Below are 230,686 nucleotides of genomic sequence, written 5' to 3'. Positions count from 1 at the left end.
AGCCCATCCATTTCGTGCATGTCAAATCGCCGGAACCTGATGCCCTGCCGCTGATCCTTACGCATGGCTGGCCGGGCAGTTTTGTCGAATATCTCGGTCTCGTCGGGCCCTTGACTGATCCCAAGGCCCACGGGCTCGATGGCTCCATCGCCTTCGACGTCGTCATCCCCTCACTACCGGGATTTGGGTTTTCGAGTCCCCTTGCCGCAACCGGATGGGACAGCGCCCGCACCGCCAAGGCATGGGACACGCTGATGAAGGGGCTGGGCTATAAGCGTTATGGTGCCCATGGCGGCGATGCCGGGGCATTGGTGGGGCGCGAGCTTGGCATTCTGGCGCCCGAGGGCCTGGTTGGCACCCATTTGCTGCAGATTTTCGCCTTCCCGTCCGGTCAGCCCGATGAAATGGAAAAGCTTTCGCCCTTTGAAATGGAAGGCATGGCCAACCTTGCCAATTTCGAGAAATATGGCGGTTACCAGGCTATTCAATCCAAACGTCCAGGCACGCTCGCCTATGGGCTTGTCGACTCGCCGGTCGGCCAGCTCGCATGGAATGCCGAACTCTGGTTCGGTTTTGAAGGCGGCGGCGCGGCGCATGTCGACCGCGACCTCTACCTCACCACCAATTCCATCTATTGGTTCACCGCCACCAGCGGATCGGCCGCCAATGTCTACTACGAAGATACCCAGACGGGCAGCGGCTATCGGGAAGTTCCCAACCCCACGCCCACCGGGGTAGCCGTTTTCCCCGAAGATTTCCGATCTGTCCGCAGCTTTGCGGAGCGCTCGAACAATATCGTCCACTGGACCGAGATGCCGAGCGGCGGACACTTTGCAGCATCGGAAAGCCCGGAGCTGCTCGTCGAAGACATTCGCAAATTCTTTGCCGGCCTCGGGGGCTGAAGCGGGGCCATTCAGCATAGCTGGTTGGTGGCACTCAAAACGCCGTCCCTCGAACCGGTGTGGGCTAAGCCGTAGTTTCGGCCGCCATCAATGACCAGCGCCGACGAACGAGCTCGGCGCCGCGTTCTGCCACCATCATCGTCGGGGCGTTGATGTTTCCTGCGGTGATGTTGGGGAAGACCGATGCGTCGATGACGCGCAGGCCTTCAATGCCATGGACGCGCAGTAGCGGGTCTACAACGCTGTCGCTCGCGTCGGGGCCCATCCTTGCCGTGCCGCATAAGTGATAGATCGACCCGCTATTGGCGCGGAAATAGTCCAGTAGCTCACCGTCGCTTTGCGCCTCCGCCGAGGGCGGCATTTCGGTTTCGGTGATGGCCTTGAGCGCCGGCGCGGTCATGATGCGCCGCACCAGATGGCTGGCCTGCAGCACTTCTTGCTCGTCGCGCGCAGTGCTCAGGTAATTGGGGCTGATGCGCGGGGCGGTCGCTGGGTCGGGAGAGGCGATGGCGACACGGCCGCGGCTGGTGGGTCGGCAGGAATTGAAGGCGAGCAGGAAACCGGAATAGGGCTCGGGCTTGAGGCCCGCCCTGGGGTCGGATGGGATGCGATAGGATAATGGGTTGAAGTAGAGCTGGATATTGGGGCGCGCTTCGTCTGGCGACCCGCGCAGGAAAGCCCCCGCCTGGTTGACGCTCAACGCCAGTGGTCCCTTGCGGGTGAGCCCATAGCGTAGCGCCTGACGGACCTGCCCAAACAGCGTGCCGAGGTCGTCGTTGAGGGTGGGGACCAACGAACGATAATAGAAACTGGCGCAGAGATGATCCTGCAGATTACGACCAACGGCTGGCAGATGGTGGCGCGTTTCGACGCCGACTGCCTGCAGGTCCGCCCCGTCGCCAATGCCCGAGAGCTGCAACAGGGCCGGCGTTCCGACAGCGCCGGCAGCGAGGATGACTTCGCGGCGCGCGATGAAACTTTCCGCCCCCGCCTCGGTTCGCGCCACGATTCCGGTGGCGTGGCGCTGGTCATCGAGCACGATGCGCTGGGCATGGGCATTGCGCAGCACACGCAGATTGGGGCGGCGGAGCGCGGGACGCAGATAGGCCATCGAGGACGACGAGCGGACGCCGTTGCGGGTGTTGATGTCGTATATGCCCGCGCCTTCGATATCTTCGCCGTTGAAATCGGGGTTGAGCGGCAGTTGCAGCTCGGCGCAGGCTTCGAGGAACTTGGCCGTCACCGCATGGGCCTGGTTGCGCATGGGCGTGACGTGGATGGGGCCGGTGGCGCCGTGGTAGGGGCCGTCCCCCGCGGGATGGGTTTCGAGCCGCCTGAAATAGGGGAGCACATCCTCATAGCCCCAGCCCGGATTGCCGGCATCAGCCCAGTCGTCGAAATCTGCGGCAGCGCCGCGCACGAAGATCATGGCATTGATCGAGCCCGAGCCGCCCTGCACCTTGCCGCGCGGCGCGTAGATGCGCCGGCCATCGAGCGCTGCTTCAGGCTCGGTCCAGTACATCCAGTTGACCTTGGGATCGTAGTAGGATCGGGCATAACCCACCGGCACGCGGAACCAGGGCGAGGAATCGTTGCCGCCGGCTTCGAGCAGCAGCACGCTGACATTGGGGTCTTCGCTAAGCCGTGCTGCCACGATACAGCCGGCCGAGCCGGCGCCCACGACGATGTAGTCGTATGCGGTCATATCAGCCTCGGGCCGGAGCAAAGGCTTTGACGTCGGCGGGGGCGGCGTCCATCTGCAGGTGGAGGCGCCGGCCGGTATAGGGCGAATGGGCTTCAACCACCGCCATGTCGAGTTCGACGCCCAGGCCTGGCTCGCGCGACGGAATGAGATAGCCGTCCTCGACCACCAGCTTGTGCTGGAGGATTTCGGCATAAAAGCCCGAGAAATCGACGATGGCCTCATGGATGAGGAAATTCGGGGTGGCTGCAGCAAGCTGCATGGAGGCGGCGGCGCCAATCGGGCCGTTATAGAGGTGCGGCGCGATCTGCGCATATTTGGCCTCGGCCATCCCGGCGATCTTCTTTGCCTCCAGCAGGCCGCCGACGCGGGCCACGTTCATCTGCAGGATCGACGCAGCGCCGGTTTCCAGTACGCGCTGGAACTCGTATTTTGTGGTCAGCCGCTCGCCGGTGGCGATGGGGATCGAAGTCGCGCGGGCGACTTCGGCCATGGCCGCCTCCTGCCCGGGCGGCACGGGTTCCTCGAACCACAGGGGATCGAATTTCTCTAGCCGTTTGGCGAGGCGAATGGCCGAGGCCGGCACCATCTGGCCATGCGTGCCGAATAGCAGGTCGGCGCGGCCACCGACGGCATCGCGCACCTTGGCGCAGAATGTCTCGCAGCGCTCCATGACGCCGATGGACAGGTGATGGCCCGAATAGGCGGTGTAGGGGCCAGCCGGGTCGAACTTGACCCCGGTAAAGCCCATGCCGACCATTTTGGCGGCGCATTGGGCCGCCAGATCGGGGTCGTTGTAGTCGTATTCGCCAGCGGCATTCTTTGGGTAGAGATAGGTGTAGGCGCGTAGCCGCTCATGCACCATGCCGCCGAGCAAAGCGTGCACCGGCCGGCCGGCGGCCTTGCCGATAATGTCCCAGCAGGCGATCTCAAGGCCAGAGACGATGCCCATCATCGTCGGATCGGGCCGCTGGGTGAAGCCGCTCGAATAGGCGGCGCGCCAGAAGCGCTCGATATCGTGCGGATCGTGGCCCAAGAGGTAGCGCTCGAAGACATCCTCGATCAGCGGCACGAGCGCCGTGGGATGAAAGGCAGTGGCATAGATTTCGCCCGTGCCGACGATGCCATCCTTGGTCGTCAGGCGCACGAAGATCCAGTACATGCCGCCGATATGGGGCGGCGGCACGGCGACGACATGGACGGAGAGCTCGGCGATCTGCATCACAAAAATCCTAGTGCTTGAGAACCACGAGGCGGGTCTGGGTGAATTCGAGCATGCCGTGCTTGCCGTCGTCGCCGCCCAGGCCCGAGCGCTTCCAGCCGGCGTGAAAGCCCTGATAGGGATCGGCCGGGAAGCGGTTGACGTAGAGTTCGCCCGCTTCAATGGCGTCGGCAAAGGCCATGACCATGCGGTGGTCATTGGTGAACAGCACCGAGCTCAGCCCGAATTGGTGATCATTGGCCAAAGCCAGCGCCTCGTCAGCGGTATCGAAAGGCAGGACGGCGAGGACCGGGCCGAACACTTCGTCAGCGACGATTTCCATGTCCTGTCGGCAGTTGGACAGCAGGGTCGCGGGGTAGAAATAGCCGTCACCCGTCGGGAGTACGCCGCCTGCTTCGAGCTTCGCGCCCTGAGCTAGCGCGCGTTCGACCATGGCGTGCGTGTTGGCCTGCGCAGTCCTGGTGGCGAGCGGACCCATGCGATCGGCATCTTCCCCCCGATCGCCGAAGGTGCGCGCGGCAAAGCCGGTGCGCAGCCGCTCGATCAGCGCGTCATGGATCGAGCGATGCACATAGACGCGCTCGGGCGCGGTGCAGAGCTGGCCGCAATGGGTGGTCTTGGCCGCCAGCAATTGCGCCCCAACGACATCGATGTCGGCGTCGGCCGCGATGATCACCGGGGTCTTGCCGCCAAGTTCGAGCGACGGCTTGGCGATATTGGCCTTGCAATAATCGAGCACCACGCGTCCGGCGGTGAGGCTGCCGGTCAGGGTGATCATCCCCACCGCCGTATGGGTGCAGGCAGCGCGGGCCACGTCATGAGACATGGTCAGGATATTGACGACGCCCGGCGGCAGGTCGGCGGCCAGTGCCGCTTCGGCCAGCACCAGAGCGGAGGTCGGCGTCGAGTTGCTGGGGCGTACCACGACCGTGTTGCCGGCAATCAGCGCCGGGGCGATTTTGCGCACCAGCGTGTAGATTGGGTAGTTGAACGGAATGAGGCAGGCGACGACGCCGATCGGCTCGCGCTTGAGCAGCAGCGTTTCGTCCGGATTGTCGCTGGGAATCACCTCGCCTTCGATGCGCCGGGCCCATTCGGCGTGATAGCGCATCAGTTCGGCGCCGTAGATGGCCTCCCCGCGGGCATCGGCCAGGCTCTTGCCCGACTCGGCGGCCAATGCTGCACCGATGGCATCGGCCCGGGCTTCGATCGCGTCGGCGAACCGGCGCAGCGCGTCGCCGCGGGCGATCGAAGGCAGCTTGCGCCACGCAGGCTGGGCTCCCGCGGCCGCGTCCACCGCGGCGACGGCGTCGGCCTCGCTGGCCGACGGCACACTGGCAAACACGGTCCCGGTCGCGGGATTGCGTACCTCGATGAAATCCGCGGAGGGCCGGAACGCGCCATCAATGAAGTTGCGATAATCCATGCGGTCCTCAGAAGGTGCCGCGGCCGGGAGCCGCGTCTAGAAGGGTCTTCGTGTAGGGATGTTGGGGCGCGCCGAGCACCTGGGCGGCGGTGCCGCGCTCAACGATCTCGCCCTTCTGCATCACCACGATTTCATCGCTGATCTGGGCTGCTACGCGCAGGTCGTGGGTGATGAAAACGATGGCGAGGTTGAGCCGCTGCTGCAGGTCGCGCAGGAGGTCGAGCACCTGCGCCTGTACCGACACATCGAGCGCCGAGACGCTCTCGTCGGCAATCAGCACATCGGGCTGCATCGCAAGTGCCCTGGCGACGCCAACGCGCTGGCGCTGGCCACCGGAAAAGGCTCCCGGCTTGCGCCAATAGGCGCTCTTTTGCAGCCCAACCATCTCGAGCAGGTTTTCGGTGCGGCTGCGCGCTTCGCTGGCGCTGGCGCCAGCCAGCCTTGCCCCGCGGGCGATCATGGGCCCGATGCGGCGGCGCGGGTTGAGCGAGCCGAACGGGTCCTGGAAGATCATCTGGATAGAGCGGCGCTTGCTGCGCAAGTCCGAGGACGAGAGGCCCAGGATGTCGGTGCCCGCGACTTCGACCCGCCCGCCCTTGGCCTCGATCAGCCTGATCATGGCCTTGGCGAGTGTGGATTTGCCGCAGCCGGATTCCCCGACGATGGAGACGACGCGCCCCGGCGGCAGCGACAGCTCGATATCCTTGAGCACCGACACGCTGCCATAGGCGTGGTGAAGGTGCTGGACGGTAAGCACCGGGGCCGCGTCGGCCGGCACGGGTCGATCATGCGGCGTCAGGCTGGGCACTGCAGCGATCAGCGCCTTGGTGTAATCGTGGCGCGGCGCAGTCAAAACCTGTTTGGCATCGCCGATCTCGACGATCTCGCCATGTCGCATCACCGCGACGCGGTCGGCAATATCGGCGACGACACCGAAATCATGAGTGATGAAGACAATGCCGTGGCCATGCAGATCGCGTAGTTCGCCGACCAGCTTGAGGACCTGCGCCTGCGTCGTCACGTCGAGCGCCGTAGTCGGCTCATCGGCGATCAGCACGCTCGGATTCATCGCCAGCGCCATGGCGATCACCACACGCTGGCATTGTCCGCCCGAGAGCTGGTGCGGATAGGACTTGAGGATGCGGTCGGGATTGGGCAGGCGCATGGATTCGACCAGGGCGCGGGCACGACGGGCGCGCTCTGCAGCGTCGAAATCCGAGTGCAGTTCGAACACTTCCTCGATCTGTGCGGCCACGGTCAGCGCCGGATTGAGCGAGGCCATAGGCTCCTGGAATATCATGGCGATGTCACGCCCGCGAATGGCGCGGAACTGGCTCTCGCGGAGCGGCACCAGGTCGGTTTCGCCGAGCAGGACCTGGCCTCCGGTGACGGCAAGGCCCTCGGGTGCCGCGCCCATCAGGGCGCTCGACAGTACCGACTTGCCCGAGCCGGATTCGCCGACGATGCAGAGGATTTCCCCGGCATGCAGGTCAAAGCCGGCATTATGCACGGCATAGGGGCGGTCGGCGCCCTTGGGCAGGCTCACGCTCAGGTTGCGGACACTCAGGATTGGCTTGCTCATGTGCGGCGTCCTTGGGCATCGGAGACTTCGCGCAGGCCATCGGCCAGGAGGCTCAGCCCCAGCATCAGCGACGAAATGGCGATGCAGGGAAAGATCACCAGATGGGGAAAGGCGATGGCCATGGCTCGCCCTTCATTGACCATCGTGCCCCAATCGGGCGTCGGCGGCGGTAGACCGAGGCCGAGAAAGCCCAGCGTGCCGATGGTAATGGCCGTGTAGCCGAGCCGCAGGCAGAAATCGACGGCGAGCGGCCCGGTGGCATTGGGCAGTACATCGAAGACCATGATGCGCCACGCCCGCTCGCCCTGCGTCACGGCTGCCGCCACATAGTCGCGGCTGGCGACGTCCATGGTGATGCCGCGCACGATGCGGAAGATGGCAGGCGCACTGCCAAAGGTCACCGCCAGTACGATGTTGAACGGCGAGGAGCCGATTACGACGATGATGACGATATAGAGCACCAGGACGGGAAAGCTCAGCACGACATTGGCGAAGTAGGACAGGACGGCATCCACGCGGCCTCGCCAGTAGCCGGCGATCAGGCCCAGCGTCACGCCGACGAGGTAGGCGGTGAGTGTGGCGAGAGTGGCGAACACCACGACGGTGCGGGCGCCATAGATGAGCCGCGAAAGGATGTCGCGGCCAAGCATGTCGGTGCCCAGCACGAATATGCCACCGGCCGGATTGGCCGCGCCCGGCTGCATCAGCGGGGCGATGGTCTTAATCGGGTCATAGGGCGCCAGCAGCGGCGCGAAGATGGCGACGAACAGCCAGCCGAAGCTGAGCACGGCGCCGATGACGACCACCGGATTGGTGATGTAGGGCAAAATGGCCTTGCGCATTGGCTAGCTCCTGCCCATGGCGGCATCGACCAGCGATACGCGCGGATTGAGCCAGCTATAGGCCAGGTCCGACAGGATCTGCGTCGTGACCACCACAAGCACGCTGATCATGGCGCAGGCCTCCACCAGATAGATGTCGCTGTTGAGGGCGGCGTCGTAGAGCAGCGTGCCAAAGCCCTTATAGGCATAGAAAACTTCGACCACGATCACGCCCGACAGTAGCCAGGGAAACTGCAGCATGATGACGGTCACCGGCGTGATCAGAGCGTTGCGCAGGGCATGGCGCAGCACGATACGCGCCGGGCTCGCCCCTTTGAGGCGTGCCGTCCGCACATAGTGGGTGCCCATGACATCGACCATCGAGGCCCGAGTCACGCGCGCCAGGTAACCGGTGGAATAGAGCGCCAGCACCAGCACCGGCAGGATGATTTCTGCCAGCGAGAAACCCGACAGCATGGTGCTCGCGCCGGGCAGCCACTTGAGCCAGAAAACGAAGACCGCGGACAAGAACACCGCCGAAGCGAAATCGGGAATGGAGGTGGTCAGGATGGAGACCAGCGACACCAGCCGATCGAGCAGCGAGCCCGGCTTCATGCCAGCCAGCACGCCGGCGATGAGGCCAACCGGCACGATGACCAGCAGCGCCCCGCCGGCCAGGATGCCCGATGCGGCCAACCGACCGGGGATGAGGCTCGCGATCTCGGTGCGATAATAGGTGGAGGTGCCCCAGTCGCCGGTCACGAAGGCGCCCAGCCAGCGCAGATAGCGCAGCACGACGGGGTCATTGTAGCCATTGGCGGCAAGCCACGCCGTCCGCTGATCGGCGGTCGAGAACTGGCCGAGCACCTTGACGGCCACGTCGGCGACGTTGACTTCGAGGGCGAGGAAAACCAGGACCGACACCGTCAGCATGGTCGCAATGGCCCCGCCGAACTTGCGGATAATGAACAGGGTAACGGCCACGCGCCACCTCCTTGCGAAACGGATGGCGGGCCGCCCGGAGGCAGCCCGCAGCGGGATCAGGCCTGAGCGAGCCAGACACCATCCATGCGGAAGTAGTCAGCCGGGTGCAGTTCGAAGCCGCGCACGGTCTGGGCTGCTGCCGTAAAGCGGCTCGGCCAATAGGCCTGCACCATCACGGCGGCGTCGCGCAGGATCGTCTCGACCTCACGCATGGCTTCTGGACGCTTGGATGGGTCCACCACAGCCATGGCCTTGTCGAGTGCCGCATCGAATTCGGGGCTCGCGAAGTGGCTTTCGTTCCAGGCGCCACCCGTGCGATAGGCCAGATCGAGCGTCATCGAGCCAAGCGGACGATGGGCCCAGAAGGTCAACCCAAATGGCACCTTGTCCCACACCGGCCAGTACTGTGAAGCGGGCAGCACATTGAGGGCGAGCCGGATGCCGGCCTCGGCCAGGTTCTGCTGCAGTACCTGTGCGGTATCCTGCTCCCACTTGCCCTGGGTATTGCCCAGCGTGATCTCGAGGTCGATGCCGTCGGCATAGCCGGCTTCTGCCAGCAGCGCCTTGGCCTTGGCGACGTCGCGCGGAATGGCCTCGAGCGGGAAGTAATCCGCCTGGCTCGGCGAAACATGGAAGTTGGCGGCCAGATCGCCCTCGCCGCGATAGGCGATATCGAGCATCTGCTGGTTGTCGGCGGCCAGCAACACGGCCTGGCGCACGCGGATGTCGTCGAACGGCTTCTGGTCGACCTGCATGCGCATGACGAGCGTGTTGGCCGCGCGACCGGAAAGCACCTGCACATTGGGCAGCGATTTCATCAGGTCATATTCGGCGATGGTCGTGCGGTAGAGGATGTCCACCTGTCCGCTGGCGAGGGCAGCGAGGTGGGTGGTGATGTCGGCGCCGAGATCGATATAGTGGATCTCGTCGAGATGGGCCGGGGTGCCCCAGTAATCGGCACGCTTCTTGAAGGTTGCCTGCCGACCGACTTCATAGGTTACGAGGCTGTAGGGGCCGGTGCCGATCGGATTGGCCGGCCAGTTGGCCCCGTCGGCCTCGAAATTGCGATGCAGGATCGGGCAGGTATAGGAATAGAGCTGCTCGGGCAGCGAGGATACCGCGCGCGACAGGGTGATGCGGAAGCTGTGATCGCCGGTCTTTTCCACATTCGAGATGGCGGCGAAGGCCGTCTTGTTGGACGACTGGCTTTCCGGGGCGATCCAGCGCTGGATGTTGAAGATCACGTCTTCAGGCGTCAGCGCATCGCCATTGGACCAGACCGCACGCTCGTCAAGTTCGAAGTCCCAGGTCTTGAGGTCGCTCGACGGCGTCCAGCTCTTGGCTAGATAGGGATGGGTGACGTTGTTGGCATCGACATAGGTGAGGAATTCGAGGCTGTTGCGGAAGAGGTTCGACGCCTCGATCCAGCTCGTCAGCATCGGATCAGTCAATTCCTGGATCTGGCAGGCAAAGCGCAGGGTACCGCCATCCACAGGGGTTTCGTCCTGCGCCAGCGCAGGCTCTCCCATGCCGAGGAATGCGCCCGCCGAAGCCATGGACACGCCTAGCCAGGCCGTGGCGCGCAGGAAGCCGCGGCGGTCGATGGTTCCCGAGCGAACCTGTGCGCACAGATCGGCAACATCCCGGTGCAGGGGTGCGCCGCTATTGGTTTTCAGTTCGGTCATGCTTGTTCTCCTCCATGACGGTTGATAGGTCCGAGTTGGATCGGACCACGCGCAGGACGGGCTTTTCGCCGTCGTTTCCATTGCGATTTCTGAAGCGGCTGATGAGCCAGGAGCGGAAGGCCGAGATCAGCGGATCGCCCAATCCCTCCGCATCGATCTTGAGGTAGTAGCCGAAGCCCTCGTAGTGCTCGGCGGCGACCGGGACGACGAGACGCCCGCCCACGATATCGTCGTGGAACAGCACAGGATCGACCAGGGCGAGCCCCTGTCCGGAGAGTGCGTATTGCACCGCCAGGCTGGCACTGTCGAAGGTGAGGCCGCGCGCCACCGAGACTTCGCCGAATCCGTTCTGGCGCATGAAGCCCTGCCAGGTGTGGTAGGGCTCGGTGTCGACGATCTTGACGTGGACGATCTCGTTTTCCGCCACCAGGCGCCGCAAGTCCAAGCTGCCGCTGCTCACCAGGTCCGGGTGGCAGAGGATCGTAGGCCGCTCCTCCCAGAGCAGGTCGGTAATCCACTCGTCCACCGACGGACGATCATAAACCACGGCAATATCGAACTCCTTGTCCGGCCCGCCATAAGGGGTCGAGACATCGAGCACGACATCGGGAAAGCTGCGCCGGAAATCGGTCAGCAGGGGAATGGTGAGCTTCATGGCAAAGCTGGGCGGCAGGTTGATGCGCAGGCGTCGCTGACGCTGGCCATCGGGGGCGCTGACGGCGTCGATCGCTTGCTCGATCCGGTCGAAGCCGCGCGCCACGCCCGCCAGCAGCGTCTGTCCGTCTTCGGTCAACGCGATCGACTTGTGTCCGCGTTCGAAGAGCTTGCGACCGAGGCCGTCCTCCAGCGAAATGACATGGCGGGAAAGCGCGCTCTGGGCGATGTTGAGGGCAGCGGCCGCCGCCGTGAAGCTGCCGAAGTGGGCGACGGCCTCGAAGGCCCGCAAGGCGTTGAGAGGGAGGCGGCGGCGATCCATGGCTGGATCCTTCCTGGGCTGGGGGGAACGCGCCTCCATGATTACGCCGAAAGCCCCCCGAACAGCACGTATTTGCTCTCCAGATATTCATCGAGCCCTTCGCTGGCGCCCTCGCGCCCCAGGCCCGATTGCTTGATGCCGCCAAAGGGCGCGACCTCGGTGGAAATGACCCCTTCATTGATGCCCACCATGCCCGCCTCGAGCGCGGCTGCCACCCGCCAGGCGCGAGCCAGATCGCGGGTGAAGAAATAGGCCGAGAGCCCGGTTTCGGTGGCATTGGCCAGGGCAATGGCTTCGGCTTCGCCCTCGAAGCGGAAGAGTCCGGCGACCGGGCCGAAGGTTTCTTCGCTGGCCAGGGCCATGTCGCTCGTCATGCCGGTGAGCACGGTCGGTGCATAGAACAGCCCGCCGCGCGCATGAGCCTTGCCACCCGTCAGCACGGTGGCGCCCTTGGCGGTGGCATCTGCAACATGCCGCTCGACCTTGTCGAGCGCCGGCTGGTTGATCAGTGGTCCCTGCGCGGCGCCGTCTTCTTCGCCGGGCGCGACTTTTAGGGCGGCGACGGCCTCGGCCAGCGCCGCAGCATAGCGATCGTAAATGCCATCCTCGACGAGGATACGGTTGGCGCAGACGCAGGTCTGGCCGGTATTGCGGAATTTCGACGCGATGGTGCCCCGCACCGCCACTTCGATATCGGCATCGTCGAAGACGATCAGCGGCGCGTTGCCGCCCAGTTCGAGGCTAAGCCGCTTGACCGTATCGGCCGCCTGCCGCATCAGCAGTTTGCCGGTGTTGGTCGAGCCGGTGAAGCTCAGCTTGCGCACGAGGGGGCTCGCCATCCAGACGCCGACCACGTCGGCGGGCGATCGTGTGGTGACGACGCTGACGACGCCGGCGGGGACACCCGCCGCTTCGCCCAGTCGCGCCAGTGCCAGTGCCGATAGCGGCGTATCCTCGGCGGGTTTGATGACGATGGTGCAGCCAGCGGCCAAAGCCGGGCCAATTTTGCGGGTGATCATGGCCAGTGGAAAGTTCCACGGCGTCACGGCCGCGACCACACCCACCGGCTCTTTCATGACAACGATGCGCGCATCGGCGCGATGACTGGGCACGACGCCACCGTGGGCCCGGCGGCCTTCGTCGGCGAACCAGGTGAGAAATCCGGCAGCATAGGCAACCTCGCCCTTGGCCTCTGAGAGGGGCTTGCCCTGCTCGGCGGTCAGCAGGCGCGCCAGCTCATCCTGATTGGCCAGCATCAGCTCGGCCCATTTGCGCAATACGGTCGAGCGCTGGGCCGCGGTGGTTTGGCGCCAGCTCTGGAATGCGGTCGCCGCTGCCTTGAGCGCGGCCTGCGCCTCGGCTGGGCCGCAATCGGGCACGGCGGCGATTTCGCTTCCACTGGCGGGGTTGAGCACGGCGAAGCGCTTGCCGCTCGTCGCGTCCGCCCAGTTGCCGCCGATCAGCGCCTGCCGTTCTACCAGTTGCATGTTCAGGCAACCTTTGGCGTGAAGAACGGATTGCCAATGGTGGCAAGTCCTGCCCGCAATTCGTCGCGGCTGGGCCACTGCTTGATCAACGAGCGCTTGGCGGCCATGTAGGTCGCCGCCTTGTTGTTGGCATAGACCTCTTCGGCGCTGTCGGCGGCCGGATTGACCCAGACGGCGGCGATGGCAAGCCAGTCATCCTCCGCCTCCGGCGGCAGGGTGCCGTCCAGCAATGCGCCAGTGATGCCCGCCGCCACACCAGCCTGGGCCGGCCCCCAGGTCATCGTCTCGTGCGTGCCCGGCTGCAACACCGCCTTGGCGATGAACAGGGTCACCGGCTTGGCCGGCAGGTTGGGCTTGAGGATGGTCTGGAATGGCAGGTGACCAGGACCGGGGCTGGCCGCGGCAGTCGCGACGGCGCCGGAAATGGGGCCGCTCTTGGGGCCGATATAGAGATTGATATGGGCAGCGTTCGGGCCGGAGCCTTCAAAGCCTTCACCGATGAACAGCATGGTTGTCTCCGGGAATAGGGATCAGGAAATAGCAGCGAGGGCAGGCGCCGGGGCGGGTGCCGGGCCGCGGGCGCGACGGATGGGGTTATAGTCGTTGATCACGTCGCGCGGCCGGTACGGCTCTTCGAGAAAGGCTCGCTCTTCGGCCGACAATTCGAACGTGAGGGCGGCAATGGCCACCATGAGTTGTTCGGGGCTTTCCGCACCGACCAATGGCACAGAGCTGTTGCCCGAGCCTATCACCCAGGCTTGCGCGACCTGGCTGGGCGGCACGCCGCGCTGGCGGGCGACCTGGTTGACGCGCGCGGCGATCTCCTGGTCGATGGCGTCGCCAAACCAGTCGAGATAGGGGTCAAACGCCGCCCTGCCGGGGGTGCCGCCACCGGCGAGGTAACCGCGCGCCAGCGGCGAGAAGGTGGTGACCGCAATGCCCTCATCCTGGCAATAGGGCATCATTTCGCGCTCTTCCTCGCGGTAGAGCAGCGAATACTGGCACTGCATGTTGACGAAACGGGTCCAGCCCTTCTGCTCGGCGACATGGTTCATCTTGGCGAATTGCCAAGCATACATCGTGGACGCGCCGATATAGCGGGCCTTGCCGGAAACCACGATGTCATGCAGGGCCCGCATGGTTTCCTCGATCGGGGTTTCCGGATCGAAGGCATGGATGACGTAGAGGTCGACATAGTCAGTGCCCATCTGGGCCAGCGAGCGGTCGATGGAGGCCATCAGGTGTTTTCGCGATAGGCCGCGATCATTGGCATCGTCGCTCATCGGGTAGAAGGCCTTGGTGGCCAGCACCAGCTTTTCGCGCTCGGTCATCGACAGCAGGGTGCGACCGACCACCCGCTCGTTGAGCCCGGTCGAGTACCAATCCGCCATATCGAAAAAGTTGATGCCGGCATCGAGCGCGGCCTTGAGGATGGGTACCGAGCGGTCCTCGTCCAGCACCCAGCCCTTCCATTTGGAAGAGCCGATGCCCATGGTCCCGAGGCAAAGCGATGACGTCTTCAGGCCAGTCTGGCCAAAGCGAGGGTAGTGCACGGCGATGTCCTAGTAAGTCTCCCTTGCCTCAACCATGCGCGTCGCGCCCACCGATTGGCAAATAGACTTATTCGATGGTGCTATGCCGAAATGCGATAGCAAACTGCGAGCAACCGGAGCTTTCAGAAGATCGGCGTTGCCCGGATGATGTAAAGATATAAAGATATCTTTATGTGCTATTGACTCCGTGTGGCAGGTGCGGGAAAGTGAGGCTGCCTAGGTTCCCCTGTCGTTGCCTGCAACGCACGGGGGCTAAGAGGGAAGTCGGTGCCCCGTCTCGTTCGGGAAAGCCGGCGCTGCCCCCGCAACTGTAAGCGGCGAGCTGATGTCCACCATGTCACTGGGGTAGCCCCCGGGAAGACGGACGGAGGCGATGATCCGTGAGCCAGGAGACCTGCCTTAGGCGAAATAACGTCCACGGGCGGGGTGTCCTGGTGTGCCGTAGCATGGGCTGCTTTGCGGCCTGGCTTGCTATGCGTTCACTGAACCCATGCCTCCAACACATTGGGGCACACATGTCTCAGAGTAAAATTCCAGTCGGCATCCTTGGCATGCCATCCGCCGGTTTCGGGTGCACTTCGTGCCTCGGCGAGGACCGCGCGCTGTCCAGACGCACCGCCGTCAAGACCGCCGCCTGAAACACCAAGAACGACAACAGAGCGCCAAACCAAAATGACCAAAGGCCTGAAATTCGCAATCAAGAGCGTTGCCTTCGACGAGGACTACAAGCCCTCTGAAAATACGCGGATCACGACCAACTTTGCCAATCTGGCGAGGGGAGAGAGCCGCCAGGAAAACCTGCGCAACGCCTTGAGAATGATCGACAATCGTTTCAACGCCTTGGCGCATTGGGATAACCCCAAGGGCGACCGCTACTCGGTCGAGCTCGATATCATTTCCGTCGAGCTGAACTTTGGTGCCGAAGGCAATGGCGATGCCTTTCCGTTGATTGAAATCCTAAAGACCAACATCGTCGACAGGAAGACGAACGACCGCATCGAAGGCATTGTCGGGAACAATTTCTCGTCTTATGTGCGTGACTACGACTTCAGTGTGGTGCTGCCCGAACATAATAAAAACCAGGCCAAATTCAGCATTCCGGAGAGCTTCGGTGACCTGCATGGAAAGCTGTTCAAGGCTTTCCTGACGTCGGATGCCTACAAGGCGAACTTCAGCAAGCTGCCTGTTATTTGCATCAGCGCGTCGAGCAGCAAGACGTATCAGCGGACTGAAAATCAGCACCCCGTCATGGGCATCGAATACAAGCAGGACGATTTTTCATCGACCGATCAGTATTTTGCGAAAATGGGGATGCAGGTTCGCTACTTCATGCCGCCAAACAGCGTGGCCCCACTGGCCTTTTACTTCATTGGCGACCTGCTGGGCGACTACACCAATCTCGAGTTGATCAGCACCATCAGTACGATGGAGACGTTCCAGAAAATCTACCGGCCGGAAATCTACAATGCCAATTCGGCGGCAGGGGCGATTTACCAGCCGGATCTGAAGCACCAGGATTATTCGCTCACTCGCGTCGTCTATGACCGGGAAGAACGAAGCCGGTTGGCCGTCGAGCAGGGCAAGTTCGCCGAGGAACACTTCATCAAGCCCTACAAGTCCGTGCTTGATCAGTGGTCCGCCAATTACGCCGCCTAAGACAACCACGACGACAAGGTCGCCTATCATGAAAAGACTTTTGCCAACCTCCACTGCCGGCAGCCTGCCGAAGCCGTCCTGGCTTGCTCAGCCCGAAAAACTCTGGTCGCCCTGGAAATTGCAGGGCGAGGAATTGATCGAGGGCAAGCAGGATGCCCTGCGCGTGACCCTCGCCGATCAACGGCAGGCAGGTATTGATATCGTCAGCGACGGCGAACAGACGCGCCAGCATTTCGTCACCACGTTCATCGAGCACCTCGACGGCGTCGATTTCGAGAAGCGCGAGACCGTCAGAATTCGCGATCGCTACGATGCGAGCGTGCCCACTGTCGTTGGCGCCGTCTCGCGCCCCAAATCGGTTTTCGTGGAGGACGCCAAGTTCCTGCGTCAGCAGACCAGCCAGCCCATCAAATGGGCCCTGCCAGGACCGATGACCATGATCGATACGCTCTATGACGCACACTACAAGAGCCGCGAGAAACTGGCCTGGGAATTTGCCAAGATCGTCAACGAAGAAGCCAGGGAACTGGAAGCGGCGGGTGTCGATATTATCCAGTTCGACGAGCCGGCATTCAACGTCTTCTTCGACGAGGTGAACGACTGGGGCGTTGCCACCCTCGAAAGGGCGATCGAAGGTCTCAAGTGCGAGACGGCGGTCCATATTTGCTATGGCTATGGCATCAAGGCCAATACCGATTGGAAAAAGACGCTCGGGGACGAGTGGCGGCAGTATGAACGGACTTTCCCCAAGCTCCAAAAGTCCAATATCGATCTGATTTCGCTCGAGTGCCACAACTCGCACGTTCCGATGGATCTCATCGAGCTCATCCGCGGCAAGAAGGTCATGGTCGGGGCCATTGACGTGGCGTCCAACACCATCGAGACGCCGGAAGAAGTCGCCGATACGCTGCGAAAGGCCCTGAAGTTTGTCGATGCGGACAAACTCTATCCCAGCACCAATTGCGGCATGGCCCCGCTGTCCCGCGCGGTGGCGACGGGCAAGCTGAATGCCTTGAGCGCAGGCGCTGAAATCCTCCGCAAGGAACTCTCGGCCTAGCGCCTTCGGGCTCCATCCAGTCGACCGTGCCGGCTTCTTCGGCATGGTCGGACCGGCCCAATACGAACAGGGCGCGCGCCGTGCGCCTCGTTTTTTGTTCATCTCAGCGCACCAGAGAGACCAACATGAACATGGTGGATCACCGTTTCGACATTGTGGACCAAGCCACGTATCGCAACGGCATGTCGCGCCTCGGCACCTCAGTCAGTGTCGTCACCACCCTGTCTGGCGGCAAGCGCTTCGGCTTCACGGCTTCGGCCGTCTGCAGCGTCAGCGATACGCCCGCAACACTGCTCGTCTGCATCAATCGCGGGAGTTCGTCTTTTCCGGCTTTTGAGGGCTCGCGCTATTTCTGCGTCAACACGCTGATGCCGGGTCAGGAAGAGATATCGGACGTCTTTGGTGGCAGGATGCCGAGCAGCGACCGGTTTGCACATGGCGAATGGGGCGACGGACTTACGGGTGTCCCCGTGCTGGCGAATGCTTCGGTGAGTTTTGAATGCGAGCTGACCAATGCCGTCGACGAAGCAACTCACCGCGTCCTTTTCGGACGCGTGATCGACATTCGAGAGAACGAGGAGCGGGCAACACTGCTCTATTGCATGCGCCGTTATCTCCGCGGCTAGACCTCCAGAGTTTTCATATGTTTGCCCCGGAACCAGTCACTGGCCGTCCGCTCCCCGCGTCAATCGAAATCCTGCCCAGACAGATCCCGGCAAATGATCAACTCGCGATATTGCTGCCTGCGGGAACGCGGGTCTACCTCGCTGACATCGGTGGCCCCAACTCCGAAGCCGAAATGCTTCAGGCGGCACGGCGTCTCAAGGATATCGGCTGCGTTCCCGTGCCGCATCTGGCGGCACGGCGGATCGCAGGCCAAGAGGCCCTGGAGAGACGCTTAGGACAACTTGCCGAGCATGCCGGTGTCGATGATGTCCTCGTGGTTGGCGGCGGCATCGCTACGCCCATGGGCCCCTATGCCAGTGCCATGGATATCCTGGATAGCGGCATTTGCGATCGGTTCGGTATCAAGGACATAGCCGTCGCAGGTCATCCCGAAGGCAGTCCAGATTTTACCGAAACATTTGCAATCGATGCCCTTCGGCAGAAGCAGGATTTTGCCGACCGAAGTGGTGCGCGCTTGCGTATCGTCACCCAATTCGGCTTTGACCCCATGCGTGCCGTGACATGGGCGGAGACCCTTGCAAAGATTGGTATCGATGCTCCAGTGCATATCGGCGTCGCGGGCCCAGCAACCGTCTCGACACTGCTCAAATATGCAAGGCTTTGCGGTGTGGGAAACTCACTCTCGATGTTCAAGAGAAGCGGGGGCAGTCTTTTGTCGCTCACGACCGGCTATGTGCCGGAAGCCTTTGTCACGACAATCGAGGAACAATTGCCCATTTCGGCACGACCGGTCATCGTGCAGATGCACGTATTTCCATTCGGCGGGCTCGAAGGGGCAGCGAGCTGGCTGCGCCAACGGGGATCATGGTAGTTCCGAAAATGGTAGTCGGGTCTCTAGGAGCGGCAAAACGCTCGCCAACGAATTCCAATCGCGGATGGTGACAATGAGCATTGCCCCATTCCTTTATTCTGCAACCTCTCTCTGATTGATCCGGCACAGCACAATGTCACTCGCTAAACGCCTGAAGCGCTTCGGTCTCGATTACTACCTGTTTCTGCTCGTCGGTACCGTGGTGCTGGCTACGCTCTTGCCTGCATCCGGTATCGGGGCGGAGATCGTCGATCAGGTCGCCTATTTCGCCGTCGCCTTTCTGTTCTTCCTCTACGGCGCCAAGCTCAATACCAGTGCCATCGTGGCGGGGATCACCAATTGGCGGCTGCAAGGACTGGTCTTCGGTTTTACCTACCTGCTGTTTCCGCTCTGCGGCCTCATACTGGCGGCCGCACTGTCGCCGTGGATTGAGGACGAGCTGGCGATCGGTATCGTCTATCTTTCCGTCCTGCCGTCTACCGTGCAGTCGTCCATCGCCTTTACCTCGATAGCGCGTGGCAATGTTCCTGCCGCCGTCTGCGCCGCATCGACGTCCAATATTCTCGGTGTTTTCCTCACCCCGGCTCTGGTTGCCCTCCTTCTCCACTCCTCGGGCGAAGGGATATCGCTTCAATCCATCATGGATATCGGGCTGCAGATCCTGGCGCCCTTCATTCTTGGCCAGTTGCTTCGGCCGCTCGTCGGCGGCTTTATCAGCCGGCACACGCTCCTGACGCAGGTGGTCGATCGCGGCTCCATTCTCATCATCGTCTACTCGGCCTTCAGCGCCGGCGTGATCGCCGGTATCTGGGAGGAAGTAGGCCTCGGCAGCCTTACGATCATCATCGTGGCCGATATCCTGCTTCTTGCCTTTGTCATGGTGAGTACATGGTTGGCAGGACGCGCCGCCGGGCTTGACCCCGCTGATCGGTTGACGCTGCTGTTCTGCGGCTCAAAGAAGAGCCTCGCCAGTGGTCTGCCCATGGCCAATATCCTGTTCGCGGGGCAGGCCGTCAGCATGATCATTCTGCCCCTGATGCTCTTCCATCAGATTCAGCTTTTTGTCTGCGCTGTTATCGCGCAACGCGCGGGTCATCTGGCTGACGAAAGAGTACAACAGGCGGCTACGGCGTAGCGGACGCCCCCAACAGATGTTTTACCGTATCCTTTCCCCGCTCGTCGCGTCGAAGAGAAAGGCGCGCGCTGGATCGAAGCCGGTTTCAAGAGCCGTACCGCGCACGACATTCCTGCCCTCGCGCATTTCGAGCGTCAGGGGGTGGGAGCTACCCGAGCCCACATAGGCGTAGGACGCGCCGCCCAGATGCTCGACGAGATCGACCATGACGCTCAGGCGTACCGGCAGGTTGGGACCAAAATGCTCGGGCCGAATGCCGAGCAGAAGGTCTCGGCCCGGCTGTGGGCCTGAGCCCAGCGACAGCGAAACTTCCGCATTGCCGTGATCGGTCAGTCGGATCACCCCGTTTTCGTCCTGCCGGGCGCGCATAAAATTCATGCGCGGAGAGCCGATAAAGCCGGCGACGAAAAGATTGGCAGGATCATCGTAGAGGGCAAGGGGCGTCCCTGCCTGTTCGACGCGGCCGGCGCGCAGCACCACGATCTTGTCGGCCAGCGTCATGGCTTCGACCTGGTCGTGGGTGACATAGATCATGGTCGCCGCCAGTTCGGTATGCAGCCGGGCAATTTCGAGCCGCATCTGTACGCGCAGTTCCGCGTCGAGATTGCTCAGCGGCTCGTCGAAAAGAAAGACGTCCGGCTGACGGACGATGGCCCGGCCGATGGCCACGCGCTGGCGCTGGCCGCCGGAAAGCTGCTTGGGCTTACGGTCGAGCAATTCGGTCAGGTGCAGCGCGCTGGCCGCTTCTGCAACCTTGCGCTCGACTTCAGCGCGAGGCATGCCGTTCATCCTGAGGCCGAAGCCGATATTGTCGCGCACGCTCATATGCGGGTAGAGCGCATAGGACTGAAAGACCATGGCGACGCCCCGCTCTGACGGGTCGAGTTTCGTCACATCGCGCCCGCCAATGGTGATGGTGCCGTCGCTGACGCTTTCGAGCCCGGCAATCATGCGCAACAGGGTCGACTTGCCACAGCCGGAAGGGCCGACAAAGACGACGAATTCGCCGTTCCCAATCTCGAGGTCGACGCCGTGGATGATATGGGTCTCGCCGAAAGACTTGCGGACTTTGGAAAGCGACAGGCTCGCCACGGAAAACTCCTTCAGCCCTTGATGCCGGCCCCGGCCAGACCCTGCACGTAATAACGCTGCAGGGGCAAAAGCAGGGCGATGGGGATCAAAGCGGTGATGACCGAAACCGCAAAAAGCTGGTTCCAGATGGTTTGATATTGTTGCTGGAAGGCGGCCATGCCGACCTGGATGACCTTGAACTGCTGGCTGGGCATGGCCAGCAGCGGCCAGAGAAAGGCCTCCCACTGGAAGATGAACAGCAAAAGCGCCGCGCTGATGCAGGTGGGAAGCGACAGCGGCACATAGATGCGCAGCAGAATGTCGATCCAGCTCACCCCATCGAGCCGGGCCGCCTCGGCATAGTCCTTCGGCACCTGGCTGAAGAACTGATAGAAGAGGAAGACGGCAAGCCCATTGGCGACGCTGGGCACGATCAGGGCCGCGATATTGTCGAGCCACCCCAATTGCTGGGTGACCGTATAGAGCGGCAGGGCGATGGCCTCAAAGGGCAGCATGAAGCTGATGATGATGGCCGAGAGGATGAACTTCTTGCCCTTGAAGTCGAACATGGCAAAGGCAAATCCCGCCGCGCCGTTGACGATCAGCCCCGCCGCCATGGTCACCAGGGCCACCAGCATGGTGTTGGCGATGATGAGCCCGAAGCCGCGCTCGAAAATGCCGCCATAGGCTTCGAGGGTGAAGGGCGCCGGCAAAAGCGCCTTGGGCGTGAACGGAAAAATATCCGCAAAGATCGCGCTATTGGGGCGCAGCGACGACACGATCGCCCACCACAAGGGCAGCACGAAGATGAAGGCGATGATGAGATAGGCGAGATGCTTGAGCCCAAGGCTCAGAGCCTTGCCTGGCCGGTCACTGCGAGCGGTCATTGGCGTGCCTCCCGGCCCGAAAGCAGCTTGAACTGCGCTGCAACGATGATGAGCAGAATGGCGACCACGACGACGATGATGGCCATGGCCCGGCCCATATCGCCGAAGATGAAGCCCGATTTATAGGCCTCGTACATCAGCACATTGGTGCTATCGGCCGGACCGCCCTGGGTCAGCATGAAGATCGGCGCAAAGAGCAGGAAATTGATCGAGACATCGGCGACCAGCACGAAAAGCAGGGTGGGCCGCAAGAGCGGAATGGTGATGAAGATCAGGCGCTGCCAGGGCTTGACGCCATCGAGGCGCGCGGCGTCGTAGATTTCGGGCGAGATGGTCTGCAGCCCGCCGATGATGAAGATCATCCAGTAGGAAATGCCCTTCCAGGTGGCGATGGCGATGATCGAATAGAGCGCGAGGCTTTCCGAGGTCAGCCAGGGTTGGGCAGGCACGCCGGCAATGCCGATCAGCCCGTTCACGAGACCGTCCTGGGTGAGCATGATGCGCCAGATGATCACGGCCGTGGGCAGGGAGACGCCAATGGGGATGAGAAAGAGCACACGGTAAAGCGTGACGCCCCGGAACTGCTGGACATAGAGCAGGGCCAGGCCCAGCGCGAGGGCGATCTGGATGGGGTTGATCAGCAGGTTGAACCAGAAGGTCACCTGCATGGATTTCCAGAAGGTGCGGTCCGAAAGCAGCGAGAGGTAATTGTCGAAGCCGACAAAGACCTGCTGCCCGCGCACTATGTTGAAGAAGCTGTCGCTGACCGCCAGGGCCACCGGATAAAGGCGGAAAACGACAAGCCCGATCAGCGCCGGAGCCAGAAGGGCTGCAATCAGCAAAACCGGAGTGCGCGATCGGAACATTGTCGTTTCCCTCGGGCGCCCGCGGGAGGTCGGGCGCCCTTTGACGTTTACTGCGCGACGCGAGACGCGGCGGACTCGAATTTTTGTACGGCGCTGGCCAGGGCATCGGCAACCGGCACGCCATTGGCGATGTCGACAAAGGCCGTGCGGAAGGCATCCTGCAACTGGCCATAGGCAGCCGTTACTGGGCGGGCCTTGGCCGTGTTCAGCGAGTCATAGACCCCGAGACGGAAGACGTTTTGCGGGAAGGCATCGTATTCCGGCGCGGTGCTGATGGTGTCGAGCAGGGGCTTATAGGTGGGCAATTGCTGGAGGCTGTCGAACCAGACCTTGGTGCCGGCATCGCTGGTGGTCAGGTAGCTGGCAAAATCCATGGCCTCGGCCTGATTGGCGGAGGCGGCATTGACCCCGACATACCAGGAGCCGGTGGGCGTCACCACCGAACCACCCTCGAAATAGGGATAAGGCGCTACGCTGAAGTCGATATCGGTGGCCGAAAGGATGGGCAGGTTCCAGGTGCCGCCGGCGAACATGGCAAGCTGGCCATTGCCGAAGAGCGAAGCGGCCTCGCCATAGCCGAGGCTTTTGGGGCTCACCGCCCAGGCATTGTAAAGGTTGCCCCAATAGGTGGCGCCCTTGGTCCAGGCTTCGCTGTCGAGATAGCCCTTGGCTGTATAGCCATCCGGGCCGATGACGGGGCTGCCGAGAGATTCGCCGAAGGGCTGGAGCTGATAGAGTTCGCCGAACTGCTCGACCGTAAAGCCGTAGGTCGTGGTGCGGCCATTGTCGGTCACGGTCAGCTTGCGGGCCGCGTCGGCCACCTGTTCCCAGGTCCAGCGTTCGCTTGAAGCGAGCGTGTCGATATCGGCCTGCGTCGCAGTTTCGCCCTTGGTCAGCCCGGCCGGCGGGGTAATGCCGGCGGCCTCGAAGAGCGCATTGTTGACATAGAGCACCTGCGCCGAATTGTTGATCGGCAGGGCATATTGGGTGCCCTCATACTGGCCAGCCTCGATGGCGGCGGGCACCAGCGCACTGGTGTCGATCCCCGCATCGATGGGCGAGAGGAAGCCGCGGGACGCGTAGCTCGCAAGGAGCGGCGCATCGACATAAACGAGGTCGATGCCGGCATCGGCCGAACGCAGGCGCAGTTCGGCGACCTGGAAGAATTGGGCGAAGGGATAGGGCTGGAGATTGATGGCAATGCCGGGGTGGTCGGCCTTATAGGCATCGACCACGGCCTGCATGGCCGCGGTGTCGCCACCCTCGATGACGATCATGTTGAGCGTCTTGTCCTGGGCCAGCGCGGTGCCGGCGAGAAGGCTGGCAGCTAGGCCGGCGATGGCAAACGTGATGGTCTTCATCCTGGGCACCCTTTACTTGGTTGAGGAAATTCGGCCGGCCGCCCAGCTCAGGGCCTGGGTAACCAGCGCGGCAAAGCGTTGCGGATCGGCCTTCATGGCGACGGTGACATTCTTGACCCTCTGGTCATGGGCGGGATCCTGCGGCCGCAGGTCGATCAGGGTCTGGCCATAGCCGCCATCGGCACCCACCAGAACCTCGCCGGGATAGGCGGTGAGCTCGAAGATGGAAGGATCGATGAGATAGGCCACGGCGCAGGGGTCGTGCATCGGAGCACCCGGCTTGTCGGCCCCGGCGAAGCTGTAATAGGTGCCGCAGTAGAAATCCATGATATCAGCCACCGGATTGCTGCCGGCGCGGGCCGCGCGGATCTGGGCGACATCCTCGCGGCGCATCAGCGTCTGATGGGTCACATTGAGGCCGAACATCACCAATTTTACGCCAGACCGGAACACCATGCGCGCCGCTTCGGCATCGGCCCAGATATTGAATTCCGCCGCCGCAGTGACATTGCCTTCGCCCGCCGAGCCGCCCATGAAGATGACCTGCTTGATCTTTTGCGCGAGGCCCGGCCGCAGAGCCAGGGCCAGTGCGATATTGGTCATCGGTCCGACAACCACGAGGGTTATTTCGCCGGGAGCCGCCTCGACCCGCTCGATGATGGCGTCGACGGCATGTTGCGGCTGCGCCTTGCTGCGCGCAGGGGGCAGCTCTTCGCCCGCGCTGTCGAGGCCGCTCGGCCCATGAAACTCGGCGGGAAAGGCATAGCGATGCAGCAACGGCAATTCGGCCCCGGCATAGACCGGAACATCGAGCCCAAAGGCGTCGACGATGCGCAGGGCATTGTTGGTCGTATGGTGGAGCGGCGCATTCCCGCAGACGGCGGTTATGGCTTCGAGCTGGATCGAGGGATGCCACGCGGCCAGGAGGATGGCCGCCATGTCGTCATGGCCGGGATCGCAGTCGATGATGATACGGTGCATGTCACTCAAAACGGCAGACTCTTTCATAACGCAGTTTTGCTGAGGCATTTTTAGCCGCTCCGATTACAACGTATTGGCTAGGTATTGCCTTGGAAAGTTCTGCCAACGCTAGGGCAGATGACAGAAGGGCGACAGCAGACTATTTTGCGTTTCGATTGACTTTTCCTGAGGCAAATCGTGCTGCACCTGCTCAACGCCATGCGCGCCTTCGAGGTCGCGGCCCGTCTCGGCAGCATCCGGCGCGCCGCCGAGGAGCTGCGCGTCTCGGACGGGGCCGTCAGCCGCCACATCAAGAACCTCGAGGACGAGCTTGGCGTGCCGCTTTTCGAGCGCGGCAACCGCTCCCTCAAACTGACCCCGGCGGCCGCGACCTTTGCCGCGACGCTCACCGAGGCCCTGGCTTCGATCAACCGGGGCACCGAACATTTGAGGGCCCTCCACGACCAGTCCACCATCATGCTGACCGCGCCCGACACCTTTCTCCTGCGCTGGCTCGTGCCGCGCCTGCAGAGCCTTGAAAAGGCGTTGGGCGGCGTGTCCGTCCGCATCACCACCTGGACGCGCGAAATCAATCCGGCCGATCGATCTATCGATATTTATGTGGGCGTCGGCAAACCGCTCGACATTCCGGGCATGATCGTCAGCCCGGTCGCTCCCGAAACCTTCGGGCCGGTGATCAGCCCCATGATCGTGCGGGGCCGGACGATGGATGCGGCAGCCATCTGGCAAATGCCGCGGCTCGACATTCGCTGGCCTCCGGACATGTGGACCAACTGGGCCCGCGAAGCCGGCATTGTCCTGCCGCAGCGCGAAAGCGTCTGGTATGATAGCCTTTCCTTCAGCGTACAGGCAGCCGAAGCCGGCCAGGGCGTCGCCATCGGCCCGGGTCCCGCCATTTGGGACGCGCTGGAGCAGAACCGGCTGATTGCCCCGCTCGGCATGGTGATGCGTTCCGGCTACTGGTTTCTCGCTTGGAGAGAAGATCGCCCGAACCGCATGATGCAAACGGTGCGACGATGGTTCGAGACAGAAATGGCGCGAGGGCTGAAGTTTGAAACTGATGGCGGTAGTCAGCCATCCCATGCACGGCCATAGGGTATAGGTTGGCTCGGGCCATCTGGGCTGAGGTGCCTTAGAGGCTCCTGGCAGGCCACACTTCAACCAGCAAAAATAGTTCCCCGTTTCACTTTGTGTGCCTAACATCGCGGTATGAGTGAGAACCGCCTAAAGGTCTATCGCGACAAGCGTGACTTCGCGCGTACGGCAGAGCCGTTCGGGACGGATGGCGCGGATTCCTTTCGCTTCGTGGTCCACAAACATCATGCCACCGCCGATCACTATGATCTCCGCCTCGAACTGGGCGGCGTCCTCAAGAGTTGGGCCGTGCCCAAAGGTCCTTCGCTTAATCCGGCGGACAAGCGGCTCGCAGTGGCTACCGAGGACCATCCTGTGGACTATCTGGATTTCGAAGGCGTCATCCCGGCCGGAGAGTATGGCGGCGGGCCGATGATCGTTTGGGATACCGGCACCTGGGCGCCAATGGGAGACCCAGCGGCCGATATCGCCAAGGGTGCCTTCAAGTTCCGGCTGGCCGGCGAAAAGCTCAACGGCGGCTGGATGCTGACCCAGCTCAAGAACCGATCCGAGGACAAGGGGAAGGTCAACTGGCTGCTGTTCAAGGAACACGACCAGGCTATGGATATTGCGAACGATATCCTTCAGACCCGCCCGGAAAGCGTCAAGACCGGCCGGCGTATCGAGGAGCTGCTGGCGCCGGCGACTCCCCCGCCGCGCAAGCGCCGCGCGTCGTTGAAGCCGGACAAGCTCAAGGGTGCCGTGGCGTCGGCCATGCCGGCCAAGTCATCTCTCCAGCTCGCAACCGCCGCCGCCGCGCTGCCTGCGGACAGCAAGACCATCACCTGGTTGCACGAGATTAAGTTCGACGGCTATCGCACCTTGGCGCGCCTCGATAACAAGACGGCCCGTTTCATCACCCGGGGTGGCCTTGATTGGACGCGCCGCTATGGCGATCTGCCTGATGTATTCGCGACCCTGCCGTGCCGGCAGGCGGTGATCGATGGCGAAATCGTGGTGCTCGATGCGCAGGGCGTCAGCAGTTTTGGGCGCTTGCAGGAGGAGCTTTCGGAAGGGCGGCCACGCAACCTGCTATTCTTCGCTTTCGACCTTCTGTACCTCGATGGGTGGGACCTGCGCGGGGTCGCGCTGCGCGACAGGAAGGCGCTGCTCAAGGCCCTTATTGCGGATGCGCCATCGGCAATTCAGTTCAGCGATCATGTGGAAGGGCAGGGCGATGCCCTCTTCGATCAGGCCATCGATCGTGGCCTTGAGGGGCTCGTTTCCAAGCGCGTGGACAGCATCTATAGCGGCAGCCGGTCGGGCACCTGGCTCAAGATCAAGGCGCCGAAAACCGGCTATTTCGTCATCGCCGGATATACGGCATCGCCCGAAGCCGGCGGCATCGGCGCCATCGCCGTTGCCGAATGGGTGGGGGACGATCTCATCTATCGCGGCAAGGTCGGCACCGGCTTTGATGCCGCCGATATGGCAAGTCTCCTCGAACGTCTCGAGGCTCTCGAAGGTGGCGATCGGCTGGCCGGCTTTCCGAGGGAAGTCATCGCAGTCAAACCCCAACTAACGGCCCGCGTTCGCTATGCTGCCATCACCAGCGACGGCATGTTGCGCCATGCTGTTTTCAGGGGATTGCGCGAAGCGAGCCTTTCGGGCGGCAGCCAGCGACCGCGCAAAAGGCTGGTGACCGACGCCGACCTCGCCAGCATCTGGGTCACCAATCCAACCCGTCGGCTCTTCGGCTCCAACGGTCCCACCAAGCTCGACATCGCCGTCTATTACGCAAGCGTCGGCGATTTCATGCTGCCGCACCTCCTCAGCCGGCCCGTGTCACTGTTCCGTTGCCCTACCGGCAAGTCAGCGGACTGCTTCTTCCAGCGCCACCCCTTTACCGGCATGCCCGAGAGCATCGCCAGGATCGAGACTGCCAATTCCGAGGGCGAGAAGAAAACCTTCATCGCCGTCACCGACACCAAGGCCTATCTGGCGCTGGCCCAGTTCGGGGCCGTCGAGTTCCACTCCTGGGGCACTCATATCGACCATCTCGACAAGCCCGATCGCATCATCTTCGATCTCGACCCTGGCGAGGGGGTCGCGTGGCGCGATGTCGTCAATGCCGCGGTGCATCTGCGCGACGAACTGCAGGAAATGGGACTCGTGCCCTTCGTCAAAACCTCCGGTGGCAAGGGCGTCCATATCGTCGTGCCGACATCGCGAAAACTCGACTGGAAAGCCTCGCATGCCACCAGTGGCCGCATCGCCGAGAAGCTCGCTGCCACCGGCCCCGACACCTTCGTCACCGTGATGGGCGCAGAGAACCGCAAGCGCCGGATCTTCATCGACTATTTTCGGAATGCGCGCAGCGCGACGGCGGTCGCTGCCTACTCGCTTCGGGCGCGCACCCATTTGCCCGCATCGACGCCAATAGAGTGGCGGGACCTTGAGTCTATCGACTCTCCTCAGGACCTCAATTACTCTACCCTTCCGAGATTATTAACGATGTCCGGCGACCCGTGGGCAGCCATTAACGAGTCATCGCGAGACCTCCCGGCATAGTTATTGGTGATTGTGTTTGAGTAGGAGGCGACCATGGCTCCACGGGCCAGTTGGAAGGGACATCTGCGGCTGAGCCTGGTGTCATGTGCGGTCAAGATGTATCCCGCGACCAGCACGTCGGAGCGCATCAGCTTCAACCAGCTCCACAAGGACACGCACAACCGGATCAACATGAAGCCGGTCGATCCCGAGCTGGGGCTCGTCGAGCGCGCGGACCTGGTGAAGGGCTACGAATATGAGCCCAAGCAATATGTGATCATCGACGACGCCGATCTTGAGGCCGTGCGTATCGAATCCAGCCACACGCTCAATATCGAAGCCTTCGTCGATGAGGACGAGATCGACGTCCTCTATCAGGATGCGCCCTATTACCTGGCGCCCGATGGCGCCATGGCCGAGGAAACCTTCGTCGTTTTGCGCGAGGCCATGCGGCGTAGCGGCAAGGTGGCCATTGCCAGGCTTGTCCTCTCGAGCCGCGAGCGCATCGTGACCATCGGCGCGCGCGAAAACGGCATGTTCATCACCACCCTGCGCAATCCCAACGAAGTGCGCGGCACGACCGAATATTTCGACAATATTCCCGTCGGCAATCCGGACGCGGAAATGCTCGACCTTGCTGAAAAGCTGATCGAGCAGAAGGTGACGACCTTCGATCCCAAGGCCTATGAGGATCGCTACGAGATTGCCCTGATGGGGATGATCAAGGAAAAGCTCAAGGGTCACAAGCCGATCGTGGCTTCCGCACCGGACCGCGGCAATGTCATCAATCTGATGGACGCGCTCAAGGCCAGCCTTGGCGAAGCCAAGCCTGCCGCCAAGAGCCGAGCCAAGGCACCGGCCGCTCCGGTCAAGGAAAGTGCCACCAAGGTGTCGCTCAAGGAAGCCCTCGATGCCAGCAAGACGGCCAAGCCGAAGGCGGCTCCGCGAAAGAAGGCGTAGTCCGGCATGGAGTTCAGCGGGGCCAGTATTGGCGTCGTCGGGGCGCTCAGGGCCTTCCCGCTGAGGTCGGCGGCGCGGCGGATATCGCAAGGCGGCGGACGCCTCCATCGTGGACTACCGCGCGGCACCACCATGGCCATATTTTGCCGCTCGTTGCTTTCCCGTCTTGATGCTGCAGCGATCGAAAGCCGTGTCGAGCAGGCCCGCGCCGATGTGGGCAGCGTGCGCAGCGAAAATGGCCTGATGCGCCTGATGGGTCTGCTCCCCAAGCCGGCCGCCGGGGGCATGCCGCGCCAATCGCTTCTCGATCAGTCGGGCCTTGGCGCCAAAACTCTCGACCTGCTCGTTCTCTTCGACGCCTTCGAACACGACACCGAGCCCTTTTCCTTTCGCGACCTGATCCTTGCCAAGAAATATGCCGGACTGGAAAAGTCCGGCGCCGCCTGGCACGACATCGCCAAATCCCTGCACGGCGTGGGGCCCGTCGGCTCCCTGACAGCGCTGACGCTGCAGGCGAGCGGCGACAGGATCGTTGCGGAAGACGCATTTTCCTTGGCCGAACTCGATGGGCAGCGCCTGCTGGCGCTCGACGAGCAGGCAGATACCGCTGAAGACTATTTTACCCATGCCGAGACGGCCGAGCAGGCCGGCCTCTTCGCCGAGGCGGCGGTACTCTACGGACATTGTGCCGCGGTCGACCCGAGCGACGCGACAGCCCCCTTCAATCAGGGCAATTGTCTGCGCGAGGCGGGCGACCTCGATGCCGCGCAGCTTGCCTATGCCGCAAGCCTCAAACGCGATCCGGCTTTCGTCGAATCCTGGTTCAACTGCGCTGACGTCCTGCGTCAGCTTGGGCGCCTTGAGGCCGCGCGCGCGCATTTGCAACGCGCCATCACCATCGATCCGCTTTATGCCGATGCCGTCTACAATCTGGCGGCCCTCGACTATGAGATGGGTAATCTCGAAGAGGCAGTTGCCGGCTGGCGTCGCTATCTTGAACTCGATGAAAGCTCGGATTGGGCCCGCCGGGCCCGTGCCGGCATTACCCTTGTGTCCCAGGCGACCCGGAGCCAGGCTGGATGACCACGCAGTTTCTGTTCGACGGGCCCGAGGACGCCCGCGTCACTCTATTGCTCGCGCATGGCGCCGGCGCCCCGATGGACTCCGCCTCGATGAATGCGACCACAAAGGTCTTGGCCGCAGAGGGTTTTCGCGTGGCGCGCTTTGAGTTCGGCTATATGGCGAGCCGCAGAACGTCGGCGGGGAAGAAGCCCCCGCCCAAGGCGGAAACCGTCATGCCGGAATACCTTGCCGCTGTGGATGATCTTGGCCCAACCAATGGCCCGCTGATCATAGGCGGCAAATCCATGGGCGGGCGCGTTGCCAGCATGGTGGCGGATGCGCTGTTCGACGCCAACCGCATCGCGGGCCTCTTGTGCCTCGGCTATCCGTTTCATCCGCCCGGCCGGCCTCAACAATTGCGCACTGCCCATCTCATCGGCCTTAAGACGCCTGCACTGATCTGTCAGGGCACCCGCGACGAGTTTGGCGATCGATACGAAGTGGGAGAATTCGGCCTCTCCGATGAGATCGAGCTGTTCTGGCTTGAAGATGGCGACCACGATCTGAAACCGCGCAAGGCGATCTCAGGCTTCACCACTGCCGGCCACCTCCAAAGCGTGGCCGAGCATGTTTCGACCTGGGTACAGCGCATCGCGCCGTGAAGATTGCGACCTTCAATATCAACGGCATCAACAGGCGCCTGCCCAACCTGATGGCGTGGCTTGCCGACGCCGCACCCGACATTGTTTGCCTGCAGGAGTTCAAGGCCGCGGACCGGCAATTTCCGGCGACTGCCCTTGCCGATGCGGGGTATCACGCAGTCTGGAAAGGTGAGCCGGGCTGGAACGGCGTTGCGATCCTCACCCGGGGCAATCCTCCAGTATTGACCCGCGACAGCCTGCCCGGTGCTCCCGACGACCATCAGGCCCGCTATATCGAGGCGGCCTGCAACGGCGTCATCATCGGCTGCCTCTATGCGCCGAACGGCAATCCCAGACCCGGTCCGAAATTCGACTATAAGCTCGCCTGGACGCAACGATTGATCGACCACGCCCAGGAGCTTTGGTCGAGCGATTTGCCCGTCGTCCTGGCGGGTGATTTCAACATCGTCCCCGAACCACGGGACATCTACGAGACCACATCCTACAAGGACAACGCGCTCGTTCAGCCCGAGAGCCGCGCGCTGTTCCAGCAATTGCTGGCGCAAGGCTGGACGGACGCGATCCGCCGAAAATATCCCGACGCGACGATCTACACGTTTTGGGATTACATGCGGAACCGCTGGCAGCGGGACGCCGGGCTGCGCCTGGACCATTTTCTTCTGAGCCGCTCCCTGGTCCCCAAACTCAAGCGGGCGGGGGTCGACAAAGAAGTGCGCGGGGAAGAAGGCGCCAGCGATCATGCACCGGTCTGGATCGTAATCTAGCCCGGTGACCCTGCTCATCTGAAATCGTAGAGACGGGGCCATGGCTGCAAGGCCAATCACCGCGGCCAGTGAGCAGAGCGCGGGAATGAAGAAAACATTTGGCAGGCCGAATGCGGCTACGCCGAGCCCGCCGGCCACGCCACCTAGCGCCATGCTCAATGCCGAAGCGGACATGAAGATAGCGGAGGCGGTCGCGACCGCACTCGGCAGAAGCCGCTGGGCAATGATGATGCCAAGGACCATGAAGAATCCCCAGACGCCGCCCATCAAGATCTGGCCGACGAACATGCCCACGACATCGCCCCAGAGCGCAAAGCACAGGTTCGCGCCAAGACCGAGCGCAGCGCCGATGCACATAAGCCAGAGAATGCCGATGCGGCGGCCGAGTACGACGCTGAACGGCATGATGATCAGCTCGATCAGGGGTTGAATGCCAATGACCGCACCGCGCAGGGCCGGATCGATGCCCAGTTGCTCTTCCATGTAGATCAGGAGGAAGCCGTATTTGATGGCTTCCCCGGCGTAAACAAGGACGAAAAGCCCGGTAAAGGCGAGGAGCGGGAGCATTTCCCTGAGCGTGGGGGCGCTGACAGCGACTCGCGGTTCGGCGCCATCGACACGCACCTGGCCCCGATCGCGGAGGCGGCCCAGCACCAGGATCTGGGTCAGAAAGCAGATCGCGGTGAGCCAGATCATCGGGCGCAGGCCATAGGTGGCCGCGACCCAGGCGCCGATCACCGGGCCGATGATCCAGCCGGCCGTATTGGCCATGCGGATGATGGCGACGACGCTGTCGTTCTTTTCTGCCGGGTTGGCGCTCTGCTCATCGTGAATGGCGGCGAAGAGTTGGGAAAAGGTAGCGCTGGAAAAGGCCAGCATGACGGCGCCCACCACGAAGGGCACCCAGACCTCGGTGGCGAGAGCCATAGTCGCCCAACCAACGAAGCCAGCCAGCGCACAGAGTCGGAAGAGATTGAGTCGATTGCCGGTGCGGTCCGAGTGCCGGCCGATCAGGTATCCGACGAGGGGACCGGCAAGGCTGGTCAGATAATAAAGCCCCGCCAGCGGCAGCGGCGCGCCCAACTCGCGCACCAGGAACAGCACGATCTGCGGTGCGGCGGCCGACGCGCCGACACCGGCAAGAAACAGGGCAATGGTCGAGCCCCGATAGAGCGGCGAAGCCAGAACCTGGGTAAGCGCCGGTGTCGTTCGGCCCATTGTCATGTCCGCCATTCTGCCCTCCACAGAAAACGTTTACTGTATTGCATATTGGGCTGTTTTCGTGTCGTCAATATCAGTCATGAGGAAGAAGCAATCTGCCGGTGGGCCCGGCATTCGCGAGGTTGCCAAGGCGGCCGGCGTGTCGGTGGCGACGGCGTCACGCGTTATGGCCAAGGCGGACTATCCTGTTGCCGCCGAGACGCGGCAGCGCGTACTCGACGCGGCGCGGGAGCTGAACTTCGTCCCCAACGCCCTGGCACGCGGATTGGTGCGGTCGAAGACGGATACGATCGGGGTCATCGTGCCGGGGATCATCAATCCCTACTACGCCGCGATGGTGGAGGCGATCGACCGGGAAGCGCGCAGCCATGGCCTTACCACCCTCCTCGCGCTGACGGATGGCAGTGAAGCGCGGCGAGAGGAGATTATCGACGAGTTGGTCAGCCGACGGGTAGACGGCCTCATCGTCTGTGCCGGGGCCGACGATCATCGCCCTGGGCGTGGTCCCGAAGCCTTGAGCGTGCCTGTCGTTCTAATCGGAGAGCAGCCCAACCTCGGCTTTCCCATTGTACTAACTGACAACCAAAAGGCCGGGTTCGAGGCGACGCAATATCTTTGGTCACTGGGCCATCGCCACTTCGTTTACCTGACCAGCCTGGCATCGTGGCATGACTTTCATCAGCGCGGCCAGGGCATGATGGCTTTCCTCAAGGGCGTCCACGAAAAGGCCGAGGCAGAAATCTGCGATGGGCTGTTTGGTGAGGCGGATGCCTATCAACGTGTCGCGGCGATGTGCGCAGCCGGGTTGTCGGCCACTGCTATTCTCGCCTCGACCGACCGCCACGCCCTGGGCGCACTGGCCGCTCTCGCCGATGCGGGGATCAAGGTTCCAAGCCAGGTATCGGTGATGGGTTTTGACGACTACATCACCAGCGGCTTCATTCGTCCGGCACTGACCACGATGCAGATGCCCGCAGCGGATATGGGCCGCCAAGCGGTGAAGGCGTTGGTAGGTCATCTCGACGCGCCGGCGCAAATCGAAACTATTCAGCTTCACGCCGTGCTCATCGAACGTTCATCCACGAGCATCGCACAAAATCGTGGACCGGCCTAAGCCCTCCCGGAGCCTGTCGGCCTTGGGCAAACATTTCCGATGGACAGACAGCCGAAATGGGGGCGCTCTGCGGAAGGCTTCTAAGTTCCGCAAGCGGCTCGATACGGAGTCATCTCGGGATTGGCCACTATGTGACGAATCAACTTAGTCCCTGCGAAAGGGCGGACTCACACATCCGCCCTTCCTCTATCCGCTAGATACGAGCGCCGCCGGTGGCGTCGAACACCTGGCCGGTGGCCCAACGGGCCTCGTTGGAAGCGACGAGCGCGATGACGTCAGCGACGTCATCCGGCTTGCCGACCCGCGAGAAGACCGACATCGCTTCGGCCCCGGCGCGCGCTTCGCTACCTGAGAGCCATTCGGCGTTCATGTCCGTTTCCGTCACGCCCGGCATGACTGTGTTGACGGTAATGCCGCGACGACCGAATTCGGGCGCCAGTGCCAGGGTCAGCGTCTCGAGCGCGCCCTTCGAGGCAGCATAAAGTGGATGGGTCGGTGCGGCGATGCGGGTAAAGCCGGTTGAGACGTTGATAATGCGGCCATTGTCGCGAATGTGGCTCGCGACGGCCTGAATCAGGAAGAACGGCGCCTTGAAGTTGATGGCCATCAACTCATCATAGGCGGCCTCGCTGGTGTCGGCGAGCGGGATCGCCGGGGCGATACCGGCATTGTTGACGAGAATATCGAGGGCCGGTTCACCGATCTCAACCTTGGCTGCTTGGCTGAACTGTTCCCAGATGCTGTCGGCGGCCGCCTTGCCGGTACGCAGATCGCCATGGACGGCGACGGCCTTGGAGCCAAGCGCTTCGATCTCAGCGATCGTCGCTTCGGCAGCAGCGGCGTTATTGCCATAGTGGACGCCGATCAAGGCGGCGCCTTCCCGAGCGAAGGCCAGGGCGGCAGCACGGCCGATCCCCCGTGAACTGCCGGTGATAAGAGCCACCTTGTTTGAAAGTCGGGCAGACATTGTTCGCTCCTTGCGAATTTATAATGGTCGCTATATAAATACGCGAAACCAGCACCGTCAATCTTTTTATAGCGATCGATATATAAATGAGCGAGTCAATGTCGAAGCGCGGCCGGCCGAGGCTGCTGGACAAGGAAGCGGGCCTTGAAGTCGCGGCGCGCCTGTTCTGGGAACATGGCTATGAGGGCACCTCTATCGCTGATCTGACCAAGGCCATGGGCATCACCCCGCCATCGCTCTATGCCGCTTTCGGATCGAAGGAGCAGCTCTACCAGCAGGCGCTCGAATACAATGCCGAGCGCGAAAACAAGCATCGGCTCGACCTTCTCAACAGCGATGTCCCGGCCTATGAGGCGCTGTCTTTCTACCTCCACGATGTGGCGCGCGAGTTCACCAATCCGGCCAAGCCACGCGGTTGCATGGTCTCCAACGCCGTGCTGCAGCACGCCAAGGAAAACGACGGGATCGCCGAGTCGGTCGCCGCGCGCCGCACGGCAACGACCAGGATCATCAAGACCCGCCTCGACCGGGCGATCAGCGACGGCGAATTGCCCGACGGCACCGACACCTGGGCCCTGGCGCATTTCTATGTGGCAGTGGTGCAGGGCATGTCGGCGCAGGCCTGTGACGGGCTCTGTGCAGCAACACTTATGCAACTTGCCGACTTAGCTCTGACAGCCTGGCCAGGTCGCAAGCCAAACTGAACGGCGTTGCTGAGGCGCAGATGCCACTTAGATTGCATCCGACACCTCTGCTTTGGCTTGGTCCATCCGAGCCATCTCGGAAATAGGGGCAACGTCACCTTCGCCGAAGCGGACGTCACGTGTTCCTATGTCGCGTCGGGCGTATTGATTTCGAGACGACGAGCAAACAGGGCGGAGCTCAAGGCGATGATCGCTGAGGCGAGCATCACCATCAGTAGGCCAGACCGGGCATTCTCTTCCGTCAAAACGGCACCTGCGATCGCGGCCATAATGGAAGCCCCTGCGACGGTGATTGCGCCGGCGAGACCGGCGGCGCTTCCTGTCTGCGTTGCACGAACCGAAATTGCCGCAGCATTGGCGCTGGGCTGCGTAAGTCCGTTCGATACTCCGACGAAAAGGCACGGCCCGAACAATGCCACCACATGATTGACGCCGGCAAAGTAGAGGACGATGCCGAACAAGAGACCCGCGCAAGCTACAATCCTTCCTGCAATCAGCAGGGTAGCCTGCGGGAGATTTCCGGCGAGTCGCCCGGCCAGAAAACTGCCAAGCATGAAGCCGCCGGTGATCGAGCCCATGTAGAGACCCAGAACTGCTGGCGATAGATCGAAGGCCGAAGCGGCCAGCGGGGCGCCAGCCAGGAAGGCATAGAAGGCGCCGACCGAGAAGGCCATGCACAGGCAATAGGCCATAAAGCGTTTTGAACTGAGCAGTTCGGGATAGGCCTTATATTGCTCCAGCATCGTTTGGGATCGCGACGTGTTCGTTTCGCGCAGGTCGGTCCAACACAATGCCAGGACCGCGATTCCAAGAAGGGCCAAAACGTAGAAGCTGGCCCTCCATCCAAATGCCTGGTCAAGCAGCCCGCCTGCCGTGGGGCCGAGCATAGGTGCAATAGCCCACGCCATGGCCAAGTAGCCGAACCGGCCTGCCGACTGATCTCTATCGGTCGTGTCACGGATCACCGCGAGCGACACCGCGTAGGTTGGCGCGATCACAGCCTGTACCATCCGGCAGGCTAGGAAAGTCCAGGTATCAGACGCTACGGCACACCCGAGTGTCGCAACGATAAATATCGCCAGGGCCCAGAGGATGACAGGCCGGCGACCAAAACGGTCCGAGAGCGGGCCCAGAACCAGTTGAAGGCATGCCGACACAATTGCATAGGCCGCCAGCGAGAGTCCGATGAGCCCATAATCTACGCCAAATTCGGCTGCCATTCGCGGGAGAGATGGAAGGAAGAAGTTGATCGGCAGGATGGCCAGTGCCGACAGAAGAACCAACGTGGACAGGCGAGGAGAAGCCGATGAACCTGGCATGATCAAAGCCAATTGCTTGTGTGGGAAACGGGGCAACAAAAAGGCCCCTGTGAGGGGCCGATTTATCCGCGCATGGGTGCTTTCGCCGGGCAGCTATGCTGCCGTGTCCATGCGCGCGCCTACTACGACCATGCCGTTTTGGATCATCATGCGCCGATTGTTACGGCGCGGAGGAATGTGCGTCAACTCGACCTCGCCGCCGAAACGCGAAGGGCCGGCGTGCGATTGCTCTGGATTAAGTTCTCACGGTCACGCCGACAGGCGCAGATGCGGGTGCGCTCGTCCGGGGAACAGGAGGCGAGAATCTGCCAGGCCCTCGCGCAGGAAGGTAAAGATTCGCTCGGGGAGGGGATAGGCATGGGTGATCTGCAACTGTTGGCGCACCGTGCCGCGGAAATCGGCGAGCAGCAGCACGGCGCTGCGCCGGCCGATCTTGCAGCCGACGGAGAGCACCCCGCCTTCGGCCAGGCTCATGGTCACGGAGGGTTTTCCAACCTTGCCCTTGACCCGCTCTGGCACCACTAGCGCAGGTGCCGGCGGCGCAAAACCCCGCAGTTGAACACGTGGTCACTTCGCATATTCGGAGGATCAGGGTTTTAGGCGCTCCTGCACCAGCGCCATGTGCCGGTCGAGAATGCTGACGAGGTCGAGCGAGGGATCGGTGAAGTGGATCAGCGCCGAACCGCGGCGGAACAGCAGGAGGGCCTGCGCCTCGGCCGCGACATCCGTATCGGCGCGCAGTTCGCCGCGCGCGACCGCTGCGCTCAGGCTCTCCGCCAGCCGCGCAAAGGTTGCCCGATTATAGTGCGCCATGACTTTTGCGAGCTCGCTATCGAACATAGCGCCGAGAAACAGCGCATAGAGCGCACGGGTCCGATAGCTGTCGAGCCCCTCGTCCGAGAGCGACCGCCTCCAGCGTACGCGCATCGATTCGATTCCCGACTCGATCCCAGGGTCGACAATCGCGGCCAGCGATTCGTGGGTGATGTGCTCGACGACGCGAACGAGCAGGGCCTCTTTGGTCTCGAAATAGTGGCCAGGCAGGCTGCGGCTATAGCCGGCCTCGTGGCCAACCTCGGCGAGGGTAAAGCCATTGGCGCCCTTTTCGGCAATCAGCTTGACGGCGGCGGCAAGCAGCCGGCTTTCAGATTCCTGCCGTCGCTCTTCCTGCGTGCGGCGCACGTTTTTCCCCTGATGCGTATTGCCTTCAACCCTTGTTCCTATGGACATTTTGGGGACCGGACAAGCCCCTTGCTGGTTAACCAGCAAAAACTTGCTTGACAACCAGCAAGTAAATTTCGCACCCTGAATGCACATGCTCGATGTTGAAGGGCAGGGAGGAAAGTGAATTGGTAAGAAAGATTGACGACGTCTGCGGCGCGCTCGGCGGCCGCGAAACGATGGGAGTCCGCTGATGGCCTCCGTGGCAGCTACCGCACCTGCACTGTCGCGGCCCGACCGCGCCGGCCTTGCCTGGGCCCTTTTCGAGGGCGGGCGCGTCCCCTATGTCATGATGCTGGGCGTGGTCTTCATGCCCTATTTTGCCAAGACCGTCGTCGGCGACGCGGTCGGCGGGCAGGCGGAAGTCGCCAATTTCGCCAAATATGCGGGTTTTGCCGCCGCGTGTACCGCGCCATTTCTGGGGGCGCTGCTCGATCAGCGTGGACGCCGCAAACCTTGGATCGTCGCTTTCATGGCGATCCTGGTCACCGTCGTCGCTGCGCTCTGGTTCGCCCAGCCGGGTGGCGTCGGGCTTCCTGTCACGGTGGTCGTCACCTTGCTCGTGCTCGGCAAGCTTTTCTACACCTATACCGAGATGCTTCATAATTCGCTTCTTGCCTCTGCGGCATCAGGCCGATCCATGGCGCAGCTATCGGGGTTATCGATCACCATCGGCTCGCTGAGCGGTTTTCTCTTTCTCATTTTCGTTCTCATCGCGCTGGTATTGCCGACACAGGGCACGAACATGTCGTCGGCGACCCCGCTTTACGGTCTCGACATTGCCAGCTTCCAGCATTTGCGCATCGTGCCGGTGCTCGCCGCGCTCCTGCTGCTCGTCGCTTGCGTGCCACTGCTCCTTTATGCACGCGATTACCCTTCGACGAACAAGAGTTGGGGAGCGTCCTTTAGTGGTGCCTTTGCTTATCTTGGTGGCCTGTCGCGCCATTTGAGGGCACAGCCCAATGCCGCCAAGTTTCTCCTGGCGCGTATGATCTATGCCGATGGCATTGCCGCCATTTCGATCTTTACTGGTGTTCTGGCGGGCGGGGTGATGGGCTGGAGCGCGACAGAGCTGCTGCTGCTTGGCATCGGCCAGCTTGCCGCCGCGGCGACCGGCGCCTTTTTCCTGGCACGGTTGGACATGCGTGTCGGCTCGAAGCGGACCCTGCAAATCATGCTCAGCGGCATGATCCTGGCGCTCCTCGTCATTGTCGGCACGTCGCCGGACAAGATCTTCTTCGTGCCGCTGGCGAATAGTCCCCTCGCCTGGGGTGGGCCGGTGTTCCAGCGCGTCACCGATGTGATCTTCTTGGCGCTGCTCCTCACCATGACGGGCCTGACTTCGGGCACGACCGCCTCGAGCCGTGCACTGCTTGCCTCGCTTAGCCCCGCCAGTGAAGCCGGCGCCTATTTTGGCCTTTATGCCATGGCGGGCACCGTCACGGCCTGGCTCGCGCCCATGGCTATCGGCTGGGCCACCCAGGCGACCAATTCACAACAAGCCGGCTTCGTCCCGGTAATTGCCTTGCTGGCCATCGGGCTGGCGCTGCTGTCGACGGTAAAGCCGTCGACGACCGTTAGGAAAGACCAAGAGTGATGACTATCGAGCGACTGCTGCCCGAGCAGAAGACCACGACCAAAGCCGCGGAGCGGGCTTTTAGCGACATCATCCCGATCGTTGAACCCAAGCCCAAGCCGCGCACCGTCGGGCTCACCGAAATCCGTTCGCCGGCCTATTCGCAGCACCAGTTGACCGGCATTGTCGAAGGGCTCGGCGACTTTGTGGATAGCGTCAAATGGACTTGCGGCACCCAGCGCCTGCTTGGGCGCGACAAGGTGAAGGAGATCAATGCCTATCTCCATGCCCATCAGATCGAAGTGTCGACCGGCGGGTTGATCGAGACGGTGCTGCCTCTGGGTGAAGCCGCAGTGCACCGCTATCTCGAACAGTCCAAGGAGCTTGGCTTCGATATTGTCGAACTCTCCTCGACCCTGGTCTCCCTCTCGGTTCAGGACAAGGCCAACTTGGTCAAGGCCGTGAATGCGCTGGGCATGAAGGCCAAGCCCGAGATCACGGGGTGGCCGCCGGGCGACCGTGGCAAGATCAGTTCCGAGAAGATGATCCGCGAGGCCGAGGCGATGGTGGAGGCGGGCGCCTGGACCATCATGATCGAGGAAGACGGACTTTTTTCGAGCGGCAATACCGCCAATGACGAGGGTAGCTGGAACCGGGATGCGGTTTGGCGCATCGCCTCGCGCATTCCCGAACAGATGCTCTATTGGGAAGCAAGCTCGGTGACCATCATCCGCTGGCTGCTCAACAGTTTCGGTCCGGACGTCAATATTTTCGCAGGCGCCGACGACCTAGGCTATATCGCGGCCTTCCGCTCGGGCACCTTTGCCATGAATATCTCCTCCTTCAACGGCTAGGCCGCCGGACTATCGCCGCCGTTCATGTCAGGCCCCCAGTTCAGCAATTGGACTGGGGGCCTTTTTGCGTGTCCAAAGACATTAAGGTTTGGGCAGAATTTACTTAGCCATTGCACTAAGTTTTGTGTCATGATACTTAGCCTTATGGATCAGTATTTACTCGATACACTCTTTCAGGCCCTTGCCGACCCGACTCGCCGGGCGGTCATTGGCCGGTTAGGAAAAGGTGCGGCGAGCGTGGGGGATCTGGCGGCGCCGTTCGATATGGCGCTGCCTTCGTTCATGAAGCACGTGCATGTGCTCGAGGCGGCCGGATTGATCCATACGCGCAAGGAGGGGCGGGTGCGCTATTGCGAGATCGATGAGGCGCGGTTGGCTGCCGTTGGCTCGTGGCTCGAAGAACAGCGCGCCATCTGGGAAAGCCGGACCGATCGGCTCGAGCGGTTTGTTGTCGAAAAGCAGAAGGAGCAGGAAAGATGAATTTTCGCCCCGAGACGGATCTCGAAATCACCCGCCTTATCAAGGCGCCGCGCAATGTCGTCTGGCAGGCCTGGACCAATCCGGAGCAGTTTGCGCAATGGTGGATTCCGGCGCCGGCTCTCTGCCGCGTCGTTGAGATGGATGTGCGGCCGGGTGGCGCGCTGCCGACGGAAATGAGCGAGGACGGCGGCGCCTTCGGGCCGCATATGGATGCCTGCTATCTTGCCGTCGAGGAAGGCCGGAAAATCGTCCTGACCAATGCGCTGAGCGGTGGCTGGCGTCCGGCAGCGAGCCCCTTCATGACTGCAATCATCACGCTTGACGATCACGATCAGGGCACTGCCTATCGGGCCCAGGTCCTCCACAAGGACGCGGAAACGCGCGCCTGGCACGAGGAAATGGGCTTCTTTGACGGCTGGGGTACCGTCGCCGCGCAATTGGCGGCGCTGGTCGAGCGTCAGTAGACGGGCCGGTAGGTGCCGGGTTCAAAGAACTGCATTTCTTCGCCACCACCAGGCTTGCGAACGAAAGCCCGAATGCAGCCATTCCAGCGCTCGACGCGGGTCGCGTCGACGCCGCGCTGGCGCAGATGCATCAGGTCAAAATTATCGCGGTCTTCCGCCGACATTTTGCCGCCGATCGAAAAACCGAACTCTACAATGCCGCTCTCGAATGCGCCGTCGCAGAAGGGCGCAGCCATGGTGCTTCCGGTCAGTAGGGCGACAAAACCGAGTGCGGTAACGAAGGGGCGGATCATCTCAAATCTCCTGAGTCAGAAGTTGTTTGAACGTCAATTGTGGCGCTGCTGCGCCGATCGGCGCTCCTGCCAGCGAATAATAACGACGACGGCCGGGATGGCAAAGCTGAGCATGAGCAGTCGGATAACGTGGTGGGCGGCGATGAAGGCCGTGTCATAGCCCAGGGCAATGCCGAGTGCGCCCATGCCTTCGAGGGCGCCGGGCGAAAGGCCGAGCCAGATCTGGCCGAAAGGCATATCGACCAGTTGTGCGACGCCCAGCGTCATCAGGGTGACGATGCCGACGGTCATGGCAGTGGCGATCAGCCCGCCCTTGGCAGCCGCCATGAATTCCTGCCGCGTGATGCCGACGAAGCGGGCGCCGATCATGGCGCCGGTCAGGATGAAGGTGAGGATGACGAGCGGCGTGGGCATGGCTTCGGAATAGAGCCCGCCGAGCTTGGCGGCGGTGGCGGCTGCCATGGCGCCGAGCACCATGCCGGCGGGAATTCTGAGCCGCTCGAAAATCCAGCCGACGGTGACGCAGCCGAGTGCCAGGAGGATCAGTTGCAGCGGGGAGAGGAAGGCGCTGGCTGTCGCCACCTCGAAATGATCGATGGGCAGAAAGGTCGCTCCGATCGGTACGGCGATGGTCAGCATCAGGATGCGTATGACCTGGATAATGACGATCTGCCGGGAATTGCCGACCCCGGTTGCGGCTATGCCCATGACGAAGGAGAGGTGACCGGGAAAGGAGCTGAGATAGGCCGTGCCGGCGTCGAGTCCGAAAACCCGGCTCAGCATCCAGCCTGTGGTCGCGACGATGATGACCAGTTCGACGGCGAGGGCAGCAAGGCTGATCGGCCAACTGGCGATCAGCGAAAGACTGTCCGGCGCTACGCTGGCGCCCATCGACATGCCGATGAGAACGAAAACCACTGTACGCAGCCAATCGGGCAAGACGACCGGCACGCCGGCCATGGCGGCCACAGTGACGGCGAGGGCGCCACCCATCAGCCAGCCGGCCGGAAGTCCGAGCAGGCTCGCGATGCCGCCACCGGTGGCGGAAATCGCCAGCGTCAAAAGCAGGACGAGAAAATTCTTCGGCTGGGGCAGGGGCATAGCGGGAGGCTGGCAGGCGGGAAGGGTCCTATCGGCCTACAGGTTCCGCGCCGCTTTGTCACCCGCCTCGACGTCCCCGGCGTTCACATCAGCGGGCCGCGGAGCGGTGGAGCTCTCCGAAGGTCTTCCAGATGATTTTGAGGTCCAGCCAGAGCGAAAAATGCTGCACATAGGCAAAGTCGTGCCCGATGCGTCGCAAGGCCTTGATCTGGTCCGTGGTCGGGCCGCGCAGGCCCTGGCACTGGGCCCAGCCGGTCAGGCCGGGCCGCATGGACTGACGAAAGGCGTAATGCGGCACCAGTTCTTCATAGTCCATGCCCGCTGCCTGCATGCCAGGCACATGCGGTCGCGGCCCAATCAGGGACATGTCGCCGCGCAGCACATTGATCAACTGCGGCAGTTCGTCGAGGCTCGTGCGGCGGAGGAAGGCGCCAATGCGGGTGACGCGATTGTCATTGGCGGTAGCCTGGCTGATGCCCGCCGCATCGCAGCGATCGGCATACATGGAGCGGAATTTGAGCAGCGCGAAAAGCCTGCCGTCGCGGCCGAGGCGCCATTGTCGGAAAAAGGCCGGCCCCCTGTCGGTCTGCCTGATGCGGATGGCAATGAGCAAGAAGAGCGGCGAGAGCAGGAGAAGGCCGACTGCCGCGCATAAAATATCGGTAGCGCGTTTGACCGCCAGCGAGATCGACCGGGTCCGGGTCGCTGCCGGGCCGATGAGACGGCCCTGTCGCCAGTGCACGGCGAGGCCGCTCTGCGGACGGGTCAAGGCCCTCGGTATGTAGGTGGTTCCGGGAAAGTCACGGCCGCTCGCGTTGCGAGAAAAATGCGCTGCCGTCGAACCGCTGGTCTTGCGATCAACCCGATTGAACGTCCGCTTCATTGAAGCCGCCCAGTGCTCTTGGTTCGTTTAACGTTTCATTAACCATAATCAACAGGAAGCGAGCGTGGTGTCCAGCGTCGAACACTCGTTATGCGCATGGATTTGACGGACCGCGGCACTCGAATGGCGATTGCCAAAAATAGATAAATGTAATTCTATTTTGCGAAGGCTTGGGAGGTTGTTCTGATCATTCCGCGCGCCGAGGCCGAGGCCTTTCTTGGTGTATTGGTGCGCCATGCCCGGCTGATCGCTTTCATCACTTTGGTCGCGATACTGGGCGCTCTTTTTGCAACGAGTGTCTTGCGGCCGATCTATACCGCAACGGCGCTGCTCGTCGTCGAACCGACCTCCGGCAACCTGCTCGTGTCGGGCAGTGGGCCGCTGGCGGAGACACCCAATAGTGGCGCCATAGATGGCATGGTCGAGATCATGCGGTCCGATCCGGTGATGCTGCGGGCCATGGAACTGGCCTCTCCCTTCGAACTGGCCGATTTTTCGTCGGGCTTTGACCTGCAGCCGATGTTTCTGGGCTTTTTCCGCATCGCTGCCGAACCCCTGGCGGAGGGAGAGGCGGGGCGGCCGCAGGTGCTCGGGCTCATGCGCAATTCCGTTTCGATCAATCGCCGTGGCCTGACTCCTGTCATCGCCATCCGCGCCAATGCGACCTCGCCGGAATTTGCCGCCCGTCTCGCCAATGCCGTGGGCGAGGCTCATATTGCGCTCGAGGTCGCGGCCAAATCCGAAAACCTGAGGAAGGCGCGCGATCTGATCGAGGGGCAGGTCGACGCCGCGCGCGGTCAAGTGCTGGCGCTGAGCGAGGCGCTGGGGAGCCTAAAGGGGGCAAGCGCCACGGCGCCGAGCGGGATATCGGTGGATTTTCAGTCGCAAATCGCCGCGACCGGACAAAGTCTCGAACTGGCGCGAAACCAGTATCAGCGGCTCCTGCAGCGATCGACCGAGCTTGCGGAGCAGGCGGAGCTGCAATTGCCCGATGGGCGCCTTGTGGCGCCAGCCTCGCCGCCATCCGATGCCGGTTTTCCGGACATGAAGACGACGCTGATCGTCGCGGCCCTTCTGGGGCTCGTGGTTGCCCTGGCACTGGCCTTCACCTTCGATGGCCTCGCGAGCGGGGTGCGCAGTGCGGACGAACTGGCCGAGGCCATCGGCGTGCCCGCGGCCGTCGCCATGCCGCGGCTCCATGCGAGCCGCTTCGATGGCACCAGCCATGCCGATCACGTCATCACCGCACCGCTCTCGCCCTTTTCGGAAGGCATGCGCACGCTGCAGGTCAATTTGCAGCGGAGCCTGGTATCGGGAACGGGCGGGCAGGTGGTCTTCGTGCTTTCGGCGGGTGACGGGGAGGGCAAGACGACGACTGCGCTGGGTCTGGCGCGTGCTTTCGATGCGGCGGGGCGCAGCGTCCTGCTGCTCGATGCCGATGTGCGCTCGGCGGCACTGCATCGGCATGTCGATGTCCCGCTCGCGGGCGGCTTTGAACAGGTTCTGGCCGGCGATGTCGACATTCGCCAGCTCGCGAGCATGGTGCGCAAGGACCCGCTCTCAAAACTCTCGGTGCTGGTCAATTCCGACCGTAGCGTGGTTCCCGCGGAAGTGCTTTTTGGCGGCCCGACCTTTGCCAATGTGCTGAGGGGCGTGCGGGCCAGCTATGATATTACCATTGTCGACATGCCTTCGCTCCATTGGTCGGCGGAAGCGGCCTATATCCTGCCCCATGCCGATGCCGTGGTGCTCGTGGCGAGCTGGGGCAAGACCGAGCGCGCCAAGCTGCGCGAGGCGCTGGTGGCCATCAGGCAGGCCCATCCCGTGCCGGTGCCGCTGGTGCCGGTTTTGGCTCTGCAGCCCAATGTCATCCGCTGGCCGACACCGCGCTACGAACCGGGCTATTCGTCGCGTTAGCCTGCCGGTCTGCCATAATAGCTGAAATACCACTCGACGAAGGCGGCGACGCCGATCTCGACATTCGTCTGCGGTGCAAAGCCGGTCAGGGCCTTCAGCAAGGCCGGTGCGGCATGGGTTTGCTCGACATCGCCCTGCTGCATGGGCAGCAGGTTTCGGAGCGCCTTCTTGCCCAGCGCCATTTCGACGGTGTCGATGAAGGGCAGGAGGCCGACAGGCTGCCCGCCCCCGATATTGACGCTGCGCCATGGGGCGACCGGGGAGAGAGAATCCGCGCTGCCCGGCACATCTACGGCCTGGCCTTTGACCGGTGGCAGCGGGATCAGCCGGGTGAGCGCTTCGACGAGATCGTCGATATAGGTAAAGTCGCGCTGCATATGGCCTTCGCCATAGACTTCAATTGGCTCGTCGCGCCCGATGGCCGAGACGAATTTGAACAGCGCCATATCGGGCCGACCCCAGGGGCCATAGACGGTAAAGAAGCGGAAACAGGTGGTCGGCAGGCCGTAGAGATGGGCATAGGCATGGCTCATCGCCTCCCCGGCCTTCTTGGTCGCGGCATAGAGAGAGATAGGGAAATCGGTGCGGTCGGTTTCCTTGAAAGGCACGGTTTCGTTGCCGCCATAGACCGAGGAGGTCGAGGCGAGGAGCAGGTGCCTGGTGCCGGTCCCGCGCAGCACTTCGAGCAGGTTGAAGGTGCCGGTGAGATTGGCGTCGTGATAGGTCCGGGGCGCCTCGATGCTGTAGCGCACCCCCGCCTGGGCGGCGAGATGAATGACGACGTCGGGCGCAAATTCTGCAACTGCCGTTTCGAGGGCAGCGTGATCTTCGAGCAGCGCCTCGGTGAAGGAAAAGCTGTTCGACGGTGTCAGCAGCGCGAGGCGGGCCCGCTTGAGCGAGACGTCGTAATAGGCGGTCATGCCATCATAGCCATGGACGCGATGACCGTCTTCGAGCAGGCGCCGGGCCAGGTGATAGCCGATAAATCCGGCTGAGCCGGTTATGAAGATCTTCATTCTATCCCCGCGCGTACTTGCCATCCGATAGCGCAAAACTCCTGAAAATGCCGTTATTTATCTGCCCTGGCTGCTTTCGCCGGCCGATTTGTCCCCGCCCTTTGGGCCGCGCCTAGACTTGAGGCTCCTTTGTCATCGGAGCCGATCATGGCCGACATATTCTCTTCGCATAATATCGACGTGGCGGCACCCGCCGCCGGCGCCTTTGCCATCACGCCCAGCGATGGCACCATTTTCGACCAGCCGACGCGCGCGCTTTATGTCGGCGCCGCAGGCACCATAGAGGCCGAAATGCTCTGGGGCGGCACCGTCACCTTCGAGGGCGTGCCTGGCGGCTTCATGCTGCCGGTCCGCGTGCGCCGCGTGCTGAGCGGCACAACCGCCGGCTTCATCGTCGGGCTTTACTGATGAGCGGCACTGCGGGGCCTGCGCTCGGGCTTGGCTATTTCCCCGGTTCCATGCCGGCGGACGCGGGCGGGGCATGGCTCGATGCCGATTTTGCCCACGGCCGCTTTCGCTTCGCCGGCAGGGCGCTGGCCAATGAAAGCCAATTTCGCCTGGCGGTGGGCGGAACTGCGCCGGCCAGTGGCCATTTGATCATCGGGCCCTATGTCGTAGAGACGGCGCCGGAGCTTTTGTCCGACGGCAATTTTGCCGGCGGCAGCGCCGGGGATTGGACCAGCGTCGGCAGTTCGGTCGCCGTCGCGTCCGGTGCCCTGCGCGTGACGGGCAGCGGCGGCAATGGTTCGGGCGCCTATCGCACCATTGCCAGCTTGGTCCACGCCTCCGGCCGGGCCTATCGCCTCATGGGCGATGTGTGGCGCGAGACATCGTCCAATGTGACGCTGGGTTTTGGCGCTGGTGGCGGTGGCACGGCAAACTATGCGCAGACGGCCAATCTGACCGTCACGACGCCGAGCCAGGCAGCCCTCTATTGCGGCGGGTTCAACCCCACAACGGCGTCGATTGCGCTGCGTAACCTGACCAATCCTTCAACGGGCATCTATTGGGCGGACAATTTCTCCCTGCGCGAGGCCTTGCCCTGCGCCGGGTTCCGGGCAGGGGCCTTGTGCGGGTTGGTCGAGGCGACGACGCCTGCCAGCGGCGGAACCGGTGGCGTGGTGTTCCAGGCCGATGACAATGCCGAGTTCAATGCCAACTGGTTCGAGCGCAATTTCATCCGCCTCATCTGGGATGCAAGCCAGCACCTGCGTTTCGTCGTGTCCTTCGGCGGCAGCGGCACGCAGGTCGAACAGGTCAATCTCGATCTCGGCGTCGTCGCGGCGGGTACCGCCTTTGCGGTCGGATTTACGGCCAAGGATGGCGAGTATCGCGCGGCCCTTATGGGCCAGCCGGTGCAACAGGCGCTTTCGGGGACTTTCCCCGGACTGGCAGCGCTGCGGCTCGGTCGCGGGCGCTCAAGCGTTTCCGGCCTCTGGAGTGGCAGCATCGAACGGGTGCGGTTTTTCTCCGAACCCATGAGCGAAGAGCAGTTTGCCGGGCTCGTGGCCGGTTCGGGCGTCGTCGCCTGGGGCGATAGCCTGACGGCGAGCGCGGGCGCGACCGGCGGCAGCACCGGCAGCGCCACCTATCCGGCCGTGGCGCAGACCCTCTTTTCGCCGCGCCGGGCCGTCGTGCGGCAGGGCGTCGGCGGGCAGACTTCGACGCAGATCGCGGCGCGGATGAACGCCGTGCCCATTCTCGTCACCGTGGCGGGGGGCGCCATTCCGGCCTCTGGCCCGGTGGCCGTGACCGACAAGTCGGTCAATGTGCTGACCGGTTCGGGCGGCTTTACGGGGAGCCTGAAGGGTTGGCTTGCCGGGGTCGAGGGCACGATGTCGACGGATGGCGCGGGTAATTGGAGTTTTGTCCGCAGCATCGCGGGCGCGAGCGTGCCGGTGTCCGTAGACACACGCTTCATCTGCGCCTGGGGACAATATCTGCGCGGACATACGGCGTGGTTATGGCTGGGGCGCAATGGCGCACAGGCCGGGCGCAGTGTGCCCGGCGATATCGCCGCGGCGGTCGCCTCGCTTGGCCACAATCGCTATCTCGTCGGCGGCATCCTGCCGAGCACTGCCGATAGTGGCGCCGGCCTGGCGCAATTGACCACGCTCAACGGACAATTGGCCGCCGCCTATGGCGATCGCTTCGTGAACCTGTTGGCGATCCTTACCGCTGCTGCCAATGGCTCCGGTGAGGACAGCAGCGATGTGGCGGCCGGTTTCGTGCCGCGTTCGCTGCGCTCTGATCATCTGCATCTCAACGATGCCGGCTATGCCCTCGTGGCGCAGGCATTTTATGCGGCGCATATGGCAAAGGGGTTTTAGCACCGGACCCACGCATCCGGAGGAAGCGGGCGGGATTGCCGACATGGATAGCCCAATCGGGAATGTCCGAAAAGGCAACTCCGCCCGCTCCCAGCACGGCGCCAGTGCCCAGCGTCACGCCCGGACCGACAATGGCCCGGGACCCGACCCAGGCATCGGCCCCTATCGCTATGGGCCGCGCCACGATCGGAAAATCCGGCGCATCGACATCGTGGTCGCCGGCGATGAGATGGGCATATTGGGAGATGATGGCATTGCGTCCCAGATGGATCGGGGCCTGGCAATAGATCACCGTCTGCCAACCGATAACCGCGCCGTCCTCAAGCGTGAGAAAAGGCGGATACCAGATTTTGGCGCTGGCATAGACGCGCACGCCGCGCCCCACTCTGGCGCCGAAAAGGCGCAGAATGGTGCAGCGCCAGCCATGTAGAGGTGGCGGCGTCCAGGCGGCGAAAAGGGTCCAGCAGATGGTCCACAAAGCGCGGTACAGTCGGTGGGCCAACGAAAAGTGCTGATCGGCGAGGCGGGTCATCTCGGTGCTTCCGCCAGAATGCGCGCATAGTGGTCGAGCATCGAACGGGCAATATCGGGCCAGAAGAACGGCCGGGCCGCCTGCCGCGCGCGAGCCGAGCGCATGGTCTTTTCATCCGCGCCCATGGCTTCCACCCGGGCGAGAAGGACGGAAAAGTCCGAAAAATCCGGCTCCATGCGCAGCGCCACGTCGTCGGCAAAAAGCTGCGGCAGATGGCAAGCCTCGGTCAGGATGGGAATGCAGCCATGGCTTAGGGCTTCCAGCGCTGCCATGGGCAGGCCTTCGCTCAGCGAAGGGAGAATAAAAAAGCTGGCCGCCGAAAAGGCTCGCGCCTTGGCCTCGCCGCTCAGCGCGCCGACAAAGCGGACACGCCTTTTGTTTTTGCAGCGGGCGGCAACTTCCGCTTCGTAGGCTGGGTCGCCCCAGCCGGCTATGGTCAGCACCATATGTTTTGCGTGCCGCTCCCAGGTGTCGATCAGGAGAAGAACCTGCTTCTTCTCATGCAATCGACCGAGATAGAGCGCGCCGTCGCGCTTTAGCGGCTCGGTCGCTGGGGCCGGTTCGACGCCATTGGGCACGGTAAAGACGCGGCCTGCGAGCGCGGGCATATAGTCGAGCGCCGTCGCGGCCTCGTGCTCGGAGAGTGCATGGAGGTGGGCGCGGGCGAGCATGGGCCGCTCGAACAGGGTCGCATGCGGGCGCTTGAGCCAGGGTTTTCGCGCCAATATCCAGGGGTCGAGCATGCCGCGGGGCGATACGATCACCCTTGTCTCTTTCGAAGCGAAACGACCATGGATGGAGCCGGCCGACCAGATGCCATGGATGTGGAGAATGTCGGGCTTCAGCCGCGCCATCTCGGCCTGCATGGCGAGGGAAAAGCCATAGCGGCTGCGGCCGAGAGGATGGGTCAATAGCGGCAGCTTGCCCCAGACCTGTTTTTCATCCGCAAAACCATTTTCGTGCCCGCCCGCCACGATCACTTCGGCGCCGAGGCCCGCCATGGCGCGCGCGAGGCCGGAGACCGAATGATAGAGCCCGCCGGCGGAGCGGCCGAGGCGGGTCGAATAGTGGACGATCCTCATGGCCGGACCTCGCGCCCGGCAGCGCGACGGCTCCTGTTCGTCGTGAGCCAAAGCGACAGCACGACGCAGTAGCCAAGAGTTTCCAGCGCGACGAAGAGGATCGGCGAGGTTTGCGCCAAGGCGAGAGCCAGCCCTGCAAGGCCCAGAACACAGGTATTGCTCAGACCCGCGAGGGCAAGGCCGTGACGGTTTTGGAGCTGGAAGTCGTAGACGGCGGTTGAGGAGAGTTTTTCGAGGCTTTGCCAGGCAATGAGCGCGAGAACGAGGGCATGAGGCACACCCAGCATCGGCGCCGCCAGGGCGACCAGAATGCCTGATACCAGCGTGACGACTGCCTGGCCGGTGAGGCTGAGGCCTATGCTCGGCCGGTGCCGCGCCAGCTCGACCCGCCTGAGATAGGTGACGAGCAGGCCGGCGGCGTTGAAAGCCTGCTTGGCATAGATGATCAGCGCCGGCAGGGGGCCGGAAAAACTTGCGCCAAGCACGAAGAGCACGGCGCGGCCATAGAGCTGGCCGATCCCCTGCGCCCCCATGATGGTGACGATCTCGAAGAGGGCCGGACCAAACTTCGCCTGTGTCGATTTTTGGGCAGGGCCCGCGAGGATCACATGCGCCATTGCGAGGACGACGGTGCTCCAGAGGGCCGCATGCCCCGCCATTTCGGCTGAGACTCCGGAGTTGAGAACAGTGCCGAGACAGAGCGGCAGCATCCAGCCATTTTGCAACAACATGGCCCAGTGCTGGAAACCGCGACGGTCAAGATCGGTGTCGAGAAGGGGAAAGCGCAGCAGCAAGGCTATGGCAAGGAAAGGCAGTAAGGTCGCGGTATCGGCCGGCGCGAAATGCAATGCGATGGGAACCGTTGCGACAAGGAGCGCCGCAATGCCCGCCCGATAGACGCGATAGGCCGAACGCAGCGCGGCATCGCTGTGCCGCAGCCGGAGCATGGCGGGGATCAGCCCGGAACTGCCGTCGAAGGCGAAGAAGATCAGGCCAAGCAGTCCGGCATATTTGGCGAGCGAGAGGACAGCATCGGTTTGTCCCGTGGCGACGAGCCAGCTTTGAGCCAGAAACAGGGCGCCGGGCGGGATCGCAGCCAGGGCGAACCCGGCAATATGCCCGGCAACCTTCATGCCAGCACCCTTTGGACACGGGCCGGTGTGCCGAAGGCGACGGCGTGGGCGGGAATATCGCGATTGACGAGGCTATGCGCACCGATGACCGCGCTATCGCCGATGGTCACGCCCGGCAGCACGGTGACGTGGCGGCCGATCCAGACATTGTTGCCGATGGTCACTGGCCCGACCAGGAAACCGCTTTCGAGGATGGGTCGTTCGGCATCGATCTGGTGGTCGCTGTCGCGGATGGAGCAGTTTTCACCGATGCGCGTGCCGTGGCCGATCGCGACCGACTGGCGCGCGGAGAGGAGCGTGCCTTGATTGATCGAGACGTCGCGGCCGAGCCGCAAATGACCACCTTCGGCGACGGCGAGGCTGATATTCGGGCCAAGGAAGGTTCGATCGCCCACCTCGATCGTGCCGGTGACGCCGGCACAGCGGATCGGCCCGGCAAAGGTGACATGCCGGCCAAAACGTATCCAGGAGAGATAGACATGGCGATACCAGACGCCGCGCGCCACGCGTGCCACGAGGTCGATGGCCCTTGTGGCATAGCGTGAAACGGTATGCCGGCTCATGACAGCACCTTGGGCAGGCGAGGCGCGTGGGCGGCGTGCCAAAGGCTGCCAATGGAGGCGGCGAGGACGAGAATGACCAAGCGGAAGATCGTCGTGTCGAAGCCGCCGCGCAGGGTGAAAATGGCGAGAAGCGGAATCAGGCTGGCGACGAGTGCCTGCATGAGAGGTTGCAGCCTGCCAAGGGCACGATAGGCATTGTCGAGCAGCGCCAGTGCGCCACCGAAAGCAATGCCAATGGCTACGACGCCGATGAAGCCACCTGCGACAAAAGCCTCGCCGGCAAGACCCGGCGTCAGGCCGCCAAGTCCGTCCCGCGCTTCCATCAGGCGCAGTGCCCGGCTCAATTGCAGCGGCTTTTCGGGGAAAAGGGCCCGCGGAAAAAGCTGTTGCAACACCTGCCAATAGTGCCCGGCCTGATAACCGGCCTCTTCGACGAGGCGAGCCGCAAGCGCATAGCTTTCGAGAAGCGAAAGCTGGGACAGGGTCAGCCGCACGGAACCTGAAAGATCGGTCGCTTCGCCCTGCAAGGTGAGCCGGAAGCTGAGTGTCAGCGTGAGAAGAATGGCCGCTACGATGGCGGGCAGGACGAGGTCACTGAGGCCAAGGCGACGATGGGCCAGGAGGATAAGGCCGAAGGTGATGCCGGTGATGGCAAATTGGGTTCGGCCGCCGAGCAGCCAGAAGACCAGCAGAACCAGAGCCATCGACAGCCATGGCAGTGCCGATCTGCCTGATGCTGCGTGGGCGCAGCGAAGCGCGGTAGTGAAAGCGGCAAGGCAGGCGCAGGCATAAGTCAGCGAAAAGAGAAAACTATCCACGGGCAGGCGCAGAAAACCGGCCTGGGCAAAGCCGAAGAGGCCTCCCGGCGCGGCGGTGATCAGGCCGAGCAAGGTGAGCAGCACCAAGGCGTGAAACAGTTTTGGCCCGGCGGAGACGCCTCCTTCCAGGGGAGCGCTCGCTGCCGAGGACCGCGAAAACAGCCAGTAGCCAGCATACCAGGCAAGGCTGGAAAGTCCGGCAATGGCGGTCGCAGTGCCGATCTGCGCTTGCAGGGTCGCGGACATGGCATCGGGATCGAGCAGGGCCAGTGGCAGAGCATGAAAGAGCAGGATGGCCATGCTGAGGAGGATCAGGCTGGGGCGACCGTGACGCAGGGCGAGCAGCAGACCCATAAAGCTGGCAGCAATCAGCGCGAGCGTCATTGATGCTGGCTTTCCGCAACCGGGGCGAGGCTCCGGCTTCCATCTGCCGCCTCGATGGCGCCGACAAAATGGGCCAGAACGGTTTCGCGATGCCAGCGCCGCTCTGCCCGGCGCCGCGCGGCGGCGCCAAAGTTTTCAGCCAAAGCGGGATCATCGCAAAGCCGCCCGATTGCCGCCGAAAGCGCCGCCGCATCACCCGGCTCGACGGCAAGGCCGCAGCCCTCGATTTCCTCGAAAATGCCGGTGCCCTTTGCCGCCGTCGCAATGACGGGACGGCCAGAGGCCAAAATATTGGCAAGCTTGCTGGGCAAAACGAGATCGGCGGCCCCGGCGATCTGCGGCAACAGATGCATGGTGGCGAGCCCCAGAAGCTCGCCCAACTCCTCCCGCGGTTGCAGGTCGAAGAACCTGACATTGCCGAGATCCCCCGCCATGGCTTCGAGCTCGGCGCGATAGGGACCATTGCCGCAGATCACAAAGGTAATGTCCTCGCGCCTCGAAAGACCGCGCGCCGCTGCGATGACGAGATCGAGCCCCTGCTTGCGCCCCAAGGCCCCCGAATAGAGCGCGACATGCGGTGTCGTGATGTTCCATTTTTGTCGGAAGGCGGAAGGCCGGACGAGGGGCACGACCTTGCCAAGATCACCCCAGTTCCGGTGTTCGGCCACCCGTTCGGACGAAACACCCTTCTCGACGAGCCGGCGGCACATGGCCGGAGAAATGCTGCTGACCCGATCAAAGCCGCGCAAAATCGCCCGCTCTGCCCCGGCGAGCAGTTTTATGATCGTGCGATTGTTCGAGACGAGGCCGGTCGCGAGGGCCGCCTCAAGTTCAAAATCCTGTAGATGCAGCCAGGCGCTGGCGCCCGAAAGCCGGGAGGCAAGCAATGCCAAGGGCGCCGCTAGAAGGCTCGGGGCAATGGCAATCACCCGGTCCGGACGCCAGAGCATCGCGTCTACCAGCATTATCGGCGTGGCGGCCAGCGCAAAACTGGCCTGATGCAGCAGGCGTAGAGCGCCGCTGGGGTAAGAGGGGATAAAATGCGGCACGCGATAGATGCGGGCCCGGCCCAAATCTTTCCGGCTCCAGCCGCGATGTCCTGGGCGTGGGCGCCATTCTGGGTAATAAGGCTGGCCAACGACCGCACGAACCTCGTGGCCCCGCTCGGCCAATGCCTCGACCAACCCCGTTGTATAGGGCCCGGTGCCGATGAGTTCAGGCGCATAATTGAGGCCCAGCAGCAGGATTTTCATGCCGCCGCCCCCCGCGCCAATTGCGCCTGATACCAGGCATAGGTCTCCGCCAACCCATCCTCGAGCGCGATCTTCGGTCGCCACCCCATATGCCGCAGGCGGTTGGTATCGAGCAGCTTTTTGGGCGTGCCATCGGGCTTGGTGGGGTCGAGGGCAATAGCACCCTCGTAGCCCACCGTGCGGCAGATCAGACGCGCCAGATCGATGAGCGCGATGTCCTCGCCATAGCCGACATTGACCGGGTCGGCCCCGGAATAAGTCTTGAGCAGCAGGACCAGTGCATCGGCGCAATCATCTACATGCAGAAATTCCCGCCTTGCCGTGCCGGTGCCCCAGAGTTCGAACTGTTTGGCGCCGCGGCTCTTGGCTTCGTGCGCCTTGCGCAGCAAAGCGGGCAGCACGTGGCCGCGCTCAAGATCGAAATTGTCGCCGGGCCCATAAAGATTGGTCGGCATGGCGGCAATGTAGTTGCGGCCGAACTGAGCGCGATAGGCTTCCGCCAGCTTCAGCGCAGCGATCTTGGCAAGCGCATACCATTGGTTGGTCGGCTCCAGCGGCCCGGTAAGAAGGGCCTCCTCGCCGATCGGCTGCGGCGCGAATTTGGGGTAGATGCAGCTCGATCCCAAAAACAGGACGCGATCGATATCCGCCCTATGCGCCGCCTTGGCGATATTGAGATTGATGGCGAGGTTGTCGGTCAGGAACCCGACCGGATCCTGGCTATTGGCCAGAATGCCGCCGACCCGTGCGGCCGCGATGATGATCGCATCGGGCCGTGCTTCCGCGACAAAACCCTCAACCGCCGCCTGACGCGTCAGGTCCAGTTCGCGCCGGTCGGCAGTCAGCAGTGTGCAGGCCTCGCCCTTGAGGCGCCGCAGCATGGCCTGTCCGACCATGCCATTATGGCCGGCAATCCAGATGGTTTTGCCCGTGAGCGAAAAGCCCGGTTTTGCCGTTCCGGCCGTGTGATGGTCCGGGTTCGCCCCCGCCAAAGTCAAGGCTTCGCCCTTATGCTCTTCCGACATTTCCGTGCCCCCGCAGCCTGAAGAGGGCTCAAGTCTTCGGCTGAACCGGGCTCGGGTCAATGCGGATTAATTGACGCGCCATAGGGGTATTTACGGATTTTTTACGATAGGCCCACCGGGTTTCGAAGCGTAGGGTTGCAGAGCACGATTGTGCCTCCGATAGTCTGCCAAACATCTCTCAGGAAAAGAAAACGGCGCCACTCGGGAGAGGGCGCCGTCCTGTCTTCGCAACGTTGACCCGAGCGATCAGAACTCGTCCCAATCGTTGGCTACGGCCGCATTGCCCTGGCTCAGATATTGGCTCTGGACCGGCTTGGTCTTGGCGGCAGGCGCAGCGCGCCGCGGCTGCGATCTTTCGACGATCTGGGCGCCGGCGGCGATGTGGAAGACATCGACAATGGTGTCGAGTTCGTTGGCGCGGGCCTCGGTCTGCTCGATGGCCGCATTGGTCTCTTCCACCAGTGCCGCATTGTGCTGGGTCATTTCGTCCATCTGGCGCACGGCGACGTTAATTTCGTCGATCGCCTGAGCCTGCTGGCTGCTCTCGCGGGCGATTTCGGCCATCATGGCGCTATTGCCGCGCATGGCCTCCAGCATGGAGCCAAGCTTGCCGGCGGCATCGGACACGAGCTTGGCGCCGCCGTCGACTTCCCTGGCGCTTTCCTCGATCAGTGCCTTGACGTCCGAAGAGGCTTCGGCGGCCGATTGAGCCAAGCGCCGCACTTCCACGGCGACCACGGCAAAGCCCTTGCCCGCTTCGCCGGCCCGCGCCGCTTCCACCGAGGCGTTGAGGGCGAGCAGGTTGGTTTGGAAGGCGATGTCGTCGATCATGCCGATGATATTGGAGATCTTTTCCGAGGCCGTGGTGATGCGGCCCATGGCGGCAGTGGCCTGGTCCATCACCTGGCCGCTTTGCACCGCCGATTGCGTTACCGCTTCCGCCGCGGTGCTGCCACGCTGAGCGCGCTTGGCATTTTCGGTCACGGCCGCGGCGAGCTGCTCCATCGTGGCCGAGGTTTCCTCGATGGTTGCGGCCTGGCGCGTCGTGCGTTCGGAAAGGTCATTGGCGCCGGCAAGGATTTCGCCGGTCGCGACTTTGACGCCGCGCGAGGTGGTGCGGAGGCGCGTGACGACGTCGGTCAGCGTATCGGCCACCCGGTTCATGTCGGTCTGTAGCTCAAGGAAGGCGCCTTGATGCGAGCCGGTCATGCGCTGGGTCAGGTCGGTATCGGCAAGGGCGGCGAGCACCGAGCCGGCATCGGCGAGGCCCACGCGAACGCTCGACACCATGGCGTTGAAATTGTGGGCGATGCGGGTGATGTCGTCGTCGTCGAATTGGGTCGTGATGGCGCGGCTGAAATCGCCGGCCATGGCGGCTTCCACCACATCGTCGAATTCGCCCTGGAAGGTTTCCATGGTCTTGGTGCGGGCCGCGGCGCGCAGGGCGGCGGCCTGTTCCTCGGCCGTCATGGAAGCCATCTTGATGCCGTTGTCCTTGAAAACCTGCACCGCTTCGGCCATTTCGCCGATTTCATCGGAGCGGTTGAGGCCCGGCACTTCGGTTTCGAACTTGCCTGCAGAGAGATCGCGCATGGCGAGCGTCAGGTTGCCGATGGGGCGGCCCAGCTGAGCGGTGCCGAGATAAAGCGCGGCGGCGGTACCGGCCAGGATGCCCAAGCCGGCAGTCACCAGCAACAGGGTCCGCATCGTGCCTTCAAAGCCGGCTATTTCGGCCTGGATGACCTTGTAGGTTTCAAGGTCGGCGGCAACGATGGTGTCGATTTCGGCCTGGAAAGCCTTGCGATTGGCGCGGTTGGTGTCGTTATTGCCCTGCACATTGGCCTCTGCCGGGTCGACATCGCGACCAAGGCGAGCAATTTCCGTGCGGAAATCTTTGAACTCGGCGGCCCGGGCGACCATGGTGTCAAAGGTCGCCAATTCGCTCGCCTCGACCAGCGGGCGCCAGGTGGCGATCACTTCGTCGATCCTGCCGAGCTGGGTGACGATGCCTTCGGCGAAAGGAGCTGCCTTTTCGGTATTGGGCGCGGCATAGATGCCGCGCGATTCCATGACCACGGCGGTGACCAGCCGGTTCATGGTTTCACCATAGAGAGCACGCTTGGATGAGCTGTCGAGCCGGTCGATCTGATGTTCATATTCGGCCACGACATAGAGGCCGATGCCGGTGATCAGTGCGGCGACCACGCCCATAATGCCGACGATAGACAATACCTTGCCGCGAATGCGCATGCGACAATACCTTTCAGTCTACGCCGTGCGCGCACGGCCTGGATGTGCTGCCGCTTTATTTCAGTTGTGTGACAATGCACGTTCTGATCGCGAAGCCGGCGGCCTGTCCAAGTAATGTAGCTGTTTTCCTCTTAATGTATGGTGAAGCACTTATGAACTTGCCTAAATCATAGGCAGGTCAAAGACTTGCAGAAGCCGCCTTTGCTTGGCCAATGGCAGTTTTGAGAGCAGCAACGCGCGTGCCGTCGGTCTGGCGCCGGCCGGGGCTGACAAAGCCGAGACGTTGCGCCGGGGCGCTGTCGCCCTCGATCGGGGCCGAGCAGGAACCGTGGATGGCGCCCAGCGGCGCCGCGGCAAGGATGGTGCCGACATTGTCCGCGCTGATCCCTGCGCCGGCCATGATGGTGATGCGGCCGGCCGCAATGCGCTGGGCCAGAATCAGGTCATCAAGGCCCGCCGGGGCCGAAGCGGCGCGGCCCGAGGTCAGGATCGTGTCAAAGCCCAGCGCCACGGCCTGCTCGACGGCCTGGGCAATATCGGGCACGAGATCGAAAGCGCGGTGCAGCGTTTTCTTAAGCCCCTGGCTTTCGCCAACCAGGGTTTTGAGCATCTCGATATCGAGGCTGCCATCGGGACGATTGGCGCCGAGGACGACGCCCTCAAGCCCGAGGCGTCGCACCGCCGCAATATCGGCGCGCATCATGTCGAGATCATCCGAGGTGAAAACGAAATCGCCAGCACGCGGGCGGATCATGACGCGGGCGGTGACGCCCATCTCGGCGGCGAGGGCCATCAGGCCGGCCGTTGGCGTGGTTCCACCCAGTTCCAGGGCTGCGCAAAGCTCGATGCGGTCGGCCCCGCCTTCATAAGCGGCGCGCAAGCCGGCGGCGGTATCGACGCAGATTTCGAGGAGGGTCATGCCGCGCCTCCGGCAAGGCCGAGTGCCGCCGCGCCGATCAGTCCGGCATCGGCCGTCAATTGCGCCGGCACCACGAGCGGCCGGTCGAGTTTTCTAAGGATACGCGGGCGCACCGCTGCATCAAGCCGGGCGATCAGTTCGTGACTGTTTCCAAGGCCGCCGCCCACGGCGATGATATCGGGGCCGACGATATTGACCACCAGCGCCAGGGGCTGGGCCACGAGTTCGATGAAGAGTTCCACGGTGCCTGCCGCCTTGGCATTACCGGCCAGCCATTCGGAGACGATTGCGGTGCTCGCCAGATCTGTACCGTGCAGATGCCGGTGCAACCTTTCGATACCGCGTGCGCCGCCAACCGTGTCGAGACAGCCCGAAAGCCCGCAGCCGCAGGGGAAATGCGGGAGATCGTAGGGCGGCACGCTGACCTTGGTCGCAACGATGGTGCCATGGCCCCATTCGCCGCCGAGACCCGCAGCGCCGGGATGGAGGCGCTTGTCCACCACGATACCGCCACCGACGCCCGTGCCCATGATGGCGCCGAAAACGACGCGATGCTCACGCCCGGCGCCGGCCGTCGCCTCGGCCAGCACGAAGCAGTCGGCATCATTGGCCACGAACACTTTCCGGCCGAGCAGGCCTTCCAGTTCCTGCGCCAGATGCCGCCCATCGATGCAGGGAATATTGGCGCAGGTGACATGGCCGCTCGCCGGATCGACCACCCCTGTCACCGAAATGGCGATGGGTGCACCGGCTGGCGCTGCGCCTTGGTCGATGAGGCCGGAAATAGCGGCGACGAAGGCGAGAAAATCATCGCGTGGCGTCGGCACGCGGCCGAGGGCGGTCAGGTTGTCGGGGGCCGTGGCGGTGGCGCCCTTGATCGTTGTGCCACCAATATCGAAGCAGGTGATCATGGAAAGTCTTGTTCTCTCTATTGGCTCGACACTAGCGGCTACCCGCGGGCGGGGCCAGCGGTGGGCGGTGGCTTTCCCACATGCGCTCACCTTGCGCGGCCCCCGGGAAACTGGCTAAGGATCGCCTTCCCCCTATGGAAGGACAAAGCGTGAGCCAGGTGGCGATCATTGGCGGCGGCCCCGCCGGCCTCATGGCAGCAGAAGTGCTGGCCGATGCCGGCCTTGCCGTGACGCTCTTCGAAGCCATGCCGACCGTGGGCCGAAAGATGCTGATGGCCGGAAAATCCGGTCTCAACATCACCCATTCCGAAGACCACGCCGCGCTGCTCACGCGCTACGGCGCGGCGCGCCCGAGCCTGCAAAAGGCGCTCGATGCCTTTACGGCTGAAGACCTGCGCAACTGGTGCGCCGGCCTCGGCATCGAAACCTTCGTCGGCTCCTCTGGTCGCGTCTTTCCCAAGGCCATGAAGGCCTCGCCTCTGCTCCGGGCCTGGCTCGGCCGGCTCGCGGAAAAGGGTGTCGTCATCCACACCCGCCATCGCTGGACCGGTTTTGACGGAGCAAAACTGCGCTTCGAAACGCCCGACGGCGAAAAGCGTCTCGCCTTCGATGCCGTCCTCCTCGCCCTCGGCGGCGCCAGTTGGCCCAAGCTTGGCTCGGACGCGGCCTGGATGCCGTGGCTGGCGGACAAGGGCGTCCCAGTCGCCCCCTTCCTTCCCGCCAATTGCGGTTTCGAGGTCGAGTGGAGCGAGAGTTTTGTCGAACGCTTCGCCGGTACCCCGCTCAAATCCGTGACGGCCACCAGCGCCGCAGGCACAATCCCCGGCGAATTCGTCGTCAACCGCTGGGGCATTGAAGGCAGCCTCGTCTATGCCCATTCCGCTGCCCTGCGCGATGCGCTCCTCGCCGGAGAGCTCGCCGTGCTGGAGATCGACCTGATGCCCGGCCGCTCGCGCGAACGCCTTGCCAAAGACCTCGCGCGCCAGCCCACAAAACTCAGCTTTTCCAATCGCCTCCGAAAGGGCGCGGGGCTCGACCCGGTCAAAGCCGCGCTGCTGCGCGAATGTCGCCCCGATGCAAATACGCTCGATCCCGACGCGCTGGCCGCAGCCATCAAATCCGTACCGATCCGGCCGCGGCGCCCCCGCCCCATTGTCGAAGCCATCTCCTCGGCCGGCGGCATCGCCTTTTCCGGCATGGACGAAAACTTCATGCTGAAAACCCTGCCGGGCGTCTTCGCCGCCGGCGAAATGCTCGATTGGGAAGCACCCACCGGCGGCTATCTGCTCACCGCCTGTTTCGCCACCGGCCGCGCCGCCGCCGAGGGCCTGCTGAGATATATAAAGCCTCAGCGATAGCCTGCGGCCTGCAGCTCAAAGAGTTCGGCATATCGCCCGCCTTTGGCCAGCAATTCTTCATGCGTGCCGGCTTCGAGAATGGCGCCGTGCTCCAGCACCAGAATGCGGTCGGCCATGCGCACGGTCGAAAAGCGGTGCGAGATGATCACGGCCGTCTTGCCGCTGGCGAGCCCCTTGAAGCGCGCGAAAACCTCGGCCTCCGCCTTGGCGTCGAGCGCCGCCGTCGGCTCGTCGAGAATGATCAGTTCCGCATCGCGCATATAGGAGCGCGCAATGGCCACCTTCTGCCATTCGCCCCCCGAAAGGTCGCGCCCCTGCTTGAAAAGCCGCCCAAGCTGCTGATCATACCCCTTGGGAAGTTTCGCAATGACGGCATCCGCAAGGCTCTGTTCGGCCGCCTGATCGATGCGGAGCTGGTTGCTCTTCTCCTCCACCCGGCCAACCCCGATATTGTCGCGTGCCGTAAAACTGTAGCGGATGAAGTCCTGAAAAATGACACCCAGATGCGCGTGGATTTCGGCCGGCGCCATGTCCTTGAGGTCGACGCCATCGACGCTGATGCGACCCTCGCTCGGGTCATAAAGCCGCGCCAAAAGCTTGACGATGGTGGTCTTGCCCGCCCCGTTCTCGCCCACCAGCGCCAGCGTCTCTCCAGCCCTGAGCGTGAACGACAGGTTCCGGATTACCCAGTTCTCGGTTTCGGGATAGCGGAAGCCGACGTTCTCGAAGCGAATGCCCTCCCTGATCGGCACCGGAAAGGCCTTTGGATGAGCCGGCGGCAGCACGGTCGGCTCGATCTCGAAGAAGGAAAAGAGATCGTCGAGGAACATGGATTGCCCGGCGATCTGGGTGAAGCCGAGCAGGATTTTCTGGAACAATCCATTGAGCCGCAGGAACGAGCCCGAGAGAAAGGCGAGATCGCCGATGGAGAATTCGCCGGTAATGGTGCGCCAGACGATGAAGGCATAGGCGGCGTAATAGGCGAGGGTAGAGATGGTGGCGAACACCGTGCCCCAGCCAGCGCGCAGGATGGAGATGCGGCGGTTTTCGAGGAAAATGCCGTGCGCCAGCAGCTTGAATCGCTCGATGAGAAAGCCGCCAAGCCCGAAAAGCTTGATCTCCTTGGCCGTCTCGGCGCTGGCCCCGATATAGCGCAGATATTCCAACTCCCGCCGTTCCGGCGTGCGCCAGCGGCTCACCATATAGGCCATGGTGTTGAAGCGCGTTTCACCCCAGATCGAGGGGATGAAACTGAGTGGCAGCAGCAGGATCAGCCAGGGCGCGAAGACGAAGAGGCCCGCGGCCAGCGTCAGCACGGTTATGATGTCCTGCGCCTGGCCAAAAAGCTGGCTCAAGAGCGCATTGCGCCCCGCCGCCTGGCGCCGGGCGCGTTCCAGCCGATCCTGATATTCGGCCGATTCAAAATGCATCAGGTCGAGCCGGGCGGCATGCGCCATCAGTTCGGTGCTGACTTGATTGGAGTGCAGCTCGGAGAGAATGGAATCGACGAGACCCGTGGCCCGGCCGATCGCATCATTGGCCAGCACCAGCGCCATTTCCAGCGCCAGGTAGAAGAGCACGGGCGTCAAGAGGCCAGCATTCCACCAGTCCATGGGGCTCGGGCCAGGCGAAGTCACCGAGGTGAGATGCACCACCTCATCGACGATCAGCTTTGCGGCATAAAGCACGGCAATCGGCTGCAGTGCCGCGATGAGCCTGAGGCCAATGCTGGCCGCGGTCATGGGACGGCTGGTGCGCCAGATCTGCGCAATCAGCCGCCCGAGATGGCGGAGATTGTCGAGGCGCTGTTTTAGGGTCGGGGTCTGTTCGGAGATGGGCGGGGGCCGCCGCCCGGGAAGGTCGGTCATGTCCTAATGATAGCGCCGCCAAAGCGCCGCGCAAATATAAGACTTGGTAATGTTTTGCGCTCTCAGCCCTTGAGCACCCCCGCCACATCGGGTGGCGTCCAGCCCTCGGGTTTCAGCACCTTGCCGTCAGCCCGCTTGATCACCTTGCCCGTCGACGGATCGACCTTGGCCATGTTCGAGCGATGCACCTCGGCCCAGACGCGGTCGAGCGGAATGCCGAATTCGAGCGCCGCGCCCACAGCGACATAGATTACGTCGGCAAGGCCATCCGCGATTTTCTCCATGTCGCCCCGCTCAAGCGCTTCCACGGTTTCCTGGCATTCTTCGGCAAGGAGCGCCGAACGCAGCGCCGCGCGCTCCGGCACGAATTGCGGTTTTGCGAGCACGGGAAGATCACAGGCGCGATGGAAGCCGGCGACGTCGTCGAGGAGGGTTTTCATGTCGAGCTGCTCCACTGAAGTGGAGTGATTTTAGTGGGTCGAGCAAGCCGGTGAAATCGTGCATCCGCCTTTTCCCCCGGCGGTTTCACATCCTCGATGGACACCCTCCCCTTGACGGGGAGGGATGGGGAGGGGTGGTCGCACGCCGAGAAATCGTGGCTCCCGCACCCCCTCCCATCCTCCCCCGTCAAGGGGGAGGTGCCACCGAATTCGCTATAGCGAATTCGGTTGGGCTGGTGGGTGTGGCTTCAGATGAGGCGCAAAAACGTCACCGTAAATTGCGCAAAAACCCGGCGAGATCACCCGTCACATGATGCACATGCGGTCCCGTCGATTGCCCCAGTTCCCAGGCTTCCACCTGGTCGTGGGCAAATCCCTCTCCGGCAACGACCTGCACGGTCGACATGCCGATCTCGTGCGGCACGACGAGGTTCTTTTCGAGATCATCGAACATCACCGCCTTGGCGGGATCGATCCCGTGGCGATTGAGAAACCCGTCATAGGCCTCGCGATGCGGCTTTGGCACATAGGTCATGGCGCGGATGTCATAGACATCTTCGAAAAGGTCGGGATCGCCAAGGCGGCCGAGTACCGAGCGGGCATGGCCGGTATCGCCATTGGTCAGGATGAACTTGCGGCCGGGCAGGGCGCGGATGGCGTCAATCAGCTGAGGGTGCGGATCGACCGGCGTGTAGTCGATGGCATGGACGGTATTGAGAAAGTGGTCGGGGTCGATCGCGTGCCGGTTCATCAGCCCGTTCAGCGTGGTGCCGAAATCGCGATAATAGCTCTTCTGCAGCGTGCGGGCCGCGTCGAAGTCGAGCTGGGTGACATCCATCACGTAGTGGGTAATGCGCACATCGATCTGCGCGAAGAGATTGCACTCGCGCGGATAGAGTGTGTTGTCGAGGTCAAAGACCCAGTCGGTGATGTGGTTGAGGCTTTTTGGGGCAGCAGTGGTCATAGCTGCAGTGTGCCACAGAGAGATTGAAACTGCATCCGGGGATGCGAGCCTCCCGTGGGAGGCTCGCAGGAAGTGTTATTCGGCAGAAGGCTGGTTGGCCGTGACGGCAAGGCCGAGAGCCGAGATCAGGCCGGCCGGGTTGGCGGCAGCGGCGCTGAGCACGAGGAGTGTGGTCGGGGTTGCCGGGCGCACGGCGACTTCGATGCTCTTGGGATCGTCGAGGAAAGCATTGGCAGCCGGAGTGACGAGATCCGTCAGCGCCGGAATGCCGGCCTGGCCGACGAGCTGGGGCACCATGGCCTTGAGACCTTCAACGAAGGTGGCGCGATCGGCACCCGACTGGGCGGCGAACATGTCGAGCAGTTTTGGCGCAAGGCCGGCATCGTCATAGCGCAGGCTCGAACCGGTCAGGGTCAGGGCCTGGAGCAGTTCCATACCCACCATCATCTGCTGAGCCTGCTGTTCTTCCGGCGTCGAACCGGTCGAGGCGGCGTCCATGGCATAGATCTTTTCGAGCACGGCCGGGGTCAGGCCGGAAATGTCGGCCTTGAAGTTGATGGCGCCGATATCGGCGAAATCGAAGAGGAAGTCTTCGATCACCAGATGGCCATCGGTCATGCCCCAGGTCATGGTCTGGCTGATATTGCCGTTGATCTCGGTCAGGCCGAGGGCCTGGATGACCGCACCGGCTTCCGCATCTTCTTCGGAAACGGTGGAGAGGTCGGCCCAGATGCCGTTGACGGCAAAGGTCGAGGCAATGTCGGTCAGCGCATTGGCGTCGTCATAGGAGAACTCGTTCACGGCCTCGATGGACTCGTAGGAGATCACCTCGGTGCCGTCGCGGGTCACAGACAGTGGGCCGGTGGTCAGGCTGCCGACGGATTCGAGCAGGGCCGTGACATTCACCTTGTCTTCCGGCGGCAGGTAGATGTCCGTGGCCGTGATATCGACCAGCGAGACGTGGCCGACCGGGTCCTGGGCGAATTCGGTGTCGATATCGGGAATGGTCAGGGCGTCGGCAGTGAAGCTGCCATCGTCGCCTTCGGCAACGCCGGTAAAGGTCAGCGTGGTGTCCACGGTCCAGGGTTCTTCGACGCCGGTCACACCAACGGTCGCACCATCGACGGTGATGGTGTCGCCATCGAGCGTCGCGGCGCCAAACTGGATGTCATAGCCGCCAATCTTGTAGACCGCAGCGATACGATCGACGAACGTCTGTGCGTCGAGCGCCATGGCCGGCTGCATCAGCGCGAGCGTGGCCATGCCAGATGCCAGCATCAGGCCCTGGATCTTGTTGATTCTCATCATGGTCTGCGTCTTCCTCGATGTTGTGAAGGGCGCGGTTGTACTGTCCAACCCCCGCGCTGTCCCCCGGTTTGATTGCCCCTTGGGCAGTGAATTGCAGTCGATGTGCGGCAGAATTGCGTCAACGCTTATAGTGACGCTTTATTTCGCCTGCATGTCGAACTCACCCTAAGGAAAACGGTTCAATTTGCTTCAAGAAATTGCCGGTAGGCCGGATTTTCCGTTTCGTTCCAATAGGGAAAGCCGATGGCGTCGATATGGGCGTAAAAGTCAGCGCGCGTGTCGATGGGCACCTCTACCCCAACGAGCACCCTGCCATAATCCGAACCATGATTGCGGTAGTGGAAAAGGGAAATATTCCAGGCGTCATTGAGCCCTTCGAGGAAGGTCAGAAGCGCGCCGGGCCGTTCGGGAAACTGGAAGCGGAACAGCATTTCGTCAGTTAGGCCCGCGACGCGCCCACCCACCATGTAGCGCACGTGGAGCTTTGCGACCTCATTGTCGGTCATGTCGGTGACGCCGAGACCATTGGCGGTGAGGAGATCGATGATCTCGCGCTTTTCCTTGTCGCCCTGCGAGAGTTTGACGCCGACAAAGATGTGCGCGGCGCTGGCATGGGCGTAGCGATAGTTGAATTCGGTGATGGCGCGGCGGCCCAGCAGGCGAATGAAGGCGCGATAGCTGCCCGGTACTTCGGGAATGGTCACCGCCAGCAGGGCCTCGGCCCGTTCGCCGATTTCGGCGCGTTCGGAGACATAGCGCAGCCGGTCGAAATTGACATTGGCGCCCGAATTGATCGCGATCAGCGCGCCCTTGGGCGCCGCACCCATCTCGATATGACGGCGGAGACCCGCGAGGGCCAGCGCCCCTGCCGGCTCGGCAATGGCGCGCATGTCGTCAAAGATGTCCTTGATGGCAGCGCAGATCTCGTCATTGCTGACAGTGATGATGTCGTCGAGCAGCTCCCGGCAGAGCCTGAATGTCTCGTCGCCCACCTGCCGCACGGCCACGCCATCGGCAAAGAGTCCGACTTCGTTGAGCGTCACCGGCCCGCCAGCCGCGATCGCCGCCTTCATGCTGGCCGCTTCTTCGGGCTCGACGCCGATCACCTTGATCTCGGGCCGCAGGAATTTGACGAAGGCGGCAATACCCGCCGCAAGCCCGCCGCCGCCGATGGGCACATAGATGGCGCCGATTTCGCCCGGATGCTGGCGCAGCAATTCCATGCCGATCGTCCCCTGGCCGGCGATCACGTCGGGATCGTCGAACGGATGTACAAAGACATAGCCGTGCCGCTCGGCCAGCCCCGAGGCATGCGCCCGCGCCGCGTCAAAGCCGTCGCCGAACAGCACGACCTCGCCCCCGAGCCGACGCACCGCATCGACCTTGATCCCCGGCGTCGTCGTCGGCATGACGATGATCGAGCGCACGCCGAGCCGTGTCGCCGACAGCGCCACGCCCTGCGCGTGATTGCCGGCTGAGGCACAGATCACGCCCCGCGCCCGTTCCTCCGCCGTCAACTGGCTCATGCGGTTATGCGCGCCCCTGATCTTGAACGAAAAGACCGGCTGCAAGTCCTCGCGCTTGAGCAAAATCTCCTGGCCGAGCTTGGTCGAGAGCAGGCGCATCGGATCGAGCGCGGTCTCCTCGGCAACCTCGTAAACCGCTGAAGTCAGGATTTTGCGGACATAATCGGTCATGGCACGGCTTTCCAGAATATGGGGGTGATGGACGCCTGCTGACAGCAAATGTCAACGGCCGGTCATAGCAATGCTGCATGCGTTTCGGGCATGGCACGTTTTCTCAATCAAATGATTGATTGATAGCGCGACCGCATGTATTGAAGCGCCGTCCGATCAAATTCCGAACCTCCCATGTGTCCCGAACAGGCTCCTATCCCGAAGCGTGAAAGCGGCGATGAGCGACGCATCGCCATTGCCCGCGCCGCCCGTGCCCTCATCATCGAAAAGGGTCTCGAGGGCCTGCGCACACGCGACATCGCCGAGCGCGTCGGCATCAATATCGCCACGCTCCACTATCATGTGCCGAGCAAGGAGGCGCTGGTGGCGCTGGTCGCCGCGTCCCTCCGCGACGATTTCAAGGCTCAGGCCCTGCGCCATCCAAAGGAAGGCCTCGATGCCGGCGCGCAGCTCCGCCAGGAGTTCAACGAATTCCGCGAAATCGTCGCCGAAATGCCCGAGCTGATCGGCGTCCTCAGCGAACTGGTCGACCTCTCCCGCCGCGATCCCACCATTGCCGAGATCATCCTGCCCATGCAGGCATATTGGACCGGCCAGTTCACCAAAATCTTCCGCACCGGCATCGAGGACGGCTCCTTCCGCCCCAACATCGACCCTGCCGCGGCGGCCATCGTCGTCACCGCCGCCCTATCCGATTGCTGGCGTCCCCATCGCCGCCCCTCGCTCGAACCGGTCATTGCCGAGCTCGAGCGCGCCTTTTTCCTCCCCGTTTCCAATCAAGGCTAGACCTCATGTCCTCCCCTCACGCCCATGCGGCTGATGCACCACCCGATCCGCGCCGCTGGATCGGCCTTTTCGTGCTGCTGATCGCCAATTTCATGAATCTGATCGACGTCACCATCGTCAACGTCGCGCTCCCCTCCATGCGCGAAAACCTCGGCGCCACCGACAACCAGATCGAATGGGTCGTCGCCGCCTATGTCCTCGCCTTCGCGCTGGGTCTGCTGCCCTTCGGCCGCCTCGGCGACATCCTTGGCCGCACCCGCCTCTTCCTCTGGGGCGTTGCCGCCTTCACCGCCGCCTCGGCGCTGTGCGGCATGTCCTCTTCGATCGAAATGCTGATCGTCGCCCGCATCATCCAGGGCCTCGCCGGCGCCATGATGACCCCGCAGGTCCTCGCCATCGCAACCGTCACCTTCCCGCCGCATGAGCGCGGCCAGGCCTTCTCGCTCTTCGGCCTCACCGCCGGCCTCGCCTCGGTCTGCGGCCCGATCCTGGGTGGCCTTCTCATCGAAGCCCACATTTTCGGTCTTGATTGGGAGCCGATCTTCCTCGTCAACGTGCCCGTCGGTATTGCTGCCGTGGTCGCCGGCTGGTTCCTTATTCCGCGCCTGCCGGGCCATCCGGACCTCAAGAACGATTTCATCGGCATCGGCCTCTTCGGCCTCGGCATTGTCGCGGTGGTCTTCCCCATCGTCGAAGGCCGCGCCTATGGCTGGCCGCTCTGGGCCTTTGGGCTCATCGCTGCGGGTCTCGTGCTGATCGGTCTTTTCGTTCTCTGGACCAAGCGCCGCGCCGATGCCGGTCTGCCGCAGCTCCTCAATTATGACCTCTTGAAGAACCGCGACTTCATGTTCGGCGCCTTTGTGGTCACCATCTATGCCTCGGGCATTCCGGGCATGTTCATGATCATTTCGCTGCTGCTGCAGAGCGGCTTTGGCATGACGCCGCTGCAGTCGGGCCTCACCAATACGCCCTTCTCGGTGGGCGTGCTGATCGCCTCGCTGATCGCCGGTCGCTTCGGTTCCAACTATCTGCGGGCCCGCCTCGGCGCTGCCGGCCTGATGCTGGCCGGCGGTATCGGCTCGCTGCATCTCATCATCGGCGCAGCCGGCGATACCATCAATAGCTGGAGCTTCTTCGTGCCGCTGCTGATCGCCGGTATCGGCCTTGGCACCGGGTTCTCTTCGCTGTTCCAGCTCGTCTTGCGCAATGTGCCGCCGCGCGATGCCGGGGCCGGTTCGGGTGCCCTGCAGGCCTTCCAGCAGGTGGGCGGCGCGCTCGGCGTGGCGCTGATCGGCGAAATCTTCTTTACCCATCTCAGCGGCGCCTTTGCCGGTGGCAGCGCGCCCACTGCAGCCTTTGCCGAGTCTGCCTCGCTGGCGCTCTGGTATCAGGTGGTGAGTTTCGGTCTCATCTTCTTCCTCGCCTTCGCCTTCAAGCCTTCAGGCGGACAGAAGCCGGGCGGCGCACCGCAGCCGGTGCTGGTGGAAGCTTAGGGCTCACCCACCAGCCGCAACCGAATTCGCCATAGCGAACTCGGTGACACCTCCCCCTTGACGGGGGGGGGGTTGGGAGGGGGTGCGGGAGCCACGACGTTCGAGCGTGTGAACACCCCTCCCAACCCTCCCCGTCAAGGGGAGGGTGTCGCATCGAGTTCGCCAAACATCATCAGCTTGCCTTGAACAGCAGTTCCCAGGTCTGGTAGCCGGCAAGGGCAATCACCAGCGTGCCCACCAGCAGCATCAGCCGCTTTGCCGGCAGGATGCGCACGACGAAACCGGCCAGGGGTGCCGCCAGTATGCCGCCGGCCACGAGCCCCGCAACCGACCACAGGTGCTGGTCGATTCCCTCGGCATCGGCCCAGTGCCCGGTCAGCAGGGCGGTGATGAAGGCGACCGAGACGGCCGTCGTCACAAAGAATTCCACCGTATTGACCGTGCCCACCACATAGCGCGGCGCGCCGCCCGAACCGATCAGGCTCGAGGTCACGATTGGCCCCCAGCCGCCGCCACCGGCCGCGTCGACAAAGCCGCCGGCGACGCCAAGCGGCAGCACGATCTGCGTCTTGGGCTCATGATAGGGCCCACGGGCCCGAAACGCCCGATAGAGAATGTAGACCCCCAAAAGCCCCAAATAGACCGTGACGAAGGGGCGGAGCATGGCGCCGTCTATAGCCGTCAGCACATAGGTGCCGAGCACGCCGCCGACGATCCCGGCCGGTGCGAGGCGCCAGAACAGGCGCCAATTGACGTTGTGGTTGCGGACATGGCTCGTGGCCGAAGCCGCGGTCGTGAACATTTCGGCCGCGTGAACGCTGGCCGAGGCGGCTGCCGGCGGCACGCCGAAGGAGAGCAGCATCGTCGAGCTGACGACGCCATAGGCCATGCCCAGGGCGCCGTCGACGATCTGGGCGAGAAAGCCCACCACGAGGAAGATAAAAAACTCAGAGCCCAAGACGCCTCACAGTCTAGAACACAAAGGGCCGAAACACCGTTCGTCGTGAACGGGTTCCGGCCCTGAGACAGGCTAGAGCATGTCTCCCGAAAGTGGTCGCCGGTTTCGGGATAAAGACATGCGTAAAACCAAAGACCTAAAGCGCGTGGAGCGAATCTGAAGATCGCGACGCGCTTTAGGGCGCCGGGGTCAGCGGACGATCAGCGTGCCGGCACCGAATTCGGTGAAGAGTTCCACCAGCACCACATGCGGCTGCTTGCCGTTGAGAATGACCACGCCTTCGACGCCGCTATCGAGCGCTTCGAGGCAGGTTTCGACCTTGGGGATCATGCCGCCAGAAATGGTGCCATCGGCGATCAGCGCCTTGGCATCGGCGACGCTCAGTTCCGGGATCAGCTTGCCATTCTTGTCGAGCACGCCAGGGACGTCGGTCAGGAACAAGAGGCGCTTGGCTCCCAGCGAGCCGGCAATGGCGCCGGCAAAGGTGTCGGCATTGATATTGTAAGTATTGCCGTCGCGGCCCGGGGCGACCGGAGCGATGACCGGAATCATTTCCGAGCGGGCGAGGAGATCGAGCAGGGTCCGATCGACTTCGACGGGTTCGCCGACAAAGCCGAGATCGAGCACGCGTTCGATGTTCGAGCCGGGGTCTTTCACCTTTTTCTCGGCCTTGCGCGCAAAGACCATGTTGCCGTCCTTGCCGCAAAGGCCGATGGCCCATTCGCCTTCGGCATTGATCAGCGCGACGATTTCCTTGTTGATCGAGCCGGCCAGAACCATCTCGACCACTTCCATGGTCCGCGCATCGGTGACGCGAAGGCCGCCTTCGAACTTGGATTCGATGCCGAGATTCCTAAGCATCGAGGCAATCTGCGGTCCGCCGCCATGGACGACGATGGGGTTGACCTTGGACTGCTTCAGGAGCGCGATGTCGCGGGCAAAGGCCTGGCCCAGCTTGAGGTCGCCCATGGCATGGCCACCATATTTCACGACGACGGTCTTGCCCTCGTAGCGCTGCATATAGGGCAGGGCCTGGGCGAGAATGCCGGCATCGTGGCTGAAGCGGTCGGTCGTCGTATCTTGGTCAGACATGGGCGGGATGGTTTCCTCAAGAAGACCTGCGGACGGGCAAGGGTCTAGTCCATTTTGTCCTGTCTATAAATGACCTGCCGCGACAAAATCATGGCCGTTGATCCGTTTCTCCCCGATTTGCGTAGCGGGAAGGGCGGACATAGGGGAATATGGCCGCCAGAGGGGAGCCGGGAGGCCGTATCCAGACCCATGTCCACGCAAGCGGATACTCATGAAATCGCCGATCTGATCGCCCGCTGCGCCCTGCGCGACCGCGGCGCTTTCCGGCAGCTTTACACGCGGACCAGCGCGAAACTTTTCGGGGTGGCCCTCCGTATCTTGAAGGACAGAGCCGAAACCGAGGAAGCGATCCAGGAAATCTACGTCAAGATCTGGCAAAAGGCCGACCGCTATGTGGCCGGTCAATATAGCCCGATCAGTTGGCTTGTTGCCGTTGCCCGCAATCACGCACTCGACAAGGTGCGCGTGAAACGGCCGGTCAGCGAAGACATCGATGCCGCCCTCGATATTGCCGATCTGGGCCCCAGTCCCGAACGACAGGTCGAAGCCGCCGAAGACAGCGCGCGCATTGCGCATTGTCTCGGCACGCTCGAGCCTGATCGCGCCGAGGCGGTGCGAGGCGCCTATCTCGACGGTTTCAGCTATGAAGAATTGGCCCAGCGCCACGCCGTGCCGCTCAATACCATGCGGACCTGGCTGCGCCGGAGCCTGGCCAAGTTGAAAGAATGCCTGACGTCATGAGCGAGCAAGACAAACAAGATTGGGATGGAAGTGGCGCAACCGTCGCCGAATATGTCCTTGGTCTCCTCAACGTGCCCGCCCATACCGCCATGGAAAGGCGCATCGCCGACGATCCCGGCCTGCAGCGCGAACACGATTTTTGGGCCCGGCACTTTTCCGGGCTCGACGAACAATTCGAACCCGTCGCGCCGCCCGCCCATATTCTTCCGCGGATCGAGAGCCGATTGTTCGGGGCCGAAAAGCGTACGTCCTGGTGGGATAGTCTGGTTCTATGGCGTTCGGTCGCGGCCGGGGCTTTGGCCGTGGCGGCCGTGGCAGTCGGTTTTTCCGTTCTGCAACCGAGCATGGATTCGACGGCTCTCGCCAATCAACTCGTGGCAACGCTCCGGGCTGAAGGCAGCGATGTTCAGTTCATCGCGCTTTACGATGGCACTGGCGCTGTTCGCCTGACCGCCCTTTCGGGCGAGACCTTGCCCAACAACGATTATGAACTCTGGGCCATCCAGGGCGGCGGCTCCCCCATTTCCATGGGCGTCGTGCCGATCAATGCGCGCAGCACGGTCGAACTCTCCGACGCGGTGCGCGCCGGCTGGGGCGAAGGCTCAGTTCTCGCCATCACCCTCGAACCCAAGGGCGGTGCGCCGGCCGGCGTGCCGACCGGTCCGGTCGTAGCGCAGGGCGCTGTTACGAAGATCTAAGCTGCACATAGACACCCCCTCCCATCCTCCCCCATCAAGGGGGAGGTGCCGATCGAGTGTTTGGCAACATGTTGCCCCAACCGCTGTTCCTTCACCTCCCCCTTGATGGGGGAGGATGGGAGGGGGTGTCCGCACGCGCGGCTCAATCAGTGAGCCGCGCCCGCGCATACGAAACCGACCCCCGATCGGTTTCATAATCGGTGAAAAATATACCGCCCAAAATCCTGAAACTCGTTCCGCAACCCCTCCGTACCTCCCTGTGACCCGCAACCGATCGGGCAAGAAATTAAACAGGAAGGAACTTTCAAATGACCATTTCCCTGCGCGCCGTTTCCGTCGCTGCACTTCTGTCCTTTGGTGCCCTCAGCGGCTCCGTCTTTGCCCAGGACAATCCGATGGTCGGCGGCGCTGCCATGTTTGCCGACAAGAACATCGTCGAAAACGCCGTCAATTCCGCCGATCACACGACCCTCGTTGCTGCCGTCCAGGCTGCCGGCCTCGTCGAGACGCTTTCCGGCCCGGGTCCCTTCACCGTTCTCGCCCCGACCAATGAAGCCTTCGCAGCTCTCCCCGCAGGCACGGTCGAAAACCTGCTGAAGCCCGAAAACAAGGACATGCTGACAAAAATCCTGACCTGCCATGTCATCGCAGCCAAGGCGCTCTCGACCGACATCGTCGGCATGGTCGAAGCCGATGGTGGCGAACACGTTGCCGACACGGTTGGCGGCTGCAAGCTGACCCTCAAGGCTGCTGACGGCAAGGTGACGATCACCGACGAAAACGGCACCGTCGCCAATGTCACCATTGCCGATGTGATCCAGTCCAACGGCGTCATCCACGTCATCGACGCGGTGCTGACCCCGAAGATGTAACCTTCTTCGGCATCCCGCCGAATGAGGTCGTGAGGCTCCGCTTCCCCCCGGGCGGGGCCTCTCGTATTCTTGAGAAAAGTTCGATCCGGATTGGTCTATGCTAGGGGCAGGGAGACGATGACAATGCAGCTCACACGACGCGCAGTTCTCTTGGGCAGTTCGGCTGTGGCCGCGCTCTCGGTCTTTTCGCTCTGGCGCTCGACAAGCCAGCCGCGCGCCGCCGAGGGCGATTTTCCGTTCAAGCTCAGCGATGAGGAATGGAAGGCCAAGCTCGACCCGGCCGCCTACAATGTCCTTCGCCACGAAGACACCGAACGCCCCTTCACCTCGCCGCTCAATGACGAGCACCGGGCCGGCAAATTCCACTGCGCCGGCTGCGACCAGATCCTCTTTGAGTCGGAGAAGAAATTCGACAGCGGCACCGGCTGGCCCAGTTTCTGGGATTTCGTTCCGGGCGCCATCGGCTCGACCGAGGATACAACGCTGGGCTTGGTCCGCACCGAAGTCCATTGCAGCAATTGCGGCGGTCACCAGGGGCATGTCTTCAACGACGGTCCGGCCCCGACGGGTCTCCGCTACTGCATCAATGGCGTCTCGCTCAGCTTCGTCGCCGCCTGAGGACATGGCTGCGTTGAGGCGCATGGTGTTGATCTCCACCCCGGAACTTCGATAGGTGTGACCAACCTCTCGAGCATCAGATTCACATGCGCCTCACCATCATCCAGACCGGGGAAGTCCCCGAACCGCTTCGCGACAATTTCGGTCCATACCATTCGATGTTCGAGCGCATGTTCGACGCGACCGAAAATGGCTTTAGCTATGAGGTGGTTGATGTCGAAGGGAACAGTCTGTTACCCGATCCCTCACGCATTGAGGGCATTGTCATCACCGGTTCGCCTGCCGGCGTTTACGAAGATCACGACTGGCTGCCGCCGCTGCGCGACTTCATCCGCCGCGCCTATTCTGCCAAAACACCCATGCTTGGCGTCTGCTTCGGCCATCAGATCATGGCCGATGCCTTGGGCGGAGACGTCCGAAAGTCCGAGAAAGGCTGGGGTCTTGGCCGTCACGCCTATCGCGTCGCCGGCCGGCCCGATTTCATGGCCGATGCACCCGAAATGCTGGCCGTAGCCTGCTCGCATCAGGACCAGGTCATCGTACCGCCCTCCGAAGCCGAGGTGATCCTTGCCTCCGACTTCACGCCCAATGCTGGTCTTTTCTACAAGTCCGGCAAGGCTTTAAGTTTCCAGCCGCATCCTGAATTCCTCGACGACTATGCCCTGGCCCTGGTAGAACTGCGCCGTGGCCGCGCGCCGGATGCGGTTGTCGAGCAGGGCGTCTCCTCTTTCGCGCAAAGCTCTGACAGCGCTCGAATGGCCGACTATATCGGCAAGTTCTTTCGCGGAAACACCGCGTAACCCGCGGGAATCAAGGCGGCATTAACCAAGATCGGCGAGTCTGGGGGCAATAAATCCTGCCCCAGGACTCACAAAATGTTCCGCTTCAGCCGGTTCTCGATCATCAAAAAACTTGTCATCGTCTTTCTCGGTTTCGGTGTCGTGGTCGCGGCACTCGGCGGCCTCGCGCTGCTGGCCGCGAAATCCCTCGGGGATCGCGGCAACGAGGTCGGGGCGCTGCTCTCGCCGCACGTCAAGGCGGCGATGGAGATCAAGCTCAACGCGACCGCAGCCCATCTCTATTTCGAAGAAATCATGATGGGCGATGCCAGCGAAGATGTCGCTAATGTCTGGGCTCACCTCGACACGGCCAAGGCCTATCTCGCTGCTATTCAGAACGGCGACGATATTGAGGGTGCGGTCTATTTTGCCTCCGAAAATCCCAGCGTACAGGCGGCAGGCCCCAAGGTCTTGCAGGCGCTGACGGATTTCCGCACCGCCGCCGAACAGCGCTATGCCAATCTCGGCAAGGGCGATGAAGGCGCGGGCTCTGCGGCCGATGCCGCGTTCGACGCCGCTTATGACAGCGTCATCGTCGAAGCGACAGCGCTCGAAAAGTCAGTTTTTGAAGACATGCAGGTAGGGCTGACGCGGCTCTCGGGGGCACAAAGCTTTGCCATCATCACGCTGATCCTAGCTGGTATGGGCGCGGCGGCCGGGTGTCTCACCGTGTTCCTGTTCTTCCGCAAGGTCGTCTCGGCTCGTCTCGACCAGCTCGTGACGATCACCGGCGAACTGGCCAAGGGCAATACTGAAATCGATATTCCGGCCCAGAAGGTGCAGGACGAACTGACCGTCATGTTCGACGCCTTCACCAGCTTCCGCGGCGCGCTGATCGAACAGGCGGCGCTTGAGGACGCCGATAAGCAGCGCAATGCCGAAAGTGGGCTGCGTCGTCGCGCCTCGGACCGGTTGACCGACGATCTCAAGGATACGATCCACGCGGTGATGGCCGGCCAGTTGAGTCGTCGCGTTGCAGCCGATTATTCGCAGGACGAACTCAAGAGCCTCGCGGGCGAAGTCAACGCCTTGCTCGACGCGGTCGACAAGGGGCTTACGGGTACGGGTCATGTGCTTTCGGCACTGGCCAAGGCCGATCTCAGCCAGCGGGTGACCGGCAAATTCCAGGGCGCCTTTGCCGAACTACAGGACAATACCAATGCCGTGGCGGATCGGCTGACCGACGTCATGGGCCGGCTGCAAGAGACCTCGCATCGTCTCAAGACGGCGACCGGTGAAATCCTTGCCGGCTCCAATGATCTCGCCGAACGTACCAGCCGTCAGGCGGCAATGGTGCAGCAGACGACATCAACAGTGTCGGGCCTCTCCAGCACCGTGACCGAAAACGCCAAGCGCGCCCAGGAAGCTGATCGTTCGGTTAGCAATGCCTCGCGTATCGCTGTCGAAAGCGGGTCGGCCATGGATGCGGCCAACAAGGCGATGGAGCAGATCTCGACCTCGTCCTCGAAGATCTCCAGCATCATCGGCATGATCGACGACATCGCCTTTCAGACCAATCTCCTGGCGCTGAACGCTTCGGTGGAAGCGGCGCGGGCCGGCGAAGCGGGCAAGGGTTTTGCCGTGGTCGCCGTGGAAGTGCGGCGTCTGGCTCAGTCGGCGGCGGAAGCTTCGGCCGAGATCAAGCAGCTCATCGAGATTTCGGCCGGCGAGGTGCAGGCCGGTACGCAGGTGGTCATGCAGATCGCCGAGCAGATTTCGACGCTCAACCTCTCGGTGCGCGAGAGTGCCAAGCTCATTGGCGAGATTGCCGAGGCCAGCCGTTCGCAAGCTGTCGCCATCGGCGAAGTCAGCACCGCCGTGCGGCAGATGGATGAAATCACCCAGCACAATGCGGCGCTGGTGGAAGAAACCAATGCTGCCATCGAGCAGACGGAGAACCAGGCCGCCGAGCTCGACGAGATCGTTGCCGTGTTCGAGCTGGGCAATGCTCGGGTGGCCGCCCGCTACGCCGCCTAAGCTGGTAGCAGGCTGAAACAGAAAAGGCGCATCCTCGGGATGCGCCTTTTTCTATGCCCCGCCGCTTTCGAGCAGCATGGCGATCTCGGTGCGCAGTTCCTTGATCCCCGTGCCCTTCTCGCTCGAGGTGAGAAGGACGGTCGGGTGGGCGGCCGGACGCTTGGCGATGGTCCAACGGGTGGCCGCCAGTGCCTTTTCGACGTCTGCCGAATTGGGCTTATCGGCCTTGGTCAGCACGACCTGATAGCTCACCGCGGCGCGGTCGAGCTCGTTCATGACGCTGAGATCATTGTCCTTGGGGCCGTGGCGGCTGTCGACCAGCACATAGACGCGGCGCAGGGTGGCGCGGCCGGTCAGGTATTGGTGGATCAGCTTGGTCCAGGCCTTCACCTTGGGCTCCGGCGCCTTGGCATAGCCATAGCCGGGCATATCGACGATGCGCAGGTTTTCGCTCTGGCTCTCGAAGATGTTGAGTTCCTGCGTGCGGCCCGGCGTGTTGGAAGTGCGCGCCAGGTTGGACGTGCCGCAGAGCGCGTTGATGAGGCTCGATTTGCCGACATTGGAGCGGCCGGCAAAGGCGATTTCGACGCGATCCATCGGCGGCAGGTCGGCAAGGCTGACGCAGCCCTTGGTGAAGACGATGGGGCGCGCAAACATCAGGCGGCCGCGTTCGATGAGGTCGGTTGGGTAATTGATTTCGGTCATGCGGTGCTCGGCCTCAAAGACTGGGGCCCGCTGGGTTTTCCAGCGGGCCCCGAATGGTGCGGGAATGTCGGTTAGCTCTTTGAATCTTCTGCTGGCTTGGGCTTCCTGCGGAAGGTGTCCAGGATATTGCCGAAGAGGTTCACCTCGGCGCCATGACGCTTCATGATCACCCATTGCTGGGTCACCGAGAGCGTATTGTTCCAGGCCCAGTAGATCACGAGACCGGCGGGGAAAGCGCCGAGCATGAAGGTGAAGATGATCGGCATCCAGTTGAAGATCATCGCCTGGGTCGGATCCGGCGGCGGCGGATTGAGCTTCATCTGCACCCACATGGTGATACCCATGATGACCGGCCAGATGCCGAGGTGCAGGAAGGAACCAACCAGCGGCAACGCCATCGGATTCCACGGGATCAGACCGAAGAGCGTGAAGATGTTCGTCGGATCGGGCGCGGCAAGGTCCTGAATCCAGCCGAAGAACGGCGCGTGACGCATCTCGATAGAGATGAAGATAACCGTATAGAGCGCGAAGAAGACCGGGATCTGGATCAGGATCGGCCAGCAACCCGAGAGCGGATTGATCTTTTCCTTCTTGTAGAGCTCCATCATGGCCTGCTGCTGGGCCGGACGGTCGTCCTTCAGGCGTTCCTGAATGGCCTTCATTTCCGGCTGCACACGGCGCATGGCGGCCATGGATGCGTAGGAGCGGTTGGCAAGCGGGAAGAAGATCGCCTTGACGATCACGGTCACGGCCAGAACCGCGAGGCCGAAATTGCCCAAGAGGCCATAGAGCGTCACCAGCAGCCAGTGCATCGGCTTGGTGAGGAAGTGGAACCAGCCCCAGTCGATCAGGAGTTCGAGACGGTCAAAGCCGTGCTCGGTCTGGTAAGCGGTGATGACGCGGTCTTCCTTGGCACCGGCAAAGACGAAGCTTTCGACGCTCGCCGTGCCACCTGCCGGAACGACGACCGGCTGGGTCTCGACATAGTTGGTCTGGTAGATCGGCGTCGTGCCCTGGCTCGTATAGGCAAAGCGGGCATTGATGCTGGCTTCCGGCTTGGGCAGGACGGCGGTTGCCCAATACTTGTCGGCAATACCAAGCCAGCCGCTGGTCGCGGGGAAGTCGACCTGACGCTCGTTCTGCAGATCGTGGTACTTGCGCGCGACATAGTTGTTGGAGCCGAGGACGCCGATCGGGCCTTCATGCTGGATGAAGAAGTTCTGGACCGGCGGCGTGCCCTGGCGAACGACGCGGGCATAGGGGAAGAGGGCCGCATCGCCCGAGCCGGTATTTTCCACGCTCTGGGTGATGGTGAAGAGATAGTGCTCGTCGAGCGCAATGGTGCGGCGGAAGATCAGGCCCTGGCCATTGTCGTAGCGCAGCGTCACTGGAGTAGCGGCGGTGAGCGTCGTGGCGTCGCCTTCCACGGTCCACACCGAATTGGCATCGGGCAGTGCGGTCGTAGCGCCTGCGGCCGGCGCCCAGCCGTGTTCGACATAATAGCCGCCCGGAGCGCCCGAGGGGCTCAAAAGCGTGATGATCGGGGAATTGGGGTCGACCGTTTCGCGGTACTTTTCGAGACGAAGATCGTCGATACGGGCGCCGGTCAGGTTGATCGAGCCGGCGAGATCTTCGGTGTCGATGGCAATGCGGTTCGATGCGGCAATGGCGGTCGCGCGGTCGGCAAAGGTCTGCGAGGACAGTGGCTGGTCGGCGGCGGCGGCAGGCTGGGTGCCGTCGGCGGTGGTCGCGGGCACGGCAAGCGCTTCCTGCTCGGCCTGCTGCTGGGCGGCGATTTCGTTCTGACGCTGCTGGCGCTCCAACTGCGGCCCGGCAACGAAGAACTGCCAGCCGAACAGCACGAGCATGCTCAGCACGACGGCGAGAATCACATTGCGATTATCTAAATTCATGGTGTCGTGTTCCGTGGGCCATGCCCGGCCCCTGTCCGATTATCATCCGCCTTTGTGTCATGCACATTTGTGTCATGGACTTTGGCGATAAGACCGTTGAGGTCTTTGATCATTTTGGCAAACGGGCGGCTCAGGGCCTCGCGCCTTGCCAACAGCACATAGTCATGCCCGGGCCGAAAGTCATCGGCACATGCTGCCGCAGCCGCGCGCAGACGGCGCTTCATGCGGTTGCGCTCCGGCGAATTGCCCACCTTCTTGGTGACGGTGAAGCCTATGCCGGGCAATTCGTCCTCGGCTGCAATAACCTGCAGCCCAAACGCAGAGCGCCCGGCGCGATTGCCCCGGGCTGCCCTCAAAAACTGCGAGCGCCGCCGGAGACGGCGCAATGTCGCGACCTTTTGCGCGTCGGCCGTCATCCGGCCAACAGCCTTAGGCCGAGAGCTTCTTGCGGCCGTCGCGACGACGACGGTTCAGAATCGCACGGCCATCCTTGGTGGCCATACGGGCGCGGAAACCGTGACGACGAGCACGCACGAGCTTGCTGGGCTGATAAGTACGCTTCATGACTTTCAACCGCGCTTAAGCACGGTTCCTCTATTTCTGGCGCATATGCGCATAAACTTGTCCGGCCGACGGGCAGGGCGCGCCAGCTTTGTTCGTGGCGTCTATAGGGAAAAGCATAGGCCAAGTCAACGCGCGATGGGCCCCAAGCTTGTGCTTTCCAGCCTGTTGTCAGGCTTCCTATATGACCGCATAAGTGGACCATTGTTTAGCCCGCCGCGGAATCTGGCTCGTGTCCACATCTCCTGACCTTTGCATAATCGGTGCCGGGACGCTCGGTGTCGATCTGGCCCTTTATGCGCGGCGTCTCGGCGCCAGCGTCGTCCTGGCCGATCGGGACCGACCCGAGCCGGGCGATGCGGCCCAGCAGGCACTGCGCATGGCTTCGCTCGTGCAAAGCGCCAAGCGGGCGCAAGACATGCGGCGCGCGCCGGAGCTGGGCGTGGGCGCCTCGGAATTCAAGCTTTCCGCCAAACAGGTGGCAGAGCGGGCGGCGCGGCTGGTCGAGAATCGCGTCCGCGCAACATCGCCTGAAGTTCTTACGGCTCAGGGCGTGACGGTGATGCGGGGCGCGGTCGGCTTTGTCGATGGCCGGTCCCTGCTGGTCGGGGACATTACCATCAAGCCCGGCAAAATCATTATCGCCATTGGTGGCGCGCCGGCTTTTCCCGATATTCCGGGTCTAGGCGATATCGACGTCTTCAGCGTGGATTCGATCATCGAGAACCAGCGCAAGCTGACCCATCTCGTCATTATCGGCTCTGATGCCGCCGCGATCGAACAGGCGCAATTGCAGCGCCGCCTCGGTGCGGCGGTGACGCTGGTGCCGCACGGTCCGCTATTGCCGGAATTCGATCCCGAGGCGGTTTCCTTGCTGCTTGCTGCGTTCGCCGATGAAGGCATTTCGGTTCGGGCTGGCGCGCAAACTGTCGCTATCAATCGGCGCTCGCAGGGAATCGGTGTCGAGATCGAAGCCGAAGGGGGGGTGCGCGAAACGCTCGATGCCTCCCATGTGCTGGTATCGGCGGGCCACAAGGTGGACCTCGATGAACTCGATATTGCCAAAGCACGATTGAAGCCGGGGACCAATGCCTCCCGAACCATCCGGCCTGTCGGCATTGCTGCGGGCCATGCCGATTGGAATGCCGCGCGTGCGCATGGACGAGCGGAGGTTGATGCCTTGCTGGGCCGGCGGCGGAGCCATGCTGTATCTCTCGTGCCTCGGCTTATCGAAACCGAGCCGGCCATTGCCCAGATCGGGCCATTGGTCCCGCGCGCCGACAAAGCGCGCGTCGGCGATACGATCTTGCGGGAAAATCTTGCCGAAAACGATCGAGCCGCTGCCATGGGGAACGATCGTGGCTTGGTCAAGCTGACGCTCGACGGAAAGGGGCAGGTCCAGCGTGCGAGCCTGGCTGGCCCTTTTGCAGCGGAACTGGCAGGCACCGTGGCCCTGGCCATGAGCCGCCGCGTGGGGATTGCCGATTGGGCCGATCTGCCGTTGCCGCGGCCCAGTCTTTTTGAAGTTTTTTCGCGTCTCGGCGAGAACTATCTGGCCGCCCGGAACGTATCGACTACAGGGCAGGGTGGTCCGGCGCTGCGGCGCTGGCTGGGGTTTAGGCCGAGGGGCTGACGCCCGGGCCTGTCATCTCCTATGATCGAGTCGCGATGACAGACGAATCCAATGTCACACCGGGCCGGTTCTCCGGCCTTTCGAACAAGTTGATTGCCGCCATTATCGCGGTGATTTTGCTCGTTGAAATCATCGTTTATCTCCCCTCTCTCGCCACCTTTCGCGCGTCCTGGCTCGATGATCGCCTGCGCGTCGGCATCGTGGCTGCCCGCGTGCTCGATGCTGTGCCCGATGTCATGGCCCTGCCGCGCAATCTGACCGACCGCCTGCTGACCTCGGCCGGCGCCTATGCGATCGTCTATCGCCGTGCCGGGCAGAGCCAGCTTATCGAGCTTGCCGATCCGGTGACGCCGGAACGGGTTGTGACCGCAGATATGCGTCAGCGCGATCTGCCGAGCCTCATCGTCGGCGCACTCGACACGCTCTTTGCCGGGCCCGGCCGGACCCTGCGCATTGTCGGCGAAGGCGACCTCGATGAAAGCCTCGTCGAAATTCTGATGCCCGAGCGCCCCTTGCGTAGCGATATGATCGACTATTCGCGAAACATCGTGCTGGCTTCGCTGGGGATCGCGGCCGTCACGGCCTTCGCGCTCTATATGCTTGTCAGCCGGCTTTTCATCCTGCCGGTGCAAAGGCTGACCACCAATATCCTGCGCTTCCGCAAGGCGCCGGAGAACGCCACCCTGATTCTGGCGCCGACGCAGCGGGCTGACGAGATCGGCGTTTTGGAGCGCGAACTTGCCGCCATGGAGAGCGAGCTTTTTGCCATGCTGCGCCAGCAGCGGCACCTCGCCGATCTCGGGCTTGCTGTCGCCAAGATCAATCATGACCTCAGAAATACGCTGACTTCGGCGCAATTGCTTTCCGACCAGGTGGCAACGCTTGACGATCCAAAAGTGCAGCGCCTGGCTCCGCGCCTCGTGACGACGCTCGACCGGGCCATCGGCTTTGCCCAATCGGTCCTCGACTATGGCCGCGAAGCCGCCAGCGTGCCGCAGCCGACGCAGGTGAGCCTCAAGGCGTTGGTCGACGACGCGGCTTTCGAAGCCCATCTCGTCGGTCACCCCACCGTTGCCTTCTCTGCGTCTGTTCCAGAAGACCTTCTCGTCTATGTCGATGCAGGGCAGATGACGCGTGTTCTCGTCAATCTGCTGAAAAATGCTCGTGAGGCGCTCGAGGCCAGCCAGAAGCCGGGCGAACACCGCATCGATGTGACAGCCGGCGCGGAAGGGGCGGTGGCAACGCTCAGCGTTACCGACAATGGGCCGGGGCTGCCGCCGCGCGCGCGCGACAATCTTTTCATTGCCTTTGAAGGCTCCGCCCGCGCTGGCGGCACCGGGTTGGGGCTCGCCATTGCCCGCGAATTGACCGAGGCGAATGGCGGCACGCTGCGCCATGTCGACATGGAAGAGCCGGGCACGCGCTTCACGCTGACCCTGCCAAAAGATATTCACAGCCTTTGAGTGCAAACACAAAAAGCTTTTGTCACACGCTTGCAATGCGGCGAACACCGCTATATGGGTTGCCTCGCTTTCGGACGAGCGATCCGCTCCGCCCCGAAATGCCCGCCGCGACTTAGCGGTATGCGCGCCCGTAGCTCAGCTGGATAGAGCACCAGACTACGAATCTGGGGGTCAGGAGTTCGAATCTCTTCGGGCGCGCCATTTCTTTTCAAGTATTTTGTTGGCGGAACACCTGAACGTCTTGACGTTTGGTTTGCGTCTTGTCTGCGAGCCGGCTTGAGCGAAATCTGGGCAGTGACCTGCGCCTCCGTCGCTAGTTTGCGGACGTAACCGAGAGCATGTCCGCGATTTTTCTGCCGATCGCCTGGCCAAGTGCAATGGAGGATCGAGCGTCGAGGTGGACGCCGTCGATGAGCGAGGCGTCGGCCACGGTCGCGGCATCCAGAAAGGCGCAACGTGTCTTTTCGGCCAATTGCTCGAGCAAGGGTGCCAACCGCTTGGATTCTGCGATGCTTCTTCCGCCTTTGGGCGGAGCGCCATTGGCGAGGTTGCGCAGGTGGGGTGGGGCGATGATGAGGATGGCGGGCGGATGGTCGTGCCCGGCATTGGCGTCGCGGATAATTTCGATCATCCGGCTGAGACCATCGACAGTGCCATCGGCCTTGCCGCAAAGCGCGGGCTTCAGGTCATTGGCGCCGAACATCAGCACGATGAGATCAAGTGGCTTGTGCATGGCAAGAACGAGAGGCAGCGTGCGCAGGCCGTTGCGGTCATAGCCTTTGCCGAAATCGTCGAACTGGGTGGTGCGGCCCGAAAGGCCCGCATTGACGATGCGAGCCCTTTCACCGAGCGCCGCTTGGGCGACGCTGGGCCAGCGTGCTTCATGGGGCAGGCGTCTGTTCATGCCGGGATCGGCACCCCAGGTCAGGCTGTCACCATAAGCCAGGATATCGAAGACTTTGGTCATTGTGCCTGTTTCAGGGTGCGTTCCAACATCAGGGTGATGATGCCGCCTGCCTGCACGGTTTCGATCTCCGATTGGGTTTCTACAGCGAGATAAGCCTCCAGCGTGCGGGTCGTACCGTCGGCGGAGCGAACGCGGACGGCGACGGGCTGGTTGGGGGCCATGCTGGCGCTGGGCAGGTCTATTTCGACGCTGTCGGAGACGCTCAATGGGGGCGTGTCAATCGGGCCGGCCAGGCGGATCGGGACGATGCCCATGCCGATGAGATTGGTGCGGTGGATGCGCTCAAAACTGCGGGCAAGGATGGCGCTGACGCCGAGAAGGCTTGCGCCCTTGGCTGCCCAATCGCGCGAGGAGCCGCTGCCATAGCGTTCGCCGGCCATGATGACGAGCGGGGTCTTGCTCTGCCGGTAGAGTTCCGTCGCTTTATAGAGCGGGAGTACGGAGCTGCTGTTGGCATGTACGGTGGTGCCCGGTGGCAGGGTGGGATCGAGCAGATTACGCACGGAGGAATTGGTGAAGAGGCCGCGCAGCATGACTTCCCAATTGCCGCGATAGCCTGAGAAGACGCCAAGGCGATCGGGTTTGGCGCCACGTGCCAGCAGATGCCGGCCGGCTTCGCTTTCTGCTGGAACCTGACCAGCGGGGGAGATGTGGTCGGTGGTGATGTCATCGCCGAGCGCCAGCAGGATGCGGGCGCTGATCTTGCCGGGCCAGGGCGGTGTCGGGTTGGTGACGAAGGCGGGTGGGCGCAGGAAGGTCGAGCTGTCGGACCAGGGGAACCGATCGGTTTCGGGACCGGCGACTTTTGCCCATGCCGGGCTTGCCTCTGCGCCGGCGAAGGCGCGTGGGTAGTCGGCGGGCACAGTGGCTTGTCGCAAGAGAGCGTCGATTTCGGCGCCTGTGGGCCACAGATCGGCGAGACGGACGGCGCGGCCATCTTCGGTAGTGCCGACCGGGTCGCTGGCGATGTCGCGGTTGACGTCGCCGGCCAGTGCATAGGCGATGACCATGGGCGGGGAGGCGAGAAAACCCAGCGTCAGGTCGGGATGGACGCGTCCGGGAAAATTGCGGTTGCCCGAGAGCACCGCCACGGCCGCATCGCCCTTGGCCATGGCATCGAGTATTTGCGGACGCAGGGCGCCGGAATTGCCGATGCAGGTGGTGCAGCCGAAGCCGACAATGTCGAAGCCGAGGGCGGCGAGATCGCCCAGGAGGCCGGCGCGCTCGAGATAATCGCGGGAGGCCGGAGAGCCGGGTGCGAGCGAGGTTTTGACCCAATCGGGCACTTGCAGGCCGTGCGTGCGGGCCTTGCGGGCGACAAGGCCCGCCGCGATGAGTAGGCGCGGATCGGTTGTGTTGGTGCAACTGGTAATGGCGGCGATGGCAATTGCACCATCAGGGGGCAGGTCGCGCTGTGGCGCGGAACGGAGCGGCCGGCCAAGGGCCCTGGCCGTGGCTGCGGCAGCTTCGGAGGGCGGGAGGCCATCCTGCGGGCGGCGGGGACCAGCAAGCCGGGTCGAAACCGTTGCAAGGTCAAGTTCCAGCGTTTCGGTATAGCGGGGCGCGGCAGCGGGATCGAACAGCAGGCCCTGCCGGCTCGCGAGGTCTCTGGCGCGGGCGATGAGATTGGCGGGGCGGCCGGTCAGTTCGAGATAGGCAAAGCTCTGCGCGTCGATCGGGAAATAGCCGGTGGTGGCGCCATATTCGGGGGCCATATTGGCGATGACGGCGCGGTCGCCGATCGAAAGAGTGGAGACGCCGGGCCCGAAAAACTCGACGAAGCGACCGGCGACGCCATGCTTACGCAGGAGTTCGGTCAGGGTGAGGGCAAGGTCGGTGGAGAGGACGCCATCGCTCAATTGTCCGGTGAGATGGACGCCGACGACTTCGGGCATGCGCAGGGCGATCGGGGTGCCGAGCATGACGCTTTCGGCTTCGAGGCCGCCGACGCCCCAGGCGAGGACACCAAGACCATTGACCATGGGGGTGTGGCTGTCGGTGCCGATCAGCGTGTCGGGAATGAGCCAGTCCGCGCCGTGGTGAGGCTGGACAGTGGCGAGCGTTGCCAATTGCTCGAGATTGATGGTGTGCATGATGCCCGTGCCGGGGGCATGGATGCGCATATCGCGGAACCGGCTGCCGGCCCATTTCATCAGCTCGAAGCGCTCGCGGTTCTGCTCGAGTTCGCGGGCCATGTTGTATTCCATGGCGTCGTTTCGCGCGAAGGCCTCCACGGCAATGGAGTGGTCGATGGAAACATCGACGGGCACGACCGGATTGATCCGCGTCGGATCGCCTCCGGCCATGGCGACACGGTCGCGGAGCGCTGCGAGATCGACGAGGGCGGGAACGCAGGTCGTGTCATGCATCAGCACGCGTGTCGGCTGGAACTGGATTTCCTTGTCCAGTTTGCCGTGCTCCAGCCAGGCCGTGAATTGGGCGACGATCTCCGCCTGCCGGTCCGGGGCGTGGCGCAGGGCGTTTTCGGCCAGGATGCGCATGGACCAGGGCAGGCGAGGGAGCGTCGCGCCGAAAAGTCCCGATAGGTCGAGCAGCAAGAGGCCTTCGGCGGAGCGTATGGTGGCTGTCATGATAGTCAGGCGCTGAGTCGGTCCGGATGTTGCTGACGGGCGCCGATCAGGCCGAAGAGATCGCGTGGATCGGTAGGTTCGGCCAGAAGGTCGAGATCAATGAAATGCTCGGTTTCCTGCACCTTGTCGCGGAGATAGCGCAGGACCGAGAAATCTTCGGTGGCAAAGCCGACCGAGTCGAAAATGGTGATATCGCTACTGCCGGTGCGTCCCATATCGAGGCCCGTGATGACGCGCCAGAGTTCGGTGACTGGAAAGTCTTCCGGCATCTGCTGGATTTCGCCTTCGATCCGGGTCTGCTCGGGCAGTTCGACGAAGACCTTGCCGCGTTTGAGAATGTCGGCGTGAAGTTCGGTCTTGCCGGGACAATCCCCGCCCACGGCATTGATGTGCATGCCGGAGCCGACCATGTTGTCGGACAGAATGACGGAGCGCTTCTTGTCGGCGGTGATGGTGGTGACGATGTCGGCGCCGATAACGGCGCTCTGGGCGCTGTCGGCGACGGTGATCTCGAGGTCATAGCCGGCCATGTTGCGGGCGAATTTTTCGCTGGCGGCCGGGTCGATGTCGAAGACCTGGAGGCGGGTAATGCCCAGGATCGCCTTGAAGGCCAGGGCCTGGAATTCGGACTGGGCGCCCTGGCCGATAATGGCCATGACCTTGGCATCGGGGCGGGCGAGATAGCGGGCGGCCACGGCCGAGGTGGCGGCGGTGCGCAGGGCCGTCATCAGCGTCATTTCGGACACGAAATCGGGATAGCCGGTCGCGACATTGGCGAGGACGCCAAAGGCGGTGACGGTCTGGCGGCCATCGAGCGGATTTTGCGGGTGGCCGTTCACATATTTGAACGAATAGGTGACGCCGTCGCTGGCCGGCATCAGTTCGATGACGCCGTCGCGCGAATGGGAGGCGATGCGGGGGCTTTTTTCAAACTGTTCCCAGCGACGGAAATCCTCGTCGATATAATCGGCAAGGCCGGTGAGAAAGGGTTCGACGCCAATGGAGGAGATCAGCTTGATGGCGTTCTCGACGCCGACGAATTGTACCATGATTGCATCTCGATTGAGTTCGGGAGTCGCCCTCAGGCGGCAACCCCGATTGTTGGAGCCGCTTCGAGAAGGGCCTTGGTATAGGGGTGGGTTGGGTGGTCGAGAATGTCGTCGACGTCCCCTTCTTCAACGATGAGGCCGTTTTCCATCACCACGATACGGTCGGCGACGCTGGAGACGGCGCCCAGATCGTGGGAGATGAAGACGCAGGCAAAGCCATGCCTGGCCTGTAGGCGCCGGAAGAGGTCCAGCACCTGCTTCTGGATGGTCATATCGAGGGCCGAAACCGGCTCGTCGGCGACCACGAAAGCGGGATTGCGAATGACGGCGCGGGCAATGGCGACGCGTTGGCGCTGCCCACCGGAAAGGGCATGCGGATAGCGATCGCCGAAGCCGCCAAGGCCGACCTCATCGAGGATTTCCTGCACGCGCTCAGCCTTTTGCGCCCGGCTGAGGCCGGGTTCGTGGCGCAGCGGTTCTCCCACGATGCTGGCGATCTTCTGGCGCGGGTCGAGCGAGGAATAGGGGTCCTGGAAGACCAATTGGCAGGAGAGGCGATAGTCGCGCTGCTGGGCGCGGTCGGCGCCATTCATCGACTTGCCGCGAAACAGCACTTCGCCGCCTGAATGGGCCAGGAGGCCGATGAGGGCGCGGCCGAACGTGGTCTTGCCCGAACCCGAACCACCGACAATGGCCACAGCCTCGCCTGGACGCACGGCGAGGGACACGCCCTTGACCGCCTGCTTGGGCTGGGCGGCCGAGAACATGTTGCCGGCGCCGGCAAAGGTGACCGCGAGATTGCGGGCCTCGATCAGCGGGGCGGCTTCGGCGATTGCCGGGCGGCCGTGGAAGCGCTTGGGCAGGGCGTCGATCAGGGTGCGGGTATAGGTTTCGCGCGGGTGGTGGAGCACCTGTTCGACACTGCCGGTTTCGACCAGCTTGCCGCGTTCGAGCACGACCATGCGCTGGGCATATTGGGAAACGAGGCCCAGATTGTGGGTGATGAGCAGAACGGCCGTGCCCTGGCTGCGGGTGAGATCGACCATCACTTCGATCACTTCGCGCTGGGTGAGAGTGTCGAGCGCGGTGGTGGGCTCGTCGGCGATCAAGAGCTTGGGTTTGAGCAGCATGACCGAGGCGATCATGATGCGCTGGCGCATGCCGCCCGAGAACTGGTGCGGAAAGGCAGCGAGGCAGCCTTCGGGATCGTTGATCTGCACGCGGCGCAGCATGTCGACAGCCCGGTCCAGGGCCTGTTCCACGCTCAGCTTTTCGTGCAGGCGCAGACCTTCCACCAATTGGGCACCAATGGTCATGGCCGGGTTGAGCGAGACCATGGGCTCCTGGAAGATCATGCCGATCTGGGCGCCGCGGAGGGCCCGCATGTCTTCGTCCGAAGCGGTCAGCACGTCCTTGCCGTTGAACAGGATCTGGCCGGCGCCCGGATGGATGCCTTTGGGCAGAAGGCGCATGGATGCTCGGGCCGCCATGGTCTTGCCGCTGCCGCTTTCGCCTACGAGGGCGACGATTTCGCCCGGCGCCACGTCGAAGGAAATGTCGTTGACGATCGACACACCCGAGGAGACGTCGAGCCGCAGATTACGAACCGAGAGCAATGGCTGGGTTGCAGTCATGATCAACGCTCCATTCGTGGGTCGAGACGATCACGCAAAGCGTCGCCGAGCAGGTTGATGCCGAGCAGGGTGAAGGCGATGCAGAGACCGGGAGCAAGGCCCAGCCAGGGCGCGCGTTCGAGATAGGGACGAGCGGCCGAGAGCATATTGCCCCAGGTGGGCGCCGGCGGCGGGACGCCGAGGCCGAGGAAGCTGAGGCCGCTTTCGGCGAGCACGACCCAGCCGAACATGGAGGTCGCCAGCACCACGACCGGCGCCACGCAATTGGGCAGCACATGGCGGATCATGGTATAAAATTCGGAATTGCCGATGGCGCGCGAGGCTTCGACATATTCGCGCTCGCGGGCGGATAACACGCTGCCCCGCACGATGCGGAGCACCGATGGGGTATAGGCAATGCCGAGGGCAAGGATGATGCCCATGGTGTTGGGGCCCATGATGACCATGAGGCCCAGTGCAAGCAGGGTGCCGGGAAAAGCCAGTACCGCGTCGCTGACCACCATCAATATGCGATCGGTGATACCCCGCACATAGCCCGAGATCAGGCCGAGGATGGTGCCGACGGCGACGGCTAGCAGCACGGTGAAAATGGCCACCGTCAGGCTCTGCGATGCGCCGAGCAGCAGGCGGGAGACCACGTCGCGGCCGAATTCGTCGGTGCCGAGCCAATAGAGTTCGGATGGCGGGAGCGTTCTGGCGCGCAGGTTGAGCGCCATGGGATCATAGGGCGTCCAGAACAGGGCCGTGGCAGCCATGGCCAGGACTACGGTGACGAGCGTTCCGCCGATCAGCAGGTTGGGTGCGGGGCGTTTCACGATGCGGTCACCCGCGGATCGAAGAGCGGATAGCAGAGATCGACGATGAGGTTGACCAGCACGTAGAGCAGGGCTGTGAACAGAAGACATCCTTGGACCACCGGATAGTCGCGCGCAAAAATCGCATCGACGAGGAGCCGCCCGAGGCCGGGCAGGGTGAAGACGGTTTCGAGCACCGCGGCGCCGCCCAAAAGTCCGCCGAGCACCAGGCCGATCATGGTCCAGGTGGGGGCGAAGGCATTGGGCATGACGTGACGCAGCAGCACCTGGCGTTCGCTCAGGCCCTTGGCGCGGGCATGGGTGACATATTCAAGGCGCAGCACTTCGATAGCGCTGGCCCGGACCATGCGAGTGAGGACGCCAACTTCGATCAGCGTCAGCGTAGCCACGGGCAGCACGATATAGGTGAGGGCCGACCAGAAATTTTCGGTGAAAGGCACGAAGCCGACCACCGGCAGCCAGCCGAGCTTGAGGCCGAAAACGAGCAGGAGCACGAGGCCGAGCCAGAAGCTCGGCACCGACATGAGCAGGGTGGCGGCTGCCACCACGGCAATATCGAGCCGGCCATTCTGTTTCCATGCGGCGAGCAGGCCCGCCGGCACGGCGATGAGCGTGGCAAGACCGACCGCCAGGATCACGATCACGGCGGTGACCTGGAAACGACCCAGCATCAAAGGCAGCACGGGCTGGCCATTGGTGATGGAATTGCCCAGGTCACCTTGAGCGACCTGCCCCAGCCAGAGCACGAACTGAACCGGGATCGGCTGATCAAGGCCGAGCTTGCGGGTGAGTTGTGCGACCTCGCTGGGGGTGGCTTGGTCTCCCAGGATCAACTGCACCGGATCACCCGGGATCAGCCGAACCATGAAAAAGACCATGACCGAAACCAGCAGCAGGGTTGGAAGCGTCCAGAGCAGACGCTTGCCGATATATCTGGCCAGGGCAGGCATTGGCTCAGTTTCCGCTATTCACAGAGACGCCCCAGGCGCGGGGCAGGCCGACCGGCCAGGTGGCATAGCCTTCGACGCCCGCATGAGCGGCGCTGACGCGCGTACCCGAATAGAGGACGAGCAGGGGCACATCGGCGCGGATCATGCCTTCGAGCTGGTCGAAGATCGCCTGACGTTCGGCGGGATCGGAGCTGACGCGGGCCTTGGCCATGAGATCGCGGCCTTCGACACTGTCCCAGACCTTGTTGGGTTGAGCCGCCTTGTCGCCGCTGACCATGTCATAGGACAGGGACGGGTCGAGGCGGGCCGAATAGGTGAACGACATGGCCTGGTAGGTGCCGTTGGTATAGCGATCGAGCAGGGTGGCCCAATCGAGGGTTTCGATCTGGATATTGATCCCGGCTTCCTGGGCCATGGCCTGAACGAGGATCGCGGCCGAGAAGAGCTGGGGGTAGAACTCGGTCGTCAGCCAGGTGATCGGTTCACCCTTGTAGCCGGCTTCGGCGAGGAGTGCCTTGGCCTTTTCGAGATCACGAGCCGGAACCTGGGCCTGGACTTCGGTGAAATAGCTGCTGGGCTGGGGAATGACCGAGTTGCTTGGCTTGGCCTGGCCTTCGCTCACAACGTCGGCGATTTCGGAGAGATCGAGCGACAGGCGCAGGGCCTCACGAATGCGCACATCGCCCAGAAGCGGGTCCTGCGTCTGGAACAGGAGCGCGGTGAGGCCCATGCCGGGAACGCTTTGCAGGTCGATGCGCTCGTCGGCCTTGAATTCGGGTACGTCGGCATTGTTGACATCGGGGATGACATCGACATCGCCGGCATAGAGCGCGGCCTTGGCGGCGGAATCGTCGGGGACGATGACGAAGCGGACGGTCTCGACCAAGGGAGTCTTGTCCCCGACATAGCCGTCGCGCGCGCCTTCGAGAGCGCTGTAGTTTGGATTGGCCTTCAGTTCGACGAACTGACCGGTGCGCCATTCGCCGAAGGTGAAGGGACCGGTACCGATCGGGGCAACCCACTTGCCTTCCGCGTCAAGCGAGGAGCTGTGATAGATGCCGGTGCCGCCGCAATCGGCGCGGGCGAGGGTGGCGAGGAAGAGCGCGGTCGGCTGTTCGAGCGTGAAGACCACGGTCGAGGCGTCGGGTGCGCTGACATCGGTGACGTGCGACACGCCCTCGCCATTGACGTCAGGCAGACAGCGCCAGCCGCTTTCCGGATTAGTGTAGCGGTCCCAGGCGAAGAGCACGTCTTCCGAAGTCAGTGCCTCGCCATTGCTGAAGGTCACGCCATCGCGCAGGGTAAAGGTATAGGTGAGACCATCGGCCGACACGTCGACGCTCTTGGCGAGCAGCGGGGCGACGGTGGCATCGTCCTTGTAGCCGACGAGGCCCTCGACGACATGGGCGACCACGGCGTCACTATTGGCGTCGCGGTTGATGCCGGGATCGCTCGAGCGAATGTCGGCATTGATGCGGATGCGCAGATTTCCCTCCTGCGCATGGGCCGGTATTGCGATACCGGCAAGCAGCATCCCACTCAGTGCTGCCATGGTGAACGTCGTTTTCAACGTCATTTGTTATTCCCTCCGATAGAGGCGGCGTCGTGCCGCCCCATTCCTGTTCAGGCGGCGCTGTCGTTGATCGCCTCGACCGCGGACACATCAGGCACATCCATTTCGAGCGAATAGTCGAAGAAGTGCTTGTTGAGGGCGGGCAGCAGCGACACCTGCATGCGGCCCGCGGCGGGCTGCATGACGATCATGGCGACGGTGGCCGTCTGGTTGTTGGTGAATGACTTGCGCGGCGGGCGACAGACCGACCAGGGCGACTGGAAATCGTCCCAGAGCGCGGTCTTGACGTCGTCGGCGGTCAGCTTGCCATTTCTGGGCTCGAGCAGGCCGCGCACGCGGGTGTCGCGATAGAGCGAGTCCGGCATATTGACCACGCCCTTGTCGAGCAGTTTGGTGAGGGCCACCGGGCTCTGGAAATGATTGGCATGGACGATAAGGCCGCCCTGGGGATGCACCAGGAAGGTCTCGTCGGGAGCGCATTCGAAATCGAGCCCGATGCCATCGACATGACCGAGGATCAGGTTGTTCGAAGCCGATTTGGGCGTGGCATAGATGGTGCGCATGGCGAGGGCCAATTGCTGCTGTTCCAGCGCATTGCGGCGAATGATGCTGAGCGGCACGCCGAGCGAGCGATAGTCGCGGTCGGTTTCGAGATAATTGCCGGAAATGGAAATGCCCGCAGAATTAAAACCGGTGCGCGCAAGGCCGCCTGCCTCGGTGAAGGTCAGGATATCGGGGCCATCGTCGCGCCGGATCTTGAGCACCACGGCGGTTTCGGCACATTCCGCCTTCCAATCCCAGTTCTGGGCATGGATGAGCTGGCCGCTGGCCGAGGATTGGGGCAGGACGAGCAGGCCGGTGCAGCCATCGGGATCGATGAAATCGCGCTCGCCCTTCTGGCGGCGGCGGGCCATTTTCAGGATTTCCGTGCGTGCATTGAGCAGCAGCACATCGGACAGGCCGACATTTGCGCCTTCGGCAATGCCGCGCATTTCCTCGATATAGTGGATGCCGAACGATTCGATCGAAGCGGCAAACTTGCTAATCATCGTATCGAGATCGGCCTGGTCGAGGCCATTGCCGTGCAGTTGTTCGGTATAGTGACCGATGCCGCGCTTGATCCGTTCGACTGCCTGGTCGCCATACTGCCGGCCGCGCTCGAAGGGGGAGCCGGAGACTTCAATGAGAGGGCAGTCGAGAGCTGTGGTCATGGTGGTCGCTTACATCCGAGGGGCGCAGGCGGCGGTCGGAAGGGAGATCCGGCGTGCTTGCGGGTCTGGCATCAAAACTGTACTTCGTGTAACAAAAACCAAAATGAAAAACAGGGCAAGCGAAAAATGACGGAATTGAGCACGCCGCTGCAGGATGCACTGGTGCGCCGCATCATCGATCTCGTGCATGAGGACGGCTTGGCGCCCGGCGACCGGCTGAAAGAGAGCCTTTTGGCCGAGCGGTTGAAGGTGTCGCGTTCGCCGGTGCGGGCGGCGCTGGCGCGACTTGAGGCCGATGGCATTGTCGAGCACCGACCCAATCGCGGCATGGTGCTCTTGGCAACGCCGCCACAGAGCAGCGCTGCGGAAGAGCCACAGCACGAGGATATGCTGGTGACCATCGCGCGATTGCGGCGTGAAGGACTATTAGGCGACCAGTTCGCCGAGGCCGAATTGATGCGCATGACCGGCGAGGACCGGGCACGGGTGCGCGAGGCGCTCACTACGCTCGAAGGACTGGGCGCCCTGCGCCGCCGCAGCGGTTATGGCTGGGAATTCAGCGTAGAAACCCGTGACGCGGCCGCCCGCGCCGAGAGTTTCCGCTTCCGCATGTTGATCGAGTGCGCGGCCATTCTTGAGCCCGGCTTTCACCTGGAGCCGGATTGGATCAAATCCATCCGCGATCGGCACGAACAGATGAAGGAAGCCGAGTGGACCGATCGTTCAAGCATCATCCTGTTTGAAATGAATGCGGAATTCCACGAGGGCATCAGCCGGGCGTCCGGCAATCGCTATCTGGCCGATGCCATGCAGCGGCAGAACCAGTTGCGGCGGCTTTCCAACTACAACTGGAAGCATGGGCCTGGCCGGGTGGTCGTCACCTGCAATGAGCATCTGGAAATTCTGGCACGGTTGGAAAGCGGCGACAACGATGTCGCGGCGGCGCTGATGCGCAGCCATCTCATGGGCGCGAGCCGGCTCTTGGCCATTCCTGATCCAGATAATTGATTTTCTGATTACAAAATGCACTTATGGGGAAAATTGACCTCTCAGTCAGGACTTCTCCATGATCCCCAATCTTTCCCCCGTGGACGCCCTTGTCGAAGCTAAGGCCGTGAAGGCCTTTGCACTGAGCGATCGCGTCTGGGAGATGCCGGAAGTCAATTTCGAGGAGGCTCGGTCGAGCGCGGCACATGCCGAGCTCCTTCGCGCCGAGGGTTTTGCTGTCGAGACCGGCGTGGCGGGCATGCCGACTGCATTGATCGCCGAAGCGGGCAGAGGCGGACCGGTCATTGCCATCATGGGCGAATATGATGCGCTGCCGGGGTTGAGCCAGGTCGCCGGCATTGCCGAGCAAAAGCCGCTTGCCGAAGGCGGACACGGCCATGGCTGCGGGCACAACATGCTTGGGGCGGGCTCCCTGCTGGCGGCGATTGCGGTCAAAGACTATCTCGCCCAGCGCGGTGTCGCGGCGCGGGTGCGTTACTATGGATGCCCTGCGGAAGAAGGCGGCTCGGCCAAGGGTTTCATGGTACGGGCCGGGCTTTTCGACGATGTGGATGCGGCGCTTTGCTGGCACCCTGCAGCATTCACCGGTGTCAACCGGCCGTTTTCGCTGGCCTGTGCCGAATTGCAATTCAGCTTTTCGGGACGGGCCTCGCATGCTTCGAGCGCCCCGCATCTGGGGCGCAGCGCACTCGATGCGGTCGAATTGATGCATGTCGGCATCAATTATCTGCGCGAACACATGCCGTCCACGGCGCGGGTCCATTATGCCATTACCGATGCCGGCGGATCGGCGCCCAATGTGGTGCAGGCCTTCGCCCAGAGCCGGGTGCTGGTGCGGGCGCATTCGTTGTCCGAGATGTGGGATCTCGTCTCGCGGGTCGGAAATATTGCTGAAGGCGCGGGGCTGATGACCGGCACGACGGTCGAGCGCAAGCAGATCAGCGGCGACGCTAATCTCGTGGCAAGCCCCGGACTGGAAGGGGCGCTGCACGCGGTTCTCGAAAGACTGGGTGGCCCGGATTTCGACGCCACGGACGATGCCTACGCGGCCGCAATCCAGAAGACATTTTCTACTGCCGATATCGCAGCATCCTATGGTCGCTTTGGGCTGCGCCCGATCAAGGGCGAGGCGCTGAGCCGGATCATCTATCCCCTCGGGGCGGGAAGCGACCATGCGGTTGGGTCAACCGATGTGGGCTCGGTGAGCTGGGTTGTGCCGACTGTACAGTGCCGGGTGGCGTGCTATGCCATCGGAACGCCGGGCCATTCCTGGCAATTGGTGGCGCAGGGCCAGGCGCCGGCGGCGCATAAGGGACTGCAACTGGCGGCCAAGGCCATGGCTAATCTCGTGGTCGAACTGATCGAAGACCCGGCATTGCTCGCACGCGCCAAGGCAGACCATGCTGCGTTTCGCGCCGAAAATCCGTTCGAAAATCCATTGGGACCAGACGTAGTTCCTGCGCTGCCTTAGTCGAGACGGCAGCCCTCAGGCGAGGCCGCGGCGGACCGCTTCCAGCGTTGCTTCCGAACGGGTCGAGATGTTGAGCTTGGAATAGATCGTTTTGACGTAACTCGCCACCGTCTGCGGTTTGAGAGCAATGAGCCGGGCGGTTTCGGCGACCGTCATGCCCTTGGCGATCAGCGTCAATACTTCGGTTTCCCGGGCGGTCAATCCGGCTTCGTCTGGCTCAGAAACCACGGTGCTGGCGCGAAAGTGGGCGAGGACGCGCCGGGCTATCGAGGGGGACAAGGGTGGCTCGCCGTGCCCGATCCGGGCAAGCAGGCTGCCAATCAGGTCGGTATCCTCGTCCTTGAGCACATAGCCCTGCGCGCCGGCCATGATCGCGTCGAACAGATGCGTGTCATCGTCATATATGGTAGCGACAATGGTGAGGGTTTCGGGCATTTCGAGCGTCAATCGGCGCAGGAGATCCAGCCCGCTGCCATCGGGCAGGCCGAGATCGACAAGCGCGATGGAAAAGGGCGCCGTTCGGTGGTCGAGAAGTTTTTGCGCGGCTCGGATGGTGCCGCAGCTCTCGATGGCGATGCTGGGGAATGCGGTTGTGAGGGCCGTTTCCAGCCAGATGCGCGTTGCCGGGATGTCTTCGACCAACAAGCAGTCACGGATCGGGCGGTTCATCTGCGCGCCTCCATTTGAAAACCAAGATGCACCTCATCGCGGCAAGAAGCATCCCCCGATCCGGGGGGGGGGCATCTGCGAGCTGCTCCGCCCCTGGAGCCTACCCCGAAACAGGGGCTGAAGCGCTGGGTGCCTCCCTCTAGAAATTCGCTCATGGGCTTGGCGACCGACCCTTGGAGCGGGCGGGCGCGTGGAGGGACAAAGAGTGGGCATGAACAAACTTCTTCCAGCAATGGGCGTGGCACTTTGCCTGGCGGCCCTTGCCGGATGCGACACGCTGACGGGTGGCGCATTGGTAAGACCGGGCGAGCCGACCGGCACGCTGATCGTCTACAACAATACCTATGGCGATCTCGACGCGGTGGTCATCTCCGATTGCGACGCCATGAGCTATGGTTTCAACAGGCTCGCCGATGGCGCCTATATCGCGCCCGGCGAGGAGGCGAGTTTCACGCTTTCAGCCGGATGCTGGGATGTCGGCGGCGGGGAGTTGGGTGGCGGCGAAGCCTATCAGCGCCTGACGATTTCCCCCGGTGGCGTGGTGCGGCTCAGTATCGACGAGTAATAAATCCTAGCGCGCAGCATCGGTCATGGCGGCGGGTGCTGTCTCGCTATCACCGCTGACTCGGATCGGCCTTTCCGGCAGGGTTGCAGCTAAATTGGTTCGGCCATTCGCCAAGGGCACGACGATCTCGATCGCTGTGCCTGCGGCACTTGAATCGACAAGCGTGGTCCCGCCAATGGCGTGCACCCTTTGGCGAATATTGTTGAGGCCATAGCCCGAAACGTCCTGTTGTGCGGGTAGGCCGCGGCCGTTGTCGGAGATGCGCACCAGGGCAGAAATATCCGTCACGACGATCTCGGCTTTCACCCGTGTGGCACCGGCGTGGCGGACGATATTGCTGACGATTTCGCGCACCGAGGAGAGCAAGGCTTTGCTTTGCCGGTAGTCGAGGCTGATCTGCTCGGCGCCTTGTTCGGGCGCTGGCCAATCAAGCTCGATCCGCGCGGCTTCGAGCCGCCGCGCCGCCTCATGCCGGGCCTCGGCCAGCACCACATCCAGCGTCGTCGTCTCGCCATTGAGGCCGCTGACAATGGCCCGGATATCTGACAAAGCCGCCTGCAAAATGGGCCGCACCTGCCCATCTCCACTGTGGAGGCCGGTGAGCAGTCGCGCGCCGACATCGTCATGGAGGTCCCGCGCAATGCGCTGCCGCTCTTCAAGGGCACCGCGCTCGTAGGCATCGCGGCTCGCTTCGGCGCGCGCGATGAGGCCTATGAGTTGGCCGGCCAATTGCCGGTCGCGTGGCCCGAAGAGACCCTTGCCGCCAAGCGGATAGCGCAAGCGTAGTGCCGTTTCGCCGGCAACGGCCGGCAGCAGCAGTTCAAGACCATTGGTGGTGGCTACCACTTCATTCACGTCCGTGGCGGGCAGAGTTTCCAGTGGGTCATAGAGCTGCACCAGCAGGCGACGCCAGCGCTCGGCGCGCGCGGTCGGGGTGGGGCCGAAGGCCACGTCCATCGCCGCCTCGAACAGTTCGTGTTCGGCCAGCACCGGCTTGCCGCGCATGCGCCGCCAGAGCACATCGCGTAGCGGTAGATAGGCAAAGCCGACCAGCAGCAGGGAGGCACCCAGGGCCGGCCCTCGCTCGATATTGAGCAGCCAGATCAGCGCGGCGTCGAGGCCCAGCAACAGCGTTGCACCGCCAGCATAGAAGAGAATGCGAAAAGCCCAATCGCCCAGCTCGAATAGCTTGTAGCGGTGGATGCCCAGCGCGATACCGCCATAAACGATGAGGAAGAAGGCGAAGGCATAGCCCTGGCTGATGGCCGGTTCGGCGCCGAGCAGCGAAGGTACGCCTATGCCCACCACGAAGGCGCCGGCCCCGACGACGACAGATAGGCCAAGCCACCTCAGGGCAGCGCGCGTCGCCGGATCGCGCCGTGCCAGCCGCCATTGGGTCATCACTAGGGCGACGATCAGCAGCATTTCGGCCAGCATGGGCACATACATGCCGGTGGCTGGATCAGGCATCAGCCGGGCGATGTCGGCCCAGAGCCAGGGCACCAGCACAACGGGGATCAGCAGCAGCCAGACCGGACGAACCAGTCGCCGCGGATAGCTGAGGAACAGCGCCACGATGGCGCCGCCGAAGAGATGGACGCCGAGATGGTTGAGGGCGCTCAACAGAGCAAAGAGATCTCCCGGAATTGCCAGTTCCCGGGTGCTGTAAACAGCGGCGGAGAGGGCAGAAATCATCAGGCCGAGACCCGACAGCGCGAACATGCTGGCAGCTATGTCCTTGCCGCGGATGGCCCAGACCCAGGCTCCGATGGCAAAGCCGGCAAGGCCGGAAAACAACTGCACCCAGAAGACTGCGGGTAAGGCCCAAAACGGCCGATCGCGCGGGGCGACGTCTACGACCCGGGCCTCTGCGTTTGCGGTTTCGGCGAGGTGCAGGCGGACGACGGGCTGGTCGAGAAGACCGGCCAATGTGGTTTGGCGGTCGAGGACATCGCCAATTTCAGCATAGGTTTCAAGGCCATCGGGCTCTTCGACGAGATCGCTTCCATAGATCGGAAATGTCGAAAAGTTCGATGCGTCGCTGGTTTGGCTGATCGCCGTCAGTCGGAAGCCCGGCGCTGCGCCAGTGTCTCGGGCAGGTCCATCGGACGCGACATGGGTAACGATGATGGCGTTATCGGCGGTACTGGAAAGCTCGAGCCCAAGCCAGGGCCTAGACGATGCGAGCATAATCGTCAGTGCTGCGGCGGCAATAGAGATTGCCAGAACACACAGCATGATCACATGAGGCGAGAGGTGACGCCTTGTTTGGTCCCCGGTTGTGTCGGAAACCACGCCGCTCAATGAACTGCTGCCCAGTATCCGGCGATTTTGCAGCAAGTCATTTCGCCCCCTTAACTGCTGATTTCTCCCAATATTCTTCTTTGTCGTCTCTAAAACAAGGTCGAATTTTATTGAACTAGATCGATCGGATCATGCCGCCATCAACGCGAATGAGGCTGCCGGTGACGTAGGAGGCCCGTTCGCTGGCGATGAAGGCGACGACGTCGGCCAATTCTTCAACGCGGCCATAGCGGGCGGCGGGAATTGTCGAGATGGATTGGGCCTTTATGTCCTCGACGCTTTTGCCAAGGCGCTTGGCGGCGGCCTCGTCGAGTTCGTCGACACGGGTCGTGTGGATGCGGCCCTGGACGATGATGTTGGCGGTTATGCCGTCGGCGGCGACTTCGCCGGCGAGGGTCTTGCTCCAGCCGGCCAGCGACTGGCGCAGGGCGTTGGAGATCGCGAGGCGGGGGATGGGGGATTCAACGCCGGACGATGTCAGGGTGACGATGCGGCCCCATTTCTTGGCGCGCATGCCGGGCAGAAGCGCTTGGGTGATTGATATCAGCGGCGTGACCATGGTGTTGAAGGCGTTGGCGTAGTCGCTGGCGGGGAGAGTTGATGCTTCGCCGGGGGCGGGGCCGCCGGAATTGTTGATGAGGATGTCGGCGCCGCCATCGGCCAATATGGCTTCGATGAAGGCTTGCACCGAGGTTGGGCTGGCGAGGTCGAGTGGCAGGCCCTTGATGTTTTGGCCAAGCTTTTCAATGGCATCGACCGTTCGGGCTCCGCCGATGACGGTGGCACCTTCAGCGGCGAGGGTTTGGGCGATGGCGGCGCCGAGGCCCTTGCTGGCGCCGAGGACGACGGCGCGCTTGCCTTCGAGACCGAGTTTCATGCGCCGATCTCCGTAAGACGCTTCGCCTGGCGGGCGAGGAGGCGTTCGACGTCGGCGATGTCTTTGGGCGACAGGGCACCGCCGGGTTTTCGCAAGGCGGCGGAGGAGATGACGCCGCGCTTGGCTAGAACGTACTTTCTTGCTGACAAACCAATGCCTTGTTGCTGTTCGTAGCGGGCGAGGGGGAGGTAGGCGTCGAAGATGTCGTGGGCGCGTTCGACGTCGCCCTTGGCGTAGTTTTCGACCACGCCAACCATCATTTCGGGGTAGCAGAAACCGGTCATTGCTCCGTCCGCACCGCGGCCCATTTCCTCGGGGAGGAATAGGCCGCCATTGCCGCAAAGGATTGAAATTCTTCGGGTTTCGCCCTTGTCGCTGGAGGCGCGGAGGGCGGAGATCTTGGCGAGGCCCGGCCAATCTTCATGCTTGAGCATGACGCAGGTGGGGACATCCCTAACGATCCGGTCAATGACCTTTGGGGCGATGGTGACGTTGGTTGTAAGAGGGTAATCCTGGAGGACCCAGGGGGTTTTGCCGAGGGCGTCGCCGACGGAGGTGTAGAAAGCGTAGGCCTGGTCGTCGGTTTTGGTGGTCCAGGGCGGGGCGACCATGACGCCGGCGGCGCCGAATTCCATAACGGAATCAGCGAGTTCGCGCATGGGGGCGAGGCCGGGGGCGGTGACGCCGACGATGACGGGAACCTTGGCGCGGGAGATGACGCGCTTGGCGATGGCCTTGGATTCCTCGGAGGTCATTTTGGGCGCTTCGCCGAGAAGACCGAGGATGGTCATGCCGGTGACGCCCTTTTCCTCGTAGAAATCGACCATGCGGTCGACGCTGGTCCAGTCAATGTCGCCATTGTCTAAAAAGGGTGTGACGGCAATGACATAGACGCCTTTGGCGGCTTCGGTCAGCAAGGGCATCGGGCGGCTCCGGATTGGGAATCAGTGCTGGAAATAGAGATTTTGGGCGTTGTCGGCGAAGATCGCGGCATGGGTTTCGGCGGGCAATGCGTCGAGGCTTAGGGCGATCAGGTCGTCGTCTTCGGGCATGGTTTCGAAGAGTTCGGTATGTGGCCAATCGGTGCCCCATAGGAGGCGAGTTGGGTCACACACTGTTAGCATCGAGAGTGCCTGACGATAGAATTGGTGGTTCTTCGTGTCACGGAGGCGATAGGGCGCTGAAATCTTGGCGTAGACCCGGCCGGTCTCGACGGCGCGGGCGAGATCGTCGAGCGCGGTACCGGGTGTGTCGAGAGGGATGAAGGCGAGGTGATCGATGACCCCGGTGATGTCGTGGCGCGCGGTCAGCTCGGCGACCGTGGCGATGGCTTCGGGGCCGACCTGGAACTGGGCGTGCCAACCGAGAGCGCGAATGCGGGGGGCGAGTTCGGCGAATGCGTCGAAGCCGATGCCGGACTTGTTGCGAAGATTGAAACGGACACCGCGGACTCCGAGGGTGTCCAAGCGGCGGAGTTCGACGTCTGTGGTTTCGGGCGGGATGACGACGACGCCGCGCAGGCGCTCGCTATGGCCGGCAAGGGCGGTGAGGAGGACGCGGTTGTCTAAGCCGTAGACGCTGGGCTGAACGAGGACGCCGCGGGCGATGCCGAAAGTTTCCGCAAGGGCGAGCCAGGTTTCGATGGTCAGCATTTGCGGCGTGTAGCTGCGTGGGCTCGCCAAGGGCGCTTCGCGGGCAAAAACATGAAAGTGCGCGTCGCAGGTGTTTTGCGGCAGGCGCAGATTGGCCGGATTGCGCAAGGGGCGCGGCGGCAGGCAGAGCGGTGCGTCGAGGACGTCATCCATGTTCTTTGGCCGCCACTAGGAAATCGAAATCGAGGCCGTCGTCCGCTTGGGTGACGTGGCGATCATAGAGCTGAGCATAGCCGCGTGGGGGCGATGGCGGCGGCGGGGGCAGAGTGGCCATGCGGGTATCTAGCTCAGTCGCATCGATCAGCAATTCGAGGCAGCGGTTGGGGACGTCGAGGCGGATGCGATCGCCGGTGCGGACGGCGGCGAGTGGGCCTCCATCGGCGGATTCGGGGGTGATGTGGAGGACCACGGTGCCAAAGGCGGTGCCGCTCATGCGGGCGTCGGAGAGGCGCACCATGTCCTTTACGCCCTGGCGGGCAAGGTGACGCGGAATGGGGATGTAGCCGGCTTCCGGCATGCCGGGTGCGCCCTTGGGGCCGGCATTGCGGAGGACGAGAACATCGTCGGCGGTGATGGTTGGGTCTTCGAGGCGCTCGGTCATGTCTTGCACCGAGTCAAAGACGACGGCACGGCCTTCGTGGACCTGCAGTTTTGGGTCAGCCGCAGAGTGTTTTATGACGGCGCCGCGCGGGGCGAGGTTGCCGGAGAGCACGGCGATAGCGCCGGAGGCAGAGATGGGGTTTTCGCGTGGGCGGATGATCTGGGTTTCGTAGCGCGAAGGCAGGTTGCCGACGGCGTCGCCAAGCGTGCCGCCGAAGGCGCGGGGGGCGGTGAGGTCGAGGAGGTCGGTCAATTCCGACAGGAGGCGCGGGACGCCGCCGGCGGCGTGGAATTCGCCCATGTAGCCACTGCCCGAAGGTTTCAGGTCCACGAGGACCGGGACTTGCTTCCCGATGGCGTCGAATTCGGCCATGTCGAGTTTTTTGCCGAGGCGCCCATAGATGGCGGCGAGGTGGACGACGGCATTGGTGGAGCCGCCGAGGGCCTGCAGGGTGACGAGGCCATTGCGGAGGGCCTGTGGTGTCAACACTTCCGCCGTGGTGAGGCCGGTTTCGGTCATGGCGACAGCGGCGCGGCCGGTTTCTTCGGCGAGGCGGAAGCGTTCGGACGAGGTGGCAGGCGCGGAGCCGGACATGGGAAGGGCGAGGCCCATGGCTTCGACCAAGGCGGCCATGGTGGAGGCGGTGCCCATGACGGTGCAGGTGCCGACGGAACTGGCGAGGCGACCGTTGATCTCGTTGATCTCGGCTTCGTCGATGGTGTCGGCGCGGAACTGGGCCCAGAGACGGCGGCAATCGGTGCAGGCGCCGAGGCGCTCGCCGCGATGGTTGCCCGTATCCATAGGGCCGGTGGGCAGGATGATGGCGGGGACTTCGCTCGACGCAGCGGCCATGACCTGAGCGGGAATGGTCTTGTCGCAACCGCCAATGAGAATGACCGAATCCATGGGCTGGGCGCGCACCATTTCCTCGGTTTCCATGGCCATGAGATTGCGCAGGAACATCGATGTGGGCGAGGCAAAGCTTTCGTGGATCGACATGGTCGGGAAAACCATGGGCATGCCGCCGGCCAGCATGACGCCGCGCTTGGCGGCTTCGATCAGTTGCGGGACATTGCCGTGGCAGGGATTGTAGTCGGAATAGGTATTGGCAATGCCGACGATGGGGCGATCGAGCGCATCGTCGGAATAGCCCATGGCCTTGATGAAAGCCTTGCGGAGAAACAGGGAGAAATCCTGGTCGCCATAGCTCGTCAAACGTCTGCGAAGCCCGCGCGTCACCGTTATCCTCCCGGCCGCGTACCCTTGCGGCATCTTGTGATCATTCCTACAGCCATTTGGATTATTGTCAATAATGTGCAGTGGCGAAATGCGAAAGGCGGGTGTACGCGAGGCTGAAATGCGCATAAAGTCAGGGAAATCGTCATAATTTCCGATAATTGGGTATGGACCGTATCCGGTGATATTATTGATAAGAGGGTTGCGGTGCGTATTGGTTTGGTAGGGGCTGGCTGGGTGACGCAATATCATCTGCCGGCCTGGGCGAAGGTGGCTGGCGCCGAGGTGGTGGCGATATGCGATCCTGATCCGGTGGCGCTGACGGCGCGGGCGGATGGTTTTGGGATTGCCGGGCGCTATTCCAGTTTCGAGGCCATGTTGAGGGGTGAAAAACTCGATGCGCTCGATATTGCGACGCCGCGGCGGTTTCATGCCGCCAATGTAAGGACGGGCGCGGCGGCAGGGTTGCCCATGCTGTGCCAGAAGCCACTGGGCGTTGATCTCGTCGAAGCAGAGGCGCTGGTGGCGGATGTCGGTAGCCGCGTGCCGCTGATGGTGCATGAGAACTGGCGGTTTCGGCCCTATTATCGGGAATTGCGTGGCTGGCTTGAGGCTGGTGTCGTTGGCGACATCACCTCTATCCGGCTCGACTTTCATTCGAGCGGCATGATCGCCGGGGCGGATGGGCAGCGGCCGGCTTTGGTGCGGCAGCCGTTTTTCCGTGGGGAGCGGCGGTTATTGGTGATGGAGGTGCTTATCCATCACCTCGATACGCTGCGGTCGCTGTTTGGGGAGTTTGATCTGCATTCGGCCCGGCTGGGGCGGAGTAATGATGAGATACTTGGCGAGGATAGCGCCATATTGGGCTTGCGGCGGCGCGGGGATGGCGTGCCGTTGAGCGTGTCGGGCAATCTGGCGGTGCATGGAGCGGCGCCGGCGCCGACGGACCAGCTCTGGATTTTTGGCTCCGAGGGAACGGTGCATCTCGATGGGTCGGTGTTGCGGCTGTTCGGGCCGCGGCCGCGGGAAGTGACCTTTGATCCCGGGGTGAGCTACCAGGCGGCCTATGATGGAGCGATTGCGCATTTTGTGTCGGCGCTGGTGCGCGGGCACGGGTTTGAGACGAGCGCGGTGGATAATCTTGAAACATTGCGGCTGGTGGAGGCGGCGTACCAACTGAGCGGATTTAAACCCGTGGACACTATCTGATAGAAGACGAGACGGACTGCCTCTGGGGCTCTTTCATGACTGATGACATCGACACCGAGCTTGATCACGAGGGTATTGCGCGGGCGCTCGAAGAGGACATCATTTTTGGTCGATTGGCGCCGGGGGCGCGGTTGACCGAGGACTCGCTGCTCTCGCGCTTTCCGGTGACGCGGCATTTTGTGCGGCAGGCGCTGGTGCAGCTCGAGCAGATGGGCATCGTCGTGCGCGAGCGGAACAAGGGCGCCATGGTGCGCACGCTGACGCCGGACGAGGTACGGCAGATTTATGCCGTGCGTGAGCTGGTGCAACGGCAGGCGGCGCTGCTTATTCCACTGCCGGCGCCGCAGGGGCTGATCGACGAATTGCTCGAAATCCATGAGGAGCATGGCGAGCATATCGAGAATGGCTACCTGCGCGGCGTGCATGAGACCAATGACCGGTTTCACCTGAAACTGTTTGGGGCGTGTGGGAACAAGTATCTGGTGCAGACCATCGAGCTTTACATGCGGTATAGCCTGCCGGTGCGGGCGAACTCGATGGCGGATCGGGCGGCGCTCGATATTTCGCATAGCCAGCATCGGTTGATGATCGAGATGCTGAGCGGGCGGGATAATTGGTTGTTGGCGCAGTTGTGCGTGGATCACCTGCAGCCGTCGAAGAGACGGTATATTGGGCTGGTGGAGTGAGGGTTTCGTCCGCCGATTTCACACGCTCGATATGAGATGCTCCAGTTGGCGAGGCGTGGTGCCGCTCTTGCCCGAATGTCGCCTGTTAAAAAGGCCCGCGCGAGGCGGGCTAAAGTTGTTTGTTCATCTTAGTGACGGCAGGGGCACCTGTCGTCATGCTGATTCAGAACGTTCCGGTGATGCTCACGCCGATGGTGACACCAATCGTCTTAACAGTTCGCAGGTGCTCGATTTGTTCATATGGAGCAAACGCCACTAAGGTCTTTGGTGACCCATCGTAGTTGCGCTCCCACTGCAAATCCATGTGAGCACCGCCGATCAAGTCCTGCCATCCCGCAATGGAAGATATGGACTTTGTAGAAGTCAACGTCTTCCCGAGGGCTTCATCCACCGCCTTGGCAAATAGAGCTGCTAGTCCGACACTTACAGTGCCAAGGAACATTTGTGCTGCTTGTTCCGGGGTATTGGCTGAGTTTAAGTTAACTTCTTGGATTTCTGGCATATTTTCCCTCGTCAATTTCTTTCACGACCAGCAAAATTCTCAGAGAAAAGCATATTACAAATGATAATATGCCCGTAATAGGACGTAGTATTACTAGTGGTATTGCTGTTCATTCTTTAAATTTATCTTTCTGACCGCTCAGTGGATCGACGGCTCAGGTTCAGATGTCTGGATCGCGCACAAGGTGTGGAGTCGAGTGGGTGGGTACGTTTCCGATGACATAGTCAGTCGTCATCCTCGGGTAACCCGAGAACGTTCCACTTTAGGCGGTGACCTCAGTGTAGTGCCTTCGGATTTAGCCCGAGGGTGACGAGGGTGGTAGAGGGGCAACGAGTGCTGAAAAAAAAGCACCCCGCCCCTTGGGAGGGAATGGCGGGGTGCTGGCGCATCGGGCTGGGTTAGTAGTCGATGCGGAGGAGGGAGACGCCTTGGCGGGGGAGGTTGGTGGTCAGGGTGACGGTGCCGGAGGTGGCGTTCGCGGTGCCCGTTTCGAGGACCGCGAGTTGGCTTGAGGCTTCGAGCTTCTTGTAGTCGTCGCCCGTGACCGACTGGGGTGAGCCCATGGCTTTCCAGACGCCGAAGGAATTGGAGTGGTCCTTGTCCATGCGGTAGTGGGTCAGCTTGTGGTTGCCCGGCTTGATGTTTTTCAGGGCCAGGGTGACGTTGGCGGCGCCGTCTTCGACGTCGTCATCGTGGTAGTTCCAGACGAGGATCGAGACGCCGGTGTCGTCGCGGGTGGCGACGGCGTTGACGTCGGGTTGGTCGCGGACGCCGTGTTCCATGATGTTTTCGATGGAGATGGCGTGGTCGGATTTGGCGGTGACCCATTCGCCCTTCAGCTTACCGAGCATGCGGAAACCGTTGAGCACGGCCTTGTCGACGCCGTTGGTCGCAAGATCGCGAAAACCGTCGTACCAGGGCTGGTCTTCGAAGAGGAAGGCCCAGGTGACGGCGCCTTCGATCTCGACGCCGGCGCGCTGGCTCAGTTCGTAGGTGCGGATCATGCTTTCGACGACATAGGCGCCGTAGAGTGGCCCGTTGCGATAGCCGTTCTGCGGGTGCACGCGGGCGGAGCAGGCGGCGCAGCCTTCGGGGTCGGATTCGCCGATGACGGTTGGCAGGTGGCGCAGGGTCGGGAACTCGTTGACGATGGCGAGGTTGGCTTCGATGTCGCGGAGTTGCTTGTGGAGACCCATGCGGACATGGTCCTTCCAGATCACTGGATTGCCCTTGGCGTGGAAGGCGATGAAGTCGATCGGCGAATTGTGGTCGACGACATATTGCAGGAATTCACGGAGGAATTTCTGCGCCTTGGGATTGTTGAAGGCGCCGCAAGTGTGCGGGCCGCCGACGCGGGCGCCGGGCAGGGCGGCTTTGATGGCGCGGGCGGTGACGTCGTACATCTCGCAGAATTCGGGGATGGTGCCCTTCCAGTAGAGGCCGTCGGGCTCGTTCCAGACTTCCCAGGGCCAGGTGAGCACCTGAGCTTCGCCATAGCGATCGGCGAGGTGACGGGCCCAGGCGTGGACGAGGTCGCCCCACTTTTTGAGGTTATTGGGTGGCATGGCCCAGCCGGTCATGATGGTGGCGTATTTGTCTTCGGGCGCCCAATGGTGGCGGTATTCGCCGGGATCGTCGGAAAGGGCTTCGGGCATGAAGCCGACCTGGATAAGCGGGATATTGCCGGCTTCGACATAGGCGTCGAAAATCTGGTCCATGATGGTCCAGTCATAGACCGGATTGCCATTGGCATCTTCGGTATAGGCGTTGGTCGAGCCCCACTTAAGGGCATATTTGCCGTCGCCTGAGGTGAGAAGATTGTGCGTGCGTACGCGGGGAGCCTCGGGGCTCAATTCGGTCAGTGCGTTGAGCAGCTTCTTGCCATTGGCGGTGTAGGTGTAATTCGGCTCGTCATAGCCGAACCAGTTCCACAATGGCCGGTATGCACCGCGGCTCGCGCCCGCGTCCACGTCGATGCGGACGTCGTAAGTCGCTGTCATCGTCTTCTCTCCACCCTGTTCAGCTTGGGAATTGAACTGCGGTCCTCTGCCGCTGTTGTCGATATCAACCTATCAATCCACGCTGTGTTGTCAATAATGTGAGTGCATTTGAATGGATGAAATGCCTAAATCTGGCTGAAAATGCGGATTGAGCGGTTATTTTGTCGATAATCCTGTTGCTCTCGGTTTGAAAATTGTCGATAAAGATGCCGGACGGTGCTGCGGGAGGACAATGCGCGGCGCGGTTACGAGACGAGGGAGGCGACGTGCCGAGCCTTGTGGGTTCGGCGAGGTCGCTGTCCGCTTTTGCGGGCATCAGGAGGAACGACCATGCTATTCAAGAAGCTGGCTGCAGCCGCTCTTGCCATCGCCGCTATGGCGATGCCGGTTGCTGCCCAGGATTTCATCGCGGGTATCCCCCGCAACGAGGCGCTGATTATCCAGGGGCCGGCGGCGCAGAATGCCGAATGGTTCAATCTCTGGGCGCCGGGCGGTGGTGCGACCACCAATGGCAACCAGCAGCTCACGGCCGATACGCTCTGGTGGATCAATCCCGAGGGTACGGGCGATGCGGCCTGGACCAATGCGCTGGCCGCGGACAAGCCGGTCTATAATGACGACTTCACGCAGATGACGGTGACGCTCAAGGAGGGCATCTTCTGGAGCGATGGCGTCGAGTTCACGGCCGATGACGTCAAATATACGGTCGATACGCAGATAGCTCATCCCGGCATGGGTTGGAGCGCGCCGTTTACGGTGAACGTCGAAAGTGTCGAGGTTCCGGATCGGAATACGGTTGTGTTCAATCTGAAGGCGCCGAATTCGCGCTTCCATACGCTCTTTACGGTGCGCTGGAATGCGGCCTGGATCATGCCCAAGCATGTATTCGAAACGGTCGATGATCCGCTGACCTATGCCGCCAATCCGCCGGTCTCGCTCTCGGCCTATGTGCTCCACAGCTATGACACGGCCGGCAACTGGGTGATCTGGAAGCTGCGCGACGATTGGCAGCGGACGTCCATTGGCCAGGGCCTGACCGAGGCGCCGCAGGTGAAGTATGTGGTCTATCGCAATGCCGGTAACCCGGATGCGCGCGTCATCGAGCAGATGAACCACAACCTCGACGTGATCAACGACATCGCGCCCGAAGGCATGTTCACCATTGCCCGCGATGCGGCTGACTCGACGGCCTATTGGTTCCCGGGCTTCCCCTTTGCGCATCCCGATCCGACGCTGCCTTCGGTGCTGTTCAACCACCAGGTCGAGCCGTTCAACAACAAGGACGTGCGCTGGGCTCTCGCGCTGATGATCGACATTCGTTCGGTTGCAATGGGCTCCTATCGCGGTGCGGCGAACCTTGCTGCGCTTTCGACCCCGCCCACCGGTTCGGCCATCACCGACTACTATCAGCCGATGCAGGAATGGCTCGTCAATTACGAGGTCAATACCGGCACGCGGACGATCAAGCCTTATGATCCGACGACGGCCGAGCAGATCGCGGCGCTGGTGAAGCCGCAGTGGGGGGACCAGATCCCGTCCGATCCGACGCAGCTCAAGGCCATGTTCGGCGAAGGCTGGTGGAAGCAGGATCTCGCTGCCGCTGCCGAGCTGCTGCAGAAGGCCGGGTTCACCAAGAACGGCAATCAGTGGATGAAGCCCGATGGCACTCCGTTCACCATCAAGCTGATGGTTGAAGGCGATGCCATTCCGACGCTGGCTCGGGCCGGTACCATCATCGCCCAGCAGTGGTCGATGGAAGGCATCCAGACCACGGTCGACGTAGCAGGCCCGACCAACGGCCAGCGCCTCGGCGGTGGTGACTATGAAGCGGCGATCTACTGGACCGTCGAGACCTGGGGCGGTCACCCCGACCTCTCGTTCTTCCTCGAAAGCTATCACTCGGACTTCATCAAGCCGGCTGGGGAAGTGCAGCCGCCGCGCAACCTGACGCGCTGGCAGGATGAGCGCCTCGACCAGATCATCGAAGCCAACCGTACTGTGGGCTTTGACGATCCCAAGGTGGTCGAACTCGGGATGGACTATCTCAAGCTCGCCGTCGAGGAGATGCCGTTCATTCCGCTGATGGCCTACAACAAGTTCGCGCCCTTCGACACGACCTATTGGACGGGTTACCCGAGTGCCGCGAACCCCTATGCCGCTTCGGGTCCGAACTGGAGCAACCTGCGCTACATGATCGTGGCGCTGGAAGCCAACCCGAACGCGCCGGCTGCGCAGTAAGCCTAAAAGCGGGCGGGGTGACAAAACCCCGCCCGCACCTTCCGACACTTAATGTTCGAGAACGGGCCCCAGATGGACGGCTTTGCCAAATATCTCGTCCGGCGCTTCTTCCAGTTTTTCCTCGTGATCTTCCTGGGTGTGTCGCTGGCTTTCCTCATCACCAACCTCTCCCCAGTCGATCCGGTGGAGCAGTCGGTTTCGTTGATGACCAGTTTCGGCGCCACCGATCCGCGTTCGGTCGAACTGATGCGTTCGGCACTTGAGGAGCTCTATGGGCTCCAGGGCACGATGCTCGATCAATATCTTTCCTTCTGGGGGCGCGTGCTGCGCGGCGATTTCGGGCCGTCGCTCTCGGCCTTCCCCACGCCGGTGATGTCGCTGATCATGGGCGCACTGCCCTGGACCATTGGCCTCCTGACGCTGGCGCTCATCATCACCTGGTCGTTGGGCAATCTGCTGGGCGCGCTGGCGGGTTATTATCGCTCCAATGTGCTGCTGAAACTGTCGGGCGCGGCGGTGATGGCCCTCCATCCGGTGCCGGCCTATATCATCGGCCTCGTGCTGCTCCTGGCCTTTGGCTTCATCTGGCCGGTGCTGCCGATTTCGGGCGGCGCGCAGATGAATCTGCAGCCCGGCTTTACCTTCGACTATATCCGCTCGCTGATCCTGCACGGCACGCTGCCGGCGCTGACATTGGTGCTGGTGGGTATCGGGAGCTGGTTCATTTCCATGCGCTCGCTGGTGTCCAACATCGTGACCGACGACCACGTGGTTTATGCCGAGCTTGGCGGGGTCAATTCGAGCAAGATCTTTTCCCAATATGTGGCGCGCAATGCGCTGCTGCCGCAGTTGACGGGGCTGGCGCTGAGCCTTGGCAATGTGTTCGGCGGGGCCGTTATCACCGAGTTCCTGTTCAACTATCCCGGGGTGGGGCGGCTTCTTATCCAGGGCATCTATCGCGGCGACTATTCGCTCGTGCTGGGGGTGACGACCATGTCGATCATCTCGGTGGCGGTCGCGGTTTTCATCATCGACCTTCTCTATCCGCTCATCGATCCGCGCGTGAGGCTGGGCTGACCATGTTCAAGATTCTGCGCGACCTGCTGCGCTACAATATCGAATTTGCCATCGGCTTTGTGCTGACGCTGGCCATCTTCCTTTTCGCGCTGGCGCATTTCTGGGCACCGTTGCCGGATAACGCCATCTACCTCCTGCCGCCCGACATGCCGCCTTCGGCGCAATACTGGTTCGGCACGACATCGCGCGGGCAGGACGTGCTCTGGCAGATGAGCTCGGCCATCTGGAACACCATGCTGTTCGGCCTGAGCGTGACCATTTTGAGCCGCTTGCTGGCGGTCGCAGTGGGCATGATCTCGGGCTATCTCGGTGGCAAGTGGGACGAGTTCCTGATGACGATCAACGACACGATGATCGCCCTGCCCAACATTCCCATCCTGCTGCTGGTCTATTTCGTCATGCGCGACCAGATGAGCTGGCCGGTGCTGGCGCTGACCGCGGCACTGCTCGGCTGGAACTATGATGCGCGGCTCATCCGTTCGGTGACACTGAGCCTGAGGAATCGCGAATTTACCCGCCACGCGGTGTTTGCCGGCATGAGCGTGCCGCAAATCCTGGTGCGCCAGCATCTACCCTATGTGATGCCGGTCATCTTCTTTACGGCGATGAACAATCTCATCTGGGCCATCGGGCTCGAGGTGACGCTGTCGGTTCTGGGCTTCTCCGACATCAACCGGCCGACCATTGGCGGGATGATCTATTGGGCCAACCAGCATCAAGCCATCATTGCCGGCATCTGGTGGTGGATCGCCTTCCCGATCATTGCCGTGGTGCTGCTGTTCCTCGGACTCTTCCTGCTCGCCATTTCGGTCAACGAATATATCGACCCTCGCAGTCGCCTCAGCCGGATGGGAGCGTAGCCATGCTTGCCGCAGTCGAAAACAAACCTGCCAGCGTCGAAGCGAAACCGGTGCTGCGCGTGGAAGGCCTCAAGGCCTATTATCAGATGAACTATTTTGGCGTGCGCCGCGAAGTGCGGGCCGTCGACGATGTTTCCCTGACCATCAAGCGCAATGAAATCTATGGGATTGCCGGGGAGTCATCCTCGGGCAAATCCTCGCTGATCAAGACCATTGCCGGGGCGATCACGCCGCCGCTGCGGGTGGTGGAAGGGTCAGTGAAGTTCGATTTCGGGGGCAAGGAGCTGGATGTCTATGCCCAGCGCCCGGCGATGAAGGCGGCGCGGTGGAAACATCTTTCCTATGTGATGCAGGGTTCGATGAATGTGCTGAACCCGGTGCGCAAGGTGAAGCATGCTTTTCATGACTTTGCCTTCAAGCATATGGGGCTTTCAGAGGGTGAGTTTCGGGCGCGGGTGGAGAGCCATCTGCAGCGGATCGGGCTTGATCCGCGGGTGCTCGAATCCTATCCGCACCAGCTTTCGGGCGGCATGCGGCAGCGGTTGACCATTGGCTTGGCGACGGTGTGCGAGCCGGAATTCATCATTGCCGACGAGCCGACGACGGCGCTCGACGTCTTGGTGCAGCAGGATGTGCTGGCGCTGATCAAGGGCGTGCAGCAGCGCATGGGCTCGTCGATCATCTTTGTTACCCATGACATGACGGTGCATGCGGCGATCGCTGACCGGATCGGGATCGTCTATGCGGGGCGTCTGGTGGAGGAGGGGCCAACGCTGGATGTGTTCCAGCGGCCGCAGCATCCCTATACGGCGCATCTGATCGCCAGCCTGCCGCGCATTGGCGATACGCGGAAGCGCGTGGCGTTGGGCGGCAAGCCGCCGAACCTGGCCGACCCGCCGAGCGGGTGTCGTTTCCATCCGCGCTGTCCGCTCGCCGTGGACAAGTGCAAGAGCGAGAACCCGCCACTGCTGGCGCGCAATACCGGCCGGGTCGCCTGTTGGCGCGCCGGGGAGGTGGAGGCCGCATGAGCGCTCTGCTTGAACTAGAGGACGTCAACAAGGACTATCGCGTCGGCGGTTTTCTCGATCGCTCGACGCTGCATGCGGTCAAGCATGTGAGTTTTACGCTCGATGCGGAGAAGCCCGAAATCTTCACCGTGGTGGGGGAGTCAGGCAGCGGCAAGACGACGACGGCGCGCATGATCCTCGGCAATGAAACGCCGACCAGCGGCACGCTGCGCTTCATGGGCAAGGGTATTGCCCAGGTGCGCACGCGCAAGGAACGGCTCGATTTCATGTCGCGCGTTCAGCCGATTTTTCAGAACCCGTTCGAGGCGTTCAATCCGCTGACGACGCTCGACTATTATCTGTTCTCGACGGCGCGGCGGTTCCTGGGGCTCAAGGACAAGGCGGCGGTGGATGCGGCGACCGACAAGGCGCTGCAGCATGTGGGGCTGTCTCTCGCGGAAGTGCGCGGGCGCTATTCGCACGAGCTTTCTGGTGGGCAGTTGCAGCGTATTGCGGTGGCGCGGGCGCTCATTCCGGGGCCGAAACTGATCGTGGCGGATGAGCCGGTGTCCATGGTCGATGCGTCGCTGCGCATGTCGATCGTCAACCTGTTCCGCGAGCTGCGCGATACGCTTGGCGTGTCGATCATCTACATCACGCACGATCTGTCGACGGCCTACTATATTTCGGACCGCGTCATAATCATGCACAAGGGAGATGTTGTGGAGGCGGGGCGTGCCGAGGAGGTGCTCGGCAATCCGACCCACGAATATTCCCGTGCCTTGAGAAGCGCGGTGCTGCCGCCGGACCCGGTCGTTGCCAGTGCGATCATTCGCGAGAAGCTGCGGGCGATCTAGCGGTGACGTCTCGCTGAGGGGGCCGTATCGCCTGGAGGAACTTATGGCTGAATCTCTTGAAGGCAAGATTGCCGTCATTACCGGCGCTGCATCGGGCATTGGGCTCGCGAGCACCAAGGCGCTGCTTGCAGAGGGCGCGACGGTGGTGATGGTGGACTGGAACCGAGAGGGGCTGGAGCCGCTTGCCAAAAACCTTGGGGAGCGGGCCATTGTGCAGGTGACGAACCTGCTCGATGCCGAGAGCTGCAATGCGATGGTGCCGGAAGTCCTTCGGAAGGTGCCGCATATCGACATTTTGTACTGCAATGCCGGGACTTATATCGGCGGCGACCTGACGGAGACGACGCCGGAAGCGATCGACCGGATGCTTAATCTCAACGTCAATGCGGTGATGAAGAATGTGCATGCGGTGGTGCCGCACATGATCGCGCGGAAGACGGGCGATATTGTTGTGACCTGCTCGATTGCCGGGCATTTTCCGACCTATTGGGAGCCGGTTTATTCGGGCTCGAAATGGGCGATCACCAGCTTCGTCCAGGGCATGCGCCGGCAGATGATCCCGCATGGGGTGCGCGTGTCGCAGGTGTCGCCGGGGCCGGTGGTTTCGGCGCTGCTGGCCGACTGGCCGGAGGAAAACCTGCGCAAGGCCAAGGAAAGCGGGAGCCTGATGGACCCCGAGGAAGTGGCCGATGCGATCGTCTTTATGCTGACGCGCAAACGCGGTGTGACGATCCGCGATATGATCGTGTTGCCGAGCAATTTCGATCGTGTCTGAGAGGGGCAAGATGTCGTTTTCGGGCAAGACGGTCATCGTGACCGGGGCGGGCAAGGGGATTGGCCGTGCCTGTGCTCAGGTATTGGCAGAGCGCGGAGCGGAGGTCGTGGCGCTGAGCCGGACGGCGGCTGATCTTGAAAGCCTGCATGCTGAGATCGGGTGCCGGACGGTGCTTGTCGATCTCATCGATCCCAAGGCGGCGCGGGCGGCGATGGCGGAGGCGGGGACCTGCGATTTCCTCGTCAACAGCGCCGGGATCAATGTGCTCGAAAGCGTCTTGGACATGACCGAGGCGGGCTATGAGGCAGTGCTGGGGATCAATCTTCGGGGTGCGTTGATCACCTGCCAGGAATTTGCGCGGCGGCGCGTCGAGGCGGGTGGGGGTGGCGCCATCGTCAACATCACCTCCATTGCCGGGCATCGCGGCTTCCAGGATCACCTCGCCTATGCGGCGTCGAAGGCGGGGCTCGAAGGGGCGAGCCGGGTGCTTGCGAAGGAGCTCGGGCCGCATGGCATTCGGGTCAATTGCGTCGCCCCGACGATCACGCTGACCGAGCTTGCGGCGGTGGCCTGGAGCGACCCCAAGAAGAGCGAGCCGATGATGGTTCGCCACCCGCTCAAGCGGTTTGCGCTGGCCGAAGAAGTGGCGCACAGCGTTGCAATGTTGCTCTCGGATGATGGCGCTATGATCTCCGGTGCGGTGCTGCCGATCGATGGTGGTTTCCTCTCCGTCTGACGCGGTAGAAAGCCGAAATCTTCGTAATTTCCGTTGCTTGCCGGAGAGCTTCCGGCGATGGCTTTGGGCCTGTGACACCGTGTGCGACGGGCCCTGTCATCAACCCTTCTCCGATCCTTCGTCGTTCCGTCACACAGTCTTAGTCAAAGCGCCATGGCTTTGAGAATGACCTGTCATGCGGGGCGCCTAGGAGTCCGCCCGCCCAACGGCCTCAAATTCGGAGACAGGCTAAAATGACTAGCATCCGGCTGCTCAGCGCAGCGTCCACGATCGCAGTGCTTTCCATCGCAACTGCTGCACCTGCCATGGCCCAGACCAAGTTCGAATTCTGGTATGGCCTTTCCGGCGACCTTTCCGAGCGCGTGCAGGACATGTGCCGCGGCTTCAACGAATCCCAGACCGATTATGAGATCGTCTGCGTCAGCCAGGAAAACTACGACAATACCCTGCAGAACACGATCGCGGCCTATCGCGCCAACAAGCAGCCGACCGTCACCCAGATTTTTGACGCCGGTACGCTCGATCTGATGCTCTCGGGCGCCTATATGCCGATCCGCGAACTGATGTCGTCCAACGGCTACGAAATCGACTGGGACAACTACCTCTCCGGTATCGCGTCCTACTTCTCGACCTCGACCGGCGAAATGCTGTCGCTGCCGTTCAACAACTCGACCGCCGTCATCTATTACAACACCGACGCGCTGGCCAAGGTTGGCTTTGAAGGCACGCCTTCGACCTGGGAAGAAGTCGAAACCGTCGCCCGCGCCATGAAGGACGCCGGCTATGAATGCCCGATCGCCTTTGATCCGGCCGGTGCCTGGCAGTGGTTCGAACAGTTCGAAGCCATCCACAACCAGCCGATCGCCACCAAGGGCAACGGTTTTGGCGGTCTCGACGCCGAAATGGTCGTGAGCCAGGGCAAGTTCGTTGACCAGCTCACCTGGATCAAGAAGATGTACGATGAAGGCATCATCGTCCATAAGTCCAAGGACGCCGGCGAAACCGCCAACGACGCCTTCGTCAACGGCAAGTGCCAGATCACCTCGTCCTCGATTGCCGACCACGGCACCTTTGGCAAGCAGGCCGCCGAAGGCGTGCACTGGACCAATGCCATGCTGCCGATGTGGTCGGATACCGAACGCACCAACTCGCTGGTTGGCGGCGCTTCGCTCTGGACCCTCAAGGGCAAGTCGGAAGAAGAATACAAGGGCGCTGCCGCGTTCTTCAACTACCTCGCCCAGCCCGAACAGGCCCAGACCTGGTCGACCATCACCGGCTACGTCCCGGTGACCATGGCCGGCTTTGAAGCCATGAAGGCTAACGGCTTCTACAACGAAGCCCCCAATAAGGGCCGCGAACTGGCCGTTGAAAGCCTGACCTTCACTCCGCCGACCGAAAACAGCCGTGGCATCCGTCTCGGCAACTATGCTTCGATCCGCGCCGAAATGGTCAAGACCATCCAGGACGTGCTGTTCAACAACGCTCCGGTGCTCGAGAGCCTCCAGGCGTTCGACGCCAAGGGCAACGAAATCCTGCGTCGCTTCGAACAGACCTACAAGGGCGCCCAGCTCCCCTGATCGCCTGATCTGATCGCACGGACGGCCATAGCGCCGCCCGTGCTTTTTTGTTCTGACTGGAGACGGCGATGGAACGACGCGCCTTTTACCGCAACCCGGTGCTGCCCTGGCTTCTCATTGGCCCGCAGCTCATCCTGGTCCTGGTATTTTTCTACTGGCCCACTTCGCAGGCGCTCTATTGGGCGTTCACGCTCGAACAACCCTGGGGCGGCGGCAATACCTGGGTCTGGCTCGACAATTTCATCGCCATCTTCCGGGATCGCGAATATTGGGCGACCGTTGCCCGCAGTGCGTTTTATGCGATCTGCACGACCGGCCTTTCCATGGCCGTGGCACTATTCCTGGCCTGTTTCGTCGACCGCTCGCTCAAAGGCACCAAGCTTTTCCAGTCGGTCTATGTCTGGCCCTATGCCATTGCCGCGCCGGCGGCCGGGGTGGCGTTCCGCTTCATCTTTGCCCCGCAATCGGGCCTGATCGGCTCGATCAACACGCTCTGGCCGGGCATCTGGGACCCGTCCACCAATGGCATCCATGCCCTTGCAATGGTCATCATCTGCCATGCCTGGCTCGGCATCGGCTATAATTTCATTTTCTTCCTCGCTGCCCTGCAGATGATCCCGCGCTCGATCACCGAGGCCGGGGCCATGGACGGCGCGCGCCCGCTGCGGCGCATGTTCGACCTGCAGCTTCCGCTGATCACGCCGACCGTCTTCTTCCTCCTGATCATGAACCTGATCTCGAGTTTTACCGACAGCTTTGGCCTCATCGACACGATGACCGAAGGCGGTCCGGTCGGCTCGACCGAAGTGATGGTCTACAAGATCTATTTCGACGGGTTCAAAGGCCTCGACTATTCGGGCGCTGCCGCTCAGTCGATCGTCCTGATGTTCCTCGTTATCGCGCTCACTTTCGTCCAGTTCAAATGGGTCGAAAAGCGCGTTCACTACAATTGAGGACGCTCAAATGATCGAACGTTCGCCTCTCTTCAATTTCGTCACCTATGCCGCCATGATACTGGGGCTACTGGTGGTGTTGGTACCCTTCTGGATCGTCATCGTGGCGGGCAGCCAGTCGCTGCAGGAAGTCAGCCGGGTGCCCATCGTGCTCTGGCCCTCTTCCCATCTCTGGGAAAACATCCAGTCGGCTTGGCTGCGTGCAGACCTGGGACCGAAACTGATCAACAGCTTCATCGTCGCCATCGGCGTGACGGCGGGCAAAATCCTCCTGGCCTCGATCTCGGCCTTTGCCATCGTGTTCTTTGACTTCAAGGCGCGCATGGTCTGCTTCTGGCTGATCTTCATCACCCTGATGCTGCCGCTCGAAGTGCGCATCGTGCCGACCTATGCGATTGCCGCCAATGCGCTGCTGCCCTTCCAGGTGGTGCTCGACACGCTGGGGATTACCGGTCTCGTGCAGGCCGTTTCGAGTGTCCGCATCGGGCTCGAATGGAACCTGCTCAATTCCTATACGGGCCTGATCCTGCCCCTGGTCGCCACGGCGACGGGCACCTTCCTCTATCGTCAGTTCTTCATGACCATTCCCGATGAACTGATCGAAGCCTCGAAGATGGATGGTGCCGGCCCGGTCCGTTTCTTCTTTGACGTGCTGCTGCCGCTCTCGCGCACCAATATGCTGGCGCTTGCCACTATCATGTTCGTGTCGAGCTGGAACCAGTATCTCTGGCCACTGCTGATCACGACGGACCGCACCCATTACGGCACCGTGGTGATGCAGCTCAAGGCGCTGATCCCGACGCAGAACGGCACGCCGGACTGGAACGTCACCATGGCCGGCGCCCTCATCATCATGCTTCCGCCACTGCTCGTCGTTGCGCTCATGCAGCGCTGGTTCGTGCGCGGCCTCATCACCCGAGACAAGTGAGACTTTCATGGCTGCGATCAGCTTTTCCGGCGTCAAGAAGCGCTACCAGAAGAATGACGTCATCCATGGCGTCGATGTGGAAATCGAAGCGGGCGAATTCGTCGTCATTCTCGGGCCATCGGGCTGCGGCAAGTCGACCCTGCTGCGCATGATTGCCGGGCTCGAGGAGATTTCCGAGGGCAAGATTGCCATCGATGGCAAGGTCGTCAACCAGCTCGAGCCGCGCGAACGCGGCTGCGCCATGGTGTTCCAGAACTATGCGCTCTATCCGCATATGAGCGTGCGCCAGAATATCGGCTATGCGCTCAAAGTCGCGGGCATGCCCAAGGCGGAGCGCGAGGCCAAGGTGCTGAAGGTGGCCAAATCCGTCAGCCTCGAACCCTATCTCGACCGCAAGCCGGGCGAGCTCTCGGGCGGCCAGCGCCAGCGCGTTGCCATGGCCCGCGCCATGGTGCGTGAGCCGAAGGTGTTTTTGTTCGACGAGCCCTTTTCCAATCTCGATGCGAAGCTGCGCGTGGCCATGCGCGCCGAGGTTCGTAACCTCCATCGCAGCCTTGGAGTGACATCGGTTTTCGTGACGCACGACCAGACCGAAGCCATGACCCTGGCCGACCGGCTGATCGTGATGAATTCGGGCTATGTCGAACAGGTGGGCAGGCCTTCAGAGGTCTATCATCATCCGGCGAGCCTGTTTGTCGCTGACTTCATCGGCTCTCCGTCGATGAACCTGGTGCGCGGCTTCTTCGGCGAAGACGGCTATTTCCGCCACGGCAAGGGCGGCATGCTCAACCTGCCTGGTCTCGCCAAGGCGCATCTCAGCCGGGAAGTATCCATCGGCATTCGTCCCGAACTGGTCCGTCGCGTCGATGCCGGCCACAAGGACGCGATTGCGGCCGTGGTCGATTATACCGAAGAGCTCGGCGCCTCGCGTCTCGTCTATGCCCGCGCCGATGGTAGCCCGATCATCGCCGTCGACGACGGCAATGACGCGCTGGCGACCGGCATGCCGGTGCACTTCGCCATGAGCGAGAGCGATATCCACGTCTTCGATCACACGACGGGCCGCCGCGTCGACCATGCAGGTCGTCCGGTTCGCGCCACCGACAGCGTTTCTGCCTGACCCTTTTTGAGGAGGCCCCAATGGGCAATATCATCGGCACCGGCTTCAATGTCGGCTCTACCGACGGCGAATTCCAGAGCTTTCACGACGATCTGCGCGCCCTCGCCGAAATGGGCGTTGATACGGTCGAGCTGGGGCTGACCAGCCTCGATCTGATCTCGGGCGGCCGCATCATTCCCGAGCGCGCCGAGCGCCTGGTTGCCATCACCAGCCAGTTCGACTTCCGCTACACGGCGCATGGCCTGGTTTCGTCCAACTTCATGGATCCGGTGACCCAGCGCTACCAGATGGATGCCGCCAAGGCGCTGGTGGAAGTGTGTGATCGCGTCAATGCGCGCGTGCTGGTGCAGCATGGCGGGTGCCTGCGTGCCGACCAGATTGCCGAGCGCGCCGATGCCGATATGCGTGAGCGCGAAGCGCTGGTTGAACTCGGTGATTTCGCTCGCCCCTATGGCGTGCGCATTGCGCTCGAAAACATCTTTACAACTGAGCTCGGCCAGTATCGCCAGACGCCGAAAGAGGTGGCCGAGACCGTCAAGGCGGTCAATCACTCGCAGGTCGTGGCGCTGATCGATTTTGGCCATGCCTATATCGAATCCACCTATCGCGGCCTCGACTTCTACGCCGAGATCGCCGCGATGGCGCCGGTCACCGGCCACCTGCACGTCCACGATAATTTTGGCCGTCCGCAAGGCTTTTACAAGCCGTTCCATCCGCAGGAAAACACCGCCATGGGTATCGGCGACCTGCACATGCCGCTCGGCTGGGGCGACATCGACTGGGATCGGATTTTCTCCGAACTCACCTTCCTGCCTGATACCGTGCTGATGATGGAAATCGGCCGTCGCTATCGCGCCGAGCAGCCGGAAAGCCTGCGTCTGGCGCGTGCGCTGGCTGGTCTTGAAGGTCAGGCGCAGGAAGCAGCGCAGTAAGCGTCAGTTCTTGACGACATGAAACGGGCGTCGGCCAAGCCGGCGCCCGAATTGTTTCAGCTTGCCGTTTGCGCTTCGACCGCACGGCGGGAATTGAGGACGCAGGCGGCGATGATGAGGCTGCCGCCGATCCAGAGCTGGGGGCCGGGGATTTCGGCAAAGAAGAAAAAGCCCAGAAGACCGGCCCAGATGAGGGCAGTGTAGTCGAGGACGGCGAAGACGCTGACCGGGAGACGGCGGAGGCCGTGGATCAGCAGCAGGAAACCGACAGCGCCCAAAAGGCCGATCAGGGTGCCGAGGCCGGCAATGTGCGGGGTGATGGCGGGCCAGGCGCCGAGGGCGAGGGGCAACACGAAGATCGCGGCAAGAAGGGATTGGCCCATGGTCATGGCGGCGGGGTCTTCGCGGCTCGAATGGTGCTTTAGGAGCGCGACGACGATCGCATAGGTGAGGGGGGCGAGGAGGGCGGCCGCCCAGGCGAGCGGGTCGCCTTCGATGGTCCCGAAACCCGCGGTCTGGCCGGCGAAGATGATGGTGGCGGAACCGGCGGCGCCAAGGGCGAGGGCAAACCAGGCAGTGGGGCCGATCTTTTCGTGAAAGAGAAACGCGCCAAGCAGGGTCACATAGACCGGAGCAGTCATGCCCAGCGCCGCGACGACGGCGAGGGGCAGGTGGGTGACGGCGTAAAAGAAAAGAGATGCCGTGACGACGAGGAGCGCGGCGCGCTGGGCTTGGCGGCCGAGATCTTCTTTCTTGGGCCAGGAAGCTCCGGTGAGGGCGATCCAGAGGATCAGCCAGATGGCGGAGCCGAGATAGCGGAGGAAGACGACCTGGAAGGTGGTCAGGTCGGCGCCGAGTGCCTTGGCGACGGCATCCATGCAGCACATCAGGACGATGCCGGAGGCGCAGAAAAGCATGCCGCTGAGGGATTTCACCTAGAGATCCTTGCAGAGGAAGCTGCGGGTACGGCCCTGGGGGAAATTCGGGAGCGTGCCGAAGACCGTGTAGCCGGCCTTTTGGTAAACGTGCAGAGCATGGGGGTTGAAGGTGTCGATATAGGCGCCGTGGCAGCCGCGTTGGCGGGCCTCCTGTTCGGCGTTTTCCAGCATTTGCCCAGCGAGACTTTGGCCGCGCTGGTCTTCTTCGACCCAGAGCCATTGCACATAAAGCCAACCCCAGGCGGTGTAGCCGGAAATGCCGGCCACGAGTTCGCCGTCGCTATCATGCACGAGGACCGCCAGCGGGCGGCGCTCGGCGGGGCCGACATCGGCCTCGTTGAAACTCGTCAGGCCCTTGCCGATCCTGTCGAGATCACTGGCGGCAGGGGTTTCCGTGACCTCCATGGAGAGGATGGACATGATCAGGCCGCCAGTTCGCCGCCGGTCAGCGGATGGGGTGCGCCGGTGGTTGTCGGGAAGCTGATGGGCAGGCCGCGGAGGACGCGGACGGCGAGGAAGGCGAAGCATTCGGCCTCGATGGCGTCGCCGCGCCAGCCGACGGTTTCGGCCGGGACGGCTTCGACGCCGGCGCGGGTTTTCAGCATAGCCATGATGGCGGGGTTGTGACGGCCGCCGCCGCAGACGACGAGCTTTTCGGGACGCTGGGGCAGGAGGTCGAGCGCCTTGCCGGCGGCGCCGCAGGTGAAGGCGGTGAGGGTCGCCGCGCCGTTTTCGGCACCGAGGCCATCGGCCATGGTGGAGAGGAAATCGAAGCGGTCGAGGGACTTTGGATAGGCGGCGCTGAGGTAGCGGTGGGTCAGGAGTTTGGCGAGGCGTTCTTCGTCGACTGTGCCGCGGAGGGCCATTTCGCCGTTGTGGTCCATGTCGCCGAGGCCGAGGCTTCTTACAAAATCATTGATCGGGGCGTTGGCGGGGCCGGTGTCGAAGGCGATGAGCTGGTCCTTGCCATCCCAGAAGGTGATATTGGCGACGCCGCCGAGATTGAGCACGGCGGTCTTGCCATCCGTCGCGCCGATCTTTTTCAGAAGGGCCTGATGGTAGAGAGCGGCGAGGGGCGCGCCCTGGCCGCCGGCGCGGACGTCGGCGGAGCGGAAATCATAGGCGACGGGGATTCCGAGGAGGTTGTGCATCAGCTTGCCATTGCCGAGCTGGCGGGTGGCGCCGATGCGGCCAGGTTGGGGCGCACGGTGGAGGACGGACTGGCCGTGGAAGCCGACGACGCCGATGTCTTCATTCTTGAGGCCGGCGTGTTTGACGAGGGCGGCGACGGCGGCGGACTGGGCGCGGGTGAGGGCGTCTTCGGCCTTGGCGAAAATGGCGGGCTCGGGGCCGTTAAAAGCCCAGGTGCGGGCTTGCGAGAGGGTTTCTTCGAGCTGGTCGCGGATGGATTGGGGATAGGGCGCGAGGGTATAGGCGCCGAAGCTTTCGACGGTTTCGCCATCGGTGCGGAGGAGGGCGACGTCGATATTGCCGTCGAGCACCGTGCCGGTCATGAGGCCCACGGCCCAGATTGGTTCAAAGGTCATCTGATTTACTCGGCGTTGATGCGGTCACCGACCGCGCGGCGCAGCGCAAAAATGCCGCTGTCGAAATGGCGGGTGGGGTGGACGCGATTGGTAAGGAGGGTCCAGGCGTGGCCGCGGGCGAAATCGATCCAGATGCCGGTGCCGGTGAAGCCGGTGTGGCCGATGGTTTCGGCGGTGCAATTGTCGCCGCCGGACCAGCCATCATAAGGGCGTTCCCAGCCATGGGTGCGGCGGGCGCTTAGGGGCGTGCGGATCAGGGCGTCGGGACCGGCCTTGATGAGCTTTTCGCCAGCGAAGTCGAGCATGGAATGGACGGTGCCGAAAAGGCCGGCATTGCCGGCGCCTTCGAGGGCCGAGCAATTGTCGTCGTGGACTTCGCCGACGAGGACGCGGTGGCGCCAGTAGCAGAGTTCTGTGGCGGCGGCGTTTTGCGGATCGGCGGACCAGGCGAAACCGGGACCAGGGTCCTGTTCGCGCAGCCATTTGCCGTGGATGCGTTCGAGGGCGAAGCCGAGAAGGATGAAATTGATGTCGGAATAGACGGCGGGGCCGGCGGGGAATTCGTGTTGCAGCAGGAAAGTGCGCAGGAGGTCCGGGTCGCGGCCATAGGTATAGAGCGGGAAGACGGCCGGGAAGGGTGTCTGGTGGCCGAGGCACTGGCGGAAGGTGATCTTCCGCTCCCAGTTGTCGAGATTGTAGTGGCGATAGTCGGGCAGGATTGTCGTCAGAGGCGCATCTAGGTCGATGGTGCCGGCTTCGGCAAGGGCAAGAATACGCTCGGTGGTGAAGGCGACTTTGCTGATCGAAGCGAGGTCGAACCAGGTGTCCTCGGTCATCGGGCGGCTGGTGGGCACGGTTTGGGCGGAGCCAATGGCGCGGGTGGCGCGGTTGCCGTCGCGGTCGATGACGCCGAGGACGCCCCCGGGGATGCGGCCGGATGCGATGGCTTGTTCGAGGGCGGGGAAGGCCCGCTCCAGCATGTCTTGCGGCTTGCTCATTTGGCTTCTTCGATGCGAACGCGGTGGTCTTGGCCGGCCTCGCGCCAGTTGGCCGGGGGCGGCTCGTAGCCGGCGGGGCGGACGAGGGATGGAACCTGGGTGGCGTCGATGGCGAAATGCTGGCGGCGACGCTCGATGGCGGGAACGGCGGAGATCAGGCGCTTGGTGTAGCTGTGCTGCGGATCGGAGAGCACGGAGCGGGCTTCGCCGATCTCGACGATCTGGCCGGCATACATGACGGCGATGCGATGGGCGATGCGCTCGACCACGGCCATATCGTGGGAGATGAAGAGGTATGCGAGGCTGAATTCGCGCTGGAGATCGACGAGGAGATCGAGGACGCGAGCCTGCACCGAAACGTCGAGGGCGGAGACGGCTTCGTCGAGCACGACGACATCGGGATTGAGCATCAGCACGCGTGCGATGCAGAGGCGCTGGCGCTGGCCGCCGGAGAACTGGTGGGGATAGCGGTTGAGCACATCGGCGGGGAGGCCGACGCGATCGAGCAGGAAACGCATGCGGTCGCGCAGGGCGTCGTCGAGCTTCTGGCCGTTGGCGATGGCGGGCTCGGCCATCAGGGCTTCCACATTGAGGCGCGGATTGAGCGAGGCGAAGGGGTCCTGGAACACCATCTGAATGGGGCGGCGCGAGCGGCCGGGTTTGGCGGCGATGGCGCCGCGATGCTTTTCGACGAGGCCGAGAATGGCGCGGGCGGTGGTGGATTTGCCGGAGCCGCTTTCGCCGACGATGGCGAGGGTTTCGCCGGGCATGAGATCGAAGCTGACGCCGTCTACGGCGTGGATGGCGCCCTTGGGCTGGAAGAGGCCCTTTTTCACCGGGAAGCGGACGACGAGGTCATCTACCTTGATGATGGGTTCGCTCGTCGCGGCCCGCTCGCCGTCGGCACGGACGGCCTTGCCGGAGGTGAAGTGGGGGACGGCGTTGAGCAGGTGTTTGGTGTAGTCGTGCTGCGGATTGTCGAGAACGGCGTCGGTCGTGTTCTGCTCGACGGCGAGGCCGTGCTGCATGACCATGATGCGGTCGGCAATGCCGGCGACGAGGCCGATGTCGTGGGTGATGAAGATCATCGACATGCCGGTTTCGGCGCGCAGTTCGGCGAGGAGCGCCATGATCTGGGCCTGCACGGTAACGTCGAGAGCGGTGGTCGGTTCGTCGGCGATGAGGAGGCGCGGGCTGCTGGCGAGGGCCATGGCGATCATGACGCGCTGGCGCATGCCGCCCGAGAGCTGGTGCGGGTAATAGGCGAGGCGCGACTTAGCGTCGGGGATGCGGACGCGGTCGAGTACGTCCAAGGCGGCGCGCTCGGCTTCGGCGCCGTGGAGGCCGCGGTTTAGCTTGAAAGCTTCCTCGATCTGGGCGCCGACGGTGTGTACCGGATTGAGCGAGGTCATCGGCTCCTGAAAGATCATCCCGACATCGCGGCCGCGGATGGTGCGGAGGACCTTTTCCTCTGCCTTGGCGACATCGAGGGTAGAACCGTCGCTGCGTTGCAGGATGATGGAGCCATTGGTGATGCGGCCGCCGCCGAAATCTACGAGGCGATTGACCGAGAGGGCGGTGACGGATTTGCCGGAGCCGCTTTCGCCGACAATGGCGAGGGTCTCGCCGGCGGCAAGGTCGAAGCTGACGCCCTTCACCACTTCATTGGCGGCCGGGTTCTGGCCGAAGCCGACGCGCAGATCGCGGACGGAAAGGAGAGGGGTCATGCTTCTCTCCTCTGGGTGCGGGGATCGAGAATGTCGCGGAGGGCGTCGCCGGTGAGATTGAAGCCTAAAATGCCGAGCATGATGGTCAGGGCCGGGAAGATCATCAGCCAAGGGGCTTGCGTCATCAGGTTCTTGCTTTCGGCCAGCATCAAGCCGAGCGACGGGGTCGGCGGCTGGGTGCCGAGGCCGAGGAAGGACAGGCCGGCTTCGGTGAGGAGGGCCCAGGCGAGAGCGAGGGTGACCTGCACAGCGAGCGGGGCGACGAGATTGAGCAGCAGGTGGCGGCTGAGGATATAGGGCTGTGAGCTGCCGAAGGTGCGGGCGGCGTCGACGAAATCGCGTTGTTTCAGCGACAAAGCCGGGCCGCGGACGACGCGGGCGAAGATGGGCGTATAGACGATGGCGATGGCGGCAACGCTGGTGCCGGTGCCCGGGCCGACAATGGCGATAATGAGGAGGGCGAGGAGGATGGCAGGGAAGGCCAGCAGCACGTCCATGATGCGCATCAGGATGCCATCCCAAAGCGTGCCCCACCATGCGGCGAGGAGGCCGATGATGGTGCCGAAGAGGGTGGCGAGGGCGACCGAGGAAAAGGCGATGATCATCGACTGCTTGATGCCGACCATGAGGCGGCTGAAGGTATCGCGGCCGAGGAGGTCGGTGCCGAACCAGTAATTGGCGCTGGGCGGCTTCAGGCGATCAATGGCGAAAAGCTTCAGCGGGTCGCGCGGGGTGAGGCCCAGCGTGCCGAGAACGGCGGCGAGCAGGTATAGCGCGATGATGGTGAGGCCGATGCGGCCGGAGGGGTGGCGCAGGAAGGCGCGGAGGAGCTTTTGCATCAGCGGCCCCCGATCCGGATGCGCGGATCGAGCGCGACATAAGCGAGGTCGACGAGCAAGTTCACCAAGAGGAAGTTGAAGGCGATGAAGAGGACGGTGCCCTGCACCAGCGCGTAATCGCGCTGGGTGATGGCATCGAGGACGAGGCGGCCGAGGCCGGGTAGGGCGAAGATTTGTTCGACGATGACGGCGCCGCCAAGGAGATAGCCGAATTCGACGCCCGAAAGGGTGACGACGGGGATCAGCGCATTGGGGAGGGCGTGGCGCCAGACGACGCTGCGCTGCGAGGCGCCTTTGGAGCGGGCGGTGCGGATATAGTCGTCGCTCAAGACGTCGAGCATGGCCGAGCGGGAAATGCGGGTGACGGAGGCGGCGAAGGCGAAGCCGAGGGTGATAGCCGGGAAGATCAACTGGCCGATGCTGGCGAGGGGATCGACGAAGAGCGGCGTGAAGGTGCCCATGGCGGGGACGAAGCCGAAGAAGACCGACAGGACATAGATGATGAGGACGCCGATGACGAAGCTGGGCGTCGACTGACCGAGCATGGCAAGCATGCGGACGATCAGGTCGCTGGGCTTTTCATTGCGCGTGGCGGCGAAGACACCGAGGGGGACGCCGACGCTGAGCGCGATGACCATGGACATGAGGGCCAATTGCAGGGTCAGCGGGAAGCGCTCGATAATGATCGCGAGGACCGGCTTGCCGTAGATGGATGAAATGCCGAGATCGCCCTGGAAGAGGCCGGAGAGCCAGCGCAGATATTGCGACCAGACGGGCTGGTCGATGCCGAAATAGGCGGCGAGGGCAGAGCGTTGCGCGGGGGTGAGGAGGCCCGCTTCGGTACCGAGCATGGCGGTAATGGCATCGCCGGGAACCATGCGGATCGAGACGAAGACGAGAACCGAAACCCCGAGCAGGATCAGTGGGAACGTCAGGAGGCGTTGCACCACATAATTCATCGAACGCCGTCTCCTGGATAAAAGGGACCGGCCCTCGGGCCAGTCCCGAACTTAATACAAATTACTGGACTGAAACTTCGGTCAGGCCGAACAGCGTGCCGGTCGGCGAGGGGACGAAGCCCGAAACCGTCTTGAGCTGGGCGGTATAGCCATAGCCCGTGGACAGCCACAGCCACGGGGCCTGTTCGACGAGGTGGTTTTCGAACTTGTGGAAGATTTCGACGCGCTTGGCCGGATCGGTTTCTGCCTGGCCTTCGCGCATCAGGGTGTCGAGCGTGTCGTCCACGAAGTTGGACACCTTGAGGAGATTGCCGTCCTTGGTGAAGTAGCGATTGTACATCGGGAACGGGTCGGGACGGCCGCCATTCTGGGCGACGGCCATGTCGAAATTGCCGGCGAGCCAGGTGTCGACATAGACGTTGAGTTCCATCATCTCGATTTCGAGATTGATGCCGATTTCGGCGAGCTGGGCCTGCAGCACCTGGGCTTCGGACGCAGCAACCGGGGGTTCGCCGGTGGCGCCGATGACCTTGGCGGTGAAGCCGGAAACGCCCGATTCAGCCATGAGCGCCTTCGCCTTTTCGAGGTCCTGCTCGTAGCAGAAGAGGGTGCTCGGGTCCTGAGCGAAGGCGGGCATGGTCAGGGGACCGGTCACCTTGCCTTCGCCGGCGAGGGCTGCGTCGACGATTTCCTGGCGGTTGATGGCACAGGACATGGCCTGGCGAACCTTCAGGTTGTCCATGGGCGGGCGCGACGGATTGAGCTGCAGAACGTTATAGGCCAGCACGGGTGCGCGGTTGAGCTGGAGATTGGCTTCGTTGGGCACCATGGTGGCGACCAGCGGGTCGTTGAGCAGGGCGAAATCGGTCTGGCCGGCGCGGAGCGAGGCGAGGATCGCGGTTTCGTCGGGCAGGACCGAGATGGTGATGCCATCAACCTTGACGTCGCCGCCGGCCCAATCGGCATTGGCGCTCAGAACTTCGCGGGAATTGGGTTCCCAGCTATCGAGCTTGAACGGGCCGGAGCCCACGGCTTCGGTGCCGACATTGCCGGCCTCGATTTCGCTGGCGGGGACGATGGCGGCATTGATGGTCGCCATGGCGACGAGGATCGGCACGTCGGCGGTCTTGAGGTTGAAGACGACGGTTTCCGCATCGGGCGTATCGATGGTGTCGATCGAGAGGAAATTCGAGCGCGCGGCGGCAGCGGTTTCCTCGTTGAGGATGCGTTCGAACGAAGCTTTTACGTCGGCCGGGGTGACCTGGGCGCCATTGGTGAACTTGGCGTTGGGATCGAGCTTGAAGGTCAGCGTCTTGGCGTCGGGGGCGAATTCCCAGCTCGTGGCGATGGCGGGGATGACGTTGAGATCGGCATCGAGGCGGACCAGCGGCTCATAGACCAGTTCGAGCAGGCGAATGGACGGGAAGGCGGTCTGCTTGTGCGGGTCGAGGCCCGTCGCGTCCTGGCTCCAGGCCATGCGGAGCGTCGCTGCCTGAACAGGCAGGGCCGCGGCGGCCGTCGTAAGCGCCGTGGCGATGGCGAGCCCGGTCATGAGCTTGCGGTGGTTGATCCAGTTCATCTTATTCCCTCCTTGCTGACGGCCCGTGCGGAAAGGGCCCAAATCCCGTGAAGTGCATTGCCGCTCCGATCCCTTGGGATCGCCCTGTCGGCGGCAGTGGTTCATGACAAGCCTATGAATTCGCAACAGTCTGTGTCAACGAGTTTCACTTAAGTGCTATTTTGTGAAATATTGTTTCAGAGAGGGTGCGATCTGAAGTAGGCTGGTTGAGCTGCGATCGGCCGGGAGGGTGGAATTGGGCATTCAGTCGAGCATCGAGGCGTCGTCGGCAAAGTTCACGCCGGCCATGCAGCGGGTGGCGACGGCCATTCGTGACACGCCGAGCCTCGTACTCAACAAGACGATCTATGAACTAGCCGAAACCTGCCAGACGTCGGTCGCTTCAGTGGTGCGGTTTTGCCAGGCGCTGGGGCTCTCGGGCTATGCGCAATTGCGCATGTCGCTGGCGACGGAACTGGGCAAGGAGACGGCGCAATATGGCGGCAACCTGATCCTTGGGGCGGAGATCGCCAAGTCGGACACGCTGCGGGAGATGGCGTCGAAGGTTGCGTCGCTCGAAATGCTGGCGATCGACGAGACGGTTTCGGGGCTTGATTATGAGGCGCTCGAGCGGGTCGTGGCGGCGCTCGATAAGGCACAGCGGATTTTGCTGTTCGGGATTGGGGCCAGCCAGTTCGTGGCGCAGGACCTGCATCACAAGCTGTTCCGCATCGGGCGCAATGCGTTTTTGCTGGCCGATCCGCATGAGGCCTGGACGGCGGCGCTGCTGTCGCCGCCGGGGACGGTGGCGTTCGGGTTTTCGCATTCGGGGGAAACGGCGGATACGGTGCGCTATATCGAGATTGCGCGGCAGGCGGGGGCGCTGACGATTGCGCTGACGGGGTCGCCGGAATCACCGCTGGCGAAGGCTGCGGAGGAATGTCTTGTCAGTCGGGCGCGGGAGAGCCGGTTGCGCGCGGGCGCCATGGTCAGCAGGATTGCGCAGTTAGCCATTGTCGATTGTTTGTTTTTGGGCGTGGCGAACCAGCGCTACGAGCAGACCGTGGATGCGCTGCAGCGGACGCGGGATGTGACGCACCCGCGTTAGGACCAATCGCTATTCGGCTGATGCTGGGCTGCAAATGACAGTTTTCTGCGCTTCCGGTGCTCACGTACCGATGTACGCTCCGCTCCGGTTCTCGAAAACCGCCATTTTCGCCTCAGCCTGAGCCGAATTTCGACCGGTCCTAGGATCAGCGGCCCCAAAGAGTGCTGACTGACGCGTCTATGATGCCGTCGGTATAGGCGAGGCCGTTGGGGCGGTCGGCGGCGAGGAGGAGGGGGCCATCGAGGTCGACCCAGCGGGCGAAGGGCGCGAGCAGGGAGGCTGGGGCCATGGAGAGCGAAGTGCTGACCATGCAGCCGACCATGATGGAGAGGTTCAGCTCTTTGGCGCGCTGGGCCACGGCGAGGGCTTCGGTGACGCCGCCGGTTTTGTCGAGTTTTACGTTGATGGCGTCGTAGCGGCCGACGAGCTTTTCGAGGCCGGCGAGGGCGTGGGCGCTTTCGTCGGCGCAGATGGGAACGGTGTGTTCGATTTCGGCGAGAAGGGCATCATTGCCGGCGGGCAGGGGCTGTTCGACGAGCTCGATGCCGGCGTCACGGGCGGCGCGGAGGAGGGTTTGCAGCTCGCTCGGCTGCCAGCCTTCGTTGGCGTCGACGACGAGGCGGGTGTTGGGCACAGCGACACGGATGGCGGCGATGCGCTCGGCGTCGCCGGGGGCGCCGAGTTTGAGTTTGAGGAGCGGCATGTGGCCGTGGCGCGCGGCGGCTTCGGCCATGGCTTCGGCGGTGTCGAGGCTGATGGTGTAGGCGGTTTCGATGCGGGCCGGGGGCTGGATATGGGCGAGCCTGGCGACGTCGGTCGAGGCGCGTTTCGCTTCGAGATCCCAGAAGGCGCAGTCGATCGCGTTGCGGGCGGCGCCGGGCGGCAGGACGGTCTGGAGGCCGGTCCGGTCAAGGCCGGCGGCGAGTTGGGGCGCAAGGCTCAAAATGGTTTCGAGCGTCGCATCGAGCGTTTCGCCATAGCGGGCATAGGGGACGCATTCGCCCTGGCCGATGACGCCGTCCTGTTCCAGTTCCACGCGGATGACGCGGGCTTCGGTCTTGCTGCCGCGGGAAATGGTGAAACGGCCGGCGATCGGGAAGCTCTCGATCTCGGCGTGGAGGCGTGTGGAGGTCATCGGGCAATCCGCAAAAGAAGTGGCGCACTCCTAACAGCGGATAGTGGGCTGGATCAACGGCGGGAGCCGGCGCAGGTGCATTGCGTCGGCTCCCCGTCGGATCAGCTTGGCAGGGTCGGAGCGACTTCGCGGGCGGCGGTGCGGACGGCTTCCAGCGTCTTGTCGACGACCTCGTCATTGTGCTCGGAGGAAACGAACCAGGCACCACGTTCGAGGACGCGTACGCCCTGGCGAAGGAGCGCCTGGGCGAAGCGGGCATAGCCGGCCTTGTCGGCGCGGGCGAGGTCGCGATAGTTGCGGGCCGGGGCGTCGAGGCCGAAACCGATATGGAACATCAGTTCGTAGCCGGTGACCTGGGCCTTGATGCCGGTTTCGGCAAAAATCGACTTGATACCTTCGCGAAGACGGGTGCCGTAGGCCGAGGTCTTTTCGTAGTGCTCGGGTGTGAGGGCCTGCTGGGTGGCGATCATGGCGGCCATGGGTACGGGCTGGGAATTGAAGGTGCCGCCATGGAGCACGCCGCCGGTGGCGAACATGTCCATGAGGTCGGCGCGGCCGACGATGGCGGCGACCGGAAAGCCGTTGGCGATGGCCTTGGCGAAGATCGAAAGATCGGGCGTGACGTTGAAGCGACCCTGGGCGCCCTTCTGGCCGAGGCGGAAGCCGGTGATGACTTCGTCGAAGATCAGGATGGTGCCGTATTTGCGGCAGGCGGCCTGGACGCCTTCGAGATAGCCGGGCATGGGCGAGATAGCGCCCTGGTTGCACATGGCAGCTTCCATGAGGACGGCGGCAACGTCGCCGCGCGAGAGGCGGGCTTCGACGGCGGCGAGATCGTTCCACTGCAGCACGTCGAGGCCTTCGGCATCGGCCATGCTCTGACCCTTGCTGCCGATGACGAGATTGGGGTCTTCGGCGGGGCCGGCGTCGGCCAGCGAGGGGGCTGTCGACCAGAGGATGTTGTCGAACCAGCCGTGATAGTGGCCTTCGAATTTCACGATGGTGCGTCGGCCGGTGGCGGCGCGGGTGAGGCGCATGGCGGCCTGGGCGACTTCGGAGCCGGAGGAGCCGAAGCGCAGGCGTTCGGCACTCGGGATGCGCTCGCAGATGATGCGGGCAGCTTCGTATTCGACGGGCGACTGGCCGGCGAAAAGGATGCCCTTTTCGACCTGCTGTTTGACGGCTGCCTGCACACCCTTGGGGCTATGGCCGAGGACCATGGCGCCCATGCCGCAATAATAGTCGATGATCTTATTGCCATCGACATCGTGCAAATAGGCGCCTTCGCCGTGGGTGAAGACGAGCGGACCGTGGCCCATGCCCAGGCGGAAATTGCTGTTTACGCCGCCGGCCACATAGCGAGACTCGGACGCGATGATGCGCGCGGACTCGTCGAACTTCAGCATTCGCTGCTCCTCGAATTGTTTGTCTGAAAACACACCACGGGGTCGCCGAGGTAAACGCCGGCGCATTTCGTGGTGCGGAATAGTTTGCGGAAGTTCCTAGAGCGCGGTGCCGGAAAGGCCTGATTCAACCGTCAATACGGCATCGACGAGGTTTTTCGTCTGGGGAGCAGTGGGTCGGGTGAAAAGCTCGACGGGCTGCCCGACCTCGACGATGCGACCGGACGCGATGACCGAGACGCGGCTCGTCGTGTAGGCGACCACCGAGAGGTCATGGGCGATGAAAACGAGGCCCAGATTGAGATCGCGGACGAGGTCTTTGAGGAGGTTCAGCACCTGCGCCTGGATGGAGACGTCGAGGGCCGAGACCGGTTCGTCGGCGACCAGCACGCGTGGATTGGGCATGAGGGCGCGGGCGATGGCGATGCGCTGCAACTGGCCGCCGGAGAATTCATGCGGGAAGCGCTCCAGTGCCGAGCGGTCGAGGCCGACCTGGTCGAGCACTTCGTGGAGGCGTTTGACGTGATCGCCCTCGATGCGCAGGCTGCGCATGGGTTCGAGCAGGGCCGTGCCGACGCGCATGCGCGGATCGAGCGAGCTGCGCGGGTTTTGCAGCACCATTTGAACGGCGCGGCGAAAACTGGCGCGCTGGGCCTGGTCGGCGGACCAGATATCGGTGCCATCGAATAACACGTGGCCTGATTGCGGGCGCTCCATGCCGGTGAGGATGCGGGTGAGGGTGGTTTTGCCGGCGCCGCTTTCGCCGACAAGTCCAACGGCTTCGCCGGCACAGACGTCAAAGTCGATGCTGTCGAGAACAGTGAAGCTGCCGGGTGGGGAGAAGAGGGCGGTGCGCGGCAGACTATAGGCCTGGGTGACCTGCTGCATGGCGAGAAGCGGGCGGCGCTCGGACATGGTCAGGCCTCCACTACTTGCACCGCGCCGACGGGGTGCCAGCAGGCAGCGCCATTCGGGGCGAGCTCGGGCATTTCGGTGCGGCACTTTTCGGTGGCGGCGGGGCAACGCGGATTGAAGGCGCAACCGGAGGGCAGGCGTTGCAACGGCGGAACCATGCCGGGAATGGAAACGAGGCGCGAGGAGCCGTCGAGGGCGATATTGTCCATGGTCGGCTGGGAGTCGAGAAGGCCGCGCGTGTAATGGTGGCGCGGATTGCGGAAGACATCCTGCACCGGGCCATATTCGACGATGCGGCCGGCATACATGACGGCGACGGTGTCGCACATGGCGGCGATGACGGGGAGGTCGTGGGTGATCATAAGGAGGGCGCTGTTGCGCTCGCGCGTGGCTGCGTTGAGAAGGCGCAGCACCTGCTTCTGGACGGTGACGTCGAGGGCTGTGGTGGGCTCGTCGGCGATGATCAATTGCGGATAGCAGGCCAGCGCCATGGCGATCATGATGCGCTGCTTCTGGCCGCCGGAAATCTGGTGGGGATAGGAGCGCGCGAGCTGCTCGGGGCGGGGCAGGTTCATCTGCACCATGAGGTCCACGGCCTGCCGCATGGCTTCGCGCCGGCCTACGCCATTGTGGCGGTGAATGACATCGGCGATCTGGTCGCCGACGCGGCGCACCGGATTGAGGGAGGACATGGGGTCTTGGAACACCATGGAAATGGTGCGGCCGCGGCGGGAGGATAGGACTCTGTCCGACTGGCTGACGAGATTGACGCCGTCATGCAGCACTTCGCCATGGGCCTGCCAACCGGCTGGGAGCAGGCCCATGAGCGCGAGAGCGGTCATGCTCTTGCCCGAGCCCGATTCACCGACAAGTCCCATGCGGCCACCGGCTGGCAGGGTGAAGGAGACGCCGCGCACGGCGTTGAGGTCTTCGTAGCCGACGGTGAGGTTTTTTACCTCGATGGCGGGAGGCGTGGTCATCATGCCCTCCGCGCCAGTTTGGGATCGAGCACGTCGCGCAGCCCATCGCCGAGAAGGTTGAGGCCGAGCACGACGATGACGATTGCAAGGCCTGGCCACATGGCGAGGGGCGAGGAAATGCCGACCTGCTGCTGGGCTTCGTTGAGCATCATGCCCCAGGAGATCGAGGGGCGAGTGACGCCGACGCCGAGATAGGAAAGGCCCGCCTCGGTGAGGATGCCAGCCGCGAAATAGAGCGTGAACTGGACGATCATGACGCCGGCGACATTGGGCAGGACATGGCGGAGGAGAATGAACCAGGTGGGGCGGTCATAGAGGCGCGCCGCGGTGATGAAATCTTCCTGCATGACCGAGAGGGCCGCCGAGCGGATGACACGGGTGAAGGAGGGGGTGAAGAAGGCCGAGAGCGCCAGGATGGTGGTGAGGGCGCCCGAGCCGATGGTGGCGGCGAGGACAAGCGCGGTCACCATGCCGGGAATGGAGAGCATGATATCGGCGCCGCGCGAGATGGTCTCGTCGGCCACGCGCCCAAAGGCGGCGGCCGAGAGGCCGGCAATGGTGCCGATGACGAGGCTGATCAGTGCGCCGCCGGCTCCGACCGTGAGCGAAGTGCGGGCACCGACCATGAGCTGGGAGAAGATATCGCGGCCGAGCGCATCGGTGCCGAGGAGATAGCCGGGCGAGCCGGCGGGCAGGAGGCGATCGGGGATGCGCGGCACATTGGGATTATGCGGCAGGTAGAAGAACGAGGCCAGCGCCATGGCCATGAAGGCCGCCGTGACGACGATGCCGATGGTGAGCGTGAGATTGCGGCGACGCCTGCGTCTGGGCTTAGCCGGCGTGGCGGTTGGGGCGATGGTCATCGGGCCAGCCTCACGCGCGGATCGAGGACGCCGTAGAGCAGGTCGACGATGAGATTGATGAACATGACGAAGATGATGATCAGCATGACGGTCGACTGCACGACGATGACTTCGCGGGCGGCGACATTGGCGAGGATCATGCGGCTGAGGCCGGGCAGGGAGAAGACGGTCTCGATGATGACGGTGCCGCCGATGAGTTCGGCGATCTGCAGGCCGACGACGGTGGCGATGGGCAGGGCGGCATTGCGGAGGCCGACCTGCAGCAGTGCCTGCATCCGCGTCATGCCCGTGGCTCGGGCGGTGCGGACATAGTCCTGGTTCATGACGTCGAGCACGGCCGAGCGAACATAGCGGGTGAGCGAGGCGCCGAGGATGAGCCCGAGGGAGATGACGGGCAGGACGAGCGAGCGCACGGCGCCCCAGAGGCTGACGTCCCAATTGGTCCAGCCGCCGGTTGGAAGCCAGCCGAGCCGGACGCCAAAAAGGAGCGAGAGCAGAATGCCGGCCCAGAAGACGGGCACGGCAATGCCGACCTGGCTCAGGAGCGCGATGACGGCGCCGAGCGGCTTGTCGGAATTGAGAGCTGAATAGGTGCCGGCGGGAATGGCGATGACAAGGCCGAGGATGAGGCCGGACACGCAGAGCGGAATGGAGATGGAAAGGCGCGAGACGACGAGATCGGTGACGGGCTCATTGGTGCGGAAGGAACGCCCGAGATCGCCCTGGAGCAGATTGCCGATCCAGTCGAAATATTGGACGAAGAGCGGGCGATCGAGCCCATATTGCTGGGCCAGCGCATTGATCGCTTCGGCGGTGGCGTCCTTGCCGAGAATGACGGCGGCGACATTGCCGCCCGCCCCGCGGATGAGCAGGAAAATGGCGATGGAGGCCACCAGGACCGCCAACAGGAAAAAGGCCAGCTTGCGGGCGATATAGACCGGCATCGGGCGCGACGTCTCCTCAACTGACAGAGGGCGACCGGGACCGGCGACAGAGCCGGCCCCGGCGCGAAATTACCAGTGCAGCGGGGCGAATTCGAGCGCCACGGCGACGCGCGGTTCGACAAAGCCCTTGAGGTCGGGATCGAAGAGGCCGACGCCCTTCTTGGCGATGATCGGCACGATCACAGCATCCTTTCGCAGGATATCGGCTGATTTCTGCATCAGGGCGAGGTAGTCCTCGTCGGTGAGCGCCTCGTCGGCATCGGCGAGAGCCTGAGTATATTCGGCAGAGCAATAGGTGCTCCAGCCGGCGCTAGCTTCATCGGCGCAAGCCCATTGGGTTGGGTCGGCATCGCCGGACATGACCGTCACGTCGAACTGTGGCGGGCGGCCCTGGAAGATCAACTGGGAATAGCGCGCCAGATCGATGGCATTGCGGGACATGTTGAAGCCGGCCGCCTGCATGGTGGGCACCATGATATCGGCGGGCAAGGACAGGTCCGGCACGTCGCTCAGCGATGCATATTCGAGCGGGGTCGAGGCGTAGCCCTTTTCGGCAACGAGGGCCATGACCTTCTCGATGTCATAGGGATAGGGGCAGCTTTCCGGGCTTTCGGCCGCGTACCAGGCCTGGTTGGGCAAGGCGAAGGTGCAGGTATTTTCCGCGCCCCAGGAGGCGCCGAAGGCGTCGTTATAGGCCTGGCGGTCGATGGTCATGGCCAGGGCCTGGCGCAATTCGGGATCGAGCTTCTGGTTGATCACGGCATAGGTCGGCTCGCCGATCTGCGGATAGGTAACCATGGAGAAGTTCTTGTCGAGGCCGCGGGCCATCAACTGTTCCCAGAGGTCGATGGTGATGACCGGGAGGGAGTCGACTTCGCCGGCTTCGAGCGCGTTGAGGCCGGCGGTACCATCGGTGATGATGCGGACAGTGACGTCCTTGATCGCGGGCGCATCGCCCCAATAGTTTTCGTTGGCGGTGAATTCGAAGCTGGAGTTGGACGTGTAGCTCACGAGCTTGTAGGGGCCGGTGCCGATCGGGTTGGTGGCGATGGTCTCGGCCGAGGCTTCGGGTTGGATGAGGCCGGCTGTGGAGCCCATGCCCTTCCAGAAATTCTGGCTCGGGCGATCGAGCGTTACCTTTACGGTGCGGTCATCAACCTTTTCAATGGCGGTGACGGCCTGATAGGCGGCGGAGTTCTGGGAGACGGGGCTCGCCTTCATTGCGTTGAGCGAATAGATCACGTCTTCGACGGTGAGCGGCTCGCCATTGGAGAACTTGGCCTCGCGGATGGTGAAGGTATAGGTCAGCTTGTCGTCGCTGATTTTCCAAGCTTCGGCGACGCCGGGTGCGACGGAGCCGTCCTTGTTGAAATAAACCAGCGGCTCGACGACATTGGCCGGAATCCAGAGACGCAAGGCTGTCAGATTGCTCTTGGTATAGTCCAGCGTGCCCGGATCCTGGCGGGCAACGAGGATCATCTTGCCTTCTTCGGCGCGCGTCTGCGCCAGCGCCACGCCCGGCACGGCTGCCAGAATGGCCGCGGTTGCGGTCAGCATGGTGAGGCCAAGCCGGAAAGACTTGAGAATTGGCTGCGTCATGGTCGGTTCCCTGTTTTGCGTCTCTCCGCGCGCCACCCGGCTTGGCCGGGCCCCTTCGGCACACGTCTGGCCTAATGACGCATCCAAGGGAATGGGCTGTAAATCGGGCCGCGTTTCGCTTTACGAAATAAGCGAGGGTCGACTGCTCAAGAGATGTGCAAAATGTCAGTCTGTTGACAGCGTGGGCGGCAGCATTCTCTAATCATGCCCGATGGGTCTCGGAGGATAGAGTGGCCAAGGGTAGCGACCCCTATTCGGTTTTGCCGGTTGCCAAGGCGATGCAGGTGTTTGCCTATGTTGCGAGCCAGGCGCATGACGTGACCTTGACCGAGGTGGTGCAGGCGCTCGGCATGCCCAAGACCACAGTGTTTCGTTATCTGCAGACGCTCTCGGCTGCCGGGCTTTTTGCGCACGACATCGTGCAGGACCGCTACGGCGTCGGCGAAAAATTTCGCGAACTGGCGCAGACGGACGCGATCTATCACAGCCTTCGCAGTACGGCGCAGGGTGAACTCGATGTGCTGGTCGGTGGATTTCGCGAGACGGTGAACCTGGCGGTGCTGGCGGACGATGAAGTCGTCTATGTCGATATTCGCGAGGCGACGCGCTCGCAGAGGTTCCAGGCGCGCATCGGCCATCGGCACCCCGTGCATTCGACCTCGCTGGGCAAGGCCATGGCGGCGTTTCTGCCAAGCGAAACGGTCGAGCGGCTGGTGCGGCCCGAATATGAGCAGCGCACCTATCGCACGCTGACCGATGCGCGGACCTTCCGTCGCCATGTCGAGGAAGCGCGGCGGCGCGGCTTTGCCATGGAAACGGGCGAGAACGAGGATGGGGTGACCTGCATTGGCGTGCCCATTCTCGACGGCAAGGGCTATCCCATAGCCGCGGTGAGCCTTTCGGCCCCGGATAATCGCATGAAGGCCATGGTCGATCGTGCCGCCGAGGCACTGCAGGATGCGGCAAGGCGGATCACCGCTGCGCTGCCACCGATTTCGCTAAACGTTTAAGACAAAACCCGCCGACGTTTCTTGCGGCGAAACGCGGCTCCCTTATCGGCTCCCCGAGGCTGGCATAGGCTCGATCCATCCTTGTGGACGGGAGAGAGCGATGGGGGCCTTGCCGGTGAAGCCGGACGTGCTGCGGCGCGCAGTGGCGGAGCTATTTACGGCGACCGGGGCGACGACGGAAAATGCCGGGCTGATTGCCGAGCATCTGGTCGAGGCAAATCTGCGCGGGCACGATTCCCATGGCGTAGGCGTGGTCCCGCTTTATCTCAAGAGCATTGCGGCGGGCGGCATGGTCCTCAACCAGACGCTCAAGCCTGTTGCCGACAGGGGCGGCATGGTGATCTTCGATGCTGGGCGCGGCGCGGGCCAGGTGATGGGGCATCGCGCCATGGAGGCGGGGATCGAACTGGCGCAGGCGCAGGGCAGCGCCATTGTCGGCCTGCGCAATAGCCATCATCTGGGGCGCATCGGCCGTTGGGCCGAGCAGTGTGCGGCGGCCGGGCTGGTCTCGGTGCATTTCGTCAATGTGGTTGCAGGGCCCATCGTGGCGCCATTTGGAGGAACGAAGGCGCGACTAGGCACCAATCCCTTTGCTGCGGGATTTCCGAGGGCGGGGGCGGAACCCGTCGTGGTTGATTTTGCGACGAGCCGCCTGGCCATGGGAAAGATCCGCGTCTATCGCAACCAGGGTAAGGTGCTGCCGGACAATGCGCTGCTGACGGCGGATGGGTTGCCGACCAATGATCCCAACGATCTCTTTGCCGATCCGCCCGGTGTGCTGGTGCCGTTTGGTGAGCACAAGGGCTGGGGGCTGGCGCTGGCATGCGAGCTGCTGGGAGCGGCGCTGCTGGGCGGGGAGACGCAGCACGATGGGGCGAGCGATCCAGCGGTGATCAATTCCATGCTGTCCATTCTCGTGTCGCCGGAACGGATCGGCACGCTCGACGCCTTTGGCGCGGAGATGGCGCAGGTGCTGGCCTGGGTACAGTCGGAAAATGCCGAAAAGCCCGGGCAGGTATTGCTGCCGGGGCAGCCGGAACAGGCGGTGCGACGGCAGCGGATGGATGGCATTCCGCTTGACCCGGCGACCTTGAGCCAGATTGCCCAAGCGGCGAGCGAAAGCGGCCTCAAGGGACTGATCTTCCAAAATCTGGCGCGGGAGTTTTAGCGATGGCGCGCGTTCTCATCACTGGCGCCGCCGGCAATCTGGGCAGCAAGCTGGTCGCGCATTGGCGGGCCGGCGGGACGCATGAGCTTGTCCTCCTCGACCGGGCGGGTGGAGCCGATGTGATCAGTGCCGATATCAGCGTGTTCGGCGCGGATTGGGCTGGACGCTTCGCAGGTATTGACGTGGTCGTGCATCTCGCGGGGCAGATTTCGCCGGGGTCGAAATGGGAGCAGGTGCAGCCGGCCAATGTGGTTGGCACGGCCAATGTGTTGCGGGCGGCGCGGGAGGCGGGGGTGCCGCGCGTGGTGTTTGCCAGCACCAATCAGGTCATGGGCGGCTATCGGTTTCGCTCGGAACGGATCGGTTCTGCCTCATCGCCGCTGCCGCTCAATCCCTATGCGGTGTCAAAGCTGATGGGTGAGGAAATGGGGCGGGCTTTTGCCGCTGAGACCGGGGACGACTTCATCGCCTTCCGCATCGGCAATATCTGGCCGGGAACGAACCTGCCGGGACCTGATCTGGGTATTGGCAGTTGGGGGCAGGAAATGTGGCTGTCCAATCGCGATTTTCTCCACGGAATGGATTGTGCCGTCGTGGCGCCGAAGGTGGGGTTTGGGATCTTCAATCTTGTCTCCGACAATCCGGGCATGCGTTGGGACATTGAGCCGGCACGGCGGATCCTCGGCTACGAGCCGCAGGACGGGAATGCGCCGGTCTATACGCCTGAGGTGATTGCGGAGGACGAGCGGGCGCGCAAAGCGGTGCTGGTGCCCGGAACCTGGCTCGACCAGCACAGCCGTCTTCTCGATATCTAGCGAGATTTTTCCATGCGCATCTTTATCGCCACGCTTGGCACCGAGACCAATACCTTCGCGTCCTTCCCCACAGGGATCGAGGATTTCTACGACTGCTTCTGGAATGAGGGCGATATTGCGAGTGCCATGCCGTCACCGTGGAGCGGGCCGGGGCAGACCTGGTTGAAGCGCGCGGAGGCGGAAGGTTGGGAGGTGGTGCAGAGCCTTTTTGCCTTTGCCAATCCGGCGGGGCCGACGACGAGGCCGGCCTATGAGAGCATGCGCGATCGTATCCTCGGCGACCTGAAAGCGGCTGGGCCGGTCGATGCGGTGCTGATGTTCCTTCATGGCGCGATGATCGCGGATGGCTACGATGACTGCGAGGCCGATCTTGTAATGCGGATGCGGGCTATTGTGGGGAGCGAGGTCAGGATCGGTCTCGAACTCGACCTACATGCCCATATCGACGACGTGCTCGTCGAGGCGGCCGATATCATCGTCTTCTACAAGACCTATCCGCATATCGACCACAATGAGCGGGCGCATGAGGTGTTCGATCTCATGCAGCGCACGCTGGCGGGCGAGATTGCGCCTGAGATGGCGCTGTTCGATTGCCGCAGCATCGGGCTTTTTCCGACGACGATGGAAGGGCCTATGCCCGGATTCTGTGCGGAGATGGAAGCGGCAGAGGGGAAAGGCGGCGTGCTGTCGCTATCGCTCAATCATGGGTTTCCATGGGCCGACCTGCCGCAGGCGGGGGTGAAGATGCTGGCGGTGGTGGATGGGGATGCGGCGCTCGCCGAGAGTGTGGCGGCAGATTTTGGCCGGAGGTTTTATGCAATCCGGAACGAAGCGACGCTGCCTTTCACGCCCTTCGACGAGGCCATAGCCGAAGCGAAAACCGTGGGCAGTATGCCGCTGGTGATCGCCGATACGGCTGATCAGATCGGCAGCGGCGCACCTGGCGACACGACTTATGTGCTGAGGGCTTTCATCGAAGCGGGCATTCGCAACGCGGCGGTAGTGCCATTGTGGGATCCGCTGGCAGTGAAAATCTGTTTTCAGGTTGGGCTCGGTGCGCGGCTAAAGCTCAGGATCGGCGGCAAGTATGAGCCGCATTCGGGACCAGCGCTTGATGCGGAGGCGGAAGTCCTGCACCTCGCGGCGGATTCCTGGCAGGGGCATATTGGCGACGAAAAAATCCGCATCGGCGATGTGGCGGTGGTGCGGGTCGAAGGGATCGAGGTGCTGCTGACGAGCCTCAGGACCAATCTCTATTCCCTGGACCTGATGAGCCGTCACGGCATTATCTACGAAACCAAGCAAGTGGTTTCGATCAAGAATCTCTACAAGCAGAAGGACCTGTTTGCGCCGATCTCACGAAAACAACTGTTCGTGGCGACGCCGGGCACCAGCAACCCCGACTGGAAGGCCCTGCCTTTCGAGCGTCTGCAGCGGCCGATCTGGCCGCTGGATGATGATCCGCTGGGGCTGGACCAGGTTTAGCCGATGCGTTCCGCCTCTTGGCGGGTGGCCTTGGCATAGGCGACGCAGTCGAGTTCGAATTTGAGCTTGGTACCGAGGACGCCGACGATGGTGCTGCGGCTGGGGCGGGGGTCACTGAAGTATTCGGGATAGATCTGGTTGTAGAGGGCGAGGTCGGCCTCGTCGGCGACGTAGGATTTGACATTGACGACGTGGTCGAGGCTGAGGCCGCCGGCTTCCAGGATGGCGCGCAGATTTTCGATCGAGCGGCGCATTTCGCCTTCAAACGTATCGGTGATGATGGCGCCGCTGGCGCTATCGACCGAGGCCTGGCCGGAGACGAACATCAGGTCGCCGGCGATGAAGGCGGGGCTGAAAGGCAGGTGCGAGCGGGCGCCGCTATCGACGAGCTTGAGCATGGAAAAGGTCCTGATCAGTAAACGAAATGGGCCGGGAAAGTGTGGACACCGCCTTCGCCGGGCCGGTCATCAAGGTTCTGGTAGATGGTCGGCAGCACGGTCTTGAGCCAGGCGCCGCTTTCGACGACGAAGCCGGGGCGGTGGGAATCGAGCCCATAGGGATAGATGCGCACCGGCTTGGCGAGCGCTTCGGCCATGCGGGCGTGCCAGCGGTGGTGCATATAGCCACAGATGAGGTCGGGCTGGAACTCGGCGATGGTCTCTTCGAGCGGCGCGATATCGGCCGCCTGGTCTTCCTGGTTCACTTCGGTGATGCGCAGAATCTGGACCGCCTCGCTCGCCGCGCAGGCGGTTTTGAATTTTTCGAGGCGTGAGGCCTGTTCGGAGGAGAGGTGAACCGTGTCGAGATAGAGGACGCGATTGGGTCTGTTGCCGAGCCGGGCGAACATTTCCTCGAAGGCCGGGCCATAGTCGAGGCCGTAGCTATGGATGCCCGGCAGGTCGAGCGTGGCGTCTAGGACGCTGACCTGGCTCGTGGTCTGGCCGAGGGCGGAAATATCGGTTTCGTCGGTGATACCGGCGAGGACGACCATGTCGAGGCGGTCCCAGAAGGTGACCGGCATCTTGTCGTGGGTGAAACTGCCCATGACGAATTCATGCCCATCCGAGACAATGCCGCGTTCGAGCGCGATGACGAGGCGGGTGTAGAATTCGTTGTTGAAGATGCCGCCGCCGACGATGTTGCGGTTATAGAAGAAGCCGACGCGGTGGTGAGCTTCGGCCCAGGGGGCTTTTTCTAGGAAGGAGCCGCGGCCGACCTGGCGACGGATGACGCCTTCGGCTTCGAGGTCCTTGAGGGTCTTGATGACGGTGATCAGCGAGAAATCGCAGAATTTGGTGATCTCGTTCTGCGACTCGATCTTGTCCCCCGCCTTGAGGCCGGCCGTTTTCCAACGGCGGAACAAGAGGTCCCGCAATTGCAGGTGGCGCGGTGTCAGTTCAACATTCACGGTTCGACACCCCAGGACAGTTGGTTGGCAAGAATCCCGCCATCGATGAACAACATCTGTCCTGTAATATAACGCGCCTCATCGGAAGCAAGAAAGACCGCGGCTCCACCGATATCTTCGGGTTCGGCGATACGGCCGAGCGGAATCTGTCGGGCGAGGGACTTTCTCAGGTCTTCCGAGGCGAGGGCCGCAGCGGTGAGCGGCGTGCGGACGAGGCCAGGGCCGAGGCCGTTTACGCGGATACCGCGGCTGGCGAGGGTCACCGCAAGGGATTTGACCAGCATGAGCACGGCGCCTTTGGAGGTGTCGTAGGCGACGCTATCGCGTTCGGCGGCCATGGAATTGGTCGAGCCGACGCAGATGATGCTGGCGCCGGTCTGGCCCTGAGTTACGCGGTTGGCGAAGGCTTGGCTCGCGAAGAGATAAGCGCGCACATTGAGCGCGAAGGTGCGGTCGAAGATGTCTTCGGTGAGCTGGCCGAAGGGGGCATCGAGAAAAGTGCCGGCATTGTTGACGAGGGTGTCGAGCGCCCCCCACTGTGCGTGAGCCTCTTCGATGAGCCGTTCTGCGCCGCCCGCCTTTGAGAGATCGGTTTGCACAAAGCGCACATCGGTAAGAGCAGAAAGCTCGCCTATGGCAGCTTCCGCATGGTGGTCGCGAATGTGAGAATTGAGGATCAAGCGGTGGCCGTCAGCGGCAAAAGCCTTGGCAATTCCAAGGCCTATGCCATGCGTGGAGCCGGTAATGCAGACGGTGCGGCGATCCATATTTACACCCGAAACGAAGTGAGTTAACTCATTAGCATAATAACATGCTAATAGAGGTTCCCCAATGAGTGTCAAGCAGAAGTGGGCAGGCGGTCTCGTGGTGACGCCCACCGGGATTCTGCGCCATGACCTGTTGGTGGAAGACGGCCGGATTCTGGGCATTGTCGCACCGGAAACGACGACCGGGGCGGATTGGCAGGTGCAGGATGCCAGTGGGAAGCTGCTGTTTCCGGGTATGATCGACCTCTTGCAGCATGGTTTCGACATCAACCTTTATTCCGATGCGACGCCGAATGGGGTGGCCGACTCCGCCGCCAAGCTGCCGGCGCGCGGGGTGACGGCGTTTTTGCCGTCCATCGGGTGCCAACCGCCCGCCGAATTCGGCTCAGTGCTGTCGCGGCTTTCCGAGGCTTGTGATCGTGCGGAGGGAGCGCGGGCATTGGGCATGCACAGCGAGGGGCCGTGCTTCAATTCGCCGGGGGCGCATAATCCGCAGAACCTGCAACTGCCGTCAGTGGAACTGGCAGAGATGATGCTGGAACAGGCAGGTGGGCGGCTGGCGGCGGTGACCATTGCGCCGGAACTGCCGGGGGCGGAGCAGTTTATCCGCCGGATGAAGGCGGCAGGGGTTTCGATCCATTTCGGCCATAGCCAGGCGGCGCCGGACGATGTTTCGCGCTATGTCGGCTGGGGCATCGATGCGGTGACGCATATGTATGACGTGATGCGGACGATCCCGCCGGATAATTCGGGGGTGCATGTGTTTTCGCTGCCCGATGCGCTCCTGGCCGAGCGGCATCTGGCGCTGGGCGTTGTCGCCGATGGCATTCATGCGCATCCGAAGCTCCTGCGCATCCTGGCGCAATTGCCGGCCGATCGGGTGTTTCTCGAGACGGATTCGATGAAATATGCCGGGCTGCCGGGGACGGAATTCGAGTTCTATCCCGGCTATTTCGTGACCAGCGCGCCTGGCAGGGCGGTGCGGGATCGGAATGGCGGGCTTTGCGGCTCGTCTTTGACCTCCGATGAGGGCATGCGAAACTATATTTCGATGGCCGGTGTTGATCTGGCGCAGGCCGCATATGCGGCGAGCCTGGTGCCGGCGCGGGTTGTCGGGCGGGAGGCAGACCTCGGCAGTATCGAAGCCGGGAAGCTGGCCGACTTCGTGCTGCTCGATGCTGTGGACTTGTCGGTTGAGGAGACCATTGTTGGTGGCAAATCCTATTTTAGGCGCGACCATGCAAAAGCGGCCTGAAACACCCCTGCGCTATCAGGAAGAGGGCAATGTTCACCTCGATTTTCATGGTGCGGTGAACACGACCATCGACTTCATCGTCGAGCGCTATGGCGTCGAGGTGTTGCACGAGATTTTCGCCAAGGTGGGCAGGGATGTTTATGTCGACCTGCGGCGGCATATGCTGGAGGGGCATCCCGAAGAGCTGGTGCGGCATTGGCGGCATTTTTTTACCCGCGAAAATGCCGACTATGACATTGCAGTCAGTGAGGACGAGATCGTGCTTACCGTGCGCCGCTGCACGGCCTATCACCATGTCGCGAAGATCTCGCCATCGGTTTCGGCGCATTTCTGCGACCAGACGACCAAGGTGAACGAGGCGATCGCCGAGGGCACGCCCTATCGGATTGATACCGAGATTACCGGGCCGGGCGCCTGCCGGCAGATCATCCGGAGGCGCGCATGATCCCGAGCGACCATTTCACCCGCTTCTATAACGAGGTGTTCAAGTTCCTTGAGAGCAAGGGGCAGGAGGACCTTGACCTCTACTGGCTCGAAATCAGCAAGAACCAGGAAAAGCATATTCTTGACCTGATCAGGACCAAGGGCCTGCAAGGCATGTACGAATATTGGTCGGTGATCGAGGAAGAGGAAAATTGCGAGCTCGACCTGATGGTCGATGACGAGCATCTCGAGCTGCACATGCATGGCTGTCCGAGCCTTGCCAAGGTGATGGACAACGATGCTGCGCCGATGACGCGCTATTGCGACCATTGCGCCGGATGGATCGGGCCGATCATGGACAAGACCGGTTATCACCTCGTCTATGACGTCATCAGCCGCACCGAACCGCGTTGCGTGATGCGCATCTTCAAGGATGCGGATAAGGCGAAAGAGGCGGAGAAGTCGGTGCAGTTGCTGATGGGATGGCCGGGCAAGAAGGCTGCGACCTAGTCCTTTGGCGGCCGGAGGACGTGGCGGGCGGCTACGGCCAGCAGCACCATAAGGGCTGGGTGGGCTTCGGTTATGCCTTCGGTGCCATCGATGAGTTCGACGACGGGCAGCGCTTCGCGATGGGGCGAGGCGGCGATGAGGGGACGCAGGGCGCGGAGGGCGGCGAAGCTTTCCGCGGTGGGGCCGGTGCCGAGGCCGGCGGCCGCATGTTGTAGCGCGACGCGGACGCTTTCCGTGCGCTCGTCCCTTGTATCAAGCGCTTTGGCGAGCCGGCTTAACAGGGCCGGCAGGCAGTAGCCGGGCATGCGCTGTTCGCGCCGCCAATTGCGGGCGAACTGTTCCTCGATGCCGAGGATTTTTGAGATGGCCAGCAGCACGACTTTGCTGCGGGGCTCGCTGATCGGATTCTCGTCGTGGGCCTGGTCGACATAGATGGCGACGAGGGCGGGAACGCTTTGCCGGTCGCCGAACTTGCCGAGGGCGGAGGCGGCGGCGAGGCGGCAGTCGATATCGGCGTCTTCGACGAGCATTTTTCGGATGGCGGGCAGATAGAGTTCGGCGCGGATGTCGCCGAGCGAGCGGGCGGCGCGGGAGCGCAGGAGGCGATTGCCGTCATCGAGGAAGCGGGCGATCTTTGCGGCGCTCGAACGGGACTGAAGCTGGCCGAGGGAATCGAGGGCGGCATATTGCAGCTCGATCAGGCCGTCATAGGTGAGGATTTCTTCGAGGGCGTGAATGGCCTTGTGTGTCGGCGGGAGGCGGCCGAGGGCGCGGATGGCTTCGTGGCGGACATCGAAGCTGGGATCAGAAAGGGCAGAGATCAGTTCGTCCTTGGCGAGGGTGCTGCCGGAGCCGCCAAAGCTATAGGCGAGGTCCCGGCGGCGTTGCTCGGACGTAAAGCTGGAAAAGCGCTGAATGCCCCAGAGGGCGCGCAGGGGATTGCCGGTGGAGAACTGCCCGAGGAAATCGCGGACGCCGGTGGCGCCTTCTTCCTTGAGAAGGGCGAAGACGGCGGCGGAGCTGGCGGTGACCAAGGCGGCGACGAGGAAGAGCGCTTCGTAGCCACCGATATGGGCGGGGCCGAGGCTGGTGCCGCTGTGCTCGAAATATTGCACCAATATGCCAGCGAGGACGGTGAGGCCGCCGCCAAAAATGCCATCGCTCGAATAGGCGAGGGCCATGTAGCTCTCGCGCTCTGTGGGCGGCACATAGTTGAGCATATAGACGCTGCCGCCGACCATGGCGCCCTGCACGAGGAAGCCGAAGAGGAAGAAAACGAGGCCGACGAGCAGTTCGACGCCGGGGATGCCATCGTGGAGGAAGGGCAAGGCGAGGAGCATGACGACCTGCAGGGTCTGCAGGGTGATGCGGATCGCGCGGGTGCCGTGGCGGTCGATGAACCAGCCGGCGGCATAGCTGCCGGCGGCTGAGCCGACCGGGACGAGCGCGGCCATGAGCACGATCTGGCCGCTCGAAATGCCCAGCCGCTCGCGGAAGAAGAGCAGCATGAAGATATTGAGGGCTGAGAAGACGAGATATTGGCTGCCGGAGGAATAGAGGAAGGCAAGGAAATTGCGGTCGCGCAGCGGCACGCGGAGCTGGCGGATGGCGTCGAGACTGCTGCTGGATGATTTGCGTGGGCCGCCGCCGCCAAGGCCGAAAAGGAAGAGGCCGCCGACAATGCCGATGACGATGCCAATGGCAAAGACTGGATAGAAGCGCTCGATGCCTTCTTGTCCATCGAGCCAGAGCTGGATGAGGAAGGACCCGATGAGGGCCGTAGGTAGATAGGCCAGCGCGTTTTTGCCGCTGACCTGGCCGCGCACGAGGCGGGGAATGATCTCCTGCGACCAGGGGACGACGGCGGCTTCGGAGAGCGTGCGGCAGATGGCGAAGCAGATGATGGCGCCGAAGATCAGCGCGAAGGCGACGTTGGGCGTGGCCATGAAGAGGGGCGCAACGAAAAGCGGTAGCAGGAAGAGGTAGCGGGCGATGAGCGCGAGGGCCGCGACCCGCTTGGTGCCGAAGTGCAGGATGACCGGCAGGGCGGCAATGCCGAGGACCTGAAAGAAGGGCAGGATGCCGCCGATGAGGCCGATGCGGTCCTTGTCGATGCCCAGTTCCGCCGAAAACAGCACCAGCGGCGCGCCGACGGTGCAGAGCACGGCGGTGCCGGTGAGTACAGAATAGCCGTAGTAGAACGGCATTTTTCTCAGCTTGGCGTAATCGGTCAGTTCTGGTGTCGTCGACACTATGGCCTCAGAGCCGGATGCGGAAAGTTTTGATGACGTGCTGGCTGTCTTCGACCTGCCAGCAGCAGGCGAGGTATTCGCTTTTTCCCAGCGCCAGGAGGCTCGGCTGGCCGAAGCGCAGGCTGGCGAATGGGTCGGTCTCCCCCGTCCGTTGCCTCAGTCTCTCGTCGGCGAAAAGGGCGAGTGTGTCCAGCACTTCCAGACGATCATGGTGGAGGCGGGAGCGATAGATATTGAGGCCGACGGGGGATTCGCGGTGGGCGTGAATGCTGAGCATTTCGCTGTCGCCAAGGGCGAGGCCGTTGGAGGCCTGGGCTGAGATGCCGGTGTCGAGGGTGCGGAAGGTTTTGCCGCCATCCTCGGAGAGGGCGAGGCGATTGGTCAGGTTGCGGCCGGCGGCGATATCGAAAGCCCAGAAGAGGACGCCGATGCGCTCGTTGCCGAAGTCGATCAGGCGGCTTTCCCAAGGGGCGATGGTGCTCGGTTCGGCGCGGAAGAAGATAGATTTTTTCTGCCAGGTCTTGCCGTTGTCGACGCTGGAGATCAGCCAGCCTTCGTGATCGTCGGGGCCGAGGTGGAATGGGGCGCCTGAGCCGAGCAGTTCCCCCGAGCCGTGCTGGATGATGGGGCCGGAGAGTTCGAGACCGGCATTTTCGACGATGAAACGCTCCGGCACCGTCCAGGTGTGGCCGCCGTCGCGGGAGCGGGACAGCTTGTTGTGGAGCGGCAAGAGTTCGTTGGTCTTGGGATCGACGATGGGTGCCAGTGGGGTGGGGCGGAGGAAGACGTAGCCGGTGGCGAGGAGGGAGCCGTCAGCGAGGGCAACCGGCTTGAAAGTTTCGGATTCTTCGGGGGTGAAGGTGTTGGTGTGGAGCCGCGCAGGAGTGCTCCAGGTCCAGCCCTTGTCTGTGCTGCGGCTGGCATAGGCGCGCATGTCGGCAGCGTCGAAGGCCTGGCCGATGGAGAAAAGCGCGACGATGTCGCCATTGGCCAGGCGGGCGAGGCCGGGGAAGGCGGCCTGGCGGCTGACGAGAAGCGGGTCGGGGTTGGCGTAGATCGTGCCGGTCTCAAGGAGCTGCATGGGGGCTCTCAGGCAAAGGGATTGGAGCGGTGGCGGAATTCGCCGGGCGTGCAGCCGCGGCTGCGGTGAAAGGCGGCGATGAAGGTTTCCGCGTGGCCATAGCCGACAAGGCGGGCGATTTCGCCGAGCGTATATCGGGTGGTCGAGAGCAGGTCTTCGGCACGGCGCAGGCGCATTTCGCGGAGATGACTACCAGCAGAGGTGCGGTATTGGCGGCGATGGCGGGCGCGGAGGGCACTTTCGTGCACGCCCATCACGGCGGCGACATCGCTGAGCGTCCGCATCTTGTGGAGGGATTTTGTTGCCTGGCCCCAGGCCATGTCGAGACCGTCATCGCTGGGCTCAGGTGCATGGGTGGTGGCTTTAGGGATATCGAAACAGTCGAGCATGGCGAGGAGAAGCCGGCGACGGCGTTGCAGGTCGGGCTCGGCCGTGGCGCCGGCGAGGCCAAGGCTGAGGCGCAGCATGGCCTGTATGTGCATCGCTTCACCGGGACGCGGTAGGAGGTAGCCGGGGTCGATGGTCTCGGTGCCGACGAGAGTGAAGTGGCAGATCGAGGCGGTAGCGAAGCCGCCTATGGCAGTACCGGAGAAGGGGGTGTTGGGGAGGATCAGGATACCGCCGGGAGCGCTGAGGGTGATGTTGTCGCCGCTGATACTGAGGCGCACGCTGCCCTCGTGGATCCAGAGGAGGTCGTGAAAATCCCATTGGGCCGGCCCGATAGGCATGCGCCGGTCGAAGCGACCGAGACGGTGTTCGCGCAGAATGATGCCATCGGGGTCGATGCTCTGGGTCATGCCAGCACAGCAGCATGAAGCGGGGTGCGTCGCCACTGTGGCGTGGTGCGGGCAATCGGAATTCCTAGTTTGCTGCCGCACTGCTCAACAGACGGCGATAGGCGCTTGGTCTCAGATGTTGGCAGAGGGAACCCAGAAGGAGAAAGCCGATGTCCGTGGCCATGCAGGACCCGCTCACCAGCCTCAAGAGTGATTTCGACCGAGATGGTTTTATCGCCATCAAGCCGCTTTTCGATGCCAGCAAGATGGCGGAGATCAATCGCGAATTCGACCGCTACGTCGAAAGCTGCGTGCCTGAAATGAAGGACACGGAAGTGTTCTATGAAGAGAAGGGCGCCAAGGGCACGCTCAAGCAGATGCAGAACATGCAGCACTATGATGCGTATTTTCGCGATCTGCTGGAGACTGACATGATCCGCGAACTGGCCGAGACCATGCTGGGCGAAAAGGCGCGGGCGGTGAACCTTGAATATTTCAACAAGCCTGCCGGTATCGGCAAGCCGACACCGCCGCATCAGGATGGCTACTATTTCCATTTCAATCCGCCGGCGGCCGTTACCGGCTGGCTGGCGATGGAGCGGGTCGATGCGGAGAACGGCTGCATCCACTATGTGCGGGGCTCGCACAAGATCGATGGGTATCGGCCGCATGGGCGATCGGAAATCCTTGGCTTTTCGCAGGGGATTACCGATTTCGGCACCGAGAACGACAAGGCCAATACGGTGGCGTTTCCGGGCGACGCGGGCACCTTCCTGATGCACCATTCCAAGACCATCCATTGGGCCGGGCCGAATACTTCGCCGACGCGAGCGCGGCGGGCGCTGGGCTTCGTCTATTTCGGGGAGAGCGCCAAGGTGGATGAGGAAGCAAGGGCGGCCTATCAGGCCAAGTTGCAGGCCGATCTTCGGGCCGCAGGCAAGATCTGAATGGCATTGGCGGAGCCCCGGAGGGCTCCGCCGCAAACCTCTTCGATCTCGCTGGGGTCTTGGCATGTTCAGCTCAAGGAAATGACCTTGCCTTGAAGCTTGGTGAAGGGCAGGCGGCGCAAGTCGCTGGTGCAGAGGCCGGGGCTGTCGACGTAAAAACTGGCGCGCTGGATCGAGTCATAGGCGGCGCGATGGGAGACGGCGGCCTTGATGACGACATAGGTGGCGTCTTCGGGGCGCAGGCCCTGCGAATGGTATTGGCCCAGATCCATTGGCGCCGTCTTGCGTTCGGAGAGCAGGATTTTGGCCTGGTTGTTGGCGATAACGGCGCAGCGGCCCATGCGGATGGTCGTGCCGCCCATGGAGGCGAGGTGCGATTTGGGGTTTTCGAGCTGGAAGACGCCGTCGCTGAGGTGTTCGACCGTTCCGGTGAAGGGGATCGGGGCGCCATGATGGGCGTCGGTCTTGCCGCCGATCAGCAGGGAGACTTCTGCGCCCGCTCCGGCGGCGAAGCATTTGGCCACGGCCTCTCGATCGGCGAGGGCGGCGAGGATGTTTTTGCGACCGGTTTCGAGAAGGGGACCGAGAAGGCCCGTCGCATCGCCTGGCGTGCCGCCGCCGATATTGTCGGCGGGTTCGATGAGGAGGATCGGGCCTGTACCCGGCGGCAGGGCGTCGGCTTTGGCTAGGGCGGTGGCGAGATCGTCTTCGTGCGGATAGCCGGCTTCGATATTGGCTTCGAGGACGCTGACCAAGGTGTCGAGGTGTTTTTCGGCAGCGGCGACGGGGCCCTTGGTGACGAGATTGAGGCTAAAGCCGCAATCGGGAATGTCGGAATAGGCGTAGCCGGCCATGACATTGATGGTGAGGATGTCGGAATCGCTGGCCTCGATAGCGCGGGCGGCGGCGAGGACGCTCTTCATCGGATCATTGGCGGAGCCGACGCCCACAGGCGAGATGACGTATTTGGTCGAGCGTTGCAGGGCTTTGATATTGGGTTCGCTGAAAGCGCGATCGAGCAGTTCGGCAGCGGCGACGGCGGATTCGTAGGCGTCGGTATGGGGGTTTTCGCGATAGGCGCGGAGCACTGTCGAATTCTCGACCATGATTTTAGAAATATTGCCGTGGAGGTCGAGGACGGCACCAACCGGCAGGTTGCCGCGCCCGGCAGCTTTCAGGCGGTCGCGAATGGTCTTGATGACGAGGCCTTCGACATCGTCGGAGCCTTCGCTGACCATGGCGCCGTGGAGGACGAGAAAGATGCCGTCGATCTCATCGATATGGCGATCAAGGCCAGCCAGGAAATGTTCGAAGAACAGGTCGACAACGTCGTCGGTTACCTTGCCGGCCGGTTGAGCGGCCATCTGAATGGTAGGGAGGATGCGCCAGCCGGCCTTTTCGGCATAGTCGATGAAGCCGGCGCTGGGCGAGCCATTGCCGCGGTTCTGGTCCACTGCCGCCTGACCGATGCGGATGCCGCCATCCTCGAACTGGGCCATGCCGGTCTTGTCGGCGAGGAAGGTATGGGTCTCGTGATAGAGGCCCCCGAAAAGTATGGTCTTGGACATGGCGCAGTCCTTGGTCAGAAGAAGGTTAGAACGCCGTCAGTGACGGTGTAGTCGTCATCGACGATGGGCAGGAACCGCCATTTGTCGAAGGCGGTGCAGGGGTGCGATACGCCGGAGGCGATGAGGTCGCCCACCCGCCAGTCGGTGTCGGAGCCGAGGCGCACATAGGCGTGCTGGTCATTGGTGGCGAAGATTGTTGCCTCGCCGACGGGCAGGAAGCCGGTGCCGGGACGGTAGCGCTTGAACGGGATGGGCAGGCCTGAATCGTAGGGCACGTCGCGCTTGCCCATGGAGAGGAAGGCGAGGCCGGGTTCGGGCATGGACTGGACATAGGCCCAGGCTTCGAGCGCCGGTTGCAGATCGGATTTCCACGAGCGGCGTGGATCGGCCTTGGCTTCGTCCTGGGCCTTCTTGTAGGCGCCGGAATCGTTGGTGACGTAGCAGCCCGAGCGCAGCAGGACGCGAATGGGAAGCGGCAGGTCGAGGGTCGAAAAACGGTCGGCAACGATGTCGAAATAAGAGGAACCGCCGCCCGAGAGGATGAATTCCTCGAGGCCGGCATAGAGGTTTTTGGGCAGCGCGCGGGCGATGTCGACGATGCCTTGGGCAAAGGGCTCAACCAGCATCGGGTCCTTGTCGATGCCCGGCACCACGCCTTCAAAAGTGGCGATGCCGGCGAAGCGGACGAGGTTCTGGTCGCTCGATGCCAGCTTGTCGGCGAGGGCGAGCGCTTCGGCTTCGGTGCGGAGGCCGGTGCGGCCGCCCTTGGCGCCGATTTCGAGCAAGGCTTTTATCGGCCGGACAGGCGCAAGCTCACGCAGATGCGTGAGCATATTGTCGAGCTGGGCGGCGGAATCGAGAAAGCACAAAAAATCGAATGCCGGGTCGCTGTCGATAAGTGCGGCGATGCCGGCGAGATGCGCCTTGCCGATGAGCTGGTTGGCGAGGAGCACGCGCTTGACGCCATAATGGTGCATGACCTGCACCTGATTGACGGTGGCGGCCGTCATGCCCCAGGCGCCACCCGCGAGCTGCTCGGCGAAGATTTGCGGGCTCATGGTGGTCTTGCCATGGGGGGCCAGGGACAGGTTGTGGCTCGTCAGATATTGCCCGAAAACGCTGGCATTGTGGTCGAGTGCGCTGCGTTTGAGCAGCATCAGCGGCATGGGCAGGTCTTCGCGGAGGACGTTCCAGCCCTTGCCGCCAATGTCCTGCAGGGCGAAGGGGTCGGCTGTCGCCGGGATGCCCTTGGTGCGGCCGTCGAGAAGGGTTTTCTGCAGCGCGTCGAGGTTCATCTTCCCGTCCTAGATGGCGTCGAATGCGGAAAGCACGTCGTCGGCATAGGTGGCGAGGGCCACGACGTCGGCGCCGACGCTGAGCAGGTTGTAGCCCATGGAGACATAGTCCTTCACATTGGCCTTGCCGGCGACGGTGGCGGCGATCTTACCGTGCTTGCGGGCGACTTCGGCGACGCGTTCACGCACCTTGATGATTTCGGGCGCCTGAATCTGGCCGGGAATGCCGAGGCGGACGGAATAATCGCCGGGGCCGAAGAAGAGGGCGTCGACGCCGTCGATTTCGGCGATGGCTTCGATTTCATCGAGTGCCTCGGGGTCTTCGATCTGGTGGCAGACGAAGCGTTCCTTGTTGGCGGTTTGAAGATAATCGAGGAAGCCGACCCGCGTGAACATGCCGTCATTGTTGCCGCCATCGACGGCGCGGCGGCCGAGCGGGGCGAACTTGGTCATGTCGCGGACAGCGCGGGCATCGGCGGCGCCCATGACATGGGGGACGATGAGGCCGGTGGCATCTGCTTCGAGGGGGCGGACATAGTCGGAATAACTGCCGCGGGCGACGCGAACGAGGCTGTCGACGTCGTAGATTTTGGCGGCGCGAATCTGGTTTTCGATGGCTTCGAGGCTGGCCGAGGTGTGCTCCTGGCAGAGCCAGAGCGCGTCGGGCTGGGCCTGGGCGAAGATTTCGGCGACCTTGGCGTCAAAAGTGTTGAGCTTCAGCACGCGAGCGACGCCGCCAGCGTCGATGGTGCGCAAAACACGGCTCTTGCGCATGCGATGCTGGGTGGCGGGGGTGGCGGAATAGGGCTGCTTTTCGGTCATGGCTGTTACTTTGCGGTGTAGCCGCCATCGACCGGGATATTGGTGCCGGTGATGTAGGCAGAGGCATCGGAAGCGAGGAAGACGATGACGCCCATGAGATCGGTCTCATTGGCCATGCGGCCGAGCTGGGTGCGATCGGAGTAGTTCTGCACGAAGGGTGCGGGCTGGTTGGAAAAGAGCCCGCCGGGCGAGAGGCAATTCACCCGGACATTGTCCTTGCCCAGAATGCTGGCGGCCCAGCGGGTGAAATTGATCATGCCGCCCTTTTCGTAGAAGTAGATGGGCGAGGGATTGGGGTTCATGTCGGTGCCGGCATAATTGCCCATTTCCACGCCAACCATGCCCATCATCGAGCCGATATTGATGATCGAGCCCCACTTGTTGGCGGCCATGGACTTGCCGAAGAGCGAGGTGATCTTGAAGAGGGCCGAGGCGTTGACGCGGAGGCTCCGGTCATAGGCTTCGAGATCGTGATCCCAGCCATCGGTGGCCGAGCGGGTCACGGCATTGTTGACCAGCACGTCGCAGCGGCCGCTACGCTCGAAAATGGTCTTGTGGAGGGCTTCGATGGAGGCGTCGGAGCTGAGATCGAGCGAGAGGGCGGTGACGTCATTGCCGGCTGCGCGTTCCTCGGCGGCGACGGCTTCGAGCTTGGTCTGGTCGCGGGCGGCGAGATAGGTCGTGGCGCCGGCTCCGGCGAGGGCGGCGACGATCTGGCGGCCATAAAGGCCGGCGCCGCCGGTGCAGAGAGCGACTTTGCCCTTCAGGGAAAAAGTATCGAGAACGCCCATGGATCAGGCTCCGAAGCTGGAAAGCAGGATTTCAGCGCCGCCGGCCTCGCGGCTTTCTATGCCGGCGATCACCAGTTGCATCAGTTCGCGCGTCTCTGCGAACGGCACAGGTGGAACGCCGGTGCGCAGGAACCCGACATAGCTTTCGAGCTGCGCCTTGAAGGCGGTATAGGTGTCCTGGCTGCGGAGGGTTACGCCGCCCTCGGTGCCGGCGAGGGTGATGAAGCCCGAGCCGCCGATCTGGTCGGCTGTGACGGTGATGATGATGTCGATGCCCTTGGAATGCTTGAGGTGGACGACATTGCGCTCATAGGTGCCGGTATTGCGGACGGAGACGAAGCCGGGGCCGACAATCGGATAGATCGATTCCAGCGCGTGGATGCCGTAGGTCTCCCACTTCTTGGCCATGGTGGCGAAAACCGTGCGGAGAGGGCCGAATTCGTGGGTGGCGCCGTGATAGGGCGCGAATTCCTTGGCAAAGCGCATGCCCGAGGACGAGATGATCGGCTTGCCTTCGGTGACCCAGTTCGTGAATGTATCGAGGTCGGCGCGGTTGTCGCATAGGGGCTTGTCGACGAAGACGGGCAGGCCTGCTTCGACGAAAGGACGGGCGCGTTCGACGTGCTCAAAGCCCTTGTCGGTGGCTATGATGACGGCATCGACCTGGCCGATAACGTCCTCCGCGCGAGTGACGACGTTGGCGATCCTGGCAACGGCGGCGACTTGCAGGGCTTCGGCGGGATTGTCGGTCCAGACGTGGGTGACTTCGACGCCGGGAATGCCAAGCGTTTCGGGCGGCTGTTTGCCGATATAGTTGATGATCGCCGGATAGGGGCAGGTCTTCAACGCCTCGGCGTCGTAGCGGCCGTTGATGATCATCGACCAGGAAAAGGGATGGCCATTGCCCTCGACCATGCCGAGCATGGCGAGGCGGATCGGGCGGTCGGCGAAGGGAAAAGTCATGGAGGTCACCAGGCGGTCCAGCCACCATCCACGCCCAGCACCTGGCCGGTTATGTAGGAGGCAGCATCGGAAACGAGGAATACAGCGGCGCCGGCCGTTTCATGCTGGCGGCCGATGCGGCCCAGCATGGTTTCGGCTTCGAGATTGGCGATGAAATCGGGATGGGTTTCCTGCACGGCGGCGTGTGGGAAGGGGCCGGGATAGAGCGCGTTGACGCGGATATTTTTCGGGCCGTAATGCCCGGCCATGTAGCGGACCATCTGGTTGAGGCCGGCTTTGCCAACGCCATATTCGATGGCGTTGGGCGCCATCTTGCCGGGGTAGTTTTTTGGATCGGGCGAGACGACGCCGTACATGGACGAGTAGAGAACCATGGCGCCGCCGGGTGCCATCTTGCCTGCTGCGGCGCGGGCCAGGAGAAAGGTGCCGGTCAGGTTGATGCGATTGGCGAGGTCGAAGGTATCAGCATCGAGCGCATCAAACGTCTTGCCGGAATTGAAGGCGGTGGCGGCGATGAGGCCGGAGAGATTGCCGAAGGCCATGGCGGCGCCGTCGACGCAGGCGAGGATCGAGGCTTCGTCTGACATGTCGAGGGGCAGTGTGGCGACGCCGCCGTTGCCTGGAGCGTTGGCGACGGTGGTGCGGGCGATTTCGAGACGCTCCATGTCGCGGTCGGTGATGATGACATTGGCGCCTTGGGCCTTGAGCAACAGGCAGACAGGAGTGCCAAGATAGCCGGCGCCACCGGTGACGAGGACGCTGCGGCCTTCAAGAGAAAACATGTTTGGCCTCAGCGGGTTATCGAGACGATGACGCGGTCTTGCCAGGACTTTTTGGCGGCAAGGGCGATCTGGAGGTTCTGGCGGGCTTCGCCGAGGGTCGCGAGATGGCAGGGTTTGCCTTCGAGCGCGTCGAGCATGGCGGTGGCCTGAATGGTGAAGCGGGCCTGATGGGCTTCAGTCGGGACGAGGCCGTCCATGTAGTCGTGGCGGTCTTTCCACTGGCCGCTGTCGTCATCGGCAAAGCTGAGGACGGAATGTTCGAGGAAGAGATTGCCCGATGTGCCGATGAAAGAAGCCTGATTTATATTGGGTTTCTGGAACTGGTTGATGGTGACATTGGCCATGGCGCCGTTTTCGAAACAGATGTTTACGAGGCAGGTATCCTCGGTTTCGGTGCCTTCAAGAACCAGACGATCGTACATGGCGCCGACGGCGACGGGCTTGCCCATGAGCCAGATCAGCATATCGAAAGTGTGGCTGGCGGCATCGAGAATGGCGCCGCCGCCCATCTCGGGACGGGCATAATAGGTGCGCTGGAAGTCGGGGCGGTACTTTGGAAATTCCTGCGAGGAATTGACGTAGGCGAGCTTTAACGCGCCGATCTTTCCGTCATGGATTTGCTGACGGACTGCTAGCACTTCGGGGGCGATGCGGCGGATATAGCCAACCCTGGCAAGGATGCCGGCGTTTTCGACGGCTTCGAGCGCCGCATCGACGCCATCTATGGTCACGGCGAGGGGTTTTTCGACCATGAAGGGGAGCTTTGCCGCGGCGCATTTGAGCATCAGCGGCACATGCAGGTGTGCGGGTGCGCAGATGACGGCGAGATCGAAAGACGAGAGATCGGCCTCGTCGAGATCGGCATAGCTGCCGGCGAGGGAGAACATGGTCTCGGCCTCGGCGCGCCGCTCGGCATGCGGCTCGACGATGGACAGGCTGGCGCGCCCCGTTGCCGTATAGCCGCGCAGATGCCGGCGGCCGATGCCGCCGCTGCCGATAACAAGAACCCTCTTCATCCCGTCCCCATCCCTCGATCAAGCGAATGATGAATGCCGCTTGACACCTCAAAAAACTATGTTGTTATGTTAATGAGATAGCTTAAGGTGTCAATAACGGTTTTCGAGGCAAAACGACGGAGTTGGCCTGAAATGACCGAGAAAGATAGAACGATCTTTCGAATTGGCTGCCAAAGAAGCAATTTTGTGAAACAAATTTTCCAGGAGGGCCGTCAATTATGTCGAAAACAGCCTCTCCCGACGCGCCAAAGCCCAATTACTTCAATGCTTATAGCAAGTTTGGTCGACCAAATATGCAAAATTTGACACCAAATTCCGGATCGTGGTTGCGTATGGTGCGCGACCAGGAGGAGGAAGCGGTGACTTTGGGGGCGGCGGAGATCGCCAGCATGCTGGCAGAGGAAGTGCATGGCGGGATTCTGGAAGTAGGGGCGATGCTCCCTTCCGAACGCGACCTTTGCGATCGCTTCGGCGTAGGCCGGACGACGATCCGCGAGGCCGTAAAGCGTCTCGAGGCCATGCGGCTGGTGGAATTGCGCAAGGGATTTCGGCCGCGGGTCGCTTATCCGACGCTGACGCAGCTCCTGGGCAGTATTTCGGCGGCGTCGCGGCTGTTTTTCCGCGGCACTGAAGGTGGCGCGCATATGGAGCAGGCGCGGCTCTTTCTTGAAACGAGCCTGGCCCGCTACGCGGCGCAATCGGCGACGGCGGCCCAGATTGGCAAGATGGTTGCAGCCATCGAGCGGGGTGACAAGGCGCTCGACGACCTGCCGGCTTTCCGTATTGCCGACGTGGAATTTCATCGGGCGCTGGCCGAGGTGCCGGGCAATCCGATCTTCGTGGCGCTGCACGATGCTTTCGTGGGCGGGCTGATGATGTCGCGGCCGGGGCCGCGCGATGTCGTGAGCCACAATCGCCGCAGCAATGACGAACACAAGGGCGTGGTCCAGGCCATCATCGCGCATGACGCGGAGGCGGCCGTGACCATCCTGACGAAACACCTGACGCGCAATTACGCGATCTACGTCAATCACGTGCTGACCCCACTCGAGGACAGCAATCAAGACCCGGAGGTTTGAGCCAGAACAACTGACTACGAGCGGTGTGGAGACCGCCATCGTCCGGCGTCACCGAGTGGGGATTCGGCCCGGACCCATTGAACAAGTTTCAGAACAGGGGAACGCAGATGCAATTTAAGAAACTCATCGCTGTCGGCCTTGCCGCGCTGATGTCGACGACCGCGATCGGTCATGCCCTCGCGCAGCCGATCAATGAAAATCCATTGTCCGATCCGCGCGTGCGCAAGGCCATTGCTTATGCCATCGACATGGACACAATCATCGAGACCATCTTCGAAGGCCAGGCAGTTCGCGCCATCGGCATGCTACCGGATGGTCCCAACAAGCCCACCGACCTCATCCACTATGACTATGACCCGGACAAGGCCCGTGCGCTGCTCGCCGAAGCCGGTTGGGATTCGAGCCGTGAGCTCGACATGGTCTACTATTATACCGACCAGGCGACCGCCGACCTGATGGCCGCGTTGCAGGCCTATCTCGCCGATGTCGGCATCATCGTGAACTATCGCCTCGTCGAGGGCGATGTGGCCTCGCAGATTTCCGTGGTGCCGGATGATCCGGTGAACGGTCCGTCCAAGGTGACCTGGGACTTCCTTTATGGCGCCCGTGCCGCCCTGGCCCTGCAAGAATATTTCAACCGCTACGCCTATGGCCTCAAGCCGATGATCCCGAACATTCCGCGGATGAATGAGCTGGTTGCCAAGGTCAATGGTACGACCGATCCCGAAGTGCAGCGCGAGGGCTACTTCGAGATGGAGCACTACATCAACGAGAACGTCACCCAGATCCCGCTCTATTACCAGCAGCTCTATACATATGAGAGCGATCGTTTGCACCGCAACGACGCGCCTTATGGCAACGAGCAATATAACTACAACTGGGGCGTCGAGAACTGGACCGTGGATCCCGATGCGTCGGGCAAGGCGGTGATGTACACCAATGCCGGCCCGGCACAGTTCTTCGAAGTGCCGTGGCAGAATCTCGGTATCTGGGTCGCCAACAAGTTCGCCTTCGACACCGTGCTCGAAGCCGATGGTTCTCTGACCCCGATCGGCGGCGAAATGGCCGACACCTATGAGATCAGCGAAGACGGTCTGACTTTTACATTCACGCTCAAGGAGGGTCTGACCTGGCATGATGGCGAGCCGATCACGGCGGCAGACGTCGTCTGGTCGATCGGCGCGGCAGCAAAGTTCCCGGTTACCCATCCGGTGGTGCAGTCGACGCTCAAGAAGATCGAAGGCGCCGATGCCTTCATCAAGGGCGAGGCCGAAACGCTGGCAGGCGTCACGGCCGAGGGCAATACGGTGACCGTCAAGTTTTCGACGCTCGACCCCAATGTGCTCCTGAGCTTCAGCCAGTTCGCACCGCTCCCCGCCAAGTATTTCGAAGGCGTGGATCCGGTGACGCTGCAGCAGGCGCCCTATTGGCAGAAGCCGATTGGCTCGGGCCCGTTCAAGATCGACGAAGTGGTGATGAACGACTACACCACGCTCGTTCCCTTCGAGGGCTATCACAAGGGCACGCCGAAGATCGAACAGATCATCGCCCGTCCTTCGAGCGACAATGATGGCAACCTCCTGGTCAACGCCCAGGCACAGAAGGCCGACTTCGGCTACACCAAGGCGGCCGGTGACGTGCCGGGCCTCGAAGCCCTCGACTATATGAATGTCCACCCGATCGACATTCCCTATACCCGCATGCTCTGGATCAACCAGTTCCCGCATCCGACGAACTGACCCTGACTGTGGGGGCATTGGCAGCGATGCCGATGCTCCCACGGCTTTTTTCCTTTTATCGACGGGGATTGGCCAGACACCATGCTGACCTACATCATCAGGCGCGTCCTGATCCTGATCCCGATGGCTTTTGTCATCTGCTTCCTGGTCTATCTGGGACTTGAACTCACGCCGGGAGACGCTGTCTCCCACATGATCAATCCCGATGCCGCGGGCAGCATGAATCCGGCCCAGCTCGAGGCCCTGCGTCAATCGCTGGGGCTCGGGCAGCCATTTCATGTGCGGTTCTGGTCGTGGTTCACCAACCTTGTGCAGGGTAATTTCGGCTACTCGATGAGTGGCGGCGTGCCCATTTCCAATATCATCGCCACGCGCCTGCCGGCGACGCTGGAACTGGCGGCGGTGGCGCTGGTGTTTTCGACTGTCATCGGCAGCCTCCTTGGCGTCGTCAGTGCGCTCAAACGCGGCAGCAAGACCGACAGCGCGCTCACCGTGATCGGCATGCTGGGCGTGTCGATCCCCGAATTCTTTTTCGGTCTCGTGGCCATTTCGATCTTCGCGCTGAACCTGGGGTGGTTTCCGGTCGGCGGGCGTTCCATGCCGGGCTATGTCACGCTCTGGGACAGGCTGCCGCATATGGTCATGCCGGCCATGGTGCTCTCAATCATGCTGACGGCGGGTGTGATGCGCTATGCGCGCTCGTCGATGCTCGACGCGTTGAGCCGCGACTTCATCAAGACCGCACGTTCGAAGGGGCTGCCGGAATGGCGGGTCAACCTGCTGCACGGCTTTCGCGTGGCGCTGACGCCGGTTGTCGTTTTGATCGGGTTCCGCCTGCCGGTTCTCATCGGCGGTTCGGTGATCATCGAGCAGGTCTTTCAGTGGCCGGGCATCGGAAATGAATTCATCTCGGCCGTCCGCTCGCAGGACTATCCGGTGGTGATGACCATCGCACTGCTCTCGGTCATGGCGGTGCTCGTCGCCAGCCTCATCGTCGATATTCTGACCGCGGTGATCGATCCGCGCGTGCGGCTGGGAGAATAGTCCATGTCAGGCCCCAACTACCCGAACACACGCCGCCGCACCCGTCTCGATGCCCAGTTTGACCGTATTCGCGCCCGCGAAGAGGCCGGTCTTGCCAAGTCCGGTGGTGGCTCCCGTGCGGTCAAGAAATTCCTCAACAATCGGCTCGCCGTCTTTGGGCTCGTTGTCTTTGCCATCATCATTTTCGCATCGGTCTTCGCGCCGCTGCTGACGCCTTATGATCCAAACAAGATCGACTTGCGCGGCATGCTGCAGGCGCCAAGCTGGGAGCACTGGTTCGGCACCGACCGGACCGGGCGCGACCTTTTTGCCCGCGTGCTCTATGGCGGCCGCATCTCCATTCTGGTCGGTCTCGGCAGCGCCGTTCTCGCCGCCATCATCGGCGTGTTGATCGGCGTCTATACCGGCTATGTAGGCGGGTGGCTTGATGCGCTGGCTATGCGTGTCTCGGAAATCTTCATGTCGTTTCCGCAGATCATTCTCGTGCTGATGCTGGTCTCCATTTTGGGCCAGTCGCTGCTCAACCTGATGCTGATTTTTACGCTTACCGGCTGGGGCGGCATTTACCGCATGGCGCGGGCCCGCATGCTGAGCCTCCGCGAAGAAGAATATGTGCTGGCGCTGCGCAGTTTTGGGCTCAGCCGGCCGCTGATCGCCTACAAGCACATGCTGCCCAATGCGCTGGGACCGATCATGGTCAATATCACGCTCTCGACGGCGGCCTTCATCCTGCAGGAGGCAGGGCTGAGCTTTCTCGGGCTTGGCGTGCCGCTCTCGATTCCGACCTGGGGCAATATTCTCAATGTGGCGCAGGACATTCGTGTGCTGCAGACCAATTGGTGGATCTGGCTACCGGTGGGCGCGGTGATTTCGCTCTTCGTGCTGAGCGTCAATTTCATCGGCGATGGTCTGCGCGATGCGACCGATCCGAGCCAGCAGGGGTGATGCGATGACCGCTACTCAAGACATCGCCATCAGCGTGCGCGATCTCAAGACGTTCTTTTATACCAACAACCGCTGCAACAAGGCCCTCAACGGGGTGTCCTTCGATATCAAGAAGGGCAAGACGCTGTGCATCGTGGGGGAGAGCGGCTGCGGGAAATCCGTGACCGCTGCCTCGATCATGCAGCTTTTGCCGACGCTGTCGCGGATCGAGCAGGGCGAGATCATCTATCACGCCGACCGCGGCGACATTCCGCTCCATGCGCTCGAAAAGAACGGGCGGCATATGCGACGCATTCGCGGGGCCGAGATCGCCATGATCTTCCAGGACCCGATGACGGCGCTGAACCCGGTTTATTCGGTGGGTTTCCAGATCAAGGAAAGCCTCAGATACCACATGAAGATGGTGGGGCGGGCAGCGCATCAGAAGGCGATTTCGCTGCTCAAGGAAATGGGCATCGCCCTGCCGGAAAAGCGTGTGAACGATTTTCCGCACCGCTATTCGGGCGGCATGCGGCAGCGCGCCATGATCGCAATGGCCATGGCGTGCAGCCCAAAGGTGCTAATTGCCGACGAGCCGACGACGGCGCTCGATGTGACCATCCAGGCCCAGATCTTTGAGCTGATGGACAAACTCAAGCGCGAGCATGGCACGGGGATCATGCTGATCACCCATGACATGGGCGTGGTGGCTGAACTGGCTGACGATGTGGCCGTGATGTATATGGGCAATATCGTCGAAGCGGGCACGGTTGACGAGGTGCTGCGCCAGCCGACCCATCCCTATACCAAGGCGCTGCTCGCCTCGGTGCCGGTGCTCGGCAAGGGCCGGAATCAGGACATCAAGGCCATTCGCGGCTCGACGCCCGATCCGCTCAACCGCCCCAAGGGCTGCCAGTTTGCCGACCGCTGCGACTTCGCGGTGGCGCAGTGCCAGACCATGCCCGAAGAAACCCGTATTACGCCGACCCATCGGGTCATGTGCTGGCGCTACAAGGAGCTGGTCCCCAATGGCTGAGAACAAGGACGTTATCCTGCGCCTGCGCGGGGTGAAGGCGCATTTCCCGGTCAAGGCGGGCGTGTTCAAGCGTACGGTGGGCCATGTGCGGGCCGTCGATGGCGTCGATATCGATGTCTATCGTGGCGAAGTGCTGGGACTCGTGGGTGAGAGCGGCTGTGGCAAGACCACGCTGGGCAAGACCATTTTGCAACTGGTGCGCTCGACCGAGGGCGAGATCGTCTATCGCTCGCCGCAGGACGAGGAATCGGACCTGACCAAGCTCGACAATGCGGGGTTGGTGCCGTTTCGGAAGCGCCTGCAGATCGTCTTTCAGGACCCGCATTCCTCGCTCAATCCGGCCTTTACGATCTTTGGATCGCTAGAAGATCCGCTGAAGAAGTATGGGGTGAAGTCGCGGGAGGAACGCCGAAAAATCATCGGCGACCTGCTCGAAGCGGTGAACATGCGGCGCGAATATATGGATCGCTATCCGCATGAGTTTTCGGGCGGGCAGCGGCAGCGCATCGGTATTGCGCGGGCGCTGAGCATCGAGCCGGAGCTGATCGTTTGCGACGAGGCGGTGTCGGCGCTCGATGTGTCGATCCAGGCGCAGGTTTTGCAGCTTTTGATGAAGCTCAAGGATGAGCGCAAGCTCACCTATATCTTCATCACGCATGACCTGTCGGTCACCGAATATATCTGCGACCGGGTGGCGGTGATGTATCTCGGGAAGGTCGTGGAGCTGTGTCGCTCCGAGGATCTTTTTGCCAATAACCTCCATCCCTATACCGAGGCGCTGCTATCGGCCATTCCGGTGGCTGACCTCGACAAGAAGAGCGAGCGCATTGTCCTGCAGGGCGACGTGCCGAGCCCGGTCAATCCGCCTTCGGGGTGTCCGTTTCATCCGCGCTGCCGCTACGCAAAGGATGTCTGCAAGTCCGTGGTGCCGCCGCTCAAGCGCTATCACACCGGCGGGCACGAGCATTTTGCCGCCTGCCATCTCATCGATTTGCCGGAGGCGACGGAAGAGCCCGCCGCTCTTTCGGCCTGACCTTTCAACCCGGAGACGGAATTGTCCGCACTTTCCCAGATCAAGGGCGTGTTGCCCGCGCTTGTTACCCCGTTCGACGAGAACGAGAATTTTGACGAGGGGCGCATGCGCGCTGTCGTCGACTTTCTTATCAACCGGGGGGTCGATGGGCTCTATGTGACCGGCAGCACCGGCGAGGCTTTCATGATGTCGCCCGAAGAGCGCAAGCGGGCGCTTGAGGTGGTGACGGATGAGGTGAAGGGCCGGGTGCCGGTGATTGCTCACATCGGGGCGATCAGCACGAACCTTTCCATTGATCTGGCCAAGCACGCCGAGAAGGTGGGGGCGGATGCGCTCTCTTCGGTGCCGCCCTTTTATTGGGGTTTCTCGCAGGACCAGATCGTTTCCTACTATACCGACATCACCGCTTCGACCGGGCTGCCGATGTGCGCCTATAACGTGCCGCTGGCGGGATTGTTTGGCTTCGACCTGATCAAGAAGCTGGCCGATATTCCCGGTGTCGAGGGCATCAAATATACCGCGACGACGCATCACGAGATCATGCGGATCAAGGCCGAGATCGGGACGGATTTCATCATCTATTCGGGCGCCGACGAGATGGCCATGTCCGGCCTCGCCTTTGGCGCCGACGGCATTATCGGCAGTTTCTATAATTCCATTCCCGAGGTTTATCTGGCGCTGAATGCGGCGGTGGCGGCGGGCGATATGGAAAAGGCCAAGGCGCTGCAGGAAGTGGGCAATGCCGTGATCTTCTTCACGCTGGCGCGCAACCCGATTGCCGCGATCAAGCGAGCCATGGCCTGGCAGGGGGCAGATGCCGGCTATTGCCGCAAGCCGTTCGGCAATTTCTACACCGAGGCCGAGGAAGAAAAGCTCAAGGACGAGTTCCGTGCTTTCAAGACGGAACGTGGCCTGACCGGCGTCAATTTCCTCGACGCGATTTAGGGCATGCGGTGAAGCAGGTGATGTCTGGCTGCAAACGGCACTTTTCTGCGCTTCCGGTCCTCGCGTACCGAACGTACGCTCCGGTCCGGTTCTCGAAAATTACCGTTTTCGCTCAGCCCTGACCTGCTACCCACACACCCTACGCCAGAGCGGCGCGGACGTCGGTTCGCGCCGCATCAACGAGGCCACGGGCCGTGTCGTGGAAGAGGGCTTCGCGTTGAGCGGGGCTGAGGCCCAATTGGCGGGCGCCGCGCTTCATGGCGCGCAATTGCTCGTAGCGGATGTAGGTCATGCGGGGATCGCAATGGCCAAGCGAAAGCTGGTGATTGGTTTCCGAGAGAAAGGCCCAGGCAAAGCCGAAGGCGATGTACTTGCCGCGCATGGGGCCGATCATGTCGTCGCTGCCGTACATGACGCGATCGATGCCGACGCCGTTGTAGAGCGCGTCGAGGGCATCGGCTTCGCAGACGGTGGAGGTGTCGTACCAGACATTGGGCAGGCCTCGCAGGTTCGCCGCGGCTTTCTCGATGGCCCAGGCGGAATAGGAGCGGGCGCAATGGGCGAGAATCCAGCGCACGCGCGGGTATTTCTCGCTGAGGCGCAGCATTTCCGAGATGTTGTCGGGGTCCGAAATCGCTCGGCGCTTGGAGAGATGCATCATGACGATGAGACCCAGACGATCGGCCAGGGCGATCTGGTGCTCGGGGAGGAAGTCGGTGATCCCGGCTTCCGCGCGGTCGGCATTGGTCGCGTAGACCAAGTAGGGTTTGAGGCCAATGGCGCCGGTGCGCTTAAGCTTGGCGAGGATTTCGGTCTCGCTCATGCCGGGATGGACCAGCATCAGGGCGGCGGAATCTGCGCTCCTGGCGGTTTCATTGGCGACGTAAGTGTTGGAGCCATCGAAGTCGCATTGACCGGCAAAAGGGAAGGGGAATGCCAGGCGTTCGACCCGTCGGCCGGGCAGGAGAGCGGCGTCGATTTCGTCGGCGAGTTTGGTCGTCACCTCTGGGAAATAGCGGCCGATGCTGGGGGCGTAGGGGCCTGTCTCCTTGTCGGGATTGAGGTTGAAGGCCCAGCGATAGATGTGGGTGTGCACGTCGAAGACGCGATCGGGTACGAAACCGTCCAGCTCCTCCGCCCAGATGCGCTGGTCGAGATCTGTGGACGTGAAATCGTACATGGCGGTGCTCCCATTTTGCCTTGAACTATCATGTTACACTGATAACAATATAACCAAAGCGCAAGGGAGGATTTCGTGGGGGCGGGTCAGGAACTCTGGAACAAGGCCAAGCGGCTGATACCGGGCGGAAATATGCTGCTGTCGAAACGCCCGGAAATGTTCCTGCCGGAGCAATGGCCGGCCTATTTCAGCAAGGCCAAGGGCTGCCGGATCTGGGATCTCGACGGGCGCGAACTGATCGACATGACGATCATGGGCGTGGGCGCCAATACACTCGGCTATGGCGATGAGCGGGTCGATGCGGCGGTGGTCACGACGGTCGTGCGCGGCAATATGTCGACGCTCAACGCGCCGGAAGAAGTGGAACTGGCCGAACGGCTAGTGGCGCTGCATCCATGGGCCGATATGGCGCGCTTTGCGCGGACGGGCGGGGAGGCCAATGCAGTCGCGATTCGCATTGCGCGGGCGGCCTCGGGGCGGGATGGCGTCGCCATATGCGGCTACCATGGCTGGCACGACTGGTATCTGGCGTCCAATCTGGGGGAAGACGACAGCCTTGCGGGGCATCTCTTGCCGGGGCTCGATCCGCAGGGCGTGCCGCGGAACCTGCGTGGGACCGTCTTTCCGTTCGGCTTCAACGATATTGCGGCGCTTGAGGCGCTGATCTCGACGGGCAAGATCGGCGTGATCATGATGGAGGTGGCGCGGACGTTTGATCCGTCGCCGGACTTCCTCAACAAGGTGCGCGAGCTGGCGACCGCCAATGGCATCGTGCTCATTTTTGACGAGTGCACGTCCGGCTTTCGCCAGAGTTTTGGCGGGCTGCACAAGCTTTATGGTGTCGATCCCGATATGGCCGTGTTCGGCAAGGCGCTGGGCAATGGCTATGCGGTGACGGCCGTGATTGGCCGCCGCGAGGTGATGGAAGCGGCGCAGAACAGCTTTATCAGTTCGACCTTCTGGACCGAGCGGATTGGCTCGGCAGCGGCATTGGCGACGCTTGATGTGATGGCACAGACGCAGTCCTGGGAGGTCATCACCGGGATCGGCGTTGATATCACCCAGCGCTGGCGGGAGTTGGCGACCCGGCACGGGCTAGAGATTTCGACGTCGGGCCTGCCGGGGCTGACGGGGTTTGCGTTCAAGGGCGCGAATGCTGCCTCCTACAAGACGCTGATCAGCCAGGAAATGCTCGACAAGGGCTATCTGGCTGCCACCAGCGTCTATACCTGCCTCGCTCATACGCCCGATATCGTCGATGGCTATTTCGACGCGCTCGATCCCGTCTTTGCCCTCATTGCGGAGTGCGAGGCAGGACGCGATGTCGGTTCGCTTTTGCGTGGCCCGATCTGCCACGCCGGTTTCAAACGTCTCAACTAGGACTTGTTATGACTCTCGTTCTCAAGGCACGGCCGGTCGATGCCGCGGCGCTCGCTCCCTATGCAACCGTGCTTCACGCCGCAGATGGCAAGGCGCGGGCTTTTCCCGAGGTGATGGAAAAGGGCGACGTGCCGGGAGCGCATGCCTTTACGATTCTCTGTCCGCAGCCGGTGAACGGGGCGGTGCGTGTTGCCGCGCTCGAGCGGCATCCGCATTCGACGCAGAGTTTTGTGCCGATCAAGGCTGGGCGCTGGCTCATTCTCGTGGCGCCCAAGACTGCCACGGGCGAGCCGGATTTGGGTAGGGCGCTGGCATTTGTCGCCGGGCCCGAGGATGCGATCTGCATCGGGCAGGATGTGTGGCACGCGGGGCTGACGGTTCTCGATCAAGCGGCGCAGTTCTGCATGATCATGTGGAAGGCCGAGAGCGCCGAGGATGGTGTGCTGTGGCAGTTCGATGAGGCGGTTGAGGTGGAGATTTAGGGGGCTGTCCCTCAACTCAAGCCATCGCTCCCGCAGATCGTCACCCTCGGGCTTGACCCGAGGGCTTTGCACTTGCTGGGCCGTGAGCAAGTGAAGTGTCCTCGGGTCAAGCCCGAGGATGACGTTCAGTGGTTGGGGTGAAGGTGGGTGCTGCGGAATTCGCAGCAGTTAACCGCGCCCGCCTTCCGAGCGGCTTTTGAGCATGCGCAAGAGGGGCTGGTAGTGGTCCACCACGGCCTTGCGATAGGCGTCGCGATCGCCTGATCTTGCGGCGGCGTACATGTCGCTATGGGCTTTGGCGGTTTGCCTGAGATCGGCGGGCAAAGCCAGGTCGAGCCGCGGCAGCACCGCGGTGTGAATATCCCAGAAAGCGGCGACGAGCTGGCCGGCAAGCTGGTTCTTGAGCGGGGCGAGGAGTCTCGTGTGGAACTGGCGGTCTTCGTAGAGAAAGGCCTTGCCGTTTTCGGCGCTGGTCAACATCTGATCGACGAGACGGGGAATCTCCTCGTCGACCTGCCCGGAATGGGCTTTCACTACATCGTCCGTCAGCGCCAGATCGAGGGATCGGCGCAGGTCGACGACGTCGCGGAGGGCCGCGAGATCGTCGCCGGGCGAGAGCACGCCGCGAAATACGAGAGTTTCAACGAGCGGGGCCAGACTCATCTGGCCAACAACGGTGCCCGTGCCGTGACGCACCTCGACGATATCGAGGGTCGCCAGGTTGCGGATGGCTTCGCGCACGGAGGAGCGGGAAACACCCAGCTCCTGGCAAAGCTCCGTTTCCGTCGGGATGGGGTCGCCCGGATGGAGACCCCGCAATAGAATCAAGCGCTTGATCTCTTCGGCGGTGGTGCTGCGGCGCATCCGAGATTCACTACTGGCCAGCTCGGCAGGACCGTTCATCCCCGAATCCTTCAATTGTCTCCCCACGGCTGTGCTCCACTTTTGGCGGTTTGGCCCAGCGAAACAAGAGGGGTTGCGCACGGCTTAGCTATTCTCTAGAAGACATCAGACGTCTGATGTCAACTGGAGGGTATGACCATGCGTAACAAGGGTTTTGGAATTTCACGGCGTGCGCTTTGCCTTGCGGCAGGTGCATTTGCGTCCATGTGGATGCTAGGAGCGGGCGCTTATGCCCAGGAAGGCATCGATCCCGATGCGACGATCCAGGCAGCAATTGCCTATGGGTTGTCGGGTACCTTCGACCCGATGAGCGCTTCGGGCGCCGTCACTGTCGCGGTCAATTGGCACCTGTTCGAGGGCCTGGTGGACCTCGATCCGGTGACGCGCGAGCCTTATGCGGCGCTCGCTGCGGAAATGCCGGCCAGCGAAGATGGGCTTACCTACACGATCAAGCTGCGCGATGGCGCGGTTTTCCACGATGGTACGCCGGTGACGGCTGATGACGTGGTGTTCTCGTTCGACCGCGTGCTCGATCCGGAATCAAAGTCGCTGTTTCGCTCGTTCGTGTCCTTCGTGGACAGCGTCGAGGCTGTGTCGGCTGACACGGTAAAAATCACTACGAAATTCCCGTTCTCGCTGTTCAACGAGCGTCTGGGTTCGGTCAAGATCGTGCCCAAGGCGGCCGTCGAGGCGGACGCCGATGCTTTCGGCAAGTTGCCGATCGGTTCGGGTCCATACAAGCTGGTTTCAGCGACGCCGGAAGCGCAGATCGTTTTCGAGCGCAACGACGCCTATACCGGTCCGCGTCCGGCTCTGGCCAAGGACATGGTCTGGAACCTGATTGCCGACCCCAGTGCGCGCGTCAATGCGCTCTCCTCGGGTACGGTGATGGCCATCGAAGACGTCCCCTATATCGACGTCGATGCGGTGGCTGCCACTTCGACGCTTGAAAAGGCCCAGTCCTTCGGGCTGCTGTTTGCGATGTTTAATACGCAGGCTGAGCCGTTTGACGACGCGCGTGTGCGCCAGGCGTTCTTCTATGCGCTCGACATGGACAAGATCATCGGTACCGGCATGCTCGACAATGCGGTGGCCGCAACCTCGTTCCTGCCGGCGACGCATCCGAACTACCACGAAGCCGCGGTGGTCTATGACTACGATCCGGAAAAGGCCAAGGCGCTTCTGGCAGAAGCCGGTACGCCGACGCTCGACATCACGCTGATGAGCACCGACCACGGCTGGGTCAAGGACGTGGTGCCGATCATCAAGGAATCCCTCGATCAGGTCGGGTTCAATACGACGCTCGATATCGGGCAGTCGGGTGGCCAATATGGCAAGGTCGATGCCGGCGAGATGCAGGTGATGATTGCCCCGGGCGATCCATCGGTGTTCGGCAATGACCCCGATATCTTGATGCAGTGGTGGTATGGCGACAATGTCTGGCCGACCACGCGCTATCGCTGGTCGGAAAGCGAAGGGTACAAGAGGCTGACAGCACTTCTCGACGAGGCGCAGCGCCTGTCGGGCGATGAGCAGCAGGCCAAGTGGAACGAGGCGTTCGATCTGCTTTCCGAAGAAGTGCCGCTCTATCCACTACTGCACCGCCAGTTGCCGACGGCATGGAATGCCGACGAGCTTGAAGGCTTTGCCCCGGTGCCGACCACCGGGCTCTCCTTCCTCGGCGTTGGCGTCAAGGAATAGACGCCGATCTGCCTGGGCGCTGGTTGTTCTCCCCCGGTGCCCAGGCGGCCTTCTGCCAATCGCAATTCGCAAAGCGGGCCAGCCAATATGTCAAATGTGCTCAACCTGATCGGGCGGCGCCTTGTGCAACTGCCGCTCATGATCCTCGGGATCACCTTTCTCGTTTTCTTCGTCATGTCGTTTTCCAAGATCGACCCGGCCATTACGGCCCTGGGCGAGGGGGCGTCCATCGAGGCGCGGCAGGAATATCGGCTTGAACATGGGCTCGATGATCCGCTGCTCACCCGCTATGCGCGCTTTGTGACGGGGCTGGCCCATTTCGATCTCGGGACCTATTCGGCGCGGCAATTGCCTGTGATCGACGAGGTGGCGCGGGCCTTTCCGGTGACGCTGCAGCTTACTTTTCTGGGGCTGATCTTTGCGGTGGCCGGGTCGCTGGTGTTGGGCGTCGTGGCGGCGATCTATCGCGATCGGTGGCCGGATCAGGTGATCCGCATGCTCTCGATCGCCTCGCTCTCGACGCCGTCGTTCTGGCTGGCGGTGCTGCTGATCCAGTTGCTGGGCAACAAGGTCGGGATTTTTTCCATGCTGCCGACGTCCGGCAAGCTGCCTGTGCTGACCGAGGATTTCGGCGGCTGGTTCTTGCGCATGCTGTTGCCGGCGGTGGCGCTGGCGGTGCCGGTCATTGGGCAGCTTTCGCGGGTGGTCCGCACGGCGGTTGTCGAGGAACTTGACCGCGACTATGTGCGCACGGCGCTGGGGGCGGGCATTCCGCGCTATGTGGTCGTTGGGCGCAATGTGCTGCGCAATGCGTTGATTACCCCGATTACCGTGCTGGGCCTGCGGATCGGCTACCTCATGGGTGGCGCCGTAGTGATCGAGATCATCTTCAATATCAATGGGATGGGCATGCTGATCATGAACGGCGTGACGAATAACGAGCCCAATCTGGTGCAGGGCGTGACGCTCACCGTGGCGCTTGCCTTTGTCGTGATCAATGTCGTCGTCGACCTGCTCTATGTGCTGGTCAATCCGCGCATCAGGACGATCTAATGATGAGGATCGAGACCACTCAAAAACTCTCCGTGCCGGGCATGCGCCTGGCGGGGCTTCGGCATTTGCCGCTAACGTCGAAGATTGCGCTGGGCCTGCTGGTTGTGGTCGCGCTGATGGCGGTGTTCGCGCCGCTCATTGCGCCGTTTGATCCGCTGGCGACGGGGCTGACACGCGGCCCGGCGGCGCCGGATGCGGTGCACTGGTTCGGCACCGACCGGCAGGGGCGCGATGTGTTTTCGCGCCTCGTGCATGGTGCGGGATCTTCGCTGGTGATTGGACTCGCCGCGACTGCGGTGGCGCTATCGGCCGCTTCGGTGCTGGGGGCCATTACGGCGACGGCGCATAAATGGGTCGCCGAGGTGTTGATGCGCGGCCTCGACATGGTCATGTCGTTCCCGGGCATTGCCCTGGCGGTGATGCTGGTGACGGTGTTCGGGCAATCGCTGCCGGTGCTCGTCTTGACCATCGCCTTTCTCTATGTGCCGCAGCTCACGCGGGTCATTCGGGCTAATATCATCGGCCAGTTTGGCGAGGATTATGTTGCGGCCGTGCGGGTGATGGGCGCATCGACGCCGCGCATTCTCATCAAGCATGTGGCGCGCAACTGTCTCGCGCCGATCCTGGTCTTTGCTACGGTGCTCGTGGCCGATGCGATCGTCTTTGAGGCGTCGCTGTCGTTCATTCAGGCCGGTGTGCCTGACCCGGAACCGTCCTGGGGCAACGTGATGGCTTCCGGCCGGCAGTTGGTGATGTCGGGCGGCTGGTGGCCGACGCTGTTTTCCGGGGCGCTGATTACGACGACAGTACTGGCGCTGAATATTCTGGCCGAAGGCATGACCGACGCCATGGCGGCGCCGCGGAGCCGTGCGCAGGTCAATGCGGCCGCGGTGGAAGCTGCGATCGATCGGGCGGAGGCGCCGAATGTTGCCGTTTCGGCGGAGCCTGTGGTGTCGCTAGATGAGCGCTTGGCGCAGTTGCGCCAGATGGAGCGGGCGCGCGGGGATCGTTTGGTTTATGCCGGTGGCGAGGTGCCGCTACTTGAAGTGCGCAATCTCAGCATCGCGTTTCCGCGGCACGGCTCGGTCAATGTGGTGGACGATGTTTCGTTCAGCGTGCGGCCGGGCGAAACCATGGCGCTGGTGGGCGAGTCCGGGTGCGGCAAGTCGATTACTTCGCTTGCCATCATGGGGCTGCTCGATCCGCGGGCGAAGATCTCGGGCGAGATTCTTTTTGAGGGCCAGAACCTGCTTACAATGACCGAGCGGCAGCGCAATGGGCTGCGCGGCAAGGGCATTGCCATGATCTATCAGGATGCGCTGTCGTCGCTGAACCCGGCCATGCTGATCCGTTCGCAGATGAAGCAACTCACCTCACGCGGCGGGACGCGCAGTGCCGAGGACCTGTTGGAACTGGTGGGGCTCGATCCCAAGCGGACGCTGAACTCCTATCCGCATGAACTTTCGGGCGGGCAGCGGCAGCGTGTGCTGATCGCCATGGCGCTGACGCGGAACCCGAAACTGGTCATTGCCGATGAGCCGACGACGGCGCTCGATGTGACCGTGCAGAAGCAGGTGGTGGAACTGCTCAATCGGCTGCGCGAGGAACTGGGCTTTGCCATGCTGTTCGTGTCGCACGATCTGGCGCTGGTGGCCGAAATCTCGCACCGCATTGCGGTGATGTATGCGGGGCAATTGGTGGAGCAGGGCAGTAGCCGGGATATCCTTACCCAGCCGATCCACGAATATACGCGGGGCCTGCTCGGCGCTGTGCTCAGCATCGAGGCGGGGGCGTCGCGCCTGCATCAGATCCGGGGCGTCGTGCCGTCGCCGCGCGAGTTTCCCAAGGGCGACCGGTTTGCGCCGCGTTCGTCTGATCCCGCGCACAATGCCGGGGTGACGCCGATCATGCGGCAGGTGGCGGGTACTACGCATTTTTATGCGGCTCATCCCGAGGATGAAGCGGTCGCAGCGCTGGAGGCAGGCCGATGAGCACGCCCGTCATTGAACTGCGTGAAGTTTCCGTCGATTTTCGCACCCGCTTGTCGCTGTTCAGGCCGCAGGTTTTGCGTGGCGTGGATACGGTTTCTTTCTCGGTGCACCGGGGGCAGACACTGGGGATCGTGGGCGAGTCCGGATCGGGCAAGTCGACCGCGGCGAAAGTGCTGGTCGGGCTGATCGAGCCGAGTGCTGGGCAGGTGTTGTTTGGCGGCGAGGTCGTCCGCCGTTTCGATGCGGCGACGCGGAAGCGTATCGGGCGGGTCGTGTCGGTGGTGTTTCAGGACCCGGCGACGGCGCTCAATGCGCGCATGCTGGTGCGCGATGCGCTGACCGATCCGCTGGAAGTGCATGGCATTGGCAATGCGGCCAGCCGGCGGGCACGGGTGGCCGAGCTTGTCGGGCTGGTGGGCCTGCCGCAATCGGTGCTCGATGCCATTCCGGCGCAGCTTTCCGGCGGGCAAAGACAGCGCGTCGCCATTGCCCGCGCGCTGGCGCTGGAGCCCGAGGTGATCGTCGCCGACGAGCCGACTTCGGCGCTCGACGTTTCGGTGCGGGCGCAGATTTTGAACCTGTTGCAGGACCTCAAGCGCGAGCTGGGCCTGGGCATGGTGTTCATCTCCCATGACATCCAGACGGTGCGCTACATCGCCGACGATATTGCGGTGATGCGCCACGGCAAGGTCGTCGAATTCGGACCCGGCAGCCAGGTCCTTTCCAATCCAACGCAGGACTATACGCGCACGCTGCTCGAAGCGGCGCCGAGTCTGTTGCAGGCGCCGAAAACGCATTCCCATCCCTCATCTCTCTCGATCTGAGACCTAGAAAGACCATGACCAAGCACAGTTATCAGGGCATAATTCCCCCCATCGTCACGCCGCTCAATGCCGATGGCAGCATCAATTATGGCGACCTCGAAAGGCTCGTCGAACACCTGATCGTCTCGGGCGTCGACGGCATTTTCGCGCTGGGGTCGACGGGGCAGGTGGCCTATCTCACCGACGCGGATCGGGTGGCTATCGTCAAGGCTGTCAGCAAGGCGGCGGCCGGGCGGGTTCCGGTGATTGCCGGGGCCATCGACCTAACGGCGGCGCGCATTGCCGAGGGCGCGCGAGCGCTGGTGGCGGCTGGGGCTGACGCCATCGTGGCGACGGCGCCGGTCTATACGATCAATGACGAAGCGGAGGTGGCCGATCATTTCCGGCTAATCCAGGCCGGCATCGATGTGCCGCTTTTCGCCTATGACATTCCGGTGCGCGTGCATCGCAAGCTCTCTGCCAAGCTCCTGGTCGAGCTGGGCAAGGAAGGGGTCATTGTCGGGGTAAAGGATTCCTCGGGCGACGATGTCGGCTTCCGACGATTGATTGCCATGAACGAGGCCGCGGGGCATCCGTTGGCGCTGTTTACCGGCCACGAAGTGGTTGTCGATGCCATGGCGCTGATCGGGGCCGATGGAGCCGTTCCGGGCCTCGCCAATGTCGATGCTGGCGCCTATGTGCGGCTTTGGGCTGCGGCGCAGGCGGGGCGGATCGACGAGGCCATTGCCGAGCAGGACTATCTCAATCGTCTGTTTGAAATCGTCTTCTGCTCGACGGGGCGCTCGGGCGATGCGGCCGGGGTTGGTGCATTCAAGGCGGCGATGGCCGAGGTGGGGCTTCTGAGTTCGGCGACGATGACTGCGCCGATCAAACCGCTCGACGGCGCTACCATCGACAAGATTCGTGCCATCGTGAAGGATGTCGGCCTCGTGAAACGGGCTGCGTGAGAGGCGTTGGGATGAGTGTGCTGCAACGGCTCAGGGGCGGCCTCGTCGCCTCGTGCCAACCCGTGGATGATGGTCCGATGGACCGGCCTGAGATCGTTGCGGCCATGGCCCAGGCGGCCGTGGCCGGCGGCGCGGTTGGTTTGCGGATTGAGGGGGTCGACAATCTTCGTGCCGTGCGGTCGGTCGTTGGTGTTCCGATCATCGGCATCGTCAAAACGGATCTGCCGGATAGCTCGGTGCGGATCACGGTGACGGTGGATGATGCTCTGGCGCTGGCCGATGCCGGGGCCGATATCATTGCCTATGACGCGACGCCGCGCGGGCGGCCCAGCGCGCGGGAAGATGTGCTGGCGGCTATTCTTGGGCGTGGGTGCCTGGCTATGGCCGATTGCGCCACGCTTGAGGATGGGCGCGTTGCCCTCGCCGGTGGTGCGTCGGTGATCGGCACAACCCTGTCTGGCTATACGGTCGAGACGGAGGGGCGGCACGAAGGGCCGGATTTTGAATTGATTGCGGCCTTCAAGGCTCTTGGCGGTTTTGTCATGGCCGAGGGTCGGATCAACACCCCAGAACTGGCTGCGCGCGCCATTGCTGCGGGTGCAGATGCGGTGACGGTGGGGAGTGCGCTGACGCGGCTTGAACATGTGACGGGGTGGTTTGCTTCGGCCATACGGGGCGCGAGATGAGCGTTTCGGGTTTTGCTGTTGATCTCGGCGGCACCAAGACCGCTGCTGCCCGGATCGAGGATGGGCAGGTTGTGGTCCGGTTGCAGAAGGCGACCGATGGAAGCGCGGAGCTGGACGCCCAAGTCAGGGTGATCGCAGACCTCCTGGCAGAACTGGGCTATGCGCATGGCGAGCCGCTGGGAGTTGCCGTCACGGGCCGTGTGGATCGGCATGGGGACTGGCATGCCATCAATACCGGCACGCTTCGCGGGATCAGTGCTGCGCCATTGGGGGCGACGCTACGGGCACGGTTCGGTGCGCGGGCGCATTGCGCCAACGATGCTGCCGCAGCCGCCTTGGCCGAGGCACGGCTGGGGGCCGGGCGGGGCGCCTACAATTTTGCCTATCTGACAGTTTCCACCGGCGTGGGGGGAGGGCTGGTTCTGGGCGGCAGACTGATCGATAGCGGCAATGGCCTTGCCGGTCATGTGGGCTTTGCGGGGAGCCGTCTCGGCGATCAGCGGTGTGGCTCGGGCCGTTTTGGAACCGTTGAGAGCGTCGCCGGCGGGAGGGCGATTGCTGCCGCGGCCGGATTGCACGATGCACGCTCGGTTTTCGAACATGGCGGCTTTGAGCTGCTCATCGACCGCTCCGCGGCGGCGATCGCCGGGCTGATCGGCGATTTGACCGCGATCCTTGGCCTTGATCGTGTGGCCGTCGGCGGGAGTATCGGCTTGGCGCCGGGCTATCTGGCACGTGTGCTCGGGCATTTGCAGGATGAACCGGCGCTTTTCCGGCCCGAGGTCGTGCCTGCTGAACTGACCCATGATAGCGGGCTGATTGGTGCCCTGCTGATCGCGCAGGAGACAGCGGGAGGTTGACTTGGCATGCCCGTTTCTACTCCGACCCTCGTTGCTTGGGCGCCATACCCAAGAAAGCTGAAGACACAAAATAGTGAAAATCCTTAACGCCATACAGCTTCAAATTCCCGTCATGTCAGCAGTTTGGGCATTTGTATCGATTTCGAATTGAGCTTTTTCCTTTGGATGGGACCAAGGTCTGATCGGCACGCGACCAACGTCATTTTTCGGGCGGTGCCTTTGTCTGAATATTGATGCGACCATCGTGAATAGAAGGCTTCGACTGGCTCGGCTCTAATTGCACTTGAAGGGGCAAGGAGAGCGAAATGACGAATCAGTTTATCCATCGAAGCGACTTTCCTTCGTCATTGAAAAGATTGGCGGATCGGTCGATTGCCTCGGGGCGGATGCGCGAATTCTCTCAAGGGGAGACGATTTACGAATCCGGCATGAAAGATATCGTCGGCTATGTCGTGTCCGGGGCAGTGAAGCTCGTGACGTTTCTGCCTGACGGCCGATCCAATATTATCGGGATCATCGAGGCGCCCGGTTTTTTCGGACGCATCTTTGGCGTGGCTACCGAATTTACCATCGAGGCGGCCAGCAATGTCATCGTTGCTTGCTTCGAACGCTCGGCCTTTGAGGCGCAATTGGTGGCTGATCCCGAACTCGAACATTTCATCCATATGGAAAACCTGCACCAACTCGACGAGGCGCATGAGCGTATTCTGGTTCTTGCCTGCACCAGCGTCATCGAGCGGGTGTCGACCTTCATGGTGCTAAAACTCCTGGCCGGGTCGGACGAGGACCGTAAAGCCGGGGTCGTGCATGTGCCGATCAACCGGCGCGACTTTGCCGCTTATCTCGCGACGACCGAAGAAAGCGTCAGCCGCTCCATTCAGGCCCTGGTTCGGCGGGGCACCATCGCCGTCATCAATAGCGCCAATTTCCGTATCCTGAAGCGTGCCGACCTGATCGCGATCTCGCGCCAGGACGAGGACTATCTTCGTGAAATGGTTCGCAGCCGCGGTGGCAAGAAGCCGGCGGGGCCAGTGGCGTCGGCCGCGTGGCGAGATAGCTATGGGGCACGTCGTGCCGAGAGTGCCACGGGCACGATTGTCACGGCCGAATAGTTGGCATTCACAAGGTATGCTTCAGGAGGTCGATATGGCGATACTCGTCACCGGCGGGGCCGGATATATCGGGAGCCACATGGTGCTCAATCTCGCCGATGCCGGCGAGACGGTTGTCGTGCTCGACAATCTGGTGACCGGTTTTGATTGGGCGATCGACAGCAGAGCGATTTTCGTGCGGGGCGATGCCGGCGATATCGCGCTGGTCGCACGGTTGATCGAAGAATACGAGATATCGGAAATCGTACATTTTGCCGGCTCTATCGTAGTGCCGGAATCGGTGGTGGATCCGCTTAAATATTACGCCAATAATACCGCGACCTCGCGCAATCTGATCGATGCGGCGGTGCGCGCTGGGATCAGGCATTTCATCTTTTCCTCGACGGCGGCGGTCTATGGCATGACCGGGCTAGAACCGGTGGTCGAGACGAGCCCGCTCAATCCCATGTCGCCCTATGGACGCTCGAAACTGATGACGGAATGGATGCTGGCCGATGTGGCGGCCGCCCATCCCATGACTTTCGGCGTGCTGCGCTATTTCAACGTGGCGGGGGGCGATCCCGGGATGCGCACGGGACAATCGACGCCGCATGCGAGCCACCTGATCAAGGTGGCTTGTCAGACCGCGCTCGGGCAGCGGGATCATATCGATATCTATGGGACCGATTTCGATACGCCGGATGGAACCGGGGTGCGCGACTATATCCACGTCACCGATCTCATCGCCGCGCATGCCTTGCTGCTGAAACATTTGCGGGCCGGGATGGAAAGCAGCACCATCAACTGCGCCTATGGCCAGGGCTATTCCGTGCGGCAGGTGATCGAGGCGGTGCGCGAGATTTCCGGCGTGCCTTTCCGGGTCAATGAAGCGCCACGCCGGGAGGGCGATCCGGCTTCGGTAACGGCGACCGGGCAGAAGGCGCGCATGCTCTTGGGCTGGGTGCCGCGCCTCAATGATCTCTATACGATTGTCGATACGGCTTTTGCCTGGGAACGGCATTTGATGCTGCGCAATCGCTGAATGACGCAGTGACTTTGGAAAGTCGCGTTGGTCTGGAAGACGATCACCGGTGTATTAGGTCGCTTCACCTTTGATCTGAGCTATCCCCATCCTCCGACTTCACCCCGGCGGGGTGGGAAGCACTTGAGACTCAATCGTAGCGTGAAATGCTCTAGGAACAGACACGCCCCTCAGGAGCGGGCGTCGGCCTGTTCCTGGCTGAGGCGCGAAGCGATGACGACTTCCACGCGGTTGCGGGCCTTGAGCTTGAGCATGAGGCCGGTCATGTAGTGTTTGACGGTCTTTTCGCTGATGTGCAGAGCCGCCGCGATCTCGCGATTGGTGCGGGCCTGCATGAGGTGGCCGACGATCTGCTTTTCGCGGACATTGAGGCGGACGGCTTCGTCTAGCGCCTGCCGGCGGGCACGATCGCGCAGGCCATTCATGACCTGGCTGGCATATTGGCGGGTGACGAACATCTGGTCGGCCATGACGGTATCGATGGCTTCGAGAAGTTCGGAAGAGGGGCTGCCTTTGAGGGCAAAGCCGGTGGCGCCGGCATCGAGCGCCTTGAGCGCGGATTCGATGCTGCAATAGGCGGTGAAAACGACGATCTTGGTATCCGGGGCGGTCGCCCCGATCTGGGCAATGGTCCGGAAAACATCGCCCGGCATACTCAGATCCATGATGATGACGTCGGGGGCGAGGGTCCGGACCAGCTCCATGCTGGCATCGGCACTGTCGGCCTGTCCGACGATCTCGTGCCGGTCGCTTCCGGCGAAAAGGGAGACCATTCCGGCCAGTAAAACCGGGTGGTCGTCAGCGATTGCAACTCTGATAGGTTTCCTCATTGCGCACCAGCAGTATTTGCTGCGACCCCACTTTTCCTTGCACTTTGAAGCCTACGACTTAATTAAGGATCGGTAAATTCCCTTTATTTGGGAGTTTGCAAATGTGATTAACCCGAATGTCAGTAGTACTTACTGTTCTCGGAAAGCGCGGGAAATCTGATCGGTGAAAGGCTTGACGAAATAGGCAATGGCGACCTGTTCCTGGGTCTGGACAAAGACCTCTACCGGCATGCCGGGAATGAGGCCGCGATTGCCGAGAACCGAGAGGTCGCCGGTCACGCTGGCTTCGGCGACATAGTAGCTCTGGCCGCTCTGGGGGTCGCTGGTGGCAGCCGCCGAGATGCGCGAGACGACGGCCGGGATTTCGGGGGTCGTGCGCTGGTCGAAGGCGCTGAAGCGGAGTTTTACTTCCTGGCCAGGCAGGATCTGGTCGATATCGTTTATGGCGACGCGGAACTCGATGGAGAGATCGGCATCGTCGGGCACGATGGTGAGGAGGCGCTCGGCCGAGCCCACGACGCCGCCGAGGGTCGTGACGGCGAGCTCGTTGACCGAACCGCTTACCGGCGCGCGGATGAGGGTCCGCTCGAGGCGGTCTTCCACTGCCACAAGACGATCGCTCAGCTCGGCGATATTGGCCGTGACGGCGCGCAGCTCACGCTGGGCCTCGGTATAGGCGACATCATCGATGGCGAGGATCTGCAGCTTGATTTCGCTGATGCGGGCATTGGAGCGGGCAATGCTGGCGGTCAGCTCGCCCTGGGAGCCGAGCATGCGGGCCAGTTCGCGGTCGGCGACATTGAGGCGGGTGGTCTCAATCAGGCCCTTTTCGGAGAGCGAGCCCATGCGGTCGCGTTCTTCGCGCGCAAGGGTCAGTTCGTCGGCGAGGGCAGTAGCCTGGAATTGCAGGCCGCCGATTTCTTCTTCGAGCTGCGAAACCTGCAATTGCAGTTGCTCGCGCTGGGACTCGCGGTTCCTCGTCGTGCTTTCGAACAATTGCTGCTCGCCGTGGAGTATCAGGATGGCATCGGGATAGGTGGCGAGGAAATCGAGCGGAAACGAGATTTCCTTGGCCGCGTCGCGTTCGGCGATCAATCTTGATTGCCGGGCGATGAGTTCGGCGAGCTGGCCCATCAGGATTGAGCGCTCGGCGCGGATCTGGACATCGTCGAGGCGAAGCAGGACGTCACCGGACGTGACGTGCTGGCCTTTATGGACGTTGATCGCCTGGACCACGCCGCCATCGGGGTGCTGGATAACTTTGACATTCTCGGCGACGAGCACGGTGCCGCTCGAAATAACCGCACCGGAAAGTTTGGCGGTGGCAGCCCAGCCGCCAATGCCGCCGAGCAGAAGGATGGCCGCGATGCTGCCGGTCATCACGCGGCCGCGCAGGGAGAAATCGGAGCTTTTCACCTTGCTGCGGTTGAGATTGGCGCGCGCATAGGGGGCCGACATATCCATGGTCGTCATCTGTTCACTCCTGGTCGCCGATCAGGCGACATGATTGCCGACGGCCAAAGGCAGATGGACGCCATCAAGGGTTATGGAGATTTCGTAGAAGTCGTTGCGATCGACATCGGCCTCGATGATTGTGTGGTCCATGTCGTCGTAATGGGCATAGGTGATGCGGATCGGCAGACCCTCCTCGAAGCCATCGTCGATGGCGTCGTAGACATCGCCAAAGCGCTCCTCTTCGAGTCGCTCCGCTCTTCGCGATATTTCATAATCGGCAACGTGAATGCGGTCGCCGACGACGAAATCAAGAATGCCATAGACAAGCTGGTGGCTGAGCGTCGGGCGTTCGTCGGAAACGGTGAAGATGAAGAGATCGTCGCCACGCCCGCCGGTGACGACAGCGCCGGTGGCGCCGAAGACGAAGGTGTCATTGCCGTCGCCACCGATAAATTCCTCGATGTTCTTGAAGAGGTCTTCACCGATTTCGTCGCTTGTGGCGATGCCGGCGGCAAGGTCGAGGTGGATGTCGGCCGTGAAGGTTGAGTAGTCGAGCGTGTCGCGGCCTTCGCCGCCATCCACACGATCATTTCCGGCATTGCCGGCGATCCTGTCGTGACCAGCGCCGGCATCGACCTCGTCATCGCCTTCGCCGCTGTCGATGGTGTCGTCGCCCTCTCCCCCGTTGATGATGTCATTGCCGTCATTGCCCGAGAGAGTGTCGTTTCCGTCGTTTCCATAGATGACGTCGTCGCCGTCACCTCCGGAGACGGTGTCGTCGCCTTGCCCGGCGATGATGGTGTCATTGCCTCCGTCGCTGATCTCATAGGTGAAGGTGACGAGACCGAGCATGCCGGGAACGGTGATGAAGGACCAGCCGTGATTGGTTTGCACCAGGGTGCCGCCAGTGGCGGTGAGGTCGTTGATGGTCAGGATGTCATTGTCGGGATCGGTTGCGCCGAAGAGCAGTTGGGAGAGGCCGATCAGGACCACCTGGCCAGCAAAGACATCGTGGAGGCGGACGGGGCCGAGCACGGTGGGGGCGCGGTTGATGTTTTCGTCCTGATCCTCGTCGTCGTCCTCGTCTTCCGCGTCATTGTCGTTGTCATTGCCGCCCTCGTCCTCGTCGGGGTTTTGGGTATCGGCGTCATGATGGGATTTGGGGGCCGCAGGAGCGGTGGAGAGGTTCGGTTCGGCGCGATCGACGAGGGCGGCATTGTCGTTCTGCGGCCGGTAGTGGACGGCGGCGGGGAAGAAGGGGGCGACATTGGGGCCGAGGAAGTCGAAGGAGGCCGCGGTATAGTGGAAGGCGATGGGGTCGGGCATGGTGAAGGGCTCGTCCCAGTCCCCGGTCGCGTGGCGCACCGCGCTTCTGGGATGTTGCTCCTCCTCGATGGAGCCGGTGGTCATGAGATCGACCCCGGGACCGCCCGGCTCCTGGCGGGTGCCGCGCGGGGCGCCGCTATTGGCGGCGGGATTGGGCTCGGCGCCGGGCACATGGTCCTGGGATTGGGCCGGAAAGGCGCTTTTTATGTAGGCGGCGATGCCGGTGAAGAAGAGGGCGAGATAGACCGGCAGGCGCGAGGCCTTTTCGGGGACGTTGAACTCGAGCTTTTTCCTGAGGTCGGCCGGATCGGTCTTTTGTTGCTGCTGGCTGGATTTGGCCTCGATGATCATGCCATGCCTCCCGTTTCCGTGCGCGGCTCGACCACCTTCAAGCCATTGGCATTGGTATTGAGGTTTGCCTGGCGCTGGCCGGCGACGATCTCTTCCTTGGGTCCGAAGGCGGTAAGCCGGCCGTTCTGGATGACGGCGACCATGTCGACTTCGGCGAGGATCGATGGCCGATGGGCAACGACCACGGCAATGCCGCCGCGGGCGCGGATCTGGCGAATGGCGAGGTTCAATGCCGCTTCGCCCTCGGCATCGAGGAAGGCATTGGGCTCGTCCATGATGACGACGAAGGGATCGCCATAAAGGGCACGGGCAAGACCGATGCGCTGGCGCTGGCCGGCCGAGAGGGCGGTGCCCATGGGACCGAGCTGGGTATCATAGCCATCGGGAAGGCGCACGATCATCTCGTGGACGCCGGCGGCTCTGGTGGCCGCGACAATGGCGCGGGCATCGCGCTGGGGCGAGAGGCGGGTGATGTTTTCGACGATCGTGCCATCGAGAAGCGCCACGTCTTGCGGGAGATAGCCGATATATTGACCGAGTTTTTCCTCATCCCATTGGGTGAGGTCGGCGTCGTCGAGGCGGATGGCGCCGCGGAGGGCCGGCCAGATGCCGGTGAGGGCACGAACGAGCGTGGTCTTGCCGCCGCCGCTGGGGCCGATCACCCCAAGACCCTGGCCGGCGTTGAGCTCGAAGCCGACTTCCGTCAACAACACGCGGCCCGAAGCGGGGGCGGCCACGGAGATCTTGTCGACCTTGAGCGACTTGGTCGGGGCCGGCAGGTCGATCGGTTTGGTCATATTGGAGAGGGCCACCATGGTATCGCGCAGGCGCTTGAACGCCTGGCGGGCGGCGACGACGCCCTTCCAATTGCCGATGGCCATGTCGATGGGGGCGAGAGCGCGGGAGGAGGCGACCGAGACGGCGATGATGGCGCCGGCAGACATCTGGCCCTGGATCGTCAGGTAAGCGCCGACGCCGAGCAAAGCCGATTGCAGCACCATCCTCAAAATGCGCGAGAAGGCGCCAAAGGTGCCGATGACATCGCTGGCGCGGGTCTGCAGGGTCAGGTGGTCCTGATTGACCTCGTTGAAGCGGCTGACCGCCCTTCCGGCAAAGCCCATGGCCTTGAGGATATCGGCATTGCGGGCATTGGAATCGGCCACGGCATTGCGGGTGAGGAAAGCCTGCTGGGCGGCGGCGGCCAGTTTGCGCGACTTGAGTTCGGTCCAGATGGTGAGGAGGGTCAGGACGAAAGCCCCGCCCAGGGTCAGGGCGCCGAGCACGGGGTGGAGGAAGTAGACGAACAGAATATAGAGCGGCACCCAGGGCAGGTCGAAGAGGGCCACCGGGCCCTGGCTGCCCATAAAAGTGCGGATGGTGTCGACATCGCGGCCGCGTTCCAGGGCCTCGCCGGTGGAAAAACCGAAGCGGGGCATGTCGACGCTGACACGATGGGCAATGGGGGCCAGCATGCGATCGAAGCGCGCGCCGATACGGACGAGGAGCTGGCTGCGCACGATGTCGAAGACGCCCTGGAAGAGATAGAGGCCGATGACGAGGATGGAGAGGGCTGCCAGGGTCGGAATGGAGCCGCTGGTCAGGGCCCGATCATAGATCTGCAGCATGTAGAACGAGCCGGTCAAAGCCAGCACATTGATGATGCCCGAGATCCAGAACAGGAAGACCGCGACGCCCTTGAACTCCTTGCGCAGCATCTCGTCGCCGCGATGTTCGGCCAATGCCTTTGTCGTCGATGCCATGATCGGCCCCCGAAGAATGGATGGATGGTCTTTTGGAAGAAGAAAAAGCCCGGCCGGTGGGTACCGGCCGGGCAGTTGGAGGCTAGAGGTTGAAGTCCGAGCCGGTCAGGGTGTGATTGCCGGCAATGCTGATCCGGAACTCGGGCGCATTGTCCCCGGCGGTATTGCCCGAGATGACGGTATATTCCCCATCCTCGCGCGTCTCATGGGTGACCACGATCTGGCCCGGGGCGGTCGCAGCCTGGCCGCTTTGGAGGGTGAAGGTATCGTTCCCCGCCACCCCGGCATTGGCGTCGATCCCCGAGAGGTCGATCTTGTCGCCGGCTTCAAAGCCGCGGATGGTGTCGCCATGGGCGGCTGCAGTGGAACCGAAGACGAAGATGTCTTCGCCCGCCCCGCCATCCACCACATTGACGGCATTGGACATGGTGATCACGTCATTGCCCGAGCCGGTGGTGACGTTTTCGACGCCATAGAGCGTGTCTACCCCGCTCTCTGCCGAGACCGCGCTGCCGCGGCCGCCGACACCGGTGCCGAGATCGACAGTGGCATCGCTGGTGAGGAAGGCCATGTCGAGCGTGTCATTGCCACTGTCGCCCGAGAGCTCGCCACCGTAATAGGTGTCGTTGCCATCGTTGAGCGAAGCCACGAAGAGGTCGTTGCCGGCCCCGCCGAAGACCGTGTCATTGCCGTCACCGGCATCGACGAGGTCATTGCCTGATCCACCGAAGAGCCGATCATGGCCACCTTCGCCATAGATGAGGTCGTCATCATCGCCGCCGAAGACATCGTCATCGCCATCATCGGCAAAGATGATGTCTCGGCCCGAGCCGGCATCGACGAAGTCATCACCGGCGCCGGCCCGAATGACGTCTACACCGGCATTGGCGATGATGTAGTCCGTGCCGGCAAAGCCGAACACCAGGTCGCCACCCGAAGTCCCGAGCAGGACATCATCCTGCGGCGTCCCAAGTACCGGACCACCGACATCAGGCCCATCATCATCGCCATCGTCTTCATCGTCCCAGTCGTCTTCGTCGTCGCCAGGAACGTGATCGTCGTCATCGTCGTCTTCATCATCTTCTTCTTCATCATCGTCGTCATCGATGATCGGCGGGCCGCCATGGGAGACGTAGCGGATCGAGTGTTCGCCATCGCTGAGCGTGGTGACCCCGTTCTCGTCCGTGGTCTCGACGAAGTCGTCCATGGTCGTGCCCGGCGGCAGTTCGATGACATCCTGCGGGCGCAGGGTGCCGATGATCGTGTCGTGGCCGCCATTGGACTTGAAGACGATGCGATGGGCGGAACTCAAGGACGATATGTCGATCGTGTCGTCGCCCGCATCGCCATCGATGGTGATGGTATTGAGGCGCAGGCTCGTGGCCGAGAAATCGCCCACGATATTGAAGGTGTCGCCGCCCGGGGAACCGGTGCCGTTGGGGTCAAACCCATTGATGCGGATTTCCTCGATTTCCCGCAGCTCGGCGATCACGGAGGCATTGTTGGTGCCGTTGCGGGTGACGATGATTTCCGTCGCGGCGTTGAAGTTGGCGAGGCTATTGCCAACAATCGCGGCAAAGGCGGCACGGGTGAAGATCGTGTAGGTTTCAGCACCCGTCCGGCCGTTGATCACGAAGGTGTCGCCAGCGGCGCCTTCGGTGCCGCCATTGACGACCTGACGGCCGTCGGTGGGATTGGCCGCATTGGCGTTCCAGACGATGGTGTCATCGCCCGCATCGCCATTGACGGTGTCCGCGCCGAGATTAGTGCCCGAAGCCGTGACCACGAAGTTGTCGATGAAGAAATTGTCACCGTCGTCCCAATTGCCGTTCGCGATGAAACGGATGGCGGACTGGGGGCCGATCTGTGCAGCCGACAGGGCCAGGTTGAAGTTGCCACTGGCCGTGCTCAGCGCTCCTCCGGTCAGAGTCTGCCAATCGTTGGTCGTGTGGTTCCAGGCCTGGACGGTTACGTTCTCATCGCCGGTCAAGCTGGTGTCACCGACATAGGCGAACTGTACGGAAGCGGATGTGGCACCTGTGAGATCGAAGGCGCGTTGGATGAACTCGCCACCGTCAATTGCCTCGTTGAAGTGCAGACGGCCGCCGCTGCCGGTGTTGACCTGGATATCGCCGGAATTGTCGTCGGTGTTTTCGCCGCCCCCTTCGGTCCAGCCACCATTGAAGAGCAGCGTGCCATTGTTATCGGTGTAGGAGATGCCACCGCCAAAGTCGTCGGCAAAAGTGCCTGCGTTGGCGCCCAGGCCGCCAGTCAGGGTGTCGTTGCCTTCACCGCCGTTGAGAATGTCGGCACCTTCGCCGCCATTGACAACGTCGTTGCCGCCGCTGGCATTGACTGTGTCATTGCCTCCAAGTGCATTGATCAGTTCTGGGACGTTGGTGCCCAGATGCGTCTGGCCGGTATTGGTGCCCGTTATCGGAGTGAAGGAGGAAGTTGCGAGCACGAAATCGGCCTGGGTCAGCGATGCCGACGTCACGCCGTTGAGGCGGATGGTGCCACCGGCACCGGCGATGCCGCCATCAATAGTGATGAGAGCACCGCTCGGGTCGGTCACATCAGAGATCGCGACGCGGGTAGCAAAATTGGCAGCGCTGATGCCCATGCCGGTGAGGTCGATAAGGTCCTGCCCGCCCGCAGCATCAGCATCGAAGCCGTTGACGATGTCGGCACCAAAGCCGTTGGCAGTATAACGCAGGGTATCGTTGCCATCGCTGACAGTGATGGTGTCGTTGCCTTCGCCGCCGATGATGGAGTCATTGCCCGTACCACCATTGAGCGTGTCGTTGCCCGTTCCGCCATCAAGCAGGTCGTTGCCGGCGCCGCCATTGATGACGTCATTGCCTCCGCCGCCAAAGAGCTGGTTCTCGCCGTCACTGCCGTTGATAGTGTTGTCGAGCGCATTGCCCGTGCCGTTGACGCCATTGTTCGTGCCGGTCAGCGTCAGGTTTTCGACATTGGCACCCAAAGTGAAGCTCATAGAGGAATTGACCTGGTCAATACCCGCATTAGCCGCTTCGTCGACGATATCGCCCGCGCTGTCGACGATATAGGTGTCGTTGCCGCCGCCGCCGCCCATGACGTCGTTACCCGTTCCCCCATTGTGGATGTCGTTGCCAGCGCCACCGAGCAGGATGTCATTGCCGGCGCCACCATTGAGCGTGTCATTGCCGTCGAGGCCAAGCACCAGTTGGCTGTTGTTGGCGCCACTAGGCCCGTTGAGAGCTGGATCATCGACATTGGTGCCGGTGACGATGGCGTAGGTGGTGCCACCGAGCGAAAGGTTTTCGATACCGGTCAGGGTGTCCGTGCCATCGGCACCGCCATTGCGGTGCGTGACCACGAGCTGGCCCGCCGCGTTGACGGCATAGTCATAGGCACTGGCCGCGCCGGCGAAGACGGCGGTGTCCGTTCCGAGGCCACCAATGATCGTGTCGCTGCCGGCGCCGCCCGTGAGCGTGTCGTTGCCGGCACCACCATCGATGATGTCGTTGCCGCCAAGGCCGTTCAGGTTGTTGTTGCCCGCATTGCCAGTGATCTGGTTGGCGTTGGCATTGCCGTCGCCATTCAGGTTGGCGGTGCCCGTGAACATCAGGTTTTCGAGATCGAGGTCGTCGAGATCGTAGTTGATCGACGCCATGACTGTGTCGATGCCTTCATTGGCATTTTCGGTGATGTCGTCGCCGCCGGCATTGACCTCATAGGTGTCGTCGCCGTCATTGCCGATCATGTCGTCATTGCCGGCGCCGCCGATGAGCAGGTCATTGCCGCCGTCGCCTGTGAGCGTGTCGTTGCCGGCACCGCCGAAGAGGACGTCGTTTTCGCCACTGCCAAGGAGATTGTCTCCGGCCGTTGTGCCGATGACGAGCGAGCTGGTATTTGGATCGACGGGCCCGAGTTCGTCGACACCGTCGCCGTCGTCGTCGTCATTGGTGTCGAAACTGATTGCATAGTCACCGGCGAGCACGGTGCCGCCATAGACATTGTTGCTGAAGTTCACCAGTTCGACGCGGTTGGCGACGTTGTCGAATTCATCGACTACCGTGACGGTCTGACCGTTGAAGCCGAGGGTCAGGTCGCCATTGGCCTGGCGGACGGCGGTCAGGGCCGCGAGCGGGACGGCCGCGGTGCCGCGGGCGATGGTGATGCGATCGGTGCCGCCGGTCTCGGTGATGACATCATTGCCGTCGGCAAGGCCGAAGCCATAAGTGTCGTTGCCAAGGCCGCCATTGAGCTGGTCGCCGCGGAACACGCTGACGACAAAATTATCGATATAGAAATTCTCGCCGTCTTCCCAGTTACCTTCCGCCCGGAAGCGAATGGCCGCATCACTACGAAGATGAGCTGCGGACAAATTGGCCGTGAAGGTGCCGGTGCCGCTATCGGTTGTACTCCCGAGCGTTCCGAGCGCATCCCACGTCGTACCGTTCCATGCCTCCACCACGACGTTCTCGTCGGTGCCTTCGTCGTCGAGGCTGTCGTCTTCGTATGAGAAGCTCACTGTGGCCGACGAGGCCCCGGCAAGGCTGAACGTCCGGGAAATGCTCTCGCCGCCGCCGATATTCTCGTCGAAGCGCAAGCGCCCACCGGAGATTTCAATGTCGCCGCCCGACGGGCTGGTTGTGCCATCATTGGCCTCGGTCCAGCCGCCCGTGAAGTTCGCGGTGCCGTCATTGCCGGTGTAGTTTGCCGGCTCGAAATTATCGGCATAGGTCGTGGGCACCGCATCGGTGCCGCCGATCAGGACGTCATTGCCGCCATTGCCGTTGAGAATGTCGCTGCCGGCGAGGCCGACGATGATCTCATTGGCATCCGTACCATTAAGGACGGGGCGGTCGGTAGCGGCATTGGTCCCGCCATTGTCGTTGAACGGGGTGCCCATGATGAGGGCGTAGGTGCCATCGGTGAAGCGCAGGCGCTCGATGCCGGAGAGGGTGTCGGTGCCCTCGATGCCATCTTCGATCGCATGCGAGACCACGAGCCTGCCATCGGCGTCGAGCGAGAAGGAGAAATTGGTGCTGACGTCGCGGAACACGGCGGTGTCGATGTCGCCCGGCGTGGCATCGGTGCGGATCGTGCGGACGACGGAGAGCTGGCCGGGGTTGATGAGGCCGGCAAACACGTCGCTGGTCAGTTCCTTCATGCTCTTGACGAGACGAAGGGGCGTGCCGGTGTGGTTCGGGTCGGTCGTGGCAAAAACGCCGATCTGCACGTCGAGCCACTTGTCGCCATCGATGATGTCGTCTCCGGCATTGCCCTGGATCTCGTCGCTGCCGTCGCCGCCGAGGATAATGTCACCGGCAAGGAACGAGGTGACGCCGGTGCCTAGAACCGCCTGAAGACCGTTGATCAGGGCAATGCCCTGAGCGTCGAGCGCACTGCCGAGATAGCCGGTTGAGCCGCCCTGTGCTGCGGGAACGCGGGTCGTGGCGTCTTCTTCCGAACCCTTCAGAATGTCGTTGAAGGCGGAGCCGGAGAGGCCTTCCATCGACTCGTATTCGTCGAGCGAGGCATTTTGCGGCAGGACGGGCGCCTCGTCGAAGACGATGGGGATAGATAGGTCCGCGGTCACGCCGCTGACATTGTCCTTATAGGTCGCCCAGTCGAAGCCGGACATGCCGGCCATCTTGCCGCGGCCTGGGCTGCCAACCATGATGTCGTCGCCGCCTTCGCCGATGAACTCGTCGAAGCCGCCGTCGCCGAGGAACACGTCGTTCCCGTCGATTTCGTCATGGGCGAAAATTTCATCGAAATTGTCGCCAGGGGCGCCATCGAAGGTGCCGGTTTCAATCCAGTCGTCGCCCTCGTTGCCGAGAATGCGTTCGGCATTCTTGTTGCCGAAGATGAAGTCATTGCCTTCGCCAGCAAAGACTTCCGAGCCCATATCGGTACCCAGGACTATGAAGTCCTGACCGCGGCCACCCATGACAAGATCAAGGCCGGGACCGGCGTGGATAGCGTCGTTGCCGTCGCCGCCCTTGATATTGTCGTCGCCACCCATGTCGCGGACGATATCGTCGCCGTCGCCGGCATTGATGATGTCGTTGCCGTGGCCGCCCTCGAGATTGTCGTTGCCGCCATCGCCAAAGAGCGTGTCGTCGCCGATGCCCGCAATCAGGATGTCGGCATTATTGGTGCCGCCGAGGAGGACATGGTCGCCCCCGGTATAGCGCAGATAGTTGGTGTCGGGGCCTGAGGTGGCCGGGTTGTTGCGAATGACCAACTGGGTGAGCAGCCCATCGCCGATGGGGTCGGTGCTCTCGAGGATGCCGTCACCATCGAGGTCATTGAACTGTTTGGTGATATCAACCTCGAGGATGAGGCCGGGCGTCGAGAATACGTCGGATGGCAGATGGGTCGCATCGGTATTCCGCATGATCATGGCAGCAAAGGAATTTGCTTCCATTTCACCGAAAAGGTGCAGGCCATCGAGGCGCTGCAGGTAGTAGAAGCGATCGCCGTTCTGCAGCTTCTCCATCTGGGTTTCGAAGACGAAGTTGAAGGTCGAGCCCAGCATGCCGCCGAAAGGGGTGATCGCTTCGGCAAGGCCGCCGATCCAGAGATCGACATTTTCCAGACCGCCTAGAGTTGCGGCATAGCCATCAGTACCATTGAGGAAAGCTTCGCGATCCTCCGGCATGACGAAGGCAGGGTCCATGGCGGCAAATTTGCCGAAAGCCTCGCCCAGAATGAGAGTGATGGCGGCGTCACGCTTGCCTTCGACAGTGGTCTCTGCCGTGATCAGGGGATGCGTACCATAGGCGGCTATGAAGTTGATGATCGAGGCTTCATGCTTGAGGTGGCTTGCGAACTCGACCCAGCTTTCATAGGGCTTCAGGATCGCATCGTTGCCGGTTGCTTCGTAGAACTGGCGGCGGGCCTCGTTGAGCGAGGGTACGCCGGTATCGCGTCCTCGGGCCAGGTTGATGGTCGCCAGATCGAGAGGCAGACCGAGTAGGTTATTGCGCAGGGCACTAGTGACGAATTCGTCGATATGGTTGCCCACCTGTCGCGTCATACCGCGGATGATGGAACCAGCCATCTCGTCGTCAGGTAGGGAAGCGAATTCAAGCGGATTGAGGAAGCCTTCGATGAGCCCAATCTGATCGGGGGTGAAGGAAGGATCGTAACGGTCGATCGTCTCGGTCAGCATGGAATGGCCGAACCGATAGACGACGTGGGCGAACTCGGCGAGGATCGTCGGATCGATGGTGACGTCGTAGCCGTCGGGAACCAGGAAGACGTTGATATTGGGCTGGATCTTGCGGGCGAACTCTTCGAAGACGAGGTGCTGATATTGCATCTCGGTGCCGAACTTGGCGGCCTGGAAGAGGCGCTCTCCGTCCCAGCGGCCGATATCGTTCTTGAGCGCCAGGCGCTCAGCGTCGCTATCGATCTGGGTCAGCGCAGTCAAACCAACGTCCAGCCATTCATTGATGAAGGCGAGATCATTGGTCGCGAGGATGACGTCCTTGGTGTGGGCCATCAGCCGGTTGTGTTCGGAGTGGAACACGTGGTGGACTGCGGTGAGGCCAATATTTTCATTGCCGCGGCCGTCGCCGGTGACGAAGTGGGCGTCCAGCAGTTCGTTGTCATAGGACGTACTGACGGGTGAGCCATCGGTATTGGCGAGGCCGATTTCGATGTCGCCATCGGCGATCTTGCCGACAGGAACCGCGGTATGGGCAATGTCATCGAGGAAGGCATGGCCGGTACGGACCGCCAGATGCGTGACCTGGGGTAGCGTGTCCGTGTCGCTCGCATCGTCCGGGGTGACCGTGACGAGGCTGAGCGGGTTTGCCGGAGTGCCCGAGGCCAGGGTCGGCGGATTGCCAACCATCACCACCTGGGCAAATCCCGTTACGGGGTGAGGAATGAAATTGCCATATTCGTCGGTGGCGAGCAGAGGCAGGTTGCCGACGTGATAGTCGGTCAGGTCGATGCCCAGCATGGCCTTGGCCTGCGCCTTGATTTCGGCCCAGGTGGGTAGGCCGCCATTGGCGCCATCAAGCAGGCCGCCCGTCGCCTGCGGCTTGCCGTCGACGAGGATATATTCGCGCAGGAAGACCTGATGCGAAGCGTGCGAGGTATAGGTCTGGTTCTGGTCGACGAAAGGCGTCGTGGTGTTGATCGGACGGACATCGTCCGTGCTTTCAATGTCGAGGGTGTCGGGATTGTCCAGAATGCCGTCGGGACCGGCGCCGACCGTGGCGCGGGTGAGCACCATGAAATTGGTCGGGCTCGTCGGATCGTAGAGCGGGTCATCGGGCTGAAGCGGGATGAACACCGTGCCGCTGCCGCCTTTGCCCACCAGATCGAGGCCATGATCGAAGAACTGGCCGAAAAGGGTGAACCAGGAATTGAACGAGGCCGACAGGCCTTCGTCGGGTGCGATATTGGGCAGCGAGATATTGTCGCCATCCATCTTGATGCCATTTTCGGCAAGCAGCACGTCCAGCGGTCCGCGGGCAGTGGCAAGATTGGCGTCAGCCGTGGCCGAGGCCGAGGCCGTTACCGCTGCGGCAGTTTGTGCTGCCGCGACAGCAACCGGATCCTGGGGCGTTGCCGCCAGCGCAGCGGCCAGTGTCCGCTGAGCATTCACGTCCGCTACGTGTGCAGCTTCCGCGGCTTCAACAAAGGGTTTGACGGGCTGGTACTCGGCCCGAATGCTGATGGCGATATCCAGCAGCGTCATGCCCGGAGGGGGGACGATGCCGGCGCGCTGCAGCGCGACCATGATGGCGGCGGGATTGTCGAGTGTCTGATCGACAATCAGGTTGGAAATCGTCCGGACGGAGCCGTCGATTACGACATTGTTCGGATTGGTCGAGGGGTTGTAGTTGGGTGCCGTGGGGAATGAGGGGGCAGGTCCCGGACCATCGGGGTCGAGCATGCCGCCCTGAGCATCGCGATAGTCATTGCCCAGAGGTTCGGGGAAGGGATTGTCGGCCGAGCCCCATTCGGGGTGCAGCAGATTGTTGTACTCGCCGTTTACCGTGCGCAGGCCCCAGGCCAGATTATAGGTGGGGATCAGGCCTCCCGGTCCGTAGAGAGGTTGGCCCGCCGCATGTGCTTCGGCAATCTTGATCTGCTTGAGAATGAATTCCAGGTCGCTCTTGATGTAGGTAACCATCACTTCCCCTCCGGCACAAAGGCAGCCTGAAACAGGCGGCTTTCACCATCCAATCGCCGCGGCGGCTGCCACGGCCTCAAACTTGTTAAGGATAGTGCCCAACATCCACGCCGAGCGTCAGGTCGGAACGTCTAGCCGATCGGCGGCATAAAGGTCGGACCCTGGACTAGACTTTCGGTCCGTCAAAACCTGTACCTAAGAACAGGCGTTCTTCGGACAATTGATGAGTTCAATTGTCAGTATTGCTCCGTATCCTGCTGGATCGTCGCGAATTTATTTGGTGCCGATCAATTCTCGCTCTCATCCCCTGTTTGGGGGGAGGACTGGCCGGAGCAATACTGTAGGTATATTATCGACTTGGTTGGGGAGCGGCGTTGCGTGCGGAGCGAGAGTTGACCGACCGGCGAGGCGTGTTCAGGCGGTTGCGCAAGCGATGGGGCCGGCTCCCGCTTGCCAACCGCTTCGCCCTCTATGGCAGCGTCGTCACTGTTGCCGCCATGCTCCTCTGCGGTGTGCTGATCACCAGCGCTATGACCGAGATTACGCTCGCGCGGCGGGGCACGGTGGTACCGGCGCTCGTCGAGGGGATGCTCGCCCCCCATATCCAGGAGCTCGGTCCGGACGGGCGCCTTTCGGATAGCGGCCGCCTTGCGCTCGATGCGATGATGAACGACGAAACCCTGCTGGCCGAATTTCCCTATCTCGACCTGTGGCGGGCAGATGGCACCATCCTTTACTCCAACAGCCCGCAACTGGAGGCGAGGCGGCTGGAAATGCCGTTCAGGGTGCAGCGCGCCTTTGACGGAGAGATCGGCGTCGACTTCACCGATGTGAGCTCTCAAGATTATGCCGAGCACCGGTTCGACACCGATTTCATCGAGGTTTATTTCCCCTTGCTGAACCACGAAACCGGTGACATCACGGCCGTCGCCCAGCTCAGGGAGGTCACGGCTTCGCTCGAAAAGGACCTGTGGTCGCTTACCCTGTCGAGCTGGGCCACGGCAGCCACCATCGGTATCATCGTCATGGCGGCTCTTTTCGGCATCGTGCTCGAAGGCAGCCGCAAGATCGAGCGGCAGGGCCGCATTCTCACCCGTCGACTGGCGCAATCCCATCAGCGCGCGGTACGGCATCGAGAACTCAAGGCGGTGGCGCAGCGCGCCTCGCTCAGCGTCACTGAGTTTACCGACAAGCATTTGCGCACCATCGGCACGGACCTGCATGACGGGCCGGCGCAGACGATCGGTTTTGCCGTGCTGCGGCTCGACCAGATACGCCGGCTATCGAAGAAGAGCGAACGGGAGGAGGTTGTCGCCGAGATCGAGTCTACCCTGGGGGGAGCGCTCTCCGAGATACGCGCTATCGCCCTGGCGCTGGTTCTGCCCGATATCGAGGACCTGGATCTGGCACAGGTCATCGAGCGCGCCGTCCAACAGCACATACGCCGCACCGGCATCGCCATAGACGTGGACAGTCGCGTCGAACCGGTTCATGCTGCGCCTGAATTATGCGTGTGTGTGTACCGATTTATCCAAGAGGGTCTGAATAACGCGTTCCACCATGGTCTGCCGGAGGGGCAGGCGCTGACTGCGACGATGCAGGGAGGGGTGCTGAAGTTGTCGATAACCAATAAGAACCTGACGGACTACGCGGAGCAGGCCGATCACAAGGGAATCGGCCTTTACGGTCTGCGCGCGCGCGTCCAGAGCATCGGCGGCAATCTGGCCTTTGTGCAGAAGGAAGGCCAGACGCGCCTCGAGATGTGGGTGCGCAATGTCTAGGTCCTGGCAGCGATCGTTGCCAAAATGATCAGGATCGTGGTCGTTGACGACCACCCGATGTTCAGGACTGGATTGATCCAGGCCGTGACGGTTGATGGTGATATTGCGGCCGTTGGAGAGGGTGGCAGCGCTGCGGAAGCGGTGGAACTCGTTGCATCGCTGCGACCGGATGTGCTGCTGCTTGACGCGCAGATGTCAGACGATGGTCTCGAGCGCATACCGGAAATCGTGCTCGCCCACCCCGAGACCCGGATCGTCGTGGTTACCGCTTCAGAAGATGACAAAGATATTGCCCGCGCCGTCGAGGCGGGGGTCTATGGCTATGTGTTCAAGGGCACGACCGGCTCTGACATGCGCGCCATCGTGCGGCAGGTGAACAAGGGTGAGAGCGTCATCCCCAAGGATATGTTCGGTCGATTGATGGGCATGCTGAAAGCCAAGCCTGCCACTCTTGGCCCGGCCGGGGACGCAAAGCTCTCAAAACAGGAGACGCAGGTCCTGCAATACCTGGCGCAGGGTCTCAGCAATCGCGAGATCGGCAAATGCCTCGACATTACCGAGCGGACGGTGAAGTTTCATCTTTCCAACACGTTCTCCAAACTGCATGTGCGCAACAGGGTGGAAGCCAGTATCACCGCCCGCCGGATGTGGCCCGAGCTCGAAGGCTAGCCCGGACACCTCGACAATATTGTCTGGAATTGATCGCGCCGTGGAGACCAGCGGAGGGGCTCTGTATTTAGCTGCCCACCGAGGGAACTGGCCTGCTTTTTGCTCTAGGCGAAGCCCTGCCTCGACCTTTGCTGGGGTCGGCCAGGGATGATGAGCTTTCCGCGACTGACAAATCGGCGCGCCCGGCAAGACTGCGCTCCAGCTTGTGCGTGCGCTGGGCCAGTACCTGATATTGCGCGGCTATCAGGCCCTCGGCCATGAGTGCCTTGCGCAATTGCTCGCCTTGCTCCTCGAGCATCCGGCTGCGCCGGGAGGTCACGATGCCCACCATAAGCGCCGCAAGGACCCAGGAGAGCGGGTCGGCCCAGGTCAGGCGAAAATATTCGGCATGGGACATGTCGAAGGGGCGTGTCGGCAGGCCATTGAAATAGGAAATCGCGGTGGCGCCCATGGCAGCGAGGACGCCGCCAAGGACGCCATACTGAGCGCTGAGCAGGATGGCGATGAAAAGGAAGGGATGAACCGGCCAGGAGGCGAAGGACATCAATCCGGAATGTTCGATGAGTGCCACGCCGCCGAGCAACAGGATGCCTTCGACAAGGGCGAGCACGTTTGACCGAGACGACGAAAACGCTGTTACCGCTGGATCTTTGAAATTGCCGGAAACAACCGGATTTTCGCTGCTCATGGAATCCTCGTGGAATCTGATTGTGCCGTGGTCAGCCGGAGATGGCTGGATTGTTGACGACGAAGGTCAGGCGATTAAGCGTACCCAGGGCCTGGCGCATGGCGGCATAGGCGAGGGTGCCGCTGGCGATCGAGGCCAGGACATAGCCGAGCCCGAGATAGTCCGGATTGCTCAGCATGATCGCCGTGCCGGCGGCGTTGAGGACCAGGAACAGGACCTGCAGCCAGAGATAAGCCTTGCCGTATTGGACGAAGAGGATCACCCCGCAGCTTGCCTGGAACAGGAAGTGGAAGGCGGCCCCGACGAGCGCCAGGCGCAGCACCGAAATGGCGTCATAGGGTAGGCCGAGGAGATCGGCGAGGAGCGGCGCCATCACCGCCAAGGAGACACTGATCGTGAGCTGGATGAGGAAGGCGGAGAAGACCGTGTCGACGGCATTCTGTGCCAAGCTTGCGCGCTGTTCGTCGATCTGGCGCAGGGTTCCGCCTGAATGCACGATGTCGCGATAGTGGCGGTAATTGTTGAAGAAGGTCGTTTCGAGCCAGACCACCAGAATGGACATGACCGGCACGATGGAGAGATAGGCCATGAACATGGGGCTGTCGTAGCGGGCCGAATAGATGAGGCCATCGGCGACGGCGGTTCCCTCGTTCGACTGCCAGACGATGATCTTGTCGATCCAGACGGCGAGGGCGCTGCACACGCCGGCGGCGATGAAGGTGGCCGATACCGGCCGCATTTCGCGCAGCTTTGCGGGCAGGTCGCGCAGGGCGGTCAGGGGGCCGGGAAAGGTCTTGAGAATGAGGAAGTTGAGGATGCAGAAGGAAATGCAGAGCCCGATGCTGAAGCCGATGAGCATGCCGCCGGGGCCATTGCCCAGCGCGGCGGCGGAGGTGCCGAAAATAATGGAGCAGCTCAGGCCAAGCGCAAAGGCCGAGGTGACCGTTCCATATTGCTTGATGGCGGCGACGAAGGACATTGCGAGCCAGAGATGGGACACCTGAACCACGCAGATGATCGCTGCCAGGCCCAGGCCGAGCGGCAGGCCGATGAGCAGGAAGAAGACAACCGTGCCGGCGATCAGTGACAGCAAGGTCGTGATGAAGACGGCGGCAAGATAGATGCCGTGCACCTCCTCGAAGCGGCGTTGGAACAGAATGCGCGAGACGCGCAGCGTCGCATCGAGCGAGATGGGCGAGGTGATCACCAGGGACAGGGCAAAGCTGTAGATCACCAGGATGCTGAAGACCTTTAGGTCCATGGGATCGAGCAAGGGCCGCCCAAGGATATGGAGCATGGCCAAGCCGACCATGATGACGATCCAGGGACCAGAAGCGATCATGATCGCATGGCCGCCGGCCAGGGAACGCGAGGCCAGGTTGTCCTGGCTGCTCAGCTTTTTCAGTGCAAACCCGATCCCGGCCATCATGACACCATTTGGGGTTGGGGCGCGAAATTGCGCCCATAGAGTGCGCCATAGGCCTCGGCGACGGCCTCGGCGCGATAGTGCTTGCGCACGCGGCGTTGCAGATTGTCGCCATAGGTGCGGAGGCGCTGGCGATCGGCCAACAGGAGGCCGATGGCAGTGGCGATTTCGTCATTGGCGCCAACCGGAGCCACCATGCCGCCTGGGCCAATGGGCTCGCCATCATGGGCCATGCCTTCGAGGATTTCGCGGCAGGCTCCGACATCGGTTGCGATGCAGGGAACGCCCGCCGCTCCGGCTTCGAGGATGACAAGGGGCAGGGCTTCGCTGATGCTGGTGAGGACCAGTACGTCGATACGGCCGAGATAATCGACGACGTTGACCGGGCCGGTGAAGGACACCGTGTCCGCCAGTTGCCGGCGATTGACCTCGCTGATGCAGCTCTGGGCATATTCGGGGTCTTCATCCATGGGGCCGATGATCAGTGCCTGGAGATCGGGGAAGCCGCGGCGCAACCGTTCGGCGACGTCGATGAAGGTCTGCACGTCCTTGATGGGCGTCACCCGGCCGATAAAGGCGATGGTGGGACGATCATGCGAGACCGGCTTGATCTTGCCGAAGCGTTCGGAATCGACGCCGTTGGGGATGACGCTGAGCTTTTCAGGGCCGGCGCCCAGCGCAAGCTGGAAGGTCTGGTTGGCTTCGTAAAGCGCCACGATCTCGGTGGCCGAATTATAGGCGACGCGGGCAAAGCTCTCGAAACTGCGGGCCCAGAGTTCGCGAATATCCTTGCGGTCGTCGGAAAGGTCGAGGCCATTGTCGATGCTGTTGGAAATCCAGTCGGCCATGAGGATTTCGATGCGGCGCTCATTGGAATAAATGCCGTGTTCGGTGATGAGCGTCCGGCGGCCCGTTTCGATGGCGGCGCGGGCGCCGATGAGGCCGGCATAGCCGGTGGAGACGGCATGATAGATGCGGGCTTGGGGAAGGGGGCAGGTCAGCACCCGGAAGAGGCCGCCGACCAGCGTGCGCCAGGCCCAGAAATAGCCCAGGAACGATGCATGGGCCATGGAGCCATAGTGGTAGCACATGGTCTGCCAGGCCTCCGGGGAGTTGAGCAGGGTATCGAGCGCGACGCGCTTTCCCGGCGGGCCGAGGAGTTTCATCAATTCGCTGAGCTGGCGCGTGTCCCCGTCGGTAAGGAGATGGCCGATGAGTTCGCCGGCATATTCTGGGGTCGCGGCAGGCCAGTCATGGGTCGTGCCCATATTGTTGTCATCGAGCCGGACATGGTCGATCGAAAGCAAGTTGTCCGGTCTGGCGTAACGCGGTTCGCTGGTCGGGGCGCTCGGCAGGATCGCCAGCACCGAGAAGGTCAGTTCGGGATGCGAGCGGATCAGCCAGTCGATCCAGGTGGAGACGCCACCGGCGACATAGGGGTAGCAACCCTCGGCAATCAGGCAGACATCGGCGATGCGCTCCGGCGCATTGGCCGGCATCATGTTCACGTCACGCCACATAATTGAAACTCCCCAAAATTTCGCAGGACGGTGTGCGCCGTATTCAGATCGCCGCGGGGCGACCGAGGGCGGACTTGATGACGTTCTGGCTCAAGTTCGACAATTGACGGCGCCGGCTGCGGCCGCGGGTATGGGCGGCGACGGCGGCGGCTTGGACGCGGACGCGCTGATCGGTGCTGCGCAGGGCCAGGGCCAGCGCGACCTCGACGAATTTTTCGTCGTCCTCGATGGCGAGATAGGCCAGGAGTCCTTGCTTTTCCTGCATGGTCCCCGTGCTCAGAAGCGCATCATATGGGCGTGGCAGGCGGGTCTGGGGACTGACGAGACGTCCGTCGATAATCATGTCGACGAGGGTCACGGCGGGCTCTTCGATGGGGGCGATGGTGTTGTACCACTTGTCCAGCGCATCGGCCTTAGGGCTCCAGAAGTGCTGGTCGCCAAGCAGGGCCGCTGCGGCACCAATCGGGCCGCCGGCAAAGGTGAGGAGAGTGAAGGTCTGGAGCGAGCCGGTGTCGATCCTGGCACGTTCAAGGCCGATGATCACGAAGACGAGCGCGGCGATGATGCCCAGATGTCCCAGGGCCACCGTGCCCCACCCATTGCCGGCCAGGGCGTAGGCGCTCAGGAGGATTTCGCCGATGATCGCAGCGATCTGCAGGGTTCTGATGGCAATGGTGCTGCCGGTGCCATGAACGGCGGGATCGGGGACCAAGGTCTTTGCACTGATATGCTCGTTCATGACAGCACTCCCAAAAATGACGGCCCTGATACGGCAGGTCGTTTGAGGTGAGGCTATGAGGGGGCGGGACAGGCCGCATTGATGACCGTCAATGCCGCATTGGAGGCCCTGTCCTATCTGTGGGACCGGCGCAGGAGCGACCTGTGCAAGGTTCGGCGGATAAGATGGGCATCAGCGACATTCTCAGTTCCAGATCGGGAAGACTGCATTCAGTGCCGGTGCTTGGCGCATCGGTGATGATGCATCTGGCACTGGCCGTCGCGGCGAGCCCGGCCCTCGGCACGCCGGCGCGTGCCAATCTCGCCGAGGCGCGCAGCTGGGGTTATCAGTTGCAGATGGTCGATCCCGAACTCGTGGCGGATTCGCCCTATGACCTGATGGTCATCGACTATGCGCGCGACGGGACGGCCGACCAGGCTTTTAGCCGCTCCCAAGTGATGGCCATGAAACGCAAGCCCGATGGCGGTTCGCGCATCGTCCTTGCCTATCTCAGCATCGGGGAAGCGGAAGACTATCGCTTCTATTGGAACCGAAGCTGGCAGGCTTCCCCGCCCGGCTGGCTTGGCAGGGAAAACCCGGATTGGCCGGGGAATTACGCCGTGCACTATTGGGATCCGGCCTGGCAAAGCGTCATCTTTGGCGGTCCGCAGGCCTATCTCGACAGCATTATCGCGGCCGGCTTTGACGGGGTCTATCTCGACCGCATCGACGCCTTCGATGTTTCCGATCCGGCGGTATCGCGCGCCAGCCGCATGCAGTTGATGGTCGAGTTCGTCTCCGACATTGCCGCCTATGCGCGAAGCGCTACCCCCGGTTTCATCATTGTCGGCCAGAACGCCGAGGAATTGCTGAACTATCCCGATTATGCGGCTGCCATTGATGGGGTCGGCAAGGAAGACCTGTTCTTCGGCCTCGACGGCGATGGCACGCTCAATTCCAAGGGCGAGCTGCGCGCCAGCCTGACGCCGCTGCAACGGTTCCTGGCCTCGGGCAAGCCAGTCTTTCTCATCGAATATCTCGATACAGCCGAATCCATGGCCCTGGCGCACAAGAACGCCGATGCGCTGGGCGTTCCGCTCTTCATAGGTACGAGGGAGCTCGACGATGTCCGGTCCCGTTAAATTCCAGGATCCCAAACAGCTTTATCGCGGCGCTCCGGTTGCGCCGACACGGCCGGACAGAACCTTGCTGGCGATCATGCTGCTCGCCGTCGTGAGCCTTGCCGGCACGCTGGCCCTGTTGCCCGGAACCGAGGAAAAGGCAGAGGGGCTTCTGGCGGAAGGCCGGTATGCCGACGCGATCAACACGCTCGTTGCGGTGGAGGATGAACGGCCGCTCAATGGCTATGAGGGCTATATGCTCTTCAAGCTCTATATGCTGGCCCGAGAGCCCGACAATGCGGCCATGCTGATCGCCCAGCAGCCGGCATTGCAAGTCGACAATACCGAAGCGCTGCGCCAGCTCGCCGATCTCTATCGCCAGCTTGGCGACATGCGCGGCGAGGCGGCGACCTTGCGCCAGATCTACGATGCCAATCCCAGCGATGCCGATTTTGCCCGCCTGCGCGTACTCTACCGACTGTCGGGTGACACGGCCGGCGAGGCCTCCCTCCTGACCAAGGCGATCGCCGCCGGCCGGTCGGACGAGGCGTCGCTCAACCGGTTGGCCTATCTGCAGGACCTTTCCCCGACCAGCGTGCGCGCGGCCCTCTGGGTCGCGCCGACGGGTGATTTCTGGCGGTTTGAGGCCCTGCCGCTCTCACAGATTTTTGCCCAGACCGAGTTTTCTCCCGCAACCCCAATAGCAACGTCCATCGAGTAGGAGCCATCATGACCATTGTTCTCGACGGAGCACTTCTTGACTGGACGGCCGACGATCGGCTGGAAACCCCCGCCACCACAATTGCCGGCTATGCCCTTTATGGCCGGTTGGAAGGGGACGTTTTCTATTTCGCCCTCAGTTCGGCGCAGGCGATTAATGCGACCTCGACGCTGTGGCTCAATACCGATGCCAATATCAATACTGGCTACAAGGTCTGGGGCTTTGCGGCGGGTGCGGAATTCAACGTCAATTTCGGCGCCAATGGGGTGCCGCGGCTCTATGCCGGGGCGGACGGGCAGACACTGGTTGGCGATCTCTCCTATTCGATGAGTGCCGATCGCAAGGTGCTGGAAATCGCGCTGCCGAAGAGCCTCTTGGGCGCCAGTGTGTCGAGTGTCGGCATCATGGCCGACATCAACAATTCGATCTTTCTGCCGGCCGACTATACGCTGGCGGCCTATACGATCACGACGCCTGTGCCGAGCGTCTTCGATGGCCTCCTTACCGAATGGACGGCCGATCAGCGGCTCGACAATGTCCCAGGAAAAACCGTCGCCGGCTATGAGCTCTATGGCAAGGTGGCCGATGACAGCTTTGTCTTCGGGCTCAAGAGCGCGGTGCCGATCGGGCCGAACACGACCTTCTGGCTTGATACGGACAACAACACGGCGACGGGCTACCAGATCTGGGGCTTTGCCGGCGGCGCGGAGTTCAACGTCAATATCGGGGCAGACGGCGTTGCACGGCTCTATACCGGGGCCGATGGGCAGACGTTGGTCGCGACACTTGAATACAAAATAGCGTCGGGCGGGCTCAGCATGGAGTTTTCCGTGCCCAAGGCGCTGCTCGGACCCTCAGTCAGCAGCGTCGTGGTCCTGGCCGATATCAACAATTCCGTTTTCCTGCCACCCAGCTATTCGAGCGGTGGCTATGTGCTGACGACGCCGGTCGTGGTGCCGCCGGGGCCCTACGACGGTCTCCTCACCGAATGGACGGCTGCGCAGCGGCTCGATAGCGGGGCCGGCGTTGTCGCCGGCTATGAGCTTTATGGAACGGTCAGCGAGGACAAGTTCGTCTTTGCGCTCAAGAGTGCCGTCGCTATCGGGCAGAATACGACATTCTGGCTCAATACCGATGCCGATGTCGCGACCGGCCACCAGATCTGGGGCTTTGCCGGCGGGGCCGAATTCAACGTCAATATCGGCGCCGATGGTGTCGCACGGCTCTATAGCGGTGCCGATGGGCAGACGCTTGTCGGCGAGATCGATCACAAGATTGCCCCGGATGGCATGAGCATGGAATTTGCCGTCCCCCGCAGCCTGATTGGTGCCTCCGTTACGGCAATCACACTTCTGGCCGACGTCAATAATTCGGTTTTCCTGCCCACCACTTATGCCAATGGGGGCTATACGCTGGTCGATCCGGCCTCGATCCCCGGCAGCCAATTTGACGGCGTGCTCACGGAGTGGACCGCCAGCCAGCGGCTCGAAACGCCGATGACGACGGTCGATGGCTATGAGTTCTACGGCCAATATAGCGATGGCCAGTTCACCTTCGGCTTCAAGAGCGCTGTCGCCATCGGGCCGAATACGACGTTCTGGCTCAACACCGACGGCAATACGGCGACCGGGACACAGGTCTTCGGCTATGCCGGGGGCGCCGAGTTCAACGTCAATATCGGCTCGGACGGGGTCGCGCGGCTCTATTCGGGCAATGCCGGGCAGACCCTCGTCGGAACCATCGACTACAAGCTCGGACCGGACGGGAAGACCATAGAATTTGCCGTGCCCAAGGCCATGCTCGGCGCTGCGGTTACCTCGGTCAGCATTCTCGCCGACGTCAATGACAGCGTCTATCTGCCGGCCAATTATCTCTCGCCGGCCTATACGGTCTATGATCCTGCCTCGCTGCCGCCGGTGACCGAAACGGGCAACAAGATCGCCATCGTCTTTTCCCAGACCACGGCCAACAATTACTTCAGCGAGATGGCCTATTCCCAACTGGTGATGGCGGCGCAGAGCCAGGCCATGGCGGCCGGCATTCCATTCGATCTCGTGTCGGAGGCGGACCTGACCGATCTCTCAAAAATGGTCAATTACGACGCGATCGTGTTCCCCTCGTTCCGCAATGTGCCGGCCAATTATGAGGCCATCTACGATGTGCTGAGCAAGCTCGTCTATCAGTATGATGTCTCGCTGATTGCGGCTGGCGACTTCATGACCAATGATGCGTCCAACGCGAGCTTGCCGAACAACGCCTATGAACGCATGCAGACCCTGTTCGGGGTCAACCGTGTCGGCGGTGAAAGCGGCGTAACGGTCAATGTCGAGGCGACCCCAACGGGTCATGCCATAACCGAAGGCTACGGGCCGAACGGCGCCATTCACACCTATACCGGTGCCACGACCTCGTATTTTGAAGCCGCAAATCCCAATGGCGGTTCGGTCACCGTGATTGCCGAGCAGGTTGTCAACGGCACGACCCATGCGGCCGTGCTTGGCTCAGTCACCGGCGGTCGCAACGTACATTTTTCGACCGATGCGCTTCTGGGCGACCTCAACCTCCTCGGCCAGGCCATCGACTGGGTCAATGAAGAAGCGGGCGGGCCGACGGTTTCGCTCAACATGACGCGCAACAGCTCGCTCTTTGCCTCGCGCAACGACATGGACCAGAGCCAGGAAACCTATGACGTCGATGGCGGCATTTATGACGCCCTACTGCCAATCCTGCAGCAGTGGAAGACCGACTACAATTTCGTCGGCTCCTACTATGTCAATGTGGGCTTCAATCCGCCGGACCAGGAAACCAACTGGCTGATTTCGGGCCAGTACTATGACGCCATGCGCGCCATGGGGAACGAGATCGGCTCGCATTCCTATACCCATCCCGAAGATACCAATCTGCTCTTGCCCAATGTGCTGACACAGGAACTGCTTAATCAGCGGATTGCCCAATATGCGGCGCTGGCCGGTGGGCCGGGTGTCATCGGGCAGGCGCTGGCGTCGATGACGCTCGAGCAGATCAATGCCAAACTCGCGCAGGTGCTCGCGGCGCCCAATCCCAGCGCGCTCGATGCGACCTCGAAAGCCTTCCTCGAGGCCACCTATACGTTCCAGTTCGCCACGGCCCGTGCGGTGCTTGAGGCCAATCTGGGCTATTCCTTTGGTGGCGCGGCAGTGCCCGGAATGCCCGAGCAGATGCTGCCGGCCCAGCAGATCATTCAATATTACGACTATCTCTCGGGCGGCGCTTCCATGCTCGGCGCGGGCTATCCCGGCGCCATCGGCTATCTGAAACCGAGCGCGGATGGGCAAGTCTATATCGCCCCCAACATGTCCTTCGACTTTACCCTCATGGGGTGGTTGGGGCTCGATGTCGAACAGGCACAGGCCAAGTGGGCTGCGGAATGGGCCGAGCTCAACGCCAATTCCGACATGCCTATCGTCGTCTGGCCCTGGCATGACTATGGCGCTACGGCCTGGTCGTTGGATGCGGGGCAGCCCTCACCCTATACGGCGGCGATGTTCACCAATTTCATTGCCGCGGCCTATGCTTCCGGCACTGAATTCGTGACGCTGGCGGACCTCGCGGCACGCATCAAGGCGTTCGAGCGTGCCGATTTCGGCTTCAGCGTCGCCGGTGATGTGATCACCATGCATGCCACTCCGCAGCAGGGCCAATTGGGCACGTTTGCGCTCAATCTCGATGACCTTGCCGGCAAGACCATCAAGTCGGTCGCCAACTGGTATGCCTATGATGCCGATAGCGTCTTCCTCGATGCCGATGGCGGCACATTCACGGTGCAGTTGGGCGCCAGTGCCGACGATGTGACGCACATCACTTCGATCGGTTCGCGGGCGCAGCTCGTGAGCCTTACGGGCGACGGCACCAATCTCGACTTCACCATTGTCGGGGAAGGGCGGGTCATTATCGATCTCAAGCAGGCCGTGGGCTTTACCTACCAGGCGACCGGCGCGAGCGTCGTCAGCCAGACAGGAGATATCCTCACGCTTGATCTCGGCGCCATCGGCAGCCATACCGTAGCGCTGCGGCAGGTTCCGACGAACCGGGCTGCCACCGATATCGTTGCCTCCAACCAGGTGGCCCTGCCGGAGAACACGGCGGCGCGGACCAAGATCGCCGATCTTGCGGTTATCGACCCCGATACCGACCCGTTGCTACGCATGAACGTGGTGACAGTCTCGGATGCCCGTTTCGAAATCGACACATCGACCGGCGCGCTCTATCTCAAGGCGGGCCAGGTGGTCAATTTCGAGGCCGGCGCAACCATTGCCATGACCTTGACCGCCACCGATGGAGCGCTGAGTTTCTCCAAGGCGCTCGTGCTCACCGTGGTCAATGTCAATGAAGCGCCGACCGGCGCGCCGACGGTCGCCGGAACGGCTGTCGAAAACGTGCTTCTGAGTGCAGGTACGGCCCTGATCGCTGATCCCGACGGGCTCGGCGCCTTCACCTATCAGTGGCAGCGCGGCAATGGCACGGTGTTCACCAATATTGCCGGGGCGACGGCTGCAACCTATCGCCTGGTGCAGGCGGACGCGGACCAATTGGTCCGGGTGGCCGTTTCCTATCGAGATGGCAGTCTGGCTACCGAGACGATCTTCTCGGCGCCCACGACCCAGGTGGTCGATGTGCTTGCCAATACGACGCTGACGCCGCTGATGGCCAATACCGCGCGTACGATCACCACAGCCGAACTTGTCGGGGGCGGTATCACCGGCCCGGTGACGATCAACTCGCTCACCGCCTCCATCGGCACGCTTGTCGCGCTTGGCGGTGGGCAATGGACCTATACGCCGCCGGCCAACAACGATACGGGCGTCACTTTCAGCTATACGGCCAGCAATGGCACCAAGCTGGCGCAAGGCACGGCCGCGATGGATCTGCTGCCCTCCAACGCGATCAATGGCACGGCCGGTGCGGACAATCTTGCCGCCAGGGCCACCTCCGATATCTATCATGGCCTTGCCGGCAATGACACGATATCGGGCGGTGCCGGCGACGACCTCATCTATGGCGATGGAGGCAATGATACCGCCAATGGCGGCGACGGCAACGACGTCTTCTTTGCGACCTTATCGGACGGCAATGACCGCTATACCGGTAACGGGGGGACGGATCGTTATGATCTCTCCGCCACAAGTGCGGCAGCCACGGTCAACCTGACGAATGGCACGGCCACCAGCAGCCAGACCGGGAGCGACACGCTCGCCACTATCGAAAACGTCACGGGCGGTTCGGGCAATGACACCATTACCGGCTCCTCTGCCGCCAATGTACTCGATGGCGGGGCTGGCAACGATATCCTGCTTGGCATGGGCGGCGCCGACACCCTGATCGGCGGAGCGGGAGCGGATCGGCTCACCGGCGGCGCCGGGCGCGATGTGATGACCGGGGGCGCCGACAATGACATCTTCATCTTCAACGCCAGCTCGGAAATGGGCACAACGGCCTCGACCCGCGATGTCATTACCGACTTCACGCCTGGCCAGGACAAGTTCGACTTCTCGGCCATCGACGCCAATACAATGCTCTCGGGCAATCAGGCCTTCACGTTCCTCGCGACGGCCGGAGCCGCGTTCACTGGCGTTCGCGGTCAGTTGAACTGGAGCGTGCAGGACGCTGCGGGGACGGCGAACGACAAGACCATCGTGATGGGCGACATCAATGGCGACCGGGTCGCCGATTTCCATGTCGAACTGACTGGCCTTATCCAATTGGGGGTCGGTGACTTTATCCTGTGACCCCCTTTCGATGACGCCCCCACGTCATCGCGCAAATGCCCGGCAGCCCCCACGCCGGGCATTTGTGTTTGTGGCGTTGACTGCCATCAATGCCGAGGGAGTTTGCCCCGCCTAGCGTGAGTATAGCGGCCTCATGTTCGGGAGCAGAAAATGTGCGGAATCGTTGGAATTGTCGGCCATGAGCCGGTAGCGGATCGCCTGGTCAGCGCCTTGGCGCAGCTTGAATATCGGGGCTATGACAGCGCGGGGATCGCGACCCTCGACCATGGGGAAATCCAGCGACGACGCGCGCCCGGAAAGCTCGTCAATCTTGCCAACAAGCTGAGCCTCGATCCCCTGGCCGGCACGATCGGCATCGGCCATACGCGCTGGGCGACGCATGGGGCGCCGACGGAACTCAACGCCCATCCGCATGCGACACCGCGTGTTGCCGTCGTGCATAACGGGATCATCGAGAATTATCGCTCGCTGCTGGTGGAGTTGGCAGCCGATGGCTATCTGCCCCTGACGCAGACCGACAGCGAAGTGGTCGCCATGATGGCGACGCGCTGGATGGATCTGGGGCTTTCACCCGTGGCCGCCGTGCAGGCGACCGTGTCGAAACTGCAGGGGGCCTTTGCGCTGGTTTTCCTCTTCCATGGCGAAGAGCAGATGCTGGTGGCGGCGCGCCAGGGTTCGCCCCTGGCGGTGGGCTATGGCGCGGACGAGATGTTCCTGGGGTCCGACGCCCTGGCGCTATCTCTCTTTACCGACAAGGTGACCTATCTTGAGGAGGGCGACTGGGCGGTGGTGACGCCGGGCAAGGCGGCGATCCGCAGCCGCGAAGGGTCCAATGTCAACCGCGTGGTGCACCAGACCAATGCCTCGTCCAACATCGTCGAGAAGGGCCCCTATCGCCATTTTATGCTCAAGGAGATCCACGAGCAGCCGGACGCGGTGTCGCGCGTGGTCGGCCGGTTCGTCGATCGCAGCGAGCGAACGTTGGCGGTGCAGGATCCGCTGTCCTTCGATTTCGCCGATCTCTCGCGGATGACGGTTTCGGCCTGCGGCACGGCCTATCTCGCCGGCGTCGTCGGCAAGTACTGGTTCGAGCGCTACGCGCGCCTGCCGGTCGATATCGATGTGGGCTCGGAGTTCCGTTATCGGCAGCCGCCCCTCGCGCCGGAGGGCTTGGCGCTGTTCATTTCGCAATCGGGCGAGACGGCCGACACGCTGGCGGCCCTGCGCTATTGCGCGGCCAATGGCCAGCACATAGCCAGCGTGGTCAATGTCGAAGAGTCGACAATTGCCCGCGAGTCCAAGTCGGTATTCCCGCTGCGCTGCGGGCCAGAGATCGGGGTGGCGTCTACCAAGGCGTTCACGACGCAGTTGGCGACGCTGGCCTGTCTCTCGGTGGTTGCGGGGCAGGCCCGCGGCGTGCTTGCTGGCGACAAGGTGGAAGAGTTGGTGACGGCGCTTGAGACGCTGCCGGGCGCCATCGCCAGTGCCCTGCTCGTTGAAGACCAGATTGCCGAGATTGCGCGCGGGATCAGCAAAGCCAGCGATGCGCTCTTCCTGGGGCGCGGACCGCTCTATCCGATCGCGCTCGAGGGCGCGCTCAAACTCAAGGAAATTTCTTACATTCACGCTGAAGGCTATGCGGCGGGGGAACTCAAGCATGGACCGATTGCGCTGGTTGACGAAACCATTCCGGTCATCGTCATCGCGCCATCGGATGAGCTTTCGGAAAAGACCGTTTCCAACATGCAGGAGGTGGCCGCGCGGGGCGGGCGTATTGTGCTCGTGACCGACCCGAAGGGTGCGGAATCGCATGGGGCGATGGCGCATCAATGCATCGTTTTGCCCGAAGTACACCCCTTCGTCGCGCCCATCGTGGCGGCGATTTCCGTGCAATTGCTGGCCTATCACACGGCGGCGCATCTGGGAGCCGATGTCGATCAGCCGCGCAATCTCGCCAAGTCGGTGACGGTCGAATAAGCATGATCCGGAAAAGTGGATGCCGGTTTTCCGAAGAGATCATGCTCAAATTCTAGAGCGAAGTATTTGCGACAAAAGGGACAGGTGCACTTGTCCCTTTTCGCTGCCGATCCCATTCTCTCCCGCAAAGGAGAGTCTTTGGTATGACCAATCCATTTTTCGAAGAGTGGGCGACGCCCTTTGGCGTGCCGCCTTTTGCCGAGATCAAGACCGAGCATTTCAAGCCGGCCTATGAGGCGGCGCTGAAGGCGCATGAGGCTGAGATTGCTGCCATTGTCGGCGATGCGAGCGAGCCGAGCTTTGAGAACACCATTGCGGCGCTGGAACGGAGCGGGAAGCAACTCGACCGGGTGGAGCTGGTTTTCTCGCAACTGGCCTCAGCCAATACCAACGAGACCTTGCAGGGCATCGAACGCGATCTTGCGCAGCCCGTTGCCCGCCACTGGAATGCGATTTTCCTCAATCCCGCGCTTTTTGCGCGAATCGATGCGCTCTTTCAAAAGCGCGGGGAACTAGGGCTCGATGCCGAAGCCCTGCGGGTGCTGGAGCGCTACCATCTCGACTTCGTTCGCTCTGGCGCGCGCCTATCGCTGGCTGATCGCGAGCGCTTTGCCGGGATCGTCGAGCGGCTTGCCGTGCTCGGCACCGAGTTCGGGCAGAATGTCTTGGCCGATGAGCAGAACACGGTCTTTGCTTTGAACGAAGCCGAGGTCGATGGGCTGCCCGATTTTGCGCGAGCGGCGGCGGCCGAGATGGCGCGGGATCGCAAGCTCAATGCACCTTATGCAGTTGCTGCGTCTCGATCCAGCGTGGAGCCGGTGCTGCACTTTGCGACTGACCGTGCGGTGCGCGAAAAGGTGTGGCGCGGGTTTGTGAAGCGCGGCGCCAATGGCAATGCGAGCGACAATCACGCCATCATCGCCGAAATCCTGCGGTTGCGGGGCGAACAGGCAAAGCTGCTCGGCTATGAGAGCTATGCGCAGTATAAACTTGCGGACAGCATGGCTGGAACGCCCAAGGCGGCGCGTGGTCTGCTGGAGCAAGTTTGGAAGCCGGGGCGACAGCGGGCGCTCGATGATCGGGCGGCGCTGCAGGGACTGATCGACCAAGAGGGCGGCGATTTCGCACTCGCTGCCTGGGACTGGCGCTACTATGCCGAGAAGCTGCGGCTGGCGCGGTATGATTTCGATGAGAACGAGATCAAGCCATACCTTGAACTCTGGAAGGTGGTGGAAGCCGCTTTCTATGTGGCGGAAAAACTGTTCGGCGTGAGCTTTGTCGCGCGGGGGGATATCGAGGGATATCACCCCGACGTGCGCGTCTGGGAAGTGCAGCGCGAGGGGCGGACGATCGGCATTTTCTATGGCGATTACTTTGCTCGCGCCGGCAAGCGCAGCGGCGCATGGATGACCTCGTTCCGCAAGCAGGCCAAGCTCGATGGCGCTGTCATTCCGCTCGTCGTCAATACCTGCAACTATTTGAAACCGCCCGAGGGGCAGCCGGCTTTGTTGTCGCTCGACGAGGCGCGAACGGTGTTCCATGAATTCGGCCACGGGTTGCATGGGCTGCTCTCGAACGTGACCTATCCGCGGATCGCCGGCACCAGTGTGGTGCGGGATTTTGTCGAATTGCCCTCGCAGCTTTATGAGCACTGGCTGGAGTCAAAACCGGTATTGGCGCGCCTTGTGCATTGCCGCACTGGCGAGCCCATTCCGCAGGCGCTGCTCGACAGGATGACGGCGGCAGGCAAGGCCAATAAGGGTTTTGAGACGGTCGAATTCGTGTCTTCGGCGATCCTCGACATGGACTATCACTCGGCTGAGATCGGCGCTGATGCCGACATTTCGGCGCTGGAGCGCAAGACGCTCGACGACATCGGCATGCCCGAGGAAATCGCGCTGCGCCATGCCAGCACGCATTTCCTGCATCTCTTTTCGGGCGATGGCTATGCGTCGGGATATTACAGCTATCTATGGTCCGAAGTGCTCGATGCCGACGGCTATGGCGCGTTTGAGGAGGCAGGCGATCCGTTCGACAAGGCGACGGCGGATAGGCTCTACAAATATGTCTATTCGGCCGGCGGTTCACGCGACTATGCCGAGGCCTATAGGTTGTTCCGCGGGCGTGATCCCGATGTAAGGGGGCTCCTCGAAGATCGTGGCCTCGCGGATCTGATCCCGATTGAGGATGGAGTGGCGGGGTAGGTGAAATAGCCCTCATGGTGAGGTGCTTTGCGCTGGCAAAGCGCCGAACCACGAGGGCGTGCCCTGATGCTTAAGTGCCACGTCCTCGTGGTTCGAGGCTGCGATTCGCTGCGCACCTCACCCTGAGGACTACTGGAGCGTCAGCACGAAGCGGAATTTTGCGGCGCCTTCCCACCACATGGGGAAATTGGTGCCCCATTTGTTGTTATAGAGATTGACGCGCAGGCCGCCCGAGAAATCCGGGCGTTCGGGCTGGAAGGGGATGAAGGGCGCGGTGGCGGGGGCGACGAGGGCCGCATCGAGGAGGGTCAGGTTCAGTATCTGCCCGGCAGCGTCGGTCTCGACGGCCTCGACTGCCTGTAACTGTCCGCCGCCCTTGCGGGCTATGGCTGAGCTCTCGTGCCAGAGGCCGAGCTTCTTGAGACGCCAGGTTTCGCTGCCTTGTGGAGTGAAGCGGAAGAAACCGGCTTCGGGCATGCGGTTGGCGGGTTTGTCGCGCAGGGTCAGGGTGATTTCCACCTGACGATCGCCAAGGCCGCGCAGCGTGATGTCGCAGCGGGCCGGGGCGCCGATTTCGGCATGGGCGGCGGCGGGCAGGGTGGCGATGGCAGTGGCGCCATTGGCGCCAACCAAGGCGGGCGACACGGTTTCCGTTCGTGCCGTCTTTGCTTTGTCGAGGCCGGGCTTGTCGTGATCGAGAATGGCCCATTCCTGGCGGTGCTGGAGATAGGAGTCGAGGTGCTTTTGCAACTCGGTCCAATCGTAGCTTTCGTGGGTGTAACCGAAGAGCACGCCGTTGCTGCCGGCGATACGTGTGCCGCCGGGCGCGATTAGCGCCGCAACGCTTCCGGTGGTCGGATCGAGCTCGGCGGTCCAGTCGCCATCGCTCAGGCTATTTGCGCTGCCTGCGGGCTCCGCTGTCGGAGTAGCCGTGGTCTCGCTGAGCACGCGATCTGCGGCCTGCCGGTCGGTGGTGTCGAGTTCGGCGAGCGCAGTGTCGATATAGGACCGCTGCTCGGCCCAGGATTGCTCGGAATAGGCGAAGCGATAGTCGTTTTTGCGGGCAGTGTCGAAATCGGCGCGGTCCCAGGCCTTGTCGTCGCGGAGATAGGTCTTGATGTCGACGCCCCAGGTGTGTTCGGCAATCTGGGTCAGGTTGCGGCCGAAGGCGCGGCGGGCTTCGGTCGGTTCCCAGCCGTCATAGAGTCGTTGCAAGGCGCGAAAACGGGCGAGCTTTTGCGGGTCAGTGGCGGTGCCGTGGATCCAGCTATCGCCGATTTCCTCAGTGACGATTGGAAACGCCTCGCGGCGTTTCCACATCTCCGCGCCGAAAGCGTCGAGCGTCGAGGCCGTGACAATGGCATCGGGATTTTCATGGCGGATATGGCGCAGGGCTTCTACCGTCTGGCCGACGCTTTGCGGGCCGATATTGTCATTGGTATGCGCGAAGCTAAGGCCGATTTCCGGGCCGGCGGGAAAGTCCGTTGCACCATAGGAGGCCTGGTACATCACCACGATCTCCTCGCCACCTGGCGCCTGCCAGCGGAAGATCGGCGGCACGTCGGGGACGGGGCTCGCCGTGTTGACGCCCAGATGGAGGAAATTGACCCCAGCCTCGGCGAGCAGCGGCACCATGCCCAGCGTATGGCCCGGCACGTCAGTCATCTTGGCCGCCGCGGTGTGGCGTCCAAAACGCTGGTCGAGTTCCTGCGAGAAAGAAAGTCCGGCCCGGAAGAGGGCTGGCGACATCAGTTCGGTATGGGTGGTGAAGGGGAGGGCATGCCAGGTGATCAAGCCGCGCTCGATGGCGCGTTCGAGTTTCTTGACCTGTGTGGCATCCTGAGAATTCAGGTGATCCCAAATGAGCCAGGCGCCCGTGGTCCAGATGAATTCGGGCTGTTCGGGGTTTTCGGCGTAAAAATGCTCGCCGGTTGCGATGGCCTGGGGGATGAACTGATTGTGGTACTGCGCGCGCACGCGGGCGGCGTGATCGGTGAAGCCGATATCGAGATGAGTCTTGAAAACGAGATGAATCTGTCTGGTCATGGCAAAAATTTCAGCCGACCGTGCCGCGCACGACGAGCCTGGTGTTGAGGGTTTCCTGGAAGCCAGGAGCGTCGGGAGTGGTGAGGCGGCGGAGGATCAGCCGAACGAGGGCGCGTACGCGCTCGTCGAGATCGAATTTCACCGTAGTGAGATTGTAGCTTTTCCAGTGGGACTGGGCGATGTCGTCAAAGCCAATGACCTTTACATCTTCGGGCACGCGCAGCTTCAGTTCGTGACGGAGGGCGTCGATGACGCCGAAGGCGCCGACGTCATTGGCGGCAAAAATGGCATCTGCACCTTCGCCGACGCGGAAGAGATCAATGGTTGCCTGATAGGCCGCGTCATAGCTGAAGTCGCCACCCGCGACGACCGGCGGGGCAAGACCGCGCTCGGCCATGACCTGGCGCAGCATGCGTTCGCGGGCGCCATTGGCGCGCGATTTTTCAGCGCCCGAGAGATAGGCGATACGCTTTGCCCCAAAGCCCTGCAGCAGAGCGACCGCCTGTTCGACGCCATCGCGCTGCAGCACATTGAGGCGATCATGCAGCGGTTCGTCGCCGGCATCGTCGGCAAGCTCTGCCTGCGGGTAGTGAATATAGATGGGCACCGCACGGTCCAGGAAACGGGCAAGGGTATGGGGCTTCACGTTTTCGACGAAGGCGATGACCGAGTCCGGATTGAAGCCGCGCATATAGGCGAGCAATTGCTCGTCCATGGAATAGTCGGTGCGCGTCTTGAACAGTAGCGTGGCAAACCCTTCGGCCTGCAGTGCCGTTGTCAATGCGTCGATTTCCTGGCTTTCCCAATGGCTGCACACATCGGGCACGATGACGCCGACAAGGTGCGACCGGCCGCTCACCAGCGCGCGGGCCGCCCGGTCCGGCGTGTAATTCAGCTCCTGCGCGACTTTCAGGATCAGCTCGCGCTTTTCGGGCTTGAGCGAGGTATGCGGGTTAAAGGCGCGCGACACGGCAACGCGCGAAACCTTGGCCCGCGCGGCAACCATTTCTGCGGTCGCCCGGCCACGCGGAGCCTGTTCGCTCTCGGTCACGACAATCCTCCTATTCACTCGCTCAGAGTGAAAACGTGTTCAATTCAATGGCTGTAAGGGAGCCGGGAGTCAAGTTAGCCGTGAAGTGCCTGACTCGCAATCACGACCGGCATTGTCACTGCAATGTCTTGGAAACCTGCGATGCAGCAGATGTGCTTACTGCGTCCGTTTTCCCGTCCGCGAATTCTCCGCATTGACGAGAATTGAAAACGTGTTCATTCTATGATGGTCGGATGCGAGGAGCGTTCTGGCCAATATCGGCTACCGGAGAATTCGGAGCCACCATTTCGGGAGGATTTTCTACGATGAACAATCGTATGCGCGCGCTTGCGCTCGGCCTTATCGGCGCCACCTCGGTCGCCATTCCTGCCTTTGCCGTGGATATCAATGTCACCTGCCGTTGTGTCATCGGCGGCGTGAATAGCGGCACCGCCCAGTGGATCGAAGAAAGCGTTATTCCGGCCTTCGAGGCGGCCCATCCTGACGTCAATGTGGTGCTCAACCAGTTCGGCGGCGAAGACGCGCAGCTCACCCAGCAGCTCGCCCTTGATTTCTCGACCGGCGCCGGCCCCGATGTTTCCGCTTTTGACGGCTTCCTCATTCCCTCGTTCGTTGAGGGTGGGCTCCTGAAATCGCTCGATGAAGTCGCTGGCCCGGAAGTCAATGACTGGTCGGGTTGGGCTGCGCTTTCGGACGGTTCGCGTGCGCTGATGGAATATCAGGGCAAGTTCTACGGCATTCCGCTCGGCACCGACGTGCGCATGATCCATACGCGCAAGGACATCCTGACCGAAGCCGGCATCGACGCCGACACCTGGCAGCCTACCTCGTGGGAAGAGGTGCTCGACGCCGCCCGCGCCATCAAGAAGATCAAGCCCGACAGTTTCCCTATCCAGCTCAATGCCGGCGTCGCCATGGGCGAAGCCACGACCATGCAAGGCTATTGGCTGGCGCTTCTGGGTACGGGTGAGGGCGTGACCGACGAGAACGGCAAGTTCATCGTTTCGAGCCAGGGCATTCTCGACACGCTCAACCTCTACAAGACCATCTATGTCGACGAGCAGCTCGGCGACCAGCGCGCCCAGCTTCTGGCCGATGGCCGCAACCGCTCCTTCGCCAATTTCCGCGATGGTGTGACGGCGCTGCTGTTCGAGGGCGACTATTTCTACCGTTCGGTCACGCCGGAAGGGTCGGAATTCGCCGTGCCCAACCGCGACGAAGTCATGGGATGGGTCAAGGTTCCCGCCAAGGAGCCTGGTGCCGGTATTCGCGGCCAGGATTTCGTGACCATTTCGGGCGGCACGGGTTTCGTCATCAATCCGGCGACGGACGCGCCCAAGGAAGCCTGGGCTTTCCTCTCGTTCATGAACGAGCCGGAAATGCAGAATGCTTTCCAGGCGATCCAGCCGCGCATCACGGCGCGTACCGATATTGAAATCCCGAACAGCCCGTTCCTGACGGAAGCCAGCCAGGCGCTGCTGCCGCTGACCACGGCGCGTCCGAACGATCCCAACTACAATGCAGTGTCTTCGGAAATCCAGCGCATGACCGAAGCCGTGGTTTCGGGCGAGCTCTCGCCTGAGGATGCCATGGCTCAGTACAAGGCGGCAGTCATCGCCATTGTCGGCGAAGACAATACCGTCAGCCTGCTCTAGTCCTCCCTCGCCGATCCGGTGCCCTTCGGGGTGCCGGGTTTGCGGGGAGTTTCCTGCCGTCGCCGCACTATTGCGGCGGCGCGACCGGTCACATGCCGGCATGTCTGCATGTGCTCACGACTGACCCAGACCTATGGGGCCATCCATGACCACCGAACCCATCGAGGCCAAGCCGAAGAAGGTGCGCAATTTTGCGCTGCTCTCCAATCGCGCCGGTGCTGCTTTCTTGACGCCAGCCGGCCTCCTGGTCTCGGTCTTCGTCATCGTGCCCTTCTTCTGGGTGATCTTTGTTTCCTTCACCAACCGGACGCTGCTGGGGCGCACGGCGCTCAATCCCGAATTCGTGGGGCTAGCCAATTATCTGTCCCTGTTTGATCCGGCCACCTTCTTCCAGCGCGGGCAATTCGGCTTTTCGCTGATCCTGACGACGCAATTCGTCCTGGCGTCGGCGCTGCTTGGGCAGGCGCTGCTAGGCCTGCTGCTCGCCTGGCTGATCCAGACCGTGCCGCCCTGGGTGAAGCGCATCACCGAAACTTTCGTCATTGCGGCGTGGATCCTGCCCGAAGTGGTCATCGGCTTTGCCTGGTTCGCCTTCCTCGATCGCGACCAGGGCACGCTCAACATGCTGCTCGAAGGTTTTGGGCTCCCCAAGGGGGACTTCCTCTTGCAGCAACCCTTCTGGGTCATCGTGGTGTTCAACACCTGGCGCGGCGCCGCCTTTTCGATGATGCTGTTCAACTCGGCTTTTTCGTCGATCCCACCAAGCTATTTCCAGGCCGCCGACGTTGCCGGTGCCTCGTCATGGCAGAAATTCCGCGACATCGGCCTGCCGCTCATTCGCGGACATATCGTCACCGACCTCATCCTCATCACCATGTGGACGTTCAACACTTTTACGCCGTTCCTCCTCACCAATGGCGGGCCGAGCTACCGAACGGAACTGGTCTCGATCTACAACTATCGTGTCGCCTTCCAGGATTTCCAATTCGGCAAGGGCGCGGCGGTGGGCGTGATCATGATGCTGATCAACCTGGCTTTCGCGCTGGTCTATCTCAGCATAGGCCGCAAGAAGAAGGTGCGCTGAGACATGAAGCTGACCATTCCTGCCTTCGTCGGCCGCATCGCCTTTTCCGCGCTCGCCGCGCTGATCGGCGCCATCTTCGCGCTGCCGCTCCTGTGGTTCCTTTTCGCGCCGTTCAATGCGCGGGCGGAACTGGGGCTGGCTCTGCCGGACCCATGGACGCTCAGTAATTTCGTGACTGTTTTCGGCAATTCCTATGCCGTGCAGGCGCTCTGGAACAGCTTTATCCAGGCGGTGGGTGGCGTCATTCTGGTGGGGGCAGCGGCGACTTTGGCCGCCTATGCGCTCAGCCGTTCGTCCATCCCGGGCAAGGGCGCAGTGACTTATATCCTCTTGCTGTTCTCCTCGGTCGTGTCGGGTTCGGCGGCTATGGTGCCGATCTTCCTGATTATCTCGGCTGCGGGTCTTATGGACACGCATCTCGCCGTGATCCTGACCTTTGCCGGCGGCCTCTTGCCGACCGCCATGTTCATCCTGCGCGATTTCATCGACTCGATCCCAAAATCCTACGAGGAAAGTGCCATGGTGGCGGGCGCCTCGCCCGTGCAGGCCTTTTTCGACGTGGCGCTACCGGTCATCCGGCCGGGCATCGTGGTCGTTGTGGTCTGGGGCTTTGTGAACATCTGGGGCTCTTTCCTGATCCCCTTCATTCTGCTCCGCAGCGACAGCAACATGCCGGCCTCGGTCGCGATCTATTCGTTCTATTCCGAAGCGGGCACGCCCATCGTCACGCTTCTGGCAGCCTATTCGCTGATCTATTCGCTGCCCGTCATCGCCCTCTATCTTTTCGTCAGCTGGAAGTTCGGTTTCCGGTTCTTCGGCGGCATCAAGGCTTAATCATCCATGGCATCTGTTGAATTCAAAAATGTCACCAAGAGCTTTGGCGAGTTCACGGCCGTCTCGGACGTCAGCTTCGATATCGCCGATGGGGAATTCGTCTGTCTCCTTGGCCCCTCGGGCTGCGGCAAGACCACCTCGCTGCGCATGATGGCGGGGCTGGAAACGCCAACTTCCGGGCATATCCTTATTGGCGGGCAGGAGGTGACACATCTTCACCCCAAGGACCGCAACATCGCCATGGTGTTTCAGGACTATGCGCTCTATCCGCATATGAACCTGGCCGACAACATCGCCTATCCGCTCAAGGTGCGCGGCGAGCCGGTGGCGCAGCGCCATGCCCGGGCCAAGCAAGTAGCTGATGTCCTCAAAATTGGTCATCTAATGGACCGTCTGCCGAGCCAGATTTCCGGCGGCCAGCAGCAACGCACGTCGCTGGCTCGCGCACTGGTCTATCCGGCGAAGGTCTACCTTTTCGATGAGCCGCTTTCCAATCTTGACGCCAAGCTGCGCCTGGAGGCGCGTGGCTTCCTAAACCACCTGCAGCGCGACATGGGCATGACGGCCGTCTATGTCACGCACGACCAGGCCGAGGCCATGGCGTTAGCGACCCGCATCGCCGTGATGGATCAAGGACATATCGTGCAGTTTGCCTCGCCGATCGAAATCTATCGCCGACCGGCCACGACCTTCGTTGCGAATTTTGTCGGCAATCCGCCGATGAACCTGGTCGAGGTGGAGGGCGCGCAGGTCGAGGGCAAATTGGCGCTGAAGGCCGAGGGGCTGGCCATTGCCGCCCTTGCGATGACCGATGCTATCGGCAAGGCACTGGCGGCGAGCGGCAAGCTGACGCTGGGTGTACGTCCGGAGCATCTGGGGATCGCGCAGACGGGTGCTACCAACACCATAACGGCGCCGCTCTTTGCCAACGAGAATATGGGGCCGGAAAGCCTTGTCACAATTGATCGTGGCGACAGTGCCCGTGTGACGGCGCGCATCTTTACCGACGATCATCTTGATCTTTCGAAGGTCGTCACGCTGCGTTTTTCCACCGAGCACGTCCATCTCTTCGACAGCACTGGCAAGCGTATTCCGGCCTTGGGAGAATAGGCCTTGAAGACCATTACCGTCTACGTGACCCGCGCCGATCAGGCGCGGAATCCCTATTTCTATATTCCGTTCGAGGTGCCGGCCGGCACGACCCGGATCGATGTGACACTGACCTATCCAAAGGCCGAGGATTGCATCATCGACCTCGGCGCCTTTGATCCACGCGACACCGGATACCCGACCAAGGAAGGCTTTCGAGGTTGGAGTGGTGGCGCGCGAGATCGCTTTTTCCTCGCCACCGACGATGCGACCCCCGGCTATGTCCATGGCGAAATCCAGCCGGGGACGTGGAACGTCATTTTGGGGCTCTACAAGGTTCCCGAGGCGGGTGCCGATGCCAGCGTGACTGTCAGGCTCGATGCATCACCGCGAAAGCTTGAGCCTCAACCGGCGCGGACCTTTCCGGTGCGCAGGCAGGCAGGCTGGTATAGGGGCGACCTCCATTGTCACACCTTTCATTCCGATGCGCGCGGCGCGCCGGAACTGTTGCATGCGGCCGCCAAACAGGCCGGGCTCGATTTCCTCGCCATTGCTGACCATAACACCATCACCCAGCGGCGCTATTTCCATCCGCAGTCTTCGCCCGATCTGGTTTTTGTACGCGGCATGGAGGTCACGACGGCCGAGGGCCATGCCAATGTCTATGGGGTCGACGAGTGGATCGACTTCCGTATGACCAGGCCGTCGGACGCACATGTGCTGGAAAAATTGGTGCATGAGAGGGGCGGCCTGCTCTCGATCAATCACGACAAGCCGCCCATTGCCTGGGAATATGAAATGCCCAAGGCCGACTGCCAGGAAGTCTGGCAATCGACCTGGCTCGCCTGGAACTGGATTGCGCTTGAGCGCTACCAGGAGCGCTTGGCTTCGGGCATGAAGCTTTCGGCGATTGGTGGCTCAGATTTCCATCAGCCTGACCGGTTGATGCCCGAGGGGCCGCTGGTTCTGGCACGACCGACGACGGTGTTCTGGCTGCCGGAATTGAGTGAAGACGCCGTGCTGGCGGCGATGAAATCAGGCTATGGCTATGTAACCGAAAGTCCGAACGGGCCGCATCTCGAAATTCGTGCCGGCGATGTCCCCATGGGCGGCACGACAGCCAGTTTGGCGTCGCTTGATGTCGTCGTCCGCGGGGCCGCGGGCGATCGGCTCGTGCTTATCGACGCCATCGGCGAAGTGGCCGCAGTGGATATTGTCGGCGACGAATTTTCGACCGAGGTCGCCATTGAAAACGCACAAAAATTCATTCGGGCCGAGATCGTTGCGGCGGCGAGCCGCGAACGCCTCCTGGCCGAATATGCGAGCCTGCTCGAAGGGCGCGAATTGCCCTGGCAGCTGAGGAATGTCGACGTCGCCGGCCAGCCCATCCGTCGCGCGCTGAGTAATCCCATCTATATTGGTTCCTGACCCATGCTTATCGGCAACGCGCCCTGTTCCTGGGGCATCGCCTATCCTACCGGCAATCACTATTCCTGGTCGCAATATCTCGACGAGGTGGCCGAGGCCGGCTATCGCGGCACCGAACTCGGTCCGCTCGGTTTTTTGCCTAAAGACGCCGAATTGCTTCGCGACGAACTGGCCAAGCGTGGCCTGACGCTGATTGGCGCGACGCATGTCCACACTTTTGGCGATGCCGCTTCTGCGCCGGTCTTGATGGCGACTTTGCGCGAGCTTTCGACGCTGCTGAAGACGCTGGGGGCCAGGCATCTCGTCATCATGGACGAGAGCAACTGGTATCCGGCCGGCAAAGAAGGCGTGCTTGATGAGGCTGGTTGGCAAGGGCTCGTCGGGATGATCGGTGATGCCCAGAAGCTGGTTGAGGGCGAGTATGGCCTGAAGCTTAGCTTCCACCCGCATATCGGTACTGCGGTGGAGAAGGAGGCGCAGATCGACCGGTTGCTGGCCGACACGGAAATCGACCTCTGCTTCGATACCGGGCACCATGCGTTTTGGGACCAAGACCCTGTCGCCTATATGGAAAAGGTCTTTCCGCGTATCGCCTATATGCACCTCAAAAATGTCGACCCGAAGGTTCGCGCTCGCGTGTTGGCGGGGGAATTGCCTGTCGCAAAATCCTATGGCGCGGGCGTGATGTGTCCACTGCCCGATGGGGCGGTGGATATTCAGGCGGTGATGCGTCTGCTGGCCGAGCGGGGATTTGATGGCCCGATCGTGGTCGAGCAGGATGTTGCCGAGAATGCCAAGGAAACGCCACTACAACTGGCGGCGCGGAACCTGATCTATATGGAAGAGATCGCAGAATGAGCGCGGTCTTGAAGGTTGGTCTCATCGGGCTCGGCGAAGTCGCCCAGCTTATGCACCTGCCGCTGCTGGCGGACGATAATCGTTTCAAGATCAATGCAATAACTGATGTGTCGCCTGGTCTCGTCGACTATGTGGCGAACCGCTATGGCGTGTCGACACGCCATGCGAGCGCCAAGGCGTTGATTGCCGATCCCGAGTTGGACGCCGTGTTCATCCTGACGCCGGATCATCTTCACGCCGAACTGCTGGAAAAGGCCATCCGCTCGGGGAAGCACGTCTTTATCGAAAAGCCTGCCTGCCTGACCGCGGCTCAGCTTGAGCCACTACTGTCGTTGCCGAAACGGCCGGGGCAGGTGGTGTTCGTGGGCTATATGCGGCGGTTCTCGCGGGCTTTTGCGGAACTCAAGAAACGCTTGCCGCCATTGGAAAAAATCCGCCATGTAAGGGTGCGAGATATTATTCGTGAGGCACCGTTTTTCGTCGCGCAGACACGCAATGTCTTCAAGCCCAAAGATGTGCCGGCTGAGGTGATCGCCGAAGGTCGGGCGCGGACCCAAGCCATGTTGCGTTCGGTGATGGGCGAGGACTGTCCGCCGGATGCGCTGCGGGCCTATCAAGTGCTTACGGGGTTGAGTTCACACAGCTTTTCGGCGATGCGCGACCTGCTCGGAGCACCCAAGGGCGTGCGTTATGCGACCCAGCACAATGGCGAAACGGTGATCGCACTTTTCGACTATGGGCATTTTACCGCCCTCTATGAGGCGGTGATCGACGATGTTTCGCGATTCGATGCGGGCATCGAGGTGTTGACCCAGACTCAGCATTTCAAGATGAATTACGATACACCCTATATCCGCAACCTGCCGACGCGGTTGGAAATCACAAGTTCAACGGATACGGATACCGGAACGGACGTCATCGGGCCGATCTATGAGGACCCGTTCCGTATTGAACTTGGCGCGTTTTTCGATAATGTCGTCAATGGGTTACCGGCAAAGACCAGTCTTGAGGATTCCATGGAGGATCTCAAGCTCTTCGCCGAGGTCGGGCGGCATTTTCGCTAATAAACCTTGGCATTCAGTGGCTTGCTAATATTAGCTGATTGTGTATTAGCTTTTTCGGCATCTAGCTCTGAGTGTCATGCCTCCTTCAACCCGCACATTGGCGAAGTCTGTCCGTTCCGGAAAAGAGAACGGGTCGAATTCGCGCCGGGTTACGATGACCGATATTGCGCGGGAGGCCGGCTGCTCCCAGGCGACCGTATCATTCGTCATAAATGATGCCCCGGGGATAAGATTATCGCAGGAGACGCGGCAACGGGTGCTCGAGACGGCGCGGCGGCTGGGTTATGGCTTGCCGCAGGTGAAGGTGGCGGTTGAGGCCAAGAGGGTACGGCGCGCTGGAAGGATCGGGTTTATTGTCGATCAACTGGCGACGAGCCCCGAGGCGGTGCAGGCGATTGAGGGATTGAGCCAGGCGGCGCAGGGGGCGGGGGATCTCGTCTTCGTGTCGCAGAGCCGGAATGACCCCGAGATCGAGGCAGAGCTGATCGAGACCTTTGTCGAGCAGGGGGTTTCTGCGCTGGTCTATATGACCATTTTTACCCGCGAGGTGGAGCTGCCGCTGGCGCTGCGGAACCTCGATGTGCCGGTACTTTTACTCAATTGCTATACGACGGGGCAGTCCTATCCCGCTGTAGTACCAAGCGAAATTGCCGGTGGGCAGCGGGCGACGCATCATCTGATTACGCGCGGACATCGGCGAATTGCGACGATCACGGGCGAAATCTGGATGGAGGCGGCGCAGGATCGGCTGAAGGGTTATAGGCGGGCGCTGGCGACAGCGGATATTCCGTTCGATGCGGACCTGGTGTTCAACGGCGACTGGTCGGCGAGCGCTGGTTACGAGGCGACGCGCAAAATCCTGGATCTGCCCGAGGTGCCAACGGCGATCTTTTGCCAGAATGACCGTATGGCGATCGGCTGTTATGAGGCGCTGAAAGAAGCGGGGTATGAGATTCCGCGGGATATGTCGGTCGTTGGCTATGACGACGAGGAAATTGCGCGGCATTTGCATCCGCAATTGACGACGTCGGTGTTGCCGCATCGGGCCATGGGGCAGTGGATTGCCGAGCAGCTTGCTGATGGGCCGGATGATGATCGCTACCCACTGACCAAGCTGGAGTGCCCGCTGGTGGAGCGCGCTTCGGTGGATAAGCCGCGGGAGTAGCTCTCTCAGTAGAGGTGCTTTGCAGAGCAAAGCCTCGAACCACGGGGGTCGTGGCGCCGAGGCATCGGGGCACGCCCTCGTGGTTCGAGGCTACGCTTACGCTTCGCACCTCACCATGAGGGCTACTGCAAAAGTGAGGTGCGTAGGCCTAGGTCCTTGGCGGCGCTATCGAATTTCGCTCTACAAACTCGCATTCGATCTTGAGTTTCTGCATGCGCTCGTCGGCGTCGAGGTCGTCGAAGCCGTCGAGCAATTGGCCGACGGCCCAGCGGGCCATTTCGTCGTGGGGGAGGACCATGGTGGAGAGGGGCGGGTCCATGCTGGCGGAAATGTCTTCGTTGTCGAAGCCGACGATGGAAAGGTCTTCCGGGATTTGCAAACCAAGGATGCGGGCCGCTTCGTAGCAGCCGATAGCCATGCGGTCGTTGAAGCAGAAGATGGCCGTGGGGCGATCGGGGCGAGAGAGCAGGGCCAGAGCACGTTCGCGGCCGGCGCGAATGGACCAGCCGCCGAGCGTGACGAGGCTTTCATCGACCGCTAGGCCTGATTTGGCCATGGCCTGCCGAAAACCGTTTTCTCGGTCGACGGCGGCTTCGGCGATATGGTGTTCGCCGGCGAGATGGGCGATGCGGGTGTGGCCGGCCTTGAGAAGCGCTTCGGTTGCCATATAGCCGCCAACGATATCGCCGGGCACGACTGCAGGGTGTTTCAGGCGCTTTTCATAGCAGTTGAGGAGGATCAGCGGCAGGGCTGAAAAGGCATTGGGAACAACGACTTCGCGTGTCATGAGCGTTGTGTAGATGGCGCCGATGGCGTTTTGGGCGACCAGCATGTCCAGGCCTGCCTGTTCGAGGGCTGGGCTGTTGCCGGTGCAGAAGGTGGCGACGGTGACGTCCTGCAGGGCAGCCTCGTCGCGGGCGCCTTCGAGGAATTGCGCGGCGAAGGGCGTGGTCGAGACTTCGTCGATGAAAAGGCCGATGACACGCTGGCGGCCGGCGGGCACGGCGTGGGCCTTGCCGCGGCGATAGCCGAGTTGATCGGCCGCTTCCTGCACTCGGCGGCGGGTGGCTTTCGAGACGCGGGCGTTTGGGACGCCGTTGAGAACCAGCGAGACCGTGGCCTGGGAGACCCCTGCCAGCTCGGCCACTTCGTGCATGGTTGCGCGCTTTTCCACCTGATCTCCCACGGTGCGCCAGATTCCCCTTCTTGTACCTAATTTGCTGACAGACTGGGAACATTTCGGACCGCATTCAGGCGAATTGGTTAGTCCCTCTGCGGTGGTTTTTCACGAGCGAACGCAGCCCCTTTTTTCACCCTCTTGCCAAGCGGGTCGTTTCGGCCATATGGTGATAATAATATAACTAATACGCTTAAGGGTGGAGATTATGAATTTTGGTCGTGCAGTCGCCACGGAGGCCGTCGACGCGCCGCGCAAGAGCTTGTCGCTGGACGGCGTCTGGCAGTTCAAGCACGAGGATGGTGCATGGCGCGAAG

At 62.3% G+C, this 230,686-nt stretch carries 195 protein-coding genes, 1 tRNA gene, 1 pseudogene and 1 riboswitch (2 of these 198 only partly in view); of the genes and pseudogenes, 93 read left to right on the top strand and 104 right to left on the bottom strand.

Annotated features, from left to right (window positions below):
- On the top strand, positions 1 to 902 hold the 3' portion of the coding sequence (locus JP75_RS01465; RefSeq protein WP_201772889.1) for an epoxide hydrolase family protein. It extends 331 nt beyond the left edge of the window; only the last 902 of its 1,233 coding nucleotides appear in the window; its start codon lies beyond the left edge, outside the window; its stop codon occupies positions 900 to 902.
- A 64-nt stretch (positions 903 to 966) separates the two neighbouring features.
- Here the strand turns inward: JP75_RS01465 and JP75_RS01460 are convergent, their stop codons facing one another.
- Genes JP75_RS01460 through JP75_RS01410 form a run of 11 tightly spaced genes read right to left on the bottom strand, consistent with a single transcriptional unit; the run spans position 967 to position 14,340 of the window.
- Positions 967 to 2,607, bottom strand: coding sequence for a GMC family oxidoreductase (locus JP75_RS01460; protein WP_051960096.1), 1,641 nt, complete (start codon positions 2,605 to 2,607; stop codon positions 967 to 969).
- Position 2,608: 1 nt separating this feature from the next.
- Positions 2,609 to 3,826, bottom strand: coding sequence for a mandelate racemase/muconate lactonizing enzyme family protein (locus tag JP75_RS01455; RefSeq protein ID WP_035078060.1), 1,218 nt, complete (start codon positions 3,824 to 3,826; stop codon positions 2,609 to 2,611).
- A 10-nt stretch (positions 3,827 to 3,836) separates the two neighbouring features.
- Entirely contained in the window at positions 3,837 to 5,252 is a 1,416-nt protein-coding gene (locus tag JP75_RS01450) for an aldehyde dehydrogenase family protein (RefSeq protein ID WP_035078058.1), read from the bottom strand.
- Between the two features lie 7 nt (positions 5,253 to 5,259).
- Positions 5,260 to 6,834, bottom strand: coding sequence for a dipeptide ABC transporter ATP-binding protein (locus tag JP75_RS01445; RefSeq protein ID WP_035078055.1), 1,575 nt, complete (start codon positions 6,832 to 6,834; stop codon positions 5,260 to 5,262).
- Complete coding sequence (locus tag JP75_RS01440; RefSeq protein ID WP_035078051.1) at positions 6,831 to 7,676, bottom strand: ABC transporter permease; 846 nt, start codon at positions 7,674 to 7,676, stop codon at positions 6,831 to 6,833. The genes JP75_RS01445 and JP75_RS01440 overlap by 4 nt, the downstream gene beginning before the upstream one ends.
- 3 nt (positions 7,677 to 7,679) lie before the next feature.
- A complete protein-coding gene (locus JP75_RS01435; protein ID WP_035078048.1) occupies positions 7,680 to 8,639 on the bottom strand; it encodes an ABC transporter permease in 960 nt (319 codons plus the stop codon).
- A gap of 56 nt (positions 8,640 to 8,695) precedes the next feature.
- Entirely contained in the window at positions 8,696 to 10,324 is a 1,629-nt protein-coding gene (locus JP75_RS01430; protein ID WP_035078044.1) for an ABC transporter substrate-binding protein, read from the bottom strand.
- A complete protein-coding gene (locus tag JP75_RS01425; protein WP_244446230.1) occupies positions 10,302 to 11,300 on the bottom strand; it encodes a LysR substrate-binding domain-containing protein in 999 nt (332 codons plus the stop codon). The genes JP75_RS01430 and JP75_RS01425 overlap by 23 nt, the downstream gene beginning before the upstream one ends.
- A gap of 41 nt (positions 11,301 to 11,341) precedes the next feature.
- Positions 11,342 to 12,787, bottom strand: coding sequence for an NAD-dependent succinate-semialdehyde dehydrogenase (locus tag JP75_RS01420; protein ID WP_035078042.1), 1,446 nt, complete (start codon positions 12,785 to 12,787; stop codon positions 11,342 to 11,344).
- 2 nt (positions 12,788 to 12,789) lie between these two features.
- Positions 12,790 to 13,296, bottom strand: coding sequence for a formaldehyde-activating enzyme (locus tag JP75_RS01415; protein WP_035078040.1), 507 nt, complete (start codon positions 13,294 to 13,296; stop codon positions 12,790 to 12,792).
- A gap of 21 nt (positions 13,297 to 13,317) precedes the next feature.
- Entirely contained in the window at positions 13,318 to 14,340 is a 1,023-nt protein-coding gene (locus tag JP75_RS01410) for an aldo/keto reductase (protein ID WP_035078037.1), read from the bottom strand.
- Positions 14,341 to 14,541: 201 nt separating this feature from the next.
- A riboswitch (cobalamin riboswitch) is annotated at positions 14,542 to 14,756 on the top strand.
- A 256-nt stretch (positions 14,757 to 15,012) separates the two neighbouring features.
- On the opposite strand from JP75_RS01410, the gene JP75_RS01405 reads away from it, so the two are divergent.
- The 5 genes from JP75_RS01405 (at position 15,013) to JP75_RS01385 (ending at position 19,686) form a co-directional block, all read left to right on the top strand.
- A complete protein-coding gene (locus tag JP75_RS01405) occupies positions 15,013 to 15,996 on the top strand; it encodes a DUF1852 domain-containing protein (protein WP_035078036.1) in 984 nt (327 codons plus the stop codon).
- 28 nt (positions 15,997 to 16,024) lie between these two features.
- On the top strand, positions 16,025 to 17,053 hold the full coding sequence (locus JP75_RS01400) for a methionine synthase (protein ID WP_035078035.1): 1,029 nt from the start codon (positions 16,025 to 16,027) through the stop codon (positions 17,051 to 17,053).
- Between the two features lie 125 nt (positions 17,054 to 17,178).
- Entirely contained in the window at positions 17,179 to 17,679 is a 501-nt protein-coding gene (locus JP75_RS01395; RefSeq protein WP_035078034.1) for a flavin reductase, read from the top strand.
- Between the two features lie 17 nt (positions 17,680 to 17,696).
- Entirely contained in the window at positions 17,697 to 18,551 is an 855-nt protein-coding gene (locus JP75_RS01390; RefSeq protein ID WP_035078503.1) for a methylenetetrahydrofolate reductase, read from the top strand.
- A gap of 133 nt (positions 18,552 to 18,684) precedes the next feature.
- Positions 18,685 to 19,686 (top strand): bile acid:sodium symporter family protein, encoded by a 1,002-nt coding sequence (locus JP75_RS01385; RefSeq protein WP_035078033.1) that lies wholly within the window; start codon positions 18,685 to 18,687, stop codon positions 19,684 to 19,686.
- A gap of 21 nt (positions 19,687 to 19,707) precedes the next feature.
- On the opposite strand, the gene JP75_RS01380 is transcribed toward JP75_RS01385, so the two are convergent.
- Genes JP75_RS01380 through JP75_RS01360 form a run of 5 tightly spaced genes read right to left on the bottom strand, consistent with a single transcriptional unit; the run spans position 19,708 to position 24,852 of the window.
- Positions 19,708 to 20,778, bottom strand: coding sequence for an ABC transporter ATP-binding protein (locus JP75_RS01380; protein ID WP_035078032.1), 1,071 nt, complete (start codon positions 20,776 to 20,778; stop codon positions 19,708 to 19,710).
- A gap of 11 nt (positions 20,779 to 20,789) precedes the next feature.
- A complete protein-coding gene (locus tag JP75_RS01375) occupies positions 20,790 to 21,644 on the bottom strand; it encodes a carbohydrate ABC transporter permease (protein WP_035078030.1) in 855 nt (284 codons plus the stop codon).
- Positions 21,641 to 22,510 (bottom strand): carbohydrate ABC transporter permease, encoded by an 870-nt coding sequence (locus tag JP75_RS01370; RefSeq protein ID WP_051960094.1) that lies wholly within the window; start codon positions 22,508 to 22,510, stop codon positions 21,641 to 21,643. Before JP75_RS01370 ends, JP75_RS01375 begins: the two co-directional genes overlap by 4 nt.
- Before the next feature lie 47 nt (positions 22,511 to 22,557).
- Positions 22,558 to 23,871, bottom strand: coding sequence for an ABC transporter substrate-binding protein (locus JP75_RS01365; RefSeq protein ID WP_035078027.1), 1,314 nt, complete (start codon positions 23,869 to 23,871; stop codon positions 22,558 to 22,560).
- Positions 23,872 to 23,883: 12 nt separating this feature from the next.
- On the bottom strand, positions 23,884 to 24,852 hold the full coding sequence (locus JP75_RS01360; protein ID WP_035078024.1) for a nucleoside hydrolase: 969 nt from the start codon (positions 24,850 to 24,852) through the stop codon (positions 23,884 to 23,886).
- 177 nt (positions 24,853 to 25,029) lie between these two features.
- Here JP75_RS01360 and JP75_RS01355 point away from each other — a divergent pair, with 177 nt between their 5' ends.
- The 6 genes from JP75_RS01355 to xth all read left to right on the top strand — a co-directional run bounded on the left by JP75_RS01355 (position 25,030) and on the right by xth (position 31,924).
- Complete coding sequence (locus tag JP75_RS01355) at positions 25,030 to 25,947, top strand: LysR family transcriptional regulator (RefSeq protein ID WP_035078022.1); 918 nt, start codon at positions 25,030 to 25,032, stop codon at positions 25,945 to 25,947.
- 114 nt (positions 25,948 to 26,061) lie between these two features.
- Positions 26,062 to 28,497: a DNA ligase D gene (gene ligD / locus JP75_RS01350; protein ID WP_035078020.1), complete on the top strand. Its 2,436-nt coding sequence runs from the start codon at positions 26,062 to 26,064 to the stop codon at positions 28,495 to 28,497.
- A 33-nt stretch (positions 28,498 to 28,530) separates the two neighbouring features.
- Positions 28,531 to 29,436: a non-homologous end joining protein Ku gene (gene ku, locus JP75_RS01345; RefSeq protein WP_035078017.1), complete on the top strand. Its 906-nt coding sequence runs from the start codon at positions 28,531 to 28,533 to the stop codon at positions 29,434 to 29,436.
- A gap of 6 nt (positions 29,437 to 29,442) precedes the next feature.
- Positions 29,443 to 30,519: a tetratricopeptide repeat protein gene (locus JP75_RS01340; RefSeq protein ID WP_035078014.1), complete on the top strand. Its 1,077-nt coding sequence runs from the start codon at positions 29,443 to 29,445 to the stop codon at positions 30,517 to 30,519.
- Complete coding sequence (locus JP75_RS25720) at positions 30,516 to 31,160, top strand: alpha/beta hydrolase family protein (protein WP_084587357.1); 645 nt, start codon at positions 30,516 to 30,518, stop codon at positions 31,158 to 31,160. The genes JP75_RS01340 and JP75_RS25720 overlap by 4 nt, the downstream gene beginning before the upstream one ends.
- A complete protein-coding gene (gene xth, locus JP75_RS25715; protein WP_084587406.1) occupies positions 31,157 to 31,924 on the top strand; it encodes an exodeoxyribonuclease III in 768 nt (255 codons plus the stop codon). The genes JP75_RS25720 and xth overlap by 4 nt, the downstream gene beginning before the upstream one ends.
- A gap of 54 nt (positions 31,925 to 31,978) precedes the next feature.
- Here xth and JP75_RS27280 read toward each other — a convergent pair.
- Positions 31,979 to 33,142, bottom strand: a pseudogene (locus tag JP75_RS27280) (MFS transporter); the annotation flags it as partial.
- A gap of 4 nt (positions 33,143 to 33,146) precedes the next feature.
- Here JP75_RS27280 and JP75_RS01325 point away from each other — a divergent pair.
- The gene (locus tag JP75_RS01325; protein WP_084587355.1) at positions 33,147 to 34,259 is read left to right on the top strand and encodes a LacI family DNA-binding transcriptional regulator; all 1,113 of its coding nucleotides are present in this window, start codon (positions 33,147 to 33,149) and stop codon (positions 34,257 to 34,259) included.
- Between the two features lie 193 nt (positions 34,260 to 34,452).
- Here the strand turns inward: JP75_RS01325 and JP75_RS01320 are convergent, their stop codons facing one another.
- On the bottom strand, positions 34,453 to 35,226 hold the full coding sequence (locus JP75_RS01320; protein WP_035078003.1) for an SDR family oxidoreductase: 774 nt from the start codon (positions 35,224 to 35,226) through the stop codon (positions 34,453 to 34,455).
- 86 nt (positions 35,227 to 35,312) lie between these two features.
- Here JP75_RS01320 and JP75_RS01315 point away from each other — a divergent pair, with 86 nt between their 5' ends.
- Positions 35,313 to 35,930: a TetR/AcrR family transcriptional regulator gene (locus JP75_RS01315; protein ID WP_035078000.1), complete on the top strand. Its 618-nt coding sequence runs from the start codon at positions 35,313 to 35,315 to the stop codon at positions 35,928 to 35,930.
- A gap of 125 nt (positions 35,931 to 36,055) precedes the next feature.
- Here the strand turns inward: JP75_RS01315 and JP75_RS01310 are convergent, their stop codons facing one another.
- From JP75_RS01310 to JP75_RS24995, 3 genes are all read right to left on the bottom strand, one after another.
- Positions 36,056 to 37,288: a multidrug effflux MFS transporter gene (locus JP75_RS01310; RefSeq protein WP_244446229.1), complete on the bottom strand. Its 1,233-nt coding sequence runs from the start codon at positions 37,286 to 37,288 to the stop codon at positions 36,056 to 36,058.
- A 210-nt stretch (positions 37,289 to 37,498) separates the two neighbouring features.
- Positions 37,499 to 37,729: a hypothetical protein gene (locus JP75_RS01305; RefSeq protein ID WP_152565695.1), complete on the bottom strand. Its 231-nt coding sequence runs from the start codon at positions 37,727 to 37,729 to the stop codon at positions 37,499 to 37,501.
- 108 nt (positions 37,730 to 37,837) lie between these two features.
- Positions 37,838 to 38,431 carry a TetR/AcrR family transcriptional regulator gene (locus tag JP75_RS24995; RefSeq protein WP_051960092.1) on the bottom strand — a complete coding sequence of 198 codons (594 nt, stop codon included), beginning with the start codon at positions 38,429 to 38,431 and terminating at the stop codon, positions 37,838 to 37,840.
- A 232-nt stretch (positions 38,432 to 38,663) separates the two neighbouring features.
- Here JP75_RS24995 and JP75_RS01295 point away from each other — a divergent pair, with 232 nt between their 5' ends.
- From JP75_RS01295 to JP75_RS01280, 4 genes are all read left to right on the top strand, one after another.
- Positions 38,664 to 40,067 (top strand): MFS transporter, encoded by a 1,404-nt coding sequence (locus JP75_RS01295; RefSeq protein ID WP_051960091.1) that lies wholly within the window; start codon positions 38,664 to 38,666, stop codon positions 40,065 to 40,067.
- A complete protein-coding gene (locus tag JP75_RS01290) occupies positions 40,067 to 40,900 on the top strand; it encodes a phosphosulfolactate synthase (protein WP_035077993.1) in 834 nt (277 codons plus the stop codon). Before JP75_RS01295 ends, JP75_RS01290 begins: the two co-directional genes overlap by 1 nt.
- Positions 40,901 to 41,029: 129 nt before the next feature.
- Positions 41,030 to 41,380, top strand: coding sequence for an ArsR/SmtB family transcription factor (locus tag JP75_RS01285; RefSeq protein WP_425277244.1), 351 nt, complete (start codon positions 41,030 to 41,032; stop codon positions 41,378 to 41,380).
- Positions 41,377 to 41,844: an SRPBCC family protein gene (locus JP75_RS01280; protein WP_035077987.1), complete on the top strand. Its 468-nt coding sequence runs from the start codon at positions 41,377 to 41,379 to the stop codon at positions 41,842 to 41,844. The genes JP75_RS01285 and JP75_RS01280 overlap by 4 nt, the downstream gene beginning before the upstream one ends.
- On the opposite strand, the gene JP75_RS01275 is transcribed toward JP75_RS01280, so the two are convergent.
- The 3 genes from JP75_RS01275 to JP75_RS01265 all read right to left on the bottom strand — a co-directional run bounded on the left by JP75_RS01275 (position 41,838) and on the right by JP75_RS01265 (position 44,121).
- Entirely contained in the window at positions 41,838 to 42,137 is a 300-nt protein-coding gene (locus tag JP75_RS01275) for a hypothetical protein (RefSeq protein WP_035077984.1), read from the bottom strand. The two genes, JP75_RS01280 and JP75_RS01275, sit on opposite strands and share 7 nt — an antisense overlap.
- A gap of 33 nt (positions 42,138 to 42,170) precedes the next feature.
- Positions 42,171 to 43,238 (bottom strand): AbrB family transcriptional regulator, encoded by a 1,068-nt coding sequence (locus JP75_RS01270; RefSeq protein WP_035077981.1) that lies wholly within the window; start codon positions 43,236 to 43,238, stop codon positions 42,171 to 42,173.
- 88 nt (positions 43,239 to 43,326) lie between these two features.
- Positions 43,327 to 44,121, bottom strand: a complete 795-nt coding sequence (locus JP75_RS01265) for a sugar transferase (protein ID WP_084587351.1) — start codon at positions 44,119 to 44,121, stop codon at positions 43,327 to 43,329.
- A gap of 228 nt (positions 44,122 to 44,349) precedes the next feature.
- Between JP75_RS01265 and JP75_RS01260 the strand changes: the two genes are divergently transcribed.
- A complete protein-coding gene (locus tag JP75_RS01260) occupies positions 44,350 to 46,038 on the top strand; it encodes a nucleotide-binding protein (protein WP_152565694.1) in 1,689 nt (562 codons plus the stop codon).
- Here the strand turns inward: JP75_RS01260 and JP75_RS01255 are convergent.
- The gene (locus JP75_RS01255; protein WP_035077975.1) at positions 46,035 to 47,054 is read right to left on the bottom strand and encodes an NAD-dependent epimerase/dehydratase family protein; all 1,020 of its coding nucleotides are present in this window, start codon (positions 47,052 to 47,054) and stop codon (positions 46,035 to 46,037) included. The genes JP75_RS01260 and JP75_RS01255 overlap by 4 nt on opposite strands.
- A 147-nt stretch (positions 47,055 to 47,201) precedes the next feature.
- On the opposite strand from JP75_RS01255, the gene JP75_RS01250 reads away from it, so the two are divergent.
- Complete coding sequence (locus JP75_RS01250; RefSeq protein WP_035077973.1) at positions 47,202 to 47,462, top strand: spike base protein, RCAP_Rcc01079 family; 261 nt, start codon at positions 47,202 to 47,204, stop codon at positions 47,460 to 47,462.
- A complete protein-coding gene (locus tag JP75_RS01245) occupies positions 47,462 to 49,384 on the top strand; it encodes an SGNH/GDSL hydrolase family protein (RefSeq protein ID WP_035077972.1) in 1,923 nt (640 codons plus the stop codon). Before JP75_RS01250 ends, JP75_RS01245 begins: the two co-directional genes overlap by 1 nt.
- On the opposite strand, the gene JP75_RS25710 is transcribed toward JP75_RS01245, so the two are convergent.
- The 10 genes from JP75_RS25710 to JP75_RS01195 form a co-directional block, all read right to left on the bottom strand.
- Positions 49,317 to 49,916: a DapH/DapD/GlmU-related protein gene (locus JP75_RS25710; protein ID WP_084587349.1), complete on the bottom strand. Its 600-nt coding sequence runs from the start codon at positions 49,914 to 49,916 to the stop codon at positions 49,317 to 49,319. The two genes, JP75_RS01245 and JP75_RS25710, sit on opposite strands and share 68 nt — an antisense overlap.
- Complete coding sequence (locus tag JP75_RS24990) at positions 49,913 to 50,998, bottom strand: glycosyltransferase (protein ID WP_051960089.1); 1,086 nt, start codon at positions 50,996 to 50,998, stop codon at positions 49,913 to 49,915. Before JP75_RS24990 ends, JP75_RS25710 begins: the two co-directional genes overlap by 4 nt.
- Positions 50,995 to 52,131: a hypothetical protein gene (locus JP75_RS01230; protein WP_035077968.1), complete on the bottom strand. Its 1,137-nt coding sequence runs from the start codon at positions 52,129 to 52,131 to the stop codon at positions 50,995 to 50,997. The genes JP75_RS24990 and JP75_RS01230 overlap by 4 nt, the downstream gene beginning before the upstream one ends.
- Entirely contained in the window at positions 52,128 to 52,694 is a 567-nt protein-coding gene (locus tag JP75_RS01225) for an acyltransferase (RefSeq protein ID WP_051960088.1), read from the bottom strand. Before JP75_RS01225 ends, JP75_RS01230 begins: the two co-directional genes overlap by 4 nt.
- The gene (locus JP75_RS01220; protein ID WP_035077966.1) at positions 52,691 to 53,896 is read right to left on the bottom strand and encodes a hypothetical protein; all 1,206 of its coding nucleotides are present in this window, start codon (positions 53,894 to 53,896) and stop codon (positions 52,691 to 52,693) included. Before JP75_RS01220 ends, JP75_RS01225 begins: the two co-directional genes overlap by 4 nt.
- The gene (locus JP75_RS01215) at positions 53,893 to 55,149 is read right to left on the bottom strand and encodes a WcaI family glycosyltransferase (RefSeq protein ID WP_035077964.1); all 1,257 of its coding nucleotides are present in this window, start codon (positions 55,147 to 55,149) and stop codon (positions 53,893 to 53,895) included. Before JP75_RS01215 ends, JP75_RS01220 begins: the two co-directional genes overlap by 4 nt.
- Positions 55,146 to 56,174 (bottom strand): GDP-L-fucose synthase family protein, encoded by a 1,029-nt coding sequence (locus tag JP75_RS01210; RefSeq protein ID WP_084587347.1) that lies wholly within the window; start codon positions 56,172 to 56,174, stop codon positions 55,146 to 55,148. The genes JP75_RS01215 and JP75_RS01210 overlap by 4 nt, the downstream gene beginning before the upstream one ends.
- 246 nt (positions 56,175 to 56,420) lie before the next feature.
- The gene (locus tag JP75_RS01205) at positions 56,421 to 58,424 is read right to left on the bottom strand and encodes a methyl-accepting chemotaxis protein (protein ID WP_035077962.1); all 2,004 of its coding nucleotides are present in this window, start codon (positions 58,422 to 58,424) and stop codon (positions 56,421 to 56,423) included.
- 178 nt (positions 58,425 to 58,602) lie between these two features.
- Positions 58,603 to 59,343 (bottom strand): copper homeostasis protein CutC, encoded by a 741-nt coding sequence (locus JP75_RS01200; RefSeq protein ID WP_035077960.1) that lies wholly within the window; start codon positions 59,341 to 59,343, stop codon positions 58,603 to 58,605.
- Positions 59,340 to 60,254 (bottom strand): ROK family protein, encoded by a 915-nt coding sequence (locus JP75_RS01195; RefSeq protein WP_035077958.1) that lies wholly within the window; start codon positions 60,252 to 60,254, stop codon positions 59,340 to 59,342. The genes JP75_RS01200 and JP75_RS01195 overlap by 4 nt, the downstream gene beginning before the upstream one ends.
- A 134-nt stretch (positions 60,255 to 60,388) precedes the next feature.
- Between JP75_RS01195 and JP75_RS01190 the strand changes: the two genes are divergently transcribed.
- Positions 60,389 to 61,612, top strand: coding sequence for a TIGR03862 family flavoprotein (locus tag JP75_RS01190; RefSeq protein WP_035077954.1), 1,224 nt, complete (start codon positions 60,389 to 60,391; stop codon positions 61,610 to 61,612).
- On the opposite strand, the gene JP75_RS01185 is transcribed toward JP75_RS01190, so the two are convergent.
- The 5 genes from JP75_RS01185 to ilvA form a co-directional block, all read right to left on the bottom strand.
- Positions 61,603 to 63,480: an ABC transporter ATP-binding protein gene (locus tag JP75_RS01185; RefSeq protein WP_035077951.1), complete on the bottom strand. Its 1,878-nt coding sequence runs from the start codon at positions 63,478 to 63,480 to the stop codon at positions 61,603 to 61,605. The two genes, JP75_RS01190 and JP75_RS01185, sit on opposite strands and share 10 nt — an antisense overlap.
- A gap of 62 nt (positions 63,481 to 63,542) precedes the next feature.
- Positions 63,543 to 63,920 carry a pyrophosphohydrolase domain-containing protein gene (locus tag JP75_RS01180; RefSeq protein WP_035077947.1) on the bottom strand — a complete coding sequence of 126 codons (378 nt, stop codon included), beginning with the start codon at positions 63,918 to 63,920 and terminating at the stop codon, positions 63,543 to 63,545.
- 268 nt (positions 63,921 to 64,188) lie between these two features.
- Positions 64,189 to 64,884 (bottom strand): pyrimidine 5'-nucleotidase, encoded by a 696-nt coding sequence (locus JP75_RS01175; protein WP_035077944.1) that lies wholly within the window; start codon positions 64,882 to 64,884, stop codon positions 64,189 to 64,191.
- Between the two features lie 75 nt (positions 64,885 to 64,959).
- A complete protein-coding gene (locus tag JP75_RS01170; RefSeq protein WP_035077941.1) occupies positions 64,960 to 66,192 on the bottom strand; it encodes a hypothetical protein in 1,233 nt (410 codons plus the stop codon).
- Between the two features lie 179 nt (positions 66,193 to 66,371).
- Positions 66,372 to 67,889: a threonine ammonia-lyase, biosynthetic gene (gene ilvA, locus JP75_RS01165; protein WP_035077938.1), complete on the bottom strand. Its 1,518-nt coding sequence runs from the start codon at positions 67,887 to 67,889 to the stop codon at positions 66,372 to 66,374.
- A gap of 174 nt (positions 67,890 to 68,063) precedes the next feature.
- Here ilvA and JP75_RS24985 point away from each other — a divergent pair, with 174 nt between their 5' ends.
- The gene (locus JP75_RS24985) at positions 68,064 to 68,675 is read left to right on the top strand and encodes a TetR/AcrR family transcriptional regulator (protein WP_051960086.1); all 612 of its coding nucleotides are present in this window, start codon (positions 68,064 to 68,066) and stop codon (positions 68,673 to 68,675) included.
- A gap of 5 nt (positions 68,676 to 68,680) precedes the next feature.
- Positions 68,681 to 70,168 carry a DHA2 family efflux MFS transporter permease subunit gene (locus tag JP75_RS01155; protein WP_035078474.1) on the top strand — a complete coding sequence of 496 codons (1,488 nt, stop codon included), beginning with the start codon at positions 68,681 to 68,683 and terminating at the stop codon, positions 70,166 to 70,168.
- Positions 70,169 to 70,340: 172 nt separating this feature from the next.
- Here the strand turns inward: JP75_RS01155 and JP75_RS01150 are convergent, their stop codons facing one another.
- Entirely contained in the window at positions 70,341 to 71,126 is a 786-nt protein-coding gene (locus tag JP75_RS01150; protein ID WP_035077934.1) for a sulfite exporter TauE/SafE family protein, read from the bottom strand.
- 189 nt (positions 71,127 to 71,315) lie between these two features.
- On the bottom strand, positions 71,316 to 72,218 hold the full coding sequence (gene argB, locus JP75_RS01145) for an acetylglutamate kinase (RefSeq protein WP_035077932.1): 903 nt from the start codon (positions 72,216 to 72,218) through the stop codon (positions 71,316 to 71,318).
- 189 nt (positions 72,219 to 72,407) lie between these two features.
- Between argB and JP75_RS01140 the strand changes: the two genes are divergently transcribed.
- The 6 genes from JP75_RS01140 to JP75_RS24980 all read left to right on the top strand — a co-directional run bounded on the left by JP75_RS01140 (position 72,408) and on the right by JP75_RS24980 (position 77,963).
- On the top strand, positions 72,408 to 72,959 hold the full coding sequence (locus JP75_RS01140) for a sigma-70 family RNA polymerase sigma factor (RefSeq protein ID WP_035077928.1): 552 nt from the start codon (positions 72,408 to 72,410) through the stop codon (positions 72,957 to 72,959).
- Positions 72,956 to 73,657: an anti-sigma factor gene (locus tag JP75_RS01135; RefSeq protein WP_051960084.1), complete on the top strand. Its 702-nt coding sequence runs from the start codon at positions 72,956 to 72,958 to the stop codon at positions 73,655 to 73,657. The genes JP75_RS01140 and JP75_RS01135 overlap by 4 nt, the downstream gene beginning before the upstream one ends.
- Positions 73,658 to 73,965: 308 nt before the next feature.
- Complete coding sequence (locus JP75_RS01130) at positions 73,966 to 74,529, top strand: fasciclin domain-containing protein (RefSeq protein ID WP_051960082.1); 564 nt, start codon at positions 73,966 to 73,968, stop codon at positions 74,527 to 74,529.
- A gap of 123 nt (positions 74,530 to 74,652) precedes the next feature.
- Positions 74,653 to 75,147, top strand: a complete 495-nt coding sequence (gene msrB / locus JP75_RS01125; protein ID WP_035077925.1) for a peptide-methionine (R)-S-oxide reductase MsrB — start codon at positions 74,653 to 74,655, stop codon at positions 75,145 to 75,147.
- 86 nt (positions 75,148 to 75,233) lie between these two features.
- Complete coding sequence (locus tag JP75_RS01120; RefSeq protein WP_035077922.1) at positions 75,234 to 75,947, top strand: type 1 glutamine amidotransferase; 714 nt, start codon at positions 75,234 to 75,236, stop codon at positions 75,945 to 75,947.
- Between the two features lie 75 nt (positions 75,948 to 76,022).
- Positions 76,023 to 77,963: a methyl-accepting chemotaxis protein gene (locus JP75_RS24980; RefSeq protein ID WP_051960081.1), complete on the top strand. Its 1,941-nt coding sequence runs from the start codon at positions 76,023 to 76,025 to the stop codon at positions 77,961 to 77,963.
- Between the two features lie 51 nt (positions 77,964 to 78,014).
- On the opposite strand, the gene yihA is transcribed toward JP75_RS24980, so the two are convergent.
- The 4 genes from yihA to rpmH all read right to left on the bottom strand — a co-directional run bounded on the left by yihA (position 78,015) and on the right by rpmH (position 81,145).
- Positions 78,015 to 78,668, bottom strand: coding sequence for a ribosome biogenesis GTP-binding protein YihA/YsxC (gene yihA, locus JP75_RS01110; RefSeq protein ID WP_035078465.1), 654 nt, complete (start codon positions 78,666 to 78,668; stop codon positions 78,015 to 78,017).
- Positions 78,669 to 78,739: 71 nt separating this feature from the next.
- The gene (yidC, locus tag JP75_RS01105; RefSeq protein ID WP_035077919.1) at positions 78,740 to 80,581 is read right to left on the bottom strand and encodes a membrane protein insertase YidC; all 1,842 of its coding nucleotides are present in this window, start codon (positions 80,579 to 80,581) and stop codon (positions 78,740 to 78,742) included.
- Positions 80,578 to 80,997 carry a ribonuclease P protein component gene (gene rnpA / locus JP75_RS01100; protein ID WP_051960079.1) on the bottom strand — a complete coding sequence of 140 codons (420 nt, stop codon included), beginning with the start codon at positions 80,995 to 80,997 and terminating at the stop codon, positions 80,578 to 80,580. Before rnpA ends, yidC begins: the two co-directional genes overlap by 4 nt.
- Positions 80,998 to 81,010: 13 nt before the next feature.
- Positions 81,011 to 81,145, bottom strand: a complete 135-nt coding sequence (gene rpmH / locus JP75_RS01095; protein ID WP_035077916.1) for a 50S ribosomal protein L34 — start codon at positions 81,143 to 81,145, stop codon at positions 81,011 to 81,013.
- 229 nt (positions 81,146 to 81,374) lie between these two features.
- Between rpmH and JP75_RS01090 the strand changes: the two genes are divergently transcribed.
- From JP75_RS01090 to JP75_RS01080, 3 genes are all read left to right on the top strand, one after another.
- Complete coding sequence (locus tag JP75_RS01090; RefSeq protein ID WP_035077913.1) at positions 81,375 to 82,775, top strand: FAD-dependent oxidoreductase; 1,401 nt, start codon at positions 81,375 to 81,377, stop codon at positions 82,773 to 82,775.
- 35 nt (positions 82,776 to 82,810) lie between these two features.
- On the top strand, positions 82,811 to 84,238 hold the full coding sequence (locus tag JP75_RS01085; protein ID WP_035077910.1) for a sensor histidine kinase: 1,428 nt from the start codon (positions 82,811 to 82,813) through the stop codon (positions 84,236 to 84,238).
- 124 nt (positions 84,239 to 84,362) lie between these two features.
- Positions 84,363 to 84,439, top strand: a tRNA-Arg gene (locus JP75_RS01080).
- A gap of 112 nt (positions 84,440 to 84,551) precedes the next feature.
- Here the strand turns inward: JP75_RS01080 and JP75_RS01075 are convergent.
- Genes JP75_RS01075 through JP75_RS01040 form a run of 8 tightly spaced genes read right to left on the bottom strand, consistent with a single transcriptional unit; the run spans position 84,552 to position 95,028 of the window.
- On the bottom strand, positions 84,552 to 85,205 hold the full coding sequence (locus JP75_RS01075; RefSeq protein WP_035077907.1) for an SGNH/GDSL hydrolase family protein: 654 nt from the start codon (positions 85,203 to 85,205) through the stop codon (positions 84,552 to 84,554).
- Positions 85,202 to 87,796 (bottom strand): aconitate hydratase AcnA, encoded by a 2,595-nt coding sequence (acnA, locus tag JP75_RS01070; protein WP_035077902.1) that lies wholly within the window; start codon positions 87,794 to 87,796, stop codon positions 85,202 to 85,204. Before acnA ends, JP75_RS01075 begins: the two co-directional genes overlap by 4 nt.
- A gap of 5 nt (positions 87,797 to 87,801) precedes the next feature.
- Positions 87,802 to 88,881 (bottom strand): ornithine cyclodeaminase, encoded by a 1,080-nt coding sequence (locus JP75_RS01065; protein ID WP_244446233.1) that lies wholly within the window; start codon positions 88,879 to 88,881, stop codon positions 87,802 to 87,804.
- The gene (locus JP75_RS01060; RefSeq protein ID WP_035077895.1) at positions 88,878 to 90,479 is read right to left on the bottom strand and encodes an ABC transporter ATP-binding protein; all 1,602 of its coding nucleotides are present in this window, start codon (positions 90,477 to 90,479) and stop codon (positions 88,878 to 88,880) included. Before JP75_RS01060 ends, JP75_RS01065 begins: the two co-directional genes overlap by 4 nt.
- Positions 90,480 to 90,481: 2 nt before the next feature.
- A complete protein-coding gene (locus JP75_RS01055; protein ID WP_035077892.1) occupies positions 90,482 to 91,294 on the bottom strand; it encodes an ABC transporter permease in 813 nt (270 codons plus the stop codon).
- Positions 91,291 to 92,244 carry an ABC transporter permease gene (locus tag JP75_RS01050; RefSeq protein WP_035077889.1) on the bottom strand — a complete coding sequence of 318 codons (954 nt, stop codon included), beginning with the start codon at positions 92,242 to 92,244 and terminating at the stop codon, positions 91,291 to 91,293. Before JP75_RS01050 ends, JP75_RS01055 begins: the two co-directional genes overlap by 4 nt.
- A gap of 4 nt (positions 92,245 to 92,248) precedes the next feature.
- Positions 92,249 to 93,820 carry an ABC transporter substrate-binding protein gene (locus JP75_RS01045; RefSeq protein WP_035077886.1) on the bottom strand — a complete coding sequence of 524 codons (1,572 nt, stop codon included), beginning with the start codon at positions 93,818 to 93,820 and terminating at the stop codon, positions 92,249 to 92,251.
- Between the two features lie 47 nt (positions 93,821 to 93,867).
- Positions 93,868 to 95,028, bottom strand: a complete 1,161-nt coding sequence (locus JP75_RS01040) for a C45 family autoproteolytic acyltransferase/hydrolase (RefSeq protein WP_035077883.1) — start codon at positions 95,026 to 95,028, stop codon at positions 93,868 to 93,870.
- A 126-nt stretch (positions 95,029 to 95,154) separates the two neighbouring features.
- On the opposite strand from JP75_RS01040, the gene JP75_RS01035 reads away from it, so the two are divergent.
- Entirely contained in the window at positions 95,155 to 96,036 is an 882-nt protein-coding gene (locus tag JP75_RS01035) for a GntR family transcriptional regulator (RefSeq protein ID WP_035077881.1), read from the top strand.
- Positions 96,037 to 96,097: 61 nt separating this feature from the next.
- Entirely contained in the window at positions 96,098 to 97,507 is a 1,410-nt protein-coding gene (locus JP75_RS01030; RefSeq protein WP_425277252.1) for an amidohydrolase, read from the top strand.
- Positions 97,508 to 97,522: 15 nt separating this feature from the next.
- Here JP75_RS01030 and JP75_RS01025 read toward each other — a convergent pair whose 3' ends face one another.
- Complete coding sequence (locus JP75_RS01025) at positions 97,523 to 98,176, bottom strand: response regulator (protein WP_035077877.1); 654 nt, start codon at positions 98,174 to 98,176, stop codon at positions 97,523 to 97,525.
- A 211-nt stretch (positions 98,177 to 98,387) separates the two neighbouring features.
- Here JP75_RS01025 and JP75_RS01020 point away from each other — a divergent pair, with 211 nt between their 5' ends.
- The gene (locus JP75_RS01020) at positions 98,388 to 98,741 is read left to right on the top strand and encodes a hypothetical protein (RefSeq protein WP_152565693.1); all 354 of its coding nucleotides are present in this window, start codon (positions 98,388 to 98,390) and stop codon (positions 98,739 to 98,741) included.
- Between the two features lie 6 nt (positions 98,742 to 98,747).
- On the opposite strand, the gene JP75_RS01015 is transcribed toward JP75_RS01020, so the two are convergent.
- The 5 genes from JP75_RS01015 to JP75_RS00995 all read right to left on the bottom strand — a co-directional run bounded on the left by JP75_RS01015 (position 98,748) and on the right by JP75_RS00995 (position 105,414).
- The gene (locus JP75_RS01015; protein ID WP_051960077.1) at positions 98,748 to 100,931 is read right to left on the bottom strand and encodes a sensor histidine kinase; all 2,184 of its coding nucleotides are present in this window, start codon (positions 100,929 to 100,931) and stop codon (positions 98,748 to 98,750) included.
- A 229-nt stretch (positions 100,932 to 101,160) separates the two neighbouring features.
- Positions 101,161 to 101,922 carry an SDR family oxidoreductase gene (locus tag JP75_RS01010; protein WP_035077871.1) on the bottom strand — a complete coding sequence of 254 codons (762 nt, stop codon included), beginning with the start codon at positions 101,920 to 101,922 and terminating at the stop codon, positions 101,161 to 101,163.
- Positions 101,919 to 102,845 (bottom strand): dihydrodipicolinate synthase family protein, encoded by a 927-nt coding sequence (locus JP75_RS01005; RefSeq protein ID WP_035077869.1) that lies wholly within the window; start codon positions 102,843 to 102,845, stop codon positions 101,919 to 101,921. Before JP75_RS01005 ends, JP75_RS01010 begins: the two co-directional genes overlap by 4 nt.
- Positions 102,846 to 102,866: 21 nt before the next feature.
- Complete coding sequence (locus JP75_RS01000) at positions 102,867 to 103,727, bottom strand: amidohydrolase family protein (RefSeq protein ID WP_035077867.1); 861 nt, start codon at positions 103,725 to 103,727, stop codon at positions 102,867 to 102,869.
- Positions 103,720 to 105,414, bottom strand: a complete 1,695-nt coding sequence (locus JP75_RS00995) for an IlvD/Edd family dehydratase (RefSeq protein WP_035077865.1) — start codon at positions 105,412 to 105,414, stop codon at positions 103,720 to 103,722. The genes JP75_RS01000 and JP75_RS00995 overlap by 8 nt, the downstream gene beginning before the upstream one ends.
- A gap of 204 nt (positions 105,415 to 105,618) precedes the next feature.
- On the opposite strand from JP75_RS00995, the gene JP75_RS00990 reads away from it, so the two are divergent.
- Positions 105,619 to 106,620, top strand: coding sequence for a Gfo/Idh/MocA family protein (locus tag JP75_RS00990; RefSeq protein WP_244446228.1), 1,002 nt, complete (start codon positions 105,619 to 105,621; stop codon positions 106,618 to 106,620).
- A 35-nt stretch (positions 106,621 to 106,655) separates the two neighbouring features.
- Positions 106,656 to 107,306 carry a GntR family transcriptional regulator gene (locus JP75_RS00985; RefSeq protein ID WP_035077861.1) on the top strand — a complete coding sequence of 217 codons (651 nt, stop codon included), beginning with the start codon at positions 106,656 to 106,658 and terminating at the stop codon, positions 107,304 to 107,306.
- A gap of 163 nt (positions 107,307 to 107,469) precedes the next feature.
- On the opposite strand, the gene JP75_RS00980 is transcribed toward JP75_RS00985, so the two are convergent.
- On the bottom strand, positions 107,470 to 107,808 hold the full coding sequence (locus JP75_RS00980) for a hypothetical protein (protein WP_152565692.1): 339 nt from the start codon (positions 107,806 to 107,808) through the stop codon (positions 107,470 to 107,472).
- Between the two features lie 398 nt (positions 107,809 to 108,206).
- Positions 108,207 to 109,808: a GH39 family glycosyl hydrolase gene (locus JP75_RS00975; protein WP_035077857.1), complete on the bottom strand. Its 1,602-nt coding sequence runs from the start codon at positions 109,806 to 109,808 to the stop codon at positions 108,207 to 108,209.
- 330 nt (positions 109,809 to 110,138) lie between these two features.
- Between JP75_RS00975 and JP75_RS00970 the strand changes: the two genes are divergently transcribed.
- The 12 genes from JP75_RS00970 (at position 110,139) to JP75_RS00915 (ending at position 122,868) form a co-directional block, all read left to right on the top strand.
- Complete coding sequence (locus JP75_RS00970; RefSeq protein WP_035077855.1) at positions 110,139 to 112,046, top strand: ABC transporter substrate-binding protein; 1,908 nt, start codon at positions 110,139 to 110,141, stop codon at positions 112,044 to 112,046.
- Positions 112,047 to 112,118: 72 nt separating this feature from the next.
- Positions 112,119 to 113,123, top strand: coding sequence for an ABC transporter permease (locus JP75_RS00965; RefSeq protein WP_035077853.1), 1,005 nt, complete (start codon positions 112,119 to 112,121; stop codon positions 113,121 to 113,123).
- 2 nt (positions 113,124 to 113,125) lie between these two features.
- Positions 113,126 to 113,983 (top strand): ABC transporter permease, encoded by an 858-nt coding sequence (locus tag JP75_RS00960; protein ID WP_035077850.1) that lies wholly within the window; start codon positions 113,126 to 113,128, stop codon positions 113,981 to 113,983.
- A gap of 2 nt (positions 113,984 to 113,985) precedes the next feature.
- Positions 113,986 to 115,011 (top strand): ABC transporter ATP-binding protein, encoded by a 1,026-nt coding sequence (locus JP75_RS00955; RefSeq protein WP_051960075.1) that lies wholly within the window; start codon positions 113,986 to 113,988, stop codon positions 115,009 to 115,011.
- Positions 115,008 to 115,847: an ABC transporter ATP-binding protein gene (locus JP75_RS00950; RefSeq protein WP_035077848.1), complete on the top strand. Its 840-nt coding sequence runs from the start codon at positions 115,008 to 115,010 to the stop codon at positions 115,845 to 115,847. The genes JP75_RS00955 and JP75_RS00950 overlap by 4 nt, the downstream gene beginning before the upstream one ends.
- A gap of 43 nt (positions 115,848 to 115,890) precedes the next feature.
- On the top strand, positions 115,891 to 116,622 hold the full coding sequence (locus JP75_RS00945) for an SDR family oxidoreductase (RefSeq protein ID WP_035077846.1): 732 nt from the start codon (positions 115,891 to 115,893) through the stop codon (positions 116,620 to 116,622).
- 10 nt (positions 116,623 to 116,632) lie between these two features.
- Positions 116,633 to 117,358: an SDR family oxidoreductase gene (locus JP75_RS00940; protein WP_035077845.1), complete on the top strand. Its 726-nt coding sequence runs from the start codon at positions 116,633 to 116,635 to the stop codon at positions 117,356 to 117,358.
- A gap of 233 nt (positions 117,359 to 117,591) precedes the next feature.
- Complete coding sequence (locus JP75_RS00935) at positions 117,592 to 118,935, top strand: extracellular solute-binding protein (protein ID WP_035077843.1); 1,344 nt, start codon at positions 117,592 to 117,594, stop codon at positions 118,933 to 118,935.
- 68 nt (positions 118,936 to 119,003) lie between these two features.
- Positions 119,004 to 119,888 carry an ABC transporter permease subunit gene (locus tag JP75_RS00930; protein ID WP_035077841.1) on the top strand — a complete coding sequence of 295 codons (885 nt, stop codon included), beginning with the start codon at positions 119,004 to 119,006 and terminating at the stop codon, positions 119,886 to 119,888.
- Between the two features lie 10 nt (positions 119,889 to 119,898).
- Positions 119,899 to 120,816, top strand: coding sequence for an ABC transporter permease subunit (locus JP75_RS00925; RefSeq protein WP_035077839.1), 918 nt, complete (start codon positions 119,899 to 119,901; stop codon positions 120,814 to 120,816).
- Positions 120,817 to 120,823: 7 nt separating this feature from the next.
- The gene (locus JP75_RS00920) at positions 120,824 to 121,936 is read left to right on the top strand and encodes an ABC transporter ATP-binding protein (RefSeq protein WP_035077837.1); all 1,113 of its coding nucleotides are present in this window, start codon (positions 120,824 to 120,826) and stop codon (positions 121,934 to 121,936) included.
- Positions 121,937 to 121,956: 20 nt separating this feature from the next.
- On the top strand, positions 121,957 to 122,868 hold the full coding sequence (locus tag JP75_RS00915; protein WP_035077835.1) for a TIM barrel protein: 912 nt from the start codon (positions 121,957 to 121,959) through the stop codon (positions 122,866 to 122,868).
- Positions 122,869 to 122,924: 56 nt separating this feature from the next.
- On the opposite strand, the gene JP75_RS00910 is transcribed toward JP75_RS00915, so the two are convergent.
- The 8 genes from JP75_RS00910 to JP75_RS00875 form a co-directional block, all read right to left on the bottom strand.
- On the bottom strand, positions 122,925 to 123,803 hold the full coding sequence (locus JP75_RS00910) for a DMT family transporter (RefSeq protein ID WP_152565691.1): 879 nt from the start codon (positions 123,801 to 123,803) through the stop codon (positions 122,925 to 122,927).
- Positions 123,804 to 124,226 (bottom strand): GNAT family N-acetyltransferase, encoded by a 423-nt coding sequence (locus JP75_RS00905; RefSeq protein WP_035077831.1) that lies wholly within the window; start codon positions 124,224 to 124,226, stop codon positions 123,804 to 123,806.
- Positions 124,227 to 124,228: 2 nt separating this feature from the next.
- Positions 124,229 to 125,353: an anhydro-N-acetylmuramic acid kinase gene (locus JP75_RS00900; RefSeq protein ID WP_035077829.1), complete on the bottom strand. Its 1,125-nt coding sequence runs from the start codon at positions 125,351 to 125,353 to the stop codon at positions 124,229 to 124,231.
- A 5-nt stretch (positions 125,354 to 125,358) separates the two neighbouring features.
- Positions 125,359 to 126,351: a serine hydrolase domain-containing protein gene (locus JP75_RS00895; protein WP_035077827.1), complete on the bottom strand. Its 993-nt coding sequence runs from the start codon at positions 126,349 to 126,351 to the stop codon at positions 125,359 to 125,361.
- Positions 126,348 to 128,078 (bottom strand): ABC transporter ATP-binding protein, encoded by a 1,731-nt coding sequence (locus JP75_RS00890; protein ID WP_035077825.1) that lies wholly within the window; start codon positions 128,076 to 128,078, stop codon positions 126,348 to 126,350. The genes JP75_RS00895 and JP75_RS00890 overlap by 4 nt, the downstream gene beginning before the upstream one ends.
- Positions 128,075 to 128,917: an ABC transporter permease gene (locus tag JP75_RS00885; RefSeq protein ID WP_035077821.1), complete on the bottom strand. Its 843-nt coding sequence runs from the start codon at positions 128,915 to 128,917 to the stop codon at positions 128,075 to 128,077. The genes JP75_RS00890 and JP75_RS00885 overlap by 4 nt, the downstream gene beginning before the upstream one ends.
- A complete protein-coding gene (locus tag JP75_RS00880; RefSeq protein ID WP_035077818.1) occupies positions 128,917 to 129,876 on the bottom strand; it encodes an ABC transporter permease in 960 nt (319 codons plus the stop codon). The genes JP75_RS00885 and JP75_RS00880 overlap by 1 nt, the downstream gene beginning before the upstream one ends.
- A gap of 61 nt (positions 129,877 to 129,937) precedes the next feature.
- Positions 129,938 to 131,428 (bottom strand): ABC transporter substrate-binding protein, encoded by a 1,491-nt coding sequence (locus JP75_RS00875; RefSeq protein ID WP_425277251.1) that lies wholly within the window; start codon positions 131,426 to 131,428, stop codon positions 129,938 to 129,940.
- A 262-nt stretch (positions 131,429 to 131,690) separates the two neighbouring features.
- Between JP75_RS00875 and JP75_RS00870 the strand changes: the two genes are divergently transcribed.
- Positions 131,691 to 132,542: a MurR/RpiR family transcriptional regulator gene (locus tag JP75_RS00870; RefSeq protein WP_035077814.1), complete on the top strand. Its 852-nt coding sequence runs from the start codon at positions 131,691 to 131,693 to the stop codon at positions 132,540 to 132,542.
- 145 nt (positions 132,543 to 132,687) lie between these two features.
- On the opposite strand, the gene dgcA is transcribed toward JP75_RS00870, so the two are convergent.
- The 7 genes from dgcA to JP75_RS00835 all read right to left on the bottom strand — a co-directional run bounded on the left by dgcA (position 132,688) and on the right by JP75_RS00835 (position 140,381).
- Positions 132,688 to 133,677, bottom strand: a complete 990-nt coding sequence (gene dgcA / locus JP75_RS00865; RefSeq protein WP_035077812.1) for an N-acetyl-D-Glu racemase DgcA — start codon at positions 133,675 to 133,677, stop codon at positions 132,688 to 132,690.
- Positions 133,678 to 133,778: 101 nt separating this feature from the next.
- The gene (locus JP75_RS00860; RefSeq protein WP_035077810.1) at positions 133,779 to 135,083 is read right to left on the bottom strand and encodes an aspartate aminotransferase family protein; all 1,305 of its coding nucleotides are present in this window, start codon (positions 135,081 to 135,083) and stop codon (positions 133,779 to 133,781) included.
- Positions 135,084 to 135,179: 96 nt separating this feature from the next.
- Positions 135,180 to 135,995, bottom strand: a complete 816-nt coding sequence (locus JP75_RS00855; RefSeq protein WP_035077808.1) for an ATP-binding cassette domain-containing protein — start codon at positions 135,993 to 135,995, stop codon at positions 135,180 to 135,182.
- A gap of 2 nt (positions 135,996 to 135,997) precedes the next feature.
- Positions 135,998 to 136,975 carry an ABC transporter ATP-binding protein gene (locus JP75_RS00850; protein ID WP_035077806.1) on the bottom strand — a complete coding sequence of 326 codons (978 nt, stop codon included), beginning with the start codon at positions 136,973 to 136,975 and terminating at the stop codon, positions 135,998 to 136,000.
- Positions 136,975 to 137,838 carry an ABC transporter permease gene (locus JP75_RS00845; RefSeq protein ID WP_051960073.1) on the bottom strand — a complete coding sequence of 288 codons (864 nt, stop codon included), beginning with the start codon at positions 137,836 to 137,838 and terminating at the stop codon, positions 136,975 to 136,977. Before JP75_RS00845 ends, JP75_RS00850 begins: the two co-directional genes overlap by 1 nt.
- Positions 137,835 to 138,782, bottom strand: coding sequence for an ABC transporter permease (locus JP75_RS00840; RefSeq protein ID WP_035077803.1), 948 nt, complete (start codon positions 138,780 to 138,782; stop codon positions 137,835 to 137,837). The genes JP75_RS00845 and JP75_RS00840 overlap by 4 nt, the downstream gene beginning before the upstream one ends.
- Before the next feature lie 69 nt (positions 138,783 to 138,851).
- Complete coding sequence (locus JP75_RS00835) at positions 138,852 to 140,381, bottom strand: ABC transporter substrate-binding protein (protein WP_035077800.1); 1,530 nt, start codon at positions 140,379 to 140,381, stop codon at positions 138,852 to 138,854.
- A 230-nt stretch (positions 140,382 to 140,611) separates the two neighbouring features.
- Between JP75_RS00835 and JP75_RS00830 the strand changes: the two genes are divergently transcribed.
- From JP75_RS00830 to JP75_RS00815, 4 genes are all read left to right on the top strand, one after another.
- On the top strand, positions 140,612 to 141,391 hold the full coding sequence (locus JP75_RS00830; protein ID WP_035077797.1) for an IclR family transcriptional regulator: 780 nt from the start codon (positions 140,612 to 140,614) through the stop codon (positions 141,389 to 141,391).
- A 100-nt stretch (positions 141,392 to 141,491) separates the two neighbouring features.
- A complete protein-coding gene (locus JP75_RS00825; RefSeq protein ID WP_051960071.1) occupies positions 141,492 to 142,559 on the top strand; it encodes a malate/lactate/ureidoglycolate dehydrogenase in 1,068 nt (355 codons plus the stop codon).
- 2 nt (positions 142,560 to 142,561) lie between these two features.
- Complete coding sequence (locus JP75_RS00820; protein WP_051960069.1) at positions 142,562 to 143,374, top strand: NAD-dependent epimerase/dehydratase family protein; 813 nt, start codon at positions 142,562 to 142,564, stop codon at positions 143,372 to 143,374.
- A 12-nt stretch (positions 143,375 to 143,386) separates the two neighbouring features.
- The gene (locus tag JP75_RS00815; RefSeq protein ID WP_035077793.1) at positions 143,387 to 144,859 is read left to right on the top strand and encodes a M81 family metallopeptidase; all 1,473 of its coding nucleotides are present in this window, start codon (positions 143,387 to 143,389) and stop codon (positions 144,857 to 144,859) included.
- Here JP75_RS00815 and JP75_RS00810 read toward each other — a convergent pair.
- The 3 genes from JP75_RS00810 to JP75_RS00800 are packed head-to-tail and all read right to left on the bottom strand — an operon-like array spanning position 144,856 to position 147,034.
- A complete protein-coding gene (locus JP75_RS00810) occupies positions 144,856 to 145,257 on the bottom strand; it encodes a RidA family protein (protein WP_035077790.1) in 402 nt (133 codons plus the stop codon). The genes JP75_RS00815 and JP75_RS00810 overlap by 4 nt on opposite strands.
- A 14-nt stretch (positions 145,258 to 145,271) precedes the next feature.
- Positions 145,272 to 146,267, bottom strand: coding sequence for a GntR family transcriptional regulator (locus tag JP75_RS00805; RefSeq protein ID WP_051960068.1), 996 nt, complete (start codon positions 146,265 to 146,267; stop codon positions 145,272 to 145,274).
- Positions 146,264 to 147,034 carry an SDR family NAD(P)-dependent oxidoreductase gene (locus JP75_RS00800; protein WP_035077787.1) on the bottom strand — a complete coding sequence of 257 codons (771 nt, stop codon included), beginning with the start codon at positions 147,032 to 147,034 and terminating at the stop codon, positions 146,264 to 146,266. Before JP75_RS00800 ends, JP75_RS00805 begins: the two co-directional genes overlap by 4 nt.
- A 64-nt stretch (positions 147,035 to 147,098) precedes the next feature.
- On the opposite strand from JP75_RS00800, the gene JP75_RS00795 reads away from it, so the two are divergent.
- The 3 genes from JP75_RS00795 to JP75_RS00785 are packed head-to-tail and all read left to right on the top strand — an operon-like array spanning position 147,099 to position 149,222.
- Entirely contained in the window at positions 147,099 to 148,289 is a 1,191-nt protein-coding gene (locus JP75_RS00795; protein WP_035077784.1) for an N-acetylglucosamine-6-phosphate deacetylase, read from the top strand.
- Complete coding sequence (locus tag JP75_RS00790) at positions 148,273 to 148,734, top strand: hypothetical protein (protein ID WP_035077781.1); 462 nt, start codon at positions 148,273 to 148,275, stop codon at positions 148,732 to 148,734. Before JP75_RS00795 ends, JP75_RS00790 begins: the two co-directional genes overlap by 17 nt.
- Entirely contained in the window at positions 148,731 to 149,222 is a 492-nt protein-coding gene (locus JP75_RS00785) for a hypothetical protein (protein ID WP_035077778.1), read from the top strand. The genes JP75_RS00790 and JP75_RS00785 overlap by 4 nt, the downstream gene beginning before the upstream one ends.
- On the opposite strand, the gene JP75_RS00780 is transcribed toward JP75_RS00785, so the two are convergent.
- Genes JP75_RS00780 through JP75_RS00770 form a run of 3 tightly spaced genes read right to left on the bottom strand, consistent with a single transcriptional unit; the run spans position 149,219 to position 153,352 of the window.
- Positions 149,219 to 151,474: an MFS transporter gene (locus tag JP75_RS00780; protein WP_152565690.1), complete on the bottom strand. Its 2,256-nt coding sequence runs from the start codon at positions 151,472 to 151,474 to the stop codon at positions 149,219 to 149,221. The two genes, JP75_RS00785 and JP75_RS00780, sit on opposite strands and share 4 nt — an antisense overlap.
- Before the next feature lie 7 nt (positions 151,475 to 151,481).
- Positions 151,482 to 152,555 (bottom strand): sialidase family protein, encoded by a 1,074-nt coding sequence (locus JP75_RS00775; RefSeq protein WP_035077772.1) that lies wholly within the window; start codon positions 152,553 to 152,555, stop codon positions 151,482 to 151,484.
- An 8-nt stretch (positions 152,556 to 152,563) separates the two neighbouring features.
- Positions 152,564 to 153,352, bottom strand: a complete 789-nt coding sequence (locus tag JP75_RS00770; RefSeq protein ID WP_035077769.1) for a helix-turn-helix transcriptional regulator — start codon at positions 153,350 to 153,352, stop codon at positions 152,564 to 152,566.
- A gap of 149 nt (positions 153,353 to 153,501) precedes the next feature.
- Here JP75_RS00770 and JP75_RS00765 point away from each other — a divergent pair, with 149 nt between their 5' ends.
- A complete protein-coding gene (locus tag JP75_RS00765) occupies positions 153,502 to 154,278 on the top strand; it encodes a phytanoyl-CoA dioxygenase family protein (RefSeq protein WP_201772887.1) in 777 nt (258 codons plus the stop codon).
- Between the two features lie 68 nt (positions 154,279 to 154,346).
- Here JP75_RS00765 and JP75_RS00760 read toward each other — a convergent pair whose 3' ends face one another.
- The 7 genes from JP75_RS00760 to JP75_RS00730 are packed head-to-tail and all read right to left on the bottom strand — an operon-like array spanning position 154,347 to position 161,515.
- Positions 154,347 to 155,846: a M81 family metallopeptidase gene (locus tag JP75_RS00760; protein WP_035077766.1), complete on the bottom strand. Its 1,500-nt coding sequence runs from the start codon at positions 155,844 to 155,846 to the stop codon at positions 154,347 to 154,349.
- A 14-nt stretch (positions 155,847 to 155,860) separates the two neighbouring features.
- Positions 155,861 to 157,141: an amino acid deaminase gene (locus tag JP75_RS00755; protein ID WP_051960065.1), complete on the bottom strand. Its 1,281-nt coding sequence runs from the start codon at positions 157,139 to 157,141 to the stop codon at positions 155,861 to 155,863.
- A gap of 9 nt (positions 157,142 to 157,150) precedes the next feature.
- On the bottom strand, positions 157,151 to 157,963 hold the full coding sequence (locus JP75_RS00750) for an HpcH/HpaI aldolase family protein (protein ID WP_035077764.1): 813 nt from the start codon (positions 157,961 to 157,963) through the stop codon (positions 157,151 to 157,153).
- Between the two features lie 5 nt (positions 157,964 to 157,968).
- A complete protein-coding gene (locus tag JP75_RS00745) occupies positions 157,969 to 158,754 on the bottom strand; it encodes an SDR family oxidoreductase (protein WP_035077762.1) in 786 nt (261 codons plus the stop codon).
- A gap of 3 nt (positions 158,755 to 158,757) precedes the next feature.
- Positions 158,758 to 159,717 carry a Gfo/Idh/MocA family oxidoreductase gene (locus JP75_RS00740; protein ID WP_035078435.1) on the bottom strand — a complete coding sequence of 320 codons (960 nt, stop codon included), beginning with the start codon at positions 159,715 to 159,717 and terminating at the stop codon, positions 158,758 to 158,760.
- A gap of 5 nt (positions 159,718 to 159,722) precedes the next feature.
- Positions 159,723 to 160,499, bottom strand: a complete 777-nt coding sequence (locus JP75_RS00735; protein ID WP_035077759.1) for an SDR family NAD(P)-dependent oxidoreductase — start codon at positions 160,497 to 160,499, stop codon at positions 159,723 to 159,725.
- An 8-nt stretch (positions 160,500 to 160,507) separates the two neighbouring features.
- Entirely contained in the window at positions 160,508 to 161,515 is a 1,008-nt protein-coding gene (locus JP75_RS00730; protein ID WP_035077756.1) for a Gfo/Idh/MocA family protein, read from the bottom strand.
- Between the two features lie 332 nt (positions 161,516 to 161,847).
- On the opposite strand from JP75_RS00730, the gene JP75_RS00725 reads away from it, so the two are divergent.
- The 7 genes from JP75_RS00725 to JP75_RS00695 all read left to right on the top strand — a co-directional run bounded on the left by JP75_RS00725 (position 161,848) and on the right by JP75_RS00695 (position 169,315).
- Positions 161,848 to 162,594, top strand: a complete 747-nt coding sequence (locus JP75_RS00725; RefSeq protein WP_051960064.1) for an FCD domain-containing protein — start codon at positions 161,848 to 161,850, stop codon at positions 162,592 to 162,594.
- A gap of 107 nt (positions 162,595 to 162,701) precedes the next feature.
- Positions 162,702 to 164,333 carry an ABC transporter substrate-binding protein gene (locus JP75_RS00720; protein ID WP_035077753.1) on the top strand — a complete coding sequence of 544 codons (1,632 nt, stop codon included), beginning with the start codon at positions 162,702 to 162,704 and terminating at the stop codon, positions 164,331 to 164,333.
- A gap of 81 nt (positions 164,334 to 164,414) precedes the next feature.
- Complete coding sequence (locus tag JP75_RS00715; protein ID WP_035077750.1) at positions 164,415 to 165,377, top strand: ABC transporter permease; 963 nt, start codon at positions 164,415 to 164,417, stop codon at positions 165,375 to 165,377.
- 3 nt (positions 165,378 to 165,380) lie between these two features.
- Positions 165,381 to 166,322, top strand: a complete 942-nt coding sequence (locus tag JP75_RS00710; protein ID WP_035077747.1) for an ABC transporter permease — start codon at positions 165,381 to 165,383, stop codon at positions 166,320 to 166,322.
- Positions 166,323 to 166,326: 4 nt separating this feature from the next.
- Positions 166,327 to 167,337: an ABC transporter ATP-binding protein gene (locus JP75_RS00705; RefSeq protein WP_035077744.1), complete on the top strand. Its 1,011-nt coding sequence runs from the start codon at positions 166,327 to 166,329 to the stop codon at positions 167,335 to 167,337.
- Positions 167,330 to 168,370 carry an ABC transporter ATP-binding protein gene (locus JP75_RS00700; protein ID WP_035077741.1) on the top strand — a complete coding sequence of 347 codons (1,041 nt, stop codon included), beginning with the start codon at positions 167,330 to 167,332 and terminating at the stop codon, positions 168,368 to 168,370. The genes JP75_RS00705 and JP75_RS00700 overlap by 8 nt, the downstream gene beginning before the upstream one ends.
- A gap of 21 nt (positions 168,371 to 168,391) precedes the next feature.
- A complete protein-coding gene (locus tag JP75_RS00695; protein WP_035077738.1) occupies positions 168,392 to 169,315 on the top strand; it encodes a dihydrodipicolinate synthase family protein in 924 nt (307 codons plus the stop codon).
- Between the two features lie 139 nt (positions 169,316 to 169,454).
- On the opposite strand, the gene JP75_RS00690 is transcribed toward JP75_RS00695, so the two are convergent.
- Complete coding sequence (locus JP75_RS00690) at positions 169,455 to 170,495, bottom strand: amidohydrolase family protein (RefSeq protein ID WP_035077735.1); 1,041 nt, start codon at positions 170,493 to 170,495, stop codon at positions 169,455 to 169,457.
- A 75-nt stretch (positions 170,496 to 170,570) separates the two neighbouring features.
- On the opposite strand from JP75_RS00690, the gene JP75_RS00685 reads away from it, so the two are divergent.
- Positions 170,571 to 171,875 carry an aminotransferase class III-fold pyridoxal phosphate-dependent enzyme gene (locus JP75_RS00685; protein ID WP_035077732.1) on the top strand — a complete coding sequence of 435 codons (1,305 nt, stop codon included), beginning with the start codon at positions 170,571 to 170,573 and terminating at the stop codon, positions 171,873 to 171,875.
- An 8-nt stretch (positions 171,876 to 171,883) separates the two neighbouring features.
- On the top strand, positions 171,884 to 172,357 hold the full coding sequence (locus tag JP75_RS00680) for an ureidoglycolate lyase (RefSeq protein ID WP_051960062.1): 474 nt from the start codon (positions 171,884 to 171,886) through the stop codon (positions 172,355 to 172,357).
- Positions 172,358 to 172,525: 168 nt separating this feature from the next.
- On the opposite strand, the gene JP75_RS00675 is transcribed toward JP75_RS00680, so the two are convergent.
- Positions 172,526 to 173,260, bottom strand: coding sequence for a FadR/GntR family transcriptional regulator (locus JP75_RS00675; RefSeq protein WP_035077729.1), 735 nt, complete (start codon positions 173,258 to 173,260; stop codon positions 172,526 to 172,528).
- 204 nt (positions 173,261 to 173,464) lie between these two features.
- On the opposite strand from JP75_RS00675, the gene JP75_RS00670 reads away from it, so the two are divergent.
- From JP75_RS00670 to galE, 9 genes are all read left to right on the top strand, one after another.
- Positions 173,465 to 174,961, top strand: a complete 1,497-nt coding sequence (locus JP75_RS00670) for an ABC transporter substrate-binding protein (protein WP_051960058.1) — start codon at positions 173,465 to 173,467, stop codon at positions 174,959 to 174,961.
- Positions 174,962 to 175,048: 87 nt separating this feature from the next.
- The gene (locus JP75_RS00665) at positions 175,049 to 176,014 is read left to right on the top strand and encodes an ABC transporter permease (RefSeq protein WP_035077726.1); all 966 of its coding nucleotides are present in this window, start codon (positions 175,049 to 175,051) and stop codon (positions 176,012 to 176,014) included.
- Positions 176,014 to 178,005: a dipeptide/oligopeptide/nickel ABC transporter permease/ATP-binding protein gene (locus JP75_RS00660; protein ID WP_035077722.1), complete on the top strand. Its 1,992-nt coding sequence runs from the start codon at positions 176,014 to 176,016 to the stop codon at positions 178,003 to 178,005. The genes JP75_RS00665 and JP75_RS00660 overlap by 1 nt, the downstream gene beginning before the upstream one ends.
- On the top strand, positions 178,002 to 178,829 hold the full coding sequence (locus tag JP75_RS00655; RefSeq protein WP_051960056.1) for an ABC transporter ATP-binding protein: 828 nt from the start codon (positions 178,002 to 178,004) through the stop codon (positions 178,827 to 178,829). The genes JP75_RS00660 and JP75_RS00655 overlap by 4 nt, the downstream gene beginning before the upstream one ends.
- A gap of 14 nt (positions 178,830 to 178,843) precedes the next feature.
- The gene (locus JP75_RS00650) at positions 178,844 to 179,776 is read left to right on the top strand and encodes a dihydrodipicolinate synthase family protein (RefSeq protein WP_035077719.1); all 933 of its coding nucleotides are present in this window, start codon (positions 178,844 to 178,846) and stop codon (positions 179,774 to 179,776) included.
- An 11-nt stretch (positions 179,777 to 179,787) separates the two neighbouring features.
- Positions 179,788 to 180,462 carry a putative N-acetylmannosamine-6-phosphate 2-epimerase gene (locus JP75_RS00645; RefSeq protein WP_035077716.1) on the top strand — a complete coding sequence of 225 codons (675 nt, stop codon included), beginning with the start codon at positions 179,788 to 179,790 and terminating at the stop codon, positions 180,460 to 180,462.
- Positions 180,459 to 181,322 carry an ROK family protein gene (locus JP75_RS00640; protein ID WP_035077713.1) on the top strand — a complete coding sequence of 288 codons (864 nt, stop codon included), beginning with the start codon at positions 180,459 to 180,461 and terminating at the stop codon, positions 181,320 to 181,322. Before JP75_RS00645 ends, JP75_RS00640 begins: the two co-directional genes overlap by 4 nt.
- 305 nt (positions 181,323 to 181,627) lie before the next feature.
- Positions 181,628 to 182,434: a cyclic nucleotide-binding domain-containing protein gene (locus JP75_RS00635; protein ID WP_084587339.1), complete on the top strand. Its 807-nt coding sequence runs from the start codon at positions 181,628 to 181,630 to the stop codon at positions 182,432 to 182,434.
- 34 nt (positions 182,435 to 182,468) lie between these two features.
- Complete coding sequence (gene galE / locus JP75_RS00630; protein WP_035077707.1) at positions 182,469 to 183,455, top strand: UDP-glucose 4-epimerase GalE; 987 nt, start codon at positions 182,469 to 182,471, stop codon at positions 183,453 to 183,455.
- A gap of 170 nt (positions 183,456 to 183,625) precedes the next feature.
- Here galE and JP75_RS00625 read toward each other — a convergent pair whose 3' ends face one another.
- The 5 genes from JP75_RS00625 to JP75_RS26115 form a co-directional block, all read right to left on the bottom strand.
- The gene (locus tag JP75_RS00625; RefSeq protein WP_035077704.1) at positions 183,626 to 184,285 is read right to left on the bottom strand and encodes a response regulator; all 660 of its coding nucleotides are present in this window, start codon (positions 184,283 to 184,285) and stop codon (positions 183,626 to 183,628) included.
- A 129-nt stretch (positions 184,286 to 184,414) separates the two neighbouring features.
- Positions 184,415 to 185,758, bottom strand: coding sequence for an HlyD family type I secretion periplasmic adaptor subunit (locus JP75_RS00620; protein WP_035077701.1), 1,344 nt, complete (start codon positions 185,756 to 185,758; stop codon positions 184,415 to 184,417).
- Positions 185,759 to 185,779: 21 nt separating this feature from the next.
- Positions 185,780 to 187,417 (bottom strand): calcium-binding protein, encoded by a 1,638-nt coding sequence (locus tag JP75_RS00615; RefSeq protein WP_035077699.1) that lies wholly within the window; start codon positions 187,415 to 187,417, stop codon positions 185,780 to 185,782.
- Positions 187,414 to 189,132, bottom strand: a complete 1,719-nt coding sequence (locus JP75_RS00610) for a type I secretion system permease/ATPase (RefSeq protein ID WP_425277250.1) — start codon at positions 189,130 to 189,132, stop codon at positions 187,414 to 187,416. The genes JP75_RS00615 and JP75_RS00610 overlap by 4 nt, the downstream gene beginning before the upstream one ends.
- 127 nt (positions 189,133 to 189,259) lie before the next feature.
- Positions 189,260 to 198,328, bottom strand: a complete 9,069-nt coding sequence (locus JP75_RS26115; protein ID WP_051960051.1) for a peroxidase family protein — start codon at positions 198,326 to 198,328, stop codon at positions 189,260 to 189,262.
- 392 nt (positions 198,329 to 198,720) lie between these two features.
- Here JP75_RS26115 and JP75_RS00600 point away from each other — a divergent pair, with 392 nt between their 5' ends.
- Complete coding sequence (locus JP75_RS00600; protein ID WP_035077696.1) at positions 198,721 to 200,109, top strand: sensor histidine kinase; 1,389 nt, start codon at positions 198,721 to 198,723, stop codon at positions 200,107 to 200,109.
- Positions 200,110 to 200,133: 24 nt separating this feature from the next.
- On the top strand, positions 200,134 to 200,778 hold the full coding sequence (locus JP75_RS00595; protein WP_035077693.1) for a LuxR C-terminal-related transcriptional regulator: 645 nt from the start codon (positions 200,134 to 200,136) through the stop codon (positions 200,776 to 200,778).
- A gap of 67 nt (positions 200,779 to 200,845) precedes the next feature.
- On the opposite strand, the gene JP75_RS00590 is transcribed toward JP75_RS00595, so the two are convergent.
- Genes JP75_RS00590 through JP75_RS00575 form a run of 4 tightly spaced genes read right to left on the bottom strand, consistent with a single transcriptional unit; the run spans position 200,846 to position 205,151 of the window.
- Positions 200,846 to 201,466 (bottom strand): hypothetical protein, encoded by a 621-nt coding sequence (locus JP75_RS00590; RefSeq protein WP_035077690.1) that lies wholly within the window; start codon positions 201,464 to 201,466, stop codon positions 200,846 to 200,848.
- A gap of 31 nt (positions 201,467 to 201,497) precedes the next feature.
- The gene (pelG, locus tag JP75_RS00585) at positions 201,498 to 202,895 is read right to left on the bottom strand and encodes an exopolysaccharide Pel transporter PelG (RefSeq protein WP_035077688.1); all 1,398 of its coding nucleotides are present in this window, start codon (positions 202,893 to 202,895) and stop codon (positions 201,498 to 201,500) included.
- Positions 202,892 to 204,412 (bottom strand): GT4 family glycosyltransferase PelF, encoded by a 1,521-nt coding sequence (pelF, locus tag JP75_RS00580; protein ID WP_051960049.1) that lies wholly within the window; start codon positions 204,410 to 204,412, stop codon positions 202,892 to 202,894. The genes pelG and pelF overlap by 4 nt, the downstream gene beginning before the upstream one ends.
- Positions 204,413 to 204,455: 43 nt before the next feature.
- On the bottom strand, positions 204,456 to 205,151 hold the full coding sequence (locus JP75_RS00575; protein WP_035077685.1) for a hypothetical protein: 696 nt from the start codon (positions 205,149 to 205,151) through the stop codon (positions 204,456 to 204,458).
- Positions 205,152 to 205,363: 212 nt separating this feature from the next.
- Here JP75_RS00575 and JP75_RS00570 point away from each other — a divergent pair, with 212 nt between their 5' ends.
- From JP75_RS00570 to JP75_RS00545, 5 genes are all read left to right on the top strand, one after another.
- Positions 205,364 to 206,272 carry an MJ1477/TM1410 family putative glycoside hydrolase gene (locus tag JP75_RS00570; protein ID WP_160194623.1) on the top strand — a complete coding sequence of 303 codons (909 nt, stop codon included), beginning with the start codon at positions 205,364 to 205,366 and terminating at the stop codon, positions 206,270 to 206,272.
- The gene (locus JP75_RS00565; protein ID WP_035077682.1) at positions 206,256 to 206,972 is read left to right on the top strand and encodes a tetratricopeptide repeat protein; all 717 of its coding nucleotides are present in this window, start codon (positions 206,256 to 206,258) and stop codon (positions 206,970 to 206,972) included. The genes JP75_RS00570 and JP75_RS00565 overlap by 17 nt, the downstream gene beginning before the upstream one ends.
- A gap of 8 nt (positions 206,973 to 206,980) precedes the next feature.
- On the top strand, positions 206,981 to 212,737 hold the full coding sequence (locus JP75_RS24975; protein WP_051960044.1) for a M10 family metallopeptidase C-terminal domain-containing protein: 5,757 nt from the start codon (positions 206,981 to 206,983) through the stop codon (positions 212,735 to 212,737).
- A gap of 150 nt (positions 212,738 to 212,887) precedes the next feature.
- Positions 212,888 to 214,714 carry a glutamine--fructose-6-phosphate transaminase (isomerizing) gene (gene glmS, locus JP75_RS00550; RefSeq protein WP_035077678.1) on the top strand — a complete coding sequence of 609 codons (1,827 nt, stop codon included), beginning with the start codon at positions 212,888 to 212,890 and terminating at the stop codon, positions 214,712 to 214,714.
- A 143-nt stretch (positions 214,715 to 214,857) separates the two neighbouring features.
- The gene (locus tag JP75_RS00545; RefSeq protein WP_035077673.1) at positions 214,858 to 216,918 is read left to right on the top strand and encodes a M3 family metallopeptidase; all 2,061 of its coding nucleotides are present in this window, start codon (positions 214,858 to 214,860) and stop codon (positions 216,916 to 216,918) included.
- 129 nt (positions 216,919 to 217,047) lie between these two features.
- On the opposite strand, the gene JP75_RS00540 is transcribed toward JP75_RS00545, so the two are convergent.
- Together JP75_RS00540 and JP75_RS00535 are read right to left on the bottom strand one after the other, a co-directional pair.
- On the bottom strand, positions 217,048 to 218,964 hold the full coding sequence (locus JP75_RS00540; protein ID WP_035077669.1) for a DUF5054 domain-containing protein: 1,917 nt from the start codon (positions 218,962 to 218,964) through the stop codon (positions 217,048 to 217,050).
- Between the two features lie 10 nt (positions 218,965 to 218,974).
- Positions 218,975 to 220,015, bottom strand: coding sequence for a LacI family DNA-binding transcriptional regulator (locus tag JP75_RS00535; protein WP_244446226.1), 1,041 nt, complete (start codon positions 220,013 to 220,015; stop codon positions 218,975 to 218,977).
- 305 nt (positions 220,016 to 220,320) lie between these two features.
- Here JP75_RS00535 and JP75_RS00530 point away from each other — a divergent pair, with 305 nt between their 5' ends.
- From JP75_RS00530 to JP75_RS00495, 8 genes are all read left to right on the top strand, one after another.
- Positions 220,321 to 221,670, top strand: a complete 1,350-nt coding sequence (locus JP75_RS00530) for an extracellular solute-binding protein (RefSeq protein ID WP_035077663.1) — start codon at positions 220,321 to 220,323, stop codon at positions 221,668 to 221,670.
- Positions 221,671 to 221,851: 181 nt separating this feature from the next.
- A complete protein-coding gene (locus tag JP75_RS00525) occupies positions 221,852 to 222,754 on the top strand; it encodes a carbohydrate ABC transporter permease (RefSeq protein ID WP_035078402.1) in 903 nt (300 codons plus the stop codon).
- 3 nt (positions 222,755 to 222,757) lie between these two features.
- Positions 222,758 to 223,588, top strand: a complete 831-nt coding sequence (locus tag JP75_RS00520) for a carbohydrate ABC transporter permease (RefSeq protein ID WP_035077660.1) — start codon at positions 222,758 to 222,760, stop codon at positions 223,586 to 223,588.
- Positions 223,589 to 223,594: 6 nt separating this feature from the next.
- A complete protein-coding gene (locus JP75_RS00515) occupies positions 223,595 to 224,698 on the top strand; it encodes an ABC transporter ATP-binding protein (RefSeq protein ID WP_035077657.1) in 1,104 nt (367 codons plus the stop codon).
- Positions 224,699 to 224,701: 3 nt separating this feature from the next.
- Complete coding sequence (locus JP75_RS00510; RefSeq protein WP_035077654.1) at positions 224,702 to 226,105, top strand: CehA/McbA family metallohydrolase; 1,404 nt, start codon at positions 224,702 to 224,704, stop codon at positions 226,103 to 226,105.
- A 3-nt stretch (positions 226,106 to 226,108) separates the two neighbouring features.
- On the top strand, positions 226,109 to 226,963 hold the full coding sequence (locus JP75_RS00505) for a sugar phosphate isomerase/epimerase family protein (protein WP_084587337.1): 855 nt from the start codon (positions 226,109 to 226,111) through the stop codon (positions 226,961 to 226,963).
- The gene (locus tag JP75_RS00500) at positions 226,960 to 228,027 is read left to right on the top strand and encodes a Gfo/Idh/MocA family protein (protein WP_035077651.1); all 1,068 of its coding nucleotides are present in this window, start codon (positions 226,960 to 226,962) and stop codon (positions 228,025 to 228,027) included. The genes JP75_RS00505 and JP75_RS00500 overlap by 4 nt, the downstream gene beginning before the upstream one ends.
- Positions 228,028 to 228,181: 154 nt before the next feature.
- Positions 228,182 to 229,192, top strand: a complete 1,011-nt coding sequence (locus JP75_RS00495) for a LacI family DNA-binding transcriptional regulator (RefSeq protein ID WP_051960041.1) — start codon at positions 228,182 to 228,184, stop codon at positions 229,190 to 229,192.
- A gap of 148 nt (positions 229,193 to 229,340) precedes the next feature.
- Here JP75_RS00495 and JP75_RS00490 read toward each other — a convergent pair whose 3' ends face one another.
- Complete coding sequence (locus JP75_RS00490) at positions 229,341 to 230,366, bottom strand: LacI family DNA-binding transcriptional regulator (protein ID WP_084587335.1); 1,026 nt, start codon at positions 230,364 to 230,366, stop codon at positions 229,341 to 229,343.
- A gap of 211 nt (positions 230,367 to 230,577) precedes the next feature.
- Here JP75_RS00490 and JP75_RS00485 point away from each other — a divergent pair, with 211 nt between their 5' ends.
- Positions 230,578 to 230,686 carry the beginning of a glycoside hydrolase family 2 protein gene (locus tag JP75_RS00485; RefSeq protein WP_051960039.1) on the top strand. It continues 2,672 nt past the right edge of the window, so only the first 109 of its 2,781 coding nucleotides appear in the window; its start codon is at positions 230,578 to 230,580; its stop codon lies beyond the right edge, outside the window.

Origin of the sequence: Devosia riboflavina (assembly GCF_000743575.1) — a bacterium.
GTDB lineage: Bacteria > Pseudomonadota > Alphaproteobacteria > Rhizobiales > Devosiaceae > Devosia > Devosia riboflavina.
The sequence above is the reverse complement of the archived record's forward strand: the minus strand, read 5'-3'. Positions and strand labels throughout refer to the sequence as shown.

Excerpts from the sequence above, each read along its gene's own strand:
- JP75_RS00745 (WP_035077762.1), bottom strand. The coding sequence starts at position 158,754 with ATGGGCGTTCTCGATACTTTTTCCCTGAAGGGCAAAGTCGCTCTCTGC.
- JP75_RS00985 (WP_035077861.1), top strand. The coding sequence starts at position 106,656 with ATGACTGATGACATCGACACCGAGCTTGATCACGAGGGTATTGCGCGG.
- JP75_RS00670 (WP_051960058.1), top strand. The coding sequence starts at position 173,465 with ATGTGGATGCTAGGAGCGGGCGCTTATGCCCAGGAAGGCATCGATCCC.
- JP75_RS00590 (WP_035077690.1), bottom strand. The coding sequence starts at position 201,466 with ATGAGCAGCGAAAATCCGGTTGTTTCCGGCAATTTCAAAGATCCAGCG.
- JP75_RS00945 (WP_035077846.1), top strand. The coding sequence starts at position 115,891 with ATGGCTGAATCTCTTGAAGGCAAGATTGCCGTCATTACCGGCGCTGCA.
- JP75_RS00775 (WP_035077772.1), bottom strand. The coding sequence starts at position 152,555 with ATGCAGCTCCTTGAGACCGGCACGATCTACGCCAACCCCGACCCGCTT.
- JP75_RS00820 (WP_051960069.1), top strand. The coding sequence starts at position 142,562 with ATGGCGCGCGTTCTCATCACTGGCGCCGCCGGCAATCTGGGCAGCAAG.
- JP75_RS00635 (WP_084587339.1), top strand. The coding sequence starts at position 181,628 with ATGACGAATCAGTTTATCCATCGAAGCGACTTTCCTTCGTCATTGAAA.
- JP75_RS00875 (WP_425277251.1), bottom strand. The coding sequence starts at position 131,428 with ATGACCGGGCTCGCCATCGCCACGGCGCTTACGACGGCCGCCGCGGCC.
- JP75_RS25720 (WP_084587357.1), top strand. The coding sequence starts at position 30,516 with ATGACCACGCAGTTTCTGTTCGACGGGCCCGAGGACGCCCGCGTCACT.
- JP75_RS00660 (WP_035077722.1), top strand. The coding sequence starts at position 176,014 with ATGATGAGGATCGAGACCACTCAAAAACTCTCCGTGCCGGGCATGCGC.
- JP75_RS01020 (WP_152565693.1), top strand. The coding sequence starts at position 98,388 with ATGAACAAACTTCTTCCAGCAATGGGCGTGGCACTTTGCCTGGCGGCC.
- JP75_RS00940 (WP_035077845.1), top strand. The coding sequence starts at position 116,633 with ATGTCGTTTTCGGGCAAGACGGTCATCGTGACCGGGGCGGGCAAGGGG.
- JP75_RS00905 (WP_035077831.1), bottom strand. The coding sequence starts at position 124,226 with ATGTCCATCCTCTCCATGGAGGTCACGGAAACCCCTGCCGCCAGTGAT.
- JP75_RS00730 (WP_035077756.1), bottom strand. The coding sequence starts at position 161,515 with ATGAAGAGGGTTCTTGTTATCGGCAGCGGCGGCATCGGCCGCCGGCAT.
- JP75_RS00750 (WP_035077764.1), bottom strand. The coding sequence starts at position 157,963 with ATGACCGAAAAGCAGCCCTATTCCGCCACCCCCGCCACCCAGCATCGC.
- yidC (WP_035077919.1), bottom strand. The coding sequence starts at position 80,581 with ATGAATTTAGATAATCGCAATGTGATTCTCGCCGTCGTGCTGAGCATG.
- JP75_RS01275 (WP_035077984.1), bottom strand. The coding sequence starts at position 42,137 with ATGATCCGCCCCTTCGTTACCGCACTCGGTTTTGTCGCCCTACTGACC.
- JP75_RS00795 (WP_035077784.1), top strand. The coding sequence starts at position 147,099 with ATGAGTGTCAAGCAGAAGTGGGCAGGCGGTCTCGTGGTGACGCCCACC.
- JP75_RS00500 (WP_035077651.1), top strand. The coding sequence starts at position 226,960 with ATGAGCGCGGTCTTGAAGGTTGGTCTCATCGGGCTCGGCGAAGTCGCC.
- JP75_RS00920 (WP_035077837.1), top strand. The coding sequence starts at position 120,824 with ATGGCTGCGATCAGCTTTTCCGGCGTCAAGAAGCGCTACCAGAAGAAT.
- JP75_RS00610 (WP_425277250.1), bottom strand. The coding sequence starts at position 189,132 with ATGCTGCGCAAGGAGTTCAAGGGCGTCGCGGTCTTCCTGTTCTGGATC.
- JP75_RS01225 (WP_051960088.1), bottom strand. The coding sequence starts at position 52,694 with ATGAGCCGGCATACCGTTTCACGCTATGCCACAAGGGCCATCGACCTC.
- JP75_RS01265 (WP_084587351.1), bottom strand. The coding sequence starts at position 44,121 with ATGAAGCGGACGTTCAATCGGGTTGATCGCAAGACCAGCGGTTCGACG.
- argB (WP_035077932.1), bottom strand. The coding sequence starts at position 72,218 with ATGTCTGACCAAGATACGACGACCGACCGCTTCAGCCACGATGCCGGC.
- JP75_RS01170 (WP_035077941.1), bottom strand. The coding sequence starts at position 66,192 with ATGATGAGAATCAACAAGATCCAGGGCCTGATGCTGGCATCTGGCATG.
- JP75_RS00960 (WP_035077850.1), top strand. The coding sequence starts at position 113,126 with ATGTTCAAGATTCTGCGCGACCTGCTGCGCTACAATATCGAATTTGCC.
- JP75_RS00790 (WP_035077781.1), top strand. The coding sequence starts at position 148,273 with ATGCAAAAGCGGCCTGAAACACCCCTGCGCTATCAGGAAGAGGGCAAT.
- JP75_RS01050 (WP_035077889.1), bottom strand. The coding sequence starts at position 92,244 with ATGCCTGCCCTGGCCAGATATATCGGCAAGCGTCTGCTCTGGACGCTT.
- JP75_RS24975 (WP_051960044.1), top strand. The coding sequence starts at position 206,981 with ATGACCATTGTTCTCGACGGAGCACTTCTTGACTGGACGGCCGACGAT.
- JP75_RS00655 (WP_051960056.1), top strand. The coding sequence starts at position 178,002 with ATGAGCACGCCCGTCATTGAACTGCGTGAAGTTTCCGTCGATTTTCGC.
- JP75_RS01130 (WP_051960082.1), top strand. The coding sequence starts at position 73,966 with ATGACCATTTCCCTGCGCGCCGTTTCCGTCGCTGCACTTCTGTCCTTT.
- JP75_RS01210 (WP_084587347.1), bottom strand. The coding sequence starts at position 56,174 with ATGTCGGAAGAGCATAAGGGCGAAGCCTTGACTTTGGCGGGGGCGAAC.
- JP75_RS01245 (WP_035077972.1), top strand. The coding sequence starts at position 47,462 with ATGAGCGGCACTGCGGGGCCTGCGCTCGGGCTTGGCTATTTCCCCGGT.
- JP75_RS00725 (WP_051960064.1), top strand. The coding sequence starts at position 161,848 with ATGGTGCGCGACCAGGAGGAGGAAGCGGTGACTTTGGGGGCGGCGGAG.
- JP75_RS00705 (WP_035077744.1), top strand. The coding sequence starts at position 166,327 with ATGACCGCTACTCAAGACATCGCCATCAGCGTGCGCGATCTCAAGACG.
- JP75_RS00495 (WP_051960041.1), top strand. The coding sequence starts at position 228,182 with ATGACCGATATTGCGCGGGAGGCCGGCTGCTCCCAGGCGACCGTATCA.
- JP75_RS00860 (WP_035077810.1), bottom strand. The coding sequence starts at position 135,083 with ATGCTGAAGTTCGACGAGTCCGCGCGCATCATCGCGTCCGAGTCTCGC.
- JP75_RS00835 (WP_035077800.1), bottom strand. The coding sequence starts at position 140,381 with ATGACGCAGCCAATTCTCAAGTCTTTCCGGCTTGGCCTCACCATGCTG.
- JP75_RS00620 (WP_035077701.1), bottom strand. The coding sequence starts at position 185,758 with ATGACGACCATGGATATGTCGGCCCCCTATGCGCGCGCCAATCTCAAC.
- JP75_RS00680 (WP_051960062.1), top strand. The coding sequence starts at position 171,884 with ATGACTCTCGTTCTCAAGGCACGGCCGGTCGATGCCGCGGCGCTCGCT.
- JP75_RS01010 (WP_035077871.1), bottom strand. The coding sequence starts at position 101,922 with ATGAAACTCGGTCTCGAAGGCAAGCGCGCCGTCGTCCTCGGCGCCAGC.
- JP75_RS01140 (WP_035077928.1), top strand. The coding sequence starts at position 72,408 with ATGTCCACGCAAGCGGATACTCATGAAATCGCCGATCTGATCGCCCGC.
- JP75_RS00955 (WP_051960075.1), top strand. The coding sequence starts at position 113,986 with ATGCTTGCCGCAGTCGAAAACAAACCTGCCAGCGTCGAAGCGAAACCG.
- JP75_RS00650 (WP_035077719.1), top strand. The coding sequence starts at position 178,844 with ATGACCAAGCACAGTTATCAGGGCATAATTCCCCCCATCGTCACGCCG.
- ilvA (WP_035077938.1), bottom strand. The coding sequence starts at position 67,889 with ATGACCGATTATGTCCGCAAAATCCTGACTTCAGCGGTTTACGAGGTT.
- JP75_RS01365 (WP_035078027.1), bottom strand. The coding sequence starts at position 23,871 with ATGAAGACCATCACGTTTGCCATCGCCGGCCTAGCTGCCAGCCTTCTC.
- JP75_RS01175 (WP_035077944.1), bottom strand. The coding sequence starts at position 64,884 with ATGACCACTGCTGCCCCAAAAAGCCTCAACCACATCACCGACTGGGTC.
- JP75_RS00505 (WP_084587337.1), top strand. The coding sequence starts at position 226,109 with ATGCTTATCGGCAACGCGCCCTGTTCCTGGGGCATCGCCTATCCTACC.
- JP75_RS01000 (WP_035077867.1), bottom strand. The coding sequence starts at position 103,727 with ATGGATGACGTCCTCGACGCACCGCTCTGCCTGCCGCCGCGCCCCTTG.
- JP75_RS00690 (WP_035077735.1), bottom strand. The coding sequence starts at position 170,495 with ATGTACGATTTCACGTCCACAGATCTCGACCAGCGCATCTGGGCGGAG.
- JP75_RS00900 (WP_035077829.1), bottom strand. The coding sequence starts at position 125,353 with ATGACCTTTGAACCAATCTGGGCCGTGGGCCTCATGACCGGCACGGTG.
- JP75_RS01270 (WP_035077981.1), bottom strand. The coding sequence starts at position 43,238 with ATGCCCCTGCCCCAGCCGAAGAATTTTCTCGTCCTGCTTTTGACGCTG.
- JP75_RS01025 (WP_035077877.1), bottom strand. The coding sequence starts at position 98,176 with ATGAACCGCCCGATCCGTGACTGCTTGTTGGTCGAAGACATCCCGGCA.
- JP75_RS01195 (WP_035077958.1), bottom strand. The coding sequence starts at position 60,254 with ATGATCACCTGCTTCGATATTGGTGGCACAACGATCAAGGGCGCCACC.
- JP75_RS01280 (WP_035077987.1), top strand. The coding sequence starts at position 41,377 with ATGAATTTTCGCCCCGAGACGGATCTCGAAATCACCCGCCTTATCAAG.
- ku (WP_035078017.1), top strand. The coding sequence starts at position 28,531 with ATGGCTCCACGGGCCAGTTGGAAGGGACATCTGCGGCTGAGCCTGGTG.
- JP75_RS00760 (WP_035077766.1), bottom strand. The coding sequence starts at position 155,846 with ATGTCCAAGACCATACTTTTCGGGGGCCTCTATCACGAGACCCATACC.
- JP75_RS00755 (WP_051960065.1), bottom strand. The coding sequence starts at position 157,141 with ATGAACCTCGACGCGCTGCAGAAAACCCTTCTCGACGGCCGCACCAAG.
- JP75_RS01440 (WP_035078051.1), bottom strand. The coding sequence starts at position 7,676 with ATGCGCAAGGCCATTTTGCCCTACATCACCAATCCGGTGGTCGTCATC.
- JP75_RS00770 (WP_035077769.1), bottom strand. The coding sequence starts at position 153,352 with ATGACCCAGAGCATCGACCCCGATGGCATCATTCTGCGCGAACACCGT.
- JP75_RS24980 (WP_051960081.1), top strand. The coding sequence starts at position 76,023 with ATGTTCCGCTTCAGCCGGTTCTCGATCATCAAAAAACTTGTCATCGTC.
- JP75_RS00850 (WP_035077806.1), bottom strand. The coding sequence starts at position 136,975 with ATGACCACGCCTCCCGCCATCGAGGTAAAAAACCTCACCGTCGGCTAC.
- JP75_RS01460 (WP_051960096.1), bottom strand. The coding sequence starts at position 2,607 with ATGACCGCATACGACTACATCGTCGTGGGCGCCGGCTCGGCCGGCTGT.
- JP75_RS01215 (WP_035077964.1), bottom strand. The coding sequence starts at position 55,149 with ATGAAAATCCTGCTGCTGGGCCTCAATTATGCGCCTGAACTCATCGGC.
- JP75_RS01015 (WP_051960077.1), bottom strand. The coding sequence starts at position 100,931 with ATGCTCGCATCGTCTAGGCCCTGGCTTGGGCTCGAGCTTTCCAGTACC.
- JP75_RS00700 (WP_035077741.1), top strand. The coding sequence starts at position 167,330 with ATGGCTGAGAACAAGGACGTTATCCTGCGCCTGCGCGGGGTGAAGGCG.
- JP75_RS00880 (WP_035077818.1), bottom strand. The coding sequence starts at position 129,876 with ATGAATTATGTGGTGCAACGCCTCCTGACGTTCCCACTGATCCTGCTC.
- JP75_RS01205 (WP_035077962.1), bottom strand. The coding sequence starts at position 58,424 with ATGCGCATTCGCGGCAAGGTATTGTCTATCGTCGGCATTATGGGCGTG.
- JP75_RS01340 (WP_035078014.1), top strand. The coding sequence starts at position 29,443 with ATGGAGTTCAGCGGGGCCAGTATTGGCGTCGTCGGGGCGCTCAGGGCC.
- ligD (WP_035078020.1), top strand. The coding sequence starts at position 26,062 with ATGAGTGAGAACCGCCTAAAGGTCTATCGCGACAAGCGTGACTTCGCG.
- JP75_RS01200 (WP_035077960.1), bottom strand. The coding sequence starts at position 59,343 with ATGACCCTCCTCGAAATCTGCGTCGATACCGCCGCCGGCTTGCGCGCC.
- JP75_RS01395 (WP_035078034.1), top strand. The coding sequence starts at position 17,179 with ATGAACATGGTGGATCACCGTTTCGACATTGTGGACCAAGCCACGTAT.
- JP75_RS00895 (WP_035077827.1), bottom strand. The coding sequence starts at position 126,351 with ATGAGCAAGCCGCAAGACATGCTGGAGCGGGCCTTCCCCGCCCTCGAA.
- JP75_RS00545 (WP_035077673.1), top strand. The coding sequence starts at position 214,858 with ATGACCAATCCATTTTTCGAAGAGTGGGCGACGCCCTTTGGCGTGCCG.
- JP75_RS01075 (WP_035077907.1), bottom strand. The coding sequence starts at position 85,205 with ATGACCAAAGTCTTCGATATCCTGGCTTATGGTGACAGCCTGACCTGG.
- JP75_RS00970 (WP_035077855.1), top strand. The coding sequence starts at position 110,139 with ATGCTATTCAAGAAGCTGGCTGCAGCCGCTCTTGCCATCGCCGCTATG.
- JP75_RS01045 (WP_035077886.1), bottom strand. The coding sequence starts at position 93,820 with ATGACGTTGAAAACGACGTTCACCATGGCAGCACTGAGTGGGATGCTG.
- JP75_RS00710 (WP_035077747.1), top strand. The coding sequence starts at position 165,381 with ATGTCAGGCCCCAACTACCCGAACACACGCCGCCGCACCCGTCTCGAT.
- JP75_RS01120 (WP_035077922.1), top strand. The coding sequence starts at position 75,234 with ATGCGCCTCACCATCATCCAGACCGGGGAAGTCCCCGAACCGCTTCGC.
- acnA (WP_035077902.1), bottom strand. The coding sequence starts at position 87,796 with ATGACAGCCACCATACGCTCCGCCGAAGGCCTCTTGCTGCTCGACCTA.
- JP75_RS01415 (WP_035078040.1), bottom strand. The coding sequence starts at position 13,296 with ATGCTGTTCATCGGTGAAGGCTTTGAAGGCTCCGGCCCGAACGCTGCC.
- JP75_RS01420 (WP_035078042.1), bottom strand. The coding sequence starts at position 12,787 with ATGCAACTGGTAGAACGGCAGGCGCTGATCGGCGGCAACTGGGCGGAC.
- JP75_RS00595 (WP_035077693.1), top strand. The coding sequence starts at position 200,134 with ATGATCAGGATCGTGGTCGTTGACGACCACCCGATGTTCAGGACTGGA.
- JP75_RS00855 (WP_035077808.1), bottom strand. The coding sequence starts at position 135,995 with ATGTCCGAGCGCCGCCCGCTTCTCGCCATGCAGCAGGTCACCCAGGCC.
- JP75_RS26115 (WP_051960051.1), bottom strand. The coding sequence starts at position 198,328 with ATGGTTACCTACATCAAGAGCGACCTGGAATTCATTCTCAAGCAGATC.
- JP75_RS00540 (WP_035077669.1), bottom strand. The coding sequence starts at position 218,964 with ATGACCAGACAGATTCATCTCGTTTTCAAGACTCATCTCGATATCGGC.
- JP75_RS01220 (WP_035077966.1), bottom strand. The coding sequence starts at position 53,896 with ATGACGCTCGCGCTGATTGCTGCCAGCTTTATGGGTCTGCTGCTCGCC.
- JP75_RS01255 (WP_035077975.1), bottom strand. The coding sequence starts at position 47,054 with ATGAAGATCTTCATAACCGGCTCAGCCGGATTTATCGGCTATCACCTG.
- rpmH (WP_035077916.1), bottom strand. The coding sequence starts at position 81,145 with ATGAAGCGTACTTATCAGCCCAGCAAGCTCGTGCGTGCTCGTCGTCAC.
- JP75_RS00740 (WP_035078435.1), bottom strand. The coding sequence starts at position 159,717 with ATGACTTTTCCCTTCGCCGACCGCCCGATCCGCCTCGCCATGCTCGGC.
- yihA (WP_035078465.1), bottom strand. The coding sequence starts at position 78,668 with ATGACCGAAATCAATTACCCAACCGACCTCATCGAACGCGGCCGCCTG.
- JP75_RS00975 (WP_035077857.1), bottom strand. The coding sequence starts at position 109,808 with ATGACAGCGACTTACGACGTCCGCATCGACGTGGACGCGGGCGCGAGC.
- pelF (WP_051960049.1), bottom strand. The coding sequence starts at position 204,412 with ATGTGGCGTGACGTGAACATGATGCCGGCCAATGCGCCGGAGCGCATC.
- JP75_RS01405 (WP_035078036.1), top strand. The coding sequence starts at position 15,013 with ATGACCAAAGGCCTGAAATTCGCAATCAAGAGCGTTGCCTTCGACGAG.
- JP75_RS00925 (WP_035077839.1), top strand. The coding sequence starts at position 119,899 with ATGATCGAACGTTCGCCTCTCTTCAATTTCGTCACCTATGCCGCCATG.
- JP75_RS01430 (WP_035078044.1), bottom strand. The coding sequence starts at position 10,324 with ATGACCGAACTGAAAACCAATAGCGGCGCACCCCTGCACCGGGATGTT.
- JP75_RS01390 (WP_035078503.1), top strand. The coding sequence starts at position 17,697 with ATGTTTGCCCCGGAACCAGTCACTGGCCGTCCGCTCCCCGCGTCAATC.
- JP75_RS24985 (WP_051960086.1), top strand. The coding sequence starts at position 68,064 with ATGTGTCCCGAACAGGCTCCTATCCCGAAGCGTGAAAGCGGCGATGAG.
- dgcA (WP_035077812.1), bottom strand. The coding sequence starts at position 133,677 with ATGACCTCCACACGCCTCCACGCCGAGATCGAGAGCTTCCCGATCGCC.
- JP75_RS01190 (WP_035077954.1), top strand. The coding sequence starts at position 60,389 with ATGGAAGGACAAAGCGTGAGCCAGGTGGCGATCATTGGCGGCGGCCCC.
- JP75_RS24990 (WP_051960089.1), bottom strand. The coding sequence starts at position 50,998 with ATGAGGATCGTCCACTATTCGACCCGCCTCGGCCGCTCCGCCGGCGGG.
- JP75_RS00675 (WP_035077729.1), bottom strand. The coding sequence starts at position 173,260 with ATGAACGGTCCTGCCGAGCTGGCCAGTAGTGAATCTCGGATGCGCCGC.
- JP75_RS00645 (WP_035077716.1), top strand. The coding sequence starts at position 179,788 with ATGAGTGTGCTGCAACGGCTCAGGGGCGGCCTCGTCGCCTCGTGCCAA.
- JP75_RS01005 (WP_035077869.1), bottom strand. The coding sequence starts at position 102,845 with ATGCCCTTGCTGACCGAAGCCGCCAAAGGCGTCTATGTCATTGCCGTC.
- JP75_RS25710 (WP_084587349.1), bottom strand. The coding sequence starts at position 49,916 with ATGACCCGCCTCGCCGATCAGCACTTTTCGTTGGCCCACCGACTGTAC.
- JP75_RS00615 (WP_035077699.1), bottom strand. The coding sequence starts at position 187,417 with ATGATCATCGAGGCCAAATCCAGCCAGCAGCAACAAAAGACCGATCCG.
- glmS (WP_035077678.1), top strand. The coding sequence starts at position 212,888 with ATGTGCGGAATCGTTGGAATTGTCGGCCATGAGCCGGTAGCGGATCGC.
- JP75_RS00785 (WP_035077778.1), top strand. The coding sequence starts at position 148,731 with ATGATCCCGAGCGACCATTTCACCCGCTTCTATAACGAGGTGTTCAAG.
- JP75_RS01290 (WP_035077993.1), top strand. The coding sequence starts at position 40,067 with ATGACTATCGAGCGACTGCTGCCCGAGCAGAAGACCACGACCAAAGCC.
- JP75_RS01385 (WP_035078033.1), top strand. The coding sequence starts at position 18,685 with ATGTCACTCGCTAAACGCCTGAAGCGCTTCGGTCTCGATTACTACCTG.
- JP75_RS01040 (WP_035077883.1), bottom strand. The coding sequence starts at position 95,028 with ATGACCACAGCTCTCGACTGCCCTCTCATTGAAGTCTCCGGCTCCCCC.
- JP75_RS01425 (WP_244446230.1), bottom strand. The coding sequence starts at position 11,300 with ATGGATCGCCGCCGCCTCCCTCTCAACGCCTTGCGGGCCTTCGAGGCC.
- JP75_RS00890 (WP_035077825.1), bottom strand. The coding sequence starts at position 128,078 with ATGACCCCTCTCCTTTCCGTCCGCGATCTGCGCGTCGGCTTCGGCCAG.
- JP75_RS01325 (WP_084587355.1), top strand. The coding sequence starts at position 33,147 with ATGTCCGCCATTCTGCCCTCCACAGAAAACGTTTACTGTATTGCATAT.
- JP75_RS01285 (WP_425277244.1), top strand. The coding sequence starts at position 41,030 with ATGATACTTAGCCTTATGGATCAGTATTTACTCGATACACTCTTTCAG.
- JP75_RS01295 (WP_051960091.1), top strand. The coding sequence starts at position 38,664 with ATGGCCTCCGTGGCAGCTACCGCACCTGCACTGTCGCGGCCCGACCGC.
- rnpA (WP_051960079.1), bottom strand. The coding sequence starts at position 80,997 with ATGACGGCCGACGCGCAAAAGGTCGCGACATTGCGCCGTCTCCGGCGG.
- JP75_RS01250 (WP_035077973.1), top strand. The coding sequence starts at position 47,202 with ATGGCCGACATATTCTCTTCGCATAATATCGACGTGGCGGCACCCGCC.
- JP75_RS00625 (WP_035077704.1), bottom strand. The coding sequence starts at position 184,285 with ATGAGGAAACCTATCAGAGTTGCAATCGCTGACGACCACCCGGTTTTA.
- galE (WP_035077707.1), top strand. The coding sequence starts at position 182,469 with ATGGCGATACTCGTCACCGGCGGGGCCGGATATATCGGGAGCCACATG.
- JP75_RS00840 (WP_035077803.1), bottom strand. The coding sequence starts at position 138,782 with ATGCCGGTCTATATCGCCCGCAAGCTGGCCTTTTTCCTGTTGGCGGTC.
- JP75_RS01085 (WP_035077910.1), top strand. The coding sequence starts at position 82,811 with ATGACAGACGAATCCAATGTCACACCGGGCCGGTTCTCCGGCCTTTCG.
- JP75_RS00980 (WP_152565692.1), bottom strand. The coding sequence starts at position 107,808 with ATGCCAGAAATCCAAGAAGTTAACTTAAACTCAGCCAATACCCCGGAA.
- JP75_RS00515 (WP_035077657.1), top strand. The coding sequence starts at position 223,595 with ATGGCATCTGTTGAATTCAAAAATGTCACCAAGAGCTTTGGCGAGTTC.
- JP75_RS00815 (WP_035077793.1), top strand. The coding sequence starts at position 143,387 with ATGCGCATCTTTATCGCCACGCTTGGCACCGAGACCAATACCTTCGCG.
- JP75_RS01375 (WP_035078030.1), bottom strand. The coding sequence starts at position 21,644 with ATGACCGCTCGCAGTGACCGGCCAGGCAAGGCTCTGAGCCTTGGGCTC.
- JP75_RS00935 (WP_035077843.1), top strand. The coding sequence starts at position 117,592 with ATGACTAGCATCCGGCTGCTCAGCGCAGCGTCCACGATCGCAGTGCTT.
- JP75_RS01035 (WP_035077881.1), top strand. The coding sequence starts at position 95,155 with ATGACGGAATTGAGCACGCCGCTGCAGGATGCACTGGTGCGCCGCATC.
- JP75_RS00520 (WP_035077660.1), top strand. The coding sequence starts at position 222,758 with ATGAAGCTGACCATTCCTGCCTTCGTCGGCCGCATCGCCTTTTCCGCG.
- JP75_RS00715 (WP_035077750.1), top strand. The coding sequence starts at position 164,415 with ATGCTGACCTACATCATCAGGCGCGTCCTGATCCTGATCCCGATGGCT.
- JP75_RS01445 (WP_035078055.1), bottom strand. The coding sequence starts at position 6,834 with ATGAGCAAGCCAATCCTGAGTGTCCGCAACCTGAGCGTGAGCCTGCCC.
- JP75_RS01315 (WP_035078000.1), top strand. The coding sequence starts at position 35,313 with ATGAGCGAGTCAATGTCGAAGCGCGGCCGGCCGAGGCTGCTGGACAAG.
- JP75_RS01320 (WP_035078003.1), bottom strand. The coding sequence starts at position 35,226 with ATGTCTGCCCGACTTTCAAACAAGGTGGCTCTTATCACCGGCAGTTCA.
- JP75_RS00950 (WP_035077848.1), top strand. The coding sequence starts at position 115,008 with ATGAGCGCTCTGCTTGAACTAGAGGACGTCAACAAGGACTATCGCGTC.
- JP75_RS00765 (WP_201772887.1), top strand. The coding sequence starts at position 153,502 with ATGTCCGTGGCCATGCAGGACCCGCTCACCAGCCTCAAGAGTGATTTC.
- JP75_RS01400 (WP_035078035.1), top strand. The coding sequence starts at position 16,025 with ATGAAAAGACTTTTGCCAACCTCCACTGCCGGCAGCCTGCCGAAGCCG.
- JP75_RS00720 (WP_035077753.1), top strand. The coding sequence starts at position 162,702 with ATGCAATTTAAGAAACTCATCGCTGTCGGCCTTGCCGCGCTGATGTCG.
- JP75_RS00915 (WP_035077835.1), top strand. The coding sequence starts at position 121,957 with ATGGGCAATATCATCGGCACCGGCTTCAATGTCGGCTCTACCGACGGC.
- JP75_RS00810 (WP_035077790.1), bottom strand. The coding sequence starts at position 145,257 with ATGCTCAAGCTCGTCGATAGCGGCGCCCGCTCGCACCTGCCTTTCAGC.
- pelG (WP_035077688.1), bottom strand. The coding sequence starts at position 202,895 with ATGATGGCCGGGATCGGGTTTGCACTGAAAAAGCTGAGCAGCCAGGAC.
- JP75_RS01455 (WP_035078060.1), bottom strand. The coding sequence starts at position 3,826 with ATGCAGATCGCCGAGCTCTCCGTCCATGTCGTCGCCGTGCCGCCGCCC.
- JP75_RS01360 (WP_035078024.1), bottom strand. The coding sequence starts at position 24,852 with ATGCACCGTATCATCATCGACTGCGATCCCGGCCATGACGACATGGCG.
- JP75_RS00735 (WP_035077759.1), bottom strand. The coding sequence starts at position 160,499 with ATGTTTTCTCTTGAAGGCCGCAGCGTCCTCGTCACCGGTGGCGCCGGC.
- JP75_RS01135 (WP_051960084.1), top strand. The coding sequence starts at position 72,956 with ATGAGCGAGCAAGACAAACAAGATTGGGATGGAAGTGGCGCAACCGTC.
- JP75_RS00825 (WP_051960071.1), top strand. The coding sequence starts at position 141,492 with ATGGGGGCCTTGCCGGTGAAGCCGGACGTGCTGCGGCGCGCAGTGGCG.
- JP75_RS00800 (WP_035077787.1), bottom strand. The coding sequence starts at position 147,034 with ATGGATCGCCGCACCGTCTGCATTACCGGCTCCACGCATGGCATAGGC.
- JP75_RS00885 (WP_035077821.1), bottom strand. The coding sequence starts at position 128,917 with ATGCAAAAGCTCCTCCGCGCCTTCCTGCGCCACCCCTCCGGCCGCATC.
- JP75_RS00575 (WP_035077685.1), bottom strand. The coding sequence starts at position 205,151 with ATGAACGAGCATATCAGTGCAAAGACCTTGGTCCCCGATCCCGCCGTT.
- JP75_RS01450 (WP_035078058.1), bottom strand. The coding sequence starts at position 5,252 with ATGGATTATCGCAACTTCATTGATGGCGCGTTCCGGCCCTCCGCGGAT.
- JP75_RS01180 (WP_035077947.1), bottom strand. The coding sequence starts at position 63,920 with ATGAAAACCCTCCTCGACGACGTCGCCGGCTTCCATCGCGCCTGTGAT.
- JP75_RS00665 (WP_035077726.1), top strand. The coding sequence starts at position 175,049 with ATGTCAAATGTGCTCAACCTGATCGGGCGGCGCCTTGTGCAACTGCCG.
- JP75_RS00845 (WP_051960073.1), bottom strand. The coding sequence starts at position 137,838 with ATGACCATCGCCCCAACCGCCACGCCGGCTAAGCCCAGACGCAGGCGT.
- JP75_RS00530 (WP_035077663.1), top strand. The coding sequence starts at position 220,321 with ATGAACAATCGTATGCGCGCGCTTGCGCTCGGCCTTATCGGCGCCACC.
- JP75_RS00930 (WP_035077841.1), top strand. The coding sequence starts at position 119,004 with ATGGAACGACGCGCCTTTTACCGCAACCCGGTGCTGCCCTGGCTTCTC.
- JP75_RS00965 (WP_035077853.1), top strand. The coding sequence starts at position 112,119 with ATGGACGGCTTTGCCAAATATCTCGTCCGGCGCTTCTTCCAGTTTTTC.
- JP75_RS01060 (WP_035077895.1), bottom strand. The coding sequence starts at position 90,479 with ATGACTGCAACCCAGCCATTGCTCTCGGTTCGTAATCTGCGGCTCGAC.
- msrB (WP_035077925.1), top strand. The coding sequence starts at position 74,653 with ATGCAGCTCACACGACGCGCAGTTCTCTTGGGCAGTTCGGCTGTGGCC.
- JP75_RS01370 (WP_051960094.1), bottom strand. The coding sequence starts at position 22,510 with ATGTTCCGATCGCGCACTCCGGTTTTGCTGATTGCAGCCCTTCTGGCT.
- JP75_RS01185 (WP_035077951.1), bottom strand. The coding sequence starts at position 63,480 with ATGACCGACCTTCCCGGGCGGCGGCCCCCGCCCATCTCCGAACAGACC.
- JP75_RS00640 (WP_035077713.1), top strand. The coding sequence starts at position 180,459 with ATGAGCGTTTCGGGTTTTGCTGTTGATCTCGGCGGCACCAAGACCGCT.
- JP75_RS01230 (WP_035077968.1), bottom strand. The coding sequence starts at position 52,131 with ATGAAGGTTGCCGGGCATATTGCCGGGTTCGCCCTGGCTGCGATCCCG.
- JP75_RS01155 (WP_035078474.1), top strand. The coding sequence starts at position 68,681 with ATGTCCTCCCCTCACGCCCATGCGGCTGATGCACCACCCGATCCGCGC.
- JP75_RS00565 (WP_035077682.1), top strand. The coding sequence starts at position 206,256 with ATGTCCGGTCCCGTTAAATTCCAGGATCCCAAACAGCTTTATCGCGGC.